Raw genomic sequence first — 222389 nt, 5'->3', positions numbered from 1 at the left:
GTGGCGCGTCGCGCTGCCGGGCGGCAAGCAGTCCGGGCCTGACCTCGGCGCGGCCCTGCCCTTCGTGCTCGACCCTGCGCGCTTCGCCGCGATCGACGACAACCAGCGCCGCACCGAGGTGCTCGACCTCGCCGGCATCGCGATGGATGCCGAGACCGTCGCCGCCAAGCTGGCGCAGCGCGGCCGCGCGAAGGCCCACATCGCCGCGCTGCCGCTCGACCGTGGGCTGTTGGGCGCTGCCCGCGTCGCGCTCGACAAGGCGAGCGAGGCGCGCGGCGCGTGGAAGGCAGTGACGGGCGAGGCCTACGGCAGCGTGAAGGCCGAGAGCTGGCAGGCGCCGCGCCCGGCCGACCGGTCGAGCGAGCTGCTCGGCATGCAGGTCCGCATGCGCGAGCTGGCCGACGCCGTGGACGCCGCGCAGCGCGCCGTGACCGTCGGCGAGGAACAGCAGCGCGCGCGCCGCGAGGCGCTGGCCAGCCGCGCCGGACTCGAAGGCAAGGCCGCGCTATTCGCCCGCGCGCAGGACAAGCTCCAGCACGACGAAGCCGAGCTGGCGCGCTGTCGGCAGAAGCTCGCCGAGGCCGAGGCAGCCGCCGGCACGAAGCCGCGCGAGGGGTTGGTGCATGACCTCGCGCGCTCGCTCGCGCTGCTGCTCGACATTCTCGGCAGCCAGGCCCCCCGCGTCGCGTCGCTCGACCGCTACGAGGCCGAGCACGGACCGCTCGCAACCATCGACGGCGCGCCGGCCACGGACCCGACGGCTGCCGCCTACATCGCGACCTTCCGCCAGTCGGTCAGCCTGATGGAAACCACCGTTGCGAACAGCAAGCGCGACCGCGACGGCGCCGACGCCGCGGCGCGCGCCCTCGACGCCCTGGGCGAACTGCCGGCCGCGCCGACCAACGATGAACTCGCCGCGCTGCGCACGCAGCTGGCCGAGGCCAAGGCCGCGAAAACCGCGATCGACCGCGAGGCGGCCACGATCGGCGACGACGCCCGCGCCGCGCGCATGGCCGACAGCAAGACGGCCGACGCCGCGCGCCACCACGCCGACGTTCAGGCCTGGGAGGCGATCGCCGCCGACCTCGCGCCCGACGGCATCCAGTCCGAGCTGCTCGGCGCCGCGCTCGCGCCGCTCAACGAGCGCCTGGCGCAGCACGCGGCCGACACCGGCTGGCCGGTCGTCACCGTCGAGCACGACATGCGCATCCTCACCGGCGGCCGACCTTACGCGCTTCTCAGCGAGTCCGAGCGCTGGCGCTGCGACGCCATGCTCGGCGAGGTCATCGCGCACCTGTCGGGGCTGCGCATCCTGCTGCTCGACCGCATGGACGTGCTCGACCTGCCGGCGCGCTCACAGCTGCTCGGCTGGCTCGGCGTGCTTGCGGAGATGGCCGAGATCGACAGCGTGATCCTGCTCGGCACGCTCAAGGCGCTGCCGGCGCGACTGCCGTTCGGGTTCACGGCGCATTGGGTCGAGGGCGGCCGGCTGGCGGCCGCGCGTGAGGAAGCGAAGGAGGCTGCATGAGCACCGCTGCGGAAATCCTCCCCATCGAACCGCGCCAGCGCCGCAAGCGCACGGCGGCGCGCCCGGACACTCTCGTCGCGGCCGGATTCGGCTGGGTGAAATTGTGGAAGTACTGCGCGGAAACGGGCGACACCGAGGACGCCGTGCATGCGCGGCGCCGCGAAGGCATCTGGGTGGACGGCGTGCATTGCCGGCTGCGTGACGGAAAACTGTGGGTCAGCGTTGAGGCATTCCAGGAATGGTTAAGCGGAAAGACGATCGTCCCGAAGGACTGACGCTCGACCTGCCGCGCGGGGTGACGGTGCGGAAGTTCAAGACGAAGACGGTCCTTCAGATCGCATTCACCTTCGACAAGGCCACCTGCCGCGAGACGCTCGCGCTCGAACCCACGAAATCGAACCTGCGCTACGCGGCGAACCTGAAGGCCGAGATCGACCGCAAGATCCACGATGGGGTGTTCGTCTACGCCGAGTACTTCCCCGACTCGCCGCGCGCCAATACCGAGCCGGAGCGCAAGGTCGCCCTGCTCGGCGATCTGCTCGACGCCCGGCTGGCCAGCTACCGCAGTGCGGTCGAGAACGGGAACCTGTCGCCGGCCACGCTGAACGGCTACGACAAGGCCATCAAGCGCCTGAAGAAGGACTGGGCGAGCGTCCCCTTGCCGGTGGCGCCGTCGGCGCTGAAGGATTGGGTGCAGAACCTCGGCCTCACGCCCAAGGGTGCGCGCAACCTCATCACGCCGCTGCGCTCGACGTTCGAGGACGCGCTGGCCGACGAGTTGATCGAGTTCGATCCGTTCGATCGCATCCCGCTCAAGAAGATCCTGCGCGAGACGACCGTGCGGCCCGAGTACAGAGCCGACCCGTTCTCGGCCGAGGAACGTGCCGTGCTGCTCGACCGCGCGCGCGAGGACGAGCGGCCGATGATCCAGTTCTGGTTCGAAGTCGGACTGCGCCCCGGCGAGCTGATCGCCGCAGCCTGGACGAAGGTCGACGGCGTGCATCACCGGCTGCGCATTGATGCCAACGTCGTCTGCAAGGTCGAGAAGCTACCCAAGACCGAGGCCGGAATCCGCGACATCGACCTGAGCGCCGCCGCGCTTGACGCGCTCCAGGCGCAGCGCCGGTTCACGTTCCTTGCCGGCGGGCGCATCTGGCACAACCCGCGCACCGGGCAGCCGTGGGATCACGAACAGCAGATCCGCCGCACGCTCTGGGAGCCGCTGTGCCGGCGCGCCGGCGTGCGCTACCGTTCCCCCTACCAGATCAGGCACACCTACGCGGCCGACCTGCTGACGCACGGTGCGAACCCGTGGTACGTCGCCGAGCAGCTCGGGCATGCCGACGTCGAGATGGTGTTTCGCACCTATGGGCACTGGATCGGCGGGAGCTGGAAGAAGCCGAAAACTGCACGGGAACTGCACGGGCCGGAAAGCGGAACGCGCAACCCGTTGAATATAAAGGCGGTAGGAGAAAGCTAGACGCAGCTAGACGCGGGTTCGATTCCCGCCGCCTCCACCAATATTTGTTTCATGCATTGCTTGACGGCCACCTTTCCGGGTGGCCGTTTTTGTTTTTGCCGTTCGTGCATCACGAGAATGGCAGCGCACCGTATTGCAACCTGCTACCTGTCCCTGATTGCCCGCTCGGTTGATGGCAATCAGACCGACGCACCGCGCTGCAATTCCCGCGCATCGGTTTCCCCGTTTCCCGAGCGATCGGGGCCGATCATCCTTCGCGGCATGTATGGCCATTGCCCGTCGAATGCCCGAAAGGCTTCACGGCGGGCACCGATTCGCACCAATCCCGCCGCCAATGCCATTTCGCGGTCATTTGGATGGCAGCGCCTCCCACCAGTCGTTGAACTTCGGCTCCGTCGCGCTACCGATGCTGCGCAAATAGGCAGCGAGATTGCTGATGTCGGCCGCGGTCACGTAGCCCTTGTAGGAGCGCATGCCGCCGTCCTCGCCGCGCAGCACGGCCTCGGCCACGTCGCCACGCTCCGCGTGAACGATGTTCGGCCCCATGCCGCCAGTCCCACCCATGCCGTGACAGGCATAGCAGTTGAGCTTGAGGTAGAGCCGGCGTCCCTCGCCGGCGGCACTGAGCTTGCCTTGGACGCTCGGCTCGGCGGCCGATGTCTGACCAAGACCGGCGAGCAGGCAGAGTGCGCTGGCGGCAATGCCGGCGCCGATGCGGTGGAGCGGGGAATTCATCGTCATTGCCTTTCTTGACTGGAGAGCGAAGCCGGCGCGACGCCGGACACGGCGGAAGGCAGCGTCACCGCCCCGCCGGAAGAAGCGCAGACCGATGCCCGCGCGCAACCGGACAACGGATCAGCCTCGTGCGGACCGGCGGACGAGGGCTTGTCCGCCGAGAAGCGGGCCGCTCCATCTGACAGGCGACCCACCGCCGTCGGCACGCCGTAATCGCGCAGCAGACAGTCGATCTCGGGCCGGTGGCGGTCGAGCGCGGCCTGGAGCTGACGCAGACGCTCGTCGTCGCCGCGCCGCAGGCCGAGCGCCAGTTCGAAGTCGGGGCGCTGGCCGGGTTCAAGCGGATCGGCGCCGACCGGAGTGATGACGAGCCGATCGCCGTGACGCTTCGCGAACCAGCCCGCGAACGGCCCCCAGACGATGGCCACGTCAACCTCGCCCGAGGCCACGGCATCGACGATGCGGCCCTGGGGATCGACCTCGCCTTCGCGCCCCCACATCGGGTAGCCGCGCACATGGGCGGTGAGCCCGCGCCGCGCCAGCGACATGGCCGGCGGCGTGTTGCCGCCCTCCGCGCCGATCGCCTGAAGACCGATCGTCAGATCGCGCCAGGACGGATCGTCATAGCTCGCCGGCGCCCGCGGACCATCGCGCCGCGTGACGAACACATAGCTCGACGCATACCAGGGCCGCGAAGTCATCAGCCCTTGCAGGCCGACCGGAGCGCTCATGACCAGATCGCAGCGCCCGGCATTCAGCCCGCGTCGCAGGAAGCCACGCCGCTGCACCGCCCAGACATGGCTCACGCGCATGCCAAGATCGGCCGCGAGCAGTTCGGCCACGCGGTTCTCGAAGCCTTCGCCGCGCGCGTTCGAGTACGGCAGGTTGTCAGGCTCGGCGCAGACGGTGAGCACCGGACGCGGGTCGGCGGTGACGGTGGTGGGCATCGGCACCGCCGCCGCCGACACCTTGCCTGCCTCCGTTTCCGCCCTCGCCTCGCCGCCACGCAGCAGGGCCGCCGCCGCGAGCGCGACGAGCACCGCCGCCGCCACGCGCCGCATCAGTCGCGCCTGACCGTCGCCGGACGCCGGGAAGCCGGCGTCATCATCGGCCATGGTGGCGCGGATCAGCCGGCGACCGTCCGCCCTCGCCACGGTCTTGCGCCCGCGATCGCCGGTCGCGCCGACGGGCGCGCCGTCCTCCATGCCCTGCTTCATGGCAGCTTGAACACATGGACCATGCCGCTCGTCGCGGCGGCCGTGGCCTGGGGCGACGCCTTGAGCCTGGCCGCCGCCCGCGCCGTCGGCGAGGCCAGCTTGTCTTCGGACTCGGTCTGCAGCGCCGGGCAGGGGCCGCCCGAAAAGCCGCCCGCGAGCCAACCCACGCCCGTGTACACCGCCACGCGCTGCCTGCCGTCCGGACCGGCGTAGCTGATCGGGTTGCCGACCACGCCGCATTCGAGCTGCTTCTTGAACACCACCTCGCCGGTCGTCGCGTTGACCGCCTTGAACCAGCGGTCGAGCGTCCCGTAGAACACGAGGTTGCCGGCCGTCGCCAGCGTGCCGGCGTAGAGCGGCAGCGGCTCGTCGATGCTCCAGGCGCGCTTGCCCGTCTTCGCGTCCCAGGCCACCAGCTCGCCGAGCTTGTTTCCCGAGCCGGGCACGAAGTCGAAATCGGCGCCCCAGAACGGCGTGCCCGCCAGATAGAAGGCCTTGAGCGGCTCGAAGTTGACGCAGAAATTGATGGCCGGTACGTAGAACAGCCCGGTCGCTGGCGAGTACGACGCCGGCTCGAAATCCTTCACGCCCAGCGGCGACGGACAGATGCCCTTGGTGACCGTGCCCTGATGGGTGTCCATGCCCGGGTTCACCGCCGGCACGCCGGTGCCCAGATCCACGTGGTCGGCCCAGGTGACCTCGCCGAACTTGTTGGCGTTGATCACCTCGCCCGTCGCCCGGTCCATCGTGTAGGCGAAGCCGTTCTTGTTGAAATGGACGATGACCTTGCGCGGCCTGCCGTCGATGGTCATGTCGGCCACGATGCTTTCGTTGACCGCGTCGAAGTCCCAGCCGTCATGCGGCGTGAGCTGGTAGGCCCACACGGCCTCGCCCGTCGACGGGCGGCGCGCGAAGATCGACGCGCCCCACTTGTTGTCGCCGGGGCGCATGTCCGGGTTCCAGACGCCGGGGTTGCCGGTGCCGTAGTACAGCAGGTCGAGGCCCGGGTCGTAGGTGAGCCAGGCCCAGGAGGTCGAGCCGCCCTGCTCCCACATGCGGTCGGGCCAGGTAGTGGCGCCGAGGTCGGTGCCGCGGTCCTTCGCGTAGTACGCCTTGAAGCCGGCGCCGATCTTCACGTCGGCGTCGGGGCCGGTGTTGTAGGCCTTCCAGGCCGGCTTGCCGGTCTTGAGATCGAGCGCCTGCACCCAGCCGCGCACGCCCAGTTCGCCGCCCGCGTTGCCGACGATGACCTTGTCCTTCACCACGATCGGCGCGCCGGTGAGCGTCTCGCCCAGGCTCATGTCGCCGAGCCTGCGCTTCCACACGCGCTTGCCAGTGACGGCATCCACCGCCACCACATTGCCGTCGAGCGTCGCGTAGATGACCTTGCCGTCGGCATAGGCCGCCCCCCGGTTGACGACGTCGCAGCAGGCGATGCCGCGCGAGAACTCGCTCGGCTTCGGGTCGTAGGTCCAGAGCGTGACGCCCGGGTTGGCGAGGTCGAGCGCGATCAGCCTGTTGGGCCAGGGCGTGACGATGTACATGCGCCCGCCCACCACCAGCGGCTGGCCCTGGTGCGAAGCCTTCACGCCGGTGGCAAAGCTGAACTCCTCGACCAGCGTGGCGGCGTTGGACGGCGTGATGTCGGCGAGCTTGCTGTAGCGCGTGCCCTGGTTGGTGCCGGCCGCCGTGGTCCAGTCGGCGTCCGCGCCGGCGGCCCCGGCCAGCGCCGCCGGGGCCGGCAGCGCGAGTGCGATGGCCCAGGCAAGTGCCGCCCCGGCCGGGCGCGCGCGCCGCAGGCTGGCCCGCTCGAATGTTGCTGTCATCTCCTGCATGCGCTCCTCCATGTGCGTGATGTTTCACTTGAGGATGTGCTTTTTTCCCATTCAATGCAATAGAAAGATTTCCAGGAATTTCCGGTGCATTTCCATGAATTGCCGGGGGCGGAAACGCCGACGGCGTGCGCCACCCCGGCCGAAGCCGGAACGGACGCACGCCGTCGGACGTGATGACGCGGAAGGAGCGGTCAGCTCGTGATGTGGAAGCCGCCGTCGATGATCGGCACCGTGCCGGTCACGTTGCGCGCGCCGGGCGAGGCCAGGAAGGTCGCGTAGGCGCCGACTTCCTCGATGGTCGTGAGCTGATGCGTCGGCGCGCGCTCGGCCGCCAGATGCATCAGCTCGTCGAAATGGTCGATACCCGAGGCGGCGCGGGTCTTGAGCGGTCCCGGCGACAGCGCGTTCACGCGGATGCCCTGGGCGCCCAGCTCGGTCGCCAGTTCGCGCGTCACGGCTTCGAGCGCCGCCTTCACCGGCCCCATCACGTTGTACTGATCCACCACGCGGGTCGAGCCGTAGTAGGTGACGGTCATGCAGCTGCCGCCCTGGCTCATGAGCGGCTCGGCGCGCTTGACCATGCGCATGAAGGAATGCACGGAGATGTCCATCGCCTGGGCAAAGCCCTCGCGCGAGCAGTCGACCACGCGGCCGTGCAGGTCATCCTTCGGGCAGAAGGCAATCGAATGCAGCAGCACGTCGAGCCGACCCCAGGTGCGCGCCACCTCGGCGAAGACGGCGTCCATCTGGGCGTCGTCGCTCACATCCAGCGGCAGCAGCAGCGGCGCGCCGATGCGCTGCGCCAGCGGCTCGACCCAGGCCCGCGCCTTGTCGTTCAGATAGGTCAGCGCCACCTCGGCGCCGGCCGCGTGGAAGGCCTGGGCGCAACCCCAGGCAATCGAATGTTCATTGGCGACGCCGACCACCAGCGCCTTCATGCCACTCAGCATCTGCATTCCCTTCCTCCCTCGGGGTGGACCCGGTGTTTTCCGGAGGCTAGGGTCAGGGATTGACCTCCTCGTGTCAGTCGCTGTCACAACTTCCCGCGACGGATTCCTCATCCGCATGCATCACACCCGACGTGCGGTGATCGCACCGACGCTCCGCTCAACGACGCGCCGGCGGCCGCACGCACGGCAAGATTCGGCCGATGACGACCTCCTCCACTCCCGGCGGCGCGCGCAGCCGCGCTCCCCTCGTCTGGCTCGCGGCCGGCGCGATGTTCATGGAAAACCTCGACGGCACGGTCATCGTCACCGCGCTGCCCGCGATGGCCCGAGACTTCGGCGTGCCCGCGATCGACCTCAACCTCGGCGTCAGCGCCTATCTGATGGCGGTGGCGGTGTTCGCGACCGCCAGCGGCTGGATCGCCGACCGCTTCGGCACGCGACGCGTGTTCGCGGGCGCGATCGCCGGCTTCATGCTCGCCTCGCTGCTCTGCGCCGCCAGCACCAGCGAGCTGATGTTCATCGCGATGCGCGTGCTGCAAGGGCTTGCAGGCGCGCTGATGCTGCCGGTCGCGCGGCTCGTCGTGCTGCGCGGCACGCCCAAGGCGGAGATCGTGCACGCGATCGCGGTCATCACCTGGCCGGGCTTGATCGCGCCGGTACTCGGGCCGCCGCTGGGCGGCTTCATCACGCTGCACCTGGGCTGGGAATGGATCTTCCTGCTCAACCTGCCGCTCGGCGCGCTGGCACTGGCGGCGGCGCTGCGCCTGCTGCCCGACGAACGGGCCGAGGCGCTCAGGCCCTTCGACTGGACCGGCTTCGCGCTCGCGGGCGGCGCGCTTCTGTGCGTGATGTGGGCGATGGAAGTGGTCGGCCAGCCAGCCCCGCCGGTGCCCGTGCTGATCGGCGCCGGCTCGGGCGGGCTGGTGCTGGGCTGGCTCGCGCTGCGGCACTTCCGCATGAGCGAACGGCGGCTGATCGAACCCGATCTGCTGCGCGTGTTCAGCTTCGGCCTCACGGTGCGCAGCGGCTCGCTGTTCCGCGCGGCGGTCAGCGCCGTGCCCTTTCTCGTGCCGCTGATGCTGCAACTCGGCTTCGGGCTCGACGCCTTCCATGCCGGGCTGCTGGTGCTGGCGATCTTCGCCGGCAACCTCGTGATGAAGACCGTCACCACGCCGATGCTCCACCGCTTCGGCTTTCGGCGCGTGCTGATCGGCAACGGGCTGGCGCTGGCGCTCAGCATCGGCGCCTGCGGGCTGCTGGCGCCGCACACGCCGGTGGCGCTCACGGCGCTGGTGCTGTTCGTGTCGGGCATGACGCGGTCGATGCAGTTCACGACGGTCAACACGCTTGCCTTCGCCGACGTGCCGGCGGCGCGCATGTCGGCCGCCAACACGCTGTTCAACCTCTCGGCCCAGGTGTCGATGGGCATGGGCGTGGCGGTCGGCGCGCTCGCGCTGCGGCTGGCCGAACTGGTCACGCCCGCGCTCGGCGCGGCGCCCGGCGACACCGCCCTGCCCTACCGGCTGGCTTTCGGCGTGGTGGCGCTGATCGCCGCGCTGGCGCTGGTGGAATGCCGGCGCCTGCCAGCCGACGCGGGCGCCGCGCTGCTGAAGAAGCGGGACTGAGGCAAGGCCGACCGGCCCGCGACGCGAGCCGCATGGTGCCGCGCCGGCTGGCGTCTCACGCCACGCCACGCCACGCCACGCCACGCCACGCCACGCCAACGCCCCGCCCGCACTCAGCGCGCCGTCAGCTCCTGCAACCCATGCTTGCGGATCTTGTCGTGCAGCGTGGTCTTGGCCACGCGCAGCGCCTCGGCGCATCGCGCCACGTTGCCGCCCTGGCGGCGCAGCTCGGCGCTGATGAGGCTGCGCTCGAAGCCATCGACCGACTCGGCCAGCGACAGCCCCGCGTCCTCGGGCGCGCCCACGCCGTCGCCGAGCATGTCCTTGCGGATGCCGAGCGCGAGGCAGTCGGCCACATGGCGCAGCTCGCGCACGTTGCCGGGCCAGTCGTGGGCCATGAGCCGGCGCATCTGCTCGGGCGAGATGTCGGGCTGGGGCCGGTCGTAGCGGCGCGCCGCCGCGAGCGCGAAATGCTCGACCAGCAGCGGGATGTCGTCGCGCCGTTCGCGCAGCGGCGGCAGCTCGATCACCACCACGTTGAGCCGGTAGTACAGGTCGGCGCGAAAGCTCCCGTCGCGCGACTTCTCAAGCAGATCGTCCTTGCTCGCGGCCACCACGCGGCAGTCCACCGGCAGCGGCTTGTTGCTGCCGAGCCGCTCGATCGTGCGTTCCTGCAGCACGCGCAGCAGCTTGATCTGCATCGGCATCGGCATGGTCTCGACCTCGTCGAGAAAGAGCGTCCCGCCCTCGGCATGCTCGATCTTGCCGATGCGCCGCTTGCTCGCGCCGGTGAATGCGCCCGGCTCGTGGCCGAACAGTTCGCTGTCGAGCAGGTTGTCGGGCATGCCGCCGCAGTTGAGCGCGACGAAGGGCTTGTCGCGCCGCCGCGAAAGCTCGTGCAGCGCCTGGGCCACCAGCTCCTTGCCGGTGCCGGTCTCGCCGCGCACCAGCACGTCCACCGGCGAATCGGCCACCTGCATGATCAGTTCGCGCACCCGTTCCATCTGCGGCGAGCGGCCGATGAGCTTGCCCTCGATGCCCTCGTGCTGCGACAGCCGCCGACGCAGGTCGAGCACTTCGAGCGTGAGCCGGCGCTTGTCGATCGCGCGCCGCACCACGTCCACCAGCAGCTCGGGCGCGAAGGGCTTCTGGATGAAGTCGTAGGCGCCGGCGCGCATCGCCTCGACCGCGAGACTCACGTCGCCGTGGCCGGTGATGATGATGACGGGCAGCTCGCCGTCGATCTCGCGCGCGCGGCGCAGCAGCGCCATGCCGTCGGCGCCGGGCAGGCGCATGTCGGTCACGACCACGCCCGCAAAGCCGGGCGCCAGCTTGCGCAGCGCCTCCTCCGCGCTCTCGACCGCCGTGACGGGAATGCCGCCGAGCTGCATCGCCTGCACGCAGCCGAGGCGGACATTGGGATCGTCCTCGACGATCAGCACGCTGATTTCAGGCATCGGTCAGGGTCTCCGGCGGCAGGGGCAGGACGAGGGTGAAGCGGGCGCCGCCCGCCGGCGCATTGTCGGCCAGCAGCTCGCCGCCGGCCTCGCGCGCGATGTCGCGCGAGATCGACAGCCCGAGGCCGAGACCGGCGCCGGCCGGCTTGGTGGTGAAGAAGGGCTCGAACAGCCGGCGCCGCGCGTCGGGCGTGAGGCCGGTGCCGGTGTCGGTCACGGCGATGAAGACGCGCGCGGCGTCGCCGGCGGCCGCGAATGCGGCGGCGCCGGTGTCGGCATCCGCGCCGTCAACGCCGCCGCCCTCGCCCGGCAGCGCCAGCCCCGCCTCGATCACGATGCGCTGCACCGCCGCGCCCTGCATCGCGTCGGCCGCGTTGGCGACGAGGTTCACCAGCACCTGCTCCATGCGGTTCTGGTCGCACCACGCAAAGCATTCGCCCTTGGGCACGCGGTTGAGCACTTCCACCTTCTGCCCGCGCAGCCGCGCGTCGAGGATGAACAGCGCATTGCCCACCGCATGCGCCACGTCCACCGCCGCCGGCCGCGATTCGGACTTGCGTGCAAACGCTTTCAACGGATGGATGATGCCGCCCATCTGCTCGACCATGCGGCCGATGATTTCGAGGTTGCCGGCGGTCGCCTCGGCATTGCCACGGCGCAGGAACTCGGCCGCGTTGCCCGAGAGCGTGCGGATCGCCGCGAGCGGCTGGGTGAGTTCATGCGTGATGCCGGTGGCGAGCTGGCCCAGCACGGCGAGCTTGGCCGCCTGCACCAGTTCGTCCTGGGCCGCGCGCAGCGTCTGCTCGGCCGCGATGCGCTCGGCCACCTCGTGGCGCAGGCGTTCGTTGGCCTCGGTCAGCTCGCGCGTGCGGCTGACCACCTTGTCTTCGAGTTCGGAGTTCACACGCTCAAGCATTCGTCGCGCTTCGAGTCGTTGGAGGAGGAGTCGGCGGCGCTGCTGGACGATGAGCGCGAGCAGCAGCAGGAAGCCCGCCGCCACCATCGCGAGCACGCCATCCACCAGCGCCTGCCTGCGCAGGCCGCGCAGGTCGGAAAACATCATCAGCCGCCAGTCCATGCCGTCGAGCCGGCGGCCGAGCACGAGCAGGCCGTCGCCGGCGCGCGGCAGCGCATGGCCGCCGTCGCGCAGCAGCTGGTCGGTGCGCTCGCTGTCGCGGTCCACCGCGAGCCGCGCGCCGATCGGGAAGGGCGGGATCGGCCGGTCGCCGTAGATGCGGTTGATCTGCATGTCCACGCGCCGCTCGATGTCGAGCGTGGTTAGCGCGGTAAAGCGCCATTCGGGCTGCGACGACAGGATGACCACCTCGTTGCCGTCGGCGATGAGCGCGGGCGCGCCGAGCATCGGCCAGGCATCCTCGAACTGACGCAGGCCGATCTTGATCGCCGCCACGCCCACCACGCGCGCGCCGTCGCGCACCGGATGCGAGATGTAGTAGCCCGGCACGCCGCTCTTCTCGCCCACGGCAAAGTGCCGGCCCACGCGCCCCGACAGCCCGTCGAGGAAGTAGGGCCGGAAGCCCAGCTCCAGGCCGACGAGGCTGTCGTCGCCTTCCAGGCTGTTGCTCGACGCGATGACGGTGCCGCGCTCGTTCATCACGTAGATGGCGATGCCGCCCACATGGGCGTTGAGCCGGCGCAGGTAGTCGCTGACCGCGTCGGCGCGCTCGGGCGTCGGCTCGCGCAGCAGGTCGAGCACGTCGCGGTCGAGCTGGATGGTCGCGGGCACATGCTGGTAGCGGTCGAGCGCCGAGCCGACCGCCGCCGCGAACAGGTCGAGCCGGTGGTCGGCATCGACGCGCAACTGGCGCAGTCCTTCGCGCTCGCTGAACGTGAAGCCGATGTTGCCGGCCACCGCGAGCGTCGCCAGCGCGAGCGCCGCCGCCAGCAACCGGGGCACGCGCCGGCGCACGTTGGTCCAGGCGAAGGGCGGTCGGGTGGCCGGCGCGCGCGCGCCCGTGTCGATGCCGTCGTCGCCCTGCCCTTGCTGATCCATCCGCGCTCCGCTGTCGTCGCCCTGCCGGTCATGCCGGCCGGCGAGCATATCGCCGCCCCTGCCCGTCACCGCCGCGCCGTCGTGGCGCGACCGGCGCGGCAGGCGCCGCATGCCGCCGGCCACCCGCTCAGTGCTGGAGGATCTTGGCGAGGAAGGACTGCGCGCGCTCCGAACGCGGGCTGTCGAAGAAGGCCTGCTTCTCGTCGTCCTCCACGATGCGGCCGGCGTCCATGAAGATCACCCGGTCGGCCACCTTGCGCGCGAAGCCCATCTCGTGGGTCACGCACATCATCGTCATGCCTTCCTTGGCCAGCTCGACCATCACGTCGAGCACCTCGCCCACCATCTCGGGGTCGAGCGCGGACGTGGGCTCGTCGAACAGCATCACGATCGGGTCCATGCTCAGCGCGCGGGCGATCGCCACGCGCTGCTGCTGGCCGCCCGAGAGCTGGCCCGGGTACTTGTGCGCATGCGCCTTCAGGCCCACGCGCTCCAGCAGCTTGAGGCCCTTGTCGGTCGCCTCGTCCTTGCTCCGGCCGAGCACCTTGGTCTGCGCGATCGTCAGGTTCTCGGTGATGCTCAGATGCGGGAACAGCTCGAAGTGCTGGAACACCATGCCGACATGGCTGCGCAGCTTGGGCAGGTTGGTGCGCGGATCGCCCACCTCGGTGCCGTTCACGCGAATGCTGCCGGCCTGGAAGGGTTCGAGCGCGTTCACGCACTTGATGAGCGTGCTCTTGCCCGAGCCCGACGGGCCGCACACCACCACCACCTCGCCCTTGCGGATGGAGGTGCTGCAATCGGTCAGGACCTGGAAGCTGCCGTAGTGCTTGGAGACCTTGTCGATCTCGATCATGGGAGTGGACATGGATTACGCCTTGACGAGACGACGTTGATAGCCCTGCACGATGCGCGACAGCCCGAAGCAGAGGACGAAGTACACGGCACCCGCGAACAGCAGCAGCTCGACGATGCGGCCGTCGCGGTCACCCACCTTGTAGGCGGTGCCGAAGAAGTCGGCCAGCGCCGACACGTAGACGAGCGAGGTGTCCTGGAACAGCACGATGGCCTGCGTCAGCAGCAGCGGCACCATGTTGCGGAAGGCCTGGGGCAGCACCACGAGCGTCATCGCCTGCCAGCGCGTCATGCCCAGCGCGCTCGCCGCCATGGTCTGGCCGCGCGGCACGCTCTGGATGCCGGCGCGGATGATCTCGGCGTAATAGGCCGACTCGAACAGCGCGAAGCCCACCAGCGCCGACACCAGCCGGATGTCGGTATGCGGATCGAGGCTGAACAGCGCGCCGAGCAGCTGCGGCACGATCAGGAAGAACCACAGCAGCACCATCACCAGCGGGATCGCGCGGAACAGGTTGACGTAGCCCGTCGCGAACCAGCGCAGCGCCGCGCTGTTCGACAACCGCAGCACCGCCAGCACCGTGCCCCAGGCAATGCCCACCACCACGGCCACCGCCGTGATCTCCAGCGACACCTTCATGCCCGAGGCCAGCAGCGGCAGCGCGCCGGGGATGGAAGACCAGTCGTATTCGTAAGCCATCGTCGGGCTCCTCAGCGGTGGCCGGCGAAGCCGGGAATGCGGCTGCGCGCCTCGACCCAGCGCATCAGCGTCATGACGCCCGCGTTGATGCACAGATAGGCCAGCGTCACCGCGATGAAGGACTCGTAGGGCTGGGCCGTGTAATCGACCAGCTGTCGGCCCTGCGCCGTGAGTTCGAGCAGGCCGATCGTCGAGCACACCGCCGAGTTCTTGAAGATATTGAGGAACTCCGAGGTGAGCGGCGGGATGACGGTGCGCAGCGCCACCGGCAGCAGCACATGGCGATAGGTCTGCGCCAGCGTGAAGCCCATCGCCAGGCCCGCGTTGCGCTGGCCGCGCGGCAGCGCCTCGATGCCTGCGCGCACCTGCTCCGCGACCCGCGCCGCCGTGAAGAAGCCCAGGCACAGGAAGGCCGCGATGAACTGCTGGGCCAGCGGCGAGGTCTGCTTGAAGGCATCGCCGAGACTTTCGGGCAGCAGCTCGGGCAGCACGAAGTACCAGATGAAGAGCTGCACCAGCAGCGGCACGTTGCGCAGCAGCTCGACATAGCTCGTGCCCACGCGCCGCGCCCACGGCGACGGCAGGGTGCGCAGCACGCCCATCGTCGTGCCGACGACGAGGGCCAGGGTCCACGCGGCGAGCGACAGCACCACCGTCGTCTCCAGCCCGGAGACGAGCCAGCCGGCATAGCTGGCACCGTCGCCGGTGGCGGACTCGAGGGCGAAGACGCCCCAGTTCCACTGGTAGGCCATGGGATCAGTACTCCCAGAACATGCGCTGGAGTTGCGCCGGATCGTTCGTGACCGTCAGGCCGAGCATCGTGAGGATGCGGGCCTTCTGCGGATTTAGGTCATGCGCCGCGACCCAGCCGTACTTGTCGTCGGGCTGCTCGGCATTGCGGATCACGAAGCCGCCGCCTGTCACGCGCGACGAGCGCACCACGGTCACGCCCCTGGCGGTGAGTTCCTGCAGCGTCGGCACCACCTCCTTCGACACCGAGCCGTTGCCCGTGCCGGCGTTGATGACAGCCTTTGCACCGGCGGCAGCGAAGGCCTTGAAGGCATCGCCATTGGCGTTGCCGCTGCCGTAGCCGACATCGACGCGCGGCAGCGTGGTGAGGTTGGCGATGTCGAACTCGGAGTTGCTGGTGTGGCGCTTGACCGGCGCGCGGAACCAGTAGCTCTTGCCCTCGACGATCATGCCCAGCGGGCCCCAGGGGCTCTGGAAGGCGTCGGTGCGGATGTTGATGGTCTTGGCCACGTCGCGGCCCGACCAGATGCAGTCGTCCATCACCACGAGCACGCCCTTGGCGCGCGCGGTCGGCTCGCCGGCCACCGCCACGGCGTCGTAGAGGTTGAGCGCGCCGTCGGCCGACAGCGCCGTGCCCGGCCGCATCGAGCCCACGACGACGATCGGCTTGTCGGTGTGGATCGTGAGGTTCAGGAAGAAGGCGGTTTCTTCGAGCGTGTCGGTGCCGTGGGTGACGACCACGCCGTCCACGTCGGGCTTGGCAACGAGTTCGGCCACCTTGCGGCCGAGCGTCAGCAGATGCTCGTTGGTGAAGCTTTCCGAGGCAATCTGGAAGGCCTGCTCGCCGCGCACGCGGGCGACGGTGTTGAGTTCGGGCACGCTGGCGAGCAGCTTGTCCACCGGCACCTTGGCGGCCTGGTAGCTCGCGCTGTTGACGGCCGACGCACCCGCGCCGGCAATGGTGCCGCCGGTGGCGACGATGACGACCTGGGGCAGCTCGCCAGCCTGCGCGGCCAGGCTTGCAAGCGCTATCAGACCGACCGCGCAGGCGCGGGCGAAGGACTTGAACATGACGGACTCCTGATGGGATGGGCGGTGTGGGAGTCCGGCCGCGCGATGCACGGCCGGGGCGTGCTGCGCTTATTCGAAGGGCTTGTCGTTCGGGTTCTTGAACAGGTGCTGCACCGCGTCCGACGGCGGCCACGCGAGGTTCAGGCCCTTGGGCGGGATGGGCTTGTTGAACCACTTGTCATAGATCTTCGCGGCCTCGCCCGAGGTCATGATCTTCGCGATCGCGGCGTCCACCACCTTCTTGAAGGCGGCGTCGTCCTTGCGCAGCATGCAGCCATAGGCTTCCTGCGACATCGGCGTGCCCACGACGGTCCACTCGTCCGGGCGCTTGGCCTTGGCGCGTTCGCCGTACAGCAGGGCGTCGTCCATCATGAAGGCGACGGCGCGGCCGGTTTCGAGCGTGAGGAAGGATTCGCCGTGGTCCTTGGCCGAGATGATGTTCATCTTCAGGCCCTTTTCCTCGTTGTAGCGGCGCAGGAGGCGCTCCGAGGTCGTGCCGGCCGTGACCACCACGTTCTTGCCCGCGAGGTCCGGGAAGTCGTTGATGCCCGAAGTCTTCTTGGTCATGAGGCGGGTGCCGACCACGAAGATGCTGTTGGTGAAGCTCACCTGGCGCGCGCGCTCGACGGTGTTGGAGGTCGAGCCGCATTCGAGATCGACGGTGCCGTTCTGCACCAGCGGGATGCGGTTCTGCGAGGTGACGGGCACGAGCTTGATGTTGAGCGCCGGCAGCTTGAGCTCGGCCTTCACCGCGTCGGCCACCCTGAGCATGATTTCCTGCGAGTAGCCGATGACCTGCTGGTTGTCGTCGTAGTACGAGAACGGGATCGACGATTCGCGGTGCCCGAGGCTGATGGTGCCGGTGTCGGCGATGCGCTTGAGCGTGGGCGGCACGTCCTGCGCGACGGCGCTGCCGGCGGCGACGAGGCCGAGCGCGAGAACGAGCGAGCGGAAGATCGGATGCATCGAGGGCTTTCCTTCGTTGGACTGCGGTGGGGCTGCGGTGGGGTTCCGGGCCGGGGCGGGCTGTGCTGCTGGCGCTGCCGCGCCGCCGGGGACGCTGCTGTATTTGCATGCGGCGTTCCAGCCCTGGCGGGTTTCCGTCGCCTTCGCAAGTGGCTGATTTTTCGTGACTTTGCGCGAGGCCGCGCGACGCGGCGGACGGATTCCCGGATGCGTGCCCGGACGGGCGGACGGATTCCCGTAGGGATGGCGCGAGGGGTATCGGCGCGCGCAGTGCGGGCCCCGCGGCACTCCGGCGTTGTTCACGCTGGCGCCTCGCCGCGCGACGCCCGGCGCACGCGCGGCCGGGCGGGCGGAACTCGCGCCGGCCGGGCCGGTCCCTGAGCGCGGGGCCGGCGCGCGCGGTGCGTGCCGGCCTTTCGGTCCGCACGGGGGGAAAGGCCATGACCACGCTCATCACCGGCGCCACGGGCGCCATCGGCGGCGCGCTTGCCGCGCAACTCGCGGCGGAAGGCCGGCCACTGCTGCTCGTCGCGCGCGACGCGGCGAAGCTCGACGCGCTCGCGGCCACAACCGGCGGCAGCGCGCTCGCGCTCGACCTGCGCGATTCCGCCACCGCCCTGCCCGCGCTCCAGGCCGCCTTCGCCGCCGCTGCCGAGGCGGGCCGCCCGGTGACGCGGCTCGCGCATTGCGTCGGCAGCACGGTCGTGCGGCCGCTGCATCTGACGCAGGAAGCCGACTGGCGCGAGCAGTTCGAGATCAACGCGACCACGGCCTTCACCGTGCTCAAGGCCTGCGTGACCGACGCGATCAAGCGGCCGCATCCGCTCGCGGCGGTGCTCGTGAGTTCGGTGGTGGCGCATGGCGGTTTCGCCAATCACGAGGCGATCGGCGCGGCCAAGGCGGCGGTGGCGGCGCTCGCGCTCGGCACCGCCGCGAGCTATGCCGACAAGGGCGTGCGCGTGAACGTGGTCGCGCCCGGCCTCACGCGCTCGACGCTCACGCAGCGCTTCATCGCCACGCCCGCCGCCGAGGCGCGCAGCGCCGCGCTGATCCCGACCGGGCGCATCGGCGAGCCGGCCGAGGTCGCGGCGACGATCGCCTTCCTGCTGAGCGACGCGGCTGCGCACATCACCGGGCAGGTGTTGCAGGTGAGCGGTGGACAGGGGTGTCTGCATCCGCTGCCGAAGGCGTGAGAGCCGTGAACGGCAATGGCATGGCGAGCAGCGATTGCCGCATCGCCCCTGAATCGCGCGCGTGGCGACGATGAGCGAGCCGAAGCGCGGCTTTCGCGGCAACAAGCAGGCGCTGCCGACCAAGCCCTGCGTGGCCTGCGGCCGCCCCATGACATGGCGGCATGCCTGGGCAAAGAACTGGGCGGAGGTGAGGTACTGCTCCGACGCCTGTCGCAAACGGCCCCGCTGAGGAACCTCCGTCGAAAGCCCTGACCGACGCAGAAGCGCCAAGCTTTCCGGCCTCCCGTATCGGCGCCAGAATGGATGCGTTCTCGCACCAGTCGTGATGCAAGGAGCCTTCATGCGAACCACCGTGACCATCGACGACGCGCTCTACGAACGAGCGCTTGAAGTCGCCGACCCCGACATGGACAAGGCCGATCTCTTCCGCGAAGCCATCAGGACCTTCGTCCGGGTTCAGGCCGCCAAGCGCCTCGCGGCCCTGGGCGGCACGGCGCCCGAAATGCCCGACATCCCGCGCCAGCGCGACGGCGGCGAATGAAGCCGGTGCTGGTGGACACCTCGGTCTGGGTCGCCCATTTCCGTCTTCCCTCCGCCGAGCTTCAGAGCCTGCTCGCGGCCGACCGGGTACTGATCCATCCCCTCGTCATCGGCGAACTTGCCTGCGGCACGCCGCCGCAGCGCGCGCGCACGCTGACCGACCTTCGCAACCTCGCGCAGGCAAGGCGCGCCAGCCTCGACGAAGTGATCGACTTCATCGAACGCGAACAGCTCTTCGGACTCGGCTGCGGACTGATCGACCTGACGCTCCTCGCCTCGACGCTCATCACCCCGGGTGCCGAGCTGTGGACGCTGGATCGGCGGCTCGCGCAGCTGGCGCAGCGCATGGCGATCCTCCACGTCGCGGCGGGGCACTGACCAGACGCAATTGCCGGACAAGAACCTGCTGCGCGCCAAGCTGCACGAACTGCTGGCCCGCCAGTTGCACGACGACGGCCCGACGGCGGACCGAGCCAGCTCCGCGCGGCCGCCGGGCCTCGCTTCGGGGCGCGCGACGACTCCGCCCGCCCCGCTTCCCGCACCCGTTCCGCCCGAGGCCTTCCCATGCCCAACCAGCTCCTCCACGCCGACCTCGTCCTGCCCATGACGCCCGGCAACCCGGTCATCCGCGACGGCGCCGTCGTCGTGGGCGACGACGGCCGCATCCTCGCCGTCGGCCCGGCGTCCGATCTGCTTGCCGCCCATCCCGATGCCGCCGTGCGCCGCCTGCCCGGCCGGCTGCTCATGCCCGGCCTCGTCAACACCCACAGTCATTCGGGCCTGCTGCGCGGCACCGCCGAGGGGCTGCCGGTGTGGGAATGGCTGCGCCGGTTCATCGACCCGATGCACCGCGTGCTCACGCCAGAGGACGCCGAGGCCGCGAGCTGGCTCTGCTATGCCGAATCGCTGCTCGCCGGCACCACCACCGTGCTCGACATGTGGCGCCACATGGACGGCAGCGGCCGCGCGGCCGAGGCGCTCGGCTTGCGCGCGGTGCTCGTGCCCTACGCGGCCGAGCATCCCGAGCACGACTACTTCGAGACGCTGGCGAGCAATGCCGCCTGCCTCGCGCGCTGGCATGGCGCGGCGGGCGGACGCATCAGCGTGTGGGTCGGCATGGAGCACCTGTTCTATTTCACGCCCGACGCCTGGGCGCGCGCGGTGGCGCTCGCGCGCGACCACGGCACCGGCCTGCACACGCACAGCAACGAAAGCCGCTTCGACGTGGAAGAAAGCCTGCGCCGCTTCGGCAAGCGGCCGCTGCGCGCGATGGAAGCCCTCGGCCTGCTCGACGCGCCGCGCGTGCTGCTCGCCCACGGCGTCTGGCTCGACGATGACGAGATCGCGCTGCTGGCCGAGCGCAAGGTGGGCATCGCGCACAACCCGGTCAGCAACATGAAGCTCGCGAGCGGCGCGGCGCCGGTGACGAAGCTGCTCGCGGCCGGCGTGGCCGTCGGCCTCGGCAGCGACGGCGAGAAGGAGAACAACAACCTCGACCTGTTCGAGGAGATGAAGGTCGCCTCGCTGCTCGCCAAGCTCACCGCGCTCGATGCCGGCGCGCTCGACGCCTGGGACGTGCTGGGCATGGCGACGATCGGCGGCGCGCGGGCGCTCGGGCTCGATGCCGACATCGGTTCGCTCGAAGCCGGCAAGCAGGCCGACCTGATCGCCGTGCGCACCGACACGCCGCGCATGACGCCGCTCGTCACCGACGGGCCGCTCATGAACCTGCACCACAACCTCGTGCACGCGGTGCGCGGCGGCGATGTGGCGCTGACGATGGTCGCCGGCCGCGTCGTGGCCGAGGACGGCGTGCTGCTCACCGCCGACCTGCCCGAGCTGATCGGCCGCGTGAATGCGCTTGCACCGGCGCTGTTCACGCGCCGCGCCGACTGGCTCGCGGCGCATGCGACGGTGGATTCGCTGCGCGGCTGAGGCGGGGCGGGGCGGCCACCCGCTCCGTGCCGACGTCGCTGTGTCTCGACGCGCCCCACCCGGCGCCGCGGCGCGTCGCCATCGCCTCAGCGCGCCGCACCCTCCTGCGCCTTGCGCTCCCCGCCTTCATCCAGCTCGATGCTGCGCACGCCGGCCGAATAGCGCGAGCGCTCCAGCACGGTGAGCATCTCGGTCAGCGCCGGGGCGCGCTGCGGCATGGCTGACGGCGCCGAGGCCGCCGACGCCGCCTGCGCCGAGGCACGCGCCGTCTCGCGCTGGATGCTGCCCGCCGCCGCGCCGGCCGCGTCGCCGCGCTGACGCAGCACCTGCCGCTCGCGCGCGGCCTCTTCCTGGCGCAGCTGCTCGGCATGCTCGGCCGCCACGTCGCGGTAGCTGCTGTCGGTGATCGTGCCGGTATATTCGACGCTGTTGGACGTGAAGCTGTTGCTGCCCACCAGCCCGCCCGTGCCGTCCTCGGACGTGACCGAGCCGGTCGCGTTCGAGCCATCGATCACGCCCAGGTTCAGCCCGGCCAGCCCGCCGGCCAGCTTGCCGTTCACGTTGCCCGACGCGTACGAGTCGGCGATGCGCCCGGCGTTGCTGCCCGCCAGTCCGCCCGCGTACAGGCCGCCGGTGACGTCGCCGGTGGCATGCGAGCCGGTGATGCTGCCGCCTTCGTAATTGGCGCCCGCCAGCCCGCCCGTCGCGCTGCCCGGGTTGCCGATCACCGCGCCGGTCGCGTAGGAGCCGGTGATCGCGCCGTAGTTCTCGCCCACCAGCCCGCCGAGCGCATCGGCCAGGCCGCTCACCATGCCGGTCGCGTGGGAGCCGGTCACGCTGCTTTCCGCACTGGTGGCGCCCACCAGACCGCCGGCGCGGCCATAGCCGCCGAAGGAATGGAGGCTGAGCAGATTGCTGCTCACCACATCGCCCGACGCCCAGGAATCGCTGATGCTCGCCGCGCCGTACATCTGGGCCACGAGGCCGCCGAGGTACCAGCCGCCGCCCGTCACGTCGCCGGTCGCGTACGAGCCCGAGATGCTGGCGTAGCTCAGCATGCCGACCAGACCGCCGGCGGCATTGGTCTGCACCGGCACCGTCACGTCGCCGGTGGCGTGGCTGTCGACGATGCTGCCGCGGATCACGTCGCCGACGAGGCCGCCGATGGCCATCGCGCTCACGTTCACGTTGCTGCTGACCACCGTCACCTTGCCGCTTGCCCACGAGTCGCTGATCGTGCCGTTGGTGCTGCGCCCCACCAGCCCGCCGATGCTGCCGAAGCCCGGGTCGAGCGTCCCGCCGGTCACGCTCGCGCTCGAATGCGACGCCGCGATGCTCCCGAGGTTGAAGCCGACCAGCCCGCCGGTCACGTAGTTGCCCGTCACCTGCCCGCTCGCCCAGGCATTGCTCACGCTGCCGCGATTCATGCCGACCAGCGCGCCGACCCAGGAATAGCCGGTGACATCGGCATTGGTCACGCCGATGTCGCGGATGACCGAGCCGTTCGAGGCGATGCCGACAAGCCCCACGCCATAGGCGTAGTTGACGAGGTCGTCGGCGACGATCCTGAGCCCGTCGACCGTGTGCCCCATGCCCGCGAGCGTGCCGCCGAGCGTGCCGAGCACCGAGGTGGGATGGGTCGCGCCCGAGGCGTCGATGTCCTGCGCGAGCGCGTAATGGCCGTTGGCCGCGTACTCGTCGTTGTCGTCGAGCGCGGCCAGCTCGGCCAGGCCGTGGACGAGCTGGTACTGCGTTCCGTTGATCGCGAGGCTCGCGCCGGCACCCGACAGCGTCACGCTCGCGCCGCCGGCGAGCTTGTAGTCGCCGCCGTAGTCGAGCGTGAGGCCGGCGCCCGCGCCGGTCGCGGTGATTGGCGCGTTGACGAGGATGTCGTGCGTCGCCTTCAGGCCGAGCCGGGTGCCGGCCGACCAGCTCACCGCCTCGTTCACGCGCAGGTTGCCGTCGCTGCCCGAACCCATCGTCGATTCGATGTCGATGTCGTTGCTCGCGAGCAGGGTCGAGAGCAGGCCCGCGCCGATGTCGCCGCCGCTGCCGATCGTGAAGCCGTCGGGGTCGATGAGCAGCCGGCCCGTGCGGCCCGAGGCGGCGGCGGTCGTGATGACCACGTCGTCGGCGAAGCCCACCTTGCGGCCCGAGGTCTCGATGAAGCCGCCGTCGCCGACCGCCGGCGCCGACGCGTCGAGCGTGCCGGCCACATGCGCGCCGCCGCCCTCGGCCAGCACGACGATCCCGCCTTTCAGGTCGTCGATCGTGCGCGCGCGCAGCAGGCCGGTGGTGTTGACCTGGGCGCCGGCCAGTTCGTCGGCGCCGCGCGCGGTCAGCAGGATGCGGCCGCCGTCGGCCACGATGGCGCCGCCGTTCTCGACCAGCGCCGCGAGACCGCCGGCGTCGAGGCTCAGCCCGAGCAGCGAGTCGCCGGCAAACGTGAGCGTCACGCGATTGCCGGCCGCGAGCGCGGCCATGCCCTTCGGCGCCTCGATGCCGCCGCCGTTGCGCACCGCGCCGCCGAGCAGGGCCACATAGCCGCCCTCGGGCACGCTGATGCGGCCGTCGTTCTCCACCGCTCCGCCGCCGCCGGCGAAGACCTGGCGCCCGGCGATGAAATCGGTGTTCGAGATGTCGAGCGTGCTGGCCACGATGCCGGCCGCGCTGACGCTGCTGCCGGCGCCGAACAGCACGCCGTTGGAATTGACGAGAAAGACCTGGCCGTTCGCCCGCAGCACGCCGTCGATCACGCTGCGCTCGTTGCCGATCACGCGGTTGAGCGCGATCGCGCTGCGGTCGGGCTGGACGAAGTTCACCTGCTCGCCACTCGCGATGCCGAAGCTCCGCCAGTCGATGACGGCGCGCGCGCTCGACTGGTCGATCGTCGTGGCCGTGCCCGACCGGCTGATCGTCGCGCTGCCGAGCACGACCTCGCCGCCGCTTGGCGCGGCAAGCGCGAGTGGCGGCAGGGCCAGCGCCGCGAGCGCGGCACTCAGTCGGCGCAGGACCGGAAGCGAAATGGGCGGGGCCGCGCGGCGGGGCATCGAATTCTCCTGACAGCAATCGTTGGGAAATGGCGGCCGGCCCCATTGCGAGGACCGTGCCCGCATTGCCCGATCCCACGCTCTCCTTCGCGATTGCGACCTGCCAGTCGCCTCCCTGCAAGGCAGCTGCGCGGCGGTCGTCTCCGGGCGCGGCCTGCCACGCGACATATTCATTCGGCTATTTCGCCGACCTGGCAAACCCGATCGAAATCCAGGGCCGGGAAGCAAGTCATGCCGGCAAACCGGCGGACTCGTCCGAAACAAGCTGTCGGCTTTGTGAACATCCGGACATACGAAATGTCATTTTCAATACAGCGAGGGGTGGGCAAGTCCCGGACGGAAGGCTGTCAGACGGATTCGACTCGCACGCTGGACGTTGCCGGGAAGCGCGACACGACCGCCGATCGAAGCTGACGCGGTCGCGATTCGCTCTGGTTGCCAGAGGGCAGCCCGCCTTCATGCGGGGCGCATGGCCACCTCTGCCGGAAGCCGTCGTTACCTGTCCGCAATGGCGAGTGGCACATTGATTGCACCCCGGGCTACCGCAATTAGACTTTTATATTTCGGAAGTCATGACGCTCGGCGTCCGGTCCGTGCGGCGGGCCTGCCCTCGCCGGACCGCCACCGCGCCGCGCTCCGGCTCGGCTCCGACTTCCGCCCTTCCAAGGAGAAATGCATGCATGGCGACTGGATATCCGGCGCAATCGACTACGGCGTGATCGGGCTGCTCGCGCTGCTGAGCATCATCGTGGTGGCCATCGGCATCGAGCGCGCGATGTACTACCGGCGCGTCGACGTGGGCGCGGTCGGCGACGGCAAGGTGCTCGAACTCGCGCTGACCGGCCGGCTGTTCGTGATCGCCTCGGTGGCGAGCAACGCGCCCTACCTCGGCCTGCTCGGCACGGTGCTCGGGATCATGCTCACCTTCGCGCGCATGGGCGAAGGCGGCGCCATCGACACGGGCCAGATCATGAGCGGCCTCGCGCTCGCGCTGAAGGCCACCGCGATCGGCCTCGTTGTCGCGCTGGTCGCGGTCGCGCTCTACAACGCGCTGCTGCGGCGCGCGAACGTCCTGCTGCTTCAATGGGAGATCGCCCATGCGCGAAAAGACGTTTGAGAGCCTGAACATGGTGCCGTTCATCGACATCATGCTGGTGCTGCTGACGATCGTGCTCACCACCTCGAGCTTCATCGCGAGCGGCCGCATCCCGGTGAACCTGCCCAAGGCCAGCGCCTCGCAGCCCGATGGCAAGCCGAACGAGACCATCGAGATCGACGCCGCCGGCACCGTGTTCTGGAAGGGCGCGGCAACCAGTCCCGAAGCCCTGCGCGCCGCGCTCGAACCACTGGCGCGCGACACCCCCGTGGTGCTGCGCGCCGACCGCTCGGTGCAGTTGCAGCGCTTCATCGACGTGGCCGACCTGCTCAAGCAGCTCGGCTTTGCCAAGGTGGCGGTCCAGACGGAGGCCGGAAAATCATGAACACGCTTGCATCCCCGCAGGGGCTTGGCGCCGCCCGCGCGCCGCTGTCCGCCGCCAGCCGCGGCGTCCCCGGCCTGCCGCCGGTGCGCGCCGGCGCCCAGCGCGCGCTCGGCCTGTCGCTCGCGCTGCATGGCCTGCTCGCGGTGGGCTGGGTCGTGGCCGGCATGCAGTTCATCGCGCCGGCCCCGCCGCCGGTCACGGCTGCCATCGACCTCATGAACCTGCTCAGCCAGACGCAGATCGAGGAAAAGCGCCAGGGCGAGCAGGCCCAGCCCAGACCGCCCCAGCCCGCGAACACGCCACATCCGGTCGAGCGCAGCAAGCCCCAGCCGCACGACGCGGCGCAGCCGCCCACGCCGGTCAAGGCCACCACGACCCAGGCCGACAGCCCGGTCGTGACGCCGACCGAGACGGCCGCGCAATCGGCACCGCCCGCCCCCGCCGCCAAGCCCGTCGGCGACGCCGACAACACGCAGATGGCGCAGTCGAGCGTCCCCCAGGAAACCGAGGCCGACCGGCTTCAGCGCTACCTGGGCAAGCTCAACCGCGAGATCGCAAGCCATCTGAGCTATCCCGACGAGGCGCGTCAGGCCGGCGTTCACGGCGAACCGCTGGTGAGCTTCGTGGTGCTGCCGAGCGGCGAACTCGACCCCGGCTCGCTCAGGCTGGTCAGCAGCGGCGGCCATCCCGCGCTGGACGAGCGCGCCCTCGCGGCCGTGCGCGCGGCCGCGCCGTTCGAGCCGCCGCCGCGCCGCCTGCCGATCAGGCTGAGGCTGCACTTCGACGCCGATCGCTGATCGCCCCGCCAGCCGCGCAGGGCCGGAAAAGACGACGCCGCTCCGGGCGCAAGCCGGGAGCGGCGTCGTCGTGCCGGGCGGATCGCCCGGCGTCATCGCATGACACGGATCTCGCGGCCGGCGGGCAAGCCGCGCCAACCGCCCCGGTCGCGGCGGCTCAGTAGCCGCCGAAGCCCGGAATCCAGTCGGTGCCGGCGAGCGGCAGACGGGCCATCGCGGCCGCCTCGACCGTCAGCGCGACGAGGTCCTCGCGCTCCAGGTGATGCACGTTCTGCTTGCCGCAGGCGCGCGCGATCGTGGTCAGCTCCATGTTCATCGTCTTGAAGTAGTTCTTCAGGCGCTTGGCGCCGACGAGGGGTTCGAGACGCTGTTCGAGGATCGCGTCCTGCGTCGTCACGCCGACCGGGCACTTGCCGGTGTGGCAGTGGTGGCAGAAGCCCGGCTGCGTGCCCAGCGCCTCGTACTCGCCGAGAGCCGACAGATGCTGGCCGTTGTTGACGTAGGTGTCGCTGTTGCAGCCGAGGGCCATGAGCACGCCCTGGCCGATCGCCACCGCGTCGGCGCCCATTGCAAGCGCTTTCGCCACGTCGGCGCCGGTGCGGATGCCGCCCGAGACGATGAGCTGGACCTTGCCCTTCATGTTCAGGTCTTCGAGCGCATCGACGGCCGAACGCACCGCCGCCAGCGTCGGGATGCCGACGTGCTCGATGAAGCAGGTCTGCGTCGCGGCCGTGCCGCCCTGCATGCCGTCCACCACCACCACGTCGGCACCGGCGTGCACCGCGAGCTTCACGTCATGGAAGGTGCGCGTCGCGCCGACCTTCACGTAGATCGGCTTTTCCCAGTCGGTGATCTCGCGCAGCTCGTTGATCTTGATGAGCAGATCGTCCGGACCGGTCCAGTCGGGGTGGCGGCAGGCCGAGCGCTGGTCCACGCCCTGGGGCAGCGTGCGCATCTTGGCGACGCGCGGGTTGACCTTCTGGCCCAGCAGCATGCCGCCGCCGCCCGGCTTGGCGCCCTGGCCGATCACCACCTCGATCGCGTCGGCGCGGCGCACGTCGTCGGGGTTGAAGCCGTAGCGCGAGGGCAGGCACTGGTAGACGAGCGTCTTCGACGACTCGCGCTCTTCCTTCGTCATGCCGCCGTCACCGGTGGTCGTGCTGGTGCCGAGTTCCGTCGCGGCGCGGCCGAGGGCTTCCTTCACGTTGGCCGACAGCGCGCCGAAGCTCATGCCCGCGACGGTGATCGGGATGTCGAGCTCGATCGGCTTCTTGGCGAAGCGCGTGCCGAGCACGGTCTTGGTCGTGCACTTCTCGCGGTAGCCCTCGAGCGGGTAGCGCGACATCGAGGCGCCCAGGAACACCAGGTCGTCGAAATGCGGGACCTTGCGCTTCGCGCCGAGGCCGCGGATCTCATACAGGCCCGTGGCCGAGGCGTGCTGGATGTAGTCGAGCGTCTTGCGGTCGTAACCCCAGGATTCCTCGCGCGAGATCTTCTTGAAATGAACCGGCTTGCTGTCCATGCGATGTGCTCCGGGGTCTGATCAGTATTCCTGGTTCGCGTCAGCGTTCCAGTGGTAGAGGCTGCGCGCCGAGGCGATGCGGCGGAAGTCGCGCGCGTCGTGCTTGCCGGCCATGCCGGCGTCGGCGAGCAGGCCGGTCACGGCGGCGATGTCGGCATCGGTCATGTCTTCGTAGCGCGCGTCGGCGCCGAGCGACTTGACCGCGCCCTTCACGTAGATGACGGCTTCGTACAGCGAGTCGCCGAGCGCGTCGCCCGCGTCGCCGCAGATCACGAAGCGGCCGGCCTGGGCCATGAAGGCCGAGAAGCTGCCGACCGAGCCGCCGACGACGATGTCGCCGCCCTTGAGCGAGATCGCGCAGCGCAGGCCCGCGTCACCATCGATCACGAGCAGGCCACCGTGGGCCGAGGCGCCGGCGCCGTTCGATGCAAAGCCTTTCACGTGGACCTTGCCGCTCATCATGTTCTCGGCCACGCCGGTGCCGGCGCTGCCTTCGATGACGACCGTCGCGGTCTTGTTCATGCCGCCGGCGTAGTAGCCCGCGTGGCCCTTGATCGTCACTTCAACGTCGGTGTCGAGGCCGACCGCGATGTTGTGCGCGCCATCCGGGTTGTTGACCGTCACCTTGCGCACGCCTTCGGCGGCCGCGCGCTTGTGCAGATAGGTGTTGAGTTCGGTGACCGGCGACGACGCCAGGTCGAAGGTCAGGCTTTCCATACGTACATCTCCTCGGGCGCGGGTTCGAAGACCTTGGCGTCCTTGACGCCCGGCAGGTGGGCAAGGGAACGGAATTCGGAAGCGATCGCGACGTAGTCGTCGGTCTCGGCCACGACGGCGGGCTTGCAGGCGAACGGGTCGCGGATGAGCGCGAGTTCGGTGCTGGTGCCCATCAGGAAGGTGTAGAAGCCGTCCAGCTCCTCGAAGCCCTTCTGCAGCGCGACCTTCAGCTCGTCGCCCTCACGCAGGCGCCATTCGAGGAAGCGGCAGGCCGCCTCGGTGTCGTTGTCGGTGTCGAAGTGGATGCCGAGCGGCTCCAGCTTGCGGCGGATGCCGTTGGGGTTGCTCAGCGAGCCGTTGTGCACCAGGCAGAAGTCCTCGCCGGCGGTGAACGGGTGGGCACGGTCGGGCGTGACGGCCGATTCGGTCGCCATGCGGGTGTGACCGACCAGATGGCTGCCCGTGAGCTTGCTGAACGAATAACGGTCGGCAACCTCGGCCGGCGTGCCGATGTCCTTGTACAGCTCGATGCTGCGGCCGGCCGACAGCACGTGCAGCTTGCTGTCGAAGCCCTTGACGGCGGCGTTCACGGGCGCGGCGGCGCCGGTGAAGGTGAAGACCGCGTGGTTGGCCTTGATCTCGATGCTGGCGTCGCCTGCAATCGCTTGCACGGCGCCGAGCAGCGCCTTCCAGTCATAGTCGCTGCCGGCTTCGGTCAGGCCCGAATACACGCTCAGCTTGCGCTTGGCATCGGCCAGCGGGTCGGTGAAGACGGCGAGACCGGCCGAGTCCGGACCGCGCTCGGTCATGCCGATGAGCATCGGCACCATCAGGGCGCCGAGCTGCTCGCGCAGCGCCGGCTTCTTCACCAGCAATCCAACGATTCCACACATGGTGTCGTTCCTTCAGAAAAACTCGAGGTAGCTCTTGATCTCCCAGTCGGAGACGTGGCGCATGTACTCGATCCATTCCATGCGCTTGAGCTTGAGGAATTCCTCGCCCACGGGGCCGAGGGCGCCGCGGATGACTTCATCGCCTTCGAAGGCATCGAGCGCGGCATTGAGGTTCTGCGGCAGCAGGCCGATGCCGGCTTCCTTGAGCTGGGCTTCGGTCCACTGGTACAGGTTGACGTTGCGCGGCGCGCCCGGATCGAGCTTGCGTTCGACGCCGTCGAGGCCGGCGGCTACCACGGCGGCGGTCGCGAGGTAGGGGTTGCACGAGCCGTCCGGCAGGCGCAGTTCGAGCCGGCCCTTGGGGATGCGGATCATGCTGGAGCGGTTGTTGTCGCCGTAGCTGATGTAGGCCGGCGCCCAGGTCGCGCCCGTCAGGCTGCGGCCGACCACGAGGCGCTTGTACGAGTTGACCGTCGGCGTGCAGATCGCGGCGAGCGCCGGGGCGTGGGCCAGCAGGCCGCCGAGGAAGTGATAGGCCAGCTCCGACAGCTCCAGGCCGCGCGGATCGTTCTTGTCCTGGAACAGGTTGCGCTTGCCGTCGCCGATGCTCAGGTGCATGTGCATGCCATTGCCCGGCAGGTTCGCGAAGGGCTTGGGCATGAACGAGCAGATGTAGCCGAACTCGTGGGCGATCTCGCTCGCGGCCATCTTGAAGAAGACGTAGTGGTCGCAGGACGTGAGCGCGTCGGTGTAGGTGTAGTTGATCTCGAACTGGCCGTTCGCGTCTTCGTGGTCGATCTGATAGACGTCCATGCCGACCGCGCGCAGGCAGTTCGACAGCTTTTCCAGAAAGCCGCGGGTGCGCGACAGGCCCTTGTAGTCGTAGCAGGGCTTGGGCAGCGTGTCGGTCGGGTCGCAGGCTTCGAGCTTGCCGCTGACCGAGTTGCGCTTGAGCAGCGAGAACTCGGGCTCCAGGCCGGTGTACAGCGTCCAACCCTTGGCCGCGAGGCGGTCGAGCTGCTTGCGCGCCGTGACGCGGGTGTCGCAATGCCAGGGTTCGCCATTCACATGGCCTTCGCAGACGATGCGCGCGAGGCCCGGCTGCCAGGGCACCGGCACCATCGTCTTCAGATCGCCGACGGCCATGAAGTCGGGGCCGTGCGGCTCCAGACCCATGCCCCACAGGGCGAAACCGGCAAAGCCGGCGCCGGCGGTCAGCACCGATTCGAGGTGCGCGACGGGCACGGCCTTGGCCTTGGCCACGCCGTGGATGTCGACGAATTGCGCGAGCACATAGGCGATGCCGCGGGCGCCGAACCAGGCCTTGGCTTCGTCGGCGGTCTCGAAACGCGGGATCTGAACCAGGGTGCCGTTGGGCACGGCGGAATCTGACGGGGTTTGCATCGAAGCAGGTCCTCAGGGCCGGATGGGGTGGGGGAAGTACGGCAGCGCATGTCGATCTGCCTCGACCCGGACAATACGTTCATGTTTCCATATAGGCAACAAGTGTTCATCCCATGAACATCAACTTCAGTCCCGCTTACACTGATCCGCCGATCCGCTGAAAGAACCCGCCCGCATGGACAAGCTGCCCGACACCCATTCGCCCTCGCTCGAAAACGACGTGGGCGCCGCCATCCGCGAACTGCGCAAGCGGCATGAGCTGACGATCGCCCAGCTGTCGGAGCAGACGGGCGTGAGCCGGGGGATGCTGTCGAAGATCGAGACCGGGCAGACCACGGCCAGCCTCGACACGCTCGCGCGCATCGCGCGCGCGCTCGGGGTGTCGATGGCGATGCTGTTCAGCCGTTATGACGCGGTGGGCGCGTCGGCCCAGCACATCAAGAAGGGCGCGGGGATGGAAGTGGTGAGGCGCGGCACCAAGAGCGGCCACACCTATCACCTGCTGAGCTACGACACCGGGCCGACCAAGCTGTTCGAGCCCTTCCTCATCACGATGGACGACGACTCGCAGCGCTACCCGACCTTCCATCACCCGGGGTCGGAGTTCATCTACATGCTGGAGGGCGAACTGGAGTACCGCTGCGGCCAGCAGACCTATCTGCTGGAGCCGGGGGATTCACTGACGTTTCAGGGGACGGTGCCGCACGGGCCGGAGAAGCTGCACCGGTTTCCGATCAAGTTTCTGTCGGTGATCGTTTATCCGCAGGCGCAGGAAGGCTGACGCGCCGTCACGCGGGCGCGACCGGCCAGCACTGGCCCGGAGGTCGGCTCAGGCCACGGCCGACGATGCCGGCGCAGCCAGCCCACCTCCCTGCCCCGCCAAATCCCCCCGCAGCACCTGCTCGAACTCCCCCGCCGCCAGCGGCCGGCTCACGTAGTACCCCTGGAACTCGTTGCAGCCGTTGGCGCGCAGGTAGTCGGCCTGGGCCTCGGTCTCGATGCCCTGGGCCACGACGCTCATGCTGAGCGTGCGGCCCATGCCGATGATGGCTTCGGTCAGCGCGCGCGCCTCGGGCACGCTGCCGGCGTCGCGCATGAACGAGCGGTCGATCTTGATGCTGTCGATCGGGAACTGGCGCAGCGCCGACAGCGACGAATAGCCCACGCCGAAGTCGTCGATGGCGATGCGCACGCCCAGCAATCGCAGGTGGGTCAGGATGCCGACGCTGCGCTCGACATCGTTCATGAGCAGGCTCTCGGCCACTTCCAGCTCCAGCAACTCGGGCGCGAGGCCGGTCACGGTCAGCGCGGCGCTCAGTTCGCCGATGAGCCGCGGGTCGAAGAACTGGCGCGCCGTCAGGTTGATGGCGACGGGCAGCGCCGGCAGCCCCTGCTTCTGCCAGGCCATGCCCTGGGCGCAGGCGGTCCGCAGCACCCAGCGGCCGATCGGCACGATGAGACCCGACTCCTCCGCCACCGGCAGGAACTGCATCGGGCCGATGCTGCCGAGGTCGGGATGCTCCCAGCGCAGCAGCGCCTCCATGCCCGTGAGCTGGCCGGTCACGGCGTCGCGCTTGGCCTGGTAGTGCAGCGCGAACTCGTCGCGCTCCAGCGCGCGGCGCAGGCTGGCTTCGAGTGAAAGCCTTTGCAGCGCATTGGCGCTGCGGGTTTCGGAATAGAACTGGAAGTTGTTCTTGCCGTCTTCCTTGGCCTGGTACATGGCGCTGTCGGCATGCTTGGTGAGCGACTGTTCGTCCAGCCCGTCGAGCGGATAGCGCGCCGCGCCCACGCTGGCCGAGATGCGGAACTCCTGGCCGATGAGCATGAAGGGCCGCGCCACGGCGGTGAGGATGGCCTCGGCCACATCGGTGATGCGCGCGTCGCTGGCGGTGGCGGGCAGCAGCACGACGAACTCGTCGCCGCCGAGGCGCGCGACGGTGTCGCCCTCGCCGAGGCAGGCGCGCAGGCGCAGCGCCACCTCCTTGAGCAGATCGTCGCCGGCATCGTGGCCGAGGGTGTCGTTGATCTGCTTGAAATGGTCGAGGTCGAGAAACAGCACGGCGAGCTGACGCTCGTGCTCGCGCGCCTCGGCGATGCCCTGGCCGAGCAGCTTGCTGAACAGACTGCGGTTGGGCAGGCCGGTGAGGCTGTCGTGATAGGCGAGGTATTCGACGCGCCGGGCGTGGGCAATGTGCTCCTCCACCGCGCGGCGGCGGCTGCGCGCGAGTGCGTGGCTGAGCCGGCCGAGCAGGCCGAACACGCAGATGACCACGGCGCTCGCGGCGCTCGCGCGCAGCACGAAGGTGCGCCGCTTGGCGCGCGCGGCGGCGAACTGTTCATCGTCGGCCACGCCGGCGATGACGGCGAGCGGAAAGCCGGGCAGCTCGCGCATGCGGGCGTGGCGGCGCACGCCGTCCCAGGGCGTGCTCAGGGCGGCACCGTCGTCGGGCAGGCGGGCGCGCAGGGCGGCGTAATCGGTGCGGTCGCCGGTGGTGACGACCGCGCCGCTGCGGCGCGCGCGGAACACGCCGTCGCGGCCGAGCAGCGCCAGCACGCCATGCTCGCCGAGGCGGGCGGCGTCGTAGCCGGCGGTGAAATAGGCAGCGTCGACCGTCACCGTGGCGATGCCGTCGAAACTGCCGTCGCCCGCGTCGAGCCGGCGCGAGAAGCGCAGCGTCGCGCCGGGCGCCGCCGGGTCGTCGGAGGCCGGGCGCGGCAGACCGACCACCATCGCGTCGATCGCGCGCGCGGCCCGCAGTTCGGCCGCATCGACGCGCCCCGCCCCGGACGGGTCGCGCGTGCCGGCCAGCACCCGGCCGTCGCGGTCGATCAGGCTGACGGTGAAGCGCGGGTCCTGCGGCAGCAGCGCGCGCGCTTCGAGCGAGTCGAGCTCGCGCAGCCGGCTGCCGGTCTCGTGGGCGTACTTGACGAGCTTGAGCGTCTGGTCGATCTCGTGCAGCGCGCCCAGCACTTGGGCCTCGCAGGTCTCGCTCAGCTCGCGGGCGAGCAGCGCGGCTGCGCGGTCGGCGGCGGCCATCTCGTTGGCCGTCAGCCGCAGCACGCCAACCCAGATGATCCCGAGCACCATCAAGGTCAGCAGCGGGAACAGCAGCGCCGATTCGGCAAGGCGGTGCGGGGCGCCGGCGACGGTCGACCGGAGCGGGCTGGGCTTCATGGACTGGATCCTTGCGGTGCCGGCGATGACTGCCTCGGTTGAGTGGGGCGTCGCCTCGATGTCCGCGTCGGGCGCCAGGCGCTCGATGCGGCCGAGGGCGACGGTCAGGTCGGGAGGCGGGCAGAAGACGGCCCGCCCAGCTCCGCATTACGGCGCGGCAGTTCACCTACTGAAGAGCCAGCCTCGCCGCGCGTGGCGTCGCCGCAACCTTCAGTTGTCGATCACCGTGCCGGCCACCACCTTGCGCGTGTGCGTGGTGAGGCCGAGGTCGATGCGCGGCCCCGGCGGGCAATGGCGGAACTGGAACTTCTCGATCTCGGCGTCGAGCCTGGCGACCGCCTCGTCGGAATCGCGGTGCCTGGCGGCGACGAGCCGCGCCATCGACAGCGGCTTGCTGTTGAGCGTGCGGCGCGCGCAGTCGTAGAGCTGCTCGACGGTCTTCAGCGGCGAGCCGGTCACGAGATGGGCCATCGCGTCCTGGCAGCGCTTGGCGATGGTGGCGTGTGTGCCTCGGATGGCGCGCACATGGCTCTCGTGGCGGCGCACCAGCGCGGCAAGCGCCTCGGTGGTGGAACGCGTGGCGCAGAAGCGGAAGCCGATCAGCTCGATCCAGCGCGGCGCGTCGGGCAGCACGATCTCGGTGGTCGTCACGCGCGCGATCAGCGCCGCGATGTCGCAGGCGAACTCGAAGTCGGCCTCGGGCCGGCGCAGCAGCTCGGCCAGTTCGCGCAGCTGCGCGACGCCGGCGGAGAACTGGCGATTGGCGAAGGCGTGGATGGTTTCGATGGTGCGGTCGAGCCGGCGCAGCCGCACGCTCTCGGCATGGCTGCGGAACAGCCGCTGCCATTGCTCGCGCACGCGGCGCATCTCGCGCAGGTCGCCGGTGTCGTAGAGCACGAACATCAGCAGCACGAGCGAATGCCAGTCGAAGTTGCGCGAGCGGTTGCCGGCGCGCAGGGCGGTGCCGAGCGCCTCGCGCGCGGCGGCGGTGTCGTCGGCGAGGAAGGCCAGCCAGCCGAGCTTCTGCAGGCGCGCCGCGTTGCTCGGCGTGATGTCGACGGCGCGGCGCATCGTGGCGGTGGCGCCGGCGATGTCGCCCTGCTCGAACATCGCGCGCGCCAGCACGTCGTAGGCATCGACGAACTCGGGATGCTCGGCCACCAGGCTTTCGAGCACGCGGCGCGCGCGCTGGCTGTCGCCGTCCTCGATGTCGAGCGCGACCAGCCCGAGCCGCGCCCAGGGCAGTGCCTGGCTGCGGCAGACCTCGTCGAGCAGGCGGCGCGCGTCATCGATGCGGCCGAGCTTGATGTACAGCTCGACGCACAGCCGCGCGGCGTAGAGGCGGTAGGGGCCGGGCACGGCGAGCATCGCCTCGCACAGCTCGATGCCCCTGGCGTAGTCGCGCCGCTCGATGGCGAGATAGATCGGCGCGAGCGCGACCTTGCGCCGGTAGGCGACGACGATGCGCTCGGACAGCGTGTTGGCGGTGAAGGGCTTGAGCAGGTAGTCGTCGAGCGCGGTCTCGATCGCCTCGGCGACGCGCTGGTACTTGGACTCGCCGGTGATCATGATGAACACCGCCATGAACGAGAGCGCCCGGGTGCGGCGCCAGTCTTCGAGCAGGTCCTGGCCGGTGCCGTGCTCGTTCTCGAAGTGGTAGTCGCACAGGACGATGTCGTAGCGGTTGCGCTCGACGGCGGCGCGCGCGTCGGACATGCGTCCCACGCAGGTCACGCGCTTGAGGCCGATCTCGCGCAACAGGCATTCGCACACTTGGCGCGCGACGCTGCTGTCGTCCACCACGAGCACCTGGCAGTCATCCAGCCTGAGGACCGGTTCGTTCATGTCTCGTCCGCGTTTTATGGTTTCTTGGTCGTCTGAAACCGTAAACAACGCGGCGCGCGGGCAAATCACCGATGACCGGAACGCTTACCGGCCAGAGTCACGCATATGCATGACCTCCGACGCTGGCGCAGGCGGGCGGCGATGCGTCAGGCGGGCAGCGCGCCGAGCGCGGCGGCGAGCATCCTTTCGAGCCAGGGCTGCACCTTCACGGCGAGGTCGGGCCGGTATCCGAACGGCACTTCCTCGTCCATGTAGATGCACTGGCACATCTCCAGCTGGATCGCGTGCACGCCTTCGGACGGGTTGCCGTAGGCGCGCGTGATGTGGCCGCCCTTGAAGCGGCCGTTGTGCACATGCGTGAAGGGCGTGCCGTCGAGCGCCGCGAGCACCGCGCCGATCACGCCGGCGCCGCAACTCCTGCCGTCGGCGGTGCCGAAGTTGAAGTCGGGCAGCTTGCCGTCGAACAGGCGCGGCAGGATCGAGGCGATCGAATGCGCCTCCCACAGCACGACCTGGCCGTGCTCGGCCTTCAGGCGTGAAAGCTCATCCTGCAATGCGCCGTGATAGGGCTTCCAGTAGGCGTCGAGACGGCGCGCGGTTTCGGCGGCGTCGGGCTCCTTGCCGGCGGGGTACAGGTGCACGCCCTTGAAGGTTTCGGTCGGGCACAGGCCGGTGGTGGTCTGGCCCGGATAGAGGCTCTGGCCGTCGGCCGGGCGGTTGAGGTCGATCGCGTAGCGCGAGACCTTGGCGCCGAGGATGCTGGCGCCCATCGCCTCGGCGAAGGCGTAGAGCGTGTCGAGATGCCAGTCGGTATCGGCGACGATCGGGCCTTCGTCGGTGAGCTGGGCGCGCACCTCGTCCGGAATGCGGGTGCCGAGGTGGGGGATGGAGATGAGCAGCGGGCGCGTGCCGCGCTTGAGCGAGTAGATGGGCGTGTCGAGGGTCGTCATGGCGTGGGACGGCAAGGGAGTTGAAAGCGCTTTCAGCCGGCCTCGGGCCAGGTGATGGCGTCGGCGGGCAGCGCGGGCATGGCGCGGCGGATGGCGGGCGCGGTCTCGCGGCTGAGCACGCTGCGGGCGACGCGCATCACCTCCTCGTCGAGGCCGGCCCATTCGGCGTCGCGCGCGAGCAGGAAGAAGTCGCGCTGGCCGAGCCGCGTGGGCGGCAGCGGCACGACGCTCACGCTGTCGAGGTACTGGCGCGACTGCCACAGGCAGAGCGGCGTGCTGATGGCCCAGCCGAGGCCGGCCGAGACGAGGCTGAGCATCGGGTCGGTGGCGTCGAATTCGAAGCGGCGCGGCGCGTCGATGCGCGCATGGCGCAGGAAGCGGTCGACCTGCTGGCCCATGACCGAGCGCGCGGTGTAGCGGATGAGCGGGAGGTCGCCGGCGAGGCGGGTGAGGTCGCGCAGCGCGACGGGCGCGGCGCCTTGCGAGGACGGCGCGGCGCCCTGCCCGGCCGGCGCGGCGTCGGCATTGCCAGCGCCCGGGCCGTCCGCCGCGTCGACGTCCGTGCCCGGCAGCACGCCGCGCGGGAACACCGCGACGAAGGCTTCCGAGAACAGCAGCCGCTGGCTGATGCGAGTGTCGTCCAGGCGCGTGTCGGTACAGATCACGAGGTCGAGTTCGCGCGCCTGGAGCTGCGCCGACAAGCCCGGCGTCAGGCCCGACCACAGTTGCAGCTGGCGCGCCGAACCCGCGAGCGCGCGGATCAGCGCCGGGCCGACCGTGGCGGCAAAGCTGTCGACGCAGCCGAGGCGGATCTGGGCGTGGTCCTGGCGCGCGCTCGCGCGCACCTGCTCGACGAGTGCGCGCGCCTGTTCGAGCAGCGCGCTCGCGCGGTCGAGCAGCGAGCGGCCGGCGTGCGTGGGGCGCGCGGGCCTTACCTCGCGGTCGAACAGCTGGGTGCCGCATTCGATTTCGAGCGCCTTCACGAGCTGGCTCACGGCGCTCTGGCTCACGCCGAGGCGTTGCGCGGCGAGCGCCATCGACCCCGCCTCGCAGACGGTGACGAAGGCTTCGAGCGCATGGAGATCGGGCAGCGCGCGGTGGCGACGGGGGCCGCCCTCGGGCAGGCGAACGGGATTGGCGGACATGGACGCATCCTGGGAAGCGCGGCGGAAGGCCGCGACAGATGCGCCAATTCTCAAGCACTGCATAAGCATTCGTGCAGCTCGCCGACGAGCGCTACCCCCAAAGGCTTACTCACGCAGGACGATTTCGCGCGCCGCGACGGCCGCCGACAATCGCCCTGCCCTCCGCGCGGCGGGCCGTCGGCGCACGCCGCCGCCCACGCCGCGCCTTCGCGGTCCCGCCGTCACCCGCGCCGGACCGCCCAACACAACACGGATGCCGATGAGCCCAGCCCTCTGCCTCGCCCACCCGCGCCCCGACGCCGCCAACGAACCCGACCGCGAAGCCTGCGATCCCGTCATCGCCGCCCAGCTGCGCACCGCGCTACGCGTGATCTCGCGCGGCACGCCGCTGCTGCTGCGCGGCGAAACCGGCGCCGGCAAGGAAGTGTTCGCGCGCGGCGTGCACGCGGGCAGTTCGGCGGCGGGCCGGGCCTTCATCGCCATCAATTGCGCGGGGCTGCCCGAGGGACTGATCGAGAGCGAGCTGTTCGGCTATCGCGGCGGCGCCTTCACCGGCGCCGATCGGGGCGGCCGGCGCGGCAAGATCCTCCAGGCCAACGGCGGCACGCTCTTCCTCGACGAGATCGGCGACATGCCGCTCGCGCTCCAGGCCCGGCTGCTGCGCGTGCTGGACGAGCGCCGCGTCACGCCACTCGGCAGCGAGGAGTCGATCCCCGTCAATTTCCAGCTCGTGAGCGCGAGCCACCGCGAGCTGGGCGCGCTGGTGGAGGAAGGCAGCTTCCGCGAAGACCTGTACTACCGGCTCAACGGCGTCGAGATCGTGCTGCCGCCGCTGCGCGAGCGCGCCGACCGCCGCGAACTCATCGACCGCATCCTCGCCGAGGAAGCAGGCGCGCCGGTGCTGCTCACGCCCGCCGCCGAGATGCTGCTCATGAACCATCCCTGGCCCGGCAACCTGCGCCAGATGCGCCATGTGCTGCGCGCCGCCGCCGCACTGTGCGACGGCAATCTCGTGGATGTGGAGCATCTGCCGGCGTTGCGCACCACGCCCTTCTCGGCCGCCCGCGCCCGCGCGCAACTGCCGCTGGCCGAAGCCGCCGCCGACGCCGAAGACCGCGCCGCCCTGCTCGACCTCATCACCGAGCAGCGCTGGAACCTCACGCGCGTGGCGAAGATGCAGGGCGTGAGCCGCAACACGCTGTACCGGCGGATGAAGCGGCTGGGGATCGAGCTCGACGGCGACTGAGGCCGGGGCGCCGCGCGGGCGGCAAACACTCGGCTAGTCTGGAGGACGACCGATCGTCGATCCCGACCAGGACATACGCATGGCCACGCCTCCCCGCGCCATCATCATCGCCGGCCCCAACGGTGCCGGAAAAACGACCTTCGCCCGCGAGTTCCTGCCGAACGAAGCGGGCTGTCCGGTCTTCGTGAATGCGGACCTGATTGCCGCCGGGCTGTCGCCTTTCGCTCCTGAACAGGCAGCCATCCAAGCAGGCCGGCTCATGCTCCGCGAGCTGGACCGGCACTTCGCCGCGCGGCAGAGCTTTGCCCTCGAGACGACGCTTTCAGGCCGTGCCTATCTGCGTCTGATCGAGCAGTGGCGAGCCGCCGACTACCGCGTGAAGCTCATCTTTCTATCGCTGGCGAGTGCGGATGAAGCTGTCGCGCGTGTCGCCCTGCGGGTCAGGCAAGGCGGTCATCACATCCCCGAGCCGGTGATCCGGCGTCGCTTCGAAGCCGGACTGAGCAATTTCCGCGAGCTTTACGCACCCCGTGTGGACGCCTGGGCCTTGTACGACAATGCCGGCGACTCACCGATCCTTCTCGACTGGAACGACCAGCCATGAACCCACTGCCGATCGAAACCGCCCGCGACAACGACCTACGCCTGTCCATGACCGCCATGCAACGCGCCGCCCAGCGCGCCCGCGAACTCGCGGCCCGCACCGGCACCTGCCTCGTGGTCGTGCGCGACGGAGTCCTGACCGAGATCGACCCGTCCGCGCCGGCGCAGGCCGCCGCCCCGTCATCGACGGCAACGCCTGCCTGAACCACCGGGCCGCGCTCCGGCCAGCCAACAAAAAAGGCGACGGATTCGACCCCGTCGCCTTTTTCTTTCCCGCCGATCCCTCGGGACCGGCTCAACCACCCTCCGCCTTGCGACGGACGGTGGCCGGCCCTGCATCGCTCAGAGCGCGCCCTCGCCGGTCTCGCCGGTGCGGATGCGGATCACCTGCTCGATGTCGGTCACGAAGATCTTGCCGTCGCCGATCTTGCCGGTGTGCGCCGCCTTGACCACGGCATCGACCGCCACATCGACGAGGTTGTCGGCCACGGCGGCCTCGATGCGGGTCTTGGGCAGGAAATCGACCACGTACTCGGCGCCACGGTAGATCTCGGTGTGGCCCTTCTGGCGGCCGAAGCCCTTGACCTCGGTGACGGTCACGCCGTTGACGCCGGCCTTCTGCAGCGCCTCGCGCACTTCATCGAGCTTGAACGGCTTGACGATGGCGGTGATGAGTTTCATCGGATCTCCTTCGGGTTCAGTTGGAGTACTTGTAGCCGACTTCGCCGTGCGACGACAGATCAAGACCGTCAACTTCCTGTTCTTCGTCGACACGCAGGCCGCCGCAGAACAGGGCCGCGATCTTGAACGCGATCCAGCTGCTGATGACCGAGTACACGAAGGTGAAGCCCGTGACGCCCAGGTTGACCATGAGCTGGCTCGACAGGTCGCGGCCTTCGGCGAAGCCCACGCCGCCCAGCGCCGGGAGCGCGAAGATGACCGACAGCGCACTGCCGACGATGCCGCCCGTGCCATGCACGCCGAACACGTCGAAGGAATCGTCCAGGCCGATCATCGGCTTGAGCTTCTCGACCGCCCAGCAGCAGATCGGCGCGGTGATCAGGCCGCAGGCGATCGCGCCCATCGGGCCGACATAGCCGCAGGCCGGCGTGATGGCGACGAGGCCGGCGATCGCGCCCGACACGGCGCCGAGCACGCTCGGCTTGCCGCGATGCGCCCATTCCACCAGCGTCCAGGCCACGGCGCCCGCGCAGGCGGCGAGCGAGTTGTTGAGCACCACGAGCATCGCGAAGCCGCTGGCCGCGTAGGCGCAGCCGCCGCAGAAGCCGAGCCAGCCCACCCAGACGATCGAGCCGCCGGTCATGGTCATGGTCATGTTGTGCGGCGCGAGGCTCGACGTGCCGAAGCCCTTGCGACGACCCACCAGATAGGCGCCGACCAGCGAGGCCGCGCCCACGTTCACGTGCACCACGTTGCCGCCCGCGAAGTCGAGCGCGCCGAGGTTGAACACCCAGCCGCCGGCCCAGGCCATGTGCGCCTGGGGCACGTAGTTGATCGTGAACCAGACGGCCAGGAACACCAGCACCGCCGAGAACTTGATGCGCTCGGCGAAGGCGCCGCAGATGATGACCGGCGTGATCGCCGCGAACAGCAGCATGAAGAACACGTACAGCCACTCGGGGATCGTGCCCTGAAGCGAATCATTGGTGATGCCGGCGAGGAAGACCTTGCCCGCGCCGCCGATCAGGCTTTGCAGCGAGCCGCCGTCCACGAAGATGAAGCTGTAGCCGTAGATCGCGAACAGCAGCGAGACCAGCGCCGAGCCGGTGAAGATCTGCATGAGGATCGACAGCACGTTCTTGCTGCGCGCCAGCCCGCCGTAGAACAGCGCGAGGCCGGGGATGAGCAGCAGCGTCACGAACAGCGCGCAGCAGGCCACCCAGGCCGTGTCGCCGCTGTTGAGCACCGGCGCCACGGCGGCGGCCGCGGCTTCGGCGGCGGCGGGGGCCGCATCGGTCGCGGCCTCGGCGGCCTTTTCCACGGCCTCCTCGGCGAGGGCGACCAGCGAGGTCGTCGAGAGCAGCGCGGCGGTCAGGCCGCGCCACAGTCGTGAGGGAAGAGTCATTTCGCGCTCCATGTCGATCATCGAAGGTTGGGATGTCGTTCTTGCCGCCGGGCGGCGCCGGCTGGCTGCGGGTTGTCGGTGCTGAAAACCGCGACGCGTGCCAGCGCTTGCAAATGGCGTGCCTTTGTTTCTTTTCAGGAACTAAAGGTTCGTTTAAGTAAACCTTCTCCTAACCCGCTCCTGCGCCGGGTCAGGCGATGGCGGCTCCCCTCGATGGGGCATGCCGCCACTGACATCGCACGCGCCTTGTGCGGCGCGGCCCCTGCTTCGGTGCAGGATCAGAACGTGCGCTTGAGCGACGCGATCCACTTCGGGCCGGCGGTGTTGACCGTGCCGATCGTGTAGAGCGCGGTCTTGCCGGTGGTGTCGGCCCAGGCCAGGCCGGCCTGCCAGCCGGAGCCGAGGTCGGCCAGGACGCCGAGCTTGTAGTCGCTGAAGTTGTACTGGCCGTAGCCCTTGACCTTCTGGTGGCCGGCGTGGGCCTGGGCCGTGTAGCCCGGCAGCACTTCATAGGCGAGGTTGGCCTCGAAGTACTCCGAACCCTTCGAATCGCCGCCGCCCATCGAGGCGTTGTTGAAACCAAAGTAGTTGGTGAGCGTGCGCGAGTACTTGAGGTTGAGCACGCTGTACGTCACGCCCGCATAGCCTTCGAGCGTGTTGTAGCTCTGGCCCGCGAAGCGGCCTTGCGGATAGGTGAATTGCAGCAGGCCGACGTCGTAGGCGAGGTCGCCGACGCTGCTTGCGTAGCCGCCGTAGAGGTCGAACTCGGCCGAGGCGTCGGTGATGGCCTTGCTGCTCACGTTGCTGCCCCAGACGCCGGCATACAGGCCGCTCGAATGCACGGCGTCGAAACCGCCCTGAACGGCGGCGCCGTCCTGGGTGTAGCTCATGCCGCGGAACACGTAGTTGGACACGATCGCGACATTGGCCGTGAGCGTGAGGGGGCTGGCCTCCTCCTCGGCACGGACGTTGAGGGCGGTCATGCAAAGGCTTGCGCCACAGAGGGCGAGCGTGGTGCTGCGGAACATGGGTGCTCCTGTTCGAGTGGTTGAAATGCGGCGCGCCGGCCGCGGAGGTACTGCTGGGTGAAACCTGGCAAGCCGCCTGGTCGCGGCTGCGGCCCGGCTGCGCATGGCGCGGCCGGGCCGGTGGCATGACCGTGGCCGGTCATGCGGATGCGGCGATGTGCCGGTCAGGCGCGCGGGCGCAACCTTTCCGGGTCGTAATGCGGCAGGTTCGTGAGGCGCGCGGGCAGCCGCTTCTGGTGGCCGTCGAGCGTGCCGATCTCCAGCTCGGTGCCGGGCGCGGCGTACTGCGCATCGATGCGGGCGATGCCGACGGTGCGGCCGAGCTTGGGCGAGCGCATCGCGCTCGTGACCACGCCCACCGGCACGCGGCCGAGGAAGAACTCGTCGCCGTGGCTGACGGCTTCGCCGCCTTCGAGCTGGAAGCCGACGATGAGCTTGCGCGGATGCTCGGCGCGCTCGGCCAGCACCGCGCGACCGATGAAGTCGCAGGGCTTGTCGAGCGAGATCGCATCGCCCACCCAGCCTTCCCAGCCGTCGGTGCGGGCGTCGAACTCGTTGCCGGCGGCGGCGAGCCCCGCCTCGATGCGCACGAGGTCGAGCGCGTCGAGACCCATGGGCTTGAGGCCGAGCGGCTGGCCGGCCTGCCAGATCGCGTCCCACACGCCTTCGGCGTCGCGCGGGTGGCAGAAGATCTCGTAGCCGAGTTCGCCGGTGTAGCCGGTGCGCGAGAGCACGATCGGCATGCCTTCATAGCCGCCGATGCGCGCCGGCACGAAGCGCAACCATTTCAGCTCGTCGATGCTCGGCTGGGCGGGCGCGGTCCAGACGATCTGGCGCATGAGGTCGCGCGCGCGCGGACCCTGCACCGCGAGGTTGCAGAGCTGGTCGGTCGATTCGCGCGCCCAGGCGTTGTAGCCCTGCTCCTGGATCTGCCGGCGCAGCCAGGGGCCGACCGTGTCCTCGCTGCACACGAGGCGGAAGTTGTTGACGCAGATGCGGTAGAGCAACGCGTCATCCAGCACGTTGCCATTGGGATGGCAGAGCGCGACGTGCGCGACCTTGCCCGGCCCGAGCTTGCTCACGTCCTTGGTCAGCGCCCATTGCAGCAGCGCCTCGGCGTCCGGGCCGGTGATCTCGATCTTGCGCATCGCCGACAGGTCGATGACGGCCACGGCCTCGCGGCAGGCCCAGTATTCGCTGATGGCGCCCTCGCCCGCGAAGCGGGTGGGCAGCCAGTAGCCGCGGTAATCGACGAAATGGCGCGTCAGCGCCGAGGTGCGCGAATGGAAGGGCGATTCGCGCGTGAGCTTCGGGTCGGCGTCGGGAGTCATGCGATGGGCGATGGCGCGTGGGAAGCCCGCGTCGGGCGCGTAGGTGCGCACGTGGATGTCGGTCGGGTTCCAGCCGTTGGCCGGGTCGATGTCGTCGGGGCAGGACGAGGTCACGCAGACGAGGTCGGTCAGCGCGCGCATCAGCACGTAATCGCCGGGGCGCGACCAGGGCTCGTCGAGATGCAGCTGGTGGGCCGAGCAGAGGAAGGTGTTGTAGAAGAAGTTGAGCGCTTCCCAGCCACGGCGCGGCGCGACGCCGTAGGGCGCGAGCGCGGCGCTGAAGTTGTCGCTGCAATTGACATGGCCGGGGTAGCCCATGTCGTCGTAGTAGCGCGCGCCGCAGGCGGTGGCGAAGGCGTCATGCCGGCCGACCGTGTCCTGCACCACTTCTATCAGCGGCTCGAAGTCGCGGTCGAAGGCCTTGGCCGGCAGGCCGGGCTGCGGATAGGCGGCGCCGAGCAGCGTGCGGGTGACGGTGGCGTCGAGCCCGCGTTCGATGCCCTGCTCCAGCTTGCGCAGCGAGAAGGCCTGGAAGTCGGAGCACTGGCGGCCCTGCACATCGAGCACCTGGATGTACTCGCCGGCCTTGACCACGTAGGCGTGCGCCGTGCCGGCGGCGATGCGCTGCTCGAAGCGCGGATCGGCCAGCGGCTCGGGCAGCGCGATGGCGGCGGCGTCCACCTGCGCGGCGGCGCGCACGAGCGTCAGCTCGACCGGCGTGGCCGCGTCGCCCGCGACGAAGTCCATGCGCGTGCCAGGCGTCGCGACGATGAGGAAGCCGTCGCGCTGCACCGTGAAGTCGGCGCGCGCGCCGGCGCGGCTGCCGCGCCCGAACAGGCGCAAGCCCCGCGCCTCGGCCAGCGCGATGCCGCGTCTTGCAAGCGCTGTCAGCGTGCGCGCGACGACGGGACCGCCTTCGGCCATGAGGGCGAGGAAGCCGTCGGGCGTCACCACGCTCGCCTCGGCGGCGCGCAGCGTGTCGGCATCGCCGAGGGCGCCGGGCGCGAAGGCTCCGCTCGCATCGCAGAACATCAGCTCGCAGACCTGGCCGCCCTCGACATCCGTCAGGGCCAGCCGGTCGCCAGCCTGCACGGCGACGACAAGGGAACCGCGTCCGGCGACGCGATGACGTTCGGTGCCGGCGGCGCGCGCCGGCAGGCCGGGCCGCAGGATGCGGCTGGGCGGCGGGGCGAGCAGGCGGGCGTCAGTCATGGTCGGCCTCCTGCGTCGCGGCGGAGCCGGCGCCCGGGCTGCCGGCCAAGACGGTGACAGCGCTTGCAGCGTCGGCGTCGGCCGGCTCGCCGGTCGTGCCGGCCAGTTCGGCGATGTGCTCGCACCAGAGCAGCGTCTGGGCCTTTTCGAGGCAGCGCCACACCGGCGCGAGCGCGGTGTCGGTCATGAGCGCGAGTTCGAGCGCGGCCACGTCCAGCAGCGCCTGTTCGTGCTCGACGAGCAGGTCGAGAATCTCGTGATCGGCGGGCGGCGCGAGTTCGCGCGCGCGGCCGTACTTCGACAGATAGGGCGGCGCCGGATCGGCGATCGCCGTCTGAATGAATTCGCGCCAGGGCAGGAAGCCGAAGCGATCGGCCAGCCGCCTGCCGACGATGTCGGCCTCGGCGGCGATGGCGGCTTCGTCCCAGGCGATGCCGTGCTTCTTCAGCAGCCGCACGAGCAGGGCCTGCATGCCGCGCTCCATCGCGACGAGCACGCTCATGAAGGCCTGCTCGCGCGGCGCGAGCGACCGCCGCTCGACCACGCCCGCGAGGAAGGTGATGCCCCAGGTCTCGTCGATGGTCACGTCGCGCAGCAGCTCGGCATAGCCGAGGCTCAGGTAGCGCGTGTCGTGGCCGTCGAAAAGCTGGGTGTTGCCTTCCGGGGCGACGCTTGCGATGCCCGCTTGCGCGGGCGTGGCGACGGCGGCCGTCATCAGGCTGCCTTGGGCTGGTCGAGCGGGCCGTCGGCCAGATAGGCCTCGAGCGAATCGTCGAGCGCGTCCTTCCACGGCGTGTGATGCAGCGGCGACATCTTGCCCGTCATGACCGAGCGGTAGCTGTGGTCGCGGAAGGTCATGATGTTCTCGTGCTTGTGCTTTTCCCAGACGAGGAAGGTCTGGATCACGCCTTCGAAGTCGAACATCGGATAGTCGGTCGCGCCGATTAGCTCCTTCACGTAGTCGGCCTGGAAGCGGATCATCGACTCGTCGTTGGTGAGCGTCTCTTCGCGGGCGCGCCAGGCCAGCGTGTAGTCGTGCTGGGTCTTGGCGTCGGGCAGCGCGATGCGGCCGAGGATCACGTCGCGCACATACCAGGCCTGGGCGTCGAACATGTTGAACGTGAAGAACTGGTCCTGCATGCCGAGGTAGAAGAACTTGTTGTTCCCCTCCCAGACCACGCCCTTGTAGAGGTTGAGCGGCCACAGGCGGTTGTCGGTCTTCAGGCGCAGCTCTTCCGGCAGGAAGGGGAAGAAGTGCTTGTAGCCCGTGCACAGGATGATCGCGTCGATCTCCTTGCTCGTGCCGTCCTTGAAGTAGGCGGTCTTGTTCACGACCTTGGTCAGCAGCGGCTTCTGTTCCCAGTTGTCGGGGAAGTGGAAGCTCATCGGCTTGCTGCGGTAGCTGGTCGTGATGCTCTTGGCGCCGTACTTCCAGCACTGCGAGCCGATGTCTTCCGCCGAGTAGCTGCGGCCGATCAGCAGGATGTCCTTGCCCTTGAACTCGAGCGCGTCGCGGAAGTCGTGGGCGTGCAGCACGCGGCCGTTGAAGGTGTCGAGGCCCTCGAAGTACGGCACGTTCGGCGTGCTGAAGTGGCCCGACGCGCAGATGACGTAGTCGAACACCTCGTCGTACATGACGTCGTTCTTGAGGTCATGCACGGTCACGGTGAACTTCTCGGTCGCCTTGTCGAAGTTGACCATGCGCACCGGCGATTCGAAGCGGCACCAGCCGCGCACGTTGGCCTTCTCGACGCGGCCCTTGATGTAGTCCCACAGCACGGCGCGCGGGGGGTAGGAGCCGATGCCCTTGCCGAAGTGCTCGTCGAAGGTGTAGTCGGCGAACTCCAGGCATTCCTTCGGGCCGTTGGACCAGAGGTAGCGGTACATCGAGCAGTGCACGGGCTCGCCGTTCTCGTCGAGGCCGGTGCGCCAGGTGTAGTTCCACAGGCCGCCCCAGTCGCTGCTCTTCTCGAAGCAGACGATCTCGGGGATCTCCGCGCCCTTGGCAGCGGCGGACTGGAAGGCGCGCAACTGTGCAGTACCCGAGGGGCCTGCGCCGATGACTGCGACTCGCTTCTTGCTCATTCGGTTGTTCTCCTGGTGTCGATGACGTGAAGGTCATGCGCCGCATGTGCTGCGGCTCGAAACCAGTTTTCTGCGTGGTGCCATGCCCCCGCAATCGTCATGAGTGGGTACCACCTTGGAGGTAACGGGCCACCCCTACCACCTTGGTGGTACCCACTCATGACGATTGGCGTGCGCTTCGGCCACGACCAGCATTCGCTCACCAACAGCCATGCCAAAGAGGTAAAGCGGATGCTCCGTAACTCGGTCCTGAACGAACGCCATCGCCAGCTCGGCTCCAAGCTCGACGGCGACACCTGGAACAACATGCCCCTGCCGTGGAGCTACTCGACCGATGCGGCCGATGAAGTGGTCGCCACGCGCAGCCGCGCCGCGCTGTATGACGTGTCGGCGCTCAACATCGTCAAGGTGAGCGGCCCCGATGCCGAGGCCGTGCTCGACAAGCTCGTCACCATCGACATCACCAAGCTCAAGCCGGGCACCGCCCGCCTCGCCGCCGAAGTGAACGACGCCGGCGCGCTGGTGGACGACATCATGGTCATCCGCGACGCCGCCGACCGCTTCCGCCTGTCGCACGGAAGCGGCGCCACGCCGAAGACGCTCGCGATGCTGGCCGAAGGCAGGAACGTGAGCGTCGAGGCCGACCTCGACGTGCACATCCTGTCGCTGCAAGGCCCGCTGTCGCTCGACGTGCTGGCGCCGCACACGCCCTTCGCGCTGGCCACCCTGCCCTACTTCAACCACACCGAGACCACGCTGTTCGGCCGCAACATCATCCTCGGCCGCGGCGGCTACTCGGGCGAGCGCGGCTACGAGGTGTACTGCTCGGCGGCCGACGCCGTCTTCCTGTGGGACGCCATCCTCGACGCGGGCAAGCCCTTCGGCGTGATCCCGGCGTCGTGGAACACGCTCGAACTCACGCGCGTCGAAGGCGCACTGCTGTTCTTCCCGTTCGAGATGCCCGAAGGCGACACCACGCCCTGGGAAGTCAACATGGACTGGGCCGTGGACGTGAACAAGCCCGGCGACTACATCGGCAAGGCCGCCGTGCTCGCGCTCAAGGGCCGCGAACGCATCAAGCAGGCCGGCATGATCGTCGAGCATTCGGCCGCCATGCCCGGTGGCGCGAAGATCTATGACGGCGACAAGGAAGTCGGCGTCGTGACCTCGGCCAGCTACAGCCGCTACCTCATGCAATCGCTTGCACTGGTCCACCTCAAGCCGTCGCACACCAACCTCGGCACACGGCTGACGATCAAGGTCGATGGCGCGAGCTACAAGGCCATGGTCGTGCGCACGCCGTTCTACGACCCGATGCGCCTGCGCACCCATCCCGAGAAGCAAGGCTGACGAGGCTCGCATGTCGGCTCCCTACACCATCAAGAGCCAGCCGGCCTGGACCGAACTCGGCTGGGACACGTCGGGCCGGCAGCACCTGGTGCTGGCCGGCGCCGCCGATGCGGCCGTCGCCGCGCGCCTCGCGGCCGACGCGCCGGCCGGCGTCGATCTCATCGTGATTCCGCATGACGGCGACGAAGCCTGGCTCGGCCTCGCCTCCGGCGGCGGCAGCATCACCCGCGCCGAGCGGCCCGAGGCCGCGCTGCAGATCCTGCGCGACGCGCTCGCCGCCGCCCGCATGGGCACGCGGCTGTACCTGATCGGCGGCGAATCGCTGATCTGGCTCGCGGCGCGCATCGCCAACGAAGCCGGCATGGGCGAGAGCGAAATCCATCGCCACCGCTGCGGCACGCTCGCGCGCCCCGTGTACTGCGTGCACTGCAAGACCATCACCCACGCCATCCACACCAACATCGCGCCCTGCGGCGGCTGCGGCCGCCAGCTGTTCGTGCGCGACCATTTCTCGCGCCGGCTCGGCGCCTACATGGGCTTCCAGATCGATGCCGAGGAGCCCGGCGTGCTGCCCGACGTGGAACGGATCTACCCATGAGCGATTCGATTGCCGTCGTCATCACCGCCCTGCGCGATCTCGCGCCGGGCATCCGCGAGATCAGCTTCGGCCGCGCCGATGGCGAGCCCTTCCCGGTGTTCTCGGGGGGCAGCCATGTGGTCGTGTCGATCCCGCTCGGCGGGCGCGTCCAGCGCAATCCCTATTCGCTGCTCGGCGACCCCGAAGACCGCGCCACCTGGCGCATCGCGGTGCGCCGGCAGGAACCGTCGCGCGGCGGCTCGGCCTGGCTGCACGAGCAGGCCGCCGTCGGCATGCAGCTCGAACTTGCCCAGCCGATGAATCTTTTCGCGGTCGTGCGCACCGCGAAGCACCATCTGCTCGTCGCGGGCGGCATCGGCATCACGCCGATCCTGTCGCAGGCGCGCCAGCTGGCCCGCATGGGCGCAAGCTTCGAGGTGCATTACGCCTTCCGCGCGCCGGAATTCGCGGTGTACGCCGCCGAGCTTGAAGCGCTCGCGCCGGGCCGCGTGTTCGGCCATGACCAGAGCGCGGGCGACGTGATCGACTTCGCGAAGCTGTTCGCGGCGCGCCCGCTCGGCACGCACTTCTACATCTGCGGCCCCGGCCCGATGGTCGAGGCGTCGATGGCGGCCGGCCTCGCCGCCGGCTGGCCCGAAGCCAATCTGCATTCCGAGCAGTTCCTCGCGCCGGCGGGCGGCCAGCCCTTCGACGTGGTACTGGCGCGCACCGGCGGGCGCATCACGGTCGGCGCCGACACCTCGCTGCTCGAAGCGCTGGAAGCCGCGAACGCGCCGGTCATCTCGCTGTGCCGGGGCGGCGCCTGCGGCCAGTGCGAGACCGCCGTCGTGAGCTGCGACAGCGAACTCGACCACCGCGACCTCTGGCTCAACGCAGCCGACCATGCCGCCGGCAAGAAGATCATGCCCTGCGTCTCGCGCGCCAAGGGCGGCTGCCTGACCCTCGACCTTTGAAGGAATGTCCATGACCCTCGCATTCAAGGAAGAGACCTTCCGCGGCGACTACACGTACCGCAACTCGCCCGAGGCGGTGCGGCGCTTTCCCTTCCCCTTCCCGCAGGACGAGTACATGTACTCGGTCAACATCGAGCCGCATGTGGCGGGGCCGAAGGGTTCGGTGTTCGAGCACGCCTTCGACATCGACGAGCATTACGTGAGCGAATGCCGCGACCGCGCGATCACGCTGGAGCGCGATCCGGGCCGCTGCGCGGTGCTGCCGCACATGGCCGAGGCCGAGTGGGACACGCTCGAACTCATCATGGAATCGTTCGCGCGCGACTACCCCGAGCAGTTCACGCTCGAACGCGACGGCGCCCACTGGACCTGGACCAACCGCCCGCTCGGCCTGAAGCAGAGCTTCGTGTTCGGCGACGCGGCCACCCTGCCCTGCGGTCCGTTCGAGTACATCACGCGCCAGGCCCAGGGCGATTTCGTGGTCATGGACCAGCGCGACAACAACCTGTTCGCCGATGCCGGCATGGTCACGCAGCAGGCCGACTGGTCGCTCGCCTTCGACGTGGGCATGAGCTTCCAGCAATGGCACGGCCCGGTGCCGCTCGCGCACGAGATCGGCGTGTTCGACCGCGCGCTCAAGTACCTGCTCATGCTCCAGCAGGGCAAGCCGGTGCGCCGCCTGAACTGGACCATGACCGTCAACCCGCGCCTCGACACCTCGCCCGAGACCTATCCCGAATGGGGCCACGAGCGCGCCTCGGTCACGCCGGAGAACGTCGGCCACAAGCTGCATCTGCGCGTGGAGCTGCAATCGCTGTTCCGCCTGCCGCGCAGCAACGGGATGCTGTTCAGCATCCGGGGCTACCTCGCCAGCATGGAAGACCTCGCCACCCAGCCGAAGTGGGCCGCGCGCATGCACCGCGTGCTCAAGACGCTGCCGGCGCCGCTGATCGAATACAAGGGCCTGGGCCGCTATCGCCAGACCGCGATCGACTGGCTCGCCCAGCACGATGACGGCCGCGCGCTGAGCGCCGGCACCGCCGCCGAGTAAGCCCGGTCATGCCGGCGGAGGCAGCACGCGCCGCCGGCATGGCCGTTTTCAACGCCCGCACGGAACGTAGGCCGTGCGGGCGTCTTTCTTTATTCGTCCGCGAACTCGCAGGTGCCGGCGCCGATGGCCTTGGCTTGGAGCGCGGCCTGCTGGGCGGCTTCGAGCATCGCGTCGGCGCCGGCATAGCGCGCGCCACTCATCGCGATGCCGATCGCGACGCCGACGTCATGCCGCGCGCCATCGACGCGCACCGGCGCCGACAGCGCCTCGACCAGCCGCGCCGCGTAGCGCGAGACGGCGCTGACCAGTTCGCGCGGATCGGTGACGGCGGCGCGCGCCACGCCCACGCTGCGGAAGTCGGCCACGAGCACCGCGAACTGGTGATTGCCGAGCCACGCACTCACCGCGCCGGCGCCGGTCGCGGGCGTGAAGCGGCGCGCGACGGCGGTGAGCACCTGTTCGGCACGCTCGCTGCCGTGGCGCTCGGTGAGCGCCTCCAGCCCGAGCAGATGCACGCACAGCAGCGCGCAGGGCTGGCCGCCGATCTGCGCGAATTGCAGCGTCCACGGCAGCAGCGCCTCGAAGATGGGCCGGCCGGTCATGCCGGTGCGCGCCTCGAACCAGATGCGCCGGCGCGCGCGCTCCTCGGCGCCGCGCCGCTCGCTCACGTCGGTGATGAAGCCCTCGATCGCGAGCAGCTCGCCATGCGACGAGAACACGCCGCGCCCCTGCTCCCAGACCCAGCGCTCGCGGCCGGCCGCGTCGGTGATGCGGTAGGCGATCTGGTAGGCCTCGCGCTTGGCCACATGGGCCTGCACCTGGGTCCAGACGAACTCGCGGTCGCCGGTGTGGATGAGGTCGCCGAAGGACACGCGGCGGTTTTCGAGCAGCTCCCAGGGCTCGTAGCCGGTGAGATCGACGCAGCCGTCGCTGACGAATTCCATCGTCCACGACGGGTCGTTGCGCGAGCGGTAGACCATGCCCGGCACGTTGGCGAGCAGGGTGTTGATCTGGTGCCGCGCCGTGCCGTTGCGCTCATCGCCGCCGCGCCGGTTCACGCGCTCGATCGTGCCGACCAGGCCGGTGATCGCGCCGCCGGGCGCGAGGCAGGGCTGGACGCGCAGCAGCGCACGCACCGGTCTGCCACCCGCGTCGGCGAGGCGCAGTTCGCAGCCGAGCATGTCCTGCTCGCCGCGCGCGACGGCGCTCAGGCCGCGCGCGATCGCCGCCGCTTCCGACGGGTGGACGAAGGCCTGCAGCGGCTTGCCGAGGGTGTCGGCGACGGCATGGCCGCAGAGGTCTTCCCAGGCGCGGTTCATGTAGATGACGCGGCCGTCGGCGTCGGCGCGGAACAGCACGAGATGCAGCTGGTCGAGCACGCCGGGCAGCGCCGCCTCGTTGCGCAGCGAGCAGACGACATCGGGCGCGGGGCAGGCGAAGTCGTCGGGCGCCGGGACGGTGGGCGGCGCGTCTTCGCGCGACGGGCCCGCCGATGCGGCCGGCGCGGCGCGGAGCGACGTGTCGCGCGGGCGATCGCCGTCATCCGCGCCGGCACCGATCCGCCCGAACAGCGCCGCGCGCCAGCGCGGCACGAACAGCAGCCCGGTCAACCCGAGGAACACCGGCGCCGCCAGCGCCACGAAAGCCTGACCCGCGTGCCAGGAACCCACGAGCCAGATGAAGCACCATGCCAGCATCCAGGCCGACAACATGAAGAGCGCCATCGTCGTGATCTCCACCGTCCTACGTTTTCATGATCGCCAGCCCGGCCTGGCCGCGCTGGCCGCCGTGCTCGCCGCATGCAGCGTCGCCGCGCTGCTGATGTTCTGGGGCAGCGTCGAGGTGCACCGCCAGGCGGCGGACGTGCTCGACGCGCTCGGCGCGCAGTGTGCCGACGCCGGCGCCGCCGACCATGCCCTGTGCGACGCGCTTGCCGGCAGCGCCGACAACCTCGCCGCGCGCGGCCGGCTGATGCTCGCGCTCCAGGCCGCCGCGCTCGCGCTGGTCGCGGCGGGCTTCGCCCTCATCCTGCGCCGCGCGCCGCGCCTGCTGTCGCCCGAAAAGACCCCGTCCGCCGGACGGCCGGCCGCGCCGCCCGCCCACGTGGCTGCAAGCGCTGTCGGCGCTGGCCCGGCCGTGACCGCTGCCTCGGCATCGGCCGGCGCCGCCCTCGCGCACGAATCCGCCGCCCTGGCCGGCGCCACCGCGCCCGGCGCGCCGCTCGCCGGCGAACCCGACCCCCTGCGCGGTCTGCGCGAAGCCGGCCGGCTGCTGCGCGGCGGCGACGTGAACGCGCCCGCGCTGCGCCGCGCCCTCGCCGTGCTCCAGACCGCGCTCGGCGCGGGCAACGTGGCGCTGCGCCTGCCGCTCGACCTGCGCCGCCTGCTCGGCGGCAATGCCCTGATCTGCACCGAGGCCGAACCCGCGCTCGCGCTGCCGAGCGGCGCCGATTCGCGCGGCGACGTGGGCGCGCGCCTGATCCCGCCCGGCCCCGACCTGCCGCTGCGCACCCTCGTCGTGCCGGTCGCGAGCGCCGGGCTGCCCACGGCCAGCCTCATCGCCGAATTCGCACCCGAGGCGCCCGTGGGCGAGCGCCAGATCCAGCTCGCCGAATGCTTCGCGATGCTGGTCGCGCTCGCCATCGCGGGCGTCTGCCGCAGCCATGAGGAGCGCCGCGTCGCGCTCATGGAGGAGCGCAGCGCCATCGCCGGCGAGCTGCACGACTCGCTCGCGCAATCGCTTGCATTCATGAAGATCCAGGTCGCGCAATTGCAGCGCGCGCTCGACAACGACACGGTGCCGGCCGGCGTGCGCCAGGCCGCGCTCGACCTGCGCGGCGGCCTCAGCACCGCCTACCGCGAGGTGCGCGAGCTGATCGCCGCCTTCCGCGTGAGCATGGGTCCGGGCGGCTTGCTGGAAGCGGTGCAGGAGACGATCGACGAGTTCGGCCAGCGCAGCGGCCTCGTGATCGAGTTCGAGCACGAGCTCGACAAGTGCCAGCTCGAAATCAACGAGGAGTTCCATGTCATGCAGGTCATCCGCGAGGCGCTGTCGAACATCGTGCGGCACGCCGGCGCCGAACACGCCTGGGTCGCGGTGCGCTACGGTCCGGGCCATCGCTGCACCATCACCGTCGAGGACGACGGCCGCGGCCTGCCCGCGATGACCCCGGAAGGCAACCATTACGGAATGAGCATCATGAAAGAACGCGCCCGCTCGCTCGACGGCGAGGTCACGGTCGAGCCGCGCGACGGCGGCGGCACCCGCGTGCAACTGAGCTTCGAGCCGCAGCGCCTGCCCGCCGACCTGCTCGCCGGAGGCGCGCGATGACCGCCGGCATCCTGCTCATCGACGACCATCCGCTGTTCCGCAGCGGCGTCGCGCAACTGGTGCGCGCCGATCCCGAACTGGCGCTGCTCGGCGAGGCCGGCGACGGCGCCACCGGCATCGAGCTGGCCGAGAAGCTCGACCCGGCGCTCATCCTCATCGACCTCAACATGAAGCAGATGAACGGCATCGAGACGCTGCGCGCGCTCAAGGCCCGCAAGCTGCGCGCGCGCTGCGTGATGCTCACCGTCTCCGACGACGGCCAGGACGTGCTGGAAGCGATGCGCGCCGGCGCCGACGGCTATCTGCTGAAGGATCTGGAACCCGAGGAACTGAGCCTGCGCATCAAGCAGGCGGTGACGGGCCAGATGGTGATCGAGGGCAGTCTCGCGGGCCTGCTGACCGAGGCGCTCAACGCACCGCCCAAGGTCGATGCGAGCGACCTCACCGACCGCGAGCGCGAGATCCTCGGCCTGCTCGCGGACGGGCGCAGCAACAAGGAGATCGCGCGCGTGCTCGGCATCGCCGACGCGACCGTGAAGGTCCACATCAAGCACCTGCTGCGCAAGCTCAACGTCAAGAGCCGGCTGGAGGCCGCCGTGTGGGCGCTGCAGAACCCGCATTTCCGTCAGTCGGTCACGGACTGACGGGCGCCGGATCGGCGATGACGAACATCTTGCGCACCGGCACCGTGAGGGTCCAGACGGTGCGCGTGCCCTTGGTCCAGGTGCAGATGTCGCCGGCGCGGTAGTGGTGGCGCCGGCCGCTCGCCACCTCGGTGATGAGCAGTTCGCCTTCGAGCAGCAGGAAGGTCTCGTCGCCGTCTTCCGAGGCGAAGGGCGTGTCGCCGAGCTTGTCGCAGCGCCACACGCCCACCTGCAGCACGCTGCCTTCGGAGCCGCGCTCGCGCAGCAGCGTGTATTCGCCGAATTCATGCTCGGCGCCGTCGAGCGTGTAGCGCAGCGGCGTCCAGCCGGAGGCGGGGTTGCTGGCGCTGGTCCAGAACAGGTCGGGGAAGGTGTCGGGCATGCGGTGCTCCGTGGCGATGGGCGCGAAGCGGCCCCGGCCGATGCCGGGCCGCGCGGAAGTCGCACGGCGCGACGCCGCGCGACGCTGGACGGAAGGCTCAGCCCCGCTCGATCACGGCGAAGGCCGAGTGGTTGTGGATCGATTCAAAGTTCTCGACCTCCACCCGATACGCGCCGAGCCGCGCGTCGGCATTCAGCCGCAGCGCCACGTCGCGCACGAGGTCCTCGACGAACTTGGGGTTGTCGTAGGCGCGCTCGGTAATCCACTTCTCGTCGCCGCGCTTGAGCAGCGGCCAGATCTCGCTCGACGCGCTTTCCTCGGCATAGCGCACGAGTTCGGTCAGCTCGACGGGTGCGAGCAGCTCGGCGCGGATCGTGACGTGCGAGCGCTGGTTGTGCGCGCCGTAGTCCGAAATCTCCTTCGAGCAGGGGCAGAGCGACTTGACCGGCGCAAGCACCTCGGCCCACAGCCGCGTCTCGCCGGCGCGGCGCTCGACGATCCAGCGCGCCTCGTAATCGAGCAGGCTGGTCACGCCCGAGACCGGCGCGGTCTTGCGCAGGAAGAAGGTGAAGGCGGCCTCGAAGCGGCCTTCGTCGGCGTCGAGCAGCGCGAGCATGTCGTCGAGTTCGCGCGGCAGCGTCTCGGGCGCGAGCGGCAGTTCGCGCCGGCCGTCGAGCCAGGCGACGAAGCGCGACATGTGCGTGCCCTTCTGGTCCGCCGGCAGCGCCACGTCGAGCGTCCAGGTCGCCACCACCGGTTGCAGCGCGCCCGCGATGCTCGCGACGGCGGGATGGCGCATGGCCTTCACGCCCACGCGGCCGATGGCGAGGCGGCGCTCGTCGCGCGACGACTGCACGTCGGGCATCGCGGCGTGGAGGGAGAGATCGACGGGCTGGTTCATGGCGGCTCGCTCGGTGGGCTTGCGGAGGAAGCGCGGCGCCGCGTCGGCAGGCTGGCCGAAGCGATGCGCCGGGATTGCGACGCATCCTGCAAGCCCCCCGCGCGCGACCGCCCAAGGCCACGATTTCGAAAACATAGCGTCAGAATTACTGAAGCTGTCGGGCGGCGGCCGGCCCCGATTCCAGACTGCGCTCCATCGAAAACCCACCCACGGAAAGACATCGATGGAAAGCTATGACGCGATCGTGATCGGCGCCGGCGTGATCGGCAGCTCGGTTGCCTGGCACCTCGCCCACCTTGGCGCGAAGCGCGTGCTGGTGCTCGACCGCACCCAGATCGGCAACGGCACCACCTCGCAGTCGAGCGGCATCCTGCGCACGCACTACTCGATCGCGCAGAACGTCGAACTCGCCCGCCGCTCGTGGACGGCCTTCACCGACCTCGCCGCCTACACCGGCGACGAAGACGCCGCCAGCGGCATCGTGAAGTGCGGCTATCTCATCGCCTCGCCCGAAGGCGCCAAGCTCGAACCGCTGCGCGCCTCGCTCAAGGGCCAGGAAGAAAAGGGCATCCGCATCGACTACCTCGACGCCGCCCAGGCCAGCGAACTGCTGCCGATCGCGCGCTTCGACGACGCGGCCCTCATCGGCTACGAACCCGAAGCCGGCTTTGCCGACGCCTATCTCGTCGCCACGTCCTTCGCCCGCGCCGCCCGCAAGCTCGGCGTGAAGATCATGGAAGGCGTCGAGGTCACGAAGCTGCTGACCGACAACGGCAAGGTCACCGGCGTCGAGACTTCCGTCGGCAGCTTCCGCAGCAACACCGTCATCAGCACCCAGAACATCTGGGCCGGCGACATCGAGCGCTGGACCGGCATCCCCACGCCGGTCAAGGCCGAGCGCCATGCCGCGCTCGCGCTCGAATGCGACGCCAAGTACACCTTCCAGATGCCGGTCTACAAGGACCTCGGCTCGCACGGGATGCTGTACTGCCGCAGCTACGGCGGCAGCCAGATGCTGGTGAGCGAAGGCATCACCGGCGAGACCCTGCCCGAGCCGAACAACGACCAGGGCGACATCGACATGGACTACATCCTGGAGATCGGTGCCCAGGTGGCCGAGCGCTTCCCGGCCTACGAGACCGCCGGCCTTGCCTCGTCGTGGACCGGCGTGTACGACGTGACGCCCGACTGGAACCCGGTGCTCGGCCGCCTCAACGGCATCGAGGGTCTGGTGGTGGGCTACGGCTTCTCGGGTCACGGCTTCAAGCTGTCGCCGGGCGTGGGCCTGATCCTCGCGCAATGCGCGCTCGGCCTGCCGACCGACGTCTCGCTCGACCCCTATGCGCACGAACGCTTCCGCACCGGCAACCTGCTCACGGGCAAGTACGGCTCGGGCGCGGTCAGCTAAACCTGCATTTCAACGGAGACTTCCATGCACATCCTCGTCCCCGTCAAGCGGGTCATCGACTACAACGTCAAGGTGCGCTGCAAGAGCGACGGCTCGGGCGTCGAGACCGCCGGCGTCAAGATGTCGGCCAACCCCTTCGATGAAGTCGCGGTCGAACAGGCGGTGCGCCTGCGCGAACAGGGCATCGCCAAGAAGGTGACGGTCGTCGCCTTCGGCCCGGCCGTCGTCGCCGACGTGCTGCGCAATGCGATCGCGCTCGGCGCCGACGCGGCGATCCGCGTCGAGACCGACGGCAATCCCGATCCGGTCGCCGAAGCCAGGCTGCTCAAGGCCATCGTCGAGCGCGAAGCCGCCGACCTCGTGCTCTGCGGCAAGCAGGCGATCGACGACGACCTCGGCAGCACCGGCCCGATGCTCGCCGGCCTGCTCGGCTGGCCGCAGGCGGTGTCGGTCAACGGCCTCGCCATCGACGGCGGCAGCGCGAAGGTGAGCTGCGACGGCGATGCCGGCATCGACCGCTTCGAGCTTGAACTGCCCGCCGTGCTCAGCGTCGATCTGCGCCTCTGCGACCCGCGCAACATCACCCTGCCCGCGATGATGAAGGCCAAGAAGGCCCCGATCGCCGCGCTCATCGCGAGCGACCTCGGCGGCAGCGCCGCCGTGCGCAGCGACGTGGTGCGCGTGAGCGAACCGGCCGCGCGCCAGCCCGGCGTGCGCGTCGCCAGCACCGACGAACTCATCGCCCGCCTGCGCGAACTGCCCGCGCTGCGCGCCGCCTGATCCGGAGCCCTCCGCATGAAGACCCTCGTCCTCGCCGCCCATGACGGCAAGAACCTCGACGACGCGACCGCCCGCCTCGTCACCGCCGCGCGCCAGCTCGGCGCGCCCATCGACGTGCTCGTGATCGGCAGCGGCATCGCCGCCGTCGCCGGCCAGGCCGCAGCACTCGACGGCGTGAGCCGCGTGCGCGCCGTCGATGCCGACGCCTGCGCCACCGTGCTCGCCGAAGACCTCGCCGCCCAGCTCGTCGCCATCGGCGCCGAGTACCGCGTGGTCGTCGCGCGTCACGACATGCTGGCCCGCGCCGCCCTGCCCCGCGCCGCCGTGCTGGCCGATGCCGGCTTTCTCGCCGACGTCACCGCCATCCCGGCTGCCGACCGCTTCATCCGCCCGATGTACGCGGGTGGTGTCGTGGCCGAAGTTGCTCCAGTTCAGGACAGGCTGTTCATCACGGTGCGCCCGTCGGCCTTTGCGCCGGCCGGCACGACCGACGCCGCCGTGACCGTCGAGCCGCTCGCGGCAACCGTCGCGCCGAAGCGCGCGAAGCTCGTCGGCCGTGAAGTGGCCGGCGGCGACCGCCCCGACCTCACCCGCGCCCGCATCGTCGCGGCCGGCGGCCGTGGCGTCGGCTCGGCCGAGCACATGAAGCTGGTCGAGGCCGTGGCCGACCGTGTGAACGGTGCCGTCGGCGCCTCGCGCGCGGCGGTGGACGCGGGCTTCGCGCCCAATGCGATCCAGGTCGGCCAGACCGGCAAGACGGTCGCGCCGGACGTGTATCTCGCCTTCGGCATCTCGGGCGCCATCCAGCATGTGGCCGGCATCAAGGACGCGCGCGTGATCGTCGCGGTCAACAAGGACCCGGACGCGCCCATCTTCCAGATCGCCGACATCGGTCTGGTTGGCGATATCTTCGAGGTGCTGCCGCGTCTCGCCTCGGAGCTGCCGTCCATCGCAGCCTGAGTGCCCGGGCATGGGGCGTGCATTGGCTCACCGCCTTGCCGCCCGCCCGCGGTGGTGTCTTTCCCTCCATCAGTGAAGAAAGTTCGACGCCATGACCACGATGCCTCCCGTTCCGCCCGCACTTGACCGTCCGCAGCGCTACGACCTCGCCGATCTGCGCGAGGAACCGTGGCGCAACAACCGCGGCATCACGCGCACTGTCGCCGCCGGCATCGTCGGCGCGCCGCTCTGGCCCGTGGTCGAGGGCGAGCCGGACTGGCGCGTGAGCATCGCCGACATCCACGAGGACGGCCCGTTCTCCGTCTTCGAGGGCATGGACCGCGAGTCGGTGCTGGTGATGGGGCATGGCCTGCACCTGTCGGCGCCCGGCACCTCGCTGCGCTTCAACAAGCCCGGCGACACCGGCGCCTATCCGGGCGAGATGCCGATCGACGGCCGGCTCGGCAGCGGCCCGGCGCGGCTGTTCAACGTCATCACCCGGCGCGACGTGACCAAGGCGCGCGTGCAGATCCTGCGCGACCACGCCTTCGCCTCGGTGCCCGGCAGCACCTGGGTCGTGCATGCGATCGACGGCCACTGGCAGGGCGACGACGCGCTGCACGCGCCGCTCACCGTCGGCTGCGGCCTCGTGATCCCGGCCCAGGCCGAGCGCGTGCTGCTGGTACCGACGGCGCCCGGCGCGGTGCTCGTCACGGTGCGCATCGACGCCGCCTGACCTCCCTCCGGCGGCCGGCCGCGCCGGTCGCCAGCGGGCCGTGCCGCCGCGCGGCACACCGGGCCGGCGCCTTCCGCCGGCCGATCGCAAGCCCGCCGGGCAAGCGCCCGCAAGCCGAATCCGAACCTGAACCCGATCCGCCGGCCAACCGGCGGCCAGGGCGCCCTGCGCCCGCGTTTTCCTGCACCGAACCCAACACCATGGACACCGCCCAGCTCATCGCCGAACACGGCCCCCGCGAATCGATGGACTACGACGTCGTCATCGTCGGCGCCGGTCCGGCCGGCCTCGCCACCGCGATCCGCCTCAAGCAGCGCGCCGCCGAGGCCGGCGGCGACCTTTCGGTCGTGGTGCTGGAGAAGGGCGCCGAGCCGGGCGCCCACATCCTGTCGGGCGCGATCATGGACCCGAAGGCGCTGACCGAACTGATCCCCGACTGGAAGGAACGCGGCGCCCCGCTCGACCAGCCGGTGACGGAAGACCGCTTCCTCTTCCTCGACGAGACGAACGCCAAGCAGCCGCCGCTGCTGCCCGACTGCTTCCACAACGAGGGCAACTACATCGTCAGCCTTGGCGCCGTCGTGCAATGGCTTGCAAGCCAGGCCGAGGAACTGGGCGTCGAGATCTTTCCGGGCTTTGCCGCGACCGAGGTGCTGTACGACGACAAGGGCGCGGTGTGCGGCGTGGCCACCGGCAACCTCGGCCTCGACAAGGCCGGCAACCCCAAGGGCGACTTCCAGCTCGGCATGGAACTGCGCGCCAAGTACACCGTGTTTGCCGAGGGCGCGCGCGGCCAGCTCGGCAAGCAGGTGATCGCGAAGTTCAAGCTGGATGACGGCCGCGATCCGCAGAGCTACGGCATCGGCCTGAAGGAGCTGTGGGAGATCGACCCGGGCAAGCACCAGCCCGGCCTCGTCATCCATTCCGCCGGCTGGCCGCTCGATGCCGATACCTACGGCGGCTCCTTCCTGTACCACGCGGGCGGCAACAAGGTGATGGTCGGCTTCGTGGTCGGCCTCGATTACGAGAACCCCTGGCTCAGCCCCTTCGAGGAGTTCCAGCGCTTCAAGACGCATCCGGCGATCCGCGGCTTCTTCGAGGGCGGCCGGCGCCTGAGCTATGGCGCGCGCGCCATCACCGCCGGCGGGCTGCTGAGCCTGCCCAAGCTCGCCTTCCCGGGCGGCGTGCTGGTCGGCTGCGACGCGGGCTTCCTGAACGCGAGCCGCATCAAGGGCAGCCATGCGGCGATCAAGAGCGGCATGCTCGCCGCCGACGCGGCCTTCGACGCGCTCGCGGCCGAACGCGCCAACGATGAACTCGCGGCCTATCCGCAAGCCTTCGAGCAGAGCTGGCTGCATGCCGAGCTGCACCGCGCGCGCAACTTCAAGCAATGGTTCAAGAAGGGCCGCGCCGTGGCGACGGTGATGACCGGCATCGAGCAATGGCTGCTACCCCGGCTCGGCGTGCAGTCGCCGCCGTGGACCATCCACCGCACCGAGGCCGACCACACGCGGCTCAGGCCGGCGACGGCCTTCGCGCCCATCAGCTATCCCAAGCCCGACGGAAAGCTCAGCTTCGACCGGCTGTCGTCGGTGTTCGCGAGCAACACCAACCACGAGGAAGACCAGCCCTGCCACCTGCGCCTCGCGCGGCCCGGCGCGGCGGTCAGCGTCAACCTCGCGGTGTTCGGCGGGCCCGAGGCGCGCTACTGCCCGGCCGGCGTGTACGAGTTCATGAAGGAGGCCGACGGCGGCGACCGGCTCCAGATCAACGCCCAGAACTGCCTGCACTGCAAGACCTGCGACATCAAGGATCCCGGCCAGAACATCACCTGGACGGCGCCGGAGGGCGGTGGGCCGCAGTACGCGGGCATGTGAGCCGCCGATTGGGCGCCGGGCCGCCACGGGGATGCGGAAGCCGGCATGTTCAGGCTGGCCGCCCCCGGCGTGCCGCCCGGCCGCCACCGCGCGAAACGGCTTTTCATCAGCTTTCACCGCTGCGCGGAATCGCCCGCCGCTCACGCCCGCCGCACCCGCGTGCCAACGCGGAGGCCGCCCCGGCCACGATCGTTCGGCATCGATCTGGGTGGTCAAACTCCCCTTCCTTCCGGCTTTGCAAGACCTCGGGCTCGCTAGGGTTAGTGCTCGCACACGCACCCGACACGACGCCCCTGGTCAGCAGGGTGTCGCTCCTTGATCCGAATGGAAGAAGGCACCCAATGAGCCCACCGCCCCTCCGCCACGCTCCCGCCCTGACCGGCTCCGCGATCGTGATCCTGCTGGCGATCGCCGCGATCTCCCTTGGCCTCGCTGGCGCGCCGCCGCTCGCGGCACTGGCCTGCCTCGGCGGAGTGGTCATCGCCGCGGGCGGGCTCGCCGTGCATCTGTCGGGCGCCATCACGCGCGCCAACGCGGCCGCCGAGGCCGCCGACCGCCTGGTGCGCTCGCTCGACCAGGGAACGGGCCGCAGCATGGTGGTCGATGCCGACGGCCGCATCGTCAGCGTCAGCCGCGCGCTTGGCGCCCTGCTCGCCGCCGCCGAATCCGACATCCGCCGCGCACTGCCGCAGTTCAGCGCGCTCGCGCTCGCGGGCCAGCCCTTCGAGCCGCTGCATCGCCGGCTCGACGGCCAGGCGCGCGCGCTGATGGACCTGGGCTCGGGCGAGACCAGCCGCATCCGCCTCGGCGAGCAGGTGTACGACCTCGTGGTGGCGCCGGTGCTGGCCGCCGACGGCCGCCGGCTCGGGACGGCGGTGGAATGGATCGATCGCGGCGCCGAACTCAGGGCCGGCGCCGATCTCGCCGCCGTGCTCGATGCCGCGAGCGACGGCAACTTCGCGCCGCGCGCCACGCCGGTCGAGGGCGCGCCGGCACTGGCCGTGCTGCTGGCCGAAAGGGTCAACCGCTTCATGGAGCATGCCGGCGGCGCGCTCGCGCGGCTGGATGGCCAGGTGCAGGACATCGCCCGGGGCCGTCTGCACGGCGCGGCCGGCGCGACCCTGCCCGGCCTGTACGGCACGATGCAGCAGGAGATCGACCAGCTGCGCCAGCACCTGTCGGCGCTGATCGACGCGATGAACCGCATGTCGGCCGAGCATGACCGGGGCGACATCGACGTGACCATCGACGCCAGCCGCTTCGAGGGCGACTTCGGCGCCATGGCCCAGGGCATCAACGTGATGGTCGCCGGCCACATCGCGGTCAAGAAGAAGGCGATGGCCTGCATCGCCGAATTCGGACGCGGCAACTTCGACGCGCCGCTCGAAGCCTTTCCCGGCAAGAAGGCCTTCATCAACGACACCATCGAGCGCGTGCGCGCCAACCTCACCGGCCTGATCCGCGAGATGAACCGCATGTCGGCCGAGCACGACCGGGGCGACATCGACGTGGTCATCGACGCCGGCCGCTTCGAGGGCGATTTCGGCGGCATGGCCGAGGGCATCAACGGGATGGTCGCCGGCCACATCGCGGTCAAGAAGAAGGCGATGGCCTGCATCGCCGAATTCGGACGCGGCAACTTCGACGCGCCGCTCGACGCCTTCCCGGGCAAGAAGGCCTTCATCAACGACACCATCGAGCAGGTGCGCGGCAACCTGCGCGCGCTCATCGCCGACACCGCGCTGCTGGTCGAGGCGGCGCGCGAGGGTCGGCTCGACGCGCGCGCCGACGCGTCCGTGCATCACGGCGATTTCCGCCGCATCGTCGCGGGCATCAACGAAACGCTCGACACCATCCTCGTGCCGGTCAACGAGGTGGCGCGCGTGATGGAGGCGATGGCCGGTGGCGACCTGACCCAGACCGCGCGCGCCGAATCGCGCGGCCAGCTCCGGGCGCTGTGCGACAGCGTCAACGGCACCGTGACCAAGCTGGCCGAGGTGGTGAGCGACGTGAACGCGAGCGCGCGCGAACTGGCCAGCGCCTCGGAACAGGTGAGCGCGACCGCGCAGGGCCTGAGCCAGGCCTCCTGCGAACAGGCCGCGAGCGTCGAGCAGACCTCGGCCTCGATCGAGCAGATGGCCGCCTCGGTGCAGCAGAACGCCGAGAACGCGCAGATCACCAAGAGCATGTCGGGCAAGGCCGCGACCGAGGCCGGCCAGGGCGGCAGCGCGGTGCGCGAGACGGTGCAGGCGATGAAGACCATCGCCGACCGCATCGGCATCGTCGACGACATCGCCTACCAGACCAACCTGCTCGCGCTCAACGCGGCGATCGAGGCGGCGCGCGCGGGCGAGCACGGCAAGGGCTTCGCCGTGGTGGCGGCCGAGGTGCGCAAGCTGGCCGAGCGCAGCCAGGAGGCGGCGCAGGAGATCGGCGAGGTGGCCAAGGGCAGCGTGTCGCTGGCCGAGCGCGCCGGCACCCTGCTCGACACCATCGTGCCGTCGATCACCAAGGCCTCCGATCTGGTGCAGGAGATCGCGGCGGCCTCGCACGAGCAGTCGAGCGGCATCGGGCAGATCAATTCGGCGGTCAGCCAGCTGTCGGACCTGACCCAGTCCAATTCGGGCGCGGCCGAGGAACTGGCCGCCACCGCCGAGGAACTGAGCAGCCAGGCCGAGCAGCTGCAGGCGCTCATGACCTTCTTCAAGACCGGGCACCAGACGCCCGCGCCGGCGCCGAAGGCCGCGCGCATCACGGCCCAGTCCGCCACGCAGCCGGCCCGGACGGCGGCCGCGCCTGGCCAGCGGCGCCGCGAGCCGGCGCGCAAGCGCGAACGCGAACGGCAGTCGCTGGAGGAGTTCATCCGGTTCGACGACTGAACCCGACGAACCGGATCGGGCGCGCGGCTCAGTCGAGATCGAGCCGCTCGCCGCCCTCGAAGACGTGGTCGTGCGACTGGTGCGCGGGGATGTAGAAGCGCAGCGCCTTGCCGCGGTGGTACACGCCCTGGAGCCGGTTGATCACGTTCCACACGTGCTCGTAGCTGTCGGCGCATTCGACGACGGCCCAGGGCTCGTCGGCATTGCCCTCGCGCACCAGGCTGACTCCGGTCACGCTGAAGTAGCGCGCGAGGCCGCCGCGGATGCCCTCTTCCGCCGCGTCGGCATTGAGGCCGGAAAGAATGAACTTCATCGTCGCGCTCCCGCTCAGGCCATGATGTTGAGACCGCCGTCGACATACACCGTGCTGCCCGTGACCCGGCTCGCGTAAGGCGAGGCCAGATAGCCGCAGGTGTAGCCGACGTCCATCGGATCGACCAGTTCGCCGACCGGCGCGCGCGCGACGGCCTCGGCGAGCAGATGGTCGAAATCCCTGATGCCCGAGGCCGCGCGCGTTTGCAGCGGCCCGGGCGAGATCGCATGGACGCGGATGCGGCGCGGCCCCAGCTCGTGCGCGAGATAGCGGCAGGCCGATTCCAGCGCGGCCTTCACCGGGCCCATCACGTTGTAGTTGGGCACCACGCGCTCGGCGCCGTGATAGCTCATGGCGAACAGCGTGCCGCCGTCGCGCATGAACGGCGCCGCGCGCCGCGCCATGCGCACGAAGGAATGGCAGGAGATGTCCATCGCCAGCGCGAAGCCCTCGGCCGAGCAGTCGAGCAGGCCGCCGTGCAGATCGGCCTTCGGCGCGAAGGCGATCGAATGCACGGCGATGTCGAGCCGGTCCCAGCGCGCGGCGAGCGTGTCGAACACCGCGTCGAGGTCGCCGGCGCGCGTCACGTCGAGCGGCAGGCAGAGCTCGATGCCGAGCTCCGCCGCGAGCGGCTCGACATGCGGGCGCGCCTTCTCGCCGCCATGCGTGATCGCGACCTCGGCGCCGAGCGCCTTGAAGGCGCGCGCGCAGCCCCAGGCGATCGAATGCTCGTTGGCGACGCCGGCGACGAGCGCGCGCCGGCCGGCGAGCACCTGCGGCAAGGAGGAAGCGGTCATGGCGGATGAACTCCTTGAAAGGGGCGACGCGGTCATGCCCGCGCCGCGGGGGAAGGCGCGTCGAGCAGGCGGCGCGCGTGGCGGGCGATCATCAGTTCCTCGTCGGTCGGCACGACCCAGGCCGCGACCGGGCTGGCGGCGGTGCTGATGCGGCGCGTGTCGCCGCCGGTCGCGCCGGCATTGGCCTCGGCATCGAGGCGCAGGCCGAGCCAGCCGGCCGCGCGCGCGATCGCGCCGCGCACGTTCACGCCGTGCTCGCCGATGCCGCCCGCGAACACCAGCCCGTCGAGCCCGCCGAGCGCGGCCGCGAGCGAGCCGATCTCGCGCGCCACGCGATAGACGAACAGCTCGATCGCGAACCGCGCCTCGGGCGCGTCGCTGGCCTCGAGCGCGCGCAGGTCGCTCGCGATGCCCGACACGCCGAGCAGGCCCGAGCGGCGGTAGAGCAGATCCTCGATCTGGCGCGGCGTCATGCCGAGGCTGTCGATGAGGTAGAGCAGCACGCCGGGATCGAGATTGCCGCAGCGCGTGCCCATCGGCAGGCCGTCGAGCGCCGTGAAGCCCATCGTGCTCGCGATGCTGCGACCGGCGTCGAGCGCGCACAGGCTGGCGCCGTTGCCGAGATGGGCCGCGATCACGCGGCCGCGCGCGAGCGCCGGATCGAGCGCCGCGAGCGCGCCGGCCAGGTATTCGTAGGACAGCCCGTGGAAGCCGTAGCGCCGCACACCATGGCGCGTGATGTCGGCCGGCAATGCAAACGCTTGCGCAAGCTCGGGCTGGCGCGCGTGGAAGGCGGTATCGAAGCAGCCGACCTGGAGCACCTGGGGCGCGACGCGCAGCAGCGCGCGGGCCGGCGCGAGGTTGTGCGGCTGGTGCAGCGGCGCGAGCGGCGCGAGCCGGGCGAGGCGGTCGAGCACGGCGGCGTCGAGCCGCGCGGGCGCGGTGAATTCGCTGCCGCCATGCACGATGCGATGCCCGACCGCCGCCACATGCCGGCCGCCGAGCGCGGCGCGCATGCAGGCAACGACCTCGGTCATCGCGGCGGCGTGATCGGGCTGCTGGCCGGGCCAGCGCTGCTCGGCCAGCACGCGGCCGGACGGGTCGCGCGCAAGCAGATGCGCATCCGCGCCGCCGAGCGCCTCCACGTTCCCGTGCAGCACCAGCGCGAGCGTGTCGCCGTCCTCGTCGAAGAGCGAAAACTTGAGGCTCGACGAGCCGGCGTTGACGACCGCGATCGCCTGAGGTCCGGAAATGGCGGCCATCGTTCAGGCCTCCGCGCAGGCATGCGCCGCGACCAGCACCGCGACCGCGCAGGACGCGAGCCGCGCCGACACCGAATCGGCCCGGCTCGTGAGGATGACCGGCACGCGCGCGCCGAGCACGATGCCGGCCGCGTCTGCGCCGGCGAGGAAGGTGAGGCTCTTGGCGAGCAGGTTGCCGGCCTCGAGATTGGGCGCGAGCAGCACATTCGCATGGCCTGCGACCGGGCCGGCGAGCTTCTTGATGACGGCGGCCTCGGGGCTGATCGCGTTGTCGAGCGCGAGCGGCCCGTCGAGCAGCGCGCCGGTGATCTGGCCGCGCTCGGCCATCTTGCACAGCGCCGCGGCCTCGATCGTGGTGGGCAGCTTGGGGTTGAGCGTCTCGACCGCCGAGAGGATGGCGACGCGCACCTCGGCGATGCCGAGCGCATGCGCGAGGTCGATCGCGTTCTGCGCGATGTCGGCCTTCTCGGCGAGCGCGGGCGCGATGTTGACCGCCGCGTCGGTGACGATGAGCGGGTCGTCATGGCCGGGCACGTCCATGACGAAGCAATGGCTGAGCCGGCGCGGCCCGCGCAGGCCGCCGTCGGACGCGACGACCGCGCCCATGAGTTCGTCGGTATGCAGGCTGCCCTTCATGAGCGCGACCACCTCACCGTCGCGCGCGAGTTCGACCGCGCGCCGCGCGGCGCCGCGCGCATCGGCCGCCGGCACGACCGGCAGCGCATCGATCGCAAGCCCGGCCGCGCGCGCGGCCGCCGCGATCGCGGCCGGCGGACCGACGAGCACCGGCGCGATGAGGCCGAGCCGCGCCGCGTCGAGCGCGCTTTCGAGCGCATGCACATCGCAGGGATGGACGACGGCGGCCGGCGCCGGCCGGCCCTGGCGCGCCCGCGCGATCAGGGCGTCGTAGCGCGCATGCGGCGCGGGAGCGGTGGAGGCATGGTCCATGGCGGGACTCCTGCGGAAGTGGGCGGGAAGGAAAAGCGGCGCGCGGCCGGCCCCGGACGGACCGGCGCGACGGTGATCGGCCGGGTGCCGGCCGCGGCGCCGTCAGCCGGCGGTGGTCTCGCGCCGCCGGGCGGGCGCGGCGCGCGTGGCCGTCTCGGCCTCACGGACGGCGCCGGCCGGCGCGCCGTCGAAACCGCGCTGCACCTCGGCGAGCCGGCGCGCGACCTCGGCCGGCACCTCGCCCGAGGCTTCGACCGCGAGCCGGATCGCATCGAGCACCGCGACACGCGCGGCCGCCGGGCTCGCCGCGACGAGTGCCGGAATGGCCGCGACGGCCGCCGCCTCGTCGGCCGCGAGCAGCGCGGCCTGGGCCCGCGCGACGGTTTTCAGCTCGGCGAGCGAAGGCCGCGTCGTGGCCGGCAACCGTGCGCGCAGCCGACCCAGCGCGCCGAAGGCACGCTCGTCGGCCACTCGCGCCTGCCGGCCGCGTGCGATGTAGAGCAGCGCGCGGATGGCGGCCTCGACCAGTCCGCCGCGCGCGCAGTCGCGTGCCAGCCGGGCCGCGTCGCGCTCGGCCAGCGCCTCTCGCACGAGGTCATGGCCCGGATCGCGGCGCGCCTCGACCGCGCGCGCATCGAGGCCCAGCAGCGCGTGCAGCGCCGGCGCGCCGTAGAAGTTCAGGAAGAAGGCTTCCGTGGCCTGGTCGCGCGCGGCGCCCCAGGCATCGAGCGCGGCGACGATCGCGTCGGAACCGATGCGCTGCCAGGCGAGAAAGGTGTTGTCGGCCGCCACCGGGCGGCGCGCGGCGCGCACCTGCTGCGCGAGCGGCGCGATGCCGCGCATCCACGGCAGCTCGCCGTCGAAGGCCTCGAAGCGCAACCGGTTGGGATGGAGCCGGCGCAGCCAGGCCGCCGTGTCGGCGCTTGCAAAGGCTTGCACGACCGGCGCCGCGAACCGGCGGTAGAGCGCCAGATTGATTTCCGACAGGCGCGCGGCGGCACTGAAGCGCAGATCGTCCTCGGCATCGTTGCCGCCGAGGGCGCGCAGGTCGGCGAAGCCGCGCTCCTCGAAGCGCAGCACGTAGCGGCCGGTCGCAAGTTCGGCATGCGGCGTGCCGGGCGTGATCTCGCTGAAGCTGGCCTCGTACAGGCCCGGCGGCAGCACGTCGACGATGTCCATGGCGCGCGCGAACTCGTCGTGCTCCTTCCGGGCGACCGAAGCCGACACGAAGATGCCGAGATGGCCGATGGTCTGATGCAGGCAATAGATGATGGTCTGGCCCGCCGCGATCAGCTCGGCCTCGTCGCGATAGAGGTCGAGCACCCAGTCGAGCGCCTGCTGCGGCGGGGTGATGTTGTCGCCATGCGAGCAGAACACGATGATCGGCGAGCGGATATTGCGCAGATCGATGCGCGTGCCGTCGGCGCTGCGCATTTCACCGCTGACCAGCCGATTGCCGACGAAAAGATTGTCGGCAATCGCCTGCATTTCACCGGCATTCAGCAATACCGGCGAGCCCCACCATTTCTCGAATTCGAGAAAGCGCGGCGCTTCATGGTCGATATCGGCATACAGGTGGTAATTCTTTTTCCACAGCGTATTGGCCGGATTCATGCTCTCGAAATTGGCGACCAGATGCGCGCCATCGAAAATGCCATGCCCGAGATCGCCCGCGAGCGCGGTCATCCAGGTGCCGCCGAGCAGGCCACCCAGATAGCGCAGCGGATTGCGCCCGTGCACGCCGGCCCAGTACGACAGCGGCGCGCCCGCGAGCATCAGCGGGCCCGAGGCCTCGGGCGCGAGCGCGGTGGTCATCATGATCTGCCAGCCGGCCTGGCAATTGCCGATCAGGCAGGGCTTGCCGTCGGCCTCGGGATGGCGCGCCGCGACCTCGGCGATGAAGCGCGCCTCGGCCGCGCACACGTCGTCGAGGGTCTGGCCGGGCACCGGCTCGGGCAGGAAGCCGACGAAATAGCAGGGATGGCCGGCGCCGAGCGCGACACCGATCTCGCTGTCGTGCTTCATGCCGCCGATGCCCGGGCCGTGACCGGCGCGCGGGTCGAACACGATGAAGGGCCGGCGCGCGGGATCGGCGCCGCCCGCGGGCTCGACCGCGATGCGCACGAGGCAGTAGTTGACCGGGCGGTCGAAGCTGCGCCCGTCGAGCACCAGCTCGAACGGGAAGTCGAGCACGTTGGGCGCCTGCTGCCGGCTGCGCTCGCGATGGTTGGCGGCGCGCTCGCGCAGCGTGTCGAGCGTGAGAACCCAGCGCTGCCAGGCATCGACCGAATAGTCGATCCATTCCGCCAGCGGCGTGCCCGCGGGCGGCAGCCAATTCAGGCCGATTGCCCCCGGCGCATCGACCGGCAATTGCGCCGGAATATTGATGGGAGAAATCTGCCCGGCTGCGATTCTGGTGACTGGCATTGCCCGCACTCCGCTCGGTTGATTCATCGGTCATTTCGCATGGCCATTCGGCATTTCAGGAATGGCGGTCGCGGCAAATACTCCGACAAATGCCATGCGGACGTGCTGAAGAATCTGCATGACGACAATGCAGTGCATTCAATATCCGACCGGATTTCCCCGGAATTACGAATTGATGAATCGTCTTGAATCGACGGCGATTCGTCATTCGGCGCGCGGCCCGCCATGTCCGGAAATGCGGCCGGTTTGTCCTGCGCCCGCGCCATGCGGGCCGACAGAATCGGCCGCACCCGGCCAGCCCGCGATCCCGCCGCTGCTCCGATGGAGTGCCGGTCCGGCGTGCCACGCCCGGCCGCGCCGCCGGGCCGACCGCCTCGGAGATTGCATGCTCAAGATCGACATCAACGGTCAGGCGCGCGCGCTTGACATCGACGACGACACGCCCGTGCTCTGGCTCGTGCGCGACGTGCTCGGCCTCACCGGCACCAAGTTCGGCTGCGGCATGGGCCTGTGCGGCGCCTGCACCGTGCGGGTGGACGGCACGGCGGTGCGCTCCTGCATCACGCCGGTGTCGGACGTGGTCGGCAAGCGCGTCACCACCATCGAGCGGCTCGACCGCGACCGCGTCGGCCGCGCGCTGCAACGCGCCTGGCTCGATCTCGAAGTCGTGCAATGCGGCTACTGCCAGTCGGGCCAGCTCATGCAGGCCGCCGCGCTGCTCGCCGGCAATCCGGCGCCGGACGACGACGCGATCGATGCCGCGATGAGCGGCAACCTCTGCCGCTGCGGCACCTATCCGCGCATCCGCGCCGGCATTCACGCGGCGGCGCGCGCGCTGGCCGACGGCAAGGAGGGCTGATCCATGGACCGCGACACCGCCCTGCCCGGCTTCGCGCCGGCCGATCACGCCGCCGATCACGCCGCCGAACACGGCACCGACCACCTCGCCGCGAACGCCCCGGCCTCGCGCGCGCGGCGCCGCTTCCTGACCGGCGCCACGCTCGCCGGTGGCAGTCTGGTGCTCGGCTTCTCGCTCGACGCCGCCGCCCGGCCCGCCGCCTCGGCACCGCCGGCCGAGGCCGATTTCGCGCCCGACGCCTTCCTGCGCATCGCGCCCGACGGCACGGTCACGATGACCATGCCCTATGTCGAGATGGGCCAGGGCACCTACACCAGCATCCCGATGCTGCTGGCCGAGGAACTGGAAGTGGATCTGGCGCGGGTGCGCGTCGAGCACGCGCCGCCCGACGACGCGCGCTATGCCAATCCGCTGCTCGGCTTCCAGGTGACGGGCGGCTCCACCACGATCCGCGCCGCCTTCGAGCCGATGCGCCGCGCCGGCGCCAGCGCGCGCCGGATGCTCGTGGGCGCCGCCGCCGCGCGCTGGGGCGTCGCGCCCGACAGCTGCCGCGCCGAGCACGGCGCCGTGCTGCATCCGCCGAGCGGCCGGCGCCTCGCCTATGGGGCGCTGCTGGCTGAGGCCGCGCGCCAGCCGCTGCCCGACAGCGTCGCGCTCAAGCCCGCGAGCGCCTTCCGCCTCATCGGCACGCCGGCGCGCCGGCTCGACACGCCGGCCAAGGTCAACGGCACGGCGCTGTATGGCATCGACGCGCGCCCGCCCGGCCTGCGCGTGGCGGCGCTGATGCAGGCGCCGGCGATCGGCGGCCGGCTGCGCGGCGTCGATCCGGCGCCCGCGCTCGCGATGCGCGGCGTGAGCCAGGTGGTGGTGCTGGACGATTGCGTGGCCGTGGTCGCGGCCCACATGGGCGCCGCGCGCAAGGGCCTGGCCGCGCTGCGCCCCGACTGGGACGACGGCCCCAACGCCGGCCTCGACAGCGCGGCCATCTGGCGCGACATGGCCGCGGCCTCGGCGCGCGGCGGCGTGAAGGCGCGCGACGATGGCGATGTCGATGCCGCTCTGGCCGGCGCCGCGCAACGGCTCGACGCCGTGTACCAGCTGCCCTTCCTCATCCATGCCGCGATGGAGCCGCTCAACTGCACGGTGGACGTGCGCGCCGATGCCTGCGAGGTCTGGGTCGGCACCCAGGTGCTGACGCGGGCGCGCGCGGCCGCCGCCGAGGCCAGCGGCCTGCCGGTCGAGCGCGTGACGGTGCACAACCATCTGCTCGGCGGCGGCTTCGGCCGGCGGCTGGAGATCGACAGCGTCGCGCTCGCGGTGCGCATCGCGCGCCAGGTGAAGGGGCCGCTCAAGGTCGTGTGGTCGCGCGAGGAGGACATCCGCCACGACATGTACCGCCCCGCCTTCCATGACGTGGTGCGCGGCGGCCTCGACGCCGACGGCCGCGTCGTGGCCTGGCATCACCGCATCACCGGTTCGTCGGTGATCCGGCGCTGGGCGCCGCCGCTGTACCGCGACGGCCTCGACCCCGAGGTGATCGACGGCGCCGACCGACCGCCCTATGCGCTGGCCAGCGTGCGCGTCGAGTACCAGAACCACGAGCCGCCGTTGCCGACCGCGTTCTGGCGCGGCGTCGGGCCGACGCACAACCTGTTCGTGGTCGAGAGCTTCATCGACGAACTGGCCGTGCTGGCGGGCCGCGATCCGCTGCGCTTCCGGCTCGACCAGGCGCCCGATCCGCGCGCCCGCGCGGTGCTCGAACGCGCCGCCGCCGAGGCCGGCTGGGGCCAGCCGCTGCCGGCGCGCGCCGGCCGGGGCGTGGCGCTCGGCTTCGCCTTCGGCAGCTGGATCGCGATGGTGTGCGAGGTCGAGGTGGCGTCCGACGGCAGCGTGCGCGCGCGCCGCGTGACCACCGCCGTCGATTGCGGCGTGGTCGTCAACCCCGACACGGTCAGGGCGCAGATCGAGGGCGGCGCGATCTTCGGGCTGTCGGCCGCGCTGCATGGCCAGGCCACGGTGCGCGACGGGCGCATCGAGCAGTCCAACTTCCACGACGCGCCGGTGTTGCGCATGAACGAGCTGCCCCGGTTCTCGACGCATCTGCTGCCGAGCGAGGCCGCGCCCGGCGGCGTGGGCGAGCCGGGCACGGCCATCGTCGCGCCGGCGCTGGCCAACGCGGTGCGGGCCGCGACCGGCGTGCGGACGCGCCGGCTGCCGCTCGATCGCGCGGCGCTCGCCCAGGCCTGAGCCGCCGATGGACAGCCTCGACCTCGACGTGCTGCGCCAGGCGCTCGACTGGCATCGCGCCGGCCTGGGCGTGTGGCTGGTGACGGTGATCGAGACCTGGGGCTCGGCGCCGCGTCCGCCGGGCGCCCTGCTCTGCCTCGCGCGGGACGGGCGCGTGGCCGGCTCGGTGTCGGGCGGCTGCGTCGAGGACGACCTCATCGCGCGGCTGCGCGACGGCGCCCTGCCCGACCGGCCGACGCTCGTCAGCTACGGCGTGACGCGCGACGAGGCGGCGCGATTCGGCCTGCCCTGCGGCGGCACGCTGCGGCTGCTGCAGGAACCGCTGGCCGACACCGGCTGGCTGGCCGAGCTGCTCGACCGCACCGCGCGCCACGAACTGGTCGAGCGCCGGCTCGATCTGGCCAGCGGCGTGACGCGGCTCGCCGGCCGCGAGCGCGGCAGCGGCTTCGCCTTCGACGGCCGCGAGCTGCGCCAGCCCTTCGGGCCGGGCTGGCGGCTGGTGATCATCGGCGCCGGGCAGTTGTCGCAGGCGCTCGCGCGCATGGCGCTGACGCTCGACTTCGAGGTCATCTGCTGCGATCCGCGCGAGGAATATCTCGTCGGCTGGACCCTGCCCGGCACCCGCTTCAGCCGCGACATGCCGGACGACCTCGTGCTCGCGCTCGGTCTCGACGCGCACAGCGCGCTGGTCGCGCTCACCCACGATCCCAAGCTCGACGACCTCGCGCTGATGGAGGCACTGCGCTCGCCGGCCTTCTATGTCGGCGCGCTCGGCTCGCGGCTCAACACGCGCCGGCGCAAGGAACGGCTGGCGCTGTTCGACCTCGACGCCGCGCAGATAGCGCGGCTGCACGGTCCGGTCGGCCTCGACCTCGGCGCGCTGACGCCGGCCGAGATCGCGGTGAGCATCGCGGCCGAGCTGGTGGCGGTGCGGCGCGGCGTGGCGCTGCGGCAGAAGAAGCCGGACAGCGCGCCGCTCGCGGCCTGATCGCGCGGGCGCGCCCTGGCTCGCGGTCGGTGCCGGGTTGGGCGCCAGCCGCGAGCCAGGGCGCGGAAGACCCGCGTGGACGCCGAGCCCGGCGCCACGCGGGCGCGGCTCAGCGCCGGCCGCGCGCCACCGCCAGCACCAGCGCTCCCAGCTCGACGCCCGCCGCCGCCCAGCCCAGCGCGCCGCTGCCGAACCGCGCCAGCACCAGCCCGCCCAGCCCCGCGCCGAGAGAGAAGCCGAGGTACATGAACGAGGCGTTGAGCGACAGCACCACCGGCGCCGCCGCGATGCCGGCCAGGCCGATCAGCCGCGCCTGCTGGGCCGGGAAGAAGCCCCATACCGACAGTCCCCAGACCACGATCGCGCCCGATACCGCGAGCAGCCCCGCCAGTCCGCCCGGCTTGAGCCATGCGAGCAGCCCGAGCGTCGCGAAGGCCAGCGCCAGCAGCGCGAGCGCGGCGGCGATCACGCGCGGCGCGCCGAGACGGTCGGCCAGCCCGCCCGACAGGAACACGCCGCTGGCCGAGGCGATGCCCCACAGCCCCATGAACAGGCCCACGGTCGCGCCGCCCACGCCGAGCACGTCGGCGAGGTATTGCGCGAGATAGGTCAGCATCAGATAGGCGCCCACGGCCCACAGCAGCGTCACCGCGCAGGCGCGGGCCAGGCCCGGCGCGCGCAGCAGCGCGAGACGCGCGCCGAGCGAAGGCGCGCCGCCGGCCGGCGCCACGCGATCCAGCCGCAGCAGCGCCGCCACGCCGAGCGCCGCGAGCAGCGCCACCACCGCGAAGCTCATGCGCCAGCCGAGCCGGTCGCCGAGCAGCGCCACCACCGGCACGCCGAGTGCGATCGCGAGGCTCTGCCCGCCCGCGATCACCGCGAGCGCCCGGCCCCGGAACGCCGGCCCGACGAGCTGGGTCGCGGTCGCGTTGGCATTGGGCATGTAGAGGCCGGCGGCGAGCGCCATCAGCACCCGCGCCGCCATCAGCAGCGCGAAGCTGCCGGCCAGCGCGCCGGCGAGATTGCCGAGCATGAACAGCGCAAGGCAGGCCAGCAGCAGGCGGCGCCGGTCGAGCGCGCCGACCAGCGCCGTGAGCACCGGCGAGCCGATGCCGTACACGCAGGCGAACACCGTCACGAGCTGGCCGGCCGCCGGCACGCCCACGCCCAGATCGGCCGCGAGCGCCGGCAGCAGCGGCGCGATCATGAAAGCCTCGGTGCCGATGGCGAAGCTGCCGAGCGCGAGCGGCAGCAGCCGCGCGCGCCGGAAGTCTTCCGCCGCGAGCGCGGCGGGCATGGCGGGGGTGTTCATCTGCTTCAGGCCGTCGGGATCGGGCTCTCGCGCAGGGCGGCGTTGAAGCCGTCCACCAGCGCGTGCTCGCCGGGGCCGGGGTTGGCGCGGAAGTCGCGCACCGCGTCCACCAGCGCCTCGGGGCCGCCGGCTTCCAGCGCTGCAAGCGTTTGCGCGATGAAGGCGTCGAGCGGCATCGCGCGCGGATCGCCGCTCTTGTGGATGAGGTCGGTATCGACCCAGGGCGGCGCGATCTCGACCACATCGATGCCGGCGTCGCGCAGCAGGAAGCGCTGCGACAGCGTGTACGAATGCAGCGCCGCCTTGGTGGCCGAGTACACGGCGGTGGCCGCCAGCGGCACGAAGGCCAGCACCGAGGTGTTGTTGACGATGGTCGCGCCCGGCTTGCCGCGCAGCAGCGGCAGCAGCGCCGCGCTCAGGCGGATCGGGCCGAGCAGGTTGGTGGCGATCTGCGCTTCGGCCACGGCGTCGTCGAGCGCGCCGGCCGCGTCGTCGAACTTCATGATCCCGGCATTGTTGATGAGCACGTTGAGCGCCGGATGCTCGGCGCGCAGGCGCTCGGCCGCCGCCTTGATGCTGGCCGGATCGGCCACGTCGAGTTCGAGCGTGGCGATGCCCGGATGCGCTTGCGCGATCTCGTCGAGCAGCGCGCGCCGGCGGCCGGCGACGATCACGCGGTTGCCGCGCTCATGCAGCGCGACGGCGAGGGCACGGCCGATGCCGGAGGTAGCGCCGGTGATGAGGATGGTGTTGTCGCTGAGCTTCATGAAGGTCTCCGTGCCGGGTTGGCGAGTGGGTTGGAGCCCTCATTCTGTGGAAATCCGGTTTGTCTTTTATGCCATGCAAACCGCAAAAACTGACAAGCCGGCTCTTGCGTGTGGCGGGTGCCAGTCGGGTTTGACCGAACCTTGAATCCTGCGTCACAGTGGCGCGCATCCATTGTTTCCGCCGCAGGAGAGCGCCATGACCGCTCGCATCGCTTTTGTCGTTTATCCGGGTTTTCAGTCACTCGATCTGGCGGCGCTCGGGCCGTTCGAGCTGGCCAATGCGCTCGCGCCGGAGCCGGTGTACGAGATCGAGACCGTCGCGCTCGCGCCGGGGCTGGTGGCCAGTTCAGCCGGCATCGCGGTGCAGGCGCGCGCCTTCGGCCGCCAGCCCTACGACACCGTGCTCGTGTCCGGCGCGACCGGCCCGACGCCGACCGACCATGCGCTGTTCGCCGAGCTGCGCCGCGTGGCCGGCAAGGCGCGCCGGCTCGCCGCGATCTGCACCGGCGCCTTCGTGCTGGCCGAGGCCGGCCTGCTCGACGGCCGGCGCGCCGCGACGCACTGGGCGCGCACGCGCGAGCTGGCGCGGCGCTTTCCGGCCATCCGCGTCGAGGACGACCGCATCTTCGTCAACGACGACGGCGTCTGGACCTCGGCCGGCATGACCGCCTGCATCGATCTCGCGCTCGCGCTGGTCGAGGAGGATTGCGGCAACGACATCGCCCGGACCATCGCGCGCAAGCTCGTCGTCTATCACCGGCGCGGCGGCGGGCAGTCGCAGTTCTCGACGCTGAGCGAGCTGGAGCCAGCGTCCGACCGCATACGCGTCGCGCTTGCGCATGCGCGCGAGAACCTGCGCGCGCCGCTCACCGTCGACGACCTGGCGGCGGTCGTGCACTGGAGCCCGCGCCATTTCGCGCGCGCCTTCCGCGACGAGACCGGCGTGACGCCGGCCAAGGCGGTCGAGAAACTGAGGCTGGAGGCGGCGCAGGCGCTGATCGAGGCCGGCCACGATTCGATCGGCCGCATCGCCGCCGAAAGCGGCTTCGGCGACGAGGACCGCATGCGGCGCGCCTTCATGCGCGCGCTCGGCAAGCCGCCGCAGACCGTGGTGCGCGAGATCCGCGCCCGCATGCCGGCGGCGCCGGGCGACGACTGAGCCGGGCGCCGACGCGCCCGCGCCGCATCGATTGCTCCACATGGCACAGCCGGCGCGGGCGTGATTCCTTTCCTTAAACGGCGCATCGGGGCGCCGAATAATCCGCCGCGACTTCCGCCCGCCGGGAGCGCGGCGCCGCGGGCGCCCGCTCGCGGCCGTGGCCCTCGACACCACGACAACGCCTCCCCCGATGACCTCCTCCACCCTCGCCGCGCCCGCCACGGCAGCCTCCGCGCCCGCCGTCGCCCGGCCCGCCTCCCCCGCCCGGTCACGCCATGCCTGGGTCGATGTCAGCAAGGGCGCGGGCATCCTGCTCGTGGTGCTCGGTCACGCGATCATCGGCGTGCATGACGCCGGGCTGCTGCCGCCGGGCAGCGCGTGGAATGAAATCCTGCGTGTGATCTACCTCTTTCACATGCCGCTGTTCTTCTTCCTGGCGGGGCTGTTCGCCGAGCGCTGGATCGGCAAGCCGAAGCTGGCGACCTGCGCCGGCATCGTCCGCCGGCTGGCCTGGCCCTACATCCTCTGGTCCGTGGTGCAGCTGCTGGTGATCTCGTCGGCCGGCTCGGCGGTGAACACGCCGGTGCGGCTGCACTGGACCGACATCGCACAGGCGGTGTGGTCGCCGCCGTCGCAGTTCTGGTTCCTGCAATGCCTGATGTTCTGCCAGCTCGTCGCGGTGCTGACGCTGCCGCTGGGCCGGCTCGCGCTGCCGCTGCTGGGCCTGGTGCTGCTCGGGATGAACGACCTGCTGCAACCCGGCTATCCGCTCAAGTCGCTGCTCAAGAGCTATGTGTTCTTCGCGGCCGGAGGGCTGCTTGGGCCGATGGTGCTGGCGGCGGCCGTCCTGCCCCGGCGCCGGCGGGTGGTGACGACGCTGCTGGGCGGCGCCGGCTTCGCGCTGATGGCGCTGCTCACGCAAAGGCTTGCAGGCGCGGTGCCGACCGGCGGCATCGCCCTGGCGGCGGCAGCGCCGGGCATCGTGATGCTGACCGGCTGGGCGATGCTGGCGGGCGAAGGCCGCGCGGGGCGCTGGCTCGGTGCGCTCGGGCGCGAATCGCTGTCGATCTATCTGCTGCACGTGTTCTTCACGGCCGGCATGCGCATCGTCGGCCACCGGCTGCTGCCGAACGCCGATGGCGATCAGCTGGTGCTGATGTGCCTGGGCGCGGGCGTGGCGGGGCCGCTCGCGGTGCTGGCGCTGACGCGGCGGCTCGGGGCCGACCGGCTGCTGGGGCTGGCGCGCTGAGGCGGGGCGCCAGCCCTCAGCCGGGCCAGTCGAGCAGCAGCCATTCGCCGTGGCCGCAGCCGTCGGCGGGCCAGTCGGCGGCGCTGGCCGGCAGCGCGTCGGCGCCGGCCGAGGCCAGGAAGCGCGCGGCGCGGATCACGCCCGCATGCGCGACCACCACCACCAGCGGCGCGGCCGGCAGCGCCGCGAGCCCGGCCGCGACGCGCCGCAGCACCTCGGCGGCCGACTCGGCGCCACCGAAGCGATGCGCGGCGAAATCCGCGACCCAGGCATCGACCGCCGCGCGCGGGATGTCGGCCCAGGGCCGGCCTTCGTGGCGGCCGAAATCCATCTCGTCGAAGCGCGCATCGGCGCGCGGCGCCGGCAGGTCGGGCCGCAGCGCATGCAGCGCGAGCGCGAGCTGGCGCGCGCGCAGCCGCGACGACATGAACAGCGGCGCGCCCGGCGCGACCACCGCCGCGAGCGCCCGCGCGGCGAGCCGCGTGGCGTCGGCGTCGGCCGGCAGGTCGAGTCGGCCGTAGCACAGGCCGTCGGCGCCGATCGGGCGGGCGTGGCGCGCGAGCAGGAGCTTCATGCCGGCACCGCCGCGCGCGGACGGCGGGCGTGGGAGATGGCGCCACGGCGCCGGAGCGGGCGGGCCGTCGCCATCACGCCGCCAGCAGCAGCCCGAGCAGGAAGCCCTGCTCGCAGACCTGCTGGGTCGCGCCCAGCGCATCGCCGGTAAAGCCTTGCAGTCGGCGCGCGAGCAGCCGCCACATCCAGCCCAGGCCGAGCAGCGCGCCCGCGCAGGCCGCGAGCCAGCCGCCCGCGCCGACCGGCGCTGCAAACGCTTGCGCCATGCCGGCCGCGAGCAGCAGCGCCGCCGCGCTCCACAGCGCGCCCACGGCGAGCGCCGCGCCGCCGATGCGGTCGGCCAGCGGCTTGGACTTGCTGCGCGCCGTGTCGCCCACATGCGGCAGCACGCGGATGAGCACCAGCGGCAGCCCGCGCGACAGCACCTGGGCCGCGAACAGGCCGAGCGCCGCGAGCCGCGCATCGATCTGGGCCAGCAGCGCGAGCTGGCCGCAGCGCAGCAGCAGCGCCAGCACCAGCGCGATCGCGCCGAAGCTGCCGATGCGCGAGTCCTTCATGATGTCCAGCGCCCGCTCGCGGTCGGCGCTGCCGCCGAGGCCGTCGGCCAGATCGGCGAGGCCATCCTCATGGAAGGCGCCGGTGAGCATCACGCCGAGCAGCGTGGCGAGCGCGGCGGCCACCAGCGGCGCGGCGGGCCGGTCGGGCAGCAGCGCGAGCAGCGTCCACAGCGCCGCGCCGGTCAGCCCGCCCACCAGCCAGCCCACGCCCGGAAAGTGCGCGGCGCTGTCACGCAGCAGCTGCGGGCTGAAGCCGACCCAGGCCGCGAGCCGGCCCGTGACCGGAATGCGCGTGAAGAATTGCAGCGCGAGCAGGTAGCGGCGCAGCGGGTTCATCGCGCGGTGCCCGGAACGACGCGTGGAGCGCGATGCGATGCCACGGCTCAGCCCGCCGTCGCCACGCCGGCTTGCGCGAAGCTCGCCATGCCGTCGAGCAGCGCGCAGGCCGACACGAGCAGCGGCCACGCGAGCGCCGCGCCCGAGCCTTCGCCGAGACGCAGGCCGAGGTCGAGCAGCGGCTCTGCGCCGAGCGCGTCGAGCATGAGGCCGTGTCCGCGCTCGCCCGAGCGGTGCGCGAAGACGCAGCGCTGGGTCACGGCCGGCGCGAGCCGCGCCGCCACCAGCACCGCCGCGCAGGCGATGAAGCCGTCCACGACGATGACGCGGCGCTCGGCTGCGGCCTGGAGCACGGCGCCGGTCATGGTGGCGATCTCCAGCCCGCCGAGGGCGGCGAGCGCGGCCAGCGGCGCGGTGGCGCCGGCATGGCGTTCGAGCACGGCGCGCAGCACGGCGGTCTTGCGCGCGATGCCGTCGGCGTCGAGGCCGGTGCCGGCGCCGGTGCAGGCGGCGATGTCGTGGCCGGCGAGGCGCGCGAGCAGCAGCGCGGCCGAAGAGGTGTTGCCGATGCCCATTTCACCGAGCAGCAGCGCGTTGCCGGGCAGGCCACGCAGCAGCTCGGCGCCGTTGGCGAGGGCGGCGGCGCATTGCTCCGGCGTCATCGCGGGCGCGTCGAGGGCGTCGGCCGTGCCGCGCGCGGGCTTGCGCACGACCAGGCCGGGGCGCGGCGCGAAGTCGTGGCACACGCCGCAGTCCACGACCGTCAGCGCGAGGCCATGCTGGCGCGCGAGCACGCTCACGGCCGCGCCGCCGGCGAGGAAGTTCTCGACCATCTGCCAGGTCACGTCGGCCGGATAGGCCGAGACGCCGCGCGCCGCGAGACCGTGGTCGGCGGCGAACACGACCAGCTGCGGCGCGTCGAGCCGGGGCGCGGTGCCGCCGAGGATGAGACCGAGCCGCAGCGCGAGCGACTCGATGCGGCCGAGCGCGCCGAGCGGCTTGGTGAGGTGGTCGAGCCGGTGCTGGAGCGCGGCGGCGAGCGCCGGGCTGTGCAGGTCGGGAACGGCGGGCGGGTTGTAGGGCACGGTCATGGCGGGCGGAGATGGGGGCGGTGTCGGAGGGGGCGGTCCTGGCGTGGCCGGAACGGGCTGGCGGGACGGCGGCGCGCAGGCCCGGCTCAGGCGCCGATGAGCGCGTCGAGCAGGCCGGGCGTGGCATGGCGCTCGACGAAATCGGCGAGGCCGTCGAACACGGCGTCGGGCGCGCGGGCGCGGGCGCCGAACAATGCGGCGAGCACGGCGGCGTCCTCGAACAGGCCGTGCAGATAGCAGCCGAGCACGTTGCCGGCGGCGTTCTGCCAGGCGAGGCCGGGCGCGATCTCGCGCGGGCCGGCGCCGGTGGCGCGCGTGACGCCGTGGTGGATCTCGTAGCCGCCGGCCTCGATGCCGTCGAGCGCGGCCCAGGGCCCGGGCGCGATGCCGTCGAGGCGCAGCCGGCTGCGGCGCACGGTCTTGTCGCGCGCGAAGGTGGTGGCGAGCGGCAGCAGGCCGAGGCCGGCGACGGGCGCGTTGCTGCCCGCGCCGCCCTCGCCCACGGCCGCCGCGCCCGCGTTGACGCCCGGCGCGCCATCCACGCCGTGCGGGTCGTGCAGCCAGTCGCCGAGCATCTGGAGCCCGCCGCAGATGCCGAGCACCGCGCCGCCGTCCGCCGCGTGACGCGCGACGGCGGCGTCGAGTCCGCGCGCGCGCATCCACGCGAGATCGGCGGCGCTGGCCTTGGAGCCGGGCAGCACGATCCAGTCGGCGCCGGCCAGCTCGGCCGGGCTGCGCGCCCACACGAGGCGCAGGCCCGGCACGTTGCGCAGCGGCTGGAACTCGTCGAGGTTGCTGATGCGCGGCCAGGCAATGACGGCCACCGTGAGCGTCACCGCGCCGGCCGCGTGCGTGCGGTCGTCGAAGACGCCGTCCTCCTCGGGCAGGCCGTGTTCGCGCCACATCGGCAGCGTCGCCACCACCGGGATGCCGGTGAGCGCGCGCAACTGCTCGGGCGCGGGCGCGAGCAGGCCGGCGTCGCCCCGGAAGCGGTTGAGCACAAAGCCGGCGATGCGCGCGCGGTCGGCCTCGGGCAGCAGCGCCCAGGTGCCGTACAGATGGGCGAAGGCGCCGCCCCGGTCGATGTCGGTGACGAGCAGGCAGCGCGCGTCGGCATGGCGGGCGACGCGCAGGTTGACGATGTCGCTCGCCATCAGGTTGATCTCGGCCGGCGAGCCGGCGCCCTCGATGACGATCACGTCATGCGCGGCGCGCAGTTCGTCGAAGGCGGCGGCGATCGCTGGCCACACGAGCTCGGAGCGACCGCGCCAGGGCAGCGCCGACAGCTCGGCGCTCGCGCGGCCGAGCAGCACCACCTGGCTGCGCGTGTCGGCCTCGGGCTTGAGCAGCAGCGGGTTCATGCGCACGTCCGGCTCGGCGCGCGCGGCGAGCGCCTGGAAGTACTGGGCCGAGCCGATCTCGCCCTCGGCGCCGCCGGGGCCGGCGACGACGCGGGCGTTGTTGCTCATGTTCTGCGCCTTGAACGGCGCGACGCTCAGGCCGCGCCGCGCGTAATGGCGGCATAGCGCGGTGGCGAGCCAGCTCTTGCCGGCGCCGCTGGTGGTGCCGAGCACCATCACGCATCGGGCGGTCATCGTCAGGGGGTTCCGGGAGTGAGGTCGGGCGCGGGCGAAGAAAGCTCGCCCGCCGGGAGATCGCCTTGCGCGCGGCGCGCCGGCGCGAGCACCGCGTGGCCCATGCGCCGCCAGGCGACGGCGAGCGCGTCCTGCGACGCGGGCGCGAGCACGCCGAGCCGCAGCGCGCCCGGCAGGCCGAAGGACGCGGTGTCGCGCACGCGTATGCCGGCGGCGCGCAGCGCGGCGGCGTCAGCCGGACGGTCGGGAACCGCGCAGAAGAAGTTGGCGAGGCTCGGCAGCAAGCTCCAGCCGAGGTCGGCGCACAGCGCCTGCTGGCGCGCCTTCCAGGCGGCGAGCGTGACGCGGCTGGCGGCCAGCCATGCCTGCGCGGCCGGCGTGGCCCAGGCGGCGAGCATGGCGACGCCGTCGGCGCCGAGCGGCCAGGACGGCGCGAGCGCGTCGAGTTCGGCGACGAGCGCGTCGGCGCCGGGCGGCGCGATCGCATAGGCGGCGCGCACGCCGGTCAGGCCGAGCGCCTTGTTCGGCGACCAGAGCTGCCAGGCGCCCGGCAACGCCGCGGCTGCAAGCCCTTGCAGCCCGTCGAGCCGCAGCGGCGCATAGGCGCGATCGAGCATGTCGATGCGCGCCGGGCCGGCGCTCGCGGCCAGCGCGGCGAGTTCCGGTTCGGGCTGGCCGAGCGGGCTCGACGGCTCGCAGACCCAGGCGAGCGCGGCCTCGGCCGGCCTGTTGGCGCGCGCGAGGCCGTGGGCGCGCGCCGCGTGGGCGTAGTCGCCGTAGGCATGGCGCGGCCACCACGCCGCGCCGCGCCGGCGCGCGACGAGGCCACTCAGGCGCTGGATGAATTCGCTCGCGCTCGCGGCGATGACGATGCGTTCCGCCGCGACGCCGTGCAGGGCGGCAAGCGCGGCGCGCGACGCGGTGCCGGCCGGGTCGGGGTAGCGCGTGAAGTCGGCGCGGCGCAGCGCGGCGAGCGCGGCCGGACAGGGGCCGCAGGCATTGGCGTTGGTCGAGAAGTCGTGCGGCAGCGGGCCGAGCGCGTCGGGGCCGCCGTGGATGCGCGCCGGCGGCGGCGTGGCGGCGAAGGTCGCGCTGTCCGGCCGCGCGGCGGCGCGGCGCGGGTCGGGCGGCGTCATGGCACGCCTCCGCCGGCCAGCGTTGCAAGCGCTGTCAGCGCCGGCAGCCACCAGGCCAGCAGACGCCGCGCCCGGCCCGCCAGCAGCAGCGCGCGCAGCGTGTCGGCGCCGAGCGGCGCGCGTCCGGCCGCGTTGAGCGTGTAGCCGCCGGGCTTGCGCAGCCGCAGGCCGAGCAGCAGCGCCATCGCGCCCATCGGCCAGCCGCCGTTGGGCGACGGCGTGCGCGCCGCCTCGGCCGCGAGCGCCACGCCGAAGCCGCGCGCGGCGGCCGGCGCATCGGCCGCGCCGCCCTGCGGCAGCGAGCCAGGCCCGCCGCGAGCCACAGCAGCAGCGCCGTGAGCCGCGCCGGCAGCCAGGACAGCGCATCGTCCACGCGCGCCGCCACGCGCCCGGCGCGGGTCCAGTCGCGCCCGCCGCGTTCGCCGCGATAGCCCCACATCGCATCGGCCGTGTTCGCGTAGCGATAGACGACCGCGCCCGGCAGCCCCGCGACGGCAAACCAGAACAGCGGCGCGACCACCGAATCGTTGAGGTTCTCGGCGAGGGTCTCGATCGCCGATTCGCGCACGCCGGCCGCGTCGAGCGCGGCCACGTCGCGGCTCACGAGCCACGCCAGCCGCGCGCGCCCGGCGTCGAGCGATTGGGCGAGCGCGTTCTCCACCGCCCTCACCTCGTCGGCCAGCATCCGCCACGCGAACATCGGCTTGAGCAGCAGCACCAGCAGCGGCAGCGCGAGCCAGACCGGCAGCGTGGCGAGCCAGCGCTGCGCGCCCCAGGCCGCGAGGCCGAAGGCCAGCGCGCCCGCGCCCCAGGCCAGGCCGCCGGCCGCGATGCGCCAGCGCCCGCCCGCGCCCTGCCCGGCCGGCGGCGCCACGCGCGGCCCGGCCAGCGCCAGCCAGCGCCCCATCGCCACCACCGGATGCAGCCGCGCCGGCGGTTCGCCCGCGACGCGGTCGAGCCAGAGCGCGAGCGGCAGGGCCAGCACTGCAATCGCTTGCACGAAGCTCAGTCCTCGATGCCGCGCTGGGCCGGGATGCCGGCGTCGAAGGCGTGCTTGATCTTGGTCATCTCGGTCACGGTGTCGGCCAGCGCGACGATCTCGGGCGGGCAGCGCCGGCCGGTGAGGCAGACCGTGACGCCGGCCGGGCGGCGGCGCAGCGTGTCGAGCACATCGTCGAGCGCGATCCAGCCGTAGATGAGCGGATAGGTGATCTCGTCCAGCACGACGAGGAACAGCTCGCCGCCGAGGATGCTTTCCCTGGCGCGCGCCCAGCCTTCGCGCGCGAGTTGCGCCGAATGCTCCAGGTCCTGGCTCTTCCAGCTGAAGCCGTCGCCGAGGCCTTCGACCGGCAGGCCGATGCGCTCGAACATGCGGTGCTCGCCGAAGCGCGCGCTCGGCACCTTCATGAACTGCCACACCTTCACGGCCTTGCTGCGTCCGAAGGCGCGCAGCGCGAGGCCGAAGGCGGCGGTGCTCTTGCCCTTGCCGTCGCCGGTGTTGACGATGACGAGGCCGCGGCGGTCGCCGGTGGCGCGGTCGTAGGGCTTCTCGGTGGGCGGTGTCTCGATCTGCATGGTGGGGCCTCCGGAGGATTGCGGGCGTTGTCAGGGCAGCGGCAGCGCGACGCGCCAGCCGTCGATCTCGCGGATCGCGATGCGGTGCTCGAACACGGCTTCGAGCGCGCGGTGGGTGGCCGGGTCGGCGCAGGCGCCGCGATGCGCGACGCGGCCGTCGGCCAGCACCACCAGCCAGTCGGCCTGGAGCGCGAAGCCGACCTCGTGCAGCACGCTCACGACGCCGCGGCCGGCGCCGGCCAGCTCGCGCACGAGGCGCAGCCAGTCGGCCTGGTGCGGCGGGTCGAGGTTGGCGAGCGGTTCGTCCATGAGCAGCACGTCGGCCTCGACCGCGAGCGCGCGCGCCAGCAGCACGCGCTGGCGCTCGCCGCCCGAGAGCTGGCCGAGCCGCCGGTCGCGCCAGTCCCAGGCCTGGGTGGCGCGCAGCGCGCGCTCGGCGGCGGCATGGTCGGCCGGGCCGGGCTGAGCCAGCCAGGACTGGTGCGGCAGGCGGCCGAGCAGCGCCACGTCGAGCACGCTCAGATCGGGCGCGACGGCCTCGTTCTGGCCGAGCCAGGCGAGCCGGCGCGCGCGCTCGCGGCGGTGGATGGCGGCGAGCGGGCGGCCGAGCAGGCTCAGCTCGCCGCGATGCGGCAGCAGGCCGGCGAGCGCGCGCAGCAGCGTGCTCTTGCCGGCGCCGTTGGGGCCGACGATGGCGGTCCAGGCGCCGGCGGGCAGGTCGAGGTCGATGCCGTGCAGCACCGGCCGGCCGCCGAGGTCGGCGGCGAGGCCGCGCGCCGCGAGCGCCGGCACGCCGTCGGCGGCAAGCGCCTTCATGGCGGCGAGCACGGGACGGGCGGCGTGGTTCATTCGTCCAGCCCCCGGCCGCGATGCATGAGCCAGAGCAGGTAGCCGCCGCCGATCACGGCGGTCACGCTGCCCACCGGCAGTTCCTGCGGCCGGATGATCCAGCGCGCGAACAGGTCGGCCGCGAGCAGCAGCGCGCCGCCGGTGATGGCCGACAGCAGCAGCATCGGCCCGTGCGTGGTGCGGATGCGCGCGCGCACCAGATGCGGCGCAACCAGCCCGACGAAGGCGACCAGCCCGGTCTGGGCGACGGCGCAGCCGGTGGCGAGCGCGAGCGCGCCGATCAGCGCCGCGCGCATCGCGCCGAGCGGCAGGCCGAGGCTGAGCGCCGTGGTCTCGCCCAGCGCCAGCGCGTCGAGCATGCGCGCGAGCAGCAGCGCGACCGCGAGGCAGAGCGCGAGGCCGCCGGCCATCACGCCGCAGCCGGCCCAGCCGATGAAGCCGGTCGAGCCGAGCATGAAGGCCTGCATCGCCTGGAGGATCTCGGGCGTGAGCAGCGCGATCAGCGACGACGCCGAGCCGAGCACCATGCCGACGATCACGCCCGCCAGCAGCAGCCGCAGCCGGTGTCGCACGCCGCCCGCGAGCACCAGCGTGAGCAGCACGCCGGCGGTCGCGCCCGCGAAGGCGGCGCCGGTCAGGCCCAGCCTTGCAAGCCATTGCAAGGTGGCCGGCGAGCCGCCGAACAGCATCAGCCAGCCCGCCACGCCCAGCGACGCGCCCGAGGCGCTGCCGAGCAGATAGGGGTCGGCCAGCGGATTGCGGAACAGCCCCTGCGCGATGCCGCCCGCGAGCGCCAGCAGCGCGCCCGCGAGCCAGCTCCCGAGCGAGCGCGGCAGCCGGATGTCGAGCACGATGCGGCGCGCGAACTCGTCGTCGAGCGCCTGCCAGACCGCGTCGATGCCGGTGCTGCCGGTGCTCGCGCCGAGCAGCAGCAGCGCCAGTCCGAGCAGCAGGCCACCCGCGCCTAGCAGGCGCGCGCGGCGGTCGCGGGCCGAGGGCGGTGGCGTCACGGACGGGCCTTGGCGGTGGCGGGCACGGCGGGCGCGGCCGACCTCGTGGCGGGCACGGCGACGGGCGTGACGGCGGCCGGTGCGCTGACGGCGGCGGGCAGGCCCTGCCCCTTCGCCACGAGGCAGTCGGCCATGATCCGCGCCGCCTCGGGCATGCGCGGGCCGGGATGCACGAGCACCTCCGACTGCTCGGGCGCGAACACGCACACGCGCCGCTCGCGGATCGCGCGGATGCCGCTCCAGCCCGGCCGCTCGTCCATGCCGGTGTAGTTGCGGTCGCCCACCATGATGAGCGCCGGGTCGGCGCGCACCACGTATTCGGGATTGAGCTTGGGAAACGGCCCGAGCCCGGCCGGCACGATGTTGAGCGCGCCGAGCCGCGCCAGCGTCTCGCCGATGAAGGACGAGGCGCCCGCCGCATACGGCGCGCGGTTCACCTCGAAGTACACGCGGGTGCCGCGCACGGCGGCCGGCAGCGTGGCCGCGATCGCGTCGATGTCGGTCTCGATGTGCTGCCACAGGCGCTCGCCGTCGGCGGCCGGCAGGCCGAGCGCCAGCGCGAGCTTGCCGATCACGCGGTGCACGTCGGCCTGGCTGCGCGGCTCGAGCGCCAGCACGCGCAGGCCGAGGGCGCGCAGCCGCTCGCTCGCGCGCGACGAGGTCGCCACCAGCACGAGGTCGGGCCGCAGCGCGGTGATCGCCTCGATGTTGGGATCGAGGCCGCCGCCGAGGCGTGGCAGGCCGGCGATGCTCTCGGGCCAGGTCGAGTAGCGGTCCACGCCCACGAGCCGGGCGCACTGGCCGAGGGCGCAGACGGTCTCGGTGAGCGAGGGCAGCAGACTCACGACACGCGCCGGCGCGGCCGGCAGCTCGACGGTGGTGCCGGCGTCGTCGTCGAGGCGGATGGGCGTGGCGGCGGCCGGCGCGAGGCCGGTCAGCAGCAGCAGCGCGAGCAGCAGCGGGCGCGTCATGCGGAGTCTTCCTTGAGGGTGAGCGGCAATCCCGCCGCCATGAGCGTGACACGCTCGCAGACGGCGGCGACGCGCTGGTTGATCTGGCCGAGCGCATCGACGAAGGCGCGCACCTCGCGCCCGAGCGGGATGACGCCGAGGCCGATCTCGTTGCCGACCAGCACCACCGGCCCGCGCGCGCGGTCGAGCGCGGCGAGCAGCGCGGCCTGTTCCGGCTCGGGCGCGTGGCTCTCGCCGCTCGCGGGCATGAGCAGGTTGGTGAGCCAGAGCGTGAGGCAGTCGATGACGACGAGGCTGTCGGGCGTGCTCGCGGCGTCGAGCGCGGCGCCGAGTGCGAGCGGCACTTCGAGCGTGGTCATGCCGGGCAGGCGCAGCGCGCGGTCGGCGCGGTGGCGCTCGATGCGGGCGCGCATCTCGGCGTCATGCGGCGTGGCGGTGGCGAGCAGCAGCGCGCGCCGGCCCGGTGCGGCCGCGAGCCAGTGCGCGGCGAGCAGTTCGGCGCGGCGCGACTTGCCGCTGCGCTGTCCGCCGAGGATGAGTTCGCGCCGGGCAAGACCGGCGGGCGCGGTCATGCGGCGCTCCCGGGCAAGGCGGCGGCGGGCGCCGCGCCGATGCCCGCGATGGCACCGGCCGCATGCGCGCCTGCGTTTCCGCGCGGCAGGAACAGCCGCGCCGTCGCCTCGGGCGAGGACGCGAAGCGCGGATGGAAGAAGCTCGCGAGCACCGGGCCGTGGCGGTACACCGCCTCGCCATGCCCGCGCCCGGCCGGCTCGCTGTGCGCGATGACCTCGGCGCGGCTGACGCAGGCGGCGTAGTGGAAGCTGTGGCCGCGCAGCTCGTGACCGTCGAGCCGCAGGCGCTGCGGGCCGAGACCGGCCAGACGCCGCTGCATCGCCACGGCGCCCGGCAGCAGGCCCCAGAGGCGGTATTCGTCGCCGTCGGCGAGGCTGAGGGTGTCGGCCAGCAGCATGAGGCCGCCGCACTCGGCCCACACCGGCATGCCGGCCGCGATCCGCGCCGCGAGCGCGTCGCGCAAAGGGCGGTTGGCCGCGAGCCGGCCCGCGTGCAGCTCGGGATAGCCGCCGGGCAGCCAGACGGCATCGCAGGCCGGCAGGCGCGTGTCGGCCAGCGGCGAGAAGAATTCGACCTGGGCACCGAGCGCCGCGAGCGTGGCGAGGTTGGACGGGTAGATGAAGCAGAAGGCCGCGTCGCGCGCGACCGCGATGCGCCGGCCCGCGAGCAGCGGCGGCACCGGCGCGGCCGGCGGCGGCGCGGCGAAGCCGGTGTCGAAGCGGCGCGCGAGCGCGGCGCTGTCGAGCCGGCCGAGCGGCGTCGTGGCCAGCGCGTCGGCGGCGGCGTCGATGCGCGCCAGCGCGTCGCCCAGCTCGCCCGCGAGCGTGAGGCCGAGATGGCGTTCGGGCAGCGTCCAGGCCGGGCTGCGCGGCAGCGCGCCGAGCCAGTCGTCGATGTCGTTGAGGCTGTCGCGCAGCATGTCGGCATGGCCGGCGCCGGCGGTGCGGTTGGCCAGCACGCCGGCCCAGCGCAGGCCCGGCCGGTAATGGCGCAGGCCGAAGGCGAGCGCGCCGAAGCTGCCCGCCATCGCGCCGGCGTCGATGACGGCCAGCACCGGCAGGCCGAAGCGCTGGGCCAGGTCGGCGGCCGAGGGCTGGCCGTCGAACAGACCCATCACGCCCTCGACGAGGATGAGGTCGCTGCGCGCGGCGGCCGCGTGCAGGCGGGCGGCGCAATCGGCCTCGCCGTTGATCCACAGGTCGAGCTGCTCGACCGGCCGGCCGCTGGCCAGTTCATGCCAGGCCGGATCGATGAAGTCCGGCCCGACCTTGAACACGCTCACCCGCCGGCCCGCGCGCGCATGCAGCCGCGCGAGCGCCGAGACGACGGTGGTCTTGCCCTGGCCGGACGCCGGCGCGGCGACCAGCAACGCTGGGCAGCGGGTGACGGACATGCTCAGGCTCCTTTCAGCGCGGCGCCCAGGTGAGGTTGAGCCAGGCGGTGCGGCCCGGGTTGGCGTAGGTGCGCGCGGTCTCGTAGTCGCGGTCGGCGAGGTTGTCGACGCGCGCGAGCACGGTCCAGTCGCGCGCGATGCGGCGCGAGGCATGCACGCCGAGCAACGCATAGCCGCCGAGCGCCTGGGTGTTGGCGGCGTTGTCCCAGCGCCGGCCGCTGGCTTGCAGGCTGGCGCCGAGCGTCCAGTCGGCGACGCGGGTGTCGGCGGTGACGTTGCCGTGCAGGCGCGAGCGGCGCGCGAGCAGCCGGCCGCTGTCGGTATCGCGCGGCAGCTGCCAGTCGAGCGAGCCGGCGAGGTCGATCGCGCCGAGCCGCGTCGCGCCGCTGAAGGTCGCGCCTTCCATCTCGGCATGGCCGGTGTTGCCGTAGCAGCCGAAGCTCGACGCGCAGGGGCCGGCGGCGCCGAAGTTGATGAGGTTGGTCACGCGGTTGCGGTAGACCACCACGCCGGCCTGATCCGCGCCGTCGAGCATGCGCAGGCCGAATTCGAGGTTGCGGCTGGTCTCGGGGTCGAGCGTGGCGACGCCGTACTGGCTGTAGCGCTGGTAGAGCGTCGGCGCGCGGAAGGCGGTGCCGAAGGAGGCGCTCAGGCGCCAGGCGGGCGCGAGCTTCCAGCCCCAGGCGAGGCTGCCGTTGGTCTTGCCGCCGAACTCGCTGTCGTCGTCCACGCGCGCATTCGCCTGGAGGGCGTGGGCGCCGAGTTCGAGGCCGGCGCCCGCGAGCACCGCGTTCTGGCTGCGCTCGCCCCGACCGCCGGCGACGCTGGTGTTGTCGAGCCGGTCCTCGCGCCGTTCGGCGCCGAGGCGCAGCCGCGCCGGGCCGGTGCGCCATTCGCTGTCGAGCAGGTAGTTGCGCAGCCGCGTGTCGGTGAAGTAGGGCGACGGGCGGGTCTCGTAGCGGGTGTGGCTCTCGCCGGCGTTGGCGCGCAGCGTCCAGTCGGGCGACAGCTCGGCGCTCCAGGCCAGGCCGGTGGTGAGCAGGTGATGCCGGCTGTGGTCGTCGGCGCTGCGCGAGCCGTCGTACTGGCTGTCGAGCGAGGTCCACAGCAGCGTGGCGTCGAGGCGCTGGCCGGCTACGGGCCTGAGGCCGACGCGCGCATTGGCCGAGCTGCGGCGGTAGCCGTCGTCGTCGGGGTTGGCGCTGGCCAGGCGGCGCGCGTTGAAGCCGTCGCTGATCTCGCGGCTGATGCCGGCGGCCCAGTCCACCAGCTCGCCGCCCTGGCTGGCGCTCGCCTCGACGCGGCCGGTGCGCTGGCTGCCGACGCCGGCCGACAGCACCGGCGCGAAGGCGCCCTCGCCCTTGCGCGTGAAGATCTGGATCACGCCGGCGATGGCGTCGGAGCCGTACACGGCGGCGGCCGGGCCGCGCAGGATCTCGATGCGCTCGATGCGCGACAGCGGGATCGCTTCCCAGGCCGCGCCGCCGGTCGATTGCGAATCGACGCGCACGCCGTCCACGTACACGGCGGTGAAGCGGCTGTCGGCGCCGCGCACGTACAGGCTGGTGGTCGCGGTCGGCCCGCCGTTGCGGGCCAGCTCGATGCCGGGCGAGCGCGCGAGCAGGTCGGCGACGCCGGTGGCGCCCGCCTGCTCGATGCGCTCGCGGTCGATGACGGTGATGTCGGCCAGCGTCTCGGCGGCGGGCTGCTCGCTGCGCTGGGCGGTGACGACGATGTCGTCGAGACGGATGGGTTGGGCGTGGACGGACGTGACGGAGGTCAGCGCGAACAGCGCCGGCAAGGACGCGATGACGCGCCCGGAATGGACTGGCATGAAATGGAACCGGAACAACGGACTGCCCTCACCGCCTTCCCCGACAGTGCATGGGCCAATGGCACGCCGCGCGGGCGTGTCGCCTTGTTGGCCGGTATCCGGGCTGGCAAACACGCCCATCGCCTTCCCACCGGCGCGAGGCCGGCAGTGGCGTTGGATGGGCGTCAGGCGGATGCCTGTTTGCCTACCGTTGCGGGGGCAGCGAGGTTGGGCCGGCATGGCGCCGACCGTCCTTCTTCCCGTTTAACTCGCGGTCACGAACGGACCGCGGAGCACCAACGGCGCGGAGGATAGCCCAGCGTCCGGGCCATCAGGTCCGGCTTCCCGCCGTGCGGGCGTCAGATGCCGCCGAAGCACAGGTACTTGATTTCCAGGTAGTCCTCGATGCCGGCGCGGCCGCCCTCGCGCCCGAGGCCCGACTGCTTCACGCCGCCGAAGGGCGCGACCTCGGTCGAGATGAGGCCGGTGTTGATGCCGACCATGCCCACCTCCATCGCCTCGGCCACGCGGAAGGCGCGGCCGATGTCGCGCGTGAAGAAGTAGCCCGCGAGGCCGCTCTCGCTGGCGTTGGCGAGCGCGAGCGCCTCGGCCTCGGTCTCGAAGCGGAACACCGGCGCCACCGGCCCGAAGGTTTCCTCGCGCGCGATGCGCATCGCGGGCGTGACGCCGGCCAGCACCGTCGGCGCGTAGAAGTTGGCGCCGGCCTCGTGGCGCCTGCCGCCCGTCACCACGCGCGCGCCTTGCCCGATCGCGTCGGCGACGTGCGACTCGACCTTGGCGACGGCGCGCGCGTCGATGAGCGGCCCCTGCACCGTGCCCTCGGCATCGCCGGGGCCGACCTTGAGCGCGGCGGCGCGCGCGCCGAGCTTCTCGACGAAGGCGTCGTGGATGCCGGCCTGCACGATGAAGCGGTTGGCGCAGACGCAGGTCTGGCCCGAGTTGCGGTACTTGGCGGCGACCGCGCCCTCGACGGCGGCATCGAGATCGGCGTCGTCGAACACGATGAAGGGCGCGTGGCCGCCGAGTTCCATGCTCACCTTCTTGACCGTGTCGGCGGCCTGGGCGAGCAGCAGCTTGCCCACGGCGGTCGAGCCGGTGAAGGTGATCTTGCGCACCGCCGGATGCTTCGTGAGCACGCCGCCGATCGCGGCCGCGTCGCCCGTCAGCACGTTGAACACGCCGCGCGGAATGCCGGCGCGGCGCGCCAGCTCGGCCAGCGCGAAGGCCGACAGCGGCGTGAGTTCGGCCGGCTTGAGCACCATCGTGCAGCCGGCCGCGAGCGCCGGCGCGAGCTTGCGGGCGATCATCGCGTTGGGGAAGTTCCAGGGCGTGATCGCGCCCACCACGCCCACCGGCTGCCGGATGGCGATGAGGCGCTTGTCGGCCGCGTGGGCGGGGATGGTTTCGCCGTAGATGCGGCGGGCCTCCTCGGCGAACCAGCGCAGGTAGCCGGCGCCGTAGCGGATCTCGCCGCGCGACTCGGCCAGCGGCTTGCCCTGCTCGGCGGTGAGCAGGCGAGCGAGGTCTTCGACGTTGTCGATGAGCAGGTCGTGCAGCTTCATGAGCAGGCGCGAGCGCTCGTCGGCGGTGAGCGCGCGCCAGGCGGGCAGCGCGCGTTCTGCGGCGATGACGGCGGCCTCGGTCTCGGCCGCGCCGAGCCTGGGCACGCGGGCGACGAGCGTGCCGCGCGCGGGGTCGATCACGTCGAGCGTGTCGGCGCCGGTGATCCATTCACCGTCGATGAAACAGGCCTCGCGCAGCAGCGAGGGATCGGAAAGCGTGAGCGAAGTGGTGGTCATGGACTGGACTGTGAAAGCGGTTGCAGGCCGGACGCGGCCGGGCCGGCGGCGGCGCCCGCATGCGGCGCGGCGCCCTGCCCCGTCCCGTCTGCCGCGCGCCTGGCCTCAGGCCGCGGCATGGACCCGGGCGCGTGCCGGGTCCCATTCGATGCGGACATGGTCGCCGATCGCGGCGGCCGCTTCGGGATTGTCACCAAGCGGGCGGCGGCGGAGGTTCAGAGCAGCACGTCGGCGCGCAGCGTCATCTGCTTGCCGGCGGTGGTCCAGACGGTGAAGGGCACGAACAGCGCGCGGCCGAGCGTGCCGTCGATGAGGCAGCGCGGCTGGGCGATGGCGAAGGGCGTCTCGCTGCCGTCCTCGAACACGATCTCGACCATCGCGTCGGGCGTCTCGGCGCTCGGCTCGATCGTGACGCTGCGGCCGGTGCGCATCTCGTCCAGCGCGCCCTCGAAGCTCGGTGGCACCAGCAGCCTGAGCTTGCCGGCGCGGTTCGACAGCAGGCAGTGCCCCGAGGCGGTGTGCGCGATCGACCAGGCGCGCACGAGCAGGGATTCGACGTGGGTTTCGTGCCAGGCGGTGGCCGAGGCGGCGGGCATGCGCTTGTCTCCGGGCAAGGGGGCGAAGTGGGCGCGACCCGCGTCGTCGGGCCGTGCACTCCCTGCTCTTCGGCATGCCCGAGCGGAATTGAAGGGTGTTCCGCCCAGGGATCCGCATCGCCGGCCGGCGCGGCGCCCGAGTCCTGCCGCGCCGGGTCGCGCACGCTGGCGCGGCGTCACATGCGTCGGCCCGGTGGGCCGAGCGCGCACCCGGCGTCAGGGCGCCGGATTGGGCCAGCGCTGGTGGATCGCGTCGATCGCCGCGAGCAGGTCGGGCGGCAGTTCGATGTCGACGCTCGCGATGTTGTCGCGCAGCTGGTCCATCGTCGTCGCGCCGATGATGTTCGATGCGACGAAACCCCGGCTGTTGACGAAGGCGAGCGCGCCCTGGGCCGGGTCGATGCCGGCCTGGCGGAAGAGCTTCACGTACTCGTAGGCGGCGGCTTCGGTGTTGCCCGAGCTGTAGCGCTGGAAGCGGTCGAACAGGCTCAGCCGCGCGCCGGCCGGCTTCTGGCCGCCGAGGTACTTGCCGCTCAGCACGCCGAAGGCCAGCGGCGAATAGGCGAGCAGGCCCACGTCCTCGCGCAGGCTCATCTCGGCCAGGCCGACCTCGAAGCTGCGGTTCAGCAGGCTGTAGGGGTTCTGGATGCTCGCGACGCGCGGCAGCCCGGCAAGCTGCGAATGCAGCAGGAACTGGCTCACGCCCCAGGGCGTCTCGTTGCTCAGGCCGACATGGCGCACCTTGCCGCTCTTCACGAGGCCGTCGAGGGCTTCGAGCGTTTCGAGGATGGGGACCGTGTCTTCCTCGGGCACATGGGTGTAGCCGAGCTGGCCAAAGAAGTTGGTGCTGCGGTCGGGCCAGTGCAGCTGGTACAGATCGACGTGATCGGTCTGCAGGCGCCTGAGGCTGTCGTTGAGCGCTTCTTCGAGGTTGGCTCGCGTGAGGTTCGTGCGGCCGCCGCGGATGTGCGACGGGCGCGCGGGGCCCTTGGTGGCGCCGGCCGGCGCACGCGTCGGGCCGGCGGCCTTGGTCGCGAGCACGAAGCTGTCGCGGCGCGACCGGTTGGCGGCAATCCACGAGCCGATGTAGCTCTCGGTGCGGCCTTGTGTCTCGGGGCGCGGCGGCACCGGATACATCTCGGCGGTGTCGATGAAGTTGACGCCGTTGTCGAGCGCGTAGCCGATCTGCGCATGCGCCTCGGCCTCGGTGTTCTGCTCGCCCCAGGTCATGGTGCCGAGGCAGATCAGGCTGACGTCGAGGCCGGTTCGGCCGAGTTTTCGGTATTTCAAGACGGGCTCCTGACGGTGCCGGCGCGCGCCGGCGCATGAAGACGGACCCGAAAGCTGCCATGACAGCGACCCGGAAGGCAAAGCTTTCCTCATGCGCGGCTTGCATGTCGCCGGCCATGGGCGGCGAGGCGCGCGCATGATCCGCGCGGTCCGGCAGCGCAATCGGGCGCGCCGTTGCCCGCCGGCCACGCCACCCGCCACGCGTTTGCAACCGCGATTGCCCGCCCACGGCCGCCGGGCGCAGGCTTCGCGCCCCCGAGCCGACGGGCCGTTCGCGTCCGCGCTCCGGCCAGCGCCGCCGTCCCGGTCGCGCCGCGCGCCACGGGCCTCACCTTCAAGCCTCACCGCAGTCCGCTTCATGAACCTCGCACAACGTCTCGCCGCGCTGGCCCTGCTCGCCGCCGCCCTCGCCTTTCACGCACCCCATGCCCGCGCCTGGGGCGGTGACGGCCACCAGACCGTCGGCGCGATCGCCGACCAGCTGCTCGCCGGCAGCCGTGCCGCCGACGAAGTGAAGCGACTGCTCGGCGGCCTGAGCCTGCGCGACGCCGCCACCTGGGCCGATTGCGCCAAGGGCGTCGAGCGCGACGGCGACTACGGCTGGCGCTACGCCACCGAAGGCCGCTACCGCGACTGCCGCATCTTCGAGAGCGATGCCGGCGAACGCGCGATGGTCGATTTCGTGCGCCGCAACGAGGACAACTGCCGCCGCGAACCCGGCGACGAGATCTGCCACAAGGGCTACCACTACACCGACGTCGCGCTCCAGCGCCGCGCCTGGGCGCTCGGCCGCGTCGGCACGCGCGAGAGCGACATCGTCGGCGCCACGACCGCCGCGATCCGCATGCTGCGCAGCGGCTTCGCGCCGCCGCCCTTCCGCTTCGAGAGCAGGCGCGAGGCGCTGCTGCTGCTCGCGCATTACGTCGGCGACATCCACCAGCCGCTGCACGTCGGCGCCGTCTATCTCGACGACGCCGGCCAGCGCGTCGATCCCGACAATGACGTGTACGACCGCCGCCGCATGGAGACCACCGGCGGCAACGCCATCCGCAGCCTGCGCGCCGACGGCCGCGAAGGCGCGAGCCTGCATGCGCTGTGGGACGACGTCCCCGCCGCGCTCGGCCCCGACAGGATCGATGCGCGCTGGCTTGCCTCGGCACGGCGCGTGGCGCAATCGGACGGCCCGATCGACGACTGGCCCGCGCAATGGGCCACGCAATCGCTGTCACAGGCGCGCCGCGCCTACCGCGACATCGACTTCTCTCCACGCGAAGGCGGCCACTGGGACGCCCGCCTGCCCGGCGGCTACAAGGACATGAAGACCGACATCCAGAAGACCCAGCTCACGCTCGCGGGCGCGCGGCTCGCGCAAGTGCTGCGCGCGATCTGGCCCTGAGCGGCAGCGTCCGCGACCATCGCAGCGCCAGCCCACCACCGCTCCCGCCGCCCGGCCGCCGTCGCGGCTTCGGCCGCTCGGGTCGGCGATCCGCGCCAATCCGGTTACAAATCGAAGCATGAGGGAATTACTGTCATGGCAGCTTCTTTTCTAGAATGAACGATCATTCAGAAAATGCCGGCAGCCGATGCCGGACCTCATTTCTTTCTTGCGCGAGGGCTTCATGCTCAGTCCAACCATCAATAAATTCGTCCCGCTTGCGATCGTCGTGGCCGTGCTTGCGGCCTGTGGCCAGTCGGGTGGCGACCAGCACGCGGGCGGCGCGCCCGGCGGTGCGCCGCCCGCGCCCTCGGTTGGCACCGTCACCGTCGCCGCGCGCACGGTCGAGCTGAGCACCGAGCTGCCGGGCCGTACCGCCGCCTATCAGATCGCCGAAGTGCGCCCGCAGGTGGGCGGACTGCTGCGCGAGCGGCTGTTCAAGGAAGGCGCCGAGGTCAAGGCGGGCGCGCCGCTCTACCAGATCGACGCGCGCAGCTATCAGGCCGCCTTCGACAGTGCCGCCGCCGCGCTCAAGCGCGCCGAGGCCACCGCCGAATCGGCCCGCCTGACCGCCCAGCGCAACCGCGAGCTGGGCAAGATCGACGCGATCAGCAAGCAGACCGTCGAGGACAGCGACGCCGCCCTCGCCCAGGCCGAGGCCGACGTGGCCGCCCGCCGCGCCGACGTGCAGACCGCGCGCATCAACCTCGACTGGACCCGCGTGAGCGCGCCCATCACCGGCCGCATCGGCCGCTCGGCCGCGACGCCGGGCGCGCTCGTGACGGCCGGCCAGGCCGAGGCGCTCGCGACCATCCAGCAGCTCGACCCGATCTATGTGGACATCACGCAATCGAGCGCCGAGCTGCTCAAGCTGCGCCGCGCGCTGGCCGAGGGCCAGCTCAAGAGCGCGGGCGACGGCAAGGCCGCCGTGCGCCTGACGCTGGAGGACGGCAGCGCCTATGCGCTCGAAGGCAAGCTCGAGTTCGCCGAGGTGAGCGTCGATCAGGCGACGGGCGCGGTCACGCTGCGCGCCGTGTTCCCGAACCCGAAGGGCGAACTGCTGCCGGGCATGTACGTGCGCGCCGCCGTGCCGCAAGGGTCGAGCAGCGCCGCGATCACCGTGCCGCAACGCGCCGTGAGCCGCACGCCGCGCGGCGAAGCCCAGGTGATGGTGGTGGGCGCCGAGGGCAAGGCCGAGCCGAGGCTCATCGACGTGACGCGCACCGTGGGCGACAGCTGGCTCGTCGCCAAAGGGCTGAACGCCGGCGACAAGGTGATCGTCGAGGGCCTGCAATACGTGCAGCCGGGCGCGCCCGTGCAGGCGCAGGACATGAGCGCCGCGCCCGCGCAGGCCCAGGGCGGCAACGCCGCGCCGACCGGCAAGGACGCCGGATCGGCCAAGGCCGAAGCCGCGCCCGCGCAGACCGCCGCGCGCTGAGAACGGGAGCCCGATCATGTCCCGCTTCTTCATCGACCGGCCCATCTTCGCGTGGGTGCTGGCCATCATCCTGATGCTGGCCGGCGTGCTCGCCATCCGCAGCCTGCCGATCGCGCAATACCCCAGCATCGCGCCGCCCGCGGTAACCATCACGGCCAACTATCCGGGCGCCTCGGCCAAGACGCTGGAAGACACCGTCACCCAGATCATCGAGCAGCGCATGAAGGGCATCGACGGCCTGCGCTACATGAGCTCGACCAGCGACGGCGCCGGCCAGGCCCAGATCACCCTCACCTTCGACGCCGGCACCAACCCCGACATCGCCCAGGTGCAGGTGCAGAACAAGCTGCAACTGGCCACGCCGCTGCTGCCGCAGGAAGTGCAGCGCCAGGGCGTGCAGGTGACGAAGTCGACCACCAACTTCCTGATGGTGCTCGGCTTCGTGTCGCAGGACGGCGCGCTGTCCGACATCGACATCGGCGACTACGTGGCCTCGACCCTGGTCGATCCGCTCAGCCGCGTGCCGGGCGTGGGCGAGATCCAGCAGTTCGGCTCGCAGTACTCGATGCGCATCTGGCTCGATCCGCTCAAGCTCGACAACTACAAGCTCACCGTCACCGACGTGAACGACGCCATCACCGCGCAGAACGCGCAGGTGTCGGCCGGCCAGATCGGCGGCGCGCCCTCGCCCAAGGGCACGGCGCTCAACGCGACCATCACCGCACAGACGCGGCTCCAGACGCCCGAGCAGTTCGGCGACATCGTGCTGCGCACCAGCACCGCCGGCGCCACCGTGCGGCTGAAGGACGTGGCCCGGGTCGAGATCGGCGGCGAGAGCTACAACGTCATCGCGCGCTACAACGGCAAGCCGGCGGCCGGCGTGGGCGTGAAGCTCGCCACCGGCGCCAACGCGCTCGACACCGCGCATGCGGTGCGCGCCGAGATGGAGCGCCTCGGGCAGTACTTCCCGGCCGGGCTCAGCGTGGTCTATCCCTACGACACGACGCCGTTCGTGCAGGTGTCGATCCACGAGGTCGTGAAGACGCTTGCGGAAGCGGTGGTGCTGGTCTTCCTCGTGATGTACCTGTTCCTGCAGAACTTCCGCGCCACGCTCATCCCGACCATCGCGGTGCCGGTCGTGCTGCTCGGCACCTTCGCGGTGATGCTCGGCCTCGGCTTCAGCATCAACACGCTGACGATGTTCGGCATGGTGCTGGCCATCGGCCTGCTGGTGGACGACGCGATCGTCGTGGTCGAGAACGTCGAGCGCGTGATGAGCGAGGAAGGCCTCTCGCCCAAGGAAGCGACGCGCAAGTCGATGGGCCAGATCACCGGCGCGCTCGTCGGCATCGCCCTCGTGCTGAGCGCGGTGTTCGTGCCGATGGCGTTCTTCGGCGGCTCGGTGGGCGTGATCTACCGCCAGTTCTCGATCACGATCGTCGCGTCGATGCTGCTGTCGGTGGCGGTGGCCATCATCCTCACGCCGGCGCTGTGCGCGACGCTGCTCAAGCCCGTGGCCAAGGGCCATCACTACGCCGAGCGCGGCTTCTTCGGCTGGTTCAACCGCAAGTTCGAGTCGGCCACCGGCCGCTATACCGGCATGGTCGGCGCGATCGTCAGGCGCGGCCTGCGCTGGCTGGTGGTGTACGCGGCGCTGGTGGTCGGCATGGGCTTCCTGTTCCTGCGCCTGCCGACCGCCTTCCTGCCCGATGAAGACCAGGGCGTGCTGTTCGCGATGACCCAGCTGCCGCCGGGCTCGCCGCAGGAACGCACGCTGGGCGTGATCGAGCGCATGGAAGAGCACTTCATGGGCGAGAAGGAGGCCGTGAACTCGGTGTTCACCGTGGTCGGCTTCTCGTTCGCGGGCCAGGGCCAGAACACCGGCCTCGCCTTCGTCAACATGAAGGACTGGTCGCAGCGTCACCGCCCCGACCTGACGGTGAACGCCGTGGCCGGCCGCGCGATGGGCGCCTTCATGCAATGGCGCGACGCGATGACCTTCGCCTTCGCGCCGCCCGCCGTGGTGGAACTCGGCAACGCGACCGGCTTCGACGTCTACCTGCAGGACCAGACGGGCATCGGCCACGCCAAGCTGATGGAAGCCCGCAACATGCTGCTCGGCATGGCCGCGCAGGACCGGCGCCTGATGGCGGTGCGCCCCAACGGCCAGAACGACGAGCCGCAGTTCCGCGTCGACATCGACCCGGCGAAGGCCGGCGCGCTAGGCCTGAGCATGGCCGACATCAACACCACGCTCAGCACCGCCTGGGGCAGCAGCTACGTCAACGACTTCATCGACCGCGGCCGCGTCAAGCGCGTGTATCTGCAAGCGGATGCGCCGTTCCGCGTCGTGCCGGAAGACATCGACCGCTGGCGCGTGCGCAACAACGCCGGACAGATGGTGCCGTTCAGCGCCTTCGCCAGCTCGCACTGGGAATACGGCTCGCCGCGCCTGGAGCGCTACAACGGCCTGCCCGCCGTCAACATCCAGGGCATGCCGGCGCCGGGCGTGAGTTCGGGCGTGGCGATGCAGGCGATCGAGGAGATCGCGGCCAAGCTGCCGCCGGGCGTGGGTCTGGCCTGGACCGGCCTGTCGTACCAGGAAAGGCTGACGGGCTCGCAAGGGCCGGCGCTCTACGCGATCTCGCTGCTGGTGGTCTTCCTCTGCCTCGCGGCGCTGTACGAAAGCTGGTCGATCCCGTTCGCGGTCATGCTCGTCGTGCCGCTCGGCCTGCTCGGCGCGGTGCTCGCGGCGACGGGTCGCGGGCTGTCGAACGACGTGTACTTCCAGGTCGGCCTGCTGACGACGATCGGCCTTTCGGCCAAGAACGCGATCCTGATCGTCGAGTTCGCCAAGGAGCTCATGGAGAAGGAAGGCCTCGGTCTCGTCGACGCGACGCTCAAGGCGGTGCGCCAGCGGCTGCGCCCGATCCTCATGACCTCGCTCGCCTTCGCGCTCGGCGTGCTGCCGCTGGCCCTGGCCAACGGCGCCGGCTCGGGCGCGCAGAACGCGATCGGCACCGGCGTGCTCGGCGGCATGCTCGCCGCGACGCTGCTCGGCATCTTCTTCATCCCGCTGTTCTTCGTGGTGGTGCGGCGCATGTTCGGCGGCAAGCCGGCGGCCACTACCGCCGAAGCCGGCAACACCGCGCTCGCCGCGACCAGCGAGGGCCACTGACATGCACAAGACCCTGAACCTCGGCGCGCTGACAGCGCTTGCAGCGGCCCTGCTGCTCGCGGGCTGCGCCAACCTCGCGCCCGACTATCACCAGCCCGCCGCGCCGGTGCCGCAGCAATGGCCCGGCGTGCCGAGCGGCGACGGCACCACCACCATCGCGCCCGGCTCCACCGCGACCGGTGCCCCGGCCGCCGCGCGCGATCCGGCCGACATCGGCTGGCGCGACTTCCTCGCCGATGCGCGCCTGCGCCGCGTTGTGGGCCTCGCGCTCGACAACAACCGCGACCTGCGCGTCTCGGCGCTCAACATCGAGCGCGCGCGCGCGCAGTACCGCGTGCAGGACGCGGCGCGCTATCCCGAGATCGCCGCTGGCGCCAGCGCGAGCAGCCAGCGCCTGCCGACCGACCTGTCGCGCCTCGGCCGCGCCTACGTCGGCCGCACCGACAGCGTGACCATCGGCATCAGCGCCTGGGAGATCGACTTCTGGGGCCGGCTGCGCAACCTGAGCGAACAGGCCGCGCAGAGCTATCTCGCAACCGAAGACGCGCTGCGCGCCGCGCGCATCAGCCTCGTGGCCGAAGTCTCGACCGCCTGGCTCACGCTCGCGGCCGACGGCGAGAGCCTGCGCCTCGCGAGCGAGACCCTGCGCAGTCGCGAGGCCAGCCTCAGGCTCACGCAGGACAAGCTGCGCCTCGGCGCCGCGAGCGCGCTCGACATGCAGCAGGCCCGCAGCCTCGTCGAGGGCGCGCGCGCCGACGTGGAGAACGCACGCACCCTCGTCGCCCAGGACCGCAACGCGCTCGCGCTGCTGGTGGGCGGCGAGCTGCCGGCCGATGCCCTGCCCGCCGATCTCGACATCACCGTCACCCAGCTGGCCGAGCTGCCGGCGGGCCTGCCGTCCGACGTGCTGGTGCGCCGGCCCGACGTGCGCCAGGCCGAGCGCACGCTGGCGGGCGCCAACGCCAGCATCGGCGCGGCGCGCGCGGCCTACTTCCCCAACATCAGCCTCACGGCCAACTACGGCACCGCGAGCGCCGAGCTGGGCGGGCTGTTCAAGGGCGGCAGCGCCTACTGGACCTTCGCGCCATCGGTCAACCTCCCGATCTTCGACATGGGCCGGCGCCGCGCCAACGTGCAGATCGCCGAGGCCGACCGCGACATCGCCGTCGCGAGCTACGAGAAGGCGATCCAGTCGGCCTTCCGCGAAGTGGCCGACGCGCTCGCGCGCCGCGCCACCATCGACAGCGAACTGGCGGCGCGCCAGGCCGCCGTCGACGCGAGCGCCGAGGCGCTGCGCCTGACCGAGGCGCGCTATCGCCAGGGCGGCGCCGACTACCTCGGCGTGCTCGACGCCCAGCGCTCGCTGTACGCGGCCCAGCAATCGCTGATCGCGGCACGACTGGCGCGCGCGGGCAATCTCGTCACGCTCTACAAGGTGCTGGGCGGCGGCTGGCGCGACGACAGCGCGAGCTGACCGGGCCGCGCGGGCGGTGATGCATCATCCGCCGCCCGCAGGCCGCAACCCATCAGAGACAAGCATGAGCCTCACCCCCGCCGGAGACCGCGCATGAGTTCCGCCGACGCCGATACCGACCGCGCCCGGCTGCGCCGCACCCAGATTCTCGACGCCGCCGCCGAATGCTTTCGCCGCAACGGCTTCCACGCCGCGAGCATCGCCGAGATCTCCAAGGCCGCCGGCATGAGCGCCGGCCACATCTACAACTACTTCGAGAACAAGGACGCCATCGTCGCGGCCATCGTCGAGCGCGGCCTCGACGAGTTCCAGGAGGTGTTCGAGCGCTTCGCGAGCGCCGACAACCTGCGCGACACGATGCTGGCCGAGGTCGATCACGCGCTCGAATGCTGCCTCGACCTGAACGAATGCCGCTTGCAACTGGAGCTGTGCGCCGAGGCCGGCCGCAACGAGCACATCGCGACGCTCGTGCGCCGTGCCGACGCGCACATGTTCGACCGCTTCGTCGGGCTGATGCGCTCGGTGCTCGGCCCCGACATGCCGCAGGCCGAGGTGGATGCGCGCGTCGAGGCGATGTTCGCGCTGTTCGACGGCCTGTCGGTGCGCGCGGTGCGGCATCCCGAAGTGGACCGCCAGGCGCTCGCGGGCAGCATGCGGCGGATGCTGGCGGCGCTGTTCGAGCCGGACTGAGGCCGGTCCGGCCGCCGGGCGCGTCAGCCTGGTCCGGCCCCGCGCGCGGCCGGCCCGCACAGGTCGAGTCGCGCGAACTCCGACGCGAGGAAGTCCACGCAGGCGCGCAGCTTGGCGGTATTGCCGAGCCGCGCCGGATACACCGCCCACACGTTCGCTTCCTGCGTCCAGTCGGGCAGCAAGTGCAGCAGTTCCCCCGTGGCGATGAGCGGCGCCACGTCCCACAGCGAGCGCAGCACGATGCCGCGCCCGTCCAGCGCCCAGCCGACCGCGATCTCGCCGTGGTTGGTGGCGAGCGGCCCGTCCACCTTCACGAGCGCATCGTCGCCCGCCGTCGAGCGCAGCCGCCATTCGCGGAACGGCAGGTCGCGCTCGCGGATCGCGATGCAAGCGTGTGCAGCGAGCGCCGCCGGCGTGTCGGGCTGGCCGTGGCGCGCGACATAGCCGGGCGCGGCGCAGAGCACGCGCCGGTTGGCCGCGAGCCGCCGCGCGACGTGATGCGGCGCGATCTCGTCGCCCACGCGCACATCGAGGTCGAAGCCCTCGGCGCCCACATCCACCACGCGATCCACCACCTCCAGCCGCACCGTGAGCTGGGGATGGCGGTCGGTCAGCCGCGCGAGTGCCGGCGCGACGAAATGCCGGCCGAAGCCGAGGCTGGTGCTGATGCGCAGCTCGCCGCGCGGCACGCGGCGCGTGGTGGCGAGGTCGAGCAGCAGGCCGTCGAGATCGGCCAGCATGCGTTCGGCCGATTGCAGCACCCGCTCGCCCTGGCCCGTGAGCGCCACGCTGCGCGGCGTGCGGTTGAACAGCCGCGCGCCGAGCTGCTGCTCCAGCAGGCCGATGCGCTTGCTGACATAGGCGGGCGACACGCCCAGCGCCTGCGCCGCCGCGCTGAAACCCGCGAGCCGCGCGACGGTGACGAACACGCGCAGGTCCTCGTTGCCCGGTGCCTTGTTCACGATTCGTGATTGCTGTGCTGAAGGGACGCGCATTGTCGCGCGCGGCCGCGCCGGCCAGCATGCGGGCTTCACTGCACGAGGAGACAAGTATGAGCCAGCCCTTCCGCATCGCCGTCATCGCCGGCGACGGCATCGGCCGCGAAGTCATGCCCGAAGGCCTGCGCGCGCTCGACGCCGCGGCGGCGCGCTTCGGCATCGCGATCGAGTACGAGCATTTCGAGTGGGCGAGCTGCGACTGGTACCTGGCGCACGGCGAGATGATGCCGGCCGACTGGAAGGACAGGCTCGCGGGCAAGGACGCGATCCTGTTCGGCGCCGTGGGCTGGCCCGCGACCGTGCCCGACCACATCTCGCTCTGGGGCTCGCTGCTGAAGTTCCGCCGCGAGTTCGACCAGTACGTGAACCTGCGGCCGGTGCGGCTGTTCGACGGCGTGCCCTGCCCGCTCGCGGGCCGCAAGGCGGGTGACATCGACTTCTGCGTGGTGCGCGAGAACACCGAGGGCGAATACACGAAGCTCGGCGGGATCATGTTCGAGGGCACCGAGCGCGAGGTCGTGATCCAGGAGAACGTGTTCACGCGCCACGGCGCGGACCGCGTGCTGCGCTACGCCTTCGACCTCGCGCAATCGCGCGCGCGCCGGCATCTGACCGTCGCGACCAAGAGCAACGGCATCGCGATCAGCATGCCGTGGTGGGACGGACGGGCCGACGCGATCGGCGCCGGCTATCCCGAGGTGACCGTCGACAGGCAGCACATCGACATCCTGTGCGCGCGCTTCGTGCTCCAGCCGACGCGCTTCGACGTGGTGGTGGCGAGCAACCTGTTCGGCGACATCCTGAGCGACCTCGGGCCGGCCTGCACCGGCACCATCGGCCTCGCGCCGTCGGCAAACCTGAATCCGGAACGCCGGTTTCCGTCGCTGTTCGAGCCGGTGCACGGCTCGGCGCCCGACATCTACGGCCGAAACATCGCCAATCCGGTCGCGATGATCTGGTCGGGCGCGCTGATGCTCGACTTCCTCGGCCGGCGCGACGCGCACGACGCCATCGTCGGCGCGATCGAGCGGGTGCTCGCGGATGGGCCGCGCACGCCTGATCTGGGCGGCGACGCGAGCACGACGGAGATGGGGATGGCGATCGCGGCGGCGATCGGCTGAGGCCGGTTCGCGCGGCCGAGCCGCGCGCGCTCAGCCCGCGCGCTCGACCACGTGCAGCACGCCCTCGCCCGCGATCACCTCGCGGCCACGCCGCAGGAACATCGGGAACAGGTTCAACCCATCGAGCGCATCGAGATCGAACCAGGCGAACTCCAGCGGCTTGCCGGCCTCGATGCCCGCGAACGGCGCCGACTGCGCCGCGAGCCGCGAGTCATCGCCGATCGGCGCCAGAAAGTGCATCGCAAGTTCGTGATATGGCCCGTCGGCCTCGGTCGGGAAGAAGCCTTCGACCACATGCGCGAGCCGCATCGCGCCGACGGTCTCGCCCAGCTCTTCGCGCAGCTCGCGGCGCAGGGCGGTCTCGGCGTCCTCGCCGGCCTCGACGCGCCCGCCGGGCAGGGTCCAGAAATCGTCACCGCGCAGGCGGTGCAGTAGCAGCCGGTCGCGGTTGACGAGCAGCGCGGCGGCGCGCAGCTGGAAGGTCAGGCCATCGGTGGCGAAACGGATCATCGGCATCCCGGCGAGCAGCAAACGGCGGACAAAGCAAAAAGCCCCGTGGCTTGCGACCACGGGGCTTTTCGATGCTGTTCCTTGGCTCCCCGACCTGGGCTCGAACCAGGGACCTACGGATTAACAGTCCGGCGCTCTACCGACTGAGCTATCGGGGAACAGCGAGGGCGCGTTTATAGCCCGATTCCGGCCGATCACCAAGCGTTTGGCGCCAGTGTCGGTCGAATGCCACGCCGTTCACGACCGGCTCAATGCCCCGCGACACCCGCCGGAATGCCCCGGCCGGCATCCGGATGGCGCATCTGCTTGATGAGCAGCGCCACCATCGCGATCGCGCCTGGCACGGCCAGCACCGTGAAGGTCGCCGGCAGGCTCAGTTGCGCGGCCTGGGCCTCGGCCACGAGGAAGGAACCCGCGATGCCGCCGAAGCGGCCGATGCCGAGCATCCAGGCCACGCCGGTCGCGCGCCCGGCCGTCGGGTAGAAGGCCGCCGCGAGCGAACCCATCGACGATTGCGCCGTGTTCATGAGCGCGCCCGCGCCGAACACCACCACCACGAGCAGGCCGACACTGCCCATGCCCACCGCCTGGCCGATCGCCCACACCGCCACCGCCGTCAGCGCGAAGCAGGCGGCGATCACGCGGTTGGGATTGAAGCGGTCCATCAGCCAGCCGGTGAGGATCGCGCCCACGCCGCCGAGCGGAAACAGCGCCGAGATGAGCGTCGCGTCCTTCGGCGCGATGCCGGCGTCCTTGAACAGGATCGGCATCCAGTTGATGAGCGCATAGAAGATGACGAGGCCCATGAAGTAGGTCAGCCAGAGCATCGCCGAGCCGATGCGGTAGGCCGGCGACAGCACCAGCGCGATGCCGGCCTTGCCGTCGGTGGCCGGCGCCTTCTCGCTCAGGATGAAGGCGCTTGCATTGCCGGCCTCGTCGGAGATCTTGCGCAGCACCGTGCGGATGCGCTCCGCCACCACGCCGCGCGCGACCATGTGGCGCACCGACTCCGGCAGCAGGAAGACCATCAGCGCCACCAGCACCAGCGGCGCGATGCCGCCGAGCACCAGCACGCTGCGCCAGCCCCAGATCGGGATCATCCAGGCCGCGAGAAAGCCGCCGCAGGCCGCGCCGAGCGGAAAGCCGCAGAACATCGCGTTGGTGAGCGTGGCGCGACGCTGTTCCGGGCAGTACTCGCTCATGAGCGTGACCGCGTTGGGCATCGCGGCGCCGAGGCCGAGGCCGGTCAGGAAGCGCGCGATCGACAGTTGCGTGAGGTCGCCGGCAAACGACGAGCCGAGGCAGGCGATGCCGAACACCAGCACCGAGCCGACCAGCACCAGCTTGCGACCGAGCCGGTCGGCGAGCGGCCCGGCCGACAGCGCCCCGCCGGCGAGACCGAACAGCGCCGCGCTCAGCACCGGCGCGAGCTGGGGCTTGGACACGCCCCATTCCTTCACGAGCGAGGGCGCGATGTAGCCGATGGCGGCGGTATCGAAGCCGTCGAGCAGCACGACGAGGAAGCAGAGCGCGAACACGCCCCACTGGAAGGTGGAAAACCGATGCCGGTTCAGGAAGGCCTGGACATCGAGCCGGACGGGAGCATTCATGGATGGGGTCTCGCTGGTGATCTTCGGTCGTCGCGGTCTGGCGCCGCGTGGGGCGTTTGTCGCATCCACTGCCCTGAAAGCGCTTGCCGATTTCGGACACGGCATGGGCGGAATCGAACTTCAAGGGTTTTCCCTGTTCGATTGCTGGCCGTGCTGTTCGCTCATCGAACGTTTGCCGGCGCAAGATTGGCAGCGCCGCGTTTCGCACCTCCCCCGCTCCGCCATGCCGCTGTCCGACGCCCCCGTTCCTGCCGCCCGACCCGTCGCCATGCTCGACCGCAGCGCGGCCGATGCCGCCGCCCATGCCGGCGATCCCGATTTCATGACCTCGCTCGCGCGCGGCCTGGCGGTGCTCATGGCCTTCGACGACCAGCAGCGCGCCGTCACCTGCGCCCAGCTCAGCCATCGCACCGGCCTGTCGCGCGCGGCGGTGCGGCGCTGCCTGCACACGCTGGTGCTGCTCGGCTTCGCGAGCTGTGAGGACGGCAAGCATTACCGGCTCACGCCCAAGGTGCTCGCGCTCGGCCATGCCTACCTGAGTTCGTCGCCGCTGGTGGCGCTGGCGCCCGGCGTGCTGGAGCGGCTCGCGGCGCGTACCGGCGAGTCCGCGTCGGTCGCCACGCTCGAAGGACGCGAGATCGCCTACGTGGCGCGCTCGCACGGCAGCGACCGCATCATGTCGATCAACCTCAACGTGGGCAGCCGGCTGCCTGCCTATTGCACCTCGCTCGGCCGCGTGCTGCTCGCGGCGCTCCCGCCCGAGAAGCTCGATGCCTATCTGGCCGAAGCGCAGCCACTGCGCCGCACCGCGCGCACGATCGCGACCGTGACCGAGCTGCGCGACGCGATCCGGCTCGCGGGCGAGCAGGGCTATGCGGTCAACGACCAGGAGCTCGAAGTCGGGCTGCGCTCGATCGCCGTGCCGGTGCGCGACCGGCGCGGCCGTGTCGTGGCGGCGATGAACGTGGGCACGCTCAGCTCGCGCCGTTCGATCGCCGAGATGGAAGGCCGGCTGCTGCCCGTGCTGCGCGAGGCGGCCGAGGAACTGGGGCGGATGCTGGCCTGAGGCCGGCTGCCGCCCTGCGCGACCGAGCCTCGGCCGGCGCGCGGCGGGACCGCCGCCCTCGCCCGCCCTCGCCCCTCAGCGCGCCGCCGCACGCAGCCGCGCCCGCGCCTGCCGGCGGAACTCGCCGGGCGTCTGCCCGCAGGCGCCGACGAAGAAGCGCGTGAAATAGCCAGCATCGGCAAAGCCGAGCGTGAGCGCGATGTGCTTGATGCCGAGCGTCGTGTAGATGAGGTCGCGCTGGGCCTCGACCACGGTGCGCGCGCGGATGCAGTCGAGCGCCGGCCGGCCGGCCTTCTGCTTGCAGATGCGGTTGAGGTGGGTCGGCGTGATGCCGAGTTCCGCCGCGTACTCGTTCACGCCCAGCCGCTCGCGGTAACGCCTGTCGAGCAGTTCGGTGAAGCGGCGGTAGTGGCGATCGGCATGGTCGCCGGCGTCGGTGGTGTCGGCGGCGGGCGCGTCGTCATCGCAGAGCCGGGCGCCAAGCAGCAGCACGAGCGGCAGCAGCGCGGCGATCGCCGCGCCGCGCCAGCCGCCGTTGCCCTCCATCTCGGCAACCAGCCCTTCGAGCGCATTGCGCAGCCCCACCGAATCGCCCACCTCCAGCCGACGCGCCCGCGCATGGCGCGCCGCCACCTCGGGCACGGCAGCCAGCAGGCTCTGCACATAACGCTCGTCGAGCGTGACCACCACGCCGTCCACGTCGCGCGAGAACACGAAGCCATGCACCACGCGCGCCGGCACCGTCAGCAGCGTGCCGGCCGGCAGCGCGAGCATCTCGCCGTCCACCGTCGCCTCGGCCCGACCGCGCCGCACGTACAGCAGCTGCAGGAAATGCTCATGCCGGTGCGGCTTGATCTCCCAGTCGTGCAACTGGCTGCGCGAGGCGATCGACTCGCAATGAAAGGGCTCGTCGAGGCGTTCGCCGTCGCCCTTGTAGAGCGCATAGATGGGGATGGAATTCATCTTCAAGCCTGCCGTGGCCGAGGGTTCGGGGAATACCCTCGATGTTCGATTATCACAATTCATCGTTCGCCCCGTCCATTGGCGTGCCGGAGCCGCAGGCCCAGGCTTCGCGTCCATCAACCACATCACGGAGGCGCGCATGAACCACACCACCCAGGTCGCCATCGTCGGCGCCGGCCCCTCTGGCCTGCTGCTCGGCGAACTGCTGAGCCAGGCCGGCATCGACAACATCGTCGTCGAGCAGCGCAGCCCCGACTACGTGCTCGGCCGCATCCGCGCCGGCGTGCTCGAAACCGTCTGCGTCGAGGCGCTGGAGCAGGCCGGCTGCGCCGAACGGCTGCACCGCGAGGGCCTGATCCACCACGGCGTCGAACTCGCCTTCGGCGGCCAGCGCCATCGCGTCAACTTCGAGGAGCTGATCGGCAAGCATGTGGTCGTGTACGGTCAGACCGAGGTCACGCGCGACCTCATGGACGCGCGCAAGGCCGCCGGCCGCAGCACTTTCTACGAGGCCGACAACGCGAGCATCCACGACATCGACGGCGACAATCCCAAGGTTCGATTCGTGAAGGACGGCGAGACGCACGAGATCAGCGCCCGCTTCGTCGCCGGCTGCGACGGCTTCCACGGCGTGAGCCGCAGGACGGTGGCCGAGCGCGTCCGCACCTTCGAGCGCGTCTATCCCTTCGGCTGGCTCGGCATCCTGGCCGACGTGCCGCCCGTGACCGACGAACTCATCTACGCGAACAGCGAACGCGGCTTCGCGCTCAGCAGCATGCGCAGCAAGACGCGCGTGCGCTGCTACATCCAGTGCTCGCTCGACGACAAGGTGGAAGACTGGAGCGACGACCGCTTCTGGGACGAGTACCTGCGCCGCCTGCCCGAGGAGGCCGCCGCCACCACCACGACCGGCCCGTCGATCGAGAAGAGCATCGCGCCGCTGCGCAGCTTCGTGACCGAGCCGATGCGCTTCGGCAGCCTCTTCCTCGCCGGCGACGCGGCCCACATCGTCCCGCCCACGGGCGCCAAGGGCCTCAACCTCGCGGCGAGCGACGTGCTCTACCTCGCGCGCGGCATCACCGAATTCTTCCGCGCCAACAGCAGCGAGGGCATCGACGCCTATTCGCAGCGCGCGCTCTCGCGCATCTGGAAGGCCGAGCGCTTCAGCTGGTGGATGACCTCGCTGCTGCACCGCTTTCCCGATCAGGGCGACTTCGACCGCGCGATCCAGCGCGCCGAACTCGACTACCTCGTCGGCTCGACCGCCGCGAAAACCGCGCTGGCGGAGAACTACGTCGGACTGCCGATGCTCGCGTGAGGCTTGCGGCCGTGCGGCCGGTGCCATGACCGGCCGCCGCTCGGCGGGCAAGCCCGCTCAAACCCCTAGACCGCGCGAACATCGCGCAAACGCGTGCGATCATTGGAACATGTCGGCCGGCGCCTGAACGCGCCCGGCCGGCGGCACTTCCGCCGCCGATGCTTCGACCGATCGCCATGACCAACGAACTCAACAAGCGCGACTGGATCGCCGGCCTCGAATACGGCCTCGCGGTCATCACCGCCTTCGACCACGCCAATCCGCGCCTCACCGCCACCCAGGCGGCCGAGCGCGCCGGCCTCACGCGCACCGCCGCGCGCCGCTATTTGCTCACGCTCGTCCACCTCGGCTATGCCGCGAGCGACGGCAAGCTGTTCTGGCTCACGCCGCGCGTGCTGCGACTGGGCTGGAGCTATCTCGAATCGGCGCGGTTGCCGCGCACCGTCCATCCCTATCTGCAACGCATCACCAGCCTCGTCGGCGAGGCCGCGTACTGCGCGGTGCTTGACGGCGACGAGGTCGTGTACATCGCGCGCAACGGCGCCAACCGTGTGCAGAACGTGGGCTTCGTGCTCGGGGCGCGGGTGCCGGCGTCGGTGTCGTCGGCCGGCATCGCGATGCTCGCCACCCAGCCGCCCGAACAGTTCGAGGGCTGGCTCGCGCGCCAGACCTTTCACCCCTTCACCCCGTTCACGATGATCGACCGCACCAGCGTGCGGCAGGCCGTGGACCGCGCCCGCATGCTCGGCTACGCCCTCCTCGAACAGCAGATGGAGCAGAACGTGCGCGGCATCGCGGTGCCGCTGCGCAACCGCGTCGGCGAGGTGATCGGCGCCCTCAGCGTGAGCCTCGTCATGAACAAGGAAAGCACCGAGCAGACCGTCGAGCGCGTGCTGCCGATCCTGCTCGAAGCCGCGCATTCGCTGATGCCGGCGATCTGACGACGCCGGTCGCCGGCATCGCCACGCCCACGCCGGCCGCGCGAACTTCGCGCAAGGCTTGCGTCAAATCTGGAACTGCGTTCCTATATCGAACTGAATCAGTCGATACGGGAGCCTTCCCATGAGTCAGACCCAGATCGGCCGCGCCTTCGCGGTCGTGGAGCTGCTGTCGGCGCAGAACGCGGGCCTGCCCTTGCAGGAGATCGCGGACACGCTCGGCATCCCCAAGAGCGCGACGCACCGCCTGCTCGCCGAACTGGCCGAGCTTGGCTATGTGCGCCAGGACGCGGCCAGCCTGCGCTACTACCTGAGCGCGCGCCTCGTCACGCTCGCCTTCACGCTGCTCGCGGCCACCGGCGTGGTCGATACCGCCCAGCCCATCCTCGACCGGCTTGCCGCGCACACCGGCGAACTGGTGCGCCTCGGCGTCAGCGATGGCGACCGCCTCGTGTGGGTCGCGAAGTCGCAGGGCGCGCGCAGCGGCCTGCGCTACGACCCCGACATGGGCCGCGAGGCGCCGCTCAGTTCCACCTCGTCGGGCCATGCCTGGCTGTCCTGCCTCAGCGACGAGGACGCGCTCGCGCTCGTGTCGCGCCAGGGCTTCCAGCGCGGCGACGACCTCGGTCCCAACGCGCCGCGCACCGTCGATGCCCTGCTCGACAAGCTGCGCGAGGCGCGCCGCCTCGGCTATTCGATCGCGCATGACGCCTCCCAGCTCGGCCTCGCGGCCGTGTCGGTGCCGGTGCGCCATCCCAATTCGGGCGCCGTGCTCGGCACGCTGAGCGTGGCCGGCCCGAGCAGCCGGCTGGAGGTGGAGCGCATGCACCGCATCGCGCCGGAGGTCATCACCGCCGCGAAGGAAATCGGCCTCGCGAGCCTGACTTCCAACTACTTCCAGCAGCTCGACGCCAGGCTGCCGCCCGCGCCCGTCCCGACCCTGCTGCGCGCCTGACCCGCCGACACCCGGCCGCAAGGCCCGCCGGTGCTTCCGCCTCGCGGACGCGCCGAGGGTCGGCTCGCGCCCGCGAAACCTGCATCGACACCCTTCACCCCCTCCGCCAGAAGCCGCATCCCATGAGCATCTACGACCTCACCACCCTCACCGTCCGCGTCGCCACGCAAGGCAAGGCGCTGCCCGCGATCCAGGAACATCTGCCCGCCCTCGGCGGCGAACTGCTCGGCGTGTGGAACGCCGACATCGGCGCGCTGAACGAAATCCTCATCTTCCGGCGCTTCGACGATGCCAACGCCCTCATGGCGGCGCGCGCGAAGCTGCTCGCCGCGCCCAATCCGCTCGGCTGCGCCGAATGGCTCGAAAAGCTCGACACCGGCAGCTACGCCCGCTTCCCCTGGCTGCCCGAGGTCGAGACCGGCGCGCGCGGCCCGGTGTACGAACTGCGCACCTACGGCATCAAGTACGGCGCGCTCGGCCTGACGATCGACGCCTGGGAAAAGGCCATGCCGGCGCGCGGCGCGCTGTCGCCGCTCGTGGGCGCCTTCTACGCCCTCGACGGCGAATCGCCGCGCTTCCTCAACATCTGGCCGTATGCGAGCGTGGACGAGCGCAGCCGCATCCGCGCCGAGGCCGTGGCCACCGGCGTCTGGCCGCCCGTGGGTGGTCCGGCCAACCTCACGCACATGAAGAGCACGATCGGCATCCCGGCCGCGTTCTCGCCGCTGCGCTGAAAGGAGCACTTGCCATGCAGATTCCGCTCTCCCTCGCCGCGCTCACGGTGCTCGAACTCGACCCGGCGGCGATGATCCGCTGCGCCGCCGACGCGGGCTATCCCTTCATCGGCCTGCGCCTCGTGCCCGCCACGCCGACCGAACCGCACTGGGACACCGTGGGCAACACCCCCACCGTGCGCGACATGAAGCGCGCCCTCGCCGAGACCGGCGTCCAATGCGGCGACATCGAGATCCTCCGGCTCAAGCCCGACACGAAGGTGGCCGACTTCGAGCCGATCTTCGCCACCGCAGCCGAACTCGGCGCGCGCTTCGCGCTCATCGCCGGCAACGATCCCGACGAATCCCGCCTCACCGCCAACCTCGCCGCCACTTGCGAACTCGCGCGCGGCTACGGCATCCGCCCCCACCTCGAACCGATGCCCTGGACCGACTGCAAGGACTTCGTGCAGGGCCTGCGCATCGTCGAGGCCACCGGCATGCCCGAGGCCGGCCTGCTCATCGACCCGATCCACTTCGACCGCGCCGGCAACACCGCCGACCAGATCGCCCTCGCCTCGCCCGCGCGCTTCGGCTACGTGCAGTTCTGCGACGCGCCCGCGAAGCGCCCCGACACGGTCGAGGAGCTGCTGTTCCAGGCCCGCGCCGAACGCCTGCCGCCCGGCGAAGGCGGCCTCGACCTCGTCGGCATCCTGCGCGCGGTGGGCGAGGCGCCGGGCGCGCTCAGCGTCGAGATTCCGCAGACCGAACTCGCGAAGACGGTCGGCGCGCTCGAGCGCGCGAAGCGCCTGCGCGCGGCGGCCGAACGCATGCTCGCCGGCATCGACCTGAAGGCGGCGGCCTGACCATGACCGCGCCGGCGGCACCCCTCGCCGCGCCGCTGTCGGAACGCGCGCGGCTGGCGGAGATCCTGCGCATCGTCGCGCTCAACTTCGTCAGCTATCTGTGCGTGGGGCTGCCGCTCGCGGTCGTGGCGGTGTTCGTGCATGACCGCCTCGGCCTCGGCACCGTGATGGCCGGCGTCGCGGTCAGCGCGCAATACCTCGCGACCACGCTCTCGCGCCCCGGCGCCGGGCGGCGCTGCGACAGCCGGGGGGCGCGCGGCACGATGCTGCGCGGCCTCGCGGCCCATGTCGGCGGCGGCCTGCTGCTGGTCGCGGCGGCACTTGCGGTCGAGGCCGCCGACGCCGCCGAACTCGCGGCCGGCGGCGCCGCCGTCGTGCTGCCCTTCGGGCTGCTGGTCGCCAGCCGGCTGCTGCTCGGCCTCGGCGAGAGCTGGGCCGCCACCGCGGCGCTGAGTTGGGGCATCGCCAACACCGGCGGCCGGCACATGGCCCAGGTCATTTCCTGGAACGGCATCGCCACCTATGGCGCGCTGTCCTTCGGCGCGCCGATCGGGCTGGCCGTCTTCCACGCGGGCGGCTTTCTCGCGATGGGGCTCGCGGTCATCGCCTGCGCGGCCGGCGGCTGGCTGTTCGCCTGGTCGCGGCCCGAGGCGCCGATCGTCCACGGCCGGCGCATGCCGCTCGGCCGCGTGTTCCGCGCGGTCTTGCCGCACGGCGCCGCGCTCTGCCTCGCGACGCTCGGCTTCGGCTGCATCGCGAGCTTCATCGGCCTGCATTACGCGAGCCGGGGCTGGGCTCATCCGGCCGGCGCGCTCACCGCCTACGGCCTCGCCTTCATCGCCGCGCGCCTGCTGTTCGCGGACGCGATCGGGCGCGCCGGCGGCTACCGGGTCGCGCTGTGCTCGCTCGTGGCCGAGGCCGCCGGCCTCGCGCTGCTCGGCTTCGCGCCGACGATGGTCTGGGCGCTCGCGGGCGCGGCGCTGACGGGCTTCGGCTTCTCGCTCGTGTTTCCGGCGCTCGGCGTCGAGGCCGTCGGCCGCGTCGATGCCGCCAGCCGGGGCGCGGCGCTCGGCGCCTTCGCCGTGTTTCTCGATGGCGGGCTGGCGCTCGCCGGGCCGGTCGCGGGCCTGCTCGCGCGCGACGCAGGCTATGCGGCCGTCTTCCTCGCCGCCGGCGGCGCGACGGCGCTGGCCTTCGTCATCGCCCTCGCGCTGGCGCGCCGGCGCGCTTCCTCCCTTTCGCACAACCCCGATTCCCCCCCATGAAGACGCACACCTCCAGCACGCTCGACTGCGATCTGCTCGTCGTCGGCTCCGGCGCGGCCGGCCTGTCGGCCGCCGTCACCGCCGCCTTCCACGGCCTCAGGGTCATCGTCGTCGAGAAGGCGCCGGTGCTCGGCGGCGCGACCGCCTGGTCGGGCGGCTGGATGTGGGTGCCGGGCAATCCGCTCGCCAGGCGCGCCGGCATCCACGAAAGCCCCGAGCAGCCGCGCACCTATCTGCGCAACGAACTCGGGCCGCGCTACGACCCCGAGCGCATCGACGCCTTCCTTGACAACGCCGGTCCGATGGTCGAGTTCTTCGAGCGGCACACCGAACTTAAGTTCGTCGATGGCAACGGCATTCCCGACGTGCACGGCCGCACGCCCGGCGCGGCCGAGGGCGGCCACCAGGTCATCGCCGCGCCCTACGACGCGCGCGAGATCGGCCCGCTGCTGCAAAGGCTTGCACCCACGATGCGCGAGACCTCCTTCCTCGGCATGCCGATCATGGCCGGCGCCGACCTCGGCGCCTTCCTGTCGATGACGCGCTCGTTCAAGTCCTTCCGTTACGTCGTCGGCCGCTTCCTGCGCCATCTGCGCGACCTCGCCCTGCACGGCCGCGCGATGCATCTCGTCAACGGCGTGGCGCTGGTCGGCCGGCTCGCGAAGTCGGCCGAGAAGCTCGGCGTGCGCTTCATCGAATCCGCGCCCGCGAAGCGCCTCGTGTTCGACGGTGCGGCGGTGCGCGGCGCGGTCGTGGCCACGCCCGACGGCGAGATCACCATCCGCGCCCGGCGTGGCGTGGTACTCGCGGCAGGCGGCTTTCCCAACGACATCGCGCGGCGCAAGGCGCTGTTCCCGCGCACGCCCACGGGCCGCGAGCATCTCGCGCTGCCGCCCGCAAGCTGCTCGGGCGACGGCATCACGCTCGGCCAGTCGGCCGGCGGCGTGTTCGCCACCGACCTCGCCTCGCCCGCCGCCTGGGCGCCGGTGTCGCTGGCGCGGCATCCGGACGGCAGTACTGGCCACTTCCCGCACATCATCGACCGCGCCAAGCCGGGCGTGATCGGCGTGCTCGCCAACGGTCGACGCTTCTGCAACGAGGCCGACGGCTATTACGACTATGTCGCGGCGATGGTCGCGAAGGCGCCCGGCGACGAGGTCGCGTCCTGGCTCATCTGCGACCACCGCACCCAGCGCCGCTACGGCCTCGGCCATTCGCGGCCCTTCCCGATCCCGGTGCTGCCGCAGGTCCTGAGCGGCTACCTCGTGCGCGCCAGTTCGATCGAGGAACTCGCGCGCCGCTGCGGCATCGACGCGCAAGCGCTTGCAGCCACGGTGCGCCGCTTCAACGCCAACGCGCGCCACGGCGACGACCCCGACTTCGGCCGGGGCACGACGGCCTACAACCGCAAGATGGGCGACGCGCTGCATGACGGCCCCAACCCCTGCGTCGCGCCGATCGAGCGCGGGCCGTTCTATGCGGTGAAGGTGGTGCCGGGCTGCTTCGGCACCTTCGCCGGGCTGAAAACCAATGGCTCGGCCCAGGTCATCGGCGAGGACGGCGCGGCCATCGACGGCCTCTGGGCCGCCGGCACCGACATGGCCAGCGTGATGGGCGGCTGGTATCCGTCGGGCGGCATCAATCTCGGACCGGCGATGACCTTCGGCTGGATCGCGGGGCGAGTCGCGGCGGGCGCGCCGGTCGCGGCGACGCACCCGGCCGCGCGGCAGCCGGCGCCGGAGCGCGCGTCGGCCTGAGCGAGCGCCGCATGCCGGCACCGGAATGCCGGAGCCGTGCCCGCCCCCTCACTCAGAACGTCGCGCCGACCGCCAGCAGCAGCCGCGTGCGTGCCTGATCGTTGCCGGTCTCGACCTCGGCACCGACCGCGCGCGCGAACTGGAAGCGCACCGCAAGCGCCTGCACCCTCGCCGCCCAGCCGATGCCGACATCGGCCAGCCGCGTGCCGTTGGGCGCGGCCGACCAGTCGCCGCGCTGGCGCCAGACCCGGCCCATGTCGGCGAACAGCGAGACGGTCTGCGCGACCGGCCCGACCGCCGGCAGCGCCGACACCAGCTCGCCGCCGAGCAGCCAGCCGTTGTCGGCGCTGACCCATTCGCGATAGGCCTTGACCGCGTTCGGCCCCGATACCGCGAACTGCTCGCTCGAATCGAGGTTCTTGTCGCGCAGCGCCTTCTGGCCGCTCGCGTTCAGGCCGAGCGTGAAACCGGCGCCGAGATCGAGGTTGCCGCTGCCGCCGAGGTTGAGCCGGCCGTAATGGCCGCCGGTATCGGCGCCGACGCGGTTGGCCGCGGCCTGGGCCGCGTCCTTGAACGCGAGATGGCCGTCGGTGAAGCCGGCATTGAGCGCGGTATAGGTCTGGCGGCCGGCCAGGCTGCCCCAGGCTTCGTAGCGCAGGCCGAGCGTCACCGCCTTGGCCTGACGCGGATTGATGGTGTCGGCCAGGCCGACCTCGTCGCGCATCTGGCGCGCGCTGCCGGCAACGCTCAGCCACAGGCTGCGGTCGCGTCCGCGCAGCAGCGGATAGCCGAACTGGAGGTCGACGCCCTGCGAACGGCCGGCGGCGTCCAGATCGGCGTAGTCGCGGCCGAGTTCATAGGTGATCTTGGTGAGCGCGACATCGGCGCGCAGCCCGTCGCCCGTGAGCGGCAGCCCGTAGGCGAGGCGGCCGTTGCGCAGGCCCTTGTCCTGCGTGCCCATGACCGTCAGGCCGAGCCGGTCGCCGAGGCCGAGCGGCGACGCGATGTCGGCGCCCGCGCTCAGGCGGCGCTCGCCGGTGAAGCGCGAACCGTGGTTGTCGCCGAGGATGAAGCCGCTCAGCCGGGGCGTCGCGCCCACCTCGACGTCGAGATCGGAGGTGCCCGCGTCCTGCCCCGGGCTGACGATGAAGCGCGGCAGCGTCGCGCCCGACAGCTCCGACACCTGGAGCATCGCGCGCTCCAGCGCCGGCCGGGTGATGGCCGGCGCCGCCACGAGCGGCGCGAGCACGCGTTCGATCATGCTGTCGCGCACCGGCGAGTCATTGCGCAGCCTGAGCTTGTCGAAGCGCCCGACGATCACCTGCAGCCTCAGCACGCCGCCGCTGGCGTCCTGGCGCGGCACCCAGGCCCGCGCCACCGGATAGCCGGCGGCGCGGTAGCGCGCGGTGATGCGCGCCGCCGCCTCGTCGATGTCGGCCATCGTGAGCGGACGGCCGAGATAGGGCTCGAGCTCCTTTTGCAAGGACGCGGCGTCGAGGAAGTCGGCGCCTTCGAGGCGGATCTCGCGCAGCGTGAGCGTGGCGCCGGACGGCAGGCTCAGCGGCGTCTGGCCGGTTTCATCGATGGTCGCGGCCGGCGGCCGTTCGGGCGCCCGGCGCGGCGCGGGCGGCTGGCTCTCGCGGATCGCGTCGCCGATGCCGGGCAGGCCGGCGGGCGGCGCGGCGGGCGCGGTCTGGGCCTGGGCGCCGCAGGCGGACAGCGCGATGCAGGCGGGAAGCAGGCGGCGGACGAAGCCGGCGGAACGGGGAACTGGCAGTTGCATGTGGGCTCTCGGAGGAAGCCGGCACGCTTGGCCGCCGCCCTTCGGCCGCGAACGGCCCGGGGCTTCCCGCGGGAGCGCGACGCGACGCGCACGGACCGTGGCCCGATCACGTCATGTCGCCTGAAACATCTCGATGGCGGCGAAAGCACTGCCGCCATCGTCCTGCTTGCTTCTTGTTTTCCCGCATCCGGAGGACAGGCGCCCAGCGTGTGGCGATATATGTCTGGAAATTGCGATGTTCGCAGCCCGGAGCAACCTGCGTACCACCATCGGAGCATGCGGAAATCGCCGATCCCAGCCACGACCATGTTCGTTATGTATCAAACGTGACAACGGCTTCGTGGGCTTGCCGACACCGGCGCGACGCCGGGCGCCACCCGCGACGCCGGCGACCCGCCGTGACGAACTACCGGGGCGCACAGCCACCTGGTCCGCGGCCGGCGGCATGGCTGCGCGGCGCGCCCGGCGGCTAGCATCGCGCCTCCTTCCCTCGCCCGCCGCGCCACCACTCCGATGCTCGAACTCCGCGGCCTCGCCCGCCTGAATGTCGGTCCGATCGACCTCGTCGTCGGCGCCGGCGAATGCCTCGCCATCACCGGGCCGTCGGGCGCCGGCAAGTCGCTGCTGCTGCGCATGGTGGCCGACCTCGATCCTCACGACGGCGACTGCCTGCTCGACGGCCGCTCCTGCGCCGGCATGCCCGCCACCGCCTGGCGCGCGCAGGTGCGCTACCTGCCGGCCGAGTCGGGCTGGTGGCGCGAGACGGTGGCCGAGCATTTCCCGTCCGGCACCGACTTCGCGGCGGGACTGCCCGCGCTGGGCCTGCCGGCCGAGGCCGCGCGCTGGCCCGTCGCCCGCCTGTCCACCGGCGAGCGCCAGCGGCTTGCGCTGCTGCGCGCGATCGGCCCCGGCGTGCGCGTGCTGCTGCTCGACGAACCCACCTCGGGCCTCGACGCGGGCAACGTGGCGGCCGTCGAATCGCTGCTCGCGGCGCAGTGCGCGGCCGGCGTCGCGCTGCTGCTGGTCACGCATGACGAGGCGCAGGCGGCCCGGCTCGCCACTCGGCGCCTGCGGCTGGCCGGCGGACGGCTCGCGACGACGGAGGGCGCGGCATGAACCCGATCACGACCGGCACCGGCGCGCTCGCCTTCGCGGCCGGCATGCTGCTGGCCGACGCGCTGCTGTCGGCGGCGCTCGATCTCGGCATCGGCCGCGCGCTGCTCGTGGGTGGTCTGCGTTGCGGCGTGCAGCTGCTGCTCGTCGGGCTGGTGCTGACGATGGTGTTCGGGTCGTCGTCGCCGTGGCTCGCGGGCGGCGTGCTGCTCGTGATGTGTCTTGCCGCCGCGCGCGAGATCGATGCCCGCCAGCGCCGGCGCTTCGCCGGGCCGGGCGGGCGGGCGATCGGCGGCGCGATGGCGGTGCTGGCCACGCTGATCACGGTGGTGCCGGCGCTCGCCACGCTCGACGCGACGCCGTGGTACTCGCCCCAGATGCTCATCCCGCTCGCAGGCATCGCGCTCGGCACGGTGATGAACGGCGTCGGCCTCGCGCTCGACAGTTTCACCACGCTGGTCACGCGCGAGCGCGCCGCGATCGAGGCGCGGCTGGCGCTCGGCGCCGGACGCTTCGCGGCGCTGCGCGACGCGCGCCGCGAGGTCATGCGCACCGGCGTCATCCACATCGTCAACCAGATGTCGGCCGCCGGAATCATCACGCTGCCGGGGATGATGACCGGCCAGATCCTCGCCGGGCAGCCGCCGGTGGAGGCTGCGAAGGCGCAGATCTTCGTGCTGCTGCTGCTCGCGGCCGCCACCGGGCTGGGCGTGCTCGGCGTGGTGACGCTGGCCGTGCATCGCGTCACCGACGCGCGCGACCGGCTGCGGCTCGATCGGCTGGTGAAGGTGAAGTAGCGCGCCGCCCCGGCAGGCCGGCGGCGCCGGCGGCCGGCCCGGCGCCTGGCTCGGCGTCAGCCCAGCGCCTCGCTCGGCTCGCGCGCGACGGCGCGGCCGCCCTTCGACCGTGCGACCGCATCGCGCGCCGCGAGCCAGCCGAACACCATCCCCGGCCCGATCGTGATGCCCGGCGCCGGATACACGCCGCCCATGACCGACTGCTGGTCGTTGCCGACCGCGTACAGCCCGCCGATCGGCCGCTCGCCCGCGCCGAGCACGCGCGCATTGGCGTCGGTCACGAAACCGGTCGCCGCGCCGATGTCGCCCGGGTAGAGCCGCACCGCATAGAACGGCCCCTGCCCGATCGGCCCGAGGCAGCAGTTGGCCAGCTCGGTGCGCGTCGCGTCGCCGTTGGCGCGCTGGTAGTCGGTGGTACCGCGCGCAAACAGTGGATCGACGCCGCTCGCGGCCGCCTCGTTCATCTGCGCGATCGTGGCTTCGAGCGTGCGCGCGTCGATACCCAGTTTTTGCGCCAGCTCTGCAAGCGTTTGCGCCTCGATCAGATAGCCCTCGGCGATGAAGGGCGCGAAGCCCTTGCCGCCCGGCCGCACCATGCCCATGCCGTAGCGCGCGATGCCGGCGCTGTCGGTCACGAGCCAGGCCGGAATCGCGGGCGAGGTCTTGTTCGCCTCCTGCATCGCGATGCCGAACAGGTGGTAGGACGTGTTTTCGTTGACGAAGCGCCGGCCGCGCTGGTCCACCGTGACGAAGCCCGGCTTGCCCCGGTCGAGCAGAAAGTGCGGAAAGGCCGCCGTGCTGCCGTCGGCGCGCTTTCGTAACGACACCGGCGCCCAGAAGCAGTCGCTCAAGCCGCCCGTGCCGTAGCGCGCGCCGGCCGCGAGCGCGAGGTCGTGCGCCTCGCCGGTATGGCCGGGCGCGCCGGGGCACCATTCCTGCGCGATGCCGGGCAGACGCTCGGCGCGCTTCTTCGGATGGCGGTTGAAGCCGCCGCTCGCGAGCACGACGCCGCCGGTCACGCGCAGGCTGCGCGTCACGCCGCCGGCGCTCAGGACCACGCCGGTCACACTGCCGACCGTCACACCGCCCTCGTTGCATGCGCTTGCAGCCTCATCGACGATCAGCCGCTCCAGCCGCGTGCTCACGCAGAACTGCACACCCCGTTCCAGCAGCGAATAAAGCTGGCGCGCGATCAGCGCATTGCCCATCACGAGCCGCGTGCCGCGCGCATGACCGAGCCGGTCCTTGGCGTGGCGCGCGATGATGCCGAGCGAGTACCTGAAGGCGTTCCAGTCCTTCGTGAGCTTGAGCAGGTTCGCGATGTCGTCGCGGTCCACCATCATTCCGCCGAGCACGGTGAACTCCGGGATCGGCGGACGGATGAGGCTGAACCAGTCGCCGAGCAGCCGGCCGTCGAAGGGCTTGGGCTCGATAGCGCGGCCGCGCAGCGTGCTGCCTTCCAGCTCCGACAGGTAGTCGGGGTGGAAGGGCCGCGCGCGGTACTTCACCTGGCTCTGGCGCTCGATGTAGTCGACCGCCGCCGCGCCGTTGCGCACGAAGGCCGAGCGCAGCGCCGCCGGGCTGCGCTCGCCCACGGCTCGCGCCAGAAAGCCCTCGGCCTTCTCGACGCTGTCCTGGGTGCCGACATCGGCGCAATGCGAGTTGACCGGAATCCAGGTGGTCGCGGCCGACAGCGCCGTCGTGCCGCCGAGGTATTCGGTGCGCTCGACCACGAGCACGCGCGCGCCCTCGATCGCGGCCGTGAGCGCGGCGCTCAGGCCCGCGCCGCCGGCGCCGATGACGACCACGTCATAGCTCGCGTCGGCCGGAATGTCGGCCAGCGAGGCCTTGACCGGCGCGGTGATGCGCTTCAGCAGCGCGTCGGTCGGGGCAATCTTGGGATCGCTCATTTCGCCACCTCGCCGCCGAGCAGGAAGTCGACCATCAGGTCGCGCACGCGGCCGAACATCTCGGTGCCGAGCGAAGTCCTGCAAGCCTTTGCACGCGCCGCCGCGATCATCGGCGTCACGAGCGGCACGGTGATCACGTCGCCGACGAACATCTCCGGCGTGAACAGCTCGGTGCGCACCGGCAGCTGATCGCCCTCGCGCATGCCCATCGGCGTCGCGTTGATGACGATGTCGAAGCCCGTCGGATCGTCCGAGCCGGCCACCACCTCGCCCCGGCCCAGCGCCGCGAGCCGCGCGATGAGCGAGCCGCGCCGCGCGGCGTCCTCGTCGTGGATGGCGAGCAGGCTCGCGTCGCCCATCAGCTGCGCATGCGCGATGGCCGAGCCCGCGCCACCGGCGCCCACGAGCAGCACGCGCCTGCCCTCGGGCTGGCAGCCGGCGTCGGCCATCGCCTCGGTGAAGCCGAGGCCGTCGACCATGTCGCCGTGCCAGGTTCCATCGGCGTTGCGGCGCATCACGTTGGTGGCGCCGAGAAAGCGCGCGCGTTCGCTCAGCGTCGCGCACAGGCCGGTGGCCGCGAACTTGTGCGGCACGGTCACGATCACGCCATCGACGTTCCTGGCCAGCCCGGTCGCGCGCAGGCAGGCGTCGAAGTCGGCGGGCGCCACATGCCAGGGCACGCAGACGGCGTCGTGGCCGCGCTGCTGGAGCGCATCGGTCACGCCGGCCGGCGATTTCACCTGGGCGATCGGGTCGCCGACGATCAGGTACAGGCGCGTCGCGCCGCTCAGGGGGTGCTGCATGTCAATGGCCTCCTCGGTCCTTGCGTGGATTCGATGGGCGACATGCTAGCCTTGTTTTGGAACTTGGTTCCACTTCTGATTTTGTTTCTTGCTATTCGAGGCTGCCGGATTCCTGCTGGCGACCGCCCTCACCATCCTCCCGGAGTTGCCGATGCACGCCAGTCCCGCCCCCCAATCCTGTGACCTGCTCGTCGTCGGCTCGGGCGCCGGCGGACTCGCGGCGGCCGCCACGGCGGCGGTGCTCGGACTCAAGGTGATCGTGGTCGAGAAGGAGGCGAAGTTCGGCGGCACGTCGGCCTGGTCGGGCGGCTGGATGTGGGTACCGCGCAACCCGCTCGCGCGCGAGGCCGGCATCGCCGAGGACGGCGGCGCGGTGCTCGACTATCTGCGCCACGAACTCGGCCCGCATTTCGACGAGCCGCTGCTGCGCGCCTATCTGGAGCACGCGCCCGCGATGGTCGAGTTCTTCCGCAGTCGCACCGCGCTGCAATTCATCGACGGCAACCGGCTGCCGGATTTCCACGGCCGCTCGCCCGGCGCGGGCAGCGGCGGCCGCTCGGTCTGCGCCGCGCCCTTCGACGGCCGCGCCCTCGGGGAGCGCATCCACGACCTGCGCCCGCCGCTGGAAGAAACCACGCTCTGGGGCATGGGCATCGCGTCGGGCGCCGACCTGAAGCACTTCTTCGACGCGCAGAAATCGCCCGCCTCGCTGCGTCATGTGATCGGCCGCGTGCTGCGCCACTGGCGCGACCGCCTGCTGCACGGTCGCGGGATGCATCTGGTCAACGGCAACGCCCTCGTCGCCCGGCTCGCCAAGACGGCCTTCGACCACGGCGCGCAACTGCTGCTGTCGAGCCGCGTGACAGCGCTTGCACGCGACGGCGAGCGCGTGACCGGCGCGCAGATCGACACACCCGTCGGCCCGCTCCGCATCGAGGCGCGGCGCGGCGTCGTGCTCGCCTGCGGCGGCTTTCCGCATGACCGCGAGCGGCTGCGCGCGCTCATCCCATCCGCGCCGACCGGCGCCGAGCACTGGTCGGCCGCGCCGCGCTCCAACACCGGCGACGGCATCCGCATGGCGGAACGAATATGCGCGAAGATCGCGCAAGACCTCGCCGAGCCGATGGCCTGGGCGCCCGTCTCGCTCGTGCCGCGCGCCGACGGCAGCAGCGGCCACTTTCCGCACCTGATCGAGCGCACCAAGCCCGGCCTCATCGCGGTCAACGCCGCCGGCCGCCGTTTCGTGAACGAGGCCGACTCCTACTACGACTTCATCCTCGCGCTGCGCGCCTCGCTGCCGGCCGGCGCGCCGGTCGAAGCGTGGCTCGTCTGCGACCACGCCTTCCTGCGCCGCTGGGGCCTGGGCGCGGTCAAGCCGGCGCCGATGCCGATCGGCCGCTTCCTGCGCAACGGCTATCTGAAGCGCGGCCGCACGCCCGAGCAACTCGCGGCCGCCTGCGGCTTCGACGCCAACGGCTTCGCCGCCACGCTCGCCGCCTACAACCTGCCCGCCGCCGAGGGCCGCGACCCGGCCTTCCATCGCGGCGAGACGCCCTACAACCGCATCGGCGGCGACGCCATCCACACGCCCAATCCCTGCGTGCGGCCGATCGGCCCCGGGCCCTACTACGCGGTGAAGGTGGTCGCGGGCAGCCTCGGCAGCTTTGCCGGCGTCGCCACCGACGCGCACGCACGCGCGCTCGACGCCGCCGGCGCGCCCATGGCCGGGCTCTGGGTCTGCGGCAACGATGCCGCCAGCCTCATGGGCGGCCGCTACCCGACCGGCGGCATCACGCTCGGGCCCGCACTCACGCGCGGCTGGCTTGCCGCCCACGATGCGGCCGGCGTTTCCGCGCCCGTGTTCGCGCTGCCCGCCCAGGCCGACGCGTCATCCGGCGGCCGCAGGCCCGCCCACCTCGCCACTCCGGGCTGACGTCAGCTTCCCGCTCCGCGCGAGGCGGGGTTGCATCCGTGCCGAAACCGGCATGACGGGCGCACCTTTGACGCGCTAGGGGCCGACCCGCGATCCGCACAATCATCGAACGTGAGCGCGCGAATATCGCGCAAGCGTGATTGTGCGAGCCGGGGCGGCTGCCTAGCCTTCGCTCGTGCCGGAAAACGCCGGCGCCACGGCGCACGCAATTCCTCCCGCGCGGGCCGGCCTCACCAACAAGAACCCGATCGACCCGTCCGCAGGTCTGGCGAATCGGCTCACGCATACATCGGTATCGGAGACCCACTCATGGCAAGCAAGCAACACCCGCCCCACGGCGGCCAGGCGAAGAAGGCGACGGCGAGCGGCTGGATCGGCTCGGCGCTCGAGTACTACGACTTCTTCATCTACGCGACGGCAGCCTCGCTGATCTTCCCGCAGATCTTCTTCCCCTCGGCCGACCCGACGGTCGCGATCATCGCCTCGCTTGCCACCTACGGCGTGGGCTACGTGGCCCGTCCGATCGGCGCCTTCGTGCTCGGCCACTGGGGCGACACCCACGGCCGCAAGAAGGTGCTGATCCTGTGCATGTTCCTGATGGGCATCTCGACCATGGCCGTCGGCCTGCTGCCGACCTACCAGCAGGTCGGCTGGCTCGCGCCGGCGCTGCTCGTGCTGCTGCGCCTGATCCAGGGCTTCGCCGTGGCGGGGGAAATCTCCGGCGCCAGCTCGATGATTCTTGAGCACGCGCCCTTCGGCCGTCGCGGCTTCTTTTCGAGCTTCACGCTCCAGGGCGTGCAGGCCGGCCAGATTCTCGCCGCCGCCGTGTTCCTGCCGATCGCGCGCTTCATGGACCCGGCCGACTTCAACGTCTGGGGCTGGCGCATTCCCTTCCTGCTCAGCTTCTTCGTGATCGTCGCGGGCTACATCATCCGCAAGGAAGTGGACGAGACCCCGGCCTTCGCCAGCGAAGGCAGGAAGGGCGACGTGCCCAAGGCGCCGGTGCTCGAAGCCATCCGGCACCACTGGCCCGACATGCTGCGCGTGATCGCGATGTCGCTCATGAACGTGATCCCGGTCGTCACCTCGATCTTCGGCGCCGCCTACGCGGTGCAGCCCGGCTACGGCATCGGCTTCCACAAGGACGTGTACCTGTGGATTCCCGTGCTCGGCAACATCGTCGCGGTGCTCGTGATCCCCTTCGTCGGCAACCTGTCGGACAAGATCGGACGTCGCCCCTGCATGATCGTCGGCTCGCTCGGCGCCGGCCTGATGTCCTACGGCTACCTCTACGCGATCAGCATCCACAGCGAGGCGCTCGCCATCGTCATGTCGCTGCTGATGTGGGGCATGGTCTACCAGGGCTACAACGCGGTGTTCCCGAGCTTCTACCCCGAGCTGTTCCCGACCCGCACCCGCGTCTCGGCGATGGCCATCTCGCAGAACATCGGCACCGCGCTCACCGCGATGCTGCCGGCGATCTTCGCGACGATCTCGCCCCCGGGCTCGACCGACATCCCGGTCACGATCGGCTCGCTCGCGCTGTTCATCACCGCGATCGCCGCCTTCGCCTGCTGGACCGCCCGCGAGACCTTCCGCGTCCCGATGCACGAGCTGGGCAACCCCAAGGCCACGCCGGTCGCCGAGAGCGAATACAACGCCAGCCGCGAACAGGCCGTGATGGCCGCCCGCATGGCCAAGCGCGGCGCCTGATTTCTCCGCGATGCCGCCAGCCCGCATTCGTGGGCGGGCAGCGGCAGAAAAAAGCCCGACCGATGATTCGGTCGGGCTTTTTTTTGGCCCGTGCGGCGTCAGGAAAGGCTGAGTCCGGCCCCGGCGGTGTCGCGCGCGGCCGCGCCGCGATGGCGCGGCCGCGCGTGGGCCGTCAGGCGCGTTCGGCGCCGATTACCGGCCGCAGCCAGTCGGCCGTTTCCACCGCCTTGCGCATCACCACCTCGGGCGCGAGATGGCGGTAGTCGTCGTTGAACACCTCGATCGCCCACGGCCCCGCGAAGCCCATGCCGTGCAGCGTCTCGACCATGTGGCGGATGTCGAAGGCATGCTGGCCGTCGTGCGGAAAGATGCGGTGATGGCGCGCGCTCTCGATCAGGTCGTCCACCTCGGTCACGGCGTCGAAGGCGCCGTCCGACAGCTGGACCATGAAGATGCGCTCGACCGGAATCTTCTTCAGCGGCTCGACCGGCTGGTGGCGCGCGAAGCTGTGGAAGGAATCGATCACGAGGCCGACGCGCGGATGGTCGGCCGCCACCACTGCCTGATGCGCCAGCTCCCAGGTGTCGATGAAGCCGCCCCAGGACAGCGCCTCGTAGGCGATGCGCGCGCCGATCGCCTCGCCCAGGTCGGCCAGCATGCGCAGCCGCGCGCCGACCGTCGGGATGTCGCGCACGCCGCGCGCCGAGGCGCCCGACGACACGAGCAGCAGGTCGGTGCCGACCGCCTCCATCATCGAGAACAGCGAGCGCGCGAGGTCGATCTTGTAATCGACCAGATGGCGCTCGACCGCCTCGATGTTGCGCAGCAGCTGGAAGCCGGCCACCGCGAGACCCGACTCGCGGATCTTGCGCGCCGCGACCTTGACGCCGCCCGGGTCGCTCATGAGGTCGTTGCCCCAGACCATGACGGACTTGCAGCCGGCCTCGGTGATCGCGGCGAGCTTGGCATCGAGCGTGCCGCCGAGGGCGATCGTGTCGATGCAGACGGAGGACGGAATCATCGTTGCCCCGGGTGACTGAGGTTGGACGGGATCGCGCCGCGAGCAGCGCACTGAATGAACGTCATTGAACCCGCGCCGGGGCGGGCTGTCACCGTACGGCGGCGTCGGGGTTGTGCGGATGCGCGACGCCAATGAAAAACCCGCGCCGGGGCGCGGGTCGGTCGTGCGGATCGGGCCTGCGCCCGGCGCTCAGCGCGCCGCCTGCAGCTCTTCGAAGTGCGCGAGCATGCGCGCCGCGTCGGCTTCCAGCCCGGTGAAATGCTGGAAGGCGCCGACGGCCTGGAACACCGCCATGCCGCCGCCGCTCACCACCTTGCAGCCGAGCTTGCGCGCGGTCGCGAGCAGTTCGGTCTCGAGCGGGAAATACACGATTTCGGACACCCAGATCGCCGGGCGCAGCAGCGCGGCGTCGAGCGGCAGGCCCGGATGCGCGGCCATGCCGGTGGGCGTGCAATGCACGAGGCCGTCGGTGGCGGCCATCTCGTCTTCGAGCGAGCTGCCGCCGACGGCGCGGCCGGCGCCGAAGCGTTCGCACAGCTCCTCGGCCAGCCTGGCCGCGCGCGTCGGGTCCATGTCGAAGATCGCGAGGCGGCCGACGCCCATCGTGAGCAGCGCATGCGCGACGGCCGCGCCCGCGCCACCGGCGCCGAGCTGCACCGCGCGGTCGAGCTTCACGCCCGGCAGGCCGCGCTTGAAGCCTTCGGCAAAGCCCCACCAGTCGGTGTTGTGGCCGATGGTGCGGCCGTCGCGGATGACGACGGTGTTGACCGCGCCGAGCGCCTTGGCGTCGGGCGACAGCTCGTCGAGGTGGGGAATGATTGCCTGCTTGCAGGGGTGGGTGACGTTGAGGCCGCCGAAGCCCATGAGCTTCGCGGCTTCGAGCAGCCTGGGCAGATCGACCGGCGTGAGGCCGAGCTGCTCGATGTCGAGGATGCGGTACTGGTAGTTCAGGCCCTGGGCCTGACCTTCGCGCTCATGCATCGTGGGGCTGAGCGAGCGCTGGATGCCGGCGCCGATGAGGCCGGCTAGGAACTGGGGACGATCGCCGATGGGCATGCTTGACTCCGTTCGGTCCGTGGGTGTCGGGAGGACTGGTTGTGGGCGCCGCGCCGGCGGATCGCGCCGGCGCGGAGCGGAAAAGCAGTGGTGGCGATGCGCCTTAGGGTCGCCAGCCGGCCGTGGACGGCGGCGCCGGAGCGGCAGCGCAAGGCCGGGACGGTCATTCGGTCGCGTCACACGCCGCGCGGCGGCGTGACGAGCGAGGTCGTGTCGCGCGCGAGCGCCGCCATGCGCACCGGCGCGTTCGAGGCGCCGTAGCCGTCGTAGCCGCCGATGCGCTGCACCAGCTCGAAGAAGAAGCGGCCCTCGAACATCGGCGTGTAGGCGTGCAGGAACTCGCCGCCGCTGGCGTCGCGGTCGTAGAGCACGCGCAGCATGCGCAGGCGGTCGAGAACGGCGGCGTCAATGTCGAAGCGCGCGGCGAGGTCGTCGTAGTAGTTGTCGGGGATGTCGAGGAAGGCCAGGCCGCGTCCGCGTGCCGCCGCGACGCTCGCGAAGATGTCGGCGCAGTCGAAGGCGAGGTGGTGGACGCCCGCGCCGTGCATCGAGCTGACGCTGCGCGCGATCACGGTGCTGCGGCTTTGCGAGACGTTGAGCGCGACGCGCAGGCTGCGGTCGGCGTTGCTCAGGGCGCGGCTGCGCACCATGCCGTAGGGGTCGGTCAGCTCCAGGCTGTCGCCGGGTTCGAGGCCGAGCGCGGCGCGCTGGAACAGCACGGCGCTGTCGAAGCTCTCGATCGGCGCGGCGATGGCGATGTGATCGACGCGGCCGAGGCCGATCGCGCGGTTGGCCGGCTCGGCGAGCCTGAAATCGATGTCCCAGAAGCCGCGCGCCTCCAGCTCGGGCGACACGAAGTAGAGGATGCTGCCGTCCACCGTGCGCACCGCCGGGATGGTGGTTTCGTGCGGGCCGACGCGGCCCTCGAAGCGCGGCAGGTGGAAGGCGGTGGCGCGGTTGACGGCGCGCTGGCCGTCGTCGGTGCGCAGCGCGATGGCGCAGATGCTCGGGCCGTGCTGGCGGAAGAACTCGCTCGCGAAGGAGCCGGGCTCGTTGTTGATGACGAGGTTGGTGTCGCCCTGGCGCCAGAGCGTCACGCGCTTGGAGCGGTGCTCGCCGGCGCGCTCGAAGCCGAGCGCCGAGAACACGCGGCCGAGCGCCGCCTCGGTGCCGTCGTCCACGGCAAATTCGACGAAGGCCGTGCCATCGATGCGCGGCGGCGCGGGCGGCGAGAACAGCTCCAGCCGGCCGAGGGCGGCGGCGAGCGGCGTGGCCTGGCTGCGCGCAGCGGCAGGCGCGGCGACGACGGCATCGGCCGGCACATCAGCCTCGCGCGCTTCGGGCGCGGCGGCTCCGATAGCGCTTGCAACGTCCAGCCCCTCGACCGCCCGCAGCTTCACCTGCTCCTCCAGCCAGAGCAGCGAGCGCATCGCGTCGTGGGTGGTGTCGCGGCTCGGCGCCTCGCGGAACACGTCGTTGAATATCTCCAGCGACAGCGGCCCGGCATAGCCGGCGGCGAGCACATGGCCGAGAAACTTCGGCAGATCGAATCCGCCCTGCCCCGGGAAGCAGCGGTAATGGCGGCTCCACTGGAGCACGTCCATCGTCATGAGCGGCGCGTCGGCCAGTTGCAGGAAGAAGATCTTCTCGCTGGCGATGTCCTCGATGTGCTTCGGATCGAGGCCGCGGGACAGGATGTGGAAGCTGTCGAGGCAGACGCCCAGATGCGGATGGTCGGCCTGCCGCACGATGTTCCAGCAGTGCCGGTAGTCCCATACGTGGCGGGCCCAGGCGAGGCTTTCGTAGGCGAGGCGGATGCCGCGCTTCGCGGCACGCTCGGCCAGTTCGTAGAGCTGGCCGGCGATCTGCGCGTCGTCGGTCGCCGCCGTGGGCGAGACGTTCGAGCAGATGAGGATCATGGTCGCGCCGAGTTCGCCCATGAGGTCGAACTTGCGTTCGGCGCGATCGAGGTTGCGGCGGAAGAGCCGGTCGTCCGCCGCGTCGAAGTCACGGAAGGGCTGGTACAGATCGATGCTCAGACCCAGGTCGGCGGCGAGCGCGCCGATCTGGCGCGGCGCGAGCGCGCTGTGGATCAGATCGTTCTCGAACACCTCGAAGCCGTCGAAGCGCGCACGCGCGATCGACTCCATCTTGTCTTCGAGCGCACCGCTGATCGAGACGGTCGCGATCGACCTGCGCATGCGGCCTCCGTGCTGGGTCATGAATAAAAAGGGGCGCGCCGGCCAGGAAGGAAGACGGCCGGCGCGGCCCGAGGGGGTCGGTCAGAACGCGTGGCTGATGCCGGTCGCGAGGTAGGTCGAGCTGCGCGTGCCGGCTTCGAGCGGCGTGCCGTTCGACAGCGCCGAGCCGGTCGCGTTGAAGCGCTCGTAATCGACGATGGCGTAGAGCCAGGTGCGCTTGCTCAGGAAGTACTCGGGCACGACGTAGAACTTCTGCGCCTTCTGGTCGGTGGAGACGTTGTCGAAGCCGCGCGTGCCACGGTAGTAGGCGAGCGTCACGTCGAGCGCGGGCGTGAACGAGTAGGTCACGCCGGCCGAGCCGACCTTGATTTCCTGTTCGTGGTAGGTGGCCTCGACGCCGTCGATCTTGTTCTGGCTCCAGGTCGCCTTGAGCTTGACCTTGTCGAGCGTGTACACGCCGCCGACGGTCCAGGCGTCGAGCTTGGCGGCGCCGGTCGCGTTCTTGAACTGGGCATAGGCCGCGCGCAGCTGGAAGTTGCTCGCATCCCAGCCGGCGAGCAGGCCGCCCGACTTGCTGGCCGAGTTGCCGGCGGTGCTCGATTCACCGAAGGAGTAGTAGCCCATCGCGATCGGGCCGCCGCTCGTGCCCTTGTAGACGTACTTGACCGTGTTGTCCTGGCGGTCGAGCGAGTTGCCCGCAAGCGAGGCGCCGGGGCCGAAGCCGTCGGCGATCGGCGTGCCCGGGCCGGCGAGGTAGCCGTAGCGCACGTTCATGTTGGTGGCGCCGTTGTTGGCGCGCAGCGGGTCGGTCACCCACAGGGCTTCGGTCAGCGTCGTGACCTGGCGGCCGAGCATCACGGTGCCGTAGCTGGTGTTGCTCAGGCCGACATAGGCGTTGCGGTCGAACATGCGACCGCTGTTGGCGTTGGCGCCGGTATCGAGCGCGATGGTCGAGGCGATGTCGAAGATGGCCTTCGTGCCGTTGCCGAGGTCTTCCGCGCCACGCACGCCCCAGCGCGAGGCCTGCCAGGCGCCCGACTGCACGGCATGGCCGGCGCCGTTGCCGACACGGTTGGTCTGGTTCACATAGGCGGCGTCGGCATAGCCGAACAGCGTCACCGTCGATTGCGCGAAGGCCGGCGCGGCGATGAGCCCGGACAGCGCGGCGGCGATGGCGATTTTTTTCATTCCTTGTCTCCTCAGGTGGGGCATTGCGGCAGCCAGCCTGAAGCGGCAAGGAAGAGGGAACAATTCGGGGCGCGCGATAATCGCGCATGGGCGATCGGCAATCGTGCGGATCGCGGGTCGGCCCTGATGCGCAGCGGCGCGGCATTTCGGCGCGCAACCAACACAACCGGCGCCGTGCGGGCACTGAAAGAGGCCTTGCGGATGCGGGTTTGCGGCGAACCGGCGTCGATTTCGCGGCGGCCTGCGCTGGCTGCCGTCGGCCGCCGGCTTCGACGCATTTCGTCAGCGCACGCCCCTGGCGTGCCGCGTCAGCGCCCGCCCGCCGGCAGTCGCCGCTCTTCCAGCCGGACGACCGCCGCCAGTCCGTCGGCGAGCGCGTCGCGCGCCACCAGCACGCGGCGCTCGCCGCCGCGCAGATGCCAGCCGTTCGCCGCCGCGTCGAAGTCGGCGAGCAGGCGCGGATCGGCCTCGATGCTCACGCGCCGCCTTTCGCCGGAAGTGAGTTCCACCCGAGTGAAGCCGATCAGCCGCCGCCCCGGACGCCCGGACGCCGGTTCGGCATAGAGCTGCACCACCTCGGCACCGGCGCGCGCGCCGGTGTTGACCACGTCCAGCTCCACCGCGACCGTGGCGCCGCCGCGCGCCGCGAGCCGCTCGTGCACGAAGCGCGTGTAGCTCAGCCCGTGGCCGAAGGCGAACAGCGGCTTGTTGCCCCGCGCCGCATGCCAGCGATAGCCCACGTCCGATCCCTCGCGGTACTCGACCGCGAAACGCTCGCCCGGCGCGCCCTCGCGCAGCGGCAGCGGGCCGCGCGGCGTCTGGTCGAGGCTCGCGGGAAAGCTCACCGGCAGGCGGCCCGACGGATTGACCGCGCCCGTCAGCACGTCGGCGATGGCCGCGCCGCCCTCGCCGCCCGCATACCACGCGGCGAGCACCGCCTTCACGCCGCCAAGCCAGGGCATGAGCACCGGCCCGCCGGTCTGGAGCACGACCACGGTGTTGGGATTGGCGCGCGCCACCTCGGCGACGAGCGCGTCCTGGCCCTCGGGCAGCGACAGGTCGGGCGCGTCGAGCGCCTCGATCATCCATTGCTCGACGAAGACGACGGCCACATCGGCCTCGCGCGCCAGCGCTGCGGCGCGCGACGGATAACGGCCGTTGTCGAACTCGATGCGCGCGCCCGGCAGCCGCTCGCGCAGCGCCGCCAGCGGCGCCGACGGATGCCAGACCACCTTGCTCCAGGCCTGCATCCAGCTGCCACCCTGCCCCACCGGCACCACAGCCGCCGGCCCGCCCCACGGCATCACCTGCGACGAACCGCCGCCGCTCGGCACGCCCACATCCGCATGCGCGCCGATGACGGCGATGCGCTTCGTGCCCGCGCCGAGCGGCAGCAGGCCGTCGCGATTGGCGAGCAGCACCATGCCCTCGGCCGCGACCTTGCGCGCGACGGCGGCGTGTGCCGCGCGGTCGATCGGCTCGCGGTCGCAGGCCGGCGCGGCGCCGACCGTGGCAGGCGCCGATGACGCCGCGCCACCGGCATTCGTCGCCATCGGCGCGGCATCGAACAGCCCGACCGCGAACATCGACCGCAACACCCGCCGCACCATGTCCGACAGCCGTTCGCGCGGCACCTCGCCCGCCTCCACCGCCGCCTTGAGCGGCGCGCCGAAGAACACCTGCGCATCGAGCTGCTCGCCCGATTCCTGGTCCAGCCCCGCGAGCGCATCGCGCACCGCATGCACCGCGCCCCAGTCCGACATCACCCAGCCCGGATAGCCCCAGTCGCCCTTGAGCACGCGGTTGAGCAGATGCGCATTGCCGCAGGCGTGCTCGCCGTTCACGAGGTTGTAGCCGCACATGACCGAGCCGGGCCGGCCGCGCTCGACCGCGAGCTGGAAGGCGAGCAGGTCCGACTCGCGGTGCGCCGCCTCGTCGATGCACGCGTCCACCGCCTGCCGGTTCGTCTCCTGCGCGTTGAGCGAAAAGTGCTTGAGCGTCGAGATCACGCGCTGCGACTGGATGCCCCGGATCGACTCGCCCGCGAGCGTGCCGGCGAGCAGCGGGTCTTCGCCGAGGTACTCGAAGTTGCGGCCATTGCGCGGGTCGCGCGCGAGATTGGCGCCGCCCGCGAGCAGCACGTTGAAGCCCTTGGCGCGCGCCTCGCGGCCGATCATCGCGCCGCTGTCGAAGGCGAGCTGCGGGTCGAAGCTCGCGGCAAGCGCGAGGCTCGACGGCAGCGCGGTCGCGCCGTCGCCGGGTCGCACGTCGGCGGGGTTGGCGACGCCAAGGCTCGCGTCGGTCTCCTGCAGGGCCGGGATGCCGAGGCGCGGCACGCCGGGCACGTAGCCGGCAGAGCCGAGCGCACCCTTGGGCACCGGCTTGCCCGCGAAGGGCAGCGCCATCGGGCCGTGGACGAGGGCGATGCGCTCGTCGAGCGTGAGTTCGGCTTCGAGCAGGCGGGCGCGTTCGTCGGGCGGCAGGTGGGCATCGAGCCAGGGGCGAGCGGCGGCATCACCGGCGCGCGAGCCGGCGCCCTTGCCGACACCATAGCCGACACCATTGCCGGCGCCCCCAACGGCGCGCGAGCCAGTCACGGCCGTCGCCGCGAACAGCGTCAGCGCGGCGGCAATCAGGCCGCGCCGCGGCGGCGGGCGAAGGCGGAATGGGATCGACATGCGACCGGATGCTAGCCCGCCAGCGGCCCGCGCCCCTGCCCGAACAGCTCGGCGCATTGCGCGCGCAGCCAGCGGTTGCCCGGCTCGTGGTGGAAGCGCTCATGCCAGTGCTGCTTGACCGTGAAGCCCTCGACCGCCACCGGGCAGGCGAAGGCGCGCAGGCCCGGCCACTGGGCCGCGAGCGTTTCGCCGATGTGGCGCGGCAGGGTCGCGACGAGGTCGCTGCCCGACACGATCGCCGGCAGGCCCAGGAAGCCCGGCAGCGCCAGCACCACGCGCCGTTCCACCCGCTGCGCGCGCAGCGCGGCTTCCAGCAACTGCGAGCCGGTGCCCGACACGATCACCACATGCGATTCGGCCTGCCAGGCGAGCAGCGACAGGCTGCTGCCGAGGCGCGGATGGCTCGCGCTGGCGAGGCAGATCCAGTCCTGGCTGAACAGCACCTGCTGGTAGAAGCCGGCCTCCAGCCCCGGCACCAGGCCGAGCGCGAGATCGGCCTCGCCGGCGGCGAGCAGGCGCGGCGTGTCGGCGTCGATGCGCAGCGCCTCCAGCGTGCTGCCCGGCGCCTGGGCGCGCAGCCGGCCCAGCAGCCGGGGCAGCAGCGTGATGTGGCTCGCGTCGGTCATGCAGACCCGAAAGCGCCGCCGGCTCGTCGCCGGGTCGAAGTCGGTCGGCGCGGCGACGATGCCGCGCAGCGTGGCGAGCACCTCGCGCACCGGGCCGATCAGCTCGCCGGCGCGCGGCGTCGGCTGCATGCCGGCCGGCGTGCGCACGAACAGCGGATCGCCGAACTGCCGCCGCAACTGGCCGAGCCAGATGCTCACCGTCGGCTGGCTCTGCCCCAGCAACTCGGCCGCGCGCGTGACGCTGCCGTTGGCATGCAGCAGCTCGAACAGCCTCAGCAGCTTGATGTCGGGCAGGACAGCATCGTTGTCGGGCAGGGGCATGACCGGTTTCCTCGGGCGAAGGGACGGCCGCAGCGCGCGGCGCTCCATATTGAATCAGGCAATACGGAACATTGCCTGCATTGAATTTACGCAATACCGCCGGCTGCCTATCGTCCGTCGCCACGCGATGCCTCGCATCGCACCGGAACGGAGACGCGATGAAGATCTGTGTGCTGGGCGCGGGTGCGCTCGGTTGTGCCCTCGGCGGCAGCCTGGCCGAGGCCGGCGCCGACGTCTGGCTGCTGTGCCGCCCCGGCGCCCATGCCGACGCGATCCGCCGCGACGGCTTGGTCATCCACCGTGGCGGCAGCCCGACGACGGTGGCCGTGCGGGCCGCCACCCGCGCCGAGGACATCGGCCCGGTCGATCTCGTGATCGTGCTCGTCAAGTCCTTCGACACGCGCGCGGCCATGGCCTCGGCCGGCGCGCTGATCGGGCCGGACACGGTCGTGATGTCGCTGCAGAACGGTCTCGGCCATGAGGAGCTGCTGGCCGAGGCGGTCGGCCGCGAGCGCGTGCTGGCCGGCAAGACCTATGTCGGCGGCGTGCTGCTCGGCCCCGGCCGCATCAGCGCCGGCACCGCCGGCAAGCGCACGATCATCGGCGAGCTCGACGGCCGCGTCGGCGCGCGCACCCGCGCCATCGCCGCCGAATTCGAGCGCGCCGGCCTCGTCATCGAGGTCAGCGACAACATCCTCGGCGTCATGTGGGACAAGCTGCTCGTGAACGTGGCGACCGGCGCCCTCACCGCCATCACCGGCCTCACCTACGGCGAGGCCTACCGCATTCCCGAGATCGAGCGCGCCGCCATCGCCGCCGTGGCCGAGGCGATGGCCTGCGCGCGGGCCGACGGCATCCGGCTGTCGATCGCCGCGCCGCAGGACGCCTGGCGCATGGCCGCCGAAGGCCTGCCCGCCGACTTCAGAACCTCGATGCTGCAAAGCCTTGCAGCCGGCTCGATCACCGAGATCGACTTCATCAACGGCGCCGTCGTGCGCGCGGGCGAACGCCTCGGCCTGCCCACGCCGGTCAACGCCACGCTGGTCGCGGCCATCAAGGGCATCGAGCGCGCGATGGCCGTCGCGCGCCAGACCCGACAGGAGACTTCCCGATGAACAAGCGCGTCCGCAGCTATGTCGAGCATGTGGCGATCCGCGTCAGCGACATCGACTGGCACATCCGCTTCTTCCGCGAGGTGCTGGGCCAGACGCTGCGCGAGGTCGATGGCCCCGAACACGCGCCGCGCCAGTACTGGACGCTCGGCGGCCTGCAATTCATGTCGGTGCCCGGCTTCGCCGCGCCGCCGAGCAATGACGCCGGCTGGCTCGCCCACCTCGGGATCATGGTCAGCGACCTCGGCGCCGCGCTCGACGCGGCCCGCGCCTGGGGCGTGACCACGCTGCCCCAGGGCTCGAACTGGCTGCAACTGCCCGACGGCCTCGCCGTCGAGCTGATCCAGGCCAGCGGCGACAGCGTCGAGCGCGTGCTCGCCGTGAATCCGCGCGACTGGCCGCAGGCCTGAGCGGCGCGCCGGCCGTCGCCGCCCCGCGCGGCACGCCACGCCCGATCGCAGCCTCCTTCTTCCCGCCCCACCCCGCGTGCCCGCCGCACGCCCGGAGACCCCGACATGACTTCCACCGCCAGCGCCACGCCCGAGCGCTACTGGGACGACGCCCGCGAAGGCGACAGCTGCCTCAGCCCCGAATACGCCGTCACCGAAGCCCGCATCAACGCCTACGCCGAACTCACCGGCGACTTCACGCCCGTGCATGTGGACGAGGCCTACGCCAAGACCACGCCCTTCGGCACCCGCGTCGCGCACGGCCTGTTCGGCCTGTCGATCGCCGACGGCCTGAAGACGCAGAGCGACTACCGCTTCGTGCCCGGCATGTCGCTCGGCTGGACCTGGGACTTCCTGCTGCCGATCCGCATCGACGACGTGGTGCGCGTGCGCTTCACGGTCGGCACGATGCGCCTGTCGAAGAGCCGTCCGGGCTGGGGCATCGTCGTGCTGCCGTCCGAACTCATCAACCAGCACGGCGAGGTCGTCCAGCGCGGCGAGCACCGGCTGATGATTCCGCGCCGTCCGGGCACGTTCTGAGCGGAGCCGCGACATGAATGCCAATCTCCCGCTCACCGGCCTGCGCGTCATCGACTACAGCCACTTCCTCGCCGGCCCCTATGTCGGCCGCTGCCTCGCGGCGCTCGGCGCCGAGGTCATCAAGGTCGAGCGCCCGACCACCGGCGACGCCGGCCGCCAGCACGCCTGGTTCATCGGCGACCACAGCGGCTACTTCCTGCAGCAGAACATGGGCAAGAAGGGCGTCTGCGTGAACCTCAAGACGGCGCGCGGCCGCGAGCTGCTGCAACGCCTCGTCGACAGCGCCGACGTGTTCGTCGAGAACTACCGCCCCGGCGCGCTCGACAAGCTCGGCCTCGGCTACCGCGAGCTGGCCGAGCGCAATCCGCGCCTCGTCTACTGCTCGATCTCGGCCTACGGCCACACCGGGCCCGACTCGCACCGCGCCGGCTTCGGCCTCATCGCCGAGGCCAAGAGCGGGATCATGCAGATGGTCGGCACGCCCGGCGACGCGCCGCCGCTGCTGCGCATCGCGCTCGGCGACCTCTACACCGGCGCCCACGCGGTCGCCGCGATCAACGCCGCGCTGCTCGGGCGCGAGCGCAGCGGCCGGGGCCAGCACATCGACATGGCGCTGTACGACAGCCTCATCTCGATGCACGAGTACGCGGTGCAGTGCTACACGCTCTCGGGCGGCACCGAACTGCCGGTGCAGACCGGCCACGACCTGCCGACGTCCACGCTCTACGGCGTGTTCCGCGCCGCCGACGGCGACCTCGTGATCGCGGCCCAGGTGGACGACGCCTGGAAGCGCCTCGCCGCCCTCGTCGAGGGCAGCGGCGGCCCGGCCGGCCTCGCCGCCGACACGCGCTTCCACAGCGCCGCCGGCCGCAACGCCCATCGCGCCGAGCTGGTGCCGATCGTGCGCGACTGGGCCGCGCACCGGCCGGTGGCGCAACTGCTCGCCATGCTCGACGAGGTGGACGTGCCCTGCGCGAAGGTGCAGCGCATCGACGAGGTGCTGGCCGATCCTCAGGTGCGGGCGCGCGGCATGCTGGTCGAGCAGCAGCATCCGGTACTCGGCAGCATCCGCCTGCCCAACCTGCCGTTCCGCTTCTCGGACTGCGACACCACCATCACCCAGGTGGCGCCCGAACTCGGCCAGCACAACGCCGAAGTCGCGGCGAGCCTGGGCTTCAGCGCCGCCGAGATCGCCGCGATGCAGGCCGACGGCAGCCTCTACAGCACGGAGCCCCGCCATGACTGACCGCTACGCCGTCACCGGCCATCCGCTCGGCCACACGAAGTCGCCCTTCATCCACACGAGCTTCGCGCGCAGCACCGGGCAGGACATGGAGTACCTCGCGATCGAGGCCGCGCCCGGCAGCTTCCGCGAGACGGCCGAAGCCTTTCGCGCCAGTGGCGGACGCGGGCTGAACATCACCGCGCCGTTCAAGCTCGATGCCTTCGCCTTCGCCACCGAGCATTCCGAGGCCGCGCGCCTCGCCGGCGCGGCCAATGCGCTGAGCTTCGACGACGACGGCCGCATCCGCGCCGAGAACTTCGACGGCGTCGGCCTCGTCAACGACGTGCAGCGCAACCTCGGCCTCGCGCTCGCGTGCAAGCGGGTGCTGATGCTCGGCGCCGGCGGCGCGGCGCGCAGCGCCCTGCTGCCCTTCCTCGCGCAGGGGCCGGCGGCCTTCGTGCTCGTCAACCGCGACACGGCCAAGGCGCGCGAACTGGCGGCGCGCGTGGCCGGCGCCGGCCCGATCACGGCGGCCGGCTATGACGAGCTGGGCGACGCGCCGTTCGACCTCGTGCTCAACGCCACCTCGGCCAGCCTGCGCGCCGAGCTGCCGCCGGTGCCGCCGGGCGTGTTCGCCGGCCACACGCTGGCCTACGAGCTGGCCTACGGCAAGGGGCTGACGCCCTTTCTCGCGCTGGCCCGGCAGGCCGGCGCGGCCCGGCTCGCCGATGGCGTCGGCATGCTGGTCGAGCAGGCCGCCGAGGCCTTCGCCTGGTGGCGCGGCGTGCGTCCGGCGACGGGCGAGGTCATCCGCGCGCTGACCGTGCCGCTCGCCTGAGAACGATGACGGCGCCGCGCCCGGCCGGCTCAGGTCATGCCGGTGCGCAGCGCGAACGGCCCCTCGCGCAGCTCGCGCATCAGGAAGTCGAGGCCGAGCCGCACATTGGTCGAGGCCGAGGCGCGCGCCGTCGTCACCGCCATCACGTCGGCCGGCTCCCAGTACTGCGGCAACACCTGCTCGACGCGGCCGTCGGCCAGCGGCTCGGCCACGTCCCAGACCGACAGCATCGCGATGCCCTGCCCGTCGAGCAGCCAGTTCTGCACGATGTCGCTGTGGTTGGAGCCGAGCGGGCCGGTCACCTTCACCGGCTCGACCGGGCCGTCGGCGTCATGCAGCCGCCAGGTGCCGAAGGAATGGCCCCGGTCGCGGAACAGCAGGCAGTCGTGCTGGCGCAGTTCGGCCAGCGTGCGGGGCCGGCCGCGCCGCGCGAGATAGCCGGGTGTCGCGCACAGCACGCGCCGGCTGCCGACCACGCGGTGCGCGACCAGATGCGGCTCCTGCACGGCGGCGGCGCGGATGTCGATGTCGATGCCCTCGGCCAGCATGTCGTAGGGCTGGTTCACGAGTTCGAGCCAGACCTCCAGCTTCGGATAGCGCTCGCGCATGCGGACGAGGATGTGCGAGACATGGTTGCGCCCGAGCCGGATGCCGCTGCTCACGCGCAGCAGGCCGGCCGGCTCGTCGCGGCCCGACGACAGCGCGCCCGCCATGCCGTCGGCATCGTCGAGCAGGCGGCGCGCGCGTTCGTACACCAGCTCGCCGTCGGCGCTGATCGCCACGCGGCGCGTCGTGCGGTGGAACAGCCGCGCGCCGAGCGTCGCCTCCAGGATGGCGATGCGCTTGCTGACGTGGGCCGGCGAGCTGCCCAGCTCGGCCGCCGCCGCGTTGAAGCTGCTCAGGCGCGCCACCACGCAGAAGATTTCCAGGTCACCGAGATCGGGGCGTTTGTTCATGGCTTGGAAATTCTGAATTCGGATCGGCGCAGTTTATTTGCCGGATCGTGTTCAGTACCGTCGCGCCTCCCGCCAGAGGAGAGGAGACCGCCATGCCCCGTTCCGCCCCGCGCCGCCTGCGCATCGCCGTCGCCGGTGCCGGCCTCATCGGCCGCCGTCACATCGACGAAGTGCTCGACCGCGACGACTGCGTGCTCGCCGCCATCGCCGATCCGTCGCCCGCCGCCGCCCCGCTCGCGCAGGCCGTGGGCGCGCCGCTGCGCGCGGGCGTGGCCGAGCTACTTGCGCGCGACCGGCCCGATGGCGTCATCGTCGCCACGCCCAACGCGCTGCACCTGCCCGACGCCCTCGCCTGCCTCGCCGCCGGCGTGCCGGTGCTGGTGGAAAAGCCGCTCGCCGCGAGCGCGGCCGAGGGCGAGGCGCTGTGCCACGCCGCCGACGCGAGCGGCGTGCCGCTGCTCGTGGGTCATCACCGCGCGCACAGCCCGCTCATGGCCGCCGCGCGCGAGGTGCTGCGCTCGGGCCGGCTCGGCCGCATCGTCGGCGTGCTGGGCAGCGCGATGTTCTGCAAGCCCGACGGCTATTTCGAGGCCGCGCCGTGGCGCCGGGAGCCGGGCGGCGGGCCGATCCTCATCAACCTCATCCACGAGGTGCACAACCTGCGCATGCTCTGCGGCGAGATCACCGAGGTGCAGGCCTTCGCCTCGAACGCGGTGCGCGGCCATGCGGTGGAGGACACCGTGGCGATCGGCTTCGCCTTCGCGGGCGGCGCGCTCGGCAGCTTCCTGCTGTCGGACACGGCCGCCGCGCCGCTGAGCTGGGAGCAGACCTCGATGGAGAACCCCGACTTCGCGGCCTACCCCGACGAGGACTGCTACGTCATCGCCGGCACCGACGGCTCGCTGGCCGTACCCACCCTCAGGCTGCATCTTTACGACGGCCGCGAGCAGCGCTCGTGGTGCAATCCCTTCCGCCGCGAAATCATGGGCGTCGAACGCGCCGATCCGCTCGCGCGCCAGCTCGCGCATTTCGTGGCGGTGCTGCGCGGCGAGGCCGCGCCGCTCGTGACCGCGCGCGACGGTCTGCAAAACTTGCGCGTCACCGAGGCCGTCGTGGCCGCTGCCCGCAGCGGCAGCCGCGTGGCCGTTCCCGTTTTCCCCCAACCTCAGGCTGAAGCAGCCCAGGCAATCACATGAAGAAGATCCTCGTCCTCAACGGTCCCAACCTCAACCTGCTCGGCACGCGCGAACCCGCGCAGTACGGCTACGAGACGCTCGCCGACGTCGAGCAGCTCTGCCGCGACGAAGCCGCGAAGCACGGCTTCGAGGCCGACTGCCGCCAGAGCAATTACGAGGGCCAGCTCATCGAGTGGATTCACGAGGCGGGCCGCGAGATCAAGGCCGGCAGCATGGTGGGCGTGGTGTTCAACCCGGGCGCGTACACGCACACCTCGATCGCGCTGCATGACGCGATCAAGGGCGCCGACGCGATCGTGATCGAGCTGCACATCAGCAACGTGCATGCGCGCGAGAGCTTCCGCCATCACAGCTACATCTCGCCGGTGGCGCGCGGCATCGTCGTGGGCTTCGGCGTCAAGGGCTACGGCTTGGCCATCGAGGCGCTCGCGCGTCTGTACCCGGCGCAGTGAGGCGCCGGCGATGCATGACATCCTCGCCGCGACCGCGCCCATCTACCTCCTGGTGGCGCTCGGCTACGCGGCACGGCGCCTCGGCGCCTTCGACACGGCCGACGCCCGCGTGCTCGGGCGCTATGTCATCAACTTCGCGCTGCCAGCGCTCATCTTCCGCGCGGTCGGCCAGCGGCCGATCGAGGCGCTGCTGAGTCCGGGCTATCTGTTCGCCTACGCGGTCGGGTCGGTCGCGACGGTGGGCGTGGGCGTGGCCGTCACGCTGCGCGCCGGCGGCAAGCTCGACGAAGGCGCGATGCACGGCATGGGCATGAGCTGCTCGAACAGCGGCTTCGTCGGCTATCCGGTGCTGGTGCAGGTGCTGGGGCCGGTGGCGGGCGCGGCGCTCGCGCTCAACCTCGTGATCGAGAACCTGCTGATGGGGCCGCTCTGCCTCGGGCTCGCACAGGCGGCGCGCGGCGAAGGCGGCGTGGGCGCGACCCTGCTCGCCACGCTGCGCCAGATGCCGAAGACGCGGCTTCTGCAAGCGATTGCAGTCGCGATGGCCTTCTCGGCGAGCGGCCTCGCGCTGCCGCCGGCCGCGTCACGCGCGGTCGAGCTGCTCGCCAACACCTCGACCGGCGTGGCGCTGTTCGTGATCGGCCTGTCGCTGCACGGCGAGGCGCTGCGCGACAAGCCCGGCGCCATCCTCGGCGTGACGGCGGGCAAGCTGCTGCTGCATCCGCTGCTGGTGGCGGGCGCCTTCCTCGTCGGCCCGGCCACCGATCCCGCGCTGAAGCTCGCGGGCATCGGCTATGCGGCGCTGCCGATGCTGAGCATCTATCCGGTGCTGGCCCAGCGCTTCGGGCTGGAGCGCTTCGCGGCGGCGGTGCTGGTGGTGGCGATGACGGCGTCGTTCTTCACGCTGTCGGGGCTGCTGGCCTGGATGCACGCGGGCTGAGCGGCGGCGGCGCGCGGCGCGCGATGCGCTGGCGCCTCACCGCCCACCGCCCACCGCCCGGACAGCATGGCGCGGCGGCGCCTTCCATCGGCTGCCCCTCAAGAGCCCGCGCGGGCGACCGTAGAAGCGTCGGATAACCGTCCGTACCGCCTCCCATGACCCGTCTCCGTCGTCTGCCGCTCGCCGCCTGGCTGGCCCTGAACGCGCTCGTCACCGTCGTCCTCACCGTCGCCGCGATCACGCTCGTCATCGAGCACTCGACCGACGACGCCGGGCTGCTGCTGCGCATGCGCTGGACGGCCGGGCTGGTGCTGGCGGCCGCGCTGCCGCTGTCGATCGGTTTCGGCCATCTGTTCGCGCGGCCGCTGCGGCGCATCGTCCGCGCGCTCGGCGAGGAGATGCCGCCGCCCGGCGTGACCGACGGCGTGCATTACCGCGAGGCCGGCCAGCTCGCGCGCGCGGTGCACGGACTGCTCGACCAGCTGCGCGGCCACCGCCAGGCGCTCGACGCGGTCACCGCCTCGCTCGAACAGCGCGTCGCCCTGCGCACGCGCGAGCTGAGCGAGGCCAACGCCCGCCTCGGCGACACCCAGAAGCGCCTGACCGAAATCACCGAGAACGTCCCGGCCCTCATCACCTATGTCGATCGGGACTACCGCAACCAGTACGCGAACGCGACGCTCAAGGCCTGGACCGGCATCGACCCGGCACAGGCCGTGGGCAAGCCGCTGATCGAGCTGATGGGCGCCGCCAAGTTCGCGCTCCGCAAGCCGGCAATGGACCGGGCGCTCGCCGGCGAACGCGTGCGCTTCACCGAGGAATGGCGCACCGGCGACGAGCTGCGCCACATCGACGTGGTGTACGTGCCGCACCGCGATGCCTCGGGCGAGGTGATCGGCATGTACGGCCTGAGCACCGACATGACCGCGATCCACCGTGCCGAGGCGATGCTGCAAAGGCTTGCACGCCGTGATGCGCTCACCGACCTGCACAACCGTCTCGCGCTGGGCGAGATGCTGCCCGAGGCGCTGGCCCGCGCGCGCGCCTCGCTGGCCGATGTGGCGCTGCTGTTCATCGACGTGGACCGCTTCAAGCGCGTCAACGACACGCTCGGCCATGCGGCCGGCGACGAGGTGCTGCGCCAGTTCGCGCAGCGGCTGCTCGGCTGCGTGCGCACGACCGACACGGTGGCGCGGCTCGCGGGCGACGAATTCGTGATCGTGCTGGAGAACCTGCCGCATGCCGACGATGCCGAGGTCGTCGCGCGCAAGATCGTCGCGGCGATGGCCGAGCCGATGCTGGTGCAGGGCCACGAGCTGACGGCGGGCGCGAGCATCGGCATCGCGCATGCGCCCGCCGGCAAGGGCACGCCGGAGGAACTGCTCGCGCAGGCCGACCGGGCGCTGTACGAGGTCAAGCGCAACGGGCGCGGCCTGTGGCGGATGGCACCGCTGCCCGCATCCGCACCGGCGCCGGCGATCGGCATCGAGCATCTGTCCGACGACATCGCGGGACTCGCGGCTGCCGCCATCTGAACCGCCCCTTCGCGGACGGCGGCGCCCGCCTCCTCCCATGCCACACGGCGGCCGCACGCGCCGCTCATCGCCGCCGGCCACCCCGCCCGAAGCCGGTACCTGATTGCTTCATTTTCGGGAAATCCCTAGCCCGCTCGTGCAAGGACGTATCGGTTTGCGCGACCGCCGTATGTGTCGCCGCAAATCCGGTCGTTATCTTTCGGCAGCGTCGTCGCCCTGGCGGCGGCGCCCGAAAAAAAGCACACAAGCAATCGCACGAGGAGACACCCGATGAAGCTGAGGACCCTGCTGGTCACCTCGGTGGCGCTGGCCTTTGCCGGCGGCGCCCAGGCCGCGACCGAGATCGTCATCGCGACCGTCAACAACGGCCACATGATCGAGATGCAAAAGCTTGCACCGCATTTCGAGAAGGCCAATCCCGACATCAAGCTCAAGTGGGTCACGCTAGAGGAAGGCGTGCTGCGCCAGCGCGTGACGACCGACATCGCCACCAAGGGCGGTCAGTTCGACGTCATGACCATCGGCATGTACGAGACGCTGATCTGGAGCAAGCGCCACTGGCTCACCGAGATCAGGCCCGACGCCGCCTACGACATCGACGACCTGCTGCCGGCCGTGCGCAGCGGCCTGTCGGTCGAGGGCAAGCTCTACGCCGCGCCCTTCTACGGCGAAAGCTCGATGCTCATGTACCGCAAGGATCTGGCCGACAAGGCCGGCATCCGCTTCGCCGACCGCCCGACCTGGAACGACGTGAAGGCCGCCGCCGCGAAGATGCACGACCCGCAGGCCGGCGTGTACGGGATCTGCCTGCGCGGCAAGCCGGGCTGGGGCGACAACGTCGCCTTCCTCTCGACGATGGCCAACAGCTTCGGCGCGCAATGGTTCGACATGAGCTGGAAGCCCCAGCTCGACAGCAAGCCGTGGAAGGACGCCGTCGGCTTCTACACCGACCTGCTCAAGAACTACGGCCCGCCCGGATCGAGCGCCAACAGCTTCAACGAGATCCTGGCGCTGTTCAACGAAGGCAAGTGCGGCATGTGGGTGGACGCGAGCATCGCCGCCTCCTTCATCACCGACCCGAAGCAGAGCAAGGTCGCCGACAAGGTGGCCTTCGCCCAGGGGCCGTATGCCGTGACCGAGAAGGGCGCGAACTGGCTCTGGGCCTGGGCGCTCGCCATCCCGTCGAGCACCCGGAACGCCGCCGCAGCCCAGCGCTTCATCTCCTGGGCCACGTCGAAGGACTACATCAGCCTCGTCGCGCATGAGCGCGGCTGGGCCGCCGTGCCGACCGGCACGCGCAAGTCCACCTACGCGAACCCCGAGTTCATGAAGGCCGCGCGCTTCGCCGAGGCCGAGAAGAAGGCGCTCGACAGCGCCAACCCCAACGACGCCACGCTGCCCAGGAGCCCCTATGTCGGCGTGCAGTTCGCGGCCATCCCCGAGTTCCAGTCCATCGGCATCGCGGTCGGCCAGCAGATGAGCGCCGTGCTCGCCGGCAAGACCACGGTCGATGCGGCGCTCGCCGCCTCGCAGACGGCCGCCGACCGCGAGATGCGCAAGGCCGGCTACTACAAGTAGGCCCGGCGCCTCTCCTCCCGCCTCGATCCGGCACCCCGCGCCCTCCGGCGCCCGGGGCAGCCGGACCTCATCGCGGCGCGCGCCCGCGCGCCGCACCACATCGGAAGCAAGACCATGGCAAGAGAACTTGAAGGACAGGTCGCGGCCGTCACCGGCGCCGCCTCGGGCATCGGCCTCGCCAGCGCCGAGGCGATGCTCGCCGCCGGCGCCCGCGTGGTGTTCGTCGACCGCGACGCGGCGGCGCTCGACACCGTGTGCGCGCGCCACGGCGGCGCCGCGATCCCGCTCGTGCTCGACCTGCTCGACCCACGGGCCTGCGCCGGCCTGCTGCCGCGCGTGCTCGAACTCGCCGGCCGGCTCGACATCCTGCATGCCAACGCCGGCACCTACATCGGCGGCGATCTCGTCGATGCCGACAGCGCGGCCATCGACCGCATGCTCAACCTCAACGTCAATGTCGTGATGAAGAACGTGCACGACGTGCTGCCCCACATGATCGAGCGCGGCAGCGGCGACATCATCGTCACCAGCTCGCTCGCGGCCCACTTCCCCACGCCATGGGAGCCGGTGTACGCCGCCTCGAAGTGGGCCATCAACTGCTTCGTGCAGACCACGCGACGCCAGGTGTTCAAGCACGGCATTCGCGTCGGCGCGATCTCGCCGGGGCCGGTCATCAGCGCGCTGCTGGCCGACTGGCCGAAGGAAAAGCTGGAGGAAGCCCGCGCCGCCGGCAGCCTGCTCGACGCCGCCGAGGTCGCCCAGGTCGTGCTGTTCATGCTCACCCGCCCGCGCGGCATGACCGTGCGCGACGTGGTGATGATGCCGACCAACTTCGACCTCTAGCCCGACCGCCGCGCCGCCCGCTCCGCGCGGACGGCGCAGGGAGACCCGCCCATGAAACGACTCCTGCCCCGCGCGCTGATGGCGCCGGCCGTGACCACGCTCTTCCTCTGGATGATCGTGCCGCTGGCCATGACCCTCTACTTCTCGCTGGTGCGCTACAACCTGATGCAGCCCGGCGAGAAGGACTTCCTCGGCCTCGAGAACTTCGAGTTCTTCGTGACCGATCCCGACTTCGGCGCCTCGGTCGCCAACACGCTGCTGCTGCTCGGCTCGGTCATCGCCATCACGGTGGTGCTCGGCATCGCTCTGGCGCTGCTCGTCAACGAGCCCTTTCCAGGCCGCGGCCTGGTGCGCGTGCTGCTGATCTCGCCGTTCTTCGTCATGCCCACGGCCAACGCGCTGCTGTGGAAGCACATGATGATGAACCCGGTGTACGGCGTGTTCGCCCAGGTGGCGAGCTTCCTCGGCCTCGCGCCGGTGGACTGGCTGACCGACTGGCCGCTGCTGTCGGTGATCCTGATGGTGGCCTGGCAATGGCTGCCCTTCGCCTGCCTGATCTTCATCACCTCGCTGCAATCGCTCGACCGCGACCAGATGGAAGCGGCCGGCATGGACGGCGCCAACGCGCTGCAGAAGTTCTGGTACCTCACGCTGCCCCACCTCGGCCGTCCGATCGCGGTGGTGGTGATGATCGAGATGATCTTCCTCATGAGCGTGTTCGCCGAGATCTTCACCACCACCGGCGGCGGACCGGGCAACGCGAGCACCAACGTCGCGTTCCTCATCTTCAAGCAGGCCCTCATGAACTTCGACGTGGGCGTGGCCTCGGCCGGCGCGCTGTTCGCCGTGGTGCTCGCCAACATCGCAGCCGTCTTCCTGATCCGGATGATCGGCCGCAACCTCGACTGACGACGGAGACACGCCATGAAGCCTCTCGCCCTGGTGCTGCGCACCGTCGCGGCCTGGACCGCCACGCTGGTCATCATCTTCCCGCTCGCGTGGCTGGTGCTGACCGCCTTCAAGACCGAGCAGCAGGCCATCGCCATCCCGCCGGAACTGATCTTCACGCCCACGCTGGAGAGCTTCCGCGAGGTGAACCTGCGCAGCGACTACCTGCTGCACGCCCGCAATTCGGTCGTCACCAGCCTGCTGTCCACGGTGCTGGGTCTGGCGATCGCGGCGCCCGCCGCCTACTCGATGGCCTTCTTCCGCACCCGGCGCACGCGCGACATCCTCATGTGGATGCTGTCCACCAAGATGATGCCGGCCGTCGGCGCGCTGGTGCCGGTGTACGTGATGGCCCAGACCGTCGGCCTGCTGGACTCGCTCACCGCGCTGAGCGTGGTGTTCATGCTGTCGAACCTGCCGATCATGGTCTGGATGCTGTACTCGGGCTTCAAGGACATCCCGGTCGACATCCTCGAAGCCGCCCGCATGGATGGCGCCTCGGTCTGGGGCGAGTTGGTGCACGTGATCCGCCCGCTCGCGATGGGCAGCGTCGCCTCGACCGGCCTGCTCTGCCTGGTGCTGAGCTGGAACGAGGCCTTCTGGTCGCTCAACCTCAGCTCGGCGCGCGCCAGCACGCTCGCGGCGCTCATCGCCAGCTATTCGAGCCCCGAGGGGCTGTTCTGGGCCAAGTTGTCCGCCGCCTCGCTCATGGCCATCGCCCCGATCGTCGTCGTGGGCTGGTTCAGCCAGAAGCAGCTCGTGCAAGGGCTGACCTTCGGCGCCGTCAAGTGATCCAACAACAAGACCCGGAGACACCCACCATGTCATTCCTGCAACTGCGCGGCGTCGAGAAATTCTTCGGCGAGCACCGCGCCATCAAGGGCGTGAACCTCACGATCGAGAAGGGCGAGTTCGTCGTGTTCGTCGGCCCGTCGGGCTGCGGCAAGAGCACGCTGCTGCGCATGATCGCGGGCCTCACCGAGATCGACGGCGGCGAGCTGGTGCTCGACAACCGCGAGATCACCCGGCTGCCGTCGTCGAAGCGCGACCTGGCCATGGTGTTCCAGAGCTATGCGCTCTACCCGCACATGAGCGTGTACGACAACATGTCCTTCGCGCTGCGGCTGGCCAAGGTCGATCGCCAGACCATCGACGAGAAGGTGCAGCGCGCCGCCCGCATCCTCAACCTCGCGCAGTACCTGCAACGCACGCCCAGGGAGCTGTCGGGCGGCCAGCGCCAGCGCGTCGCCATCGGCCGCGCGATCGTGCGCGCGCCCAAGGTCTTCCTGTTCGACGAGCCGCTGTCCAACCTCGACGCGGCGCTGCGCGGCCAGACCCGCATCGAGATCCACAAGCTGCACCGCGACCTCGGCGCGACGACCATCTACGTCACCCACGACCAGGTCGAGGCGATGACGCTGGCCGACCGCGTGGTGGTACTGCGCGACGGCCAGATCGAGCAGGTCGGCACGCCGCTGGAGCTGTACGACCGGCCGGCCAACCGCTTCGTCGCCCAGTTCATCGGCACGCCGCAGATGAACATCCTCGACACGCGCGACCTGCCCGCGCTCGACGCGGCGGTCGGCGCGCCCGACACGCATGACGGCTTCGTCGGCCTGCGGCCCGAGACCGTGCTGATGCGCGAGCCGGGCCAGGGCCGGCTGTCGGGCCGGGTCGAGCTGGTCGAGTCGCTCGGCGCGAACACGCTCATCTACGTGCAGGTGGACCACCCCGGCCGCGCGCCGGTGCAGCTCGTGGCCGACCAGCCGACGCGCACCGGGCTGCATCCGGGCGACCTGGTCGGCATCGACATCGCGCCCGGCGCCGCCCACCTGTTCGACCGCGAAGGCCGCGCGCTCGCCGCGCCGGCGCCGCGCGCCATTCCCGCCGTCACGCAACCCGCGACCGTCACGCCATGAACCTCCAGCTCCACATCGGCCTGGGCGCCTTCCACCGCGCGCACCAGGCCGTCTACCTCCACCGCCTGCGCGCTCGGGGCGACCGTTCCTGGGCCATCGTCGGTGGCAACAGCCGGCCCGACATGGCCGAGACCCTGGCAGCGCTCGCCGCGCAGCACGGCCGCTACACGCTGGAGACGGTCACGCCGGCAGGCGAGCGCAGCTACGAGGAGATCGACGCCATCGAGCGCGTGATCCCATGGACGCCCGACCTCGCCGGGCTGGTCGCGGCCGGTGCCGATCCGGCCACGCGCATCGTGTCCTTCACCGTGACCGAGGCCGGCTACTACCTCGACCCGCGCGACCGGCTCGACCTCGCCGCGCCCGACCTCGCCGCCGACCTGGCCGCCGCGCGCGAAGGCCGCGCCGGCAGCACGATCTACGCGGCGCTCACGGCCATCCTGCGCGCCCGCATGCGCGCCGGCGCCGGCCCGGTCACGCTGCTCAACTGCGACAACCTGCGCCACAACGGCGACCGCGCGCGCGCCGGGCTGATGCAGTTCATCGCCGCGCTCGGCGATGACGCCCTCGCCGCCTGGGTCGAGGCCGGCACCACCAGCCCCAACGCGATGGTCGATCGCATCACCCCGCGCCCCACGGCCGAGGTGGCGGCGCGCGTCAAGGCCGCGACCGGCCGCGACGACGGCGCCGCGCTCATGGCCGAGAGCTTTCTCCAGTGGGTGATCGAGGACCGCTTCATCGCCGGCCGCCCGGCCTGGGAAAGCGTCGGCGCGCAGATGGTCGAATCGGTGCAGGCCTGGGAGGAGGCGAAGATCCGCATCCTCAACGCCACCCACAGCTGCATCGCCTGGGCCGGCACGCTCGTCGGGCTCGGCTACATCCACGAAGGCACGCACGACGCCGAGATCCGTGCCTTCGCCCACGCCTACGTGACCGACGACGTCATCCCCTGCCTCGACCGGCCCGAGGCGCCCAGCCCGGTCGATCTGGCCGCCTACCGCGACGTGGTGCTCGACCGCTTCGGCAATCCCGACATCCGCGACACCAACCAGCGCGTGGCGGCGGACGGCTTCTCGAAGCTGCCGGGCTTCATTCGCCCGACGCTGGCCGAGCGGCTCGCGCGCGACGAATCCATCGCCAGCGTGGCGATGCTGCCGGCGCTCTTCCTCGCCTTCCTGCACCGCTGGCATCGCGGCGAGCTGCCCTTCGAGTACCAGGACCAGGCCATGGATCCGGCCGTCGCGCGCGCGATCTGCACCGCCGCCGATCCCGAGGCCGCGTTCTGCGCCGACGCTACGATCTGGGGCCCGATCGCCGGCGACGCCCGGCTGCTCGCGGCGGTGCGCGCGGCCGGCGAGCGCGTGCGCGACTTCGTCGCCCGCCGCCGCTGACCGCCCGCCGCCGGCACCGCGAAGGAGACCCGCCGCCCCATGGCCACCCGTCATGCCCAGCTGCCGCGCCAGCGCCAGCCCGATCTCGAACGCGACTACAGCCGCACGTCGGCGCTCGGCTTCGAGCCGCCCGAGACGGGCACGGTGCGCTGCCTCGCGCACGGCTTCCCGACGCCGCTCGCGCGCTGGCATGTGCATGACGAGTACGAGCTGCACATCATCACCGCCACCTCGGGCAAGGCCTTCGTGGGCGACTGGATCGGGCCGTTCCGCCCCGGCCATGTGGTGCTGGCCGGCCCGCGCCTGCCGCACAACTGGCTGTCCGACGACATGCCCGAGGGCGGCGTGCCCGAGCGCGACCTCGTCATCCACTTCCTGCACGAACCGATCGCCGAGGCCGCGCGCCACCTGCCCGAGCTGGGCGAACTGCTGCCGATGCTCGAACGCGCGCGCCACGGCATCGAGTTCTTCGGGCTGTCGGAACGCGCGATCGCGCACTGGCACGCGGTCAAGCGCGCGCGCGGCTTCGAGCGCTTCGCCGCCTTCTGCGCCTTCATGGCCGACCTCGCGCGCTGCACCGACTACCGGCTGCTGTCGAGCGTGCAGATGCGCGGCGAGGATGACGAGGCGGGCAGCGACCAGGTCAACTCGCTGGTCGACCGGATCATGCGCGACTACGCCCTGCCGCTGTCGGCGGCAGACCTCGCGGCCGAACTCGGCATGAGCGAAAGCCGCTTCTCGCGCTTCTTCCGCCGCGCCACCGGCAACACCTTCACCGACTTCGTCAACCGCGTGCGCGTCAACCGCGCCGGCCAGCTCCTCATGGAAACCGACCGGCTCGTCTCGCACATCTGCTACGAGGTCGGCTTCAACAACCTGGCGAACTTCAACCGGCGCTTTCTCGAAGTGAAAGGCGTGACGCCGAGCGAGTTCCGCCGCCAGGCCGATCACCGCTTCGGCGGCCGGCCCACCTGAAGGCCTTCCGCATGACCGTCCTCGGCATCGACCTCGGCACCTCCGAACTCAAGGTGCTGCTGCTCGACGCGCGCCAGCGCATCGTCGCCAGCGCCGGCGAGCGGCTGATGCTGCAACGCCCGCGTCCGCTGTGGAGCGAGCAGAACCCCGCCGACTGGTGGATCGCGCTCGACCGCGCGCTGCTGCGGCTCGCGGCCGGGCAGCCGGCGGCGATGGCGGCGGTGCGGGCCATCGGCCTGTCGGGCCAGATGCACGGCGCGGTGCTGCTCGACGCGGCCGACGCCGTGCTGCGCCCGGCCATCCTCTGGAACGATGGCCGCAGCGCCGACGCCTGCGTCGCGCTCGAGCGCGCCGAGCCCCGGCTGCGCGCCATCGCCGGCAACCTCGCGATGCCCGGCTTCACCGCGCCCAAGCTGGGGTGGCTGCGCGAGCACGAGCCGGCGCTGTTCGCGCGGGTCGCCTGCGTGCTGCTGCCGAAGGACTGGCTGCGGCTCGGCCTGACCGGCGAGAAGGCGAGCGACCTGTCGGACGCCTCGGGCACGCTGTGGCTCGACGTGGGCCGGCGGCGCTGGTCGCCCGAGCTGCTCGGCGCCTGCGGGCTCGACGAGCGCCACATGCCGCGACTGGTCGAAGGCTGCGAGGTCGCCGGCCGGCTCGACGCCCGGCTCGCCGCGCGCTGGGGCCTGCCGGCCGGCGTGCCGGTGGCCGGCGGCGGTGGCGACAACGCGGCGGCGGTCGGCATCGGCGCGGTGCGGCCGGGCGAAGGCTTCCTGTCGCTCGGCACCTCGGGCGTGATCTTCGTGGTCAGCGACGGCTTCCGGCCCAATCCGGCGGCGGCCGTCCATGCCTTCTGCCATGCGCTGCCGGCCACCTGGCACCAGATGTCGGTGATGCTGAACGCGGCGAGCGCCCTGCGCTGGGCCTGCGAGCTGCTCGGCCAGCCCGACGAGGCGACGCTGCTCGACCGCGTCGCGCGGCTCACGCCGGCGCAGCGCGCGGCGGCGCCGATCTTCCTGCCCTATCTCGGCGGCGAGCGCACGCCGCACAACGATCCGCATGCCCAGGGCGTGCTGTTCGGCCTCGGCGCCGGGCATGACGCGGCCAGCGTCGGCCATGCGGTGATCGAGGGCGTCGGCTTCGGCCTGCGCGACGGGCTGGCGAGCCTGGGCCTGGCGCCGGGCGCCCTGGCGCGGCTGTCGCTCGTGGGCGGCGGCGCGCGCAGCCCGCTGTGGGCTGGGCTGCTCGCGTCCATCCTCGGCGTGCCGCTGGTGACGCATGACGGCGGCGAAGCCGGCGCCGCGCTCGGTGCCGCGCGGCTGGCCTGGCTGGCGCTCGGCCTGCCGCTGGCCGAGGTGTGCGCGCCGCCGCCGGTGAGCTGCCGGTTCGATCCCGATCCGGCCGAGGCCGACCGGCTCGACGCGCGCTACCGGCGCTTCCGCGCGCTCTATCCGGCGCTGCGCGGGCAGTTCGGCGGCTGAGGGCGGGGGGCGGTCTGCCCTCGGGCTCAGCCCTCGCGCTTCGCCCAGGCCGGCGGGCGCTTCTCCAGAAACGCGTCGATGCCCTCGCAGGCGTCGGCTTCCATCATGTTCTGGGCCATCACCTCGCCCGCGAGCGCATAGGCGTCGGCGAGGTTCAGCTCGCGCTGGCGGTGGAACAGCGCCTTGCCGTGGCGGATCGCGGCCGGGCTCTTGGCGCGGATGACGGCGGCCTTGTCGGCGACGGCGGCGTCGAGCTGGTCGTCGGGTACCGCCTCGTTCACGAGGCTCCATTCCGCCGCCGTGCGCGCGTCGATGAAGCGCCCGGTCACGAGCATGTCGAAGGCCCGCTTGGCCGACACCGCGCGCGACAGCGCCACCGACGGCGTGGCGCAGAACAACCCCACGTTGATGCCCGACACCGCGAAGCGCGCCGACTCGCCCGCGATCGCCAGATCGCAGGCGGCGACGAGCTGGCAGCCCGCCGCCGTCGCCACGCCGTGCACGCGCGCGATGACGGGCACGGGCACGGCGCGGATCGCCTGCATCACCGTCGAGCAGCGTGCGAACAGTTCGCGGTAGTAGTCGAGGCGGGGCTGGCCGCGCATCTCGCGCAGGTCATGGCCGGCGCAGAAAGCCTTGCCCGCGCCCGCGAGCACGACGCAGCGCGCGTCGGCATCGGCGGCGGTGTCGGCCAGCGCCGCGCCGAGCGCGTCGAGCATCGCCTCGGACAGCGCGTTGAACCGCGCCGGACGGTTGAGCGTGAGGGTGACGACGCCGTCGCGCGCATCGCGCAGGACGAGGGGCTGGTCGGGTGGCATGGCGGTCTCCGTGGCGGGCCGGTCGCCGCGCGCGTCGCGCCGTTGCGTGCGCGGCGACGCGGGCGCGGCCCTGTCGTTGATGTCGGCCGCGATTGTCGGTCCGTACGCCGGCGTCCGGCGCCGCGCTTGCAATTGCGCGCGGCGGGCGTGGCGGCGATGCCGCGCCCGCCGCGCTCGGCTCACAGCAACCGGCACTTGTCCGACGCCGGCGGCGCGATGCCACGGTCATAGCGCTGCTCGATCGCCGGCTTCAGCTCGCCGCCCACGGTCTTCACGCGGCCGACGTAGTTGGGGATGAGCAGCTGGTTGTCCTCGGCGCGCACGACGGCCGGGCCGTACACGGTGTCGAGGCTCAGGCCGCGCAGCGCCGCCGCCACCTCGGCCGGCTTCACGCTGTCGGCCTTGCGCACGCCCGCGAAGATGAGCTGTACGCCGTTGTAGGCCTGGCCCTCGTTCTCGGTCGGCGTGCGGCCGAACTGCTTCTGCCAGCCCGCGACGAAGGCCTTGTTCATGGGCGTGTCGATCTCCGGGCCGTAGCCGATGTTTCCCCACACGCCGTCGGTCGTGTTGCCGGTGGCCTTGATGAGGTAGTCGAAGATGTAGGCATGGCCGATCACGCGCATCGAGCCGTTGAGGCCGAACTCCGCCGCCTGCTTGGCGAAGGCGATCGCGTCGCGCCCCGTGAGCGCCACCCACACCGCCTGCGCCTTGCTCGCCTTGAGCTGGGCGATGTAGGGCGAAAAGTCCTTGGTGCCCATCGGCGCGAACAGCTCCAGGCTCACCGTCTTGCCCTGCCCCTTCACGGTCTTGCCGAAGAACTCGGCCGAGTCGCGGCCCCAGACGTAGTCGGCCACGAGCACCGCGAAATTGGTCTCCTTCTGGCTCTTGAGCCACTCGCCCATCATCGCCAGGTCCATCGCGTCGGAATGGTTGGCGCGGAACAGGCGCGGCTTGCACGAATCGCCGGTGAGCTTGTCGCTCTTGCTGAGCACGCTCACGTACATCGCGTCCCAGCGGTCGAGGTTCTGGCCGATCGCGAGCGAGATCGACGACGGAATCGCGCCGATCAGGAAGCGGTTGCCGTCGCGCGCGAGCTTCTCGGCCACGCGCCGGCCGGCCTCGGGCGTGCCCTCGTCATCGGCGATCTGCACGGTGACCGGATGGCCGTCCACGCCGCCCTTCGCGTTCGCCTCGTCCACGGCGAACTGAATCGCGCGCAGCGTCTCCTGGCCCTGCTGGGCGAACACGCCCGATTGCGAGCTGACCGCGCCGATACGCAGCGGCTCCTTGGTCTGGGCGCCGGCCGCGAGCGGCAGCGCGATGGCGAGTGCGAGCGCCGCCCGGCGCAGCATGTTTGGCTGGTTCATGTGGGTCTCCTCTTGGGTGGATGGGTGATGCGGCGGGCGCGCTGTGCCGCGCGCTCCGCGAACTGCGTGGCCTGATGCGTCAGACCATGACGTGGCGTTGAAGCTCGTCGAGGCTCTCGTGCTGGACCTCGCCCTCGGCGACGACCGAGCCTTTCGCGACCGCGTAGTAGCGGCGCGCGACGCGCATCACGAGGCTCAGGTTCTGCTCGATCAGCAGCAGCGCCGTGCCCGCGTCGGCCACGCGATTGAGGATGTCGGCGAGCTGATCGACGATGACCGGCGCGAGGCCCTCGGTCGGCTCGTCGAGCAGGATCAGCGCCGGATTGGCCATGAGCGCGCGGCCGATCGCGAGCATCTGCTGCTGGCCGCCCGACATCGCCGTGCCCGGCGTGTGGGCGCGCTCGCGCAGGATCGGGAACAGCGCGTACACCGATTGCAGGTTCCACGGCCCCGGCCGGCGCACCGCCGAGCCGAGCAGCAGGTTCTCCTCCACGCTCAGGTTGGCGACGATGCGCCGCCCCTGCGGCACGACGGCCACGCCTTCGTTGGCGGCCATGTAGGCGCGCGGACGCGCCGGCTCGCGCCGGCCGATGCGCACCTTGCCGCCGCGCAGGCTCGCAAGCCCGAGCACGGTGTTGACCACCGTCGTCTTGCCCACGCCGTTGCGGCCGATGAGCGCCACGCGCTCGCCCGCCTTCACGTTCAGGCTCATGCGATGCAGCACATGCGCCGCGCCGTAGCAGGCATCGACGCGGTCGAGTTCGAGCAGGGTCATCGTCATGCCGCGCTCCCGAGATAGGCCTCGCGCACGCGCGGATCGGCGCGCACCGCCGCCGGCTCGCCGCTCGCGATCACGCGGCCCAGCTCCAGCACCGTGACCGAATGCGAGATGCCGAACACCACGTCGACGTCATGCTCGACCAGCAGCACCGACACCTCGCGCTTGCCCGTGAGCCGGCGCAGATGGCGCGCGAGGTCGTGCGATTCCTTCACCGACAGGCCGGCCATCGGCTCGTCGAGCAGCAGCACCGCCGGCGCGCCGACCAGCGCGAGCGCGAGGTCGAGCCGACGCTGCTCGCCGTAGCCGAGGTCGCCGGCCACGGCCTTGCCGAGATGGGCGAGTTCGAGTTCGTCGAGCACCTCGGCGGCGTCGGCGGCGGCATCGGCCGCGCCCGAGCGGTGGGCGGCCAGCTCGACCTGCTCGCGCACCTGCATGCCGGCAAAGATGCTGGTGCGCTGGAAGGAGCGCGACAGCCCGCGTGCACGCCTTTGCACGACATCGAGGCGCGACACGTCCTCGCCGCGCAGCGTGACGCGGCCGGTGGTGGCGCGGCGCCGGCCCGAGATCGCGTCGATCACGGTGGACTTGCCGGCGCCGTTGGGGCCGATGAGGCCGCGGATCTCGCCAGGCTGGAGCGCGAGGCTCACGCCGTCGACGGCGCGCACGCCGCCGTACTGGATGGTCAGGCCCTCGGCCTGGAGCGCGGGTTGACTCATGGTGGGTCTCCGGGTCGGTGGTGGGTCAGTGCGAGGCGGGCGCCGGCTGCTTGTCGAGCGTGGCGATGGGCGCCGGGCGGCGCCGGCGCAGCGCGCGTTGCAGCGCGCCCGCGATGCCCTCGGGCGAGAAGACGATGACCGCGATCAGCGCGATGCCAAAGATGGCCATCCAGTGCGAGGCGAAGTCGCCGAGGAAGTCGCGCGCCAGGAAGTACACGACCGCGCCGAGCGCCGGCCCCCACAGCGTGCGGCCGCCGCCGACGATGACCATCATCAGCGCCGCGCCCGACACGCTCCAGTGCAGCGATTCGGGCGACACGAAGCCGGTGTTGAACGCCGCGAGCACGCCCGCCACCGCCGTCACGCCGGCCGACAGCGCGAACACCGCGGCGCGCGGCAGCAGCGTGCGGATGCCGATGAAGCGCGCGCGCTCCTCGTTGTCGCGGATGGCCTCGGTCACGGCGCCGAAGCGGCTGCGCGCCAGCAGCGCGAGCGCGCCGATCATCAGCACCAGCGCGGTCCAGCACACGAGAAAGGTCGTGCCCGGTTGCAGCAGCCGCGCGGTGTCGATGCCGAACAGCGTGCTCGGCCAGTTCACGTTCATGCCGTCGGCGCCGCCGGTGAGCGTGCGCGAGCGCGACGCGACCAGATAGACCATCTGGCCGACCGCGAGCGTCAGCATCCCGAAGGCGATGCCGGGCACGCGCACCGCCACCAGCGCGAGCACGAAGGCGAAGGCCGCGACGCCGAGCACCGCGAGCGCGATCGCCGTCTCGGCCGAGGCGAGCTGCTGCTCCAGCACGATGGCGACGATGTAGCCGGCGCTGCCGAAGAAGGCCGCGTGGCCGAAGCTGACCATGCCGTTCTGGCGCAGCAGCAGGCCGACGCCGAGCGCGAAGATCGCGTGGATCGTCGCCTGGGTAAGCAGCGACAGCGCGGTGCCCGACGACAGGCTGCCGCCGAGCGCGGCGCCGGCCGCGAGCGCCGCCACGGCGCCGAGGGAAATGCGGGTGATGGACATGGCGTCTCCGTCAGGCCGCGCGGGCCTGCAAGGGTTTGCAATCGAGGTTCATGGGCGCGGCTTCAGGTGCGGTTGCCGGCGAGGCCCGACGGGCGCCACAGCAGGATGGCGACCATCAGCGCGAAGGGAATGACCGCCGCCGCGTCGGGCAGGTACACGGCGCCGAGCGCCTGCACCTGGCCCAGCATCAGCGCCGCGACGAAGGCGCCGACGAGGCTGCCCAGCCCGCCGATCACCACCACCACGAAGGAGTCGATGAGTACATCGCTGCTCATGGCCGGCGACAGCGACAGGAAGGGCGCGGCCACCACGCCCGCGAGGCCCGCGAGCGCGGTGCCGATCGCCACCACGCCGGCGCTCAGCGCGTCGGTGTTGACGCCCTGCATCGCGGTCGTGGTCGGGTCGGTACTGGCGGCGCGCACGAAGAGCCCGGCGCGCGAGAAGCGCAGCCAGGCCACCAGCCCGCCCGCGACCAGCGCGCCCACCGCCACCACGGCGATGCGGTAGGCCGGCACCGGCGTGCCGAACAGATCGACCGAGGCCGAGAGCATGTCGGGCGCGGGCACCGAGAGGTTGTCCTTGCCCCAGAGGGTCTGCACCGCGTCCTCCACCACCAGCAGCAGGCCGAAGGTGACGAGCACGACCGTGAGCGGATCGCGGTCCTGGAGCAGGCGGAAGGCATAGCGGTCGAGCAGCGCGCCGAACAGCGCCATGACGAGCGGCGCGCCGATGAGCGCGACCCAGAAGTTGCTCTGCGTCGCGATGCTGTAGCCGAGGTAGGCGCCGAGCATGTAGAGCGAGCCGTGCGCGAAATTCACCACGCGCCTCAGCCCGTAGATGAGCGCCAGGCCCGACGACATGATGATGAGCAGCGCGCCGTACACCATGCCGTTGAACAGGTTGATCGTGAACATTGATGGGTCTCCTCCGGTGTGGATCCGGCTTGGGGAATGCGCCGCTGGCCGCGGCGTCTGTGGGTGATGCGGGGGTCAGTGGCGGGCGGGCTCCTTCGGGCTGGCGACGGGCGAACGGGCGCCGGACGCGGCCTCGTCGATCCGCGCCGGATCGACGAGGCCGCCCGCGCCGAGTGCCTGCGCGAGCGGATCGAGCGCCGATTCCGGCGCACCGAGCGCGAGCCACCCGCCGTCCACGGCCAGCACCGTGCCGGTCACGTAGCTCGCGCGCGGCGAGGCGAGGAAGGCGACCGCCTCGGCGATCTCCTCGGGTGCGGCGAGCCGGCCGAGCGGCGTGCGGCGCGCGATCGCGCCCAGGTCGATGCCGCCGCCGGCCGCGAGCCGCTCCACCAGCGCGGTTCGCACATAGCCCGGCGCGACCGCGTTCACGCGGATGCCGGCGCGCGCCCATTCGCAGGCGAGCGAGCGCGTCATCGCGACGACGCCGGCCTTGGCCGCGCCGTAGGCGTTGCGCGTCGGGATGCCGGCGAGGCCGGCGATCGAGGCGAGGTTGACGATGGCGGGGCTGGCGGGCGCGGCCGTTTCCGTCTGGCCCGCCAGCGCGCGTGACGCCTCGCGCCCGCCCTGCCCCGCGACGGCCAGCATCGCGCGGCCGGCCTCGCGGCACATCAGGTAGCAGCCGTGCAGGTTCACGCGCAGCACACGGTCGAAGACGGCGGCGTCCTGCTCGGCGGTGGCGACGCCCGGCTCGCCGATGCCGGCGTTGTTGACCAGCACGTCGAGCCGGCCGCAATCGGCGAGCACGCCCGCGACGAGCGCCTCGACCTGCGCCGCGTCGGCCACGTCCGCCGCGCGGCCGAGATGGCGCGGGCCGAGTCCGCTCGCGCGCGCCACGGCGGCCTCGCGGTCGAGGTCGGCGATGACGACGCGCGCCCCGCCCGCCGCGAGCCGGCGCGCGATTGCAAGGCCGATGCCGTCGGCACCGCCGGTCACGAGCGCGACGCGGCCGGTGAAGTCGGGCGCGCAGGTGGCGGGCGCGCCGGCCGTGCAATCGCTTGCAGGCGCGGCGGCGGATGACGGGCGCGCCTCAGCCATGACGCCAGCCCTTCACGCTCGGCAGCGCGACGGCGCGGATCAGCCGCGTCTCCTGAGCGACGATCAGATGCGCCGACGCCTGGAGATAGGCCGGGAAGTCGGGATGCGAATCGCGCCGCGCGCTGCGCCGCTCGTAGTCGGCGAGGTCGTCATAGCCCCAGAGGTGGACGAACTGGTTCTGCGGCCCGACGAGGCTGGTGTGGAAGCCGATCGGATGGCCGAGCGTCTCCAGCAGGATCGGCATCGCGAGCCGGTCGAACACGTCGAGGAACTCGGCCATGCGGCGCGGCACGATCGTGTAGATGCGGTGATCGACGAGCGGCTTAGGCGACATGGCCGGCTCCGCGCGCGACGAGTTCGTGAGCGGGCGGCGCGAGGGCGGCCGGCACCGTGGCGGCGTGGGCATCGGCCGTCACGCTCGCATCGGCGGGCCGTGCTCGCGCGAGGGCCGCGCGCCCCGCGTCGGCCGCCAGGTCCGACGCCGCCGCGTCGTCGACGCCCGCCACATGCCGCCCCGTGATCCAGCCGAAGGTCATGATCGGCCCGAGCGTGATGCCGGCGCCGGGGTAGTTGCCGCCCATCATGCTGGCGCGGTCGTTGCCCACGGCGTAGAGGCCGTCGATGGCGTCGCCGCCTTCGCGCAGCACGCGGCCGACGGTGTCGGTGCGGATGCCGTCGAAGGTGCCGAGGTCGCCCATGATCACCTTGACCGCGTAGTACGGCCCGGCGCCGACCGGCGCGACGCAGGGGTTGGGCTGATTGGCCGGATCGGCGAGGTAGCGGTTGAACGAGGTCGTGCCGCGCCCGAACTGCCGGTCCTCGCCGTGAATTGCGCCCTGGTTGTATTCGCGCACCGTCGCTTCGAGCGCCGCGCCGTCGATGCCGGCCTTGGCGCCCAGCTCGGCCAGCGTCGCGCCCTTGAACAGATAGCCCTTGCGGATCAGCGGCCCGAGCGGCACCGGCGCCGGCTTGGCAAAGCCGAGGCCGTACTTGCGGATCGTCGCGTGATCGCAGACGAGCCACATCGCCGTCTCGCGCTCGCCCTTGCAGGCTTCGATCATCGCGGCGCCGACGTCGTGATAGCTCTCGCTCTCGTTGCAGAAGCGCCGGCCCTGGCGCGTCACGCCGATGATCCCCGGCTTGTAGCGGTCGAGCAGATGCGGGAACACGCCGCTGCGCCCGCCCGCCATCGGCACGCGCGACACCGGCATCCACGCCGCCGCCTGGCCGAAACGCAGCGGGACCGTGCCGCCCGCGCGCTCGGCCAGCCGCGCGCCGTCGCCGGTATTGGCCTCGGGCACCGGCGACAGATGCTCGCCGCCGCGCTTCACATGCGGATAGGCGGCGCGCAGCCGTTGCAGGTCATGCGAGAAGCCACCGCTCGCCAGCACCACGCCGCGCCGCGCGCGGATGCGCAGCTCGCCGTCCGGCCCGGCCGCGAGCGCGCCGGTCACGCGATCGCCCTCGACGATCAGCTCGCGCGCCGGCGTGCTCGTGCGGATCGGGATGCCGAGCGACAGCGCCGTCTTCGCGAGCCGCGCCGCGAGTGCGTTGCCGCTCGTGACCTGCACGCCGCGCCGGTACAGCAGCAGCTCCTTCAGATGCGCGGCGAGCCGCTTCGTCACGTACATCGCCGACGCGAGCGAGCGCGTGGCGTTGAAGAAGTGCTTCAGATCCGCATTCGACGAGTTGAACATCATCCCGATGAAGGTGATGGTCGCGAGCGGCGGGCGCAGCCGAGCCATGTCGGCGCCGAGATTGCGGATGTCGTAAGGCGCGGCGAGGATCGAGCGGCCGATGTCCACGCCGCCGGGTTGCGTCGGGTGGTAGTCGGGATAGAGCGTCGGCACGAACTTGACTTCGGTCTCGCGCTCGAACCATTCGACCATGCGCGGGCCGGCGTCCAGAAAGGCCTCGACCGCCGCGTCGTCGTAGAAGGCGCCGGTCTCGGCGCGCAGGTAGTCGCGCGCGGCCTCGCGGCTGTCGCGCGCGCCGGCACGGGCCGACACCGGATTGCCCGGTATCCACAGCACGCCGCCCGAGAAGGCGGTGGTGCCGCCGAAGAAGCGGTCCTTCTCGATGACGATCACGTCGAGGCCGTGCTTCTTCGCGGTGATGGCGGTCGCGAGACCGCCCGCGCCCGCGCCGATCACGAGCAGGTCGCAGTCGAGCGGCCGCGCGGAGGCGGTCGCCGTCGGGTTGCTTGCCATGTCATTCCTCCAGCCAAAGGTCGCCCCTGCCGGCGGCGCGCGGGCGCGGCCGGTGCAATGTGCGCGGGGCGGAATTGGGTCGGTTGGCGGGCGCGGCCCGGCTCGCTGCCGGGGCGCGCGGCCCGGCTCGTTGCGGTGGCGCGCTGCCCGGCGGCGCAGCCGGCCGGGCCTGGCCGGTACTGCGCGCGCCTAGGCGGCCGCGGCCTGGCGCTCGGCGCCGGTGTCGTTGAAGCCGGGGCGCGGGACGAGGTCCATGAGCATGCTGCTCATGCCGCCGTCCACCATCAGCTCGGCGCCGTTCACATAGCCGGCGCGGTCGCTGAGCAGGAAGAGCGCGACATCGGCGATGTCGTCGGGCCGGCCGATGCGCCGGCTCGCGGTGATGGCGGCGCGCTTCTGCTCGAAGCCCGGCTGCTCGTAGAACTTTTCGCTCAGCGCGGTGCGGATCATTCCGGGGCAGACGGCGTTGCTGCGCACGCCGAGCGGCCCCCATTCGGCCGCCATCTGGCGCGACAGCAGCAGCACGCCGGCCTTGCTCGCGCTGTAGGCACCGCTGCGCGTCTGCGGATGGCAGGCGGCGATCGACGCGATGTTGACGATGCTGCCGCGACCGCGCGCCGTCATCTGCGCGCCGAAGCTGCGCGAGCACAGCAGATAGCCCGTGAGGTTGACGCCGAGCACCGCGTTCCAGTCGGCCAGGCTCACCTCGCCGAGCGCGCCGGCGCGCAGCATGCCGGCGTTGTTGACGAGGCCGTCGGCCGGCCCCAGTTCGCGCTCGACACGGGCGGCGGCGGCGGCCACGGCAGCCTCGTCGGCGATGTCGCATTGCAGCGCGAGCGTGTCGGCGCCCTCGGCCGCGAGCCGGGCCGCGTGGCGCGCCGCGCCGGGGCCGTCACGGTCGAGCAGCGCGACCCGCGCGCCGAGCCGCGCCGCGCCCTCGGCCACCGCCGCGCCGATGCCGCTCGCCGCGCCGGTCACGACCACCACGCGCCCGGCCAGCGCGAGCCAGCCGCCACGCGCGGCGCTCATGCCGGCCTCCGCGAAACGCGGGAAAACCCGCAGACCTGCGGCTGCGCGCAACCAGACGATTCCGGCGCAGCGCAGCAATGTTCGATGACCGCCCGACAAGCGGCATGGCCTTGGACTGCAAGCGTTTTCAAGCTCGATCCTCCCGGTGAAATGCTGTCTCGATGGGGGAGGATCATCCTCGGCGGCGGCCCGGCCGGTAAATCGACAAATCCAGCCAACAACCGGACAATTCCTGCATGCGACTCGATGAAAACCCCAAGCCCGCCAGCCCGCCCGCGCGCACGCCGGCGGCCGTCACGCGCAGCGTTCCCAACTTCGCGCTCTACGGCGACGCGGCCGATCCCGACTGGCAGGGGCTGGTGCAGTTCGAGCGCATCACCGAACGGTCGAGCGCCTTCAACTGGGAGATCAAGCCCCACCTGCACGACTCGCTGATCCAGGTGCTCTACGTGAGCAGCGGCGGCGGCGAAGCCTTCATCGACGACCGCAAGTGGCCGGTCAGGCCGGGCACGCTCATCGTCGCGCCGGCGCGTTCGGTGCACGGCTTCCATTTCACGCCCGAGGTGGACGGGCCGGTCGTCACCGCCGCCCAGCGCCCGCTCGAAAACATGGCCGCCGCCGCCGCGCCCGAGCTGCTCGACACGCTGCGCCGCCCGGCCGTCATCGCGGTGCACGAGCCCTCGCGCCATGCCGACGCGCTCATGCCGCTGTTCGACGCGATCGCGCGCGAGACCCAGGTGCATGCGCGCGGCCAGGTCGCGGCCGGCATGGCGCTAATGACGGCGCTGTTCGTGCAGATCGCGCGGCTCGGCGCGCTCGCGCCCGACGGCGGCGGCGTGCGCACGCGCAAGGCGGCGCAGATCGAGCAGTTCCGCGCGCTGGTGGATGCGCGCTTCCGCGAACGGCGCGGCGTGGACAGCTACGCGACCGAGCTGGGCGTGACGGCGGGCCAGCTCACGCGGCTGTGCCGCGAGCTGCTCGGCATGTCGTCGCTCGATGTCATCAACGGCCGCGTCGTGCACGAGGCCCAGCGCGAACTCATCTATTCGTCGCTCAGCGTCAAGCAGATCGCGGCCCTGCTCGGCTTCGACGACGAGGCCTACTTCGGGCGTTTCTTCCGCAAGCAGACCGGCATGCGGCCGACCGAATTCCGGCTGCATGCCCGCCGCCGTCTCGCCGAGGAGGCCGCGCGCGGCGAGGGCTGAGCCCGTCGCCCGAAACCTCCGCTTGCAGTCGCTTGCAGGCACTTGCGCGTAACACCTGCGGCCGAAACGCGGGGCGACGATGGGCGCAGCCGGGGCGGCAACGCACCGCTCCGCCTTGAGGAGGAGCCTGCACATGGACCGAGCAACACCCCTGGCCGCGCTCGCGCTGGCGGCCGTCATGGCCACGACCGCGCTGGCCGCCGAGCCCGAGTACGACGTCATCAACCTCGGCAGCTTCGGCTACGGCAACACGCCCGAATATCCCAGCGGCCGCACCGTCCCCTACGCGCTCAACAACCGGCGCCAGGTCACGCTCACCTCGGTCGATTACGCGACCGAGGGCATCGCGCGCGATCCGCGCCCCGCGCTCTGGTCGCGCGGCACGCTCACGCAGCTGCCCTATCTCGGCAGCTATCCGCTCTACATCTGCTGCACCGTGCCGCGCGCCATCAATGACGCCGGCCAGATCACGGGGGAATCGCTCGTCGTCATGTACCCGTGGGAACCGCTGCGCGGCACCCATGCCTTCGTCTGGCAGGACGGGCGCATGACCGACCTCGGCCTGCTCGTCGAGGGCAGGCCGCCCGCGCGCTACACGAACGAGTCGCAGAGCCGGGGTGTCGCGATCAGCGGATCGGGCCAGGTGGTCGGCATGTCGAGCTACTACCGCGACGGCACCGACCTCGGCCTGCGCGCCTTCAGCTGGCAGGGCGGGCGCATGACCAACCTCGGCACCCTCGGCACCGACGCGCGCGGCTACGGCATGAGCTGGGCGCGCGCGCTGAATGAATCGGGCACCGTGGTCGGCACCGCCTTCGACTACGTGGGCGGCGTCAACAGGGGGCCGCGCGCGGTCTTCTGGGCCGGCGGCAGCATCCACCGCCTGCCCGACCTGGGCACCGACGCCGAGGGCAACTCGCAGTCGGAGGCGACGGTCATCAACCGGCATGGCCTCATCGGCGGCTCGGCCCAGTGGTATGTCGATCACCAGCTGCGCGGCACCTGCGCGATGCTCTGGTCGGGCGGGCGGGCCATCATCATCGACGACTTCGTGCCCGGCATCGGCGGCTGCGATTACGGCGTCGTCACCGCCATCAATGATCGCGGCCAGGTCGCGGGCACGACGGCCTGGGGCGTGGGCAGCGAGTTCCTCGGCGTGCACGGCTTCCGGTGGGAGGACGGCCGGGCGACCGATCTCGGCGCGCTCCAGACCGGCGCCGGCGGCTTCAGCTACAGCGCCGTCACCGCGATGAACGAACGCGGCGTCGCGGTCGGCGAATCGGAGGTGTACGACCAGGACGGCCAGCCGGTCGGCGAGCATGCGGTGGTGTCGATCGACGGCGAACCCTTCGTCGATCTCAACACGCTCGTCGATCCGGCCGACGTGGCGCGGCTCGTGATCCGCACGGCGGTGGCCGTGAACGATCGCGGCGACATCCTCGTCGTCGCCCGGTCCAACGAGAGCAACGATTCGCCGATGCTCACGCAGGCGCTGCTGCTCGTGCCGCGCGGCTGGCATCACCACCACCGGCATCACCGCTGGCACGGCTGCGGCCGGGATGACGACGACGCGGCGAGCGCGAAGCGCGGCGGCTGGCACTGCGACCGCTGACGGTCGCGCCCCACGCCAGGAGATCTCCATGAACCCTTGCCTGTCCCTCGCCGCGCTCCTGCTCGCGGCCACGCTCGGCACCCCGGTCGCGGCCGAGCCGATGTACGACATCGTCAACCTCGGTGGCCTCGGCTACGGCGGCACGCCGGAGTGGCCGACGGGCTATTCGATGCCCCGCGCACTCAACAACCGGGGCCTGGTCACGCTGCGCTCCGGCGACTACTCGCCCGGCGGCCTCCGGGATCCGATCGGGCTGCTGTGGTCGCGCGGGCAGCTCATCGAGCTGGGCCATTTCGGCAGCGAGCAGGGGGTGTTCAGCGGAACGATCGGCAGCTTCGTCAACGATGCCGGTCAGGTTGCGGGCGACGCGCCGGTGCTGAACAAGCCCTGGGAACGCTACGAAGGCGGCCGCGCCTTCCTGTGGCAGGACGGACGCATGACGCGCATCCGCGTGCTGGTGGACGGCGCCCTGCCCGCGCGTTTTCCCGCCGAGACCTACAGCTCCGCGCGCGGCCTGTCGTCATCGGGTCAGGTCGTGGGCATGTCCACCTACTTCCGCGACGGCGTCAATCTGGGCTTGCGCGCGTTCAGCTGGCAGGGCGGCCGGCTCACCAATCTCGGCACGCCCTGGACCGATGCCCAGGGCTACGGCATGAGCTGGGCCAATGCGGTCAACGATTCGGGCGTGGTGGCCGGGCTCGCCTTCCGTTACGAGAACGGCGTGAACAAGGGGCCGCGCCCCGTGGTCTGGACCAACGGCCAGGCGCGCGAGCTGGAGATACTGGGCACCGACCCCGAAGGCCGGACCATGGCCGCCGGCGTGGACTTCATGAACCGCCAGGGCACCATGACCGGCCTTGTCGATTTCTGGGTGGACGGCGTGATGCGAAGCCAGTGCGCGGTGATCTGGTCGGGCGGCACCCTCACGCGGCTCGGCGACCTCGACGCATCGAACCCGGGCGGCTGCATGTCGACGCCGACCGCGATCAACGATCGCGGCCAGGTGGTCGGCATGGCCCTGGTCGGGACCGCCAGGGGCCCGTTCGGCAATCACGGCTTCCTGTGGGATGACGGGAAGATGACCGACCTCGGCAGCCTCGGCCACGATGCCGGCGGCTCCAGCAACAGCATCGCGCTGGCGCTCAACAACCACGGCGTGGTGGTGGGCGAGGCGCCCTACTACTGGCCCGGCTCGGGCGAGATCGACGGCAATCGCGGCGTGGTGTCCTTCGACGGCCAGCCTTTCCAGGACCTCAACGATCTCGTCGATCCGGCTGACCGGACCCTGCCGGTCATCATCAGCCGCGCGGTGGCGGTCAACGATCGCGGCGAAATCCTCGCCATCGCGCGGTCCGCCGGCAGCAACGAATCCACGCCGGTGCTCACGCAGGCGCTGCTGCTCGTGCCGCGCGGCGGGCATCACCATCATCACCCGTGGCACGGCTGCGGCCGGGATGATGACGACGCGGCGAGGGCGAAGCGTGGCGGCCGGCACTGCGACCGCTGACGACGGCCGTGCACTGCGCTCGTCGGCGCCCCGCGCGACGGCCTGTCGGCGCGGCGCGGCCGCGTGCGCCGACAGGCCCCTGGCCGATCAGCTCGGCACTTCCTCGGTATCGATCTCGACCTGCACCGCCGCCGGATAGCGCGGCCCGACCACATTGCCCGCGTTGATCAGCTCGCCCGCGCGCGCCAGCACCTCGGCCGGCAGGTCGAGGTCGGCCGCCGCGAGGTTGTCGGCCAGATGCGCGAGGCTCGTCGTGCCCGGGATCGGGATGATGTGATCGCCCTGCGCCAGCAGCCACGCAAGCGCGAGTTGGGCCGGCGTCACGCCCGCCTGCGCGGCGAGCGCCTCGAAGGCTTCGAGCAACCGGAGGTTGGCCGCGTAGTTGTCGGGCGCGAAGCGCGGCATCGCCCGGCGGATGTCCTTGGCGTCGAGCGTGGCCACGTCGCGCAGCGCGCCGGTGAGGAAGCCGCGCGCCACCGGGCTGAAGGCGACGAAGGCCGTGCCCAGCTGCTTGCAGGCATCGAGCACGGCCACCTCGGCATTGCGCGTCCACAGCGAGTACTCGGTCTGCACGGCGGTGATGGGATGCACCGCATGCGCGCGGCGCAGCGTCGCGGCCGACACTTCCGACAGGCCGATCGCGCGGATCTTCCCTTGCTTCACGAGGTCGGCCAGCGCGCCCACCGAGTCCTCGATCGGCACCGCCTTGTCCCAGCGGTGCAGGTAGTAGAGGTCGATCACGTCGGTGCGCAGGCGGCGCAGGCTGTCCTCGCAGGTGGCGCGCAGCGTGGCCGGGCGGCCGTCGATCACGCGCTTGCCGCCCACGCCCTGCATGCCGCACTTGCTCGCGAGCGTGAAGCGGCTGCGATGCGGCGCGAGCACCTTGCCGACCAGCTCCTCGTTGGCGCCGAAGCCGTAGAGCGCGGCGGTATCGAACAGCGTGCAGCCGAGGTCGAGCGCCTTGAGCAGCACCTGCGCGCCCTGCTCGGGCGACGGCGGGACGCCGTAGGCATGGCTGAGGTTCATGCAGCCGAGGCCGATGGCGCTGACGGTGAACGGGCCGAGTTGTCGCTGGCGCATGCGAATGCTCCTTGTGTATGTGAAAACGCCCGCCGGCCCCTTGCGAGGACGGCGGGCGGCTCCGGCCGGTCCGCACTTCCGGTAACGGACCGGCCGGACGCGCCGGCCGCGCGGCGCCGGCGACGATGCGCGGATCAGCCCGCGTTCAACTGCTGTTCGAGTTGGTGCAGCACCTGGTAGCAAGGCAGCACGCTGGCCACGCTGGCGTTGGGCTGGCGGCCTTCCCTGATCGCGGCGAAGAACTCGCGGTCCTGAAGCTCGATGCCGTTCATCGACACATCGACCTTGCTCACGTCGATCTTCTCTTCCTTGCCGTTGACCAGATCGTCGTAGCGCGCGATGTAGGTCGCGGTGTCGCCGATGTAGCGGAAGAAGGTGCCGAGCGGGCCGTCGTTGTTGAAGCTGAGCGAGAGCGTGCAGATCGCGCCGTTGGCGGCCTTGAGCTGGATGCTCATGTCCATCGCGATGCCGAGCACCGGATGGATCGGGCCCTGAATCGCATTCGCCTTCACGATCGGGCTGCCGGCCTGGTAGGCGAACAGATCGACCGTGTGCGCGGCGTGGTGCCACAGCAGGTGGTCGGTCCACGAGCGCGGCTCGCCGAGCGCGTTCATGTTGGTGCGACGGAAGAAATAGGTCTGCACATCCATCTGCTGGATGTTGAACTCGCCGGCCTCGATCTTCTTGTGCACGTACTGGTGGCTCGGGTTGAAGCGGCGGGTATGGCCGCACATCGCCACGAGGCCGGTTTCTTCCGCCGCCTTCACCACTTCCTCGCCGTCCTTCAGCACGTCGCACAGCGGGATTTCCACCTGCACATGCTTGCCGGCCTTGAGGCATGCAAGGGCTTGCGAGGCGTGCATCTGCGTCGGCGTGCAGAGAATGACGGCGTCCACTTCCGGCAGCGCCAGCGCGTCGGCCAGCTCGGTCGTCACATGGCCGATGCCGTACTTGGCGGCCACTTCCTTCGTCTTGTCGAGGTCGCGGCTGATGAGCGACACGACTTCGACGCCGTCGATGTTTTTAATGCCGTCGAGGTGCTTGATGCCGAAGGCACCCGCGCCCGCGAGGGCGACCTTGATCGTCTTTTCCATGAGGGTCGTCCGTTTCAGCGGTTGTTTTCGAGGATGACGTGACCGACGGCGGTATTGCTCGCGGGCACGTGATAGAAGCGGTGCTTCACGGTCGGCTTCGGGCCGCCGTCGACATCGGCCATCGCGCCGCGCGCGATCAGCCACATCACGAGTTCGATGCCTTCCGAGCCCGACTCGCGCACATAGTCGATGTGCGGCGTGCCGGCGGCGGCCTCGGGGTCGTCGATGAGCTTGTCGAGCCACTGGTTGTCCCAGTCGCGGTTGATGAGGCCGGCGCGCGCGCCCTGGAGCTGGTGGCTCATGCCGCCCGTGCCCCAGATCTGCACGTTGAGGTCTTCATCGAAGCTCTCGACCGCCTTGCGGATCGCCTTGCCGAGGTTGTAGCAGCGCCGGCCCGAGGGCACCGGGTACTGCACCACGTTGACGGCGAAGGGGATGACCTTGAACGGCCACTCGCCCGGCTGGCCGCACATGAGGCTCAGCGGCACCGTGAGGCCGTGGTCCACGTCCATCCTGTTGACGATCGTGAGGTCGAAATCGTCCTGGATCACGCTTTGCGCGATGTGCGAGGCGAGTTCCGGATGGCCGATCACCTTGGGCACCGGGCGCGGGCCCCAGCCTTCGTCGGCCGGGTTGTACTGCGCCGCCGTGCCGATCGCGAACGTGGGAATCAGCTCCAGGCTGAAAGCGGTTGCATGGTCGTTGTAGACGAGGAAGACCACGTCGGGCTTGTTGGTCTCAAGCCATTGCTTCGAGAAGTCATAGCCCTTGAACAGCGGCTGCCAGTAGGCCTCGCCGGTCTTGCCCTGGTCGATCGCGGCGCCGATGGCCGGCACATGCGAGGTGTAGACGGATGCGGTGATGCGAGCCATGTCAGCCCTCCTTCTTCTGGCCGGCCTGGCCCTGCGGTTGACGATGCGGCTGGGCGTCGCCGTCCTCGCCGAGGCGGCGGTTGCCCTCGGCCGAGCGACCGCCCGCGATCATCATCGCCCGGTACTCGTCCTCGGTCATGCCGGTCATGCTGCCCGCCATCTGCTGAAAGCTCTTGCCGTCGGTCGCGCCGATCTTGGCGAGAAAGTAGATGTTGCCGCCGAGCGCGATGCAGCGGTTGAGGTCACGCGCGAGCACCGCGAGCTTCTGGTCCTCGGTCATCGGCCATTCGTCGAGATAGGCGCGCTCGTCGGCCTTGAAGCGCTCGCGGTTCGCGGCCTTCATGAGGCTCATGCAGAACTGGTTGAGCCAGTAGCCCTTGCGCGACTGCTCCGCGTCGAAGATGGTCGTGCCGGGAATGTCGATGTAAGGCTTGTCGAGTGCCATGGTCAGCTCTTCACTTCGTCGGGCCAGTACAGGCGCATCGGGTTGGCGACGAGCAGCTTCTGCTGAAGCTCGGCCGTCGGCGCGATGTGCGGGATGAAGTCCACCAGCAGGCCGTCGTCGGGCATGTGGTCCTTGAGGTTGGGGTGCGGCCAGTCGGTACCCCAGAGCACGCGATCCGGAAACTCCTCGACCACGCGGCGCGCGAACGGAATCACGTCGGTATAGGCATTGCGCTCGCCGTCGAGCGCCTTGGGGCCGGTGACGGACAGGCGCTCGGGGCAGCTCACCTTGCTCCACACGTTCCCGTGCTCGCGCATGAACTTGAGGAACAGCTCGAACTCCGGGCCGTCGATGGGCTTGCTCACGTCGGGGCGGCCCATGTGATCGACCACCACGGTCGTGGGCAGCGCGGTGAAGAAGTCCCACAGCTCGGGCAGATCGACCGCCTCGAAATAGATCACCACATGCCAGCCCCACTTGGCGATGCGGCCGGCGATCTCCATCAGTTCGTCCTTCGGCGTGAAGTCGACCAGCCGCTTGACGAAGTTGAAGCGCACGCCGCGCACGCCGGCGTCATGCATGGCCTGGATTTCTTCATCGGTCACGCTGCGGCGCACCGTGGCGACGCCGCGAGCCTTGCCGCCGCTGTTCACGCAGGCATCGACCATCGCGCGGTTGTCGGCGCCGTGGCAGGTCGCCTGCACGATCACGTTGCGCGCGAAGCCGAGGTGGTCGCGCAGCGCGTACAGCTCGGCCTTGCTCGCGTCGCAGGGCGTGTACTTGCGCTCGGGCGCGTAGGGAAATTCGGCGCCGGGGCCGAACACATGGCAGTGCGCATCGACCGCGCCGGCCGGCAGCGTGAAGGCGGGCTTGCTCGGGCCGGTGTACCAGTCGAGCCAGCCGGCGGTCTTGGTGAAATCGCCCGTGGTGGGTTTGCTCATGGTGATCAGTCCTTGTTGCTGACGTGGCCGAGGATGCGATCGGCTTCGGTGCGCCAGTCGGCGCTGCGTGCGAATTCGGGCGTGCCCTTGGTGCCGAACAGCCCGCCATCGGCGAGCTCGGCCACCCAGGCCTGGCGCTCGGCCGTGCCGCTCGCGCTCCACGGCACGAGGCCGGCGTCGCGCACGGTTTCGGCCACTTCGCGCACTTCCTCGCTGCGGCGGCGACCGTGCTCGATCACGCGCTGGAAGAAGTAGGCGGCGTTCTTTTCCCAGTCGATGCCGGGGAAGGTTTCGTGCAGGCTCGCGATCACCGCGTCCTCCACGCCGTAATGGCGCGCGGCGGTGAAGCTCTCGATGACCATCGCCTCCAGGCCCTTGATCATCACGCTGCGGCACATCTTGGTAGCGCTTGCAACGCCGAGCTTCTCGCTCGCCACCTTGCTCGCAAAGCCGAGCCGGTTGATGCATTCGCTCAGCGCGGCGGCCGAGGCGCCGCCGAGCAGCAGCGGCACCTTGATGCGGTACGGCGGGATGCTCGTCATCACCGCGCCTTCCACGTAGCGCCCGCCCTGCCCGTCGATGAGCGCGGCGGCGCGCTGCTTGGCGCCCGGCGAGGCCGAGTTGAAGTCGAGGAAGAACGCGCCCGGCTTCACGGCCGGCGCGCAGGCTTCCGCTACCTTGACGGTCTGGCTCGCGGTGACCGCGCTGACGATGAAGTCGGCGCCCGCGGCGAGTTCGGCATGCGAGTCGGCCAGCGTCACGCCGTGCTTCGCGGCGTGCTCGCGCAACGGGCCGTCGGTCGCGGCGCTCGCGAGCTTGAGGTCGTAGGCCGAGACGGCCACGCCCCGGGCGCGCAGATCCTCGGCGAGGATGCGGCCGACTTCGCCGTAGCCGACGAGGCCGATGCGCCAGTCGCGCGGGTCGGCGGGCAGGCCGCCGGCGGCCGTGATCTGCGTGCTCATGCGGCGCCTCAGTCGATGTACTTGAGGCCGGCGGCCGCGAGCGGCTCGCGCATCTTGTACATGTCGAGGCCGAGGATGCCGGAGGCCAGCTTCTCGCGCTTCTCGCCCTCGAAGCTCTCGCGCTTGCGCGCCGCTTCGAGCGTCGCCTTCGCGCGCGCGGCCGGCACGCAGACCACGCCGTCGTCGTCGGCGACGATCACGTCGCCCGGCGTCACGAGCATGCCGGCGCACACCACGGGGATGTTGACCGAGCCGAGCGTGGCCTTGATCGTGCCCTTCGAGCTGATGGCCTTGCTCCACACCGGAAAGTTCATCTCGGTCAGCGTCTTCACGTCGCGCACACCGGCGTCGATGATGAGAGCGCGCGCGCCACGCGCCTGGAAGCTGGTGGCGAGCAGGTCGCCGAAATAGCCGTCGGTGCATTCGGCGGTGATGGCCGCGACGACTACGTCGCCCGGCTGAATCTGTTCCGCGACGACATGCATCATCCAGTTGTCGCCGGGGTGGAGCAGCACCGTCACGGCCGTGCCCGACACCTGGGCGCCGCCGAAGATCGGGCGCATGTAGGGCTTGAGCAGGCCGACGCGGCCCATGGCCTCGTGCACCGTGGCCGAGCCGAGCGCGGCCAGGCCGTCGGCGGCTTCGCGGTCGGCGCGGTTGATGTTGCGATAGACGACACCGAGTTCGTACATGTTCGATTCTCCGTAGATGCTTTTGCGATGCGGCTTCAGAGGCCCTTGGCCTTGAGCGCGGCGTCGAGGCGCGGGAACACGCGGCGCGCGTTGCCTTCGTAGATCTGGAAGCGCTCTTCGTCGGTGAGGTTGGCCGTGGCCGCGACGTAGCGCTTGGTGTCGTCGTAGTAGTGGCCGCTGTACGGGTCGATGCCGCGCACCGCGCCAATCATTTCCGACGCGAACAGGATGTTCTTGACCGGAATCACCTTGGTCAGCAGGTCGATGCCCGGCTGGTGGTACACGCAGGTGTCGAAGAAGATGTTGTTGAGCAGATGCTCATCGAGCAGCGGCTTCTTCATCTCCTGCGCCAGACCGCGGAAACGGCCCCAGTGGTAGGGCACCGCGCCGCCGCCGTGCGGGATCAGGAACTTCAGCGTCGGGAAGTCCTTGAACAGGTCGCCTTGCAGGCATTGCATGAAGGCCGTCGTGTCGGCGTTCAGGTAGTGCGAGCCGGTCGTGTGGAAGCAGGCGTTGCAGCTCGTGCTCACGTGGATCATCGCCGGGATGTCGTACTCGACCATCTTTTCGTAGATGGGGTACCAGTGGCGGTCGGTCAGCGGCGGGCTGGTCCAGTGGCCGCCCGAGGGGTCCGGGTTGAGGTTGATGCCGACGAAGCCGTACTCCTTCACGCAGCGTTCCAGTTCCGGAATGCAGGTCTTGGGATCGACGCCCGGCGACTGCGGCAGCATCGCCGCGCCGATGAAGTTGTCCGGAAACAGCTGGCTCACGCGGTAGCACAGCTCGTTGCAGATCGCGGCCCAGGTGCTGCTGGTTTCGAAGTCACCGATGTGGTGGGCCATGAAGCTGGCACGCGGGCTGAAGATGGTCAGGTCGCTGCCGCGTTCCTTCATCAGCTTGAGCTGGTTGGTCTCGATGGACTCGCGCAGCTCGTCGTCGCTGATCTTCAGGCTGGCCGGATCGGGCTTCCTGCTCGGGTCCTTGAGCGAGGCGATCTGGAGATCGCGCCAGGCGCCGAGGGCAGCCGGCGCGGTCGTGTAATGGCCGTGTACGTCGATGATCATTTGGGTGACTCCTGGGTCCGTCGTTGCTTGATCGGTGCTGCTGCGGATGCGGGCGTGGTCTTGAGGCTCGGCGCGTCGTCGTGCAGTGGGGAGGCGTTGCTGCCGGTCGGAATGCGCGCGTTCTGCAAAGGCTTGCAGCGCGGGCCAGTCAGACCGGCTCCATCCCCTGGCGGCGCTTGGCCTCGGCCGCCTCGGGCGAGGCCATGAAGGCGAGCAGACCGCGCACGGCCTCGGCCTGTGTGCTCGCGGCGCAGATGCCGGCCGAGAACACGGTGTTGATCGCGATGTCCGCCGGCAGGTTGCCGACGATGTCGATGCCCTCGACATGGATCAGCTCACTGAGCTGCTGGAAGCCGAGCGCCACCTCGCCCCTGGCCACAAGCGAGCCGACCGGCACGCCCGGCGGTGCGGTGACGATGCGCGCCTTGATTTCGTCGGCGATGCCCCAGGCCTCGAATTGCTTCGCGAGCGCGACGCCGCTCGGGCCGGTGGAATAGCTGAGGGTGGGCGCGGCGAGCACGGCGGCGCGCAGGCTGTCGCCGCTCGACAGGTCGGGCGCCGGCGCGCCCTTGCGCACCGCGACGGCCGTCGTCGAGTTGACGAGATCGACCTTGCTGCCCGCGACCACGCTGCCGCCGGCCACGAGCTTGTCGATGGCATCGGTGGCGAGGAAGACGACGTCGAAACTCTCGCCCGCCGCCACGCGCTTGGCGGCATCGACGCCGCCGATGGACAGGATGTCCACCTTCACGCCGGCCTTCGCCTCGTAGATGCCGGCCAGCTCGGCCAGCACCTGGCGCGTCGCCATCGACGAAATGCCGCGGATCACAACTGTGCTCATGTCACCTCAACCCTGTTCGACGCCGGTTGGAGTTGTGTGCGCGCTGGGAGCGCGGTGCCGGCGCAGAGGCGCGGGCGTGGCGTCGGTTGGTGAGGTGGGAGTGTGGGGAGGTGGGGGGATCTCAGATAGTGCTGGGTGGCGATAGCTGGTATCTCAAGACGGCAACCCCATACTCACAAAAGCTTCGAGAGGAATACAACCGAGAAATTTGCTGACCAAAGAACGCTCTCTTGGGCTTAATCTCTTGGCGTCTCCGATAACAAGCACGAAAATTTTCGCCACCAGAAATCGCCATGGAACTTCCTGCCTTTGACCTTAGCCGTGCAAACACCGGCTTCTATCTCACTACGCTTGATGCAAAATCTCTTTTTCCTCTTTGCAAAGTCGATCGTGTCGCAACGAATTCACAAGAAGGCTTTCAGCGCCAACTGGATTCGACACGTGCGCGTCGCATTGCAAAATACCTTGAAGACAGAGTAATTCCGGGAGCTATTGTATTAAGCACCCAACCAGAACATCCAGCGACCTTTAATGACTCCACCGGAATCTTGACGCTAAGCGACACACCTGGCTCTTTGTTGGTGATCGATGGACAGCACCGCCTTTATGGAGCACAACTTGCCACGGAAGCTGAACCAGCCTTAAACGTTAAATTGCCAATCTGCATCCTCACTGGACTATCATTAATTGACGAAGTCCAATATTTCATTGATATCAATTCGACAGCCAAGGGCGTACCAAAAACATTACGCATTGAATTGACGAAGTTCTTAGTTACCCAAGACTCGATTGATGATATTCGCCTCAAGCTATTCCGCGACCTCAACTCCGAAAGCGACTCGGCACTGTGCGGCAAACTTAGTGCTGAGCAAAAGGGACCGGGCTATCTGTCCCATGTACCTTTTGAAATTGCGATCAATAAAATCCTTTCTGGCGACCGATTAAAAGACCTTGACTACCCAAAAAAGAAGGCACTCATCAAGAACTATTTGGCAGGCATATACAATAATTTACTGGAAGCAGGAGTCCCTCAAAAGCTCACACAATCAGCCTTCTTTCAGGCCATATTTCGAATCTTCGACAAAGCCTGCGACAGCGCACTACTATTTAGAGGGAACTTTAAACCCGAATCATTTGAATATGTATTTGAAGCGATTCATCGCATCAACTTTGAGTATCACACAGGCACAAACGATGACGCCATCAACAATTTAGAAAAGGACTTGATCGATAAGCTCGATATCGATAAGAGAGCAAAACTTTCAGACGACCTTTTCTGATCGACAAGACTCGACCCAAAAGAGGGAAGGTGACGTTTCTAAATAAGAAATCTCTGATTTTTGGCGCAACTTAATCGACCAAAGAGAGAGAACTTGAATGAACACCACCTTCTCAATAAAAGCTAAAGTTAGCACACACAACAAGTACCCATGAATCGATTTTCACAATTCATTGCTGATACGTGCGTCAGTACGCTGGCGAACTTGGCGAGCAAAACCGAAGCCATGAATCTCAAGACATTGAATGCAAATTCATCCTTGAAATATAATTTGATTATGGATCCATACATAACAGTCGAAATAACTGACAGAACATCTTTTAGCGTATTTGAACAAAAACAAGGAATTGTGATTCCAAACGGCCCTGCACTCTCAGAAGCCCGCATAGCCGACTTTTTGCTTGGAGCGCAACGCGTAAAGAAACAATATGAAGCGGTATCAAGCATGCGCTCCGGAAGGTTTCCATCGGCCTGGGTAATAGTATCTGCCTACTATTGCGCTTATTTTGCATGCATTGAATTATGCAAACTCAACGATCGCATATCCATTTCATTCGAGGAAGATGAACTCGCAAGCTTAAAGCAAAAGGCATTAGGCCCTGGTCATGCAGATTTTTTTCAAGACCCTCAACAGAACTTTGTTGGCAGCAGTTACGCTGGAAAATTGCGATTTAAGGCAATAGGAACCAAACCTCATGCTATAGCATGGGAAAATGCACACATCACAATTCGAAAAATTTTTGAAAAGAAGGAATGGCTAGATGCCACTTATTACACAAAGCTGTTAAGCGATCCCGAACAATCCCCAAGTCGAATCCGAAATATCTGGAATTATCGCCGCTCCGATTACTTTGGGGCAACCGGAGAAGATCACGCCCGTGAATTTAGATCAATAATTGGCAATCATGATGGCGCCTATGCATGGACAAGAAGAAAAGCCGGCAGCACTTATCCGATGGACCCCTGCGTCATCGCCGCTTTTTGTGAAGCATTAAGTCTTGCAATCCTAGACGCATATGATCGAGCTATAAGCATCCTGACAGCACGCGACTAGCCACTCATTAGTTTTTGGCTATCGCGAATTTCCGTGTATTGCAAGGCAATCAAGCACACGGCAACTCTATTCACCCCGGCAACGACGCCGCAGCCTCCGCCTGCGGCAACGCTTCCACCAGCGACCTGACCAGCCCCGTCGCATGCCGCGTCAGCGCGGTCGGTCGTTTGTTCGCGGGCACGGCGAGGCAGAGCACGCTTTGCAGCGCCGGGTTGCACAGCGGGCGGAAGCTCAGTTCGCCCGCGCGGCCCGAGGCACGCACCGCGCCGGCCGTGAGCACCGCGCTGCCATAGCCGGCGCAGACCACGTCGATGATCGCGGCGACGCTCGACACCTCCCAGGCGATGTTCAGCCGCAGGCCGGCGAACGTGGCCTGGGCTTCGAGCTGGCGGCGGATGACATGGGCGCGCTGCGGCAGGATCAGCGGATGGCCCGGCAGGTCGGCCAGCGGCACGGCGGCGCGCGCGGGCGCCTTGCCGTCGGCGCCGCGCACGGCCGGCTCGACGAGGCAGAGCGTTTCGGACAGCACGGGCGTGATTTCGAGGCCGGCCTGGGGCTCGGGGTTGTAGAGCAGGCCGAGGTCCACGCGGCCCGAGGTGAGCCATTCGGTGATGTGGGTGGTGAGGCCCTCGACGATCGCGAGCCGCGCCTTCGGCATCTGGCGGCGGAAGGCGTCGATGAGCGGCACCGTGAGCTGGCGGCCCATGCTCGGCGGCAGGCCGATGGTGATCTGCCCGACCGGCTCGTCGCGCATCGCGCTCATCTCGGCGCGCGCCTGTTCGAGCTGCTGGAGGATGACGGCGCTGTGCGCGAACAGGCGTTCGCCGGGTTCGGTCAGTTCCACGCCGCGCCCGGTGCGCGTGAGCAGCACCTCGCGCAGTTCCACTTCCAGCGCCCTCACCTGCCGGCTGAGCGCCGATTGCGCGATACCGAGCACGACCGAGGCGCGGCTGAAGCTGCGGTGCTCGGCAACCGCGACGAAGTATTCGAGCTGCTTGATGTCCATGCGGGGAGTTTGCCGCAGCGGGCGGGCGCGGCCGTCGGCGCGCCCGGCGTCAGCTGAAGCTGTCGGCGGCGATGTCGCGCGAGGCGTGCAGGAAGCGGACGAGTTCGATGCCGTCGGCTTGCGGCCGGTAGAAGAGGACGTAGCGCTGGAACGGCAGGCTGCGCACGGCGGGGGCAAGTTCTGGACGGGCGCGCCCCATGAGGGGCTGGGTCGCGATCAGGTCGAGAAAGCAGCGCAGCTCGTCAAGAAAGCGGTCGGCCGCGTCGGCGTTGTCGGCGGCGATGTAGTCCCAGACGCCGTCGAGATCGGCGAGCGCGCGCCGGGTGGTGGCGACGCTGGCCATCGTTCAGCCCTGGCTGCCGCCGAGGCGTTCGCGGCCTCGGCGCTTGATGTCTTCAAGGTCGAGCGTGCCGGCGCTGCCGCTGTCGATGCCGTCGCGGATGTCGGCGCGAAGCTGGGCAAGCCGGGCGGTCCGCAGCGCGTCTTCGCGCTCCATGAGGCGCAGCGCCTCGCGCACGACTTCGCTTTCCGACGTGTACATACCGGACGCGACCTTGGCGCGCACGAGTTCCTCAAGCTGCGGGGTGAGGTCGATGTTGAGCGACATGGGCGGCTCCGTCGGGTTCGGCTGCGCCGACGTCAGGGCGACGCCGGCGGGATGGGCAGAGATTGCCAAGGCCCGTGAGCTTAGCCAACCGTCGCGGGGGAAGCGTCAGCCGCGCGGCTCCATCACCATCAGCCCCGACGCCGTGTTCGAGATCGGGATGTGATAGTTGGCGTGCACCTGCCGCACCGGGCCGTCGCCGAGCGCGGCGCGGGTGGCGAGCCACATGAGCAGTTCGACGCCCTGGGTGCCGGTCTTTTCCACCAGCTGCTCGATGCTGAATTGCGTCGCCCACTTGGGGTTGGCGATCAGGCTTTCCATGAATTCGAGGTCGAATTGCTTGTTGATGAAGCCGGCGCGTTCGCCGTCGAGCTGGTGCGACAGCCCGCCCGTGCCGAGAAACATCACGCGCGCGTCGCTCTTCCAGTCGCGCACGGCCTTGCCCACTTCCTCGCCCAGCTTCCAGCAGCGCTTCGCGCTCGGCAGCGGAAACTGGACGGTATTGATGCACACCGGCACCACCTTCACCGGCCAGTTTTGGTCGGGCCAGCACAGCGCCATCGGCAGCGTGAAGGCGTGGTCCACCAGCATTTCCTGGCAGGTGGTGATGTCGAATTCGGCCGCGACGAGGTGGTTGATGATCTGCCACGACAGGTCGAGATCGCCGGTGAAGGCGGGCACCGACGGGATGCCCCAGCCTTCGTCGGCATTCACGTAGCTCGGCGCCGCGCCGACGGCGAAGGTCGGCATCTTGTCGAGGAAGAAGTTGAGGCCGTGGTCGTTGTAGAACACGACGACCACATCGGGCTTGGCTTCGGCGATCCAGTCGCGCACCGGCGGGAAGCCGGCGAAGAAGGGCTTCCAGTAGGGATCGTCCTGGAGATTGTTGGCGATGGCGCGGCCGATGGCCGGGACGTGGGAGGTGGCGACGCCACCGACGATGCTTGCCATGGTTCGGTCCTTCCGGTGGCGGGTCAGTGGGCGTAGGCCAGGAGCATGGCCTTGAACTCGTCCTTGGTCATGCCGGTCTGCTGGGCGCCGAGGTCCTGCACGTCGAGGCCGAAGATGCCCGCGAACTTGGCGAGGTAGTACACGTTGCCGCCGGCGGCGATCAGTTGCAGCACGTTCTTCGCCTTGACGGCGGCGTGCTGCTGCTCGGTCAGGTTGAACTTGCGGCAGTAGGCGTCTTCGTCGGCCTGGAAGGCGGCGCGGTTGGCCGCGTCGTTGAACGAGTAGCACATCTTGTTGAGCTGATAGCCCTTGCGGGCCTGGTCGCCGTCGAACAGCGTGGTGCCTTCGATCTTGACCTTGGTGCAGCCGGTCTCATGCACGGACATGATGGATGTCTCCTGACCTGGATTTGTTGGAAGCCGCCGCTCACTGGGAGTTCTGTCGCGGTGAACCTAGTATTCGTGCCGGCTTGCCAGCGATCAATGCCCGCGAGACGATCAGACCCATGAACCGATTTGATGATTCCGATGCCTGACGATCCCCATCTCGACCTTGACGGCCGCTCGCTGTCGCTGCTGGTGGCGGTGCACGAGACCGGCTCGGTCACGGCGGCGGCGCAGCGGCTGGGGCTGTCGCAATCGGCGGTGAGCCACGGGCTCGACCGGCTGCGCGCGCTGGTGGGCGACGCGCTGTTCGTGAAGATGGGCCGGGGCATCGCGCCGACCGAGCGCGCGAACGAGCTGGCCGCGCGGGCGCGCGGCCTGCTGGAGCAGATGCGCCGCTTCACCATCGCCGAGGAGCTGCGGCTCGACCGCCTGAACGCGACCTGGACCCTCGCCGCCAACGACCTGCAATGCCATCTGCTGCTGCCGCGCCTGTTCGCGCGGGTGCAGGCGCAGGCGCCGGGCTTCCGGCTGCGCGTGATCCCGTCCACCGTGCCGACGCTCGACATGCTGCGCGAGCAGCAATGCCAGCTCGTGATCTCGCCGCGCCCGCCCGAGGGCGATGACGTGGTGCAGAAGCGGCTGTTCTCCGACCGCTACCGCGTGTTCCACGACGCGCGCCATCGCGCCGCGCCCGCGAGCCTGGCCGACTACGAGGCCGCCGAGCATGTGAGCGTGCAGTACGTGCCGTCGCAGCGGCGCCTGGGCATCGACCACTGGCTGGAGGATCGCGGCCTGCGCCGGCGCGTGGTGGTGACGGTGGCCAACTTCGCGGGCATCCGCGCCTTTCTCGACGGCAGCGCGATGATCGCGACGCTGCCGAGCCTGCTGCGCCTGGGCGTGTTGCAAGGGCTTGCAGACAGCGAGCTGCCCTTCCCCGGCCCGACGATGCCGATGTACGCGGTCTGGCATCTGCGCCACCAGCAGGACCCGGTGCACCGCTGGCTGCGCCAGCAGCTCGAAGCCGTCGTTGCCGAGGTGCTGGCCGAACTGCCCGACGTGATCGCGCCCGCGCCCGAGCAGGAAGCCGACACGCCCGGCGATGACGACCTCGACGCGGGCAGCGACGAGCACGACCTGCCGCAAGGCGCGCCCGCCGCACATCGCGCCGACACACCCGCCGCCGACCGTGGCGCCGAAGCGCTCGCTGCCCGCCGCCGTACCACCGCGCCCGACATCGAAGAAGTCCCCGCGCCTCCCATCCGCAAGCGCAACCCGCGCGCCCACCGCTCCCGCCCATGAACTCCGACCCCTTCATCGAAGAACTGCGCGCCCTCGTCGGCGACCACGGCCTGCTGCTCGGCGACGACATGACGCCGCATCTGACCGGCGCGCGCTACGGCGCCGGTCGCGCGCGCTGCGTGATCCGGCCCGCCTCCATCGACGAGGTGCGCGAGGTGGTGAAGCTGTGCGTGCGCGAGGGCGTGCGGCTCGTGCCCCAGGGCGCCAACACCGGCCTCGTCGGCGCGAGCACGCCCGACGCGAGCGGCGGGCAGGTCGTGCTGTCGCTGTCGCGGCTGCGCGGGCATTGCGAGATCGACGTGGCCAACCGCAGCGTCACCGTCGATGCCGGCATGACGCTGTGGGCGCTGAACGAACGGCTGGAGCCGCACGGGCTGTGGTTCCCGATCGACCTCGGCGCCGATCCGAGCATCGGCGGCATGGTGGCGACCAACACCGGCGGCACGCGGCTAGTGCGCTACGGCGACGTGCGCCACAACCTGATGGCGCTCGACGTGGTGCTGCTCGATCCGCCGGGCGAGCTGGCGCATTTCGGCAGCGCGCTGCGCAAGGACAACACGGGCTACGACTTCAAGCAGCTGTTCGTCGGCACGGCGGGCGCGGGCGGCGTGATCGTGCGCGCGACGCTGGAGGTGCATCCCAAGCCGCGCCAGTCGGCGACGGCACTCGTGGTGCCGGCGTCGGACGAGGCCGTCATCGCGCTGCTGGAAGCGCTGGAGCGCGATCTCGGCGACTTCTTCTCGGCCTTCGAGGGCATGTCGGCCACGGCGATGCGCGCGGCCTTCGAGCATGTGCCCAGTCTGCGCAACCCCTTCGCGCCCGAGCCGGTGCCGGACTTCGCGGTACTGATCGAACTGGAGTCGAGCAGCTCGCCGCAGTACACCGGGCTTGAGTTGCAGGAGACGCTCAACCGCTTTCTCGAAGCGCACTTCGACACGCTGGTTGCAAACGCTGTCATCGGCGACCGCGAGGAGCTCTGGGCGCTGCGCCACAGCATCACCGAGGGCGCGCGGCGCATGGGCCGGCCGATCGCCTTCGACGTGTCGGTGCCGCGCTCGCGCATGATGGATTTCCGCCGCGCGGCCGGCGCGATGGCGGCGGCGCGCTTCCCGCAGCTCGTGGTGGTGGACTTCGGCCACATCGCCGACGGCGGCATCCACTACAACCTGATCTGGCCGGCCGATGCGGCTGTTGCCTACGACGACGCGACCGTGGCCGGGCTGCGCGACGCGCTCTACGCGATCGTGGTGGAAGATTTCGGCGGCAGCTACAGCGCCGAGCACGGCGTGGGCGCGCACAACCTCGGCTACTACGCGAAGTACACCTCGGCGACCGGCAAGCGGATTGCCGGCGGGCTGCGCGCGATGCTCGATCCGCAGGGGCTGTGCGGCACGGTGGATCTATCGGCGGGCGGCTAGGCGGGCTTGCGGTCTTACGAGCTTGCGGTCTTACGAGCTTGGCGGGCTTGCGGGCTGGCGGGCTTCCGGGGCAAGCGGCGCGCGGATCGCCACCGCCGCACCGGACGCCACGCCGTGGGCCGAAGCCAACGCCAGACGTTTTCTCGACAAAACGCTTGCATGATCGGGAAGCGTGCTTATAATCGCAGTCTTCGCTGTTCCCCGATAGCTCAGTCGGTAGAGCGCCGGACTGTTAATCCGTAGGTCCCTGGTTCGAGCCCAGGTCGGGGAGCCAAAGAACAGCACGACAAAGCCCTTCTTCGGAAGGGCTTTGTCGTTTCTGGCGTCCGCATTCGCGTGCGCCGGTGGCGGCAGGTCCGCGCCGCGCGGTGGGCATTCGTGCTCTCGCCGGATGCGCGACCACCCTGCCCGCCGCTACACCGTCTTGCGCACGAAGGCCGCGCGCTCCACGTCGCTCATCCACACCACGCTGTCGCCCGGCGCGCCCGTCGAGACGACGGCGACGATGGCCTCCATCAGCCCTTCCGCCACCTCGTCGGGCGCGACGATCTCGATGCGCACGCGCGGGATCGAATCCTTCAGCTCGTCCTTGATGCTCGTCTTCGCGCGCGGGGCCGGCGCGGCGTGGGCCTCGGCCTTCATCACGGTCATGCCGGGATAGCCGGGCACCTTCCGCAAGGCATCGGTGACGGCGGACAGCTTCTGCGGCGCGAACGCGGCCTTGATTTCCTTCATCGTCGTTTTCCTTGTTGGAGTCCTGCGTCAATCGGCCTCGGGCGTGTTGTCGAACCACCTGTAGATCGTGGGCAGCATCACCAGCGTGAGCAGCGTCGAGGTGATCAATCCGCCGATCACCACGATCGCGAGCGGACGCTGCACTTCCGACCCCGGCCCGGTCGCGAACAGGAAGGGAATGAGCCCGAGCATCGCGACGGTCGCGGTCATCATCACCGGGCGGAAGCGCATGCGCGCGCCCACGATCACCGCGTCGGCCACGCTCTCGCCCTGCTCGCGCAGACCCCGGATGTAGCTGACGAGCACAACCCCGTTCAGCACCGCGATCCCCCACAGCGCAATGAAGCCCACCGACGCCGGCACCGACAGGTACTCGCCCGTGACGAACAGCCCGATCACCCCGCCCATCGACGCGAAGGGCAGCACGAGGATGATCAGCGAGGCCATCCGCACCGAGCGGAACAGCAGGAACAGCAGGAAGAAGATCGCCGCCACGGTGATCGGGATGATCACGCCCAGATGGCCGAGCGCCCGCTCCATGTTCTGGAACTGCCCGCCCCACTCCAGGTAATAGCCCTCGGGCAGCTTCACCTTCTGCTGCACCGCCTGCTGAAGCTCGGCCACGAAGCCGCCGAGATCGCGGTCGGCCACGTTGATGCCGACCACCACGCGGCGCTTGGCCAGCTCGCGGCTGATCTGCGCCGGGCCGTCGAGCACCTCGATGCGCGCGATGCTCGCGAGCGGCACCTGCGCCCCGTTGGGCGCGCTCACGATCAGATGGCGCACCGCCTCGATGTCGTCGCGGTAGGCCTCGGGCAGGCGCACCACGGCCGAGAAGCGCCGCTCGCCCTCGTAGATCTCGGTCGCGGTCTTGCCGCCGATCGCCATCTCGATCACGTCGTGCACGTCGGCCACGTTCAGACCCTGGCGCGCGATGGCCTGGCGATCGACCTCGATCTGCAGGTACTGCTGGCCGACGATGCGCTCGACGCGCAGATCCTGTGCGCCGCGGATCGTCTGCGCCACCTTGGCGATCTCGTCGGCCTTGGTCTTGAGCATCTGAAGGTCGTCGCCGAACACCTTGACGGCGATGTCGGCGCGCACGCCGGTCACCATCTCGTCCACCCGATCGGAGATCGGCTGGGCCATCACGATCTGCACGCCGGGCAGCACCGCGAGCTTCCTGCGCATCTCGTCGGTGATCGTGTCCTGGGTCCAGCCCTCGGGCCATTGCTCGCGCGGCTTGAGCGAGACGATGGGCGTGCTCTCGTTCTGCGCCTGCGGGTCGGCCGGCGACTCGCCCCGGCCCACGCCCGACACGGCGCTCTTCACGCCGGGCACTTCCATCACGAGCTTCATCGCCTGCATCTCCATCGCGATGGACTCTTCCAGACTGATGTTGGGCACGCGGTTGATGCCGGGCACGACCGAGCCTTCCTTCATCTCGGGGATGAAGGCGGTGCCCAGAAACGGCAGCAGCATGGCCGTGCCGAGCAGCAGCGCGATGGCGATGAGCACCGTCTTCTTCGCGTTGTCCACCGCCCAGCCGAGCAGCGCCACATACGGCCGCTTGAGCCGGCGCACGAGCCAGGTGTCGTGGGCCTCGTCGGCCTGCGCCGTGTCGGCCGCGCCGCCATGACCGCCATGACCGCCATGACCGCCATGACCGCCCGCCGCCGTACCGCTGGCGGCCGCGCCCGCATGCGCGCCACTCAGCGGCTTCACCTTCAGCAGGAAGCTCGACAGCACCGGCGACAGCGTGAGCGACAGCACGAGCGAGAAGAACAGCGCGATGGCGATCGTGAACGCGAGCGGCGCGAACATCTTTCCTTCCATGCCTTCCAGCGTCATGAGCGGCAGGAACACGAGAATGATCACGCCCACGCCGAAGATCACGGGCGTCGCCACCTCCTTCACCGCGTTGAAGATGATGCGGATGCGTGACTGCCCTTCGTCCGCGCGCGCCAGGTGCGCGAAGGCGTTCTCCACCACCACGACCGAGCCGTCCACCATCAGCCCGATGGCGATCGCCAGCCCGCCCAGCGACATGAGGTTGGCCGACAGGCCCATGTAGTTCATCGCCATGAAGGTGAGCAGCGGCGTCAGCACCAGCGTCGCCACGACGATGAGCGACGAGCGCACGTCGCCCAGGAACAGCAGCAGCACGATCACCACCAGCACCACGCCTTCCATGAGCACGCGCACGACGGTCAGCACCGCCGAATCCACCAGCTCGGAGCGGTCGTAGTAGGGCTCGATGCGCAGGCCGCCAGGCAGCATGCCGCTGTCGTTGATCTCGGCCACGCGCGCCTTGATGCGCGCCACCACCTCCTTGGCATTGCCGGCCCGCATCATCATCACGATGCCGCCGACGGATTCGGTCACGCCGTTCTTCACCACCGAGCCGACGCGCACCGCCGTGCCGATCTTCACCTCGGCCACGTCGCCGATATAGACCGGCGTGCCGCCCGATTCCTTCAGCACGATGCTGCGGATGTCGTCCACGTTCCTGACGAGACCGACGCCACGCACGAGGTACTGCTCGGCGAACTGGCGCAGCACGCCGCCGCCGGCGTTGGCGTTGTTGTTGGCGAGCGCCTGGAACACCTGCTGGATCGTCAGCCCGTAGTAGCGCAGCTTGTCCGGCGCGACGAGCACCTGGTACTGCTTCTCGTAGCCGCCTTGCGAGTTGATCTCGGCCACGCCGGGAATCGAGCGCAGCAGCGGTCGTACCACCCAGTCCTGCACCGTGCGGCGCTCGGTCAGTTCCTCTTCCGTCAGCGCGCGATTGCCGTCATCCGGCCGGTCGAGCGTGTACTGATAGACCTCGCCGAGGCCGGTGGACACCGGCCCGAGCACTGGCCGGATGCCAGGCGGCAAGCGATCGGCCACCTCGATCAGCCGCTCCATCACGAGCTGGCGCGCGAAGTACACGTCGGTCGCGTCGCTGAACACGAGCGTGATCAGCGACAGCCCCGGCTTGTTGAGCGAGCGCAGTTCCACAAGCGCCGGCAGGCCGGTCATCGCGATCTCGATCGGCACGGTGGCAAAGCGCTCGACCTCCTCGGGCGAGCGGCCCGGCGCCTCGGTGGCGATCTGGACCTGCACGTTGGTCACGTCAGGGAAGGCGTCGAGCGAGAGCTTGCGCGCGGCATTCAGCCCGAAGGCCAGCAGGATCACCGACACGACGACGACGATCAGGCGCTGGCCGAGCGCGCCACGGATGAGGGCTTCGATCATGGCGGCGCGGCGTCAGGCGGTGGCTGGCGCCGGCGCGCCGGAGGCGGGTGCGGCGCCGGTCGCGGCCATGGTCGGCGTGGCGCCGTCCTCGTGCCAGTCCACCTCCATCTGACGCGCGGTGGCGAGCGCCAGCTCGCGGCCGGCGAGGCGCGCGACGAGATGCAGGCTCATGTCGATGCCGGCGGAAATGCCGGCCGAGGTCACGACCGCGCCCTCGTCCACCCAGCGCCGGCCTTCGCGCACGTCGAGGCCGGGGAACATCGCGCGCAGGTCGGCCGCGTCCTCCCAGTGCGTGGTGCAGGCGCGGCCTTCGAGCAGGCCTGCCCTGGCGAGCAGGAAGGCGCCGGTGCAGACCGAGGCCGTGAGGCGCGCGCTGCCCGCCACCGAGCGCAGCCAGTCGATCACCTCGACGCTTTGCAGCTCGACCGTCACCACGCCGCCGGGAATCAGCAGAACGTCGGGCGGCAGCAGCCTGTCGAAGGTAGCGTCGGCTATGACGCGCAGACCGGCGCGGGCGCGCACCGGCCCGGGCTCGCGCGCGACGGTCATGACGCTGAACGGCTCCGCCGCCGCCGGATCGAGCTTGCGCGCGACCCGGCTGGCGGTGGTGAAGACCTCGTACGGACCGGCGAAGTCGAGCACCTCGACGTCGGGAAACAGGTAGATGGCGACGGTGGCGGTCATGGGCGCGCAAGCGATTGAAAGGCCGCGAAAAGGCGACGACGACCGCATCATGCCCACAAGCCCCATCCCGCGCGTCGGGCGGCATCGCGTTCCGTCACGCGTTCGCAATCCGCCGGATTGAAGGATTCGGTTACGCTCGGCGGGTCTTTGACTCCGCATGGCTCGTCCATGAACGACCCGCTAAGTCGATCGCAGCGCATCCGCGTGATCGCCGAAACGCCCGCCGCCCAGAAGAAGCTCAGCTTCTTCGAGCGCCTGTCTTCCCTGCTCCTGCGCGAGCCCGAGGACCGCGAGCAGCTGCTCGACGTGCTCCACGCCGCCCACGATCGCCACCTCGTCGATGACGACGCGCTCTCGATGATGGAGGGCGTGCTCCAGGTGGGCGAGCTCGCGGCGCGCGACATCATGGTCCAGCGCGCCCAGATGGACATGATCGACGTGACCGATCCGCTGTCGAGCATCGTGCCCTTCGTGGTCGAGAAGGCGCATTCGCGCTTCCCGGTGTTCGAGGGCGACCGCGACCGCGTGATCGGCGTGCTGCTCGCCAAGGATCTGCTGCGCTGCTTCTCCAACGGCAACGCGCACGACTTCGACCTGCGCAGCATCCTGCGGCCGGTGGTGTTCATTCCGGAGAGCAAGCGGCTCAACGTGCTGCTGCGCGACTTCCGCGCCAACCGCAACCACCAGGCGATCGTGGTGGACGAGTACGGCGGCGTATCGGGCCTCATCACGATCGAGGATGTGCTGGAGCAGATCGTCGGCGACATCGAGGACGAGCACGACTTCGACACCGACGACGACACCATCGTGCTGGCCGGCGACGGCCGCTGGCGCGTGCGCGGCATCACCAGCATCGAGGACTTCAACGAGCGCTTCGGCACCCATTACGAGGCCGAGGATGTCGGCACGATCGGCGGGCTGGTGATGAACGAGCTTGGCCATGTGCCGCATCGCGGCGAGGTCGTGCGCCTGGGGCCGATCCGCTTCGAGGTGCTGCGCGCCGACGCGCGCCAGCTGCATGTGCTGCTGGCCGAGCCGCTGCCGCCCGAGGCGACACTCGACGAGTCCTGAGCGCGACGCGTTTCAGGGATTCCCTGAAACGCATTTCGGGCGCTCCCGGAACCGGCTTTCCGCCCGCGCCCGATCCCGGCGCGGCGCGGTGGCGCGGAGCATGCGGTCAGCAACCCCGAGCGTCCGCCCTCCGCCATCCGACAGGACACCGCCATGCCGCCCCTGCGCCTCTCGACCCGTCTCGTGCTCGCCTTCGTCGCCGTCGCGGCAATCGGGCTGGCCATCGGCCTCGCCGGCATCGTCGGCATGTCCCGCATCGACGACATGGCGCACCAGCTCTACGCCCGCGACGTGACCGGTCTCGGCCATATCAAGGACGCCGACATCGCCCTCATCGCCGCCGGCCGCGCGCGCTGGCGCTACATGGCCGCCACCGCCGACGATGCCCGCCGCGAGGCGCGCGCCGAATACCACCAGCGCCGCCAGGCCCTCGACCTCCACTTGGCGGATGCCGCCGGGCTGCTGCGTCTCGATGCCAGCCGCCACAAGCTGGCCGAAGTGCGCACCGCCGTGGACGAATGGCATGCCGTGACCGATGCGCTGTTCAACCTCGCCGAGACCCTGCCGGCGGGCAGCGCCGACCCTGCCCTGCTCGCGGCCAGCCGGCGGAGCAGCCTGGCCAACGCCCGCGTCGATCTGCTGCTCGACGAGCTGTCGAAACTCAAGGAAGGCGCCGCCGCCGAGGTCGCGCGCGCGGCGGGCGAGACCCACGCGCGCATCCAGATGCTGATGCTCGGCCTCATCGCGATCGGCACGGCCGCGAGCGTGGTGCTCGGCCTCGGGATCGCGCGCGGCGTCGCCCGCACCCTCGGCGGCGAACCGGCCACGGCGACGGCGATCGCGCTGCGCATCGCCGACGGCGACCTGGGCCAGCCGGTGCGGGTGCGCGCCGGCGACGACGCCAGCCTGGTCGCCGCGCTCGCGCGCATGCAGGCGCGGTTGCGCGCCACCGTCGCCGCCATCCACGGCAGCGCGCGCGAGGTGGCCACGGCCGCCGGCGAGATCGCGGCCGGCAATGCCGACCTGTCGAACCGCACCGAGCGCCAGTCGGGCGCGCTCCAGCAGACCAGCGCCGCGATGGAGGAACTGGCCCGCGCGGTGCATACCAACACCGATCACGCGCATGCCGGCAGCCGGCTGGCCGATGACGCACGCCGCGTCACCGCCGACGGCGGCCTCGTGGTGGACGCGGTGGCGCGCACGATGGACGGCATCGCCGACAGCAGCCGGCGCATCGGAGAGATCACGACCGTCATCGACGGCATCGCCTTCCAGACCAATCTGCTCGCGCTCAACGCGGCGGTGGAAGCGGCGCGCGCCGGCGACCAGGGCCGGGGCTTCGCGGTCGTGGCCGGCGAGGTGCGCGCGCTGTCGCAGCGCAGCGCCGAGGCCGCGCGCGAGATCGCGGCGCTCATCCGTACCTCGGTCGAACGCGTGGACGAGGGCAATGCGCGCGCCGCCGAGGCCGGCCAGGCGATGCGCGAGATCGTGGCGGCGATCGACGGCGTGGCCTCGACCACCGGCGAGATCGCGCATTCGAGCAGCAGCCAGGACACGGGCATCGGCCAGATGTCGGGTGCGCTCCAGGACCTCGACCGCTTCACCCAGCAGAACGCGGCCCTGGTCGAGCAGGGTGCGGCGGCGGCGGCCAGCCTGTCGGCGCAGTCGCGCCGGCTGCTGGCGGCGGTGGAAGGCTTCCGGCTCGGCTGAGCGGGCCCTGCGCCGATGCGGCGCGAACGCCGGCCGCGCATCCCACCGGCGCTCAGTCGAGCGAGATGATTCCCTCGCGCAGCGCATGGCGCGTGAGGCCGGCCACGTCATGGATGTCGAGCCGGCGCATCAGCTCGGCGCGATGGGTCTCGACGGTCTTGACGCTCAGATGCAGCCGCTCGGCGATGTCGCGCGTCGAATGGCCTTCGGCGATGAGCTGGAGAATTTCGCGCTGGCGCCCGGTGAGCGCCACCTTCCGCGGCGTCGGCTGGGCCAGCGCGGCCAGCGTCAGCGCCGCGAGCTGCGGGCTCACATAGGGCCGGCCGGCGGCCACCGCCTTGAGCGCCTCGAACAGTTCCACCGCCGCCGCGTCCTTGACCAGATAGCCGACCGCGCCCTCGCGCAGCGCCTCGCTCACATGCTGGGCCGTGGTGTGCATCGACACGATCAGCACCCGCGTGTGCGGGCTGGCGCGGCGCAGCAGGGGGATCGCGTCGATGCCGTTGAGCCCGGGCATCGACACGTCGAGCAGGCAGATGTCGGGCGTGTGCCGGCGCGCGAGGTCGATCGCCGCGCGGCCGTCGGCGGCTTCGATCACTTCGCAGTTGGGGTCGTAGCGGTGCAGCAGCGCCACGAGACCGGCGCGCATCAGCGCGTGGTCGTCGGCAAGGAGGATTCGCATCGTCGGTGCGCAGCGGTATGGACCGGACGATTCTAGGAGCGGACGGCGCCGCCGATCGGGTGAGTAGCGGGCGTCCTCCGCGCGCCGATCCGGCATCGGACGCGGGCGCGCCGCCGGCTCAGCCCGCGCCGCCGGCGTCGGGCCGGGCCGTCACCACCGCGCGTGGCCAGCGCGCCTCGACGCGCGTGCCCCGTCCCGGCGTGCTGACCACATGCCAGTTGCCATCGAGCAGCTCGACGCGCTCGCGCATGTTGCGCAGCCCCATGCCGGCCGCGCCCGTCCCGATGTCGAAGCCGCGACCGTCGTCGGTGATGTCGAGCCGCACCGCGTCGGCGCCGGCGTCGAGCCGCAGCCGGATGTGGCCCGCGCCGCCGTGGCGCAGCGCATTGCCGATCGCCTCCTGCGCGATGCGATAGACGTGCAGCGCCCATTCGTCATTGGGTTCGAGTCCGGGCAGCTCGACCTCGGTGTCGATGGCGGCGCCGGTGAGCAGCGTCTGGCGCTCGGCATGCCAGCGCAGCGCGGCGGCCAGGCCCAGCTCGTCGAGCAGCGGCGGGCGCAGCGCCATCGCGCGCTCGCGGATGAGGCTGATGCAGCCGGCGGCGACGGCGGCGGTCTCGCGCAGGCGGGCACGCTCGGCCTCGCCCGGTGCGTCGAGCGCGAGCAGCTCGATCCCGATGCGCAGCGCGCCGAGCTGCTGGCCGAGGTCGTCATGCAGCTCGCGCGCGAGCGCCGCGCGCTCGTTCTCCTGCACCTGGAGCAGCTCGCGCGACAGCCGGCGCAGCCGGGCATTGGCCTCGACCAGCGCCTCGCGGCTGCGATGCAGCGAATCGCTGCGCGCGAACACCGCCTCGGACAGTTCGAGATTGCTGCGCGACAGCGCATCGGCCTCGCTCAGCGCCCGCGCATGCTCGGCGCGACGGCGTTCGCGCTCGCGCCGCCGCAGGCGCAAGGCCAGCGCCAGCACCAGCACGGTGACGAGGGTCGCCGCGACGAAGGCGCCGCGCAGCACGACGGCGGACTCGTCCCACGCAGCGGCGCGCACCACGAGCAGGCGGGCCTCCTCGGCATCCAGCTCGCGCAGCGTGGCGATGGCGGCGCCGGCCACCCGCTGGCGGCCGGCCAGCAGCCGGATGTCGCTCGCGGGCAGGCGCCGGTCGGCAGCCACCTCGGCCTCGGCACGCAGGGCATCAAGCCCGGCCAGCCAGCCGTCGACCTGATCGCGCAGCAGCGCGATGCGGCCCTGCTGGAGCGGGTTGTCGGCAGTGAGGCGGGCGATGCCGTCGAGCTGCTCGCGCACCTCGGCCTCGAGCAGCGCCGGCGAGGCATGCGGCTCGGCCGCCTCGCCCGCCTCCGGCCACACCAGCCATTGCAGTGCGGCGGCATCGGCGCGCGCGAGCCGGCCTTCGAGCAGCGCGATCGCGCGGCGCACTTCCATCGTGTGTGCGACGAGCTGCTGGCGCTCGCCCGCGTGTCGGGCGGTCCAGCCCGCGATCGCCAGCACGAGCAGGCCGGCCAGGGCCGCCGCCGCGAAGGCCAGCGCGAGCAGCGATGGGGCGGGCGGCGCGGGCGGGCGGATCGTCTTCATATGGCCGCGCATGCTAGCCACGCCCCGCGCGGGCGCCCATGGCGGCAGCCGAAACTCAGGGAAGCCCTGAGTTCCGATTCAGGCGCCGCCCGGCCGGCGAACCGGCTGCCGCCCGATCCCGCCGCCGCGCCCGCGCCGCGACCATGGCGTCATGCTGATGCCCGCCCTCACCTCGCCCGAAGTCCAGCGCCTGCGCGCGCTCCACGCCCTCGACCTCCACGATCGGGAACCCGATCCGGTGCTCGATTCGCTCGCCGCGCTGGCCGCCGCCGTGGCGGGCTGCCCGATCGGCGCCGTCACCCTGGTCGACCAGCACCAGATCTGGTTCGCCGCCCACACCGGCGGGCGGCCCGCGCCGCTGCCACGCGAACAGGGCTTCTGCGAGCTGACCATCGACAGCACCGATCTGGTCGAGATCCGCGACACCGCCATCGACGCGCGCTGCGCCAACCCCGCCGGCCACGCCGCCGAGCGGGCTGCCCATGCCGCCGTCGAGCGCGCCGCCGGCGGCCAGGCCGCCGATCCGGCCCACCCGTCGCGTCCGCGCTTCTATGCCGGCATCGCGCTGCGGCTCGGCGGTCATGCGGTCGGCGCGCTCTGCGTGCTGGCGCACGAGCCGCGCGCGCTCGACGCTGCGGCACGCCAGCGGCTGCGCCAGATCGCCCGCACCGCGAGCCTGCATCTGCACGAGCTGCAACGGCTGCGCGAGCTGGAACTGTCGGAACGGCGCCTGCTTGACTTCGCCTGCGCCTCGGGCGACTCGCTGTTCGAGTGCGACGCCAAGCTCGAACTCACCTGGGGCGGCTACGGCAACGTGGGCAGCCACGGCGTGATGCTCGCCACCGGCGACAGCCTCGCCGCCGAGCCGCTGCTCGACGTGTTCGGCGAGCCGCGCGGCGACGGGCTGACGCTCGGCGCGATGCTCGACGGCGGCGGCGCCTTCCGCCAGCTGCGCTTCCTGCGCGGCGGCCGATACGTGGAGCTGTCGGCCATCGCCCTGCCCACGCCCGACGGCCGGCTGCGCGGCTGGCGCGGCGTGGCCCACGACTGCACCGCCACCGTCGAGGCGGCGCGCGCCAGCCGGGCGCAGGAACAGGTGCTACGCGAGGCCGAGACCCGCAACCGCCTGCGCGCCGAGCTGCTGTCGCGCGTCTCGCACGAGCTGCGCACGCCGCTGAGCGCGATGTCGGGCTTCGTCGAGCTGATGCGGAAGGACCCGGTCGATGCGCCGGCGCCGCGCCACCGACCCTGGCTCGACCAGATCGCCAGCGCCGCGCGCCACCTGGGCCGCATCGTCGACGACCTGCTCGGCCTGTCGCGGCTGCACCTGCGTCCGGAGAGCGAACCACGCGCGCCGATGCCGCTGGAGCCGGTGCTGCGCCGCTGCCTCGACCTCGCGCGCGTCGAGGCCGAGCGCCACGGCGCGACGCTGCTGCCGCCCGAACTCGACGCCGGCGCGCGCGTGCTCGCCAACGACCGCGCGGTGGCGCAGGTGGTCATCAACCTGCTGAGCAACGCGATCCGCTTCAACCGCGCCGGCGGCACGGTCAGGCTCAGCCTCACGCGCGCCGCCGGCGCCTGCACGATCGAGGTGGCCGACGACGGCCCCGGCATCGCGCCGGCGCTGCGGCCGCGCCTGTTCCAGCCCTTCGACCGGCTCGGCGCCGAGCACGGCACGGTAGCCGGCACCGGCCTCGGGCTGGTGATCGCGCGCGGCCTGGTCGAGGCCATGAACGGGGCGCTCGACCTCGTCTGGCCCGACGGCGGCGGCACGGTCGCCCGCATCACCCTGCCGGCGGCCGCCTGATGCTCTCGGGTTCACCCCAAGGCGCGAGCGAACACATGGACAGCGGGGGACGCGACCATGCGCGGCGCTCCGGCCTCGGCAACAATGCGGGCCCGGCCTTCACCGATCCGACCATGCGCCCGCCTGCCCGCATTCCGCTTGCCACCTGGCTCGTCGCCGCCGTGTTGTGCACGGTGCTCGGTGCCGTCATCGCCACCACGCTGCTGGTCGAGAGCTTCGCGCGCGCCCATGCCGAGCGCAGCGCCGGCGCGCTGCTCGGCCAGATCGCGCGCGACATGCGCAACGCGCTCGACCGCGGCATGGAACAGCAGCTGGAAGCCGTGCGGCTCGTGGCCACGCTCGACCCGGTGCGCGCCGCCCGCGAGCCGGCCACGATCCGCCGCGTGCTGGAGCAGTTCCAGGACGGCTATCCCACCGCCGCCTGGCTCGGCTTGGCCGACACGCGCGGCAACGTGGTCGCGGCCACGCGCGGCATGCTCGAAGGCCGCGACGTCAGCCGCCGGCCCTGGTTCATCGGCGCGCGCGACGGCGCGTACGCGGGCGACGTCCATCCCGCCGTCATGCTCGAGAAACTGCTGCCCCAGCAGCCCGAGCCCTGGCGCTTCGTCGATCTGGCCGTGCCCGTGAGCACGCCCGACGGCCGCGCCACCGGCGTGCTCGGCCTGCACCTGAGCTGGGGCTGGGCGCGCCAGCTGCGCGACGAACTGCTCGCCGCGCTCGATGCCGGCGGCGGCGTGCAGGTGTGGGTGATCGACCGCGAGGGCGTGGTCATCCTCGGGCCGGCCGGCGCCGAGGGCCAGCGCCTGCCGCCCGAGCAGTACGCGGGCAGCTGGCGCGGCATCGACGGCTTCCTCGTCGAGGACATGGGCGAGGACCGGCGCTACACGGCGGTGGCGCAGTCGGCCGGGCGCGGGCGCTTCGAGTCGCTCGGCTGGCGCGTGCTGGTGCGCCAGCCCGAGTCGGTCGCGCTCGCGGGCTTTCGGGAGTTGCGCACGCAGATCATGGCCACCGGCGTGGCGCTGGCGCTGCTGTTCGGCGCGGTGGCGGCGGCCCTGGCCTGGCGGCTGTCGCGGCCCTTCGGCCAGCTGGCCGACGCGCTCGACGGCAGGCCGGGCGATGCCGAGACCGCGCTGCGACGCTTCGGCGGCTTCCGCGAGGCGCAGCGCCTCACCGCCGCGCTCGAACGCGTGCTGGCGCGCCAGCGTGACCACGAGGCCGGCCTGCGCGCCGACTACGCCTCGCTGGAGCGCGTGGTGGTCGAACGCGAGAGCGAACTGCGCGTGGCCAATTCCGATCTGCTCGAAACGCGCCAGCGCCTGACCGAGATCACCGACAACCTGCCGGTGCTGGTCTTCTACCTCGACCGCGACTGCCGGCTGCGCTCGGCCAACAACACCCTGCGCGACTACACAGGCCTGACGCCGGCCGAAGCCACGGGCCGCCGCTATGCCGAGGTGTTCGGCGAGGACGCCTGGCGCGAGCGCCGGCCGGTGCTCGAGCGCTGCCTCGCCGGCGAGCGCATGCAGGTGCGCGTGCGCCAGATGCGCAATGGCCTCGCGCGCGAGTACGACGCCGTGTTCGTGCCGCACCGCGACGATGGCGACACCGTGACCGGCCTGTACGCGCTCGTGACCGACGTGACGATGACCAGCCTGGGCCGCGGAGGCGACGCCGGTGTCGGGCCGGGTGGTGGCAATGTCGGCGACGGCGCCGCTGTCACGGGCGGCGGCACCGGCACCAACGCTGCCGACGCGCCCGACCGGATCGCCGCGGACAGGTCTCAGATCCAGCCGGCGCCGTGACGCGCGGCGCACCGCCCCCCTGCGCTTCACCTTGCGCCGCGCGCTTCACCCGCGCCGCCCTCGATCGCCGCCGCGCCCGCGCGGCACGACGGTGATCTCGCCATTGCGCTCCAGTACCGCGCTGGCCACCGCCTCGGGGCGCGTGTCGCCGGTGGCCTTGCGGATGGCCTCCTCCAGGTCGGCGCGGGTGATGAGGGCGCGACGCAGGCAGGCCTCGTCGATGCGGCCGTCGCGCACCAGCCAGATCGGCCGCCCCTTGATGAGGGTTTCGAACCAGGTCGAGCGCAGGCTGGCCACGCCGATGAGCCGGTGCAGCACCACCAGCATCGTGCCCGCCGCGATCGTCGGCCAGAACGCCGAGGCGCCGACGATGGCGCGACTCAGCACCGCGCCGATCAGCACCGCCACGCAGGTATCGAAGGCACTGCCCTGACCGAAGGAGCGCCGGCCCGAGATGCGCACCAGCGCGAGCGCCAGCCCGAACACCGCGAGGGCGCGCAGCGACATCTGGAGCGCATCCAGATCCTCGCCGCTGCCCCACCAGTCGATCGCGTCCATCGCCGCAGCTTGCGGCGCCGGCCGAGGGCGCCGGTGTCAGGAAGTGCTACGGCGCGCGGCCGGCTGGCGGCAGCCGTCGTCGCTCGCCGAAGTCACCCGTCTGCGGCCGCTCATGAACGGCCCGCGTGCCGCACGGCGACCAGCGTCGCCAGCGCGAGCAGACCGCAGCCGGCGGCGCCCGTGAGCCAGAAGCCGGCCGGCCCGGCCGCCTCCATCGCCGCCGACACCAGCATCGGCCCGGCACTGCCTCCGGCCGAGAACGCGCACAGCAGCATCGCGGCGGCGGCCACGCGCGTGGCTGACGGAAGGGCGTCGTTGGCATGCGAGACCGCGAGGCCGTAGAAGCTGAAGATCACGGTCGCGTGCAGCAGCGCGACCACGCAGACGGCAAGCGGCGACGCCGCGTCGCCCGCGAGCCGTCCCGGCTTGTCCGCGATCGGCATGCCCGGCGCGGCACCTGCCGTTCCCGCCGCGAGCCAGGCCAGCGCCGCCGCCAGCAGCGCCAGCAGCAGCCCCGCCAGCGCCAGCCAGGCCAGCGCGCGCGGGCGGCCCAGACTATCGGCCAGCCGCGCCGCCGGCCATTGCGTCAGCAGCGCGCCCGCCATCACGAAGCCCATGAAGTTGCTCGACGCCGTGGCCGACAGCCCCAGGCCGCGCAATGCAACCGGTTGCATGCCGTAGAAGCCGCCGAGCAGCACGCCGGCGATTGCGCAGGCCGCGAGCCCGAGCGGCGCCGCGCGCAGCACGATCAGCGGCCCCGCCAGCCCGGCCAGCCGACGCCGCGCAGCGCGCCGCGCGGGCTGCGCCGCCTCGACGCGCGCCCAGGCCCGCAGCGGCAGCAGCGACGTCGAGAACAGCGCGCCCGCGAGCAGGAAGCCGTCGAGTCCGACGCGGCCCGCCGCGCCGAGCAGGAACTGCCCGACCGTCAGTCCGCCATAGGACGAGATCAGGTACAGCGCCACCAGCCGGCCGCGTGCCTCATTGCTCGCGCCCGCGTTCAGCAGGCTCTCGATGCAGGCGTACACGCCGACGATGCTCGCCCCCGCCGCGAGCCGGAGCGCGATCCACGTCGCCTCGGCCTCGCTCGCCAGATGACCGAGCGCGGCGATGGCCGCCGTCACCGCATAGCCGCCGAAGGCCCGGCACTGGCCGAAGCGGTCGATGGCGGCCACCGCGAGCGGCGCGCCAAGCATGAGTCCCGCGAAGTACGCGGCCTGCACCCGGCCGATGCGCGCCATGCCCGCGCCGAGCGCATCCATCGCAAGCGAGACATGGGTGCCGAGCACGCCATTGGCGATGCTGAGCAGGAAGAAGGCGAGCAGCGGCGCGACGAGCGCGGGCGGCAGGCCGAGCGGCCCGACGGCGGAGGTCGCGGCCGGCGCGGGCGCGGCGGCGGGAGCGGAGGATTCGTAGGGAGGCACGGCTCGAAGCGGCTGGGAGGAGCCGCCGGCCGGCGGCTCCGCGCACGGGGCGCCCCGGCAATGCTGGCCGCGCGCCCGCGCCATGCCATCCCCGCCGCGACATCGGCCAGCCGTTTTGCGACGTGAATCCCGCCATCGCGCAGGGGCTTCAGCCGCCCAGCCAGTCCGCCGCCATCCGCCCGAGCATCCAGAGGTTGAGCGTCACGATCAGCGCGCCGATCAGCGCCGTGAGCGCACTGAGCCAGCGCGGATTTGCAAGCGCTCCCATCAGCCGCCGGTCGTGCGTGAAGCGCAGCAGCGGCCAGATCGCAAATGGCAGTTGCAGGCTCAGCAGCACCTGGCTCAGCACCAGCAGCCGGCCGGTCGCGCCGGGGCTGCCGTCGAGCGCGACGAACAGCGCCGGCACGATCGCGATGCCGCGCGTCAGCAGCCGCCGCGCCCAGGGCCGCAGCCGCATCCGCACGAAGCCCTCCATCACCACCTGGCCGGCGAGCGTCGCCGTGACGACCGAGCTTTGGCCCGACAGCAGCAGCGCGAGGCCGAACACCACGCTCGCGAGCGCGCTGCCGAGCAGCGGCGACAGCAGCTCGTGCGCCTGCTCGATGCCATCCACCTCGGGATGCCCGCCGTCGTGGAAGACCGAGGCGGCGAGCACCAGCAGCGCCGCGTTCACCATGAAGGCGAAAGCGAGCGCGAAGCCCGCGTCCCAGGCCGCGAAGCGCGCCGCCTCGCGCTTGCCGGCGTCGTCGCGGCCGTGGCGGCGCGTCTGCACGATGGCCGAATGCAGGTAGAGGTTGTGCGGCATGACGGTGGCGCCGACGATCCCGATCGCGAGCCAGAGCTGGTCGGCGTCGAAGGCCAGCGGTTGCGGCAGCAGCCCGCCGAGTACCGCCGAGACTTCGGGCCGCGCGAGCATCAGGTTGATGCCCATGCAGCCGAACACCAGCAGCGCCAGCGTCGCGATGAAGGCTTCCAGCCGCCGGAAGCCGTGCTGCTGCAACCAGAGCAGCAGGAAGGTGTCGAGCGCGCTCAGCAGCACGCCAGCCGCGAGCGGCAGGCCGAACAGCAGGTTGAGCGCGATCGCGGTGCCGAGCACCTCTGCGAGGTCGCAGGCGCAGATCGCCAGTTCGCACAGCAGCCATTGCGCGACGGCCGAGCGACTGCTCGCGCGTTCGCGCGTGAGCTGGGCAAGGTCGCGCCCGGTGGCGATGCCGAGCCGCGCGGCCAGTACCTGCAGCACCACCGCCATCAGGCTCGACAGCAGCACCACCCACAGCAGCGAATAGCCGTGGCGCGCGCCCGCCGCGATGCCGGTCGCCCAGTTGCCCGGGTCCATGTAGCCGATGGACACGAGCGCGCCCGGCCCGGCAAAGGCCAGCGCGCGGCGCCAGACGGGCACGCCGCTGGGCACCGCGACGCTGCGGTTGACTTCGGCGAGGCTCGGGCCGAAGCCCGCCGCGTCGGCGGTGGCGGCGATGCCGTCGTCGGGCGGCGGGCTCACGGGGTGGCCCGGTTGCGGACGACAGGCGGCGGGCGCCGTTCACCGCATGGCGGCGGACGGTGGCGGGCGGCGGCAGGCACGGCCCGCGTCAGGCGATGGACTTGGGCGTGGTGATGGTCGCCGGGTCGGCGGCCTCGACGCCGGTCGCGCCCAGCTCGGCGCCCGTCACCGGGTCGGAGGCGGGGTCGGATTGCGTGCGCGCGGCGAGCTGCTCGACATTGGCCATTTCCTCGGCGTCCAGCTTGACCGCCGGCAGGCCGTCGCCGCCGTCCACCGCCGCCTGCCGTTCGCGCTCGCGCACGACGTTCCACTGGTCGTCGCGGTTCCACGGGCCTTCGCGCATGCCTTCGCCCTGACTCATCTTGAAATAGACGCTCGTGAAGCGCTCGTCGCCGGGCAGCTTGCCGGGCGGGAAGTTGGGCTCGATCGCGTACAGCGCCTTCTCGAAGGACTTCTGGTGCGCGATCTCGCGCGTCATCAGGAAGCCGAGGGCTTCCTTCACGCCGGGGTCGTCGGTGAGATTGATGAGGCGCTCGTAGATGATCTTGGCGCGCGCCTCGGCGGCGATGTTCGAGCGCAGGTCGGCCGTGGGTTCGCCGATGGTGTCGATGTAGGCCGAGGTCCAGGGCACGCCGGCCGAGTTGATGAGCGGCGCACCGGCGCCGTAGAGCACCTGCGTCGTGTGGCTGTCGTTGCCGGCGCCGTGGATCTTCCGGTACAGCTCGGCCTCGCTCGACGTGGCCTCGGCCAGCTCGCCCTTGGCGCCCTTGTTGAGCATCGCGACCATGCTGCCGATCACTTCGAGGTGGCTCAGCTCCTCGGTCGCGATGTCGAGCAGCATGTCCTTGCGGCCCGGATCGTCCTCGGCGAGCGCCTGGGTGAAGTAGCGGCAGGCGGCGGCCAGTTCGCCCTGCGGCCCGCCGAACTGTTCGAGCAGCAGATTGGCGAGGCCGGGGTTGGTCTCGCTCACGCGGACCGTGTATTGCAGGCGCTTGTTGTGGGCAAACATGGACAGTCTCCTCGATGCTGGCTGCGCACGGTCGCGGCGTCACGCTGGCCATGGGCGGTTCCGCCGCAAGCTCACGGCGTGCTTCCATGCTGGGCGGGACGGCGCGCCCGCCGCGTCAGGTTGCGGCGGGGGCGCCTGTCGGACGGAAACGAGGCGGCGCGTCGGCGGCATCGGCGCGGCGGCAATGCGGACACGGGAGACAGCATGGAAAGCGGCGATCGGCGCGATGGCGCGGCAAGACGGGCATGGCTCGCGACGGCGGCCGGCGCGCTCGGCGGCATGGCGGCGCGCGGCGTGGTCGCCGGCCTCGGCAGCGCGATGACGACCGGCGGCGCGGGCGCGGCCTTGACGGCGGGCGGACTGGCCGGCCTTGGGCTCGGCGGCTGCGCCACGACCGGTACGACGGGCGATGCCGGCGTCACGCCCGATGCCGCCGCCATCGACCCCGCGCTCCAGGCCGCGATCGACTCGCCGCTGCGCACCCCCGCCAACCGCGCCCGCGACGGCGCGCGCCATCCGGCGCAGACGCTGGCCTTCTTCGGCCTGCGCGCCGACCAGACCGTGGTCGAACTCTGGCCCGGCGGCGGCATGTGGTGGACCGAAATCCTCGCGCCCTGGCTCGCGCCGCGCGGGCGCTACATCGCCGCGTTGCCGCCGGCCGAATTCCCGGGCGAGAACTTCGCGCGCGCCCGGCCGGCCTTCGAGGCGAAGCTCGCGGCCGACCCGGCGCGCTTCGGCCGGGTGGAGCTCGCGCAGTTCGACGCGCTCGATCCGGCCTTCGTCGCGCCCGGCAGCGCCGACGCGGTGCTGAGCTTTCGCAATCTGCACAACTGGATCGTGGCCGGGCGCGGCGAGAGCGCCTTGCGCGCGATCGCGGCGGCGCTGCGGCCGGGCGGCGTGTTCGGCATCGAGGATCACCGCGCCGCGCCCGGCGCCTCGGCCGAGGCGGCGCTCGCGGCCGGCTATGTGCGCGAGGCCGACGTCATCGCGCTGGCCGAAGCCGCCGGGCTGAGGCTCGCAGCGCGCTCCGAGATCAACGCCAATCCGCGCGACGGCAAGGACCATCCGGCTGGCGTCTGGACCCTGCCGCCCACCTTCCGCCTCGGCGAAACCGACCGTGCGAAGTACGCGGCCATCGGCGAAAGCGACCGCTTCACGCTGCGCTTTGTGAAGGCCTGAGGCACGCGCACCGGCTTGCGGGCGCCGGCCGGCGCCGCCCTCCGGCGACAAATGCGTCCCGCACTGCAACACCCTGTCCCGCGAGCATTCACCGTTGTGTCATGACGACACTGGCATGTGATTTGTTGATCGCCATCAATCCTCACAAGAACAAGGACTGGCAGCGAAATGCAGCAAATCCCCGATGACCCGATCGCCCGGCGGAAAGCGCTCACCGATTTCACGCGCGCCATCGCCGACTGCCAGCCCGACACCCGCCAGCTGATCGCGCTGTTCGCGGCGCGGGTGGACCAGACCATTGCCGCGCTCCAGAAGGCCGGCAATCCCTTCGACATGATCCATTCCTACGAGCATGCGGCGGCCCAGATCGCCGGTTGCCTCGTCATTAGCACCAGCGCCGGGCATCAGCCAGATATCGGCGAACTCGGCTGAACCGGGCACGGCCGGTGGCCGCGCATGCCCCGCGCGCATGCCCGGTTACGTGCCGAATGCAATTGCTACCCGCCGCCCGTGCTCCGGCTGCCAGCCTTGCCTGAGCAGTCCCGGCGGCACGTGCCTTGCCGCCGGCCTCATGACGATGCGCGGCGCCCGCTCCGGCGCGCCGCGCCGCCCACCGGAGCCTGCCCATGAGCCGTCGCGCCCTGCCCCCGTCTTCTTCAGCACCTCCGTCGGCGCCCGCCGACGCCGGGCGTCCCGGCTTTGCCGCGCGCCATCCTGCCCTCGTCGGCGGCGCACTCGCTGCGGCGGCCACCGCGCTGTGGGTCGGCGCGCGCGCGCGCCGCGCCGAACGCGAGAACCCGCCGATCGGCGACTTCATCGACATCGACGGCGTGAAGCTGCACTACGTGGAGCGCGGCAGCGGGCCGGCCGTGGTGCTGCTCCACGGCAACACGGTGCTGCTGCAGGACTTCATCGCCAGCGGTCTCGTGAGCCGGCTGTGCCGCGACCACCGGGTGATCGCCTTCGACCGTCCGGGTTTCGGCCACAGCGAGCGGCCGCGCGACCGTGTCTGGAGCATGCAGGCGCAGGCCGAACTGCTGATGCGCGCCTGCCGGGCGCTCGGCCTGGAGCAACCGCTCGTCGTCGGACATTCGCTCGGCGCGCTGGTGGCGCTGTCGATGGCGCTCGACCATCAGGCCGAGGTGGGCGGGCTGGTGCTGGTGTCCGGCTACTACTACCCGACGCCGCGCCTCGACGCCGCGCTCACCCTGCCGACCGCCCTGCCCCTGATCGGCGACGTGCTGCGCTACACGGTGTCACCGCTGGCGGCGCGTGCCGGGCTGGGCGGGACGATGGCGGCGATGTTCGCGCCTCTGCCGGTGCCCGACCATTTCTACGGGCCGGTGGCGCGCGAGCTGATGCTGCGGCCGTCGCAGCTGCGCGCGGTGGCCGAGGACGGCAGCGGCATGGTCGCGGCGGCGGGCCAGCTGTCGTCGCGGCTGCCCGAACTGATCCTGCCGGTGACGCTCGTGGCCGGCGCCGAAGACGGCCTGATCGATCCCCAGGCGCAGACCGTGCGGCTGCACCGCGAGTTGCCGCAGAGCCGGCTGCTGCTGCTGCCCGGCGTCGGCCACATGGCGCATCACGCGGCGGTGGGCGATCTGGTCGATCTCATCGACGCGATGACGCCGGGCCTGGCACGGCGCGGGCGCGGCGCGACGGCCGGCAGGCTCGCGGGCCTGGCTGCCACCGTCACCGCCACGGGTGACCGGACCGCCGACGCGGTCGCCGCGCTGGCCGACGCCGCCATCGCCGACGCGGCGGGCGGCGATGCGCCTGATCGGAATGCGGCGGACCCGGAGGTGGCCAGCCAGGAAGCGGCCTGGAACGCAACCGCGCCGCAGGGCGACGATCTGGTGGTCACCGCTGCCGATGTGTCCGATTCGGGCACGGCGATCATCGGCACGCCGGACGTCGGCTCCACTCTCCCCGCTGACGCCGCGCCTGAGGACGGCACGCCGCCGGCCGCTGTCATCGCCAAGCTCGCCACCACCGACGACCTCGCCTTCCCCGGCGACCTCGGCGCGCCTCCCCTGACCACGACGGCCACCGCCGAATCCGCCGTCCACCCTGCCCATCCCGCCGAGGCCGACATCGGCGACACCACGAGCGGTGACGAGGCAGCGGAAGACGATCCCGCGAGCGGCGCTGTCAACGGCCGGCCGCGCGGCCGGCGGCATCTGCTCGACGAGATCTGAACCGCGCCCGGACCACGCCGGCGATGCTCCGGCCGCGGATGCCCTGAACGCCGCCTGCGCGCGGCCAGGTCGCGTGTCGGGCGGGGCGCGTCAGCCCCGCCCCAGCTCCTGCTCCAGCGCCTCGACCACGCTGCGGAACATCTCGCGGTTGGCCGCGTTCATGCGGCCGAGCGTGCGGTGGGCTTCGAGGATGACGCGTGCGGTCTCGGCATCGGCCTCGTCGTCGGGCGCGGGGATGGGCGCGGCGGCATCCGGGGCGGCCGGCGAGCCGTCGCAGCGCAGGAAGCATTCGTCGAGGCAGATGCTTTCGAGCAGCGCGTTGATGTCGGCGTCGGGTGAGACCAGCAGCGGCTTGCGGCCGTCGCGCGCCTCCAGCTCCGACGCGAGCCGCGCGAGCAGGCCGAGCATCGTGCTGTCGATGCCGGTCGCCGCGCCGAGGTCGACGATCACGCGCGTCACGCCGGCGTCGGCCAGCAGCGTGTCGATGAAGCGGTCGAAGGCGCGGCCGTGGGTGTGGCGCAGATCGCCCGCGAGGCGGATGACGACCGTGCCTCCCTCGCGCGCATGCGTGAGACTGGTGGCGACGCGGGTCGAAGCGATGCTGGTGGCGTTCATGTTGCAAACCTTTGCAAGACCGGGACGGATGAGCGGCCCGGACGGGCTATCGGAGGCGGCGACGGGCGCGCGACCCTGCCCGCGCGGCCCGCGTCGGCGGCAACCGCGCGCGCGGCGCTCATGCCGGCTCCAGCCGCCGCAGCGCAAGGATGCTCACGTCGTCGGGCGGCGCACGATCGGTAACGAGATGGAGCGCGTCGGCGATGCCGTGGGCGTCGGTGTCGGCATGGCTGGCGCAGGCGCGCAGGTGGTCGCGCTTGGACGTGAGGTCGGGCTCGGGCAGGGTTTCGAGGATGCCGTCGGAAAACATCGACAGCGCGAACACCGGCGTGAGCGGCAAGCGCTGGTTGCGCCAGCTGCGCCCCCTGAACAGCCCCACGGGCGGACTCTTGCCGCCGATCTCGCGCACCTCGCTGCCGTCGAAGGCGAGCGGGAACGGGAACTGGCCACCGTTGGCGTAGGTGAGTTCGCCGGCGGCCGAATCGACCACGCCGTAGAACATCGTCAGGTACTTGCCGTGGCGGCCCTCGACGATCTCGCGGTTGAGATGGGCGAGCGTGGCGGCGGGGTCGAGCAGCGTGTCGTCGCCGTAGAGCCGGTGGCGCTCGGCCAGGCGCGCCATCTGGCTCTTGAGCAGCACGGTCACGAAGGCCGACGACACGCCATGTCCCGACACGTCGGCGATGTAGAAGCCGAAGCGCCGCTCGTCGATGGCGAAGTAGTCGACGAAGTCGCCGCTGAGGATGGCCGAGGTCACGAGGTGCCACGAGCATTCATAGCCGTCGATGACGAGGCGCTCGCGCGGCAGCAGCGTGAACTGGATGTGGCGGCCGGCGTTCTCGTCGTCCTCCAGCGCGCGCAGGCTGGCTTCGAGCTGGCGGTTGGCGGTCTCCAGATGCTCGCGTACCCGCTGGTTCTCGGCGCGCAGTCGGGCGCGTTCGACCGCGCCGTCGATGGCGTGGGCGAGCACGGCCGGCTCGGGCAGCGGCTTGGTGACGTAGTCCCAGGCACCGTGGCGCAGGGCGCGCACCGCGTCGGCGATGTCGCCCACGCCGCTCACGACGATGACGGGCAGTTCAGGATGGTCGTGCGCGAGCCGGGCGATCACGCCGTAGCCGTCGAGGCCGGGCATGTAGAGGTCGCACAGCACGAGATCGGGCTGGAAGCGCTTGCAGGCGTCCAGGCCGCTCACGCCGTCGGGTGCGGCCTCGGCCGCGTGACCGAGAGCCTCGACCTGTGCGGCGAGCACGCGCCGGACGATCGGGTCGTCGTCGATGATGAGGATGCGCCTTCGCATGCGCCCTCCCTGATGCGGTCGCGCGCCCGGATGGCGCGCGTCGGGCGATGTTCCGCGCGCCGCCCGCCGGCCGCAATCGGACGACGGACGGGGTTTGCCCGGGGGCCGGGTCCAGGCGGCAGCGCTCAGCCGGCAGCGCGCATGCCCACGAGCGCGAACAGCACGCCCTGCGGATCCAGCGCCTGCACGATCCAGGCGCCGCCGGGCACGGGCATCGGGCCGTTGAGCAGCGTGCCGCCCGCCTCGCGGAGCGCGGTGACGGCGGCGTCGATGTCGGCGACCGCGAAGTAGAACAGCCAGAACGGGATCGGCAGGTGGGCCGGCTTGGTCATGACGCCACCCAGGGCGAGGCCGTCGACCTCGAACAGCTGGTAGACGCCCATCGGCCCCATGTCGATGGCCTCGCCGCGCGTCCAGCCGTACTGCGCGGCGTAGAAGTCGAAGGCGGACGGGCCGTCCACCGCCTGCAGCTCGCGCCAGCCGATGCTGCCGGGCGTCATCGGCGGCAGCGGCGCGCTGTCGGCGCAGGCGGGCGCGGGCTGGTAGAGCGAATAGGCCGCGCCCTGGGGGTCGGCCACGACGGCGAGCCGGCCGACCTCGGGGATGTCCCAGGCCGGGCGCCACACCTTGCCGCCGGCCGCGACTAGGCGGGCGACGGCGGCGTCGATGTCGGGCGTGCCGAGGTGGCCCATCCAGCACGGTCGCGCGCCGAGCGCGGCGGCCTCGGCGGGCAGCCGCATGAGGCCGGCGACCGCATGCTCGCCGACCGACAGGTGGGTGTAGTCCACATCGGTCAGCGCCGACGGGGTGGCGGTCCAGCCGAGCACGCGGCCGTAGAAGGCCGCGGCGGCGGCGGTGTCGGTGGTGAGCAGTTCGTACCAGACGAAGACTTGGGCGGACATGACGCGGCTCCTGGGGATGAGGGGACGGGCTGACGGCGGCGGCGGCGGCGGCGGTCGGCGGTCGGCGGTCGGCGGTCGGCGGTCGGCGGTCGGCGGTCGGCGGTCGGCGGCAGCATGGCCGGCGCGGCGGGCGTGACGATGACGCCCTCATGCTGCACCCGCACGGCATGTAACGAAACCGACCGTCACAGGCGCCGGGCGCGGGCCGGCGCTACCGTCGGCTCATCCAACCCGCTCCGGCAAGCGTGCCGACGGGCCGCCGTCCCGGCGCCCGGGCCGCGCGGCCGGCCAAGGCCAACGACGATGAAGCATCTCTTTTCCCCCGAAGGCGAGGCCGCGCTCGCCGACCTGCTCCGCCTGCAACCCCTGCTCGCCTTCGATTTCGACGGCACGCTCGCGCCGATCGTGGCGCGGCCGGAAGACGCGCGCGTTGCGCCCGCCGTGTCGCGCCGGCTCGCGCGGCTGACCGAGCGCTGGCCGGTCGCGGTCGTGACCGGCCGCCAGCTCGCCGACGTGCGCGACCGGCTTGGCTTCGAGCCCGGCTGCATCGTCGGCAACCACGGCGCCGAGAACCTCGGCGATCCGGCCGCCGCCGAGCGCCTGAGCCGTGCCCTCGACGGCGCGCGCGACCTGCTGGCCGCCCAGGGCGCGGCGCTGGCCGCCGCCGGCGTGAGCGTGGAGGACAAGGGCCAGTCGCTCGCCCTGCACTACCGGCTCGCGCGCGACCGCGACCGGGCGCGCATCGAGATCGAATCGCTGCTGGCGCGCACCGGACCGGAGCTGCGCAGCTTCGGCGGCAAGCTGGTGTTCAACCTCGTCGCCGCCGACGCGCCCGACAAGGCCAGTGCGGTGCATGCACTGGTGCGCGCGACCGGCGCCGGCGCGGCGCTGTTCGCGGGTGACGACCTGAACGACGAGCCGGTGTTCGCCGCCGCCGAGCCGCACTGGCTCACGATCAAGGTCGGGCATGACGAGGCCGCCACCGGCGCGCGCTTCTTTCTCGACAGCCCGGCGGAGATGCCGCGTCTGCTCGACCGCATCCTCGCGGTGCTCGACGCGGGCTGAGCGCGGCGGTGGGCCGGGCGCGCCGCCCGCCCCGCGCATGCCGGCCATGCAGCCGGCCGGCGCGCCTCTTACTTGTTCTTGAACGCCGTGTGGCAGCGCTCGCAGGTGTCCTCGACCTTGCGGTAGGCGGCGAGCGCGCGGTCGCGGCCGGGGTCGGCGCCGAGCTGGCTCAGTTCCCAGCTCGCGTCCAGAAATTCCTTCTTCGCGGCCTCGAAGGCTTCGGGCTGGCTCCAGATCTCGGGCCTGGCGCGGCTGGGCGGATAGAGGGTGTCGGCGCCGAAGTACTGCCAGGGCGCCTCGCGCTTCGCCATGAAGTCGGCCAGCAGCTGCTGGTACTTGGTCGCGTCGTAGGCCTTGGTGCGCAGCATCACGCCGATCGGCTCGGAGGTCTTGAGCAGTTCGCGGAAGGCCTGGCGGCGATGGGTGACGGGCTGGCCGGGATGCGTGTCCTCGGGTTCGCCGCAGGCGACGAGCAGCGGCAGGGCAAGTAGGGCGACGGCGAGGGGCTTGAACATGGGCTCGGGTGAATCGTGGATGCGGGACGACGGCCGCCGGCGGCGGCGCGGGCGCATCTTGCCCGACGCAGGCTTTCGGGCTGGCGCGGGCCGATGGCGGACGGCCGTCAGCCGCGCCGCGTCACCACCGGCGCCGCCTCGGCCAGGGCGGCGGCGCCGTCGAGCAGCAGCGGCGTGGCGGGCGTGAGCCGGTGGCTGTCGGCGATGGCGCGCAGCATCGCGGCGACCTCGTCCGGCCGACCGGCGAGACCGCGCAGCTCCGACAGCGCGCGCGCCGCCTGCTGGCGCGCGAGCGGGTCCATGTCGGCGTCGGCCGCGATCGCGCGCAGGCCGACGATGGCGTGGCCGAGGTTAAGCGCGCCGAGCAGCGCGAGCGGCGCCGGCCGGGCGCGCGCCAGATGCAGCGCCAGCCTCAGCACCTGACGCGTGGCGCGCGCGCCCCAGTCGCCGGCGTCGGTGCCTGGGCGCAGGCGCGGCAGCAGGCGCAGCAGGTCGCGGCCGAGATGGCGCGCGGCACGGTCGGCGTCGCGCTCGCCGGCGCCCGGCAGCAGCAGAAAGCCGCCGCAGACGAGCGCGGCGGCCAGCACCAGCGCCGCGCCGCCTTCGAGGATCTCGGCCGCGCCGGCGGCCGGCATGCCGGCCTGGCTCGCGAGCAGGAAGCACATGTTGGCGTCGAGCGCAGGCAGCGCGAAGCGGCGGCTCGCGCGCGCCAGCCCGCCCGCGAGCAAGAAGGGCGCGAGCGTGAGCAGCAGCGCCGCCGTGCCGCCGATGATTGGCTGCACGCCGAAGCGGTAGCCGATCGCCACCACCACGCCCGCGAGCACGCCCGGGAACATGACGCGGGCGATGCGACGCGGCTCGGGCAGGCTGCCGAGCACCATCGAGAAGATGCACACGCCGAGCGCGCACAGCTCGCCGGCCGGCCAGCCCGAGGCGAACGCGGCGCAGGCGGCGGCGAAGGTGGCGAGGCCCGACACGAATGCCGCGCGCCGGCCGCGCGACCAGTCGCGGTGGGCGGCGATGCGCAGCGCGCGCGGGCCGAAGCTGCGCGGACCACCGTCGTCGGCCTCGGCGAACAGCGCGTCCTCGGCAGCGACGAGCTGGATCGCGGTGGCGTCGAAGCGCTCGCGCAAGGGGTCGGCGGGTGCCGGCGCGGGCAGGTGCCAGCTCGATCGCGCGACGGGGGCGGCGCGCGTCCGGGCGTCATCGCCAAGGGCGGCGTGCGCGGCGATCGCGCTCCGGCCAGTCGTCGGCGCGCGGTCGGGGTCGGCGCCGTCGCTGGGCGCGGTCTCGTCCGCGGCGGCGCCGGGAACGGACCGCGCGCCGAGCCGCGCCGCCACGCGTCGCAGTGCGTCGGGCAGATCGGCCGGCACGGCTTCGCCGCGCGCGCGCCGCTCGCCGAGGGCGCGGCTGGCCGCGAGCAGGCCGAGCGCGGCGGCGGTCAGCGCCTCGACGTAATGCAGGCGGCGGTAGCCGCGCGCCGAGCCGGCCGCGAACAGCCGCGCATTGGCGTCGATGTCGGCGAGGCGGGCGAGCAGATCGGACTCGACCGGCGTGGCGGCACCACTCGCCTCGGCCGGCGCTGCGCCGGCCACGCGGGCCGCATGCGCGGCGACATCGGCGCAGAGCCGGCGCACGCGGCGGTAGAAGTCGTCGCGTGCCGCCTCGGGCGTGAACAGGCCGGTCACGATCGTCACCACCACCACGCCGATCAGCGTGCATTCGACGCGGGCCAGCGCCAGATCGAGCGTGTGGCTCGGCACGAGCACGGTCGGCAGCACCACGACCGCCGCCGTCATGCCGGTGAGCAGTGCGCCATAGGCACCGAGGCCGCGCAGCGTGTGCACGGTAAGCGCGCTCGCGCCAACCACCGCGCCCAGCAGCGCGAAGGCGATCCATGGCCCGGTCGGCAGCGCGAGGATGGCGATGCCGAGCGCCGCGCCCAGCAGCGTGCCGAGCACGCGGAACACGCCGCGCTCGAACAGCAGTCCGCGCAGCGGCTGGGCCACGACCCACACCGGCATCGCCGCCCAGTAGGCGTTCGGAACCTCCAGCACCGCCGCGATGCCGAAGGCGATCCAGGCCGCGAGGAACAGCCGCAGGCCATGCATCAGTCCCGCGCGGTCGAGTCCGCACCAGTCGCCGACACGGGCGAGCGCTTGCGACAGGAACGGACGGGGCGGAACGGCGGACATCGGGCGTAAGGGGAATGGGGGCGGCGCATGTTACCGACGCCCGCCCGCCATTGCTGCAACGCAACGAAGCCGGACGGCCGCGGATGCGCGATCAACGGACGCGCGGGCGCGAAAACCGCACGAAAGGCGGGATTCGCCTGCGCGCCAGTGCGGCCTGCGGACGACCGTCAGTCCTCGCTCAGTACCACGCGCAGGATGTCCGCGCCGTAAGCCTCCAGCTTGCGCGCGCCCACGCCGCCGATGCAGGCGAGGTCGTCGAGCGAGCCGGGCCGGCGCATCGCGATGTCGCGCAGCGTGGCGTCGTGGAAGACCGTGTACGCGGGCAGGCCGCGTTCGCGCGCAATGCCGGCGCGCCAGCCGCGCAGCGCCTCGAACAGCGGCCGGTCGCGCTCGGACAGCTCGACCGCCGCCGCGCTCGTGCCGGCCGAACGCGCCTTGCGGGCGGCGGCCTTCTCGCGCAGCTTGCGCAGCATCACGCGCTGCTCGCCCTTGAGCACGGCGCGCGCCTCGGGACCGAGCCGCAGCACGCCGTAGCGCGCATGGTCGATCTCGACCTGGCGGTTCATGACGAGCTGGCGCAGCACGGCGCGCCAGGCGTTGTCGTCGAGTTCGGCGCCGATGCCGTAGGTGCTGACCTTGTCGTGGCCGCTCTGGGCGATCTTGGCGGTGTGCTTGCCGCGCAGCACATCGATGATGTGCTGCGCGCCGAAGGCATGGCCGCTCATCTTCTCGACGCGGAAGATGCACGACAGGATCTTCTGCGCCGCCTCGGTGCCGTCCCACATCTCGGGCGGGCTCAGGCAGTTGTCGCAGTTGGCGCAGCCGTGGCCGGCCACGGCGCCGAGGTATTTCTCGCCGAAGTAGTCGAGCAGGCGGGCGCGGCGGCAGTCGGTGGTCTCGCACAGGCCGAGCACCGCGTCGAGCTTGGCGCTCGACACACGCTTGTAGTCCTCGCCGGCCTCGGACTCGTCGATCATCCGGCGCTGCTGCACCACGTCCTGCAGGCCGTACACCATGAAGGCATCGGAGGCCTCGCCGTCGCGGCCGGCGCGGCCGGTTTCCTGGTAGTAGCCCTCGATGCTCTTGGGCAGGTCGAGGTGGGCGACGAAGCGCACGTCGGGCTTGTCGATGCCCATGCCGAAGGCGATGGTCGCGACGATGACGAGGCCGTCCTCGCGGATGAAGTCGTCCTGGTTGCGGGCGCGCGTCGCGGCGTCCAGCCCCGCGTGGTAGGGCCGCGCGTTGATGCCCTTCTGCTCCAGAAACTCGGCGGTCTCCTCCACCTTCTTGCGCGACAGGCAATAGACGATGCCGGCGTCGCCCGGATGCTCGTTGCGGACGAAGTCGAGCAGCTGGGCGCGGGCGTCGGTCTTGTCGGCGATGCGATAGCGGATGTTGGGCCGGTCGAAGCTGCTGATGAACATCGGCGCGTCGGCGAGACCAAGGCGCTCGGCGATTTCATGGCGCGTGAGCTCGTCGGCCGTGGCGGTCAGCGCCATGCGCGGCACGTGCGGATAGCGGTCGTGCAGCAGCGAGAGCTGGAGGTATTCCGGGCGGAAGTCGTGGCCCCATTGCGAGACGCAATGCGCCTCGTCGATGGCGAACAGCGCGATGCCCGGCCCGTCGGCGATGGCATCGAGCAGGCCGGTGCCGCGCTCGGTCATCACGCGCTCGGGCGCCATGTACAGCAGCTTGAGCCGGCCGCTGCGCGCGTCGCGCTCGATGTTGCGGGCCTCGGCGGCGTCGAGCGTCGAGTTGAGATAGGCCGCCGCCACGCCGGCCTCGCGCAACGCCGCGACCTGGTCCTGCATCAGCGCGATCAGCGGCGACACCACCACCGCCACACCTTCGCGCGCCAGCGCCGGCACCTGGTAGCACAGGCTCTTGCCGGCGCCGGTGGGCATGAGCACGAGCGCATCGCCGCCCTCGATCGCATGGCTGACCACCTCCTCCTGCCGCCCGCGGAAGGACGAATAGCCGAACACCGACTTGAGGATGGCGCGGGCCTGCTGGACGGCGCTCATGAAGCACTCCTGTTGAACTTGAACATCAATGCTGCCTGGACGGCCGGCGCGCGGCGCGCCCATTGACCGTTGCCGCTCGCGGCCCGGAACGCCATCGCAGCCATCACGACCACCCCACCAGCCGCAGCGCCGTGAACACCGCCATCCCGATCGCGAGCGTCGCGAACAGGTTGCGCGTCACCAGAAAGCCCGCGGTCGCCGCCGCGCCGGCCCAGAGCTTGTAATGCCCCGGCTCCACCACGCCGTGCGAAAACACCAGTTCCGGCCCGACGATGGCCGCCAGCGCGCAGGCCGGCGCATAGCGCAGCGCGCGCTCCACGGTCGAGCCCGGCGACAGCCGGTGGAAGACGAGCAGGCCCGCGCGCGTCGCGACGGTGGCGAAAGTGAGGCCCGCCATCGCGAGCCAGAGTTCGAGCTGATCCATGCGCTCAGCCCCGCGCCGGCCGCCTGGCCGCCTGATTCATCCGCTGCAATTTCATACCCTCAGTTCCGCGCGGCGGGCCCGGCATCGCCGCCCGCGTTCGCGCCCACGAGCATCGCCACCACGATGCCCGCCACCGTCCCCGCCGCCAGCCCCAGCCGCAGCGGCAGCGCATGCGCCACGATCGCCACCACCGCCGACGCGATCGCCCCGGCCAGCACCGGCCGCGCGGCGCACATCGGCACCAGCAGCCCGAGCAGCGCCAGCGTGCCCGCGAGATCCAGCCCCCAGTCGAGCGGAATCCAGCCCGCCGCGACGATGCCCGCCACGCTGCCGAGCTGCCAGAACAGCCAGTTGCACACCGCGCCGCCCATGAAATAGGCATGCCGGTGCTCGAACGGCCCCGGCTGCTCGCGCCGCCGCATGTAGATCACGAAGCCGATGTCGCCCATCAGATAGCCGTACCAGAGCCGCCGCGCCACGCTCACGCCGGCAAAATCGCGCCGCAGCGCCAGCGCGTAGATGACGAAGCGCAGGTTCACGACCAGCGCCGTCGCGACGATGAGCCACACCGGCGAACCGCTCGCGATCAGCGGCAGCGCCGCCAGCTGCGCCGAGCCCGCGTACACAGTGAAGGTCATGCCGAGCGCGCCCGCGAGTCCGAGTCCCGCCTGCACCATCGCCACGCCTGTCACCAGCCCCCAGGCGAGCACGCCCGTCGCAGCCGGCATCAGATCGGCGAAACCGCGCCGGAAGGCTTCGCCGCGCGCGTCTTTCCAGAAACCCATTTCAACCTTTCCGAAGGCGCCACACAGTCGCGGCGCCGGCCGCATTATCCCGATGAGGCGGCTCGGGCAAGGGCTTCGCTAGAATCTGCGCTTTTCCGCCCGCGCGCCGCGCGCGGGCCGCAACCCCTGACAGGAGCATTCGAATGGTGTCCATGGCCGACCGTGACGGCGTGATCTGGATGGACGGGAAGATGGTTGACTGGCGCGACGCCAAGATCCACGTCCTCACTCACACCCTGCACTACGGCATGGGCGTATTCGAGGGTGTCCGCGCCTACCAGCAGGCCGACGGCAGCACCGCCGTCTTCCGCCTCAAGGAACACACCCGCCGCCTGTTCAACAGCGCGCGCATCTTCCAGATGAACCTGCCCTTCACCGAAGAGCAGATTTCCGAGGCCACCAAGGCCGTCGTGCGCGAGAACAAGCTGGAGAGCTGCTACATCCGCCCGATCGCCTGGATCGGCTCGGACAAGCTCGGCATCGGCGCGCGCACCAACACCATCCACGTCGCGGTCGCGGCCTGGCCCTGGGGCGCCTACCTCGGCGCCGAGGGCATGGAGCGCGGCATCCGCGTCAAGACCTCGTCGTTCACGCACCATCACCCCAACGTGACGATGTGCAAGGCGAAGGCAGTCGGCAACTACCCGGTCTCGATCCTGTCGAACCAGGAAGCGACGAACGAGGGCTACGACGAGGCGATGCTGATGGATCCGCAGGGCTTCGTCTGTCAGGGCTCAGGCGAGAACGTCTTCCTGGTGAAGGATGGCGAACTGCACACGCCCGACCTCGCCGGCGGGGCGCTCGACGGCATCACCCGCAACTCCATCTTCACGCTCGCGGCCGAGCACGGCATCAAGGTGGTCGAGCGCCGCATCACGCGCGACGAGTTCTACATCGGCGACGAAGCCTTCTTCACCGGCACCGCCGCCGAAGTCACCCCGATCCGCGAGCTTGACGGCCGCACCATCGGCGCCGGCTCGCGCGGCCCGGTCACCACCAAGCTCCAGGCGGCCTTCTTCGACGTGGTCAACGGCCGCAACCCGAAGTACGCCGAGTGGCTTGCCAAGGTCTGATTTCCTTCGAGGTTCCAACAATGAGCGACACCCAAACCAAAGCCGCCCTGCCCTCGGTCGAACTGACGGCCAAGGATCTGCCCGCCTACTGTCCCAACCCGGCCATGCCGCTGTGGAACCACCATCCGCGCGTGTTCCTCGACGTGACCAAGACCGGCGAGGCGATGTGCCCGTACTGCGGTACGGTCTACCGCCTCAAGGCCGGCGAGAAGGTCCACGCGCACTGACGCGCGGCACCGTCGCCCTCTCCGCCGCGTGGAACCCGAAATGCGCATCCTCGTCGTCGCTCCCAACTGGATCGGCGACGCGATCATGTCCCAGCCACTCATCCGGCGGCTGAGGCTCCAGCACCTGCGTGCGCGCATCGAGGTGCTCGCGCCCAAGCACCTCGCGGCGGTGTACGAATCGATGAACGAGGTCGATCGCGTCCAGACCACCTCGTTCTTGCACGGCAGCCTGCAATGGAAGGAGCGCGTCGCTACCGCGCGCGCCCTGCGCGCGGGCGATGCCCACGGCCCCTTCACCCATGCCTGGGTGCTGCCCAACTCGTGGAAATCGGCGCTCATCCCCTGGCTCGCACGCATCCCGGTGCGCTGCGGCTACACGGGCGAAGGCCGCTGGGGCCTCCTCAACCGGCGCTGGCCCAATCCGCCCAAGGGCCATCGCCCGCCGATGATCGAGACCTACGCGGCGCTGGCCGGCGGTTTCGAGCGCAAGTACGACTGGTTCGGCGCCGACCGGCCGCGTCTCGTCGTCGATCCGGCCCATGTGGCGATCGCCAAGGCCAAGTACATCGACCGCCACACCGCGCGGCCGCTCATCGGCTTCTGCCCCGGCGCCGAGTACGGCCCGGCCAAGCGCTGGCCGGTCGAGCATTTCGCGCGGCTGGCCGAGCTGGTGGCCGAACGCCATCCCGACGCCGCCTTCTTCTGCCTCGGCTCGCCCAAGGACAAGCCGGTCGCCGCCGAGATCGCGGCGCTGGCCCATGTGGAAGTGACCAACCTTTGCGGCAATACCAGCCTGCGCGAGGCGCTGGCGCTGATGCGCAGCTTCCAGGCCGTGGTCAGCAACGATTCCGGCCTCATGCACATGGCGGCCGCGCTCGACGTGCCGGTGGTCGCGCTCTACGGCTCGACCGATCCGCGCCACACGCCGCCGCACAACACCCAGGCGACGATCGCGCGCATTCCCATCGAATGCAGCCCCTGCTTCGCGCGCGAATGCCCGCTCGGGCATTTCCGCTGCATGCGCGATCTCACGCCCGAACTCGTCTACGAACAGCTCGCCGCGCGACTCGGCGCCGCCCCCGCCCAACCCACGCCCTCACCCGGCCAGGGCGCGGACGGACGCCGCGCCTGACGCGGCCCTCCTCCCCGCCATGGACGAAGACTTCCACCCCGCCCTGTTCTCCACGCCCGAAGCCGCCGAGCAGAGCTGGTATGACGCGCTCGAACGCGCCGACCTCGCCGCCGCAATGGCCTGCTGGTCGGACGAGGACGACATCGTCTGCATTCATCCCAACGGCCCGCGTCTGATCGGCATCGACCCGATCCGCCAGAGCTACGAGGAAATCCTCTCGCAAGGGCCGCTGACGGCGCGCGTCACGCGTCGCCACGTGCAGCAGAACATGCTGGTCGCGGTGCATTCGGTCATCGAGGAAATGCCGGTGCTGCATCCGCGCACCGGCCAGCCACTGCGCGTGTTCGCCACCAACATCTATTTCAAGACGCCGAGCGGCTGGCGTCTCGTGCTGCATCACGCCAGTCCGAACGAGGAGCCGATGGGCGACATGCCGGCGCTGCGGCCCTCGATGCTGCACTGAGGTGCGCGTGGCCCGCCCGATGGCCGGCTATCGCGCGCCAGCCTGGCTCAGGCTCGGCCCCGCCGCCGGCCATGCCCAGACCATCCTGCCCGCCCTGCTAGCGCGCTGCCCGGCCACGCCGCTGCGCCGCGAACGCTGGGACACCGAAACCGACGGCCGACCTGACGGCGACTTCATCGATGTCGACTTCGTCGACGGCGAAGCCGGCCGTCCCTGGGTTGTGCTGTTCCACGGACTCGAAGGCTCGTCGCGCAGCCATTACGCACGCGCCCTCATGCATGCGCTGCGCATACGCGGCTGGACCGGCGTGATCCCGCATTTCAGGGGTTGCTCCGGGGAACCCAACCGGCTGGCGCGCGCCTACCACTCGGGCGACAGCGCCGAAGTCGGCTGGGTGCTGCGCCGCATCGCCGCGCGCGCGGCCGGCGCGCCGCTGTACGCGGCCGGTGTCTCGCTCGGCGGCAACGCGCTGCTCAAGTGGTTGGGCGAATCGGGCGCGGACGCGCGCTTCGTGACGGCCGCCGCCGGCATCTCGGCGCCGCTCGACCTCATGGCCGGCGGCGCGGCGATCTCGCGCGGACTGTCGATGGTGTACACGCGCATGTTCCTGCGCACGCTGCGGGTCAAGGTCGCGGCCAAGCTCGCCGCGCATCCGGCGCATCCGCTGCTCGCGAGCGGGCGCACCAGCCTCGACGCGATCCGCGCCGCGCGCACGCTGCGCGAGTTCGACAACCTCTACACCGCGCCGATGCACGGCTACCGCGACACCGACGACTACTGGACCCGCGCCTCCAGCAAGCCGCTGCTGCGCCACATCGTCGTGCCGACGCTCGTGCTCAACGCCCGCAACGATCCCTTCCTGCCTGCCGAGGCGCTGCCCGGCCCGGCCGAGGTGTCGGCGGTCGTCACGCTCGAACAGCCGGCCGAAGGCGGACACGTCGGCTTTGCAACCGGCGCCTTCCCCGGTCGGCTCGACTGGCTGCCGGCGCGCATCCTCGGCTTCTTTGACGACCACACTGACCATGGATGACGCCGTTCTCGCCGCCCTCGCCCGCTGGCCCGATGTCCCCGCCTGCCATGGCTGGCTCGCACTCGACCGGCGCGGCCGCTGGCGCATGCGCGACGAGGCCTGCCAACGCGCCGGTCTGCCCGGCGATCCCGTCACCAGCCCGGCGCTGCGCGGCTTCATCGATCGCAACTACGCCTGCGACGAGCACGGCGCCTGGTTCTTCCAGAACGGACCGCAGCGCGTCTACGTCACGCTCGAAGCCGCGCCCTTCATCGTGTTCGCCCAGCCGGATGCCGCGGAAGCCGCCGCGCCGGCCCTCGTCACCCACAACCGCCTGCGCGTCGACCGGCTCGACCGTGCCGCCTTCGACGACGCTGGCAACCTCTGGCTCCTGACCGAGCACGGGCCCGCCATCGCCAGCGACCGCGACCTCGCCGTCTTCATCGACCATCTCGCCGACGCCGACGGCGGTCCGCCCGATCCAGACACCCTGCCCGAGCGCTGCCTCAGCACGCCCACGGGCCTCATCCTGCGCCTGCCGGCCTGCCCCGCCGGCCTTCCGGTCGAAGTCCTCCGGTCGGAGGAGCTTTCTGCCCGACTGGGGTTTGTGCGCGATCCGGCCATTGCCGGCACAGGAAAAACCCGAA

195 protein-coding genes, 2 tRNA genes, 1 pseudogene and 1 riboswitch (2 of these 199 cut by a window edge) are annotated in these 222389 nt (G+C 71.2%); of the genes and pseudogenes, 90 read left to right on the top strand and 108 right to left on the bottom strand.

Going from position 1 to position 222389, the window contains the following annotated elements; genetic code table 11:
- The 3 genes in view from H566_RS0107500 to H566_RS23610 are tightly spaced (each overlapping or abutting the next) and all read left to right on the top strand, a layout consistent with a single transcriptional unit that may run on beyond the window.
- Positions 1 to 1528, top strand: the 3' portion of a protein-coding gene (locus tag H566_RS0107500) for an AAA family ATPase (RefSeq protein WP_028310957.1). It extends 254 nt beyond the left edge of the window; 1528 of the gene's 1782 nt are visible here — the last part of the coding sequence; its start codon lies off the left edge, out of view; its stop codon occupies positions 1526 to 1528.
- Positions 1525 to 1803, top strand: coding sequence for a hypothetical protein (locus tag H566_RS29610; protein WP_211238055.1), 279 nt, complete (start codon positions 1525 to 1527; stop codon positions 1801 to 1803). Before H566_RS0107500 ends, H566_RS29610 begins: the two co-directional genes overlap by 4 nt.
- A complete protein-coding gene (locus tag H566_RS23610) occupies positions 1767 to 3008 on the top strand; it encodes a site-specific integrase (RefSeq protein WP_084544866.1) in 1242 nt (413 codons plus the stop codon). The genes H566_RS29610 and H566_RS23610 overlap by 37 nt, the downstream gene beginning before the upstream one ends.
- Positions 3009 to 3356: 348 nt before the next feature.
- Here the strand turns inward: H566_RS23610 and H566_RS0107485 are convergent, their stop codons facing one another.
- The 4 genes from H566_RS0107485 to fabI (H566_RS0107470) all read right to left on the bottom strand — a co-directional run bounded on the left by H566_RS0107485 (position 3357) and on the right by fabI (H566_RS0107470) (position 7751).
- Entirely contained in the window at positions 3357 to 3743 is a 387-nt protein-coding gene (locus H566_RS0107485; protein WP_034410963.1) for a c-type cytochrome, read from the bottom strand.
- A gap of 2 nt (positions 3744 to 3745) precedes the next feature.
- Positions 3746 to 4960: a quinoprotein dehydrogenase-associated putative ABC transporter substrate-binding protein gene (locus H566_RS27315; protein ID WP_051378318.1), complete on the bottom strand. Its 1215-nt coding sequence runs from the start codon at positions 4958 to 4960 to the stop codon at positions 3746 to 3748.
- Positions 4957 to 6786, bottom strand: coding sequence for a PQQ-dependent dehydrogenase, methanol/ethanol family (locus H566_RS23600; protein WP_169732498.1), 1830 nt, complete (start codon positions 6784 to 6786; stop codon positions 4957 to 4959). Before H566_RS23600 ends, H566_RS27315 begins: the two co-directional genes overlap by 4 nt.
- 200 nt (positions 6787 to 6986) lie before the next feature.
- Complete coding sequence (gene fabI / locus H566_RS0107470; RefSeq protein WP_028310954.1) at positions 6987 to 7751, bottom strand: enoyl-ACP reductase FabI; 765 nt, start codon at positions 7749 to 7751, stop codon at positions 6987 to 6989.
- Positions 7752 to 7945: 194 nt separating this feature from the next.
- On the opposite strand from fabI (H566_RS0107470), the gene H566_RS0107465 reads away from it, so the two are divergent.
- A complete protein-coding gene (locus H566_RS0107465; protein ID WP_028310953.1) occupies positions 7946 to 9370 on the top strand; it encodes an MFS transporter in 1425 nt (474 codons plus the stop codon).
- Positions 9371 to 9483: 113 nt separating this feature from the next.
- Here the strand turns inward: H566_RS0107465 and H566_RS0107460 are convergent, their stop codons facing one another.
- From H566_RS0107460 to H566_RS0107430, 7 genes are all read right to left on the bottom strand, one after another.
- Positions 9484 to 10827, bottom strand: a complete 1344-nt coding sequence (locus H566_RS0107460) for a sigma-54-dependent transcriptional regulator (protein WP_028310952.1) — start codon at positions 10825 to 10827, stop codon at positions 9484 to 9486.
- Complete coding sequence (locus H566_RS0107455; protein ID WP_084544963.1) at positions 10820 to 12841, bottom strand: sensor histidine kinase; 2022 nt, start codon at positions 12839 to 12841, stop codon at positions 10820 to 10822. Before H566_RS0107455 ends, H566_RS0107460 begins: the two co-directional genes overlap by 8 nt.
- A gap of 127 nt (positions 12842 to 12968) precedes the next feature.
- A complete protein-coding gene (locus tag H566_RS0107450; protein WP_028310950.1) occupies positions 12969 to 13697 on the bottom strand; it encodes an amino acid ABC transporter ATP-binding protein in 729 nt (242 codons plus the stop codon).
- A 15-nt stretch (positions 13698 to 13712) separates the two neighbouring features.
- Positions 13713 to 14396 (bottom strand): glutamate/aspartate ABC transporter permease GltK, encoded by a 684-nt coding sequence (gltK, locus tag H566_RS0107445; protein WP_028310949.1) that lies wholly within the window; start codon positions 14394 to 14396, stop codon positions 13713 to 13715.
- An 11-nt stretch (positions 14397 to 14407) separates the two neighbouring features.
- A complete protein-coding gene (locus H566_RS0107440) occupies positions 14408 to 15148 on the bottom strand; it encodes an amino acid ABC transporter permease (RefSeq protein WP_028310948.1) in 741 nt (246 codons plus the stop codon).
- 4 nt (positions 15149 to 15152) lie between these two features.
- Positions 15153 to 16217: a type II asparaginase gene (locus H566_RS0107435; protein WP_028310947.1), complete on the bottom strand. Its 1065-nt coding sequence runs from the start codon at positions 16215 to 16217 to the stop codon at positions 15153 to 15155.
- A 69-nt stretch (positions 16218 to 16286) separates the two neighbouring features.
- Positions 16287 to 17183 carry a glutamate/aspartate ABC transporter substrate-binding protein gene (locus tag H566_RS0107430; RefSeq protein WP_028310946.1) on the bottom strand — a complete coding sequence of 299 codons (897 nt, stop codon included), beginning with the start codon at positions 17181 to 17183 and terminating at the stop codon, positions 16287 to 16289.
- Positions 17184 to 17623: 440 nt separating this feature from the next.
- On the opposite strand from H566_RS0107430, the gene H566_RS0107425 reads away from it, so the two are divergent.
- The 5 genes from H566_RS0107425 (at position 17624) to H566_RS0107410 (ending at position 20851) form a co-directional block, all read left to right on the top strand.
- Positions 17624 to 18376 (top strand): SDR family NAD(P)-dependent oxidoreductase, encoded by a 753-nt coding sequence (locus H566_RS0107425; protein WP_028310945.1) that lies wholly within the window; start codon positions 17624 to 17626, stop codon positions 18374 to 18376.
- A 70-nt stretch (positions 18377 to 18446) separates the two neighbouring features.
- Positions 18447 to 18605: a DUF2256 domain-containing protein gene (locus H566_RS28105; RefSeq protein ID WP_084544865.1), complete on the top strand. Its 159-nt coding sequence runs from the start codon at positions 18447 to 18449 to the stop codon at positions 18603 to 18605.
- Positions 18606 to 18716: 111 nt separating this feature from the next.
- Positions 18717 to 18917, top strand: coding sequence for a type II toxin-antitoxin system VapB family antitoxin (locus tag H566_RS0107420; RefSeq protein WP_028310944.1), 201 nt, complete (start codon positions 18717 to 18719; stop codon positions 18915 to 18917).
- Positions 18914 to 19294, top strand: coding sequence for a type II toxin-antitoxin system VapC family toxin (locus H566_RS0107415; RefSeq protein WP_028310943.1), 381 nt, complete (start codon positions 18914 to 18916; stop codon positions 19292 to 19294). Before H566_RS0107420 ends, H566_RS0107415 begins: the two co-directional genes overlap by 4 nt.
- Before the next feature lie 186 nt (positions 19295 to 19480).
- Positions 19481 to 20851: an amidohydrolase family protein gene (locus H566_RS0107410; protein ID WP_028310942.1), complete on the top strand. Its 1371-nt coding sequence runs from the start codon at positions 19481 to 19483 to the stop codon at positions 20849 to 20851.
- 86 nt (positions 20852 to 20937) lie between these two features.
- On the opposite strand, the gene H566_RS23595 is transcribed toward H566_RS0107410, so the two are convergent.
- The gene (locus tag H566_RS23595; protein WP_051378311.1) at positions 20938 to 23901 is read right to left on the bottom strand and encodes a two-partner secretion domain-containing protein; all 2964 of its coding nucleotides are present in this window, start codon (positions 23899 to 23901) and stop codon (positions 20938 to 20940) included.
- Positions 23902 to 24577: 676 nt separating this feature from the next.
- On the opposite strand from H566_RS23595, the gene exbB reads away from it, so the two are divergent.
- The 3 genes from exbB to H566_RS0107390 are packed head-to-tail and all read left to right on the top strand — an operon-like array spanning position 24578 to position 26179.
- Positions 24578 to 25018 (top strand): TonB-system energizer ExbB, encoded by a 441-nt coding sequence (gene exbB / locus H566_RS0107400; RefSeq protein ID WP_028310941.1) that lies wholly within the window; start codon positions 24578 to 24580, stop codon positions 25016 to 25018.
- Positions 24999 to 25382: an ExbD/TolR family protein gene (locus tag H566_RS0107395; protein WP_028310940.1), complete on the top strand. Its 384-nt coding sequence runs from the start codon at positions 24999 to 25001 to the stop codon at positions 25380 to 25382. The genes exbB and H566_RS0107395 overlap by 20 nt, the downstream gene beginning before the upstream one ends.
- Positions 25379 to 26179 carry a TonB family protein gene (locus H566_RS0107390; RefSeq protein ID WP_028310939.1) on the top strand — a complete coding sequence of 267 codons (801 nt, stop codon included), beginning with the start codon at positions 25379 to 25381 and terminating at the stop codon, positions 26177 to 26179. Before H566_RS0107395 ends, H566_RS0107390 begins: the two co-directional genes overlap by 4 nt.
- Positions 26180 to 26336: 157 nt before the next feature.
- On the opposite strand, the gene H566_RS0107385 is transcribed toward H566_RS0107390, so the two are convergent.
- From H566_RS0107385 to glnT, 4 genes are read right to left on the bottom strand one after another with little or no spacing between them, the layout of a single operon-like run.
- Positions 26337 to 27701 (bottom strand): FMN-binding glutamate synthase family protein, encoded by a 1365-nt coding sequence (locus H566_RS0107385; RefSeq protein WP_028310938.1) that lies wholly within the window; start codon positions 27699 to 27701, stop codon positions 26337 to 26339.
- Between the two features lie 21 nt (positions 27702 to 27722).
- Positions 27723 to 28418: a GltB/FmdC/FwdC-like GXGXG domain-containing protein gene (locus H566_RS0107380; RefSeq protein WP_028310937.1), complete on the bottom strand. Its 696-nt coding sequence runs from the start codon at positions 28416 to 28418 to the stop codon at positions 27723 to 27725.
- Positions 28406 to 29311, bottom strand: coding sequence for a class II glutamine amidotransferase (locus H566_RS0107375; RefSeq protein ID WP_028310936.1), 906 nt, complete (start codon positions 29309 to 29311; stop codon positions 28406 to 28408). Before H566_RS0107375 ends, H566_RS0107380 begins: the two co-directional genes overlap by 13 nt.
- Positions 29312 to 29323: 12 nt before the next feature.
- Positions 29324 to 30715 (bottom strand): type III glutamate--ammonia ligase, encoded by a 1392-nt coding sequence (gene glnT, locus H566_RS0107370; protein WP_084544863.1) that lies wholly within the window; start codon positions 30713 to 30715, stop codon positions 29324 to 29326.
- Between the two features lie 175 nt (positions 30716 to 30890).
- Here glnT and H566_RS0107365 point away from each other — a divergent pair, with 175 nt between their 5' ends.
- Entirely contained in the window at positions 30891 to 31496 is a 606-nt protein-coding gene (locus H566_RS0107365) for a helix-turn-helix domain-containing protein (RefSeq protein ID WP_028310934.1), read from the top strand.
- 48 nt (positions 31497 to 31544) lie between these two features.
- On the opposite strand, the gene H566_RS30340 is transcribed toward H566_RS0107365, so the two are convergent.
- The 4 genes from H566_RS30340 to H566_RS0107345 all read right to left on the bottom strand — a co-directional run bounded on the left by H566_RS30340 (position 31545) and on the right by H566_RS0107345 (position 37830).
- Positions 31545 to 33890 carry a putative bifunctional diguanylate cyclase/phosphodiesterase gene (locus tag H566_RS30340; protein ID WP_211238054.1) on the bottom strand — a complete coding sequence of 782 codons (2346 nt, stop codon included), beginning with the start codon at positions 33888 to 33890 and terminating at the stop codon, positions 31545 to 31547.
- 210 nt (positions 33891 to 34100) lie between these two features.
- Positions 34101 to 35735, bottom strand: coding sequence for a tetratricopeptide repeat protein (locus tag H566_RS23585; RefSeq protein ID WP_051378309.1), 1635 nt, complete (start codon positions 35733 to 35735; stop codon positions 34101 to 34103).
- A 146-nt stretch (positions 35736 to 35881) separates the two neighbouring features.
- Positions 35882 to 36685, bottom strand: coding sequence for an N-formylglutamate deformylase (gene hutG, locus H566_RS0107350; protein ID WP_028310933.1), 804 nt, complete (start codon positions 36683 to 36685; stop codon positions 35882 to 35884).
- A gap of 32 nt (positions 36686 to 36717) precedes the next feature.
- Positions 36718 to 37830, bottom strand: coding sequence for a LysR family transcriptional regulator (locus tag H566_RS0107345; RefSeq protein ID WP_051378307.1), 1113 nt, complete (start codon positions 37828 to 37830; stop codon positions 36718 to 36720).
- Between the two features lie 259 nt (positions 37831 to 38089).
- Between H566_RS0107345 and H566_RS23580 the strand changes: the two genes are divergently transcribed.
- The 3 genes from H566_RS23580 (at position 38090) to H566_RS0107330 (ending at position 39883) form a co-directional block, all read left to right on the top strand.
- Entirely contained in the window at positions 38090 to 39076 is a 987-nt protein-coding gene (locus H566_RS23580; RefSeq protein ID WP_425387925.1) for a sigma-54-dependent Fis family transcriptional regulator, read from the top strand.
- 79 nt (positions 39077 to 39155) lie between these two features.
- Positions 39156 to 39680, top strand: a complete 525-nt coding sequence (locus tag H566_RS0107335) for an ATPase (protein WP_028310931.1) — start codon at positions 39156 to 39158, stop codon at positions 39678 to 39680.
- A complete protein-coding gene (locus H566_RS0107330; protein ID WP_028310930.1) occupies positions 39677 to 39883 on the top strand; it encodes a hypothetical protein in 207 nt (68 codons plus the stop codon). The genes H566_RS0107335 and H566_RS0107330 overlap by 4 nt, the downstream gene beginning before the upstream one ends.
- 138 nt (positions 39884 to 40021) lie before the next feature.
- Here H566_RS0107330 and H566_RS0107325 read toward each other — a convergent pair whose 3' ends face one another.
- From H566_RS0107325 to H566_RS0107300, 6 genes are all read right to left on the bottom strand, one after another.
- Positions 40022 to 40360: a P-II family nitrogen regulator gene (locus H566_RS0107325; RefSeq protein WP_028310929.1), complete on the bottom strand. Its 339-nt coding sequence runs from the start codon at positions 40358 to 40360 to the stop codon at positions 40022 to 40024.
- A 16-nt stretch (positions 40361 to 40376) separates the two neighbouring features.
- Positions 40377 to 41765, bottom strand: coding sequence for an ammonium transporter (locus H566_RS0107320; protein ID WP_084544961.1), 1389 nt, complete (start codon positions 41763 to 41765; stop codon positions 40377 to 40379).
- 278 nt (positions 41766 to 42043) lie between these two features.
- Positions 42044 to 42793 carry a TorF family putative porin gene (locus tag H566_RS0107315; protein WP_028310927.1) on the bottom strand — a complete coding sequence of 250 codons (750 nt, stop codon included), beginning with the start codon at positions 42791 to 42793 and terminating at the stop codon, positions 42044 to 42046.
- Between the two features lie 164 nt (positions 42794 to 42957).
- Complete coding sequence (locus tag H566_RS0107310; RefSeq protein WP_028310926.1) at positions 42958 to 45336, bottom strand: DUF1989 domain-containing protein; 2379 nt, start codon at positions 45334 to 45336, stop codon at positions 42958 to 42960.
- Positions 45329 to 46051, bottom strand: a complete 723-nt coding sequence (locus H566_RS0107305) for a hypothetical protein (RefSeq protein WP_028310925.1) — start codon at positions 46049 to 46051, stop codon at positions 45329 to 45331. The genes H566_RS0107310 and H566_RS0107305 overlap by 8 nt, the downstream gene beginning before the upstream one ends.
- Complete coding sequence (locus tag H566_RS0107300) at positions 46051 to 47421, bottom strand: NAD(P)-binding domain-containing protein (protein ID WP_028310924.1); 1371 nt, start codon at positions 47419 to 47421, stop codon at positions 46051 to 46053. Before H566_RS0107300 ends, H566_RS0107305 begins: the two co-directional genes overlap by 1 nt.
- 231 nt (positions 47422 to 47652) lie before the next feature.
- Between H566_RS0107300 and H566_RS0107295 the strand changes: the two genes are divergently transcribed.
- From H566_RS0107295 to H566_RS0107280, 4 genes are read left to right on the top strand one after another with little or no spacing between them, the layout of a single operon-like run.
- Positions 47653 to 48771 carry an aminomethyl transferase family protein gene (locus H566_RS0107295; RefSeq protein ID WP_028310923.1) on the top strand — a complete coding sequence of 373 codons (1119 nt, stop codon included), beginning with the start codon at positions 47653 to 47655 and terminating at the stop codon, positions 48769 to 48771.
- Between the two features lie 10 nt (positions 48772 to 48781).
- Positions 48782 to 49369, top strand: a complete 588-nt coding sequence (locus H566_RS0107290) for a dimethylamine monooxygenase subunit DmmA family protein (RefSeq protein WP_028310922.1) — start codon at positions 48782 to 48784, stop codon at positions 49367 to 49369.
- The gene (locus H566_RS0107285; protein WP_034410961.1) at positions 49366 to 50322 is read left to right on the top strand and encodes a PDR/VanB family oxidoreductase; all 957 of its coding nucleotides are present in this window, start codon (positions 49366 to 49368) and stop codon (positions 50320 to 50322) included. The genes H566_RS0107290 and H566_RS0107285 overlap by 4 nt, the downstream gene beginning before the upstream one ends.
- 10 nt (positions 50323 to 50332) lie before the next feature.
- Positions 50333 to 51373, top strand: a complete 1041-nt coding sequence (locus H566_RS0107280) for a heme-dependent oxidative N-demethylase family protein (protein ID WP_028310920.1) — start codon at positions 50333 to 50335, stop codon at positions 51371 to 51373.
- Positions 51374 to 51462: 89 nt separating this feature from the next.
- Here H566_RS0107280 and H566_RS0107275 read toward each other — a convergent pair whose 3' ends face one another.
- Entirely contained in the window at positions 51463 to 53097 is a 1635-nt protein-coding gene (locus tag H566_RS0107275; protein ID WP_028310919.1) for a PAS domain-containing protein, read from the bottom strand.
- Between H566_RS0107275 and H566_RS23575 the strand changes: the two genes are divergently transcribed.
- Together H566_RS23575 and narL are read left to right on the top strand one after the other, a co-directional pair.
- Complete coding sequence (locus H566_RS23575; RefSeq protein WP_211238053.1) at positions 53051 to 54703, top strand: ATP-binding protein; 1653 nt, start codon at positions 53051 to 53053, stop codon at positions 54701 to 54703. The genes H566_RS0107275 and H566_RS23575 overlap by 47 nt on opposite strands.
- Positions 54700 to 55347: a two-component system response regulator NarL gene (gene narL / locus H566_RS0107265; protein WP_028310918.1), complete on the top strand. Its 648-nt coding sequence runs from the start codon at positions 54700 to 54702 to the stop codon at positions 55345 to 55347. The genes H566_RS23575 and narL overlap by 4 nt, the downstream gene beginning before the upstream one ends.
- Here the strand turns inward: narL and H566_RS23570 are convergent.
- On the bottom strand, positions 55337 to 55729 hold the full coding sequence (locus H566_RS23570; RefSeq protein WP_051378302.1) for a cupin domain-containing protein: 393 nt from the start codon (positions 55727 to 55729) through the stop codon (positions 55337 to 55339). The genes narL and H566_RS23570 overlap by 11 nt on opposite strands.
- 97 nt (positions 55730 to 55826) lie before the next feature.
- Entirely contained in the window at positions 55827 to 56630 is an 804-nt protein-coding gene (gene folE2 / locus H566_RS0107255) for a GTP cyclohydrolase FolE2 (RefSeq protein ID WP_028310917.1), read from the bottom strand.
- 223 nt (positions 56631 to 56853) lie between these two features.
- On the opposite strand from folE2, the gene H566_RS0107250 reads away from it, so the two are divergent.
- The 6 genes from H566_RS0107250 (at position 56854) to H566_RS23560 (ending at position 65249) form a co-directional block, all read left to right on the top strand.
- Positions 56854 to 58038 (top strand): NAD(P)/FAD-dependent oxidoreductase, encoded by a 1185-nt coding sequence (locus H566_RS0107250; RefSeq protein WP_028310916.1) that lies wholly within the window; start codon positions 56854 to 56856, stop codon positions 58036 to 58038.
- Between the two features lie 24 nt (positions 58039 to 58062).
- Positions 58063 to 58818, top strand: a complete 756-nt coding sequence (locus H566_RS0107245) for an electron transfer flavoprotein subunit beta/FixA family protein (RefSeq protein ID WP_028310915.1) — start codon at positions 58063 to 58065, stop codon at positions 58816 to 58818.
- A gap of 15 nt (positions 58819 to 58833) precedes the next feature.
- Positions 58834 to 59778 (top strand): electron transfer flavoprotein subunit alpha/FixB family protein, encoded by a 945-nt coding sequence (locus tag H566_RS0107240; RefSeq protein ID WP_028310914.1) that lies wholly within the window; start codon positions 58834 to 58836, stop codon positions 59776 to 59778.
- A 91-nt stretch (positions 59779 to 59869) separates the two neighbouring features.
- On the top strand, positions 59870 to 60493 hold the full coding sequence (locus H566_RS23565; protein WP_051378300.1) for a HutD/Ves family protein: 624 nt from the start codon (positions 59870 to 59872) through the stop codon (positions 60491 to 60493).
- 200 nt (positions 60494 to 60693) lie between these two features.
- Complete coding sequence (locus tag H566_RS0107230; RefSeq protein WP_028310913.1) at positions 60694 to 62370, top strand: electron transfer flavoprotein-ubiquinone oxidoreductase; 1677 nt, start codon at positions 60694 to 60696, stop codon at positions 62368 to 62370.
- A 341-nt stretch (positions 62371 to 62711) separates the two neighbouring features.
- Positions 62712 to 65249 carry a methyl-accepting chemotaxis protein gene (locus tag H566_RS23560; RefSeq protein ID WP_051378297.1) on the top strand — a complete coding sequence of 846 codons (2538 nt, stop codon included), beginning with the start codon at positions 62712 to 62714 and terminating at the stop codon, positions 65247 to 65249.
- Positions 65250 to 65277: 28 nt separating this feature from the next.
- On the opposite strand, the gene H566_RS0107220 is transcribed toward H566_RS23560, so the two are convergent.
- The 5 genes and pseudogenes from H566_RS0107220 to H566_RS23555 form a co-directional block, all read right to left on the bottom strand.
- Positions 65278 to 65562 (bottom strand): hypothetical protein, encoded by a 285-nt coding sequence (locus H566_RS0107220; protein WP_028310912.1) that lies wholly within the window; start codon positions 65560 to 65562, stop codon positions 65278 to 65280.
- Positions 65563 to 65576: 14 nt separating this feature from the next.
- Positions 65577 to 66359, bottom strand: a complete 783-nt coding sequence (fabI, locus tag H566_RS0107215; protein ID WP_028310911.1) for an enoyl-ACP reductase FabI — start codon at positions 66357 to 66359, stop codon at positions 65577 to 65579.
- Positions 66360 to 66391: 32 nt separating this feature from the next.
- Positions 66392 to 67621, bottom strand: coding sequence for an acetate/propionate family kinase (locus H566_RS0107210; RefSeq protein ID WP_034410959.1), 1230 nt, complete (start codon positions 67619 to 67621; stop codon positions 66392 to 66394).
- 3 nt (positions 67622 to 67624) lie between these two features.
- Positions 67625 to 68605: pseudogene (locus H566_RS0107205) on the bottom strand (phosphate acetyltransferase); the annotation flags it as partial.
- A gap of 66 nt (positions 68606 to 68671) precedes the next feature.
- Complete coding sequence (locus H566_RS23555; protein ID WP_084544861.1) at positions 68672 to 70996, bottom strand: DUF3141 domain-containing protein; 2325 nt, start codon at positions 70994 to 70996, stop codon at positions 68672 to 68674.
- Between the two features lie 385 nt (positions 70997 to 71381).
- Between H566_RS23555 and H566_RS0107195 the strand changes: the two genes are divergently transcribed.
- Genes H566_RS0107195 through H566_RS0107185 form a run of 3 tightly spaced genes read left to right on the top strand, consistent with a single transcriptional unit; the run spans position 71382 to position 75090 of the window.
- On the top strand, positions 71382 to 71855 hold the full coding sequence (locus H566_RS0107195; RefSeq protein WP_028310908.1) for a (2Fe-2S)-binding protein: 474 nt from the start codon (positions 71382 to 71384) through the stop codon (positions 71853 to 71855).
- A gap of 3 nt (positions 71856 to 71858) precedes the next feature.
- A complete protein-coding gene (locus tag H566_RS23550; protein ID WP_084544860.1) occupies positions 71859 to 74102 on the top strand; it encodes a xanthine dehydrogenase family protein molybdopterin-binding subunit in 2244 nt (747 codons plus the stop codon).
- A gap of 7 nt (positions 74103 to 74109) precedes the next feature.
- Positions 74110 to 75090, top strand: coding sequence for an XdhC family protein (locus tag H566_RS0107185; RefSeq protein ID WP_028310907.1), 981 nt, complete (start codon positions 74110 to 74112; stop codon positions 75088 to 75090).
- Positions 75091 to 75199: 109 nt separating this feature from the next.
- Here the strand turns inward: H566_RS0107185 and H566_RS0107180 are convergent, their stop codons facing one another.
- Together H566_RS0107180 and H566_RS0107175 are read right to left on the bottom strand one after the other, a co-directional pair.
- On the bottom strand, positions 75200 to 76402 hold the full coding sequence (locus H566_RS0107180; RefSeq protein ID WP_051378294.1) for an MFS transporter: 1203 nt from the start codon (positions 76400 to 76402) through the stop codon (positions 75200 to 75202).
- A 5-nt stretch (positions 76403 to 76407) separates the two neighbouring features.
- Positions 76408 to 77169: an SDR family oxidoreductase gene (locus tag H566_RS0107175; RefSeq protein WP_028310905.1), complete on the bottom strand. Its 762-nt coding sequence runs from the start codon at positions 77167 to 77169 to the stop codon at positions 76408 to 76410.
- Positions 77170 to 77365: 196 nt separating this feature from the next.
- On the opposite strand from H566_RS0107175, the gene H566_RS0107170 reads away from it, so the two are divergent.
- Together H566_RS0107170 and H566_RS28840 are read left to right on the top strand one after the other, a co-directional pair.
- Positions 77366 to 78328, top strand: a complete 963-nt coding sequence (locus tag H566_RS0107170; RefSeq protein WP_028310904.1) for a GlxA family transcriptional regulator — start codon at positions 77366 to 77368, stop codon at positions 78326 to 78328.
- A 190-nt stretch (positions 78329 to 78518) separates the two neighbouring features.
- Positions 78519 to 79577: an acyltransferase family protein gene (locus tag H566_RS28840; RefSeq protein ID WP_028310903.1), complete on the top strand. Its 1059-nt coding sequence runs from the start codon at positions 78519 to 78521 to the stop codon at positions 79575 to 79577.
- A 16-nt stretch (positions 79578 to 79593) separates the two neighbouring features.
- Here the strand turns inward: H566_RS28840 and H566_RS0107160 are convergent, their stop codons facing one another.
- The 16 genes from H566_RS0107160 to H566_RS0107085 form a co-directional block, all read right to left on the bottom strand.
- Positions 79594 to 80151 (bottom strand): histidine phosphatase family protein, encoded by a 558-nt coding sequence (locus tag H566_RS0107160; RefSeq protein WP_028310902.1) that lies wholly within the window; start codon positions 80149 to 80151, stop codon positions 79594 to 79596.
- Between the two features lie 73 nt (positions 80152 to 80224).
- Positions 80225 to 81043, bottom strand: coding sequence for an adenosylcobinamide-GDP ribazoletransferase (locus H566_RS0107155; protein WP_028310901.1), 819 nt, complete (start codon positions 81041 to 81043; stop codon positions 80225 to 80227).
- A 47-nt stretch (positions 81044 to 81090) separates the two neighbouring features.
- Positions 81091 to 82134 (bottom strand): nicotinate-nucleotide--dimethylbenzimidazole phosphoribosyltransferase, encoded by a 1044-nt coding sequence (cobT, locus tag H566_RS0107150; protein ID WP_028310900.1) that lies wholly within the window; start codon positions 82132 to 82134, stop codon positions 81091 to 81093.
- 86 nt (positions 82135 to 82220) lie between these two features.
- Entirely contained in the window at positions 82221 to 83729 is a 1509-nt protein-coding gene (locus H566_RS0107145; RefSeq protein ID WP_028310899.1) for a cobyric acid synthase, read from the bottom strand.
- Between the two features lie 2 nt (positions 83730 to 83731).
- A complete protein-coding gene (locus tag H566_RS23545; protein WP_051378293.1) occupies positions 83732 to 84865 on the bottom strand; it encodes an aminotransferase class I/II-fold pyridoxal phosphate-dependent enzyme in 1134 nt (377 codons plus the stop codon).
- A gap of 34 nt (positions 84866 to 84899) precedes the next feature.
- The gene (locus H566_RS23540) at positions 84900 to 85865 is read right to left on the bottom strand and encodes a CobD/CbiB family cobalamin biosynthesis protein (RefSeq protein WP_342668676.1); all 966 of its coding nucleotides are present in this window, start codon (positions 85863 to 85865) and stop codon (positions 84900 to 84902) included.
- A gap of 5 nt (positions 85866 to 85870) precedes the next feature.
- Positions 85871 to 86440, bottom strand: a complete 570-nt coding sequence (gene cobO, locus H566_RS0107130) for a cob(I)yrinic acid a,c-diamide adenosyltransferase (RefSeq protein WP_028310898.1) — start codon at positions 86438 to 86440, stop codon at positions 85871 to 85873.
- Between the two features lie 30 nt (positions 86441 to 86470).
- On the bottom strand, positions 86471 to 87256 hold the full coding sequence (locus H566_RS0107125) for an ABC transporter ATP-binding protein (RefSeq protein ID WP_028310897.1): 786 nt from the start codon (positions 87254 to 87256) through the stop codon (positions 86471 to 86473).
- 29 nt (positions 87257 to 87285) lie between these two features.
- Positions 87286 to 88299, bottom strand: coding sequence for a FecCD family ABC transporter permease (locus H566_RS0107120; RefSeq protein ID WP_028310896.1), 1014 nt, complete (start codon positions 88297 to 88299; stop codon positions 87286 to 87288).
- The gene (locus H566_RS23535; RefSeq protein WP_084544859.1) at positions 88296 to 89270 is read right to left on the bottom strand and encodes an ABC transporter substrate-binding protein; all 975 of its coding nucleotides are present in this window, start codon (positions 89268 to 89270) and stop codon (positions 88296 to 88298) included. Before H566_RS23535 ends, H566_RS0107120 begins: the two co-directional genes overlap by 4 nt.
- Positions 89267 to 89842, bottom strand: a complete 576-nt coding sequence (locus tag H566_RS0107110) for a bifunctional adenosylcobinamide kinase/adenosylcobinamide-phosphate guanylyltransferase (protein ID WP_028310895.1) — start codon at positions 89840 to 89842, stop codon at positions 89267 to 89269. Before H566_RS0107110 ends, H566_RS23535 begins: the two co-directional genes overlap by 4 nt.
- Entirely contained in the window at positions 89839 to 91236 is a 1398-nt protein-coding gene (locus tag H566_RS23530; RefSeq protein WP_034410957.1) for a cobyrinic acid a,c-diamide synthase CobB, read from the bottom strand. Before H566_RS23530 ends, H566_RS0107110 begins: the two co-directional genes overlap by 4 nt.
- Before the next feature lie 13 nt (positions 91237 to 91249).
- A complete protein-coding gene (locus tag H566_RS0107100) occupies positions 91250 to 93070 on the bottom strand; it encodes a TonB-dependent receptor domain-containing protein (RefSeq protein WP_034410956.1) in 1821 nt (606 codons plus the stop codon).
- A 72-nt stretch (positions 93071 to 93142) separates the two neighbouring features.
- Positions 93143 to 93365, bottom strand: a riboswitch (cobalamin riboswitch).
- A gap of 43 nt (positions 93366 to 93408) precedes the next feature.
- The gene (locus tag H566_RS0107095) at positions 93409 to 94869 is read right to left on the bottom strand and encodes an NAD-dependent succinate-semialdehyde dehydrogenase (protein WP_034410955.1); all 1461 of its coding nucleotides are present in this window, start codon (positions 94867 to 94869) and stop codon (positions 93409 to 93411) included.
- Between the two features lie 215 nt (positions 94870 to 95084).
- Entirely contained in the window at positions 95085 to 95465 is a 381-nt protein-coding gene (locus H566_RS27310; protein WP_051378291.1) for a hypothetical protein, read from the bottom strand.
- Between the two features lie 216 nt (positions 95466 to 95681).
- A complete protein-coding gene (locus tag H566_RS0107085) occupies positions 95682 to 96755 on the bottom strand; it encodes an NADP(H)-dependent aldo-keto reductase (protein ID WP_028310892.1) in 1074 nt (357 codons plus the stop codon).
- 358 nt (positions 96756 to 97113) lie between these two features.
- On the opposite strand from H566_RS0107085, the gene H566_RS0107080 reads away from it, so the two are divergent.
- From H566_RS0107080 to H566_RS0107060, 5 genes are all read left to right on the top strand, one after another.
- A complete protein-coding gene (locus H566_RS0107080) occupies positions 97114 to 98151 on the top strand; it encodes a S1/P1 nuclease (protein WP_028310891.1) in 1038 nt (345 codons plus the stop codon).
- 223 nt (positions 98152 to 98374) lie between these two features.
- Positions 98375 to 99628 (top strand): efflux RND transporter periplasmic adaptor subunit, encoded by a 1254-nt coding sequence (locus tag H566_RS23520; RefSeq protein WP_051378578.1) that lies wholly within the window; start codon positions 98375 to 98377, stop codon positions 99626 to 99628.
- Between the two features lie 16 nt (positions 99629 to 99644).
- Positions 99645 to 102806, top strand: coding sequence for an efflux RND transporter permease subunit (locus H566_RS0107070; RefSeq protein WP_028310890.1), 3162 nt, complete (start codon positions 99645 to 99647; stop codon positions 102804 to 102806).
- A 1-nt stretch (position 102807) separates the two neighbouring features.
- Positions 102808 to 104280 carry an efflux transporter outer membrane subunit gene (locus tag H566_RS0107065; RefSeq protein WP_028310889.1) on the top strand — a complete coding sequence of 491 codons (1473 nt, stop codon included), beginning with the start codon at positions 102808 to 102810 and terminating at the stop codon, positions 104278 to 104280.
- Positions 104281 to 104373: 93 nt separating this feature from the next.
- On the top strand, positions 104374 to 104970 hold the full coding sequence (locus H566_RS0107060) for a TetR/AcrR family transcriptional regulator (RefSeq protein ID WP_028310888.1): 597 nt from the start codon (positions 104374 to 104376) through the stop codon (positions 104968 to 104970).
- 23 nt (positions 104971 to 104993) lie between these two features.
- On the opposite strand, the gene H566_RS23515 is transcribed toward H566_RS0107060, so the two are convergent.
- Positions 104994 to 105932: a LysR family transcriptional regulator gene (locus H566_RS23515; RefSeq protein WP_051378289.1), complete on the bottom strand. Its 939-nt coding sequence runs from the start codon at positions 105930 to 105932 to the stop codon at positions 104994 to 104996.
- 89 nt (positions 105933 to 106021) lie between these two features.
- On the opposite strand from H566_RS23515, the gene H566_RS0107050 reads away from it, so the two are divergent.
- Positions 106022 to 107089: a tartrate dehydrogenase gene (locus H566_RS0107050; RefSeq protein ID WP_028310887.1), complete on the top strand. Its 1068-nt coding sequence runs from the start codon at positions 106022 to 106024 to the stop codon at positions 107087 to 107089.
- Positions 107090 to 107119: 30 nt separating this feature from the next.
- Here the strand turns inward: H566_RS0107050 and H566_RS23510 are convergent, their stop codons facing one another.
- The 3 genes from H566_RS23510 to H566_RS0107035 all read right to left on the bottom strand — a co-directional run bounded on the left by H566_RS23510 (position 107120) and on the right by H566_RS0107035 (position 109209).
- The gene (locus tag H566_RS23510) at positions 107120 to 107599 is read right to left on the bottom strand and encodes an NUDIX hydrolase (protein ID WP_034411144.1); all 480 of its coding nucleotides are present in this window, start codon (positions 107597 to 107599) and stop codon (positions 107120 to 107122) included.
- An 82-nt stretch (positions 107600 to 107681) separates the two neighbouring features.
- Positions 107682 to 107757: transfer RNA gene (locus H566_RS0107040), tRNA-Asn, on the bottom strand.
- A 90-nt stretch (positions 107758 to 107847) separates the two neighbouring features.
- Positions 107848 to 109209, bottom strand: a complete 1362-nt coding sequence (locus tag H566_RS0107035) for an MFS transporter (RefSeq protein WP_028310886.1) — start codon at positions 109207 to 109209, stop codon at positions 107848 to 107850.
- A gap of 268 nt (positions 109210 to 109477) precedes the next feature.
- Here H566_RS0107035 and H566_RS0107030 point away from each other — a divergent pair, with 268 nt between their 5' ends.
- A complete protein-coding gene (locus H566_RS0107030) occupies positions 109478 to 110275 on the top strand; it encodes an IclR family transcriptional regulator domain-containing protein (protein ID WP_051378287.1) in 798 nt (265 codons plus the stop codon).
- A 75-nt stretch (positions 110276 to 110350) separates the two neighbouring features.
- Here H566_RS0107030 and H566_RS0107025 read toward each other — a convergent pair whose 3' ends face one another.
- Positions 110351 to 111238, bottom strand: coding sequence for a helix-turn-helix domain-containing protein (locus tag H566_RS0107025; RefSeq protein WP_028310884.1), 888 nt, complete (start codon positions 111236 to 111238; stop codon positions 110351 to 110353).
- A gap of 139 nt (positions 111239 to 111377) precedes the next feature.
- On the opposite strand from H566_RS0107025, the gene pobA reads away from it, so the two are divergent.
- The 7 genes from pobA (at position 111378) to H566_RS23500 (ending at position 119050) form a co-directional block, all read left to right on the top strand.
- Complete coding sequence (gene pobA, locus H566_RS0107020) at positions 111378 to 112556, top strand: 4-hydroxybenzoate 3-monooxygenase (RefSeq protein WP_034410954.1); 1179 nt, start codon at positions 111378 to 111380, stop codon at positions 112554 to 112556.
- 176 nt (positions 112557 to 112732) lie between these two features.
- Entirely contained in the window at positions 112733 to 113497 is a 765-nt protein-coding gene (locus H566_RS0107015; RefSeq protein WP_028310882.1) for an IclR family transcriptional regulator domain-containing protein, read from the top strand.
- Between the two features lie 121 nt (positions 113498 to 113618).
- Positions 113619 to 114449: an IclR family transcriptional regulator gene (locus H566_RS23505; protein WP_051378286.1), complete on the top strand. Its 831-nt coding sequence runs from the start codon at positions 113619 to 113621 to the stop codon at positions 114447 to 114449.
- A gap of 122 nt (positions 114450 to 114571) precedes the next feature.
- A complete protein-coding gene (locus tag H566_RS0107000; protein ID WP_028310881.1) occupies positions 114572 to 115183 on the top strand; it encodes an NIPSNAP family protein in 612 nt (203 codons plus the stop codon).
- 14 nt (positions 115184 to 115197) lie between these two features.
- Complete coding sequence (locus tag H566_RS0106995) at positions 115198 to 116028, top strand: sugar phosphate isomerase/epimerase family protein (RefSeq protein WP_028310880.1); 831 nt, start codon at positions 115198 to 115200, stop codon at positions 116026 to 116028.
- A 2-nt stretch (positions 116029 to 116030) separates the two neighbouring features.
- The gene (locus H566_RS0106990) at positions 116031 to 117293 is read left to right on the top strand and encodes an MFS transporter (protein WP_028310879.1); all 1263 of its coding nucleotides are present in this window, start codon (positions 116031 to 116033) and stop codon (positions 117291 to 117293) included.
- A complete protein-coding gene (locus H566_RS23500) occupies positions 117290 to 119050 on the top strand; it encodes an FAD-dependent oxidoreductase (RefSeq protein WP_051378284.1) in 1761 nt (586 codons plus the stop codon). Before H566_RS0106990 ends, H566_RS23500 begins: the two co-directional genes overlap by 4 nt.
- A gap of 52 nt (positions 119051 to 119102) precedes the next feature.
- Here the strand turns inward: H566_RS23500 and H566_RS0106980 are convergent, their stop codons facing one another.
- Positions 119103 to 120833, bottom strand: a complete 1731-nt coding sequence (locus tag H566_RS0106980) for a ShlB/FhaC/HecB family hemolysin secretion/activation protein (protein ID WP_028310878.1) — start codon at positions 120831 to 120833, stop codon at positions 119103 to 119105.
- A 513-nt stretch (positions 120834 to 121346) separates the two neighbouring features.
- On the opposite strand from H566_RS0106980, the gene H566_RS23495 reads away from it, so the two are divergent.
- Together H566_RS23495 and H566_RS0106970 are read left to right on the top strand one after the other, a co-directional pair.
- Positions 121347 to 121949, top strand: a complete 603-nt coding sequence (locus H566_RS23495; protein WP_034410952.1) for an ABC transporter ATP-binding protein — start codon at positions 121347 to 121349, stop codon at positions 121947 to 121949.
- On the top strand, positions 121946 to 122743 hold the full coding sequence (locus H566_RS0106970) for an ABC transporter permease (RefSeq protein WP_028310877.1): 798 nt from the start codon (positions 121946 to 121948) through the stop codon (positions 122741 to 122743). Before H566_RS23495 ends, H566_RS0106970 begins: the two co-directional genes overlap by 4 nt.
- Positions 122744 to 122799: 56 nt before the next feature.
- On the opposite strand, the gene H566_RS0106965 is transcribed toward H566_RS0106970, so the two are convergent.
- Both H566_RS0106965 and H566_RS0106960 read right to left on the bottom strand, forming a co-directional pair.
- The gene (locus H566_RS0106965; RefSeq protein WP_084544856.1) at positions 122800 to 124653 is read right to left on the bottom strand and encodes an FAD-dependent oxidoreductase; all 1854 of its coding nucleotides are present in this window, start codon (positions 124651 to 124653) and stop codon (positions 122800 to 122802) included.
- A complete protein-coding gene (locus tag H566_RS0106960; protein ID WP_034410951.1) occupies positions 124650 to 125456 on the bottom strand; it encodes a shikimate dehydrogenase family protein in 807 nt (268 codons plus the stop codon). The genes H566_RS0106965 and H566_RS0106960 overlap by 4 nt, the downstream gene beginning before the upstream one ends.
- 151 nt (positions 125457 to 125607) lie before the next feature.
- On the opposite strand from H566_RS0106960, the gene H566_RS23490 reads away from it, so the two are divergent.
- The gene (locus H566_RS23490) at positions 125608 to 127389 is read left to right on the top strand and encodes an FAD-dependent oxidoreductase (RefSeq protein WP_051378282.1); all 1782 of its coding nucleotides are present in this window, start codon (positions 125608 to 125610) and stop codon (positions 127387 to 127389) included.
- Positions 127390 to 127698: 309 nt separating this feature from the next.
- Positions 127699 to 129102, top strand: coding sequence for an MFS transporter (locus H566_RS0106950; protein ID WP_028310874.1), 1404 nt, complete (start codon positions 127699 to 127701; stop codon positions 129100 to 129102).
- A 172-nt stretch (positions 129103 to 129274) separates the two neighbouring features.
- Here H566_RS0106950 and H566_RS0106945 read toward each other — a convergent pair whose 3' ends face one another.
- The 6 genes from H566_RS0106945 to H566_RS0106920 form a co-directional block, all read right to left on the bottom strand.
- Entirely contained in the window at positions 129275 to 130123 is an 849-nt protein-coding gene (locus H566_RS0106945) for a sugar phosphate isomerase/epimerase family protein (RefSeq protein WP_028310873.1), read from the bottom strand.
- A 189-nt stretch (positions 130124 to 130312) separates the two neighbouring features.
- The gene (locus H566_RS0106940) at positions 130313 to 131179 is read right to left on the bottom strand and encodes a shikimate dehydrogenase (protein WP_028310872.1); all 867 of its coding nucleotides are present in this window, start codon (positions 131177 to 131179) and stop codon (positions 130313 to 130315) included.
- Between the two features lie 176 nt (positions 131180 to 131355).
- Complete coding sequence (locus H566_RS23485; RefSeq protein ID WP_051378279.1) at positions 131356 to 133380, bottom strand: bifunctional sugar phosphate isomerase/epimerase/4-hydroxyphenylpyruvate dioxygenase family protein; 2025 nt, start codon at positions 133378 to 133380, stop codon at positions 131356 to 131358.
- 81 nt (positions 133381 to 133461) lie between these two features.
- Positions 133462 to 134568 (bottom strand): porin, encoded by a 1107-nt coding sequence (locus H566_RS23480; RefSeq protein ID WP_051378276.1) that lies wholly within the window; start codon positions 134566 to 134568, stop codon positions 133462 to 133464.
- 308 nt (positions 134569 to 134876) lie between these two features.
- Entirely contained in the window at positions 134877 to 137246 is a 2370-nt protein-coding gene (locus H566_RS23475; RefSeq protein WP_051378274.1) for a beta-glucosidase, read from the bottom strand.
- An 11-nt stretch (positions 137247 to 137257) separates the two neighbouring features.
- Positions 137258 to 138193 (bottom strand): LysR family transcriptional regulator, encoded by a 936-nt coding sequence (locus tag H566_RS0106920; protein WP_028310871.1) that lies wholly within the window; start codon positions 138191 to 138193, stop codon positions 137258 to 137260.
- 158 nt (positions 138194 to 138351) lie between these two features.
- Here H566_RS0106920 and H566_RS0106915 point away from each other — a divergent pair, with 158 nt between their 5' ends.
- From H566_RS0106915 to aroE, 5 genes are all read left to right on the top strand, one after another.
- Positions 138352 to 139308, top strand: a complete 957-nt coding sequence (locus H566_RS0106915; RefSeq protein ID WP_028310870.1) for a ketopantoate reductase family protein — start codon at positions 138352 to 138354, stop codon at positions 139306 to 139308.
- Positions 139305 to 139715: a VOC family protein gene (locus H566_RS0106910; RefSeq protein WP_028310869.1), complete on the top strand. Its 411-nt coding sequence runs from the start codon at positions 139305 to 139307 to the stop codon at positions 139713 to 139715. Before H566_RS0106915 ends, H566_RS0106910 begins: the two co-directional genes overlap by 4 nt.
- Positions 139716 to 139820: 105 nt before the next feature.
- Complete coding sequence (locus H566_RS0106905) at positions 139821 to 140294, top strand: MaoC family dehydratase (protein WP_028310868.1); 474 nt, start codon at positions 139821 to 139823, stop codon at positions 140292 to 140294.
- A 13-nt stretch (positions 140295 to 140307) separates the two neighbouring features.
- The gene (locus H566_RS0106900) at positions 140308 to 141540 is read left to right on the top strand and encodes a CaiB/BaiF CoA transferase family protein (protein ID WP_028310867.1); all 1233 of its coding nucleotides are present in this window, start codon (positions 140308 to 140310) and stop codon (positions 141538 to 141540) included.
- The gene (gene aroE, locus H566_RS0106895) at positions 141533 to 142357 is read left to right on the top strand and encodes a shikimate dehydrogenase (protein ID WP_028310866.1); all 825 of its coding nucleotides are present in this window, start codon (positions 141533 to 141535) and stop codon (positions 142355 to 142357) included. Before H566_RS0106900 ends, aroE begins: the two co-directional genes overlap by 8 nt.
- Positions 142358 to 142386: 29 nt before the next feature.
- Here aroE and H566_RS0106890 read toward each other — a convergent pair whose 3' ends face one another.
- Positions 142387 to 143313, bottom strand: coding sequence for a LysR family transcriptional regulator (locus tag H566_RS0106890; RefSeq protein ID WP_156924324.1), 927 nt, complete (start codon positions 143311 to 143313; stop codon positions 142387 to 142389).
- Between the two features lie 92 nt (positions 143314 to 143405).
- On the opposite strand from H566_RS0106890, the gene H566_RS23470 reads away from it, so the two are divergent.
- The 12 genes from H566_RS23470 to xylB all read left to right on the top strand — a co-directional run bounded on the left by H566_RS23470 (position 143406) and on the right by xylB (position 156568).
- Positions 143406 to 144509, top strand: coding sequence for a Gfo/Idh/MocA family protein (locus H566_RS23470; protein ID WP_051378272.1), 1104 nt, complete (start codon positions 143406 to 143408; stop codon positions 144507 to 144509).
- Positions 144506 to 144961, top strand: a complete 456-nt coding sequence (aroQ, locus tag H566_RS0106880; RefSeq protein WP_028310864.1) for a type II 3-dehydroquinate dehydratase — start codon at positions 144506 to 144508, stop codon at positions 144959 to 144961. Before H566_RS23470 ends, aroQ begins: the two co-directional genes overlap by 4 nt.
- A 10-nt stretch (positions 144962 to 144971) precedes the next feature.
- Positions 144972 to 145901 (top strand): AEC family transporter, encoded by a 930-nt coding sequence (locus tag H566_RS0106875; protein ID WP_028310863.1) that lies wholly within the window; start codon positions 144972 to 144974, stop codon positions 145899 to 145901.
- Positions 145902 to 146056: 155 nt separating this feature from the next.
- The gene (locus tag H566_RS27305; protein ID WP_051378270.1) at positions 146057 to 147436 is read left to right on the top strand and encodes a GGDEF domain-containing protein; all 1380 of its coding nucleotides are present in this window, start codon (positions 146057 to 146059) and stop codon (positions 147434 to 147436) included.
- 270 nt (positions 147437 to 147706) lie between these two features.
- Complete coding sequence (locus H566_RS0106865) at positions 147707 to 149014, top strand: ABC transporter substrate-binding protein (RefSeq protein ID WP_028310862.1); 1308 nt, start codon at positions 147707 to 147709, stop codon at positions 149012 to 149014.
- 114 nt (positions 149015 to 149128) lie between these two features.
- A complete protein-coding gene (locus H566_RS0106860; RefSeq protein ID WP_028310861.1) occupies positions 149129 to 149857 on the top strand; it encodes an SDR family oxidoreductase in 729 nt (242 codons plus the stop codon).
- 51 nt (positions 149858 to 149908) lie between these two features.
- Positions 149909 to 150766: a carbohydrate ABC transporter permease gene (locus H566_RS0106855; RefSeq protein ID WP_028310860.1), complete on the top strand. Its 858-nt coding sequence runs from the start codon at positions 149909 to 149911 to the stop codon at positions 150764 to 150766.
- Between the two features lie 15 nt (positions 150767 to 150781).
- Positions 150782 to 151597 (top strand): carbohydrate ABC transporter permease, encoded by an 816-nt coding sequence (locus H566_RS0106850; protein ID WP_028310859.1) that lies wholly within the window; start codon positions 150782 to 150784, stop codon positions 151595 to 151597.
- Positions 151598 to 151626: 29 nt separating this feature from the next.
- Positions 151627 to 152724 carry an ABC transporter ATP-binding protein gene (locus H566_RS23460; protein WP_051378268.1) on the top strand — a complete coding sequence of 366 codons (1098 nt, stop codon included), beginning with the start codon at positions 151627 to 151629 and terminating at the stop codon, positions 152722 to 152724.
- Positions 152721 to 154115 carry a D-arabinitol 4-dehydrogenase gene (gene dalD / locus H566_RS0106840; protein ID WP_028310858.1) on the top strand — a complete coding sequence of 465 codons (1395 nt, stop codon included), beginning with the start codon at positions 152721 to 152723 and terminating at the stop codon, positions 154113 to 154115. The genes H566_RS23460 and dalD overlap by 4 nt, the downstream gene beginning before the upstream one ends.
- A gap of 39 nt (positions 154116 to 154154) precedes the next feature.
- Positions 154155 to 155090 (top strand): AraC family transcriptional regulator, encoded by a 936-nt coding sequence (locus H566_RS0106835; protein ID WP_028310857.1) that lies wholly within the window; start codon positions 154155 to 154157, stop codon positions 155088 to 155090.
- 11 nt (positions 155091 to 155101) lie between these two features.
- Positions 155102 to 156568: a xylulokinase gene (xylB, locus tag H566_RS0106830; protein WP_034410950.1), complete on the top strand. Its 1467-nt coding sequence runs from the start codon at positions 155102 to 155104 to the stop codon at positions 156566 to 156568.
- Between the two features lie 26 nt (positions 156569 to 156594).
- Here xylB and H566_RS0106825 read toward each other — a convergent pair whose 3' ends face one another.
- From H566_RS0106825 to H566_RS0106780, 10 genes are all read right to left on the bottom strand, one after another.
- On the bottom strand, positions 156595 to 157386 hold the full coding sequence (locus H566_RS0106825; RefSeq protein ID WP_028310855.1) for an enoyl-CoA hydratase: 792 nt from the start codon (positions 157384 to 157386) through the stop codon (positions 156595 to 156597).
- A gap of 179 nt (positions 157387 to 157565) precedes the next feature.
- Positions 157566 to 158753, bottom strand: coding sequence for an ABC transporter substrate-binding protein (locus H566_RS0106820; protein ID WP_028310854.1), 1188 nt, complete (start codon positions 158751 to 158753; stop codon positions 157566 to 157568).
- 79 nt (positions 158754 to 158832) lie between these two features.
- The gene (locus tag H566_RS0106815) at positions 158833 to 159534 is read right to left on the bottom strand and encodes an ABC transporter ATP-binding protein (RefSeq protein ID WP_028310853.1); all 702 of its coding nucleotides are present in this window, start codon (positions 159532 to 159534) and stop codon (positions 158833 to 158835) included.
- On the bottom strand, positions 159531 to 160250 hold the full coding sequence (locus tag H566_RS0106810; protein ID WP_028310852.1) for an ABC transporter ATP-binding protein: 720 nt from the start codon (positions 160248 to 160250) through the stop codon (positions 159531 to 159533). The genes H566_RS0106815 and H566_RS0106810 overlap by 4 nt, the downstream gene beginning before the upstream one ends.
- 25 nt (positions 160251 to 160275) lie before the next feature.
- Positions 160276 to 161271 carry a branched-chain amino acid ABC transporter permease gene (locus tag H566_RS23455; protein ID WP_051378266.1) on the bottom strand — a complete coding sequence of 332 codons (996 nt, stop codon included), beginning with the start codon at positions 161269 to 161271 and terminating at the stop codon, positions 160276 to 160278.
- A gap of 62 nt (positions 161272 to 161333) precedes the next feature.
- Positions 161334 to 162185, bottom strand: coding sequence for a branched-chain amino acid ABC transporter permease (locus H566_RS0106800; RefSeq protein WP_028310851.1), 852 nt, complete (start codon positions 162183 to 162185; stop codon positions 161334 to 161336).
- Positions 162186 to 162260: 75 nt separating this feature from the next.
- The gene (locus tag H566_RS23450) at positions 162261 to 163280 is read right to left on the bottom strand and encodes an SDR family NAD(P)-dependent oxidoreductase (RefSeq protein ID WP_084544854.1); all 1020 of its coding nucleotides are present in this window, start codon (positions 163278 to 163280) and stop codon (positions 162261 to 162263) included.
- Positions 163273 to 163614 (bottom strand): NIPSNAP family protein, encoded by a 342-nt coding sequence (locus H566_RS0106790; RefSeq protein WP_028310850.1) that lies wholly within the window; start codon positions 163612 to 163614, stop codon positions 163273 to 163275. Before H566_RS0106790 ends, H566_RS23450 begins: the two co-directional genes overlap by 8 nt.
- Positions 163604 to 165490 (bottom strand): FAD-dependent oxidoreductase, encoded by a 1887-nt coding sequence (locus tag H566_RS23445; RefSeq protein WP_084544853.1) that lies wholly within the window; start codon positions 165488 to 165490, stop codon positions 163604 to 163606. Before H566_RS23445 ends, H566_RS0106790 begins: the two co-directional genes overlap by 11 nt.
- Before the next feature lie 189 nt (positions 165491 to 165679).
- Positions 165680 to 166519, bottom strand: a complete 840-nt coding sequence (locus tag H566_RS0106780) for an SDR family NAD(P)-dependent oxidoreductase (protein ID WP_028310849.1) — start codon at positions 166517 to 166519, stop codon at positions 165680 to 165682.
- Between the two features lie 236 nt (positions 166520 to 166755).
- Between H566_RS0106780 and H566_RS23440 the strand changes: the two genes are divergently transcribed.
- The 3 genes from H566_RS23440 to H566_RS0106765 all read left to right on the top strand — a co-directional run bounded on the left by H566_RS23440 (position 166756) and on the right by H566_RS0106765 (position 170843).
- On the top strand, positions 166756 to 167724 hold the full coding sequence (locus tag H566_RS23440; protein WP_051378264.1) for a helix-turn-helix domain-containing protein: 969 nt from the start codon (positions 166756 to 166758) through the stop codon (positions 167722 to 167724).
- Between the two features lie 133 nt (positions 167725 to 167857).
- Positions 167858 to 169336 carry an HAF repeat-containing protein gene (locus H566_RS0106770; protein ID WP_028310848.1) on the top strand — a complete coding sequence of 493 codons (1479 nt, stop codon included), beginning with the start codon at positions 167858 to 167860 and terminating at the stop codon, positions 169334 to 169336.
- A 28-nt stretch (positions 169337 to 169364) separates the two neighbouring features.
- Positions 169365 to 170843, top strand: a complete 1479-nt coding sequence (locus H566_RS0106765) for an HAF repeat-containing protein (RefSeq protein WP_028310847.1) — start codon at positions 169365 to 169367, stop codon at positions 170841 to 170843.
- Between the two features lie 87 nt (positions 170844 to 170930).
- Here H566_RS0106765 and H566_RS0106760 read toward each other — a convergent pair whose 3' ends face one another.
- The 9 genes from H566_RS0106760 to H566_RS0106720 all read right to left on the bottom strand — a co-directional run bounded on the left by H566_RS0106760 (position 170931) and on the right by H566_RS0106720 (position 178834).
- A complete protein-coding gene (locus tag H566_RS0106760) occupies positions 170931 to 171923 on the bottom strand; it encodes an aldo/keto reductase (RefSeq protein ID WP_028310846.1) in 993 nt (330 codons plus the stop codon).
- Positions 171924 to 172057: 134 nt separating this feature from the next.
- On the bottom strand, positions 172058 to 173017 hold the full coding sequence (locus H566_RS0106755) for a Gfo/Idh/MocA family oxidoreductase (protein ID WP_028310845.1): 960 nt from the start codon (positions 173015 to 173017) through the stop codon (positions 172058 to 172060).
- A gap of 14 nt (positions 173018 to 173031) precedes the next feature.
- Positions 173032 to 173889 carry a class III extradiol dioxygenase subunit beta gene (locus H566_RS0106750; RefSeq protein ID WP_028310844.1) on the bottom strand — a complete coding sequence of 286 codons (858 nt, stop codon included), beginning with the start codon at positions 173887 to 173889 and terminating at the stop codon, positions 173032 to 173034.
- A gap of 1 nt (position 173890) precedes the next feature.
- Entirely contained in the window at positions 173891 to 174334 is a 444-nt protein-coding gene (ligA, locus tag H566_RS0106745; RefSeq protein WP_028310843.1) for a protocatechuate 4,5-dioxygenase subunit alpha, read from the bottom strand.
- 2 nt (positions 174335 to 174336) lie between these two features.
- Entirely contained in the window at positions 174337 to 175275 is a 939-nt protein-coding gene (locus H566_RS0106740) for an amidohydrolase family protein (protein ID WP_028310842.1), read from the bottom strand.
- A 5-nt stretch (positions 175276 to 175280) separates the two neighbouring features.
- Positions 175281 to 176237: an NAD(P)-dependent oxidoreductase gene (locus H566_RS0106735; RefSeq protein ID WP_051378262.1), complete on the bottom strand. Its 957-nt coding sequence runs from the start codon at positions 176235 to 176237 to the stop codon at positions 175281 to 175283.
- Between the two features lie 8 nt (positions 176238 to 176245).
- Positions 176246 to 176929 (bottom strand): 4-carboxy-4-hydroxy-2-oxoadipate aldolase/oxaloacetate decarboxylase, encoded by a 684-nt coding sequence (gene ligK / locus H566_RS0106730; RefSeq protein WP_028310840.1) that lies wholly within the window; start codon positions 176927 to 176929, stop codon positions 176246 to 176248.
- Between the two features lie 35 nt (positions 176930 to 176964).
- Positions 176965 to 177993: an amidohydrolase family protein gene (locus H566_RS0106725; RefSeq protein ID WP_028310839.1), complete on the bottom strand. Its 1029-nt coding sequence runs from the start codon at positions 177991 to 177993 to the stop codon at positions 176965 to 176967.
- A 148-nt stretch (positions 177994 to 178141) separates the two neighbouring features.
- Positions 178142 to 178834, bottom strand: coding sequence for a substrate-binding domain-containing protein (locus H566_RS0106720; RefSeq protein WP_028310838.1), 693 nt, complete (start codon positions 178832 to 178834; stop codon positions 178142 to 178144).
- Positions 178835 to 179127: 293 nt separating this feature from the next.
- Here H566_RS0106720 and H566_RS28095 point away from each other — a divergent pair, with 293 nt between their 5' ends.
- Together H566_RS28095 and H566_RS28835 are read left to right on the top strand one after the other, a co-directional pair.
- Positions 179128 to 180114 carry a DGQHR domain-containing protein gene (locus tag H566_RS28095; protein ID WP_084544850.1) on the top strand — a complete coding sequence of 329 codons (987 nt, stop codon included), beginning with the start codon at positions 179128 to 179130 and terminating at the stop codon, positions 180112 to 180114.
- A 150-nt stretch (positions 180115 to 180264) separates the two neighbouring features.
- A complete protein-coding gene (locus H566_RS28835; protein WP_156924323.1) occupies positions 180265 to 181167 on the top strand; it encodes a hypothetical protein in 903 nt (300 codons plus the stop codon).
- A gap of 70 nt (positions 181168 to 181237) precedes the next feature.
- Here the strand turns inward: H566_RS28835 and H566_RS0106715 are convergent, their stop codons facing one another.
- The 5 genes from H566_RS0106715 to H566_RS0106695 all read right to left on the bottom strand — a co-directional run bounded on the left by H566_RS0106715 (position 181238) and on the right by H566_RS0106695 (position 184114).
- Positions 181238 to 182173 (bottom strand): LysR family transcriptional regulator, encoded by a 936-nt coding sequence (locus H566_RS0106715; RefSeq protein ID WP_028310837.1) that lies wholly within the window; start codon positions 182171 to 182173, stop codon positions 181238 to 181240.
- A gap of 49 nt (positions 182174 to 182222) precedes the next feature.
- Entirely contained in the window at positions 182223 to 182516 is a 294-nt protein-coding gene (locus H566_RS0106710) for a type II toxin-antitoxin system RelE/ParE family toxin (protein ID WP_028310836.1), read from the bottom strand.
- A 3-nt stretch (positions 182517 to 182519) separates the two neighbouring features.
- Positions 182520 to 182780 (bottom strand): type II toxin-antitoxin system ParD family antitoxin, encoded by a 261-nt coding sequence (locus tag H566_RS0106705; RefSeq protein ID WP_028310835.1) that lies wholly within the window; start codon positions 182778 to 182780, stop codon positions 182520 to 182522.
- A gap of 105 nt (positions 182781 to 182885) precedes the next feature.
- On the bottom strand, positions 182886 to 183728 hold the full coding sequence (locus tag H566_RS0106700) for a class III extradiol dioxygenase family protein (protein ID WP_028310834.1): 843 nt from the start codon (positions 183726 to 183728) through the stop codon (positions 182886 to 182888).
- A gap of 23 nt (positions 183729 to 183751) precedes the next feature.
- Positions 183752 to 184114, bottom strand: coding sequence for a protocatechuate 4,5-dioxygenase subunit alpha (locus H566_RS0106695; RefSeq protein WP_051378260.1), 363 nt, complete (start codon positions 184112 to 184114; stop codon positions 183752 to 183754).
- 141 nt (positions 184115 to 184255) lie between these two features.
- On the opposite strand from H566_RS0106695, the gene H566_RS23435 reads away from it, so the two are divergent.
- From H566_RS23435 to H566_RS0106680, 3 genes are all read left to right on the top strand, one after another.
- The gene (locus H566_RS23435; RefSeq protein ID WP_084544958.1) at positions 184256 to 185413 is read left to right on the top strand and encodes a LysR substrate-binding domain-containing protein; all 1158 of its coding nucleotides are present in this window, start codon (positions 184256 to 184258) and stop codon (positions 185411 to 185413) included.
- Positions 185410 to 186831: an FAD-binding oxidoreductase gene (locus H566_RS0106685; protein ID WP_028310832.1), complete on the top strand. Its 1422-nt coding sequence runs from the start codon at positions 185410 to 185412 to the stop codon at positions 186829 to 186831. Before H566_RS23435 ends, H566_RS0106685 begins: the two co-directional genes overlap by 4 nt.
- A 198-nt stretch (positions 186832 to 187029) precedes the next feature.
- Positions 187030 to 187105: transfer RNA gene (locus H566_RS0106680), tRNA-Asn, on the top strand.
- 140 nt (positions 187106 to 187245) lie between these two features.
- On the opposite strand, the gene H566_RS0106675 is transcribed toward H566_RS0106680, so the two are convergent.
- The 3 genes from H566_RS0106675 to H566_RS23430 are packed head-to-tail and all read right to left on the bottom strand — an operon-like array spanning position 187246 to position 191490.
- Positions 187246 to 187566, bottom strand: coding sequence for a P-II family nitrogen regulator (locus H566_RS0106675; RefSeq protein ID WP_028310831.1), 321 nt, complete (start codon positions 187564 to 187566; stop codon positions 187246 to 187248).
- Between the two features lie 27 nt (positions 187567 to 187593).
- Positions 187594 to 190806 (bottom strand): efflux RND transporter permease subunit, encoded by a 3213-nt coding sequence (locus H566_RS0106670; RefSeq protein WP_028310830.1) that lies wholly within the window; start codon positions 190804 to 190806, stop codon positions 187594 to 187596.
- Positions 190807 to 190818: 12 nt separating this feature from the next.
- On the bottom strand, positions 190819 to 191490 hold the full coding sequence (locus H566_RS23430; protein WP_051378258.1) for a DJ-1/PfpI family protein: 672 nt from the start codon (positions 191488 to 191490) through the stop codon (positions 190819 to 190821).
- 168 nt (positions 191491 to 191658) lie between these two features.
- Between H566_RS23430 and H566_RS0106660 the strand changes: the two genes are divergently transcribed.
- Entirely contained in the window at positions 191659 to 192561 is a 903-nt protein-coding gene (locus tag H566_RS0106660) for a CorC family transporter (RefSeq protein WP_028310829.1), read from the top strand.
- Positions 192562 to 192714: 153 nt separating this feature from the next.
- Positions 192715 to 194271 carry a methyl-accepting chemotaxis protein gene (locus H566_RS23425; protein WP_034410947.1) on the top strand — a complete coding sequence of 519 codons (1557 nt, stop codon included), beginning with the start codon at positions 192715 to 192717 and terminating at the stop codon, positions 194269 to 194271.
- Positions 194272 to 194323: 52 nt separating this feature from the next.
- Here H566_RS23425 and H566_RS0106650 read toward each other — a convergent pair whose 3' ends face one another.
- Positions 194324 to 194953: a response regulator gene (locus tag H566_RS0106650; protein ID WP_028310828.1), complete on the bottom strand. Its 630-nt coding sequence runs from the start codon at positions 194951 to 194953 to the stop codon at positions 194324 to 194326.
- A gap of 118 nt (positions 194954 to 195071) precedes the next feature.
- The gene (locus tag H566_RS27300; protein ID WP_028310827.1) at positions 195072 to 196541 is read right to left on the bottom strand and encodes an ATP-binding protein; all 1470 of its coding nucleotides are present in this window, start codon (positions 196539 to 196541) and stop codon (positions 195072 to 195074) included.
- Between the two features lie 151 nt (positions 196542 to 196692).
- Between H566_RS27300 and H566_RS27295 the strand changes: the two genes are divergently transcribed.
- On the top strand, positions 196693 to 198348 hold the full coding sequence (locus H566_RS27295; protein ID WP_028310826.1) for a sensor histidine kinase: 1656 nt from the start codon (positions 196693 to 196695) through the stop codon (positions 198346 to 198348).
- Between the two features lie 35 nt (positions 198349 to 198383).
- A complete protein-coding gene (locus H566_RS27290; RefSeq protein ID WP_051378255.1) occupies positions 198384 to 200150 on the top strand; it encodes a PAS domain-containing protein in 1767 nt (588 codons plus the stop codon).
- A gap of 45 nt (positions 200151 to 200195) precedes the next feature.
- Here H566_RS27290 and H566_RS0106630 read toward each other — a convergent pair whose 3' ends face one another.
- The 4 genes from H566_RS0106630 to H566_RS23400 all read right to left on the bottom strand — a co-directional run bounded on the left by H566_RS0106630 (position 200196) and on the right by H566_RS23400 (position 204639).
- On the bottom strand, positions 200196 to 200708 hold the full coding sequence (locus H566_RS0106630) for a DUF421 domain-containing protein (protein WP_028310825.1): 513 nt from the start codon (positions 200706 to 200708) through the stop codon (positions 200196 to 200198).
- Positions 200709 to 200818: 110 nt separating this feature from the next.
- Entirely contained in the window at positions 200819 to 202129 is a 1311-nt protein-coding gene (locus H566_RS23405) for an MFS transporter (RefSeq protein ID WP_051378253.1), read from the bottom strand.
- A gap of 148 nt (positions 202130 to 202277) precedes the next feature.
- Positions 202278 to 203630: an Nramp family divalent metal transporter gene (locus tag H566_RS0106620; protein WP_211238052.1), complete on the bottom strand. Its 1353-nt coding sequence runs from the start codon at positions 203628 to 203630 to the stop codon at positions 202278 to 202280.
- A gap of 88 nt (positions 203631 to 203718) precedes the next feature.
- Positions 203719 to 204639: a manganese catalase family protein gene (locus H566_RS23400; RefSeq protein WP_051378251.1), complete on the bottom strand. Its 921-nt coding sequence runs from the start codon at positions 204637 to 204639 to the stop codon at positions 203719 to 203721.
- A 204-nt stretch (positions 204640 to 204843) separates the two neighbouring features.
- Between H566_RS23400 and H566_RS23395 the strand changes: the two genes are divergently transcribed.
- The 3 genes from H566_RS23395 (at position 204844) to H566_RS28090 (ending at position 208016) form a co-directional block, all read left to right on the top strand.
- Positions 204844 to 205818 carry a class I SAM-dependent methyltransferase gene (locus H566_RS23395; RefSeq protein WP_084544849.1) on the top strand — a complete coding sequence of 325 codons (975 nt, stop codon included), beginning with the start codon at positions 204844 to 204846 and terminating at the stop codon, positions 205816 to 205818.
- Positions 205819 to 205986: 168 nt separating this feature from the next.
- Positions 205987 to 206250 carry a hypothetical protein gene (locus H566_RS0106605; RefSeq protein WP_028310823.1) on the top strand — a complete coding sequence of 88 codons (264 nt, stop codon included), beginning with the start codon at positions 205987 to 205989 and terminating at the stop codon, positions 206248 to 206250.
- Positions 206251 to 206444: 194 nt separating this feature from the next.
- The gene (locus tag H566_RS28090) at positions 206445 to 208016 is read left to right on the top strand and encodes an alpha/beta fold hydrolase (RefSeq protein ID WP_084544848.1); all 1572 of its coding nucleotides are present in this window, start codon (positions 206445 to 206447) and stop codon (positions 208014 to 208016) included.
- A gap of 90 nt (positions 208017 to 208106) precedes the next feature.
- On the opposite strand, the gene H566_RS0106595 is transcribed toward H566_RS28090, so the two are convergent.
- From H566_RS0106595 to H566_RS0106585, 3 genes are all read right to left on the bottom strand, one after another.
- Entirely contained in the window at positions 208107 to 208631 is a 525-nt protein-coding gene (locus H566_RS0106595; protein WP_028310822.1) for an STAS domain-containing protein, read from the bottom strand.
- 118 nt (positions 208632 to 208749) lie between these two features.
- Positions 208750 to 209928, bottom strand: a complete 1179-nt coding sequence (locus H566_RS23385) for a PP2C family protein-serine/threonine phosphatase (protein WP_051378249.1) — start codon at positions 209926 to 209928, stop codon at positions 208750 to 208752.
- 125 nt (positions 209929 to 210053) lie between these two features.
- Positions 210054 to 210830 carry a VOC family protein gene (locus H566_RS0106585; protein ID WP_028310821.1) on the bottom strand — a complete coding sequence of 259 codons (777 nt, stop codon included), beginning with the start codon at positions 210828 to 210830 and terminating at the stop codon, positions 210054 to 210056.
- A gap of 303 nt (positions 210831 to 211133) precedes the next feature.
- On the opposite strand from H566_RS0106585, the gene otsB reads away from it, so the two are divergent.
- The gene (gene otsB / locus H566_RS0106580; RefSeq protein WP_028310820.1) at positions 211134 to 211895 is read left to right on the top strand and encodes a trehalose-phosphatase; all 762 of its coding nucleotides are present in this window, start codon (positions 211134 to 211136) and stop codon (positions 211893 to 211895) included.
- Between the two features lie 68 nt (positions 211896 to 211963).
- Here otsB and H566_RS0106575 read toward each other — a convergent pair whose 3' ends face one another.
- The 5 genes from H566_RS0106575 to H566_RS0106555 all read right to left on the bottom strand — a co-directional run bounded on the left by H566_RS0106575 (position 211964) and on the right by H566_RS0106555 (position 217838).
- A complete protein-coding gene (locus H566_RS0106575) occupies positions 211964 to 212410 on the bottom strand; it encodes a c-type cytochrome (protein ID WP_028310819.1) in 447 nt (148 codons plus the stop codon).
- Positions 212411 to 212517: 107 nt separating this feature from the next.
- Positions 212518 to 214605 carry an FUSC family protein gene (locus H566_RS0106570; protein ID WP_028310818.1) on the bottom strand — a complete coding sequence of 696 codons (2088 nt, stop codon included), beginning with the start codon at positions 214603 to 214605 and terminating at the stop codon, positions 212518 to 212520.
- A gap of 167 nt (positions 214606 to 214772) precedes the next feature.
- Complete coding sequence (gene recQ, locus H566_RS0106565) at positions 214773 to 216629, bottom strand: DNA helicase RecQ (RefSeq protein ID WP_028310817.1); 1857 nt, start codon at positions 216627 to 216629, stop codon at positions 214773 to 214775.
- Between the two features lie 103 nt (positions 216630 to 216732).
- Entirely contained in the window at positions 216733 to 217053 is a 321-nt protein-coding gene (locus tag H566_RS0106560; protein WP_028310816.1) for an AzlD domain-containing protein, read from the bottom strand.
- Positions 217054 to 217112: 59 nt separating this feature from the next.
- The gene (locus H566_RS0106555) at positions 217113 to 217838 is read right to left on the bottom strand and encodes an AzlC family ABC transporter permease (RefSeq protein ID WP_028310815.1); all 726 of its coding nucleotides are present in this window, start codon (positions 217836 to 217838) and stop codon (positions 217113 to 217115) included.
- Between the two features lie 146 nt (positions 217839 to 217984).
- Between H566_RS0106555 and H566_RS0106550 the strand changes: the two genes are divergently transcribed.
- The 6 genes in view from H566_RS0106550 to H566_RS28085 are tightly spaced (at most 40 nt apart) and all read left to right on the top strand, a layout consistent with a single transcriptional unit that may run on beyond the window.
- A complete protein-coding gene (locus tag H566_RS0106550) occupies positions 217985 to 218911 on the top strand; it encodes a branched-chain amino acid transaminase (RefSeq protein ID WP_028310814.1) in 927 nt (308 codons plus the stop codon).
- 20 nt (positions 218912 to 218931) lie between these two features.
- A complete protein-coding gene (locus H566_RS0106545) occupies positions 218932 to 219138 on the top strand; it encodes a zinc-finger domain-containing protein (protein ID WP_028310813.1) in 207 nt (68 codons plus the stop codon).
- Between the two features lie 40 nt (positions 219139 to 219178).
- Complete coding sequence (waaF, locus tag H566_RS23380) at positions 219179 to 220270, top strand: lipopolysaccharide heptosyltransferase II (protein WP_084544845.1); 1092 nt, start codon at positions 219179 to 219181, stop codon at positions 220268 to 220270.
- A gap of 19 nt (positions 220271 to 220289) precedes the next feature.
- Positions 220290 to 220733: a YybH family protein gene (locus H566_RS0106535; RefSeq protein ID WP_028310812.1), complete on the top strand. Its 444-nt coding sequence runs from the start codon at positions 220290 to 220292 to the stop codon at positions 220731 to 220733.
- Between the two features lie 19 nt (positions 220734 to 220752).
- Complete coding sequence (locus H566_RS0106530) at positions 220753 to 221763, top strand: YheT family hydrolase (RefSeq protein WP_051378570.1); 1011 nt, start codon at positions 220753 to 220755, stop codon at positions 221761 to 221763.
- On the top strand, positions 221756 to 222389 hold the 5' portion of the coding sequence (locus tag H566_RS28085) for a DUF2946 family protein (RefSeq protein WP_028310810.1). It continues 8 nt past the right edge of the window; 634 of the gene's 642 nt are visible here — the first part of the coding sequence; it begins with the start codon at positions 221756 to 221758; the stop codon falls past the right edge of the window. The genes H566_RS0106530 and H566_RS28085 overlap by 8 nt, the downstream gene beginning before the upstream one ends.

The sequence above is a fragment of the Derxia gummosa DSM 723 genome, assembly GCF_000482785.1.
GTDB classification, from domain to species: Bacteria; Pseudomonadota; Gammaproteobacteria; order Burkholderiales; family Burkholderiaceae_E; genus Derxia; species Derxia gummosa.
The sequence above is the reverse complement of the archived record's forward strand: the minus strand, read 5'-3'. Positions and strand labels throughout refer to the sequence as shown.

Excerpts from the sequence above, each read along its gene's own strand:
- H566_RS23510 (WP_034411144.1), bottom strand. The coding sequence starts at position 107,599 with ATGATCCGTTTCGCCACCGATGGCCTGACCTTCCAGCTGCGCGCCGCC.
- H566_RS0107300 (WP_028310924.1), bottom strand. The coding sequence starts at position 47,421 with ATGAGCAAGAAGCGAGTCGCAGTCATCGGCGCAGGCCCCTCGGGTACT.
- H566_RS0107295 (WP_028310923.1), top strand. The coding sequence starts at position 47,653 with ATGCTCCGTAACTCGGTCCTGAACGAACGCCATCGCCAGCTCGGCTCC.
- H566_RS23555 (WP_084544861.1), bottom strand. The coding sequence starts at position 70,996 with ATGCCAGTCACCAGAATCGCAGCCGGGCAGATTTCTCCCATCAATATT.
- H566_RS0107385 (WP_028310938.1), bottom strand. The coding sequence starts at position 27,701 with ATGGACAGCAAGCCGGTTCATTTCAAGAAGATCTCGCGCGAGGAATCC.
- H566_RS23455 (WP_051378266.1), bottom strand. The coding sequence starts at position 161,271 with ATGTCCATCACCCGCATTTCCCTCGGCGCCGTGGCGGCGCTCGCGGCC.
- H566_RS0106570 (WP_028310818.1), bottom strand. The coding sequence starts at position 214,605 with ATGTCCGCCGTTCCGCCCCGTCCGTTCCTGTCGCAAGCGCTCGCCCGT.
- H566_RS0106735 (WP_051378262.1), bottom strand. The coding sequence starts at position 176,237 with ATGAGCACGCAGATCACGGCCGCCGGCGGCCTGCCCGCCGACCCGCGC.
- H566_RS0106700 (WP_028310834.1), bottom strand. The coding sequence starts at position 183,728 with ATGGCAAGCATCGTCGGTGGCGTCGCCACCTCCCACGTCCCGGCCATC.
- H566_RS0107450 (WP_028310950.1), bottom strand. The coding sequence starts at position 13,697 with ATGATCGAGATCGACAAGGTCTCCAAGCACTACGGCAGCTTCCAGGTC.
- H566_RS30340 (WP_211238054.1), bottom strand. The coding sequence starts at position 33,890 with ATGAAGCCCAGCCCGCTCCGGTCGACCGTCGCCGGCGCCCCGCACCGC.
- H566_RS0107375 (WP_028310936.1), bottom strand. The coding sequence starts at position 29,311 with ATGTGTGGAATCGTTGGATTGCTGGTGAAGAAGCCGGCGCTGCGCGAG.
- H566_RS0107275 (WP_028310919.1), bottom strand. The coding sequence starts at position 53,097 with ATGGCGCTCTTCATGTTGTCGGCCTGGATGCTGGCATGGTGCTTCATC.
- H566_RS23425 (WP_034410947.1), top strand. The coding sequence starts at position 192,715 with ATGCCGCCCCTGCGCCTCTCGACCCGTCTCGTGCTCGCCTTCGTCGCC.
- H566_RS23610 (WP_084544866.1), top strand. The coding sequence starts at position 1,767 with ATGGTTAAGCGGAAAGACGATCGTCCCGAAGGACTGACGCTCGACCTG.
- H566_RS23580 (WP_425387925.1), top strand. The coding sequence starts at position 38,090 with ATGAGCCCAGCCCTCTGCCTCGCCCACCCGCGCCCCGACGCCGCCAAC.
- H566_RS0106585 (WP_028310821.1), bottom strand. The coding sequence starts at position 210,830 with ATGTCCGCCCAAGTCTTCGTCTGGTACGAACTGCTCACCACCGACACC.
- H566_RS0106950 (WP_028310874.1), top strand. The coding sequence starts at position 127,699 with ATGGCAAGCAAGCAACACCCGCCCCACGGCGGCCAGGCGAAGAAGGCG.
- H566_RS23430 (WP_051378258.1), bottom strand. The coding sequence starts at position 191,490 with ATGACCGCCACCGTCGCCATCTACCTGTTTCCCGACGTCGAGGTGCTC.
- H566_RS23560 (WP_051378297.1), top strand. The coding sequence starts at position 62,712 with ATGAGCCCACCGCCCCTCCGCCACGCTCCCGCCCTGACCGGCTCCGCG.
- H566_RS23575 (WP_211238053.1), top strand. The coding sequence starts at position 53,051 with ATGAAGCACCATGCCAGCATCCAGGCCGACAACATGAAGAGCGCCATC.
- H566_RS0106555 (WP_028310815.1), bottom strand. The coding sequence starts at position 217,838 with ATGGGTTTCTGGAAAGACGCGCGCGGCGAAGCCTTCCGGCGCGGTTTC.
- waaF (WP_084544845.1), top strand. The coding sequence starts at position 219,179 with ATGCGCATCCTCGTCGTCGCTCCCAACTGGATCGGCGACGCGATCATG.
- H566_RS0106890 (WP_156924324.1), bottom strand. The coding sequence starts at position 143,313 with ATGAACAAACGCCCCGATCTCGGTGACCTGGAAATCTTCTGCGTGGTG.
- cobO (WP_028310898.1), bottom strand. The coding sequence starts at position 86,440 with ATGCAGATCGAGACACCGCCCACCGAGAAGCCCTACGACCGCGCCACC.
- H566_RS0107025 (WP_028310884.1), bottom strand. The coding sequence starts at position 111,238 with ATGAATTCCATCCCCATCTATGCGCTCTACAAGGGCGACGGCGAACGC.
- H566_RS27310 (WP_051378291.1), bottom strand. The coding sequence starts at position 95,465 with ATGCCCGCCGCCTCGGCCACCGCCTGGCACGAAACCCACGTCGAATCC.
- H566_RS23505 (WP_051378286.1), top strand. The coding sequence starts at position 113,619 with ATGAGTCAGACCCAGATCGGCCGCGCCTTCGCGGTCGTGGAGCTGCTG.
- H566_RS0106900 (WP_028310867.1), top strand. The coding sequence starts at position 140,308 with ATGAATGCCAATCTCCCGCTCACCGGCCTGCGCGTCATCGACTACAGC.
- H566_RS0107440 (WP_028310948.1), bottom strand. The coding sequence starts at position 15,148 with ATGGCCTACCAGTGGAACTGGGGCGTCTTCGCCCTCGAGTCCGCCACC.
- exbB (WP_028310941.1), top strand. The coding sequence starts at position 24,578 with ATGCATGGCGACTGGATATCCGGCGCAATCGACTACGGCGTGATCGGG.
- H566_RS0107380 (WP_028310937.1), bottom strand. The coding sequence starts at position 28,418 with ATGGAAAGCCTGACCTTCGACCTGGCGTCGTCGCCGGTCACCGAACTC.
- H566_RS0107210 (WP_034410959.1), bottom strand. The coding sequence starts at position 67,621 with ATGGCCGCCATTTCCGGACCTCAGGCGATCGCGGTCGTCAACGCCGGC.
- H566_RS0106740 (WP_028310842.1), bottom strand. The coding sequence starts at position 175,275 with ATGAGCAAACCCACCACGGGCGATTTCACCAAGACCGCCGGCTGGCTC.
- H566_RS0107420 (WP_028310944.1), top strand. The coding sequence starts at position 18,717 with ATGCGAACCACCGTGACCATCGACGACGCGCTCTACGAACGAGCGCTT.
- H566_RS0106815 (WP_028310853.1), bottom strand. The coding sequence starts at position 159,534 with ATGACGATGACCCTGCTCGAACTCGACCGCGTCGATGCCTGCTACGGC.
- H566_RS0107290 (WP_028310922.1), top strand. The coding sequence starts at position 48,782 with ATGTCGGCTCCCTACACCATCAAGAGCCAGCCGGCCTGGACCGAACTC.
- H566_RS28095 (WP_084544850.1), top strand. The coding sequence starts at position 179,128 with ATGGAACTTCCTGCCTTTGACCTTAGCCGTGCAAACACCGGCTTCTAT.
- H566_RS28835 (WP_156924323.1), top strand. The coding sequence starts at position 180,265 with ATGAATCGATTTTCACAATTCATTGCTGATACGTGCGTCAGTACGCTG.
- H566_RS0106990 (WP_028310879.1), top strand. The coding sequence starts at position 116,031 with ATGACCGCGCCGGCGGCACCCCTCGCCGCGCCGCTGTCGGAACGCGCG.
- H566_RS23565 (WP_051378300.1), top strand. The coding sequence starts at position 59,870 with ATGACCACGATGCCTCCCGTTCCGCCCGCACTTGACCGTCCGCAGCGC.
- H566_RS0106670 (WP_028310830.1), bottom strand. The coding sequence starts at position 190,806 with ATGATCGAAGCCCTCATCCGTGGCGCGCTCGGCCAGCGCCTGATCGTC.
- xylB (WP_034410950.1), top strand. The coding sequence starts at position 155,102 with ATGACCGTCCTCGGCATCGACCTCGGCACCTCCGAACTCAAGGTGCTG.
- H566_RS0107125 (WP_028310897.1), bottom strand. The coding sequence starts at position 87,256 with ATGAAGGCGCTTGCCGCCGACGGCGTGCCGGCGCTCGCGGCGCGCGGC.
- H566_RS23480 (WP_051378276.1), bottom strand. The coding sequence starts at position 134,568 with ATGAAAAAAATCGCCATCGCCGCCGCGCTGTCCGGGCTCATCGCCGCG.
- H566_RS0106605 (WP_028310823.1), top strand. The coding sequence starts at position 205,987 with ATGCAGCAAATCCCCGATGACCCGATCGCCCGGCGGAAAGCGCTCACC.
- dalD (WP_028310858.1), top strand. The coding sequence starts at position 152,721 with ATGAACCTCCAGCTCCACATCGGCCTGGGCGCCTTCCACCGCGCGCAC.
- H566_RS0107015 (WP_028310882.1), top strand. The coding sequence starts at position 112,733 with ATGACCAACGAACTCAACAAGCGCGACTGGATCGCCGGCCTCGAATAC.
- cobT (WP_028310900.1), bottom strand. The coding sequence starts at position 82,134 with ATGACCGTGCCCTACAACCCGCCCGCCGTTCCCGACCTGCACAGCCCG.
- H566_RS0107285 (WP_034410961.1), top strand. The coding sequence starts at position 49,366 with ATGAGCGATTCGATTGCCGTCGTCATCACCGCCCTGCGCGATCTCGCG.
- H566_RS0106920 (WP_028310871.1), bottom strand. The coding sequence starts at position 138,193 with ATGCCCCTGCCCGACAACGATGCTGTCCTGCCCGACATCAAGCTGCTG.
- H566_RS0106535 (WP_028310812.1), top strand. The coding sequence starts at position 220,290 with ATGGACGAAGACTTCCACCCCGCCCTGTTCTCCACGCCCGAAGCCGCC.
- H566_RS0107070 (WP_028310890.1), top strand. The coding sequence starts at position 99,645 with ATGTCCCGCTTCTTCATCGACCGGCCCATCTTCGCGTGGGTGCTGGCC.
- H566_RS0106980 (WP_028310878.1), bottom strand. The coding sequence starts at position 120,833 with ATGCAACTGCCAGTTCCCCGTTCCGCCGGCTTCGTCCGCCGCCTGCTT.
- pobA (WP_034410954.1), top strand. The coding sequence starts at position 111,378 with ATGAACCACACCACCCAGGTCGCCATCGTCGGCGCCGGCCCCTCTGGC.
- H566_RS23395 (WP_084544849.1), top strand. The coding sequence starts at position 204,844 with ATGGAAAGCGGCGATCGGCGCGATGGCGCGGCAAGACGGGCATGGCTC.
- H566_RS0107175 (WP_028310905.1), bottom strand. The coding sequence starts at position 77,169 with ATGAAGCTCAGCGACAACACCATCCTCATCACCGGCGCTACCTCCGGC.
- H566_RS0106970 (WP_028310877.1), top strand. The coding sequence starts at position 121,946 with ATGAACCCGATCACGACCGGCACCGGCGCGCTCGCCTTCGCGGCCGGC.
- H566_RS0107425 (WP_028310945.1), top strand. The coding sequence starts at position 17,624 with ATGACCACGCTCATCACCGGCGCCACGGGCGCCATCGGCGGCGCGCTT.
- H566_RS0106675 (WP_028310831.1), bottom strand. The coding sequence starts at position 187,566 with ATGAAGGAAATCAAGGCCGCGTTCGCGCCGCAGAAGCTGTCCGCCGTC.
- H566_RS0107080 (WP_028310891.1), top strand. The coding sequence starts at position 97,114 with ATGAACCTCGCACAACGTCTCGCCGCGCTGGCCCTGCTCGCCGCCGCC.
- H566_RS23600 (WP_169732498.1), bottom strand. The coding sequence starts at position 6,786 with ATGACAGCAACATTCGAGCGGGCCAGCCTGCGGCGCGCGCGCCCGGCC.
- H566_RS0107345 (WP_051378307.1), bottom strand. The coding sequence starts at position 37,830 with ATGTCCGCCAATCCCGTTCGCCTGCCCGAGGGCGGCCCCCGTCGCCAC.
- H566_RS0106720 (WP_028310838.1), bottom strand. The coding sequence starts at position 178,834 with ATGAGCACAGTTGTGATCCGCGGCATTTCGTCGATGGCGACGCGCCAG.
- H566_RS0106650 (WP_028310828.1), bottom strand. The coding sequence starts at position 194,953 with ATGCGAATCCTCCTTGCCGACGACCACGCGCTGATGCGCGCCGGTCTC.
- H566_RS23595 (WP_051378311.1), bottom strand. The coding sequence starts at position 23,901 with ATGCCCCGCCGCGCGGCCCCGCCCATTTCGCTTCCGGTCCTGCGCCGA.
- H566_RS0107460 (WP_028310952.1), bottom strand. The coding sequence starts at position 10,827 with ATGCCTGAAATCAGCGTGCTGATCGTCGAGGACGATCCCAATGTCCGC.
- H566_RS0106810 (WP_028310852.1), bottom strand. The coding sequence starts at position 160,250 with ATGAGTCAACCCGCGCTCCAGGCCGAGGGCCTGACCATCCAGTACGGC.
- H566_RS0107155 (WP_028310901.1), bottom strand. The coding sequence starts at position 81,043 with ATGAACCCGCTGCGCCGCTACCTGCTCGCGCTGCAATTCTTCACGCGC.
- H566_RS23460 (WP_051378268.1), top strand. The coding sequence starts at position 151,627 with ATGTCATTCCTGCAACTGCGCGGCGTCGAGAAATTCTTCGGCGAGCAC.
- H566_RS0106695 (WP_051378260.1), bottom strand. The coding sequence starts at position 184,114 with ATGTCCGTGCATGAGACCGGCTGCACCAAGGTCAAGATCGAAGGCACC.
- H566_RS23385 (WP_051378249.1), bottom strand. The coding sequence starts at position 209,928 with ATGCGAAGGCGCATCCTCATCATCGACGACGACCCGATCGTCCGGCGC.
- H566_RS0106835 (WP_028310857.1), top strand. The coding sequence starts at position 154,155 with ATGGCCACCCGTCATGCCCAGCTGCCGCGCCAGCGCCAGCCCGATCTC.
- H566_RS0107415 (WP_028310943.1), top strand. The coding sequence starts at position 18,914 with ATGAAGCCGGTGCTGGTGGACACCTCGGTCTGGGTCGCCCATTTCCGT.
- recQ (WP_028310817.1), bottom strand. The coding sequence starts at position 216,629 with ATGAGCGCCGTCCAGCAGGCCCGCGCCATCCTCAAGTCGGTGTTCGGC.
- H566_RS0106780 (WP_028310849.1), bottom strand. The coding sequence starts at position 166,519 with ATGAGCGCCGCGCGTGGCGGCTGGCTCGCGCTGGCCGGGCGCGTGGTG.
- aroE (WP_028310866.1), top strand. The coding sequence starts at position 141,533 with ATGACTGACCGCTACGCCGTCACCGGCCATCCGCTCGGCCACACGAAG.
- H566_RS0107330 (WP_028310930.1), top strand. The coding sequence starts at position 39,677 with ATGAACCCACTGCCGATCGAAACCGCCCGCGACAACGACCTACGCCTG.
- H566_RS23520 (WP_051378578.1), top strand. The coding sequence starts at position 98,375 with ATGCTCAGTCCAACCATCAATAAATTCGTCCCGCTTGCGATCGTCGTG.
- H566_RS28105 (WP_084544865.1), top strand. The coding sequence starts at position 18,447 with ATGAGCGAGCCGAAGCGCGGCTTTCGCGGCAACAAGCAGGCGCTGCCG.
- folE2 (WP_028310917.1), bottom strand. The coding sequence starts at position 56,630 with ATGAACCAGCCCGTCGATCTCTCCCTCCACGCCGCGATGCCCGACGTG.
- H566_RS0107465 (WP_028310953.1), top strand. The coding sequence starts at position 7,946 with ATGACGACCTCCTCCACTCCCGGCGGCGCGCGCAGCCGCGCTCCCCTC.
- H566_RS23535 (WP_084544859.1), bottom strand. The coding sequence starts at position 89,270 with ATGACGCGCCCGCTGCTGCTCGCGCTGCTGCTGCTGACCGGCCTCGCG.
- H566_RS23445 (WP_084544853.1), bottom strand. The coding sequence starts at position 165,490 with ATGGCAAGCAACCCGACGGCGACCGCCTCCGCGCGGCCGCTCGACTGC.
- H566_RS0106945 (WP_028310873.1), bottom strand. The coding sequence starts at position 130,123 with ATGATTCCGTCCTCCGTCTGCATCGACACGATCGCCCTCGGCGGCACG.
- H566_RS0106770 (WP_028310848.1), top strand. The coding sequence starts at position 167,858 with ATGGACCGAGCAACACCCCTGGCCGCGCTCGCGCTGGCGGCCGTCATG.
- H566_RS0107455 (WP_084544963.1), bottom strand. The coding sequence starts at position 12,841 with ATGGATCAGCAAGGGCAGGGCGACGACGGCATCGACACGGGCGCGCGC.
- H566_RS23400 (WP_051378251.1), bottom strand. The coding sequence starts at position 204,639 with ATGTTTGCCCACAACAAGCGCCTGCAATACACGGTCCGCGTGAGCGAG.
- H566_RS0106790 (WP_028310850.1), bottom strand. The coding sequence starts at position 163,614 with ATGTCGCCTAAGCCGCTCGTCGATCACCGCATCTACACGATCGTGCCG.
- H566_RS23470 (WP_051378272.1), top strand. The coding sequence starts at position 143,406 with ATGCCCCGTTCCGCCCCGCGCCGCCTGCGCATCGCCGTCGCCGGTGCC.
- H566_RS0107160 (WP_028310902.1), bottom strand. The coding sequence starts at position 80,151 with ATGAAGCTCCTGCTCGCGCGCCACGCCCGCCCGATCGGCGCCGACGGC.
- H566_RS0106860 (WP_028310861.1), top strand. The coding sequence starts at position 149,129 with ATGGCAAGAGAACTTGAAGGACAGGTCGCGGCCGTCACCGGCGCCGCC.
- H566_RS0106915 (WP_028310870.1), top strand. The coding sequence starts at position 138,352 with ATGAAGATCTGTGTGCTGGGCGCGGGTGCGCTCGGTTGTGCCCTCGGC.
- H566_RS0107180 (WP_051378294.1), bottom strand. The coding sequence starts at position 76,402 with ATGAACACCCCCGCCATGCCCGCCGCGCTCGCGGCGGAAGACTTCCGG.
- H566_RS0107220 (WP_028310912.1), bottom strand. The coding sequence starts at position 65,562 with ATGAAGTTCATTCTTTCCGGCCTCAATGCCGACGCGGCGGAAGAGGGC.
- H566_RS23450 (WP_084544854.1), bottom strand. The coding sequence starts at position 163,280 with ATGGCTGAGGCGCGCCCGTCATCCGCCGCCGCGCCTGCAAGCGATTGC.
- H566_RS0107280 (WP_028310920.1), top strand. The coding sequence starts at position 50,333 with ATGACCCTCGCATTCAAGGAAGAGACCTTCCGCGGCGACTACACGTAC.
- H566_RS0106750 (WP_028310844.1), bottom strand. The coding sequence starts at position 173,889 with ATGGCTCGCATCACCGCATCCGTCTACACCTCGCATGTGCCGGCCATC.
- H566_RS0106685 (WP_028310832.1), top strand. The coding sequence starts at position 185,410 with ATGAACTCCGACCCCTTCATCGAAGAACTGCGCGCCCTCGTCGGCGAC.
- H566_RS0107320 (WP_084544961.1), bottom strand. The coding sequence starts at position 41,765 with ATGACTCTTCCCTCACGACTGTGGCGCGGCCTGACCGCCGCGCTGCTC.
- H566_RS0106855 (WP_028310860.1), top strand. The coding sequence starts at position 149,909 with ATGAAACGACTCCTGCCCCGCGCGCTGATGGCGCCGGCCGTGACCACG.
- narL (WP_028310918.1), top strand. The coding sequence starts at position 54,700 with ATGACCGCCGGCATCCTGCTCATCGACGACCATCCGCTGTTCCGCAGC.
- H566_RS0106960 (WP_034410951.1), bottom strand. The coding sequence starts at position 125,456 with ATGCAGCACCCCCTGAGCGGCGCGACGCGCCTGTACCTGATCGTCGGC.
- H566_RS0107095 (WP_034410955.1), bottom strand. The coding sequence starts at position 94,869 with ATGACCACCACTTCGCTCACGCTTTCCGATCCCTCGCTGCTGCGCGAG.
- H566_RS23550 (WP_084544860.1), top strand. The coding sequence starts at position 71,859 with ATGGACCGCGACACCGCCCTGCCCGGCTTCGCGCCGGCCGATCACGCC.
- H566_RS0107365 (WP_028310934.1), top strand. The coding sequence starts at position 30,891 with ATGGACAAGCTGCCCGACACCCATTCGCCCTCGCTCGAAAACGACGTG.
- H566_RS0107250 (WP_028310916.1), top strand. The coding sequence starts at position 56,854 with ATGGAAAGCTATGACGCGATCGTGATCGGCGCCGGCGTGATCGGCAGC.
- H566_RS0106595 (WP_028310822.1), bottom strand. The coding sequence starts at position 208,631 with ATGAACGCCACCAGCATCGCTTCGACCCGCGTCGCCACCAGTCTCACG.
- H566_RS0107305 (WP_028310925.1), bottom strand. The coding sequence starts at position 46,051 with ATGACGGCCGCCGTCGCCACGCCCGCGCAAGCGGGCATCGCAAGCGTC.
- H566_RS0106725 (WP_028310839.1), bottom strand. The coding sequence starts at position 177,993 with ATGATCATCGACGTACACGGCCATTACACGACCGCGCCGGCTGCCCTC.
- H566_RS0106545 (WP_028310813.1), top strand. The coding sequence starts at position 218,932 with ATGAGCGACACCCAAACCAAAGCCGCCCTGCCCTCGGTCGAACTGACG.
- H566_RS0106995 (WP_028310880.1), top strand. The coding sequence starts at position 115,198 with ATGCAGATTCCGCTCTCCCTCGCCGCGCTCACGGTGCTCGAACTCGAC.
- H566_RS0106800 (WP_028310851.1), bottom strand. The coding sequence starts at position 162,185 with ATGTTCACGATCAACCTGTTCAACGGCATGGTGTACGGCGCGCTGCTC.
- fabI (WP_028310911.1), bottom strand. The coding sequence starts at position 66,359 with ATGACCGCTTCCTCCTTGCCGCAGGTGCTCGCCGGCCGGCGCGCGCTC.
- otsB (WP_028310820.1), top strand. The coding sequence starts at position 211,134 with ATGAAGCATCTCTTTTCCCCCGAAGGCGAGGCCGCGCTCGCCGACCTG.
- H566_RS27315 (WP_051378318.1), bottom strand. The coding sequence starts at position 4,960 with ATGAAGCAGGGCATGGAGGACGGCGCGCCCGTCGGCGCGACCGGCGAT.
- H566_RS0107395 (WP_028310940.1), top strand. The coding sequence starts at position 24,999 with ATGCGCGAAAAGACGTTTGAGAGCCTGAACATGGTGCCGTTCATCGAC.
- H566_RS0106755 (WP_028310845.1), bottom strand. The coding sequence starts at position 173,017 with ATGGAAAAGACGATCAAGGTCGCCCTCGCGGGCGCGGGTGCCTTCGGC.
- H566_RS0107195 (WP_028310908.1), top strand. The coding sequence starts at position 71,382 with ATGCTCAAGATCGACATCAACGGTCAGGCGCGCGCGCTTGACATCGAC.
- H566_RS23500 (WP_051378284.1), top strand. The coding sequence starts at position 117,290 with ATGAAGACGCACACCTCCAGCACGCTCGACTGCGATCTGCTCGTCGTC.
- H566_RS0107325 (WP_028310929.1), bottom strand. The coding sequence starts at position 40,360 with ATGAAACTCATCACCGCCATCGTCAAGCCGTTCAAGCTCGATGAAGTG.
- H566_RS0106630 (WP_028310825.1), bottom strand. The coding sequence starts at position 200,708 with ATGGACGCGATCGACTGGTGGGGCAGCGGCGAGGATCTGGATGCGCTC.
- H566_RS0106875 (WP_028310863.1), top strand. The coding sequence starts at position 144,972 with ATGCATGACATCCTCGCCGCGACCGCGCCCATCTACCTCCTGGTGGCG.
- aroQ (WP_028310864.1), top strand. The coding sequence starts at position 144,506 with ATGAAGAAGATCCTCGTCCTCAACGGTCCCAACCTCAACCTGCTCGGC.
- H566_RS28090 (WP_084544848.1), top strand. The coding sequence starts at position 206,445 with ATGAGCCGTCGCGCCCTGCCCCCGTCTTCTTCAGCACCTCCGTCGGCG.
- H566_RS0106865 (WP_028310862.1), top strand. The coding sequence starts at position 147,707 with ATGAAGCTGAGGACCCTGCTGGTCACCTCGGTGGCGCTGGCCTTTGCC.
- H566_RS23495 (WP_034410952.1), top strand. The coding sequence starts at position 121,347 with ATGCTCGAACTCCGCGGCCTCGCCCGCCTGAATGTCGGTCCGATCGAC.
- H566_RS0107060 (WP_028310888.1), top strand. The coding sequence starts at position 104,374 with ATGAGTTCCGCCGACGCCGATACCGACCGCGCCCGGCTGCGCCGCACC.
- H566_RS27290 (WP_051378255.1), top strand. The coding sequence starts at position 198,384 with ATGGACAGCGGGGGACGCGACCATGCGCGGCGCTCCGGCCTCGGCAAC.
- H566_RS0106825 (WP_028310855.1), bottom strand. The coding sequence starts at position 157,386 with ATGCCACCCGACCAGCCCCTCGTCCTGCGCGATGCGCGCGACGGCGTC.
- H566_RS0106530 (WP_051378570.1), top strand. The coding sequence starts at position 220,753 with ATGGCCGGCTATCGCGCGCCAGCCTGGCTCAGGCTCGGCCCCGCCGCC.
- H566_RS27305 (WP_051378270.1), top strand. The coding sequence starts at position 146,057 with ATGACCCGTCTCCGTCGTCTGCCGCTCGCCGCCTGGCTGGCCCTGAAC.
- H566_RS0107170 (WP_028310904.1), top strand. The coding sequence starts at position 77,366 with ATGACCGCTCGCATCGCTTTTGTCGTTTATCCGGGTTTTCAGTCACTC.
- ligA (WP_028310843.1), bottom strand. The coding sequence starts at position 174,334 with ATGGCACTCGACAAGCCTTACATCGACATTCCCGGCACGACCATCTTC.
- H566_RS0106660 (WP_028310829.1), top strand. The coding sequence starts at position 191,659 with ATGAACGACCCGCTAAGTCGATCGCAGCGCATCCGCGTGATCGCCGAA.
- H566_RS0106910 (WP_028310869.1), top strand. The coding sequence starts at position 139,305 with ATGAACAAGCGCGTCCGCAGCTATGTCGAGCATGTGGCGATCCGCGTC.
- H566_RS0107065 (WP_028310889.1), top strand. The coding sequence starts at position 102,808 with ATGCACAAGACCCTGAACCTCGGCGCGCTGACAGCGCTTGCAGCGGCC.
- H566_RS0107410 (WP_028310942.1), top strand. The coding sequence starts at position 19,481 with ATGCCCAACCAGCTCCTCCACGCCGACCTCGTCCTGCCCATGACGCCC.
- H566_RS0107335 (WP_028310931.1), top strand. The coding sequence starts at position 39,156 with ATGGCCACGCCTCCCCGCGCCATCATCATCGCCGGCCCCAACGGTGCC.
- ligK (WP_028310840.1), bottom strand. The coding sequence starts at position 176,929 with ATGTACGAACTCGGTGTCGTCTATCGCAACATCAACCGCGCCGACCGC.
- glnT (WP_084544863.1), bottom strand. The coding sequence starts at position 30,715 with ATGCAAACCCCGTCAGATTCCGCCGTGCCCAACGGCACCCTGGTTCAG.
- H566_RS0107230 (WP_028310913.1), top strand. The coding sequence starts at position 60,694 with ATGGACACCGCCCAGCTCATCGCCGAACACGGCCCCCGCGAATCGATG.
- H566_RS0107430 (WP_028310946.1), bottom strand. The coding sequence starts at position 17,183 with ATGCATCCGATCTTCCGCTCGCTCGTTCTCGCGCTCGGCCTCGTCGCC.
- H566_RS0106710 (WP_028310836.1), bottom strand. The coding sequence starts at position 182,516 with ATGGCCAGCGTCGCCACCACCCGGCGCGCGCTCGCCGATCTCGACGGC.
- H566_RS28840 (WP_028310903.1), top strand. The coding sequence starts at position 78,519 with ATGACCTCCTCCACCCTCGCCGCGCCCGCCACGGCAGCCTCCGCGCCC.
- H566_RS23585 (WP_051378309.1), bottom strand. The coding sequence starts at position 35,735 with ATGAACGAACCGGTCCTCAGGCTGGATGACTGCCAGGTGCTCGTGGTG.
- H566_RS0107315 (WP_028310927.1), bottom strand. The coding sequence starts at position 42,793 with ATGTTCCGCAGCACCACGCTCGCCCTCTGTGGCGCAAGCCTTTGCATG.
- H566_RS0107050 (WP_028310887.1), top strand. The coding sequence starts at position 106,022 with ATGAGCCAGCCCTTCCGCATCGCCGTCATCGCCGGCGACGGCATCGGC.
- H566_RS23490 (WP_051378282.1), top strand. The coding sequence starts at position 125,608 with ATGCACGCCAGTCCCGCCCCCCAATCCTGTGACCTGCTCGTCGTCGGC.
- hutG (WP_028310933.1), bottom strand. The coding sequence starts at position 36,685 with ATGACGACCCTCGACACGCCCATCTACTCGCTCAAGCGCGGCACGCGC.
- H566_RS0107310 (WP_028310926.1), bottom strand. The coding sequence starts at position 45,336 with ATGACTGACGCCCGCCTGCTCGCCCCGCCGCCCAGCCGCATCCTGCGG.
- H566_RS23475 (WP_051378274.1), bottom strand. The coding sequence starts at position 137,246 with ATGTCGATCCCATTCCGCCTTCGCCCGCCGCCGCGGCGCGGCCTGATT.
- H566_RS0106940 (WP_028310872.1), bottom strand. The coding sequence starts at position 131,179 with ATGCCCATCGGCGATCGTCCCCAGTTCCTAGCCGGCCTCATCGGCGCC.
- H566_RS0107110 (WP_028310895.1), bottom strand. The coding sequence starts at position 89,842 with ATGACCGCGCCCGCCGGTCTTGCCCGGCGCGAACTCATCCTCGGCGGA.
- H566_RS0106715 (WP_028310837.1), bottom strand. The coding sequence starts at position 182,173 with ATGGACATCAAGCAGCTCGAATACTTCGTCGCGGTTGCCGAGCACCGC.
- H566_RS0107435 (WP_028310947.1), bottom strand. The coding sequence starts at position 16,217 with ATGTTCAAGTCCTTCGCCCGCGCCTGCGCGGTCGGTCTGATAGCGCTT.
- H566_RS0107390 (WP_028310939.1), top strand. The coding sequence starts at position 25,379 with ATGAACACGCTTGCATCCCCGCAGGGGCTTGGCGCCGCCCGCGCGCCG.
- H566_RS0106850 (WP_028310859.1), top strand. The coding sequence starts at position 150,782 with ATGAAGCCTCTCGCCCTGGTGCTGCGCACCGTCGCGGCCTGGACCGCC.
- H566_RS23545 (WP_051378293.1), bottom strand. The coding sequence starts at position 84,865 with ATGACGCCGCCCGACCCGCGCCGCGCCGCCGCGCGGCCGGACAGCGCG.
- H566_RS23485 (WP_051378279.1), bottom strand. The coding sequence starts at position 133,380 with ATGCGCAGGTCGATCGCGACCGTCTCGATCAGCGGTGCGCTCGAAGAC.
- H566_RS23530 (WP_034410957.1), bottom strand. The coding sequence starts at position 91,236 with ATGTCCGTCACCCGCTGCCCAGCGTTGCTGGTCGCCGCGCCGGCGTCC.
- H566_RS0107100 (WP_034410956.1), bottom strand. The coding sequence starts at position 93,070 with ATGCCAGTCCATTCCGGGCGCGTCATCGCGTCCTTGCCGGCGCTGTTC.
- H566_RS23440 (WP_051378264.1), top strand. The coding sequence starts at position 166,756 with ATGCGACTCGATGAAAACCCCAAGCCCGCCAGCCCGCCCGCGCGCACG.
- H566_RS0106575 (WP_028310819.1), bottom strand. The coding sequence starts at position 212,410 with ATGTTCAAGCCCCTCGCCGTCGCCCTACTTGCCCTGCCGCTGCTCGTC.
- H566_RS0107240 (WP_028310914.1), top strand. The coding sequence starts at position 58,834 with ATGAAGACCCTCGTCCTCGCCGCCCATGACGGCAAGAACCTCGACGAC.
- H566_RS23435 (WP_084544958.1), top strand. The coding sequence starts at position 184,256 with ATGCCTGACGATCCCCATCTCGACCTTGACGGCCGCTCGCTGTCGCTG.
- H566_RS0106965 (WP_084544856.1), bottom strand. The coding sequence starts at position 124,653 with ATGAGCGATCCCAAGATTGCCCCGACCGACGCGCTGCTGAAGCGCATC.
- H566_RS0107145 (WP_028310899.1), bottom strand. The coding sequence starts at position 83,729 with ATGACCGCCCGATGCGTGATGGTGCTCGGCACCACCAGCGGCGCCGGC.
- H566_RS0107485 (WP_034410963.1), bottom strand. The coding sequence starts at position 3,743 with ATGAATTCCCCGCTCCACCGCATCGGCGCCGGCATTGCCGCCAGCGCA.
- fabI (WP_028310954.1), bottom strand. The coding sequence starts at position 7,751 with ATGCAGATGCTGAGTGGCATGAAGGCGCTGGTGGTCGGCGTCGCCAAT.
- H566_RS0107185 (WP_028310907.1), top strand. The coding sequence starts at position 74,110 with ATGGACAGCCTCGACCTCGACGTGCTGCGCCAGGCGCTCGACTGGCAT.
- H566_RS0106820 (WP_028310854.1), bottom strand. The coding sequence starts at position 158,753 with ATGAACCAGCCAAACATGCTGCGCCGGGCGGCGCTCGCACTCGCCATC.
- H566_RS29610 (WP_211238055.1), top strand. The coding sequence starts at position 1,525 with ATGAGCACCGCTGCGGAAATCCTCCCCATCGAACCGCGCCAGCGCCGC.
- H566_RS23570 (WP_051378302.1), bottom strand. The coding sequence starts at position 55,729 with ATGCCCGACACCTTCCCCGACCTGTTCTGGACCAGCGCCAGCAACCCC.
- H566_RS0106705 (WP_028310835.1), bottom strand. The coding sequence starts at position 182,780 with ATGTCGCTCAACATCGACCTCACCCCGCAGCTTGAGGAACTCGTGCGC.
- gltK (WP_028310949.1), bottom strand. The coding sequence starts at position 14,396 with ATGGCTTACGAATACGACTGGTCTTCCATCCCCGGCGCGCTGCCGCTG.
- H566_RS0107000 (WP_028310881.1), top strand. The coding sequence starts at position 114,572 with ATGAGCATCTACGACCTCACCACCCTCACCGTCCGCGTCGCCACGCAA.
- H566_RS27295 (WP_028310826.1), top strand. The coding sequence starts at position 196,693 with ATGCTGATGCCCGCCCTCACCTCGCCCGAAGTCCAGCGCCTGCGCGCG.
- H566_RS27300 (WP_028310827.1), bottom strand. The coding sequence starts at position 196,541 with ATGAAGACGATCCGCCCGCCCGCGCCGCCCGCCCCATCGCTGCTCGCG.
- H566_RS0106760 (WP_028310846.1), bottom strand. The coding sequence starts at position 171,923 with ATGCGCCAGCGACAACTCGGCCCGTTCACCGTCAGCGCCATCGGCCTC.
- H566_RS0106560 (WP_028310816.1), bottom strand. The coding sequence starts at position 217,053 with ATGGATCAGCTCGAACTCTGGCTCGCGATGGCGGGCCTCACTTTCGCC.
- H566_RS0107035 (WP_028310886.1), bottom strand. The coding sequence starts at position 109,209 with ATGAATGCTCCCGTCCGGCTCGATGTCCAGGCCTTCCTGAACCGGCAT.
- H566_RS0106905 (WP_028310868.1), top strand. The coding sequence starts at position 139,821 with ATGACTTCCACCGCCAGCGCCACGCCCGAGCGCTACTGGGACGACGCC.
- H566_RS0107030 (WP_051378287.1), top strand. The coding sequence starts at position 109,478 with ATGCTCGACCGCAGCGCGGCCGATGCCGCCGCCCATGCCGGCGATCCC.
- H566_RS0107245 (WP_028310915.1), top strand. The coding sequence starts at position 58,063 with ATGCACATCCTCGTCCCCGTCAAGCGGGTCATCGACTACAACGTCAAG.
- H566_RS0106765 (WP_028310847.1), top strand. The coding sequence starts at position 169,365 with ATGAACCCTTGCCTGTCCCTCGCCGCGCTCCTGCTCGCGGCCACGCTC.